This is a genomic window from Alteromonas lipotrueae (genome assembly GCF_019249215.1).
GTDB lineage: Bacteria > Pseudomonadota > Gammaproteobacteria > Enterobacterales > Alteromonadaceae > Alteromonas > Alteromonas lipotrueae.
This window is the reverse complement of record NZ_JAESDI010000001.1, coordinates 1-230,686: the sequence shown is the minus strand read 5'-3', so window position 1 is coordinate 230,686 and position 230,686 is coordinate 1. Positions and strand designations below refer to the sequence as shown.

The window sequence follows — 230,686 nt, the reverse complement described above, 5'->3', positions numbered from 1 at the left end:
ACTAACATTTGAAAACAGCAGTTTCTCTATGAAGGTGTAGTACTAATGTCACTTGCAACAATAACATTTCAATTTTTAGCGGAACCTACCGACGTGAACTTTGGTGGTAATGTTCATGGTGGTGTGGTGATGAAGTGGATAGATCAGGCGGCCTATGCCTGTGCGGCGCAGTGGTCGAAGGAATATTGCGTTACTGTATCAGCCAACGGTATTCGTTTTATTAAACCAATTAAAGTGGGGCAACTGGTAAAGTTAACCGCCTCTATTGTGCACACAGGTACCTCTAGTATGCATATCTATGTTTCTGTTAGTTCTGGTGAAGCAACAGAAAGTAAGATGACAGTCGCCAATCGCTGCTTCATCTCCTTCATGGCGATTGATAAAGAAGGTCGTCCGGTTCATGTACCTTCTTATACTCCTCAAGATGAGAACGACTTCCAATTAGAGCTCGTTGCCATGCATGCTAAAAATTTCGCTAAACAACTTGATATGGATTTCACGGAAACCACAGGAGTTCATTAGGTATGTTTTGTGAAAATATATCCATTGGCTTAGCATAAATAGTTAGTTTATTGGTATTTAATAGCATAAAGTGTGATTTTATATGCATTTCACTTGCTTTTGGGTTGTGTTTTACAACTTCACATGATACTTATTCACAACGAAATTTTTGAAGAGTTCACCATGGAAACAGAATCAGTTACCAGTTTGCTGTTTGAAGCCGGCTCACTGATGCTTATAGGAATGGTATTTGTTTTTTCATTCTTAGCATTGCTAATCGTCGGAATTCACCTAATTGCAAAGTTTTGTGAAGCATTCCCTGGCGAAGCTGCACCGCAGTATGCTGCACCTCGAAGAAAAGCGGTTCAAGCTGGTATCGATGGTAAGGTTGTTGCTGCTATTACCGCTGCTGTTCATACTCATCGTCAAGCCAATAAAAATTAATTAAACAAATCATTCAGGAGTTACCATGTCTAAGCCACTGGCCTTAACCGAGCTAGTCTTGCGTGATGCCCATCAATCGCTACTTGCTACGCGTATGCGTATAGAAGATATGCTGCCTATTGCCGAAAAACTGGATAAAGCAGGTTTTTGGTCTGTTGAATCTTGGGGCGGGGCGACATTTGATTCCTGTATTCGCTATTTAGGGGAAGATCCTTGGGATCGCATTCGCAAGCTTAAAGCGGCAATGCCAAACACGAAGCAACAAATGTTGTTGCGTGGTCAAAACTTATTAGGCTATCGCCATTATGCTGATGATGTAGTGACGCGCTTTGTCGAGCGAGCACATGAAAATGGCGTTGATGTATTTCGTATCTTCGACGCTATGAACGACATGCGTAATCTGAAAACTGCGATTAAAGCCACCGTCGACAGCGGTGCTCATGCGCAAGGCACAATCTCCTACACCGTGAGCCCAGTGCACAACCTTCAGCTTTGGCTAGATATGGCTAAGCAACTTGAAGATATGGGTGTTCATTCTATTTGCGTAAAAGATATGGCGGGGCTGTTAAAGCCTTACGATTGTGAAGTCTTAATTACAGGGTTGAAAGAAACCGTCAGTGTGCCTATTGCTATGCAGTGCCATGCCACCACAGGGTTGAGCACGGCCACTTACCAAAAAGCCATTGATGCTGGCATCGACATGCTCGATACGGCCATTTCTTCAATGAGTATGACTTACGGTCATACCGCGACTGAAACTATGGTGTCTATTGTAGAGGGCACAGAACGAGATACGGGCATGTCATTACCCGATCTTGAAGAAATCGCCAGCTACTTCCGTGGCGTGCGCAAAAAATACAGTAACTTTGAAGGTAGCTTGAAAGGGGTTGATGCCCGTATCTTGCTAGCTCAAGTACCTGGCGGCATGTTAACCAACATGGAAAGCCAATTAAAAGAGCAAGGCGCTGAAGATAAGTTTGAAGAAGTGCTAAAAGAAATTCCTCGCGTACGCGAAGATTTAGGTTTTATTCCGTTGGTCACCCCAACGTCGCAAATTGTAGGTACGCAGTCTGTATTGAACGTACTTACCGGTGAACGTTATAAGAGCATCACCAAAGAAACGGCTGGTGTCCTTAAGGGCGAATATGGCGCTACGGCTGCGCCAGTGAACAAAGAGTTACAAGAGCGTGTGTTAGATGGTGGTCAGCCCATTACCTGTCGCCCGGCAGATAATATTGCGCCTGAACTAGAGAGCCTTGAAACCGAGCTTACTAAGTTAGCATCTGAGAAAAGCATTACGCTGTCAGATGCTAAGATTGACGATGTGCTTACCTATGCCTTGTTCCCACAAATAGGGCTGAAGTTCTTAGAGAATCGTGGCAATCCTGACGCATTTGAACCTGCACCTGGCTCAGAGGCCGATGTGGCAACAAGTGCGCCAGCGGCGGCGCCTGCTTCAGCGACGGGGGCACCGGCGGCTTACGATGTAAAAGTTGAAGGTAAGGTATACCATGTTGAAGTAGCTGCATCGGGGGAATTATCTAGCATAACGCCAAGTCAGCCATCTACAGCAGCACCTCAGACGGCATCTGCTGGTAGTAGTGAAAGTGCCCAAAGCATTAACGCGCCGTTGGCTGGCAATGTGTTTAAAATACTTGTGCGAGCTGGCGATGTAGTGAACGAAGGTGATGTGGTTATTATTTTGGAAGCCATGAAAATGGAAACTGAAATTCGCTCTGCGGTTTCCGGTACCGTTAGTGAAGTACTTGTAGGTGAAGGCGATGCCGTAGCCAGTGCCCAACCACTTATTGCGCTGGGGTAATTCATGGATAAGTTGATGGTGCTGTGGGACAGCACTGCACTGGCGCATTTTGAGTCAGGCCAGTTGATAATGATGGCAGTAGGTTTTCTATTGCTGTTCTTAGCTATTGTGAAAAAGTTTGAACCGCTGTTGTTAATCCCTATTGGGTTTGGTGCCTTGTTAACCAATATCCCATTGGCAGGATTTTCAGAGGCGGGAGGACTGCTTCATTACATTTATGCTATCGGTATAGATACTGGGGTTTTCCCGCTGCTTATCTTTATGGGCGTGGGCGCGATGACGGACTTTAGTGCGTTAATTGCAAACCCTAGAATGTTGCTGTTAGGGGCTGCTGCGCAATTCGGTATCTTTGCAACCTTGTTCGGTGCTATTGCACTCAACATGATCCCTGGCTTTGAGTTTACCCTCAAAGATGCCAGTGCGATTGCTATCATTGGCGGTGCCGATGGTCCAACGGCTATCTTTTTGGCCTCTCGATTAGCGCCCGATTTATTAGGGGCTATTGCGGTCGCAGCTTATTCATATATGGCGCTGGTACCTATTATTCAGCCACCGATTATGAAAGCCTTAACCAGCAAGGAAGAACGCACCATAGAAATGGCGCAATTACGCCCTGTATCGCAACGTGAGAAGATTATCTTCCCACTGGCTACACTGTTCCTCACAATTTTGTTTTTGCCTTCAGCAACGCCTCTAGTGGGTATGTTTTGCTTTGGTAATTTACTGAAAGAGTGTGGTGTAGTAGATAGGCTAAGCAAAACAGCGCAAAATGAGCTAATTAATATTGTCACTATCTTCTTAGGGTTAGCGGTAGGTTCAAAGCTTTCTGCAGAGAAATTTTTAACCGTTGAAACCTTGGGTATTCTTGGTTTAGGTGCTGTAGCGTTTGCTATTGGTACGGCAACAGGCGTGTTAATGGCTAAGCTTATGAGCCGAATGAGTGGCGGTAAAATTAATCCACTCATTGGTGCCGCTGGCGTATCGGCGGTACCGATGGCAGCTAGGGTTGTGAATAAAGTTGGACTTGAAGCAAACCCTCATAACTTCTTATTGATGCATGCCATGGGGCCCAATGTGGCCGGGGTACTTGGTTCAGCTGTTGCTGCGGGTATCTTGCTGGCGCTAGTAGGTTAATGGGAAAGCCTTCTTACTATAATTGGCAACAGGGTGAGGTTAAATAAACTCGCTCTTATGGATAGCAAAATGCGGCCTAGGCCGCATTTTTTATTTAAAGCGCAATGTAAGGGGCGTTATAGAAATAATTCAAGCACCTTCAAAGCAACCTCATCTAACGCTAACTAATGGTATTGTTCGTAATTAACGACTGATAAGCCACAATGAGTTTTTTAGTAATGGCATGTTGGGGCCAACGAAAAATCGTTTCTGTTTTCCCTTCTTCTACAATATTGCCATTTTCCATCACAATGACCCGATCGGCGATATGTCGAACTATTCCCAAATTATGGCTAATAAAAATAAATGCCAACCCCATTTCTTGTTGTAGCTTCAAAATAAGGTTTACCGTTTGCGAGCGTATAGACGGATCTAGGGCCGCAAACGGTTCGTCGGCTATAAGGACTTTCGGCTTTAATATAATGGCGCGCGCGAGGGATACACGCTGTTGTTGGCCGTCAGATAGCATATGACGATAAAAATAATAATGTTCTCGTAGCAAGCCCACTTTTGTCAGCATTTCTTCAATAAGGGATTTACGTTCCACTTCCGTTAACTCTGTGTTTAAACGAAGAGGTTCGTCGAGCACTTTCCCCACGGGCACAGAAGGATTCATCGACTCACTACTGTGCTGCAATATCATACGAATGTCGTGGGTGCGTTTTTGTTGATTGTTGTGTTGGTTGTATTTCGCCAAATATTTGTGACTATTAAGTTCAATAACCCCTTCATCAGCAGGGATAGCCCCTACCAGTAATTTGGCTAACAGTGACTTACCTGCGCGGTTTTCACCAATAATCGCGATAGTTTCGCCACGCTGTACAGTCAGATCGATAGGCCCTAATTCAAATATCTCAGGCTTTTTTAGCCAACGTTTCTTATCGTTATGCCTAAACGTTAATCCATCTACCTGCATAATATCTGTCATAACTTCTCCATATGCAGCGGAAAGTGGCAGTTATAGGTATGGTCGTGAATATATCTTACTGCAGGTCTAGAAACACAAGCACGCTGTGCTCGGGGGCAGCGTGGGCCTAACCGGCACCCAATAGGTAAATGCTGCAATGTAGGAATAGACCCGCCCAGCGTAGGAAGTTGTGACTTAGGGGGTAAATCTTTCCTGAAGCTCGGCGCACTGTCTAACAACGCCTTGGTGTAAGGGTGAAGCGGGCGTTTCTTTATATGCTTCATTTTACCCGACTCTACCGTTTGCCCAGCGTAAAGCACCGTCATCGAATGTGACATACTGGCAATAGCCAGCAAATCATGACTCACAAACAAAATACTTAATGAACGGGTTTGGTTTAAACGAGTAAATAACTTAAGAATTTGCGTTTTAGTGGTTGGCTCCATCCCACGGGTGGGATCATCAGCAATTAACAGTTTCGGCTGAGATACCAAGGCCATGGCGATCATAAATTTTTGCCCAATATCACTGGGAATTTGGTGTGGATAGGCATTTAAATAATGCTTGTGCTGCTTTATGCCCACCTTGTGTACTGTGCTTATGGCTATGCGTTTTCTATGTTGCGCACGTTGCCAAAACCAGTAGCCTTCCACAAATTCATCGGGAATACTTTCTTCAAGCTGTTCACCTAAAGTGGCAGAGGGGTCTAAACTAGTTTGAGGATTTTGAAATACAACAGCAATATCTCGGCGCATCACTTCTCTGCGCTGATATTTAGACATACTTAATAGGTTTTCACCGTTCCAGCTCATGCGATCTGCGGTCATTCTCCACTGCGAGGGCAGGGCACCACAAATGGCAGACACTATTAAGCTTTTCCCCGAGCCAGACTCACCCACCAGAGCTCTAATTTCACCAGTATTAACGGTTAAATTTACCTTGTCGAGAGCCTTAATGGTGGTGTCACCATCCACCATTTCTAAGGTTAAATTTTTAATATCTAGCATGGGCATATTAGTGGCTCACTCTTTTTCTGAGTGCAGAACGTAGTCCGTCCCCCACAATATTTATCGATAACACCAATAAGAAAATCGCAATCCCAGGCAATGCTACATTCCAAGGCGCTAAGTAGGCCACATCAAGTCCATCACCCAAAATAGCGCCAAGCTCGGCCAAAGGTGATTGTGCTCCCAAATTTAAAAAGCCGAGTGCAGATACATCGATAACCGCAATCGATAGTGCCACAGTGCCTTGCACCACAAGCATTTCTGTCATGTTAGGAAGAATAGAATGCACAAACAATTGCCATTTATTCGCCCCATCTAATTTCGAGGCCATAATGTATTCTTTCTTCATTTCAGCGCGCACAAATGTGCGCGTACGATGAACAAATTGTGGAATGAGCGCAAGGGTAATAGCCCACATGCTATTGACTAACCCTGTGCCAAGAATTGCCACGATAATAATAGCAATTAGCAAAGTTGGAATGGCCATTAAGGCATCTAGCAAGTGGTTCACAATACTTGAACGCACTCCCCGTAACATACCTGCAAATGTTCCAATACTCACGCCAATAAGCATGGCAAGCACTACCATAAGAAACCCCGACCCTAATGTAGTGCGGCAGCCATAAATAATACGAGAGAAAACATCGCGGCCAAGGGGATCGGTGCCGAACAAATGGGTTATTGACCCACTGCTTTCCCAACTTGGGGCAATAAGTAACGCATCTATATTCTGTTCCGCCGGGTTATAGGGTGAAACCACAGGTGCGAACAACGAAAAAATCACAAAGAAACCAAGCAAAATAAGACCAACAATCGCAATGTGGCTGCTACGGAAAGCTGCCCAAGTGCGCTGCCAGGGAGATGGATGAAACTCCTCTTCGTATAAACTAAACTGTGGCACGTTCGTACTTTTCTCGGCTAGGATCGATAATGCGGTTAAACAAGTCGACCATAATTGTTAACGTAATAACGAGGGTTGATACAGCCAACATTCCTACACGAAGCGCAGGGAAGTCTCGTTGATAAATTGCTTGAATTAACCAGCTACCAATACCTGGCCATGAAAATAAAGTTTCTACTATCATGGCATTGGTGATGAGTGTGGTAATTTGAATTGCCATCAAGGGCAATATAGGCAGTAACGCATTGCGTAATACATGCCTAAAGAAAATCTGCCATTCAGACACACCTCTAGAACGAGCGGCTACAATATACGGGCGGTGAATAACATCAATGACCGAACGACGGGTAATACGCACCATTGAAGCGGTTGTTATTGCGCCTATTGCCACTGTAGGCAACGCAAGGTGAGAAATAGCATCCCGGTAGGCAAGCCCATGATCGATACCCTCTGCTAGCATAATATCTATAAGTACAAAGCCAGTTACAGGTTTAATATCGAACAATAAACTAATTCGACCCGACAAAGGGGCAATATCAAGATGTAAACTAAAAAATAGGATTAGAATGAGTGCCAGCCAAAATACAGGGAAAGAATACGTTGTAATGCTCAGTGCATTGATAGTGTGGTCGGTGGTAGAGTAACTTTTAAGCCCTGCGTAATATCCCAAGGGGATGCCAACGAAAAGTGCCATCAACATTGCATAGGCGCTGAGCTCGATAGTAGCGGGCATGGCGATACCAATTTCTTCTCTAAGGGGCAATCCTGATGCTAGGCTGTAACCCCAATCGCCTTGTAACAACGACGATAAATAGTAAAAAAACTGTACTATGTAGGGTTGGTCTAGTCGAAATTGGCGCATAAGCGCCTCACGTTGTATCTCGTTCTGCGGCACAATTCCGGTAAGGTTTTCTAGTACATCACCGGGGAATAGATACACCAGCGAGAATGACATGGCGGTTAACACCAAAAGGGTTAAGATAAACAATACACCGTATCGCGATAATATTTGAATCACAGTGATTTACCTACTCCGCCAAATCTAACACCGCCAAACGGGTTTATGGTCATGCCTTCAAGTTCATTTCTATAGGCTTGATAACGATATGCGTGGGCAATAGGCACTAATGGCAATCGCTCGTAAAGCAGTCTATTCACTTGTTGATAGATTAAACGCCGCGCTTCAAGGTCTTCTGTCTGCAACGCTTTATCTAAAAGTTCATCATAATCGTTATCACACCACATGGCGCGGTTAGTTCCAGAGGGTATGGCGCCACAGCTAAGTAATGGTCGGTAAAAATTATCAGGATCGCCATTATCGGCCGACCAGCCTATTAATACCGAGTCATGTAGCCCTTCTTGCAAGTGGCGTCTAAATGTCGCCCAGTCGTAACTAACAATAGTGGCGATAACGCCCACATCTCGAAGATACCTTTGGATAAGCTCTGCCATTTTCGCTGCATTAGGGTTATAAGCACGCTCAATAGGCATGGCCCATATGGTCATGGTAAACCCAGGTTCCACGCCTGCATTTTCAAGCAGCTTTCTCGCTAGTACAGGGTTGTAAGCCGTATCATCCGCATCGTTTTGAAAGGCCCAGCTGGCGGCGGGTAGCAACGTTTTAGCACGGGTAGCACTGTCGAAATAAACCGCTTCTAACAGCGTGTTTTTATCGATAGCCGCGGCCAACGCGCGCCTAACATCAGGGTTGTCGAAAGGTGGGCGCTGGGTATTAAATGCCCAAAATCCCACGTTCAAACCGGGCTTTTCAGCCAATAGTAAATCGTCGCGAGAGCGGATAACCTCTAATTCAGTTTGTGCTGGAAAAGCCGTCGCGTCACATTCACCGGTCATTAACTTAGCCAAACGCAACGAGCTCTTCGGGGTGATATCATAAATTAAACGTTCCGCATTATCTTGCTCACCCCAATACGTTTGGTGACGTTGGTAGCGAATGTAGTGATCTTTTCGGTAGTTTTCGAATTTGAATGGACCTGTACCAATAGGGTATTGATCGATACGATTAGGCAGACCTTGTTGTAACAATGCCTCACCGTACTCTTGTGACAACATCACCGAAAAGTCCGTAGCCAAATTCGCTAAAAAAGAGCTGTCTCTGCGCTTTAGATTTATTTCTACCCTGTACCCGTTTACCCGTTCAACAGAGGCGATATTCTGTGCAAGCCCCAAACTTTCAAAGTACGGGTAACGGCCGCCAGATACGTAATGGTAAGGGTGTGAAGTAAGTCGCCACCTATCAATACTAAAAATGACATCGTCGGCATTAAAGTTTCTGCTCGGCGTGAAATAGCTAGTAGTATGAAACTCTACGTCTTTTCTGAGTTGAAAAGTATACGTTAAGCCGTCATCAGAGACCAACCAGCTACTCGCAATACTCGGTATGATACGGCCAGAATCAGGGTCGAAATCGAGTAACCTGTCATACAACTGATGCGATGACGCATCGGTTGTGGTGCTAGACGTATCTAACTGAGGATTAAACGTCACTGGATTGCTTTCAGAGCAATAGACTAAACCGCTATTATAAAATGCATGTTCATCTTGTTTTGAACAGGCCGCTACCAGCATTACCATAACAACAGTAAAGGCAGCGTAAAAAAGCGGTTTTACAGGCATTCAGTTAGCACTCCATCGATTCAGGTGAAGAGTCTAACAGGTTGTATTTTTTTAGATAACCTCGAAGTTGATGATAAGTGAGACTAAGCTTCTCGGCAGTCTTTTTCTGATTGAATTGGCTGTCTGATAATGCTTGTTTAATCATATCAATTTCGTATTGCTGAGAGCGGTCTTTTAAATCGATAGGGTATTCTACCGTATCGGGTTGTAACGACGGTAATACAGCAGGCGATGAAGTTGCCGCAGGCTCATTATTGGAGGCTATGTTCTCTATGCTGGCAGGCACTGTTGGTTCTGCTTCAGATGTAGCCGAGGTTCTATCATTGGTTTTAATGCGAGAGGTTGGCCTAAATAAAGATTCAAAAGGGTCGAGAACAATATCGTGTACGGGCAAATGTGGGTTGTTCGTTCTGTACACCGCACGTTCAACCACGTTTTTAAGTTCTCGAATATTCCCGGGCCATTCGTAATCAAGCAAGGTGCGTTTTGCTTTTTCAGTAAAGCCGCTAAAAAGCTCCATTTCCATTTCTCTTGCCATGCTTATGGCAAAGTTCTCAGCAAGCATCATGATATCTTCACGTCGCTCTCTTAAAGGAGGGATAGTAATAACATCGAAGGCGAGCCTGTCGAGTAAGTCAGCACGGAACTCACCAGCGTCAGCCAGGGCGGGTAAATCTTCATTTGTAGCAGCAACCAAGCGGACATCGGTTTTAACGGTTTTATTGCCGCCCACACGTTCAAATTCGCCGTATTCCACTACTCGCAATAATTTTTCTTGAATTAAACCAGAGGTGTTCGCCAGCTCGTCAAGAAACAGTGTGCCATTGTGGGCAATTTCGAAACGACCTTCACGGCGCTTTGCTGCGCCAGTAAATGCACCAGCTTCATAGCCGAACAACTCACTTTCTAATAAGCTTTCGTTAAGTGCGGCGCAATTAAGCTTGACGTAATTTTGATCCCAGCGCTTAGACAGAAAGTGTAAACGTGCTGCTATAAGCTCTTTACCGGTTCCGCGCTCACCTATCACCAATACGGGTTTATCCAGTGGTGCTATTTGTGAAATTTGCTCTAGCACTTCTAAAAAACTATTCGCTTGACCTAGCAAATTATCCTGCTGACGATACCTACTCATTAAATCCCTCAAATATTAGTCATTTCGACCAATTAATAGTGTAGAGTAAAAAAACTTGTTGTTCGAGCATTATTTAAACCAAACGAATATCTTTTAAAATTATCAAGTTAGGGTAATTCAAAAAACTGGCAAGCATATTGAATAGTCTTATTACACGTTTATCTTGGTACAACCAGTTTTCGACTATGAGGTAATTATTATGGGTATCTTCTCGCGTTTCACTGACATTGTGAATTCGAATATTAATGCGCTTTTAGATAAAGCGGAAGATCCGGAGAAAATGGTCCGGTTGATTATTCAGGAAATGGAAGACACATTGGTAGAGGTGCGCTCAGCATCGGCTAAAACGTTGGCGAACAAAAAGGAAATTGTAAGCCAAATTAATAAATACGAAGCAGACGCTAACGATTGGCAAATGAAAGCGGAACTTGCGTTAAGCAAAGACCGTGATGATTTAGCCCGCGCAGCACTGCAAGAAAGAAAGAAATCAGCAGAAGCTGCTGAAACGCTAACTAACGAGCTAACGGTTGTTGAACAGCAAATTAGCAAGCTTCAAGATGAGATTGGTCAGCTTCAAGACAAGCTAGCTGATGCGAAGAGTCGTCAAAAAGCGATTATCATGCGTCAGAAAACGGCGAGTTCACGCTTAGAAGTGAAACGCACGCTAGATAGCACAAAAGTAGATTCAGCTATGGGGCGCTTCGAACAATACGAGCGTAAGATTGACGATTTAGAGTCGCAGGTAGATGCTTACGACCTAGGTAAGAAAACCTTAAATGATGAATTTGCAGAATTAGAAACAGGCGATAAGATAGACGAAGAACTAGCTGCGCTTAAAGCAAGAGTGAAAGGTGACACAAGCTCATCTTCAACATCAGAATAATAATTACAGGTAGCCTGCTTAGGTACTAAGTGCATTACGCTATGCGTTTTGCACAATGCATCAGGTATTTGGTGCTAGGGCACTGAGCAGGCTAATCGGGGTTTTTTGGAGGTATTTACAATGGATGAAGGTATCATTGCAATGTTGGTAATGCCCTTGGTCATTTTTATGATTTTTGTGGCACCGATTTGGTTAATTCTGCATTACCGCAGCAAAAAACAAGTCAATCAAGGGTTGAGTGTTGAAGAGCAAGCTTCATTACAATCACTTGCTGAACAAGCTGAAAAAATGAGCGATAGAATTCAAACTCTGGAGGCTATCTTAGACAGTGAAGCCCCAGAATGGAGGAATCGCGCATGAGAAACGGTAAACAGCTATACCGCGATACAGACAACGCAAGAATAGCGGGTGTATGTTCAGGAATAGCGCACTACTTTGGTTTAGAGACATGGTTGGTGCGAATTCTAGCGGTGACAGGCTTTTTCTTATTAGCAGGTCCATTCATGTTTGTTGCGTATATAGCGGGCTGGTTCATCTTAGATAAGAAGCCTTTAGGTGATGCTTCAGAGGAGCAAACCACTGTTCAGCAAAGCCGCGGCAAGGGTTGGAAAAATACAACGGCCACATCAAGTAATAGTCGTCATAAGGTCGAAGTGAAAACAAAAGTTTGGCAGTCTGGTGAACCACCTAAACAGGCATTTCACGATATTCGTAATCGTTTTCAGAAATCGGAAGTACGATTACGCAAGATGGAAACGTATGTGACCTCAAGGGAATTTGAACTTAACCGAGAAATCAGTAGATTGTAGTCAAGTATCATTGAATCACATTCGCTAGCGACTCCCCGATAAATGCAAAACCGCTCCTCTTTAAGAGCGGTTTTTTGTATGTAAAGCATTATGTTAGTTTTTTTTGTAAATAAGTTGTTACGGCTTGGCGGCACGGCAAGAATGGGTGAACACTTCCCGTAATCGCGCATTTCATTAGACTAATTGGCAGAAGTCATTTATTGAATATGTCGAAAGTAGTTATGGCAAAATCTAGTGTTTATCAATCAAAATCCTCAGACAATAAAGGCGTTATAAACTGGTCAGAAGAAGAAAATCAAATCTGGGCAGAGTTGTACGCAAGGCAAATTCCGTTGTTGAAAACCCGTGCCTGCGAACAGTATATGGAGGGGTTGTCGTTACTGGCACTGCCTGATGATCGCATTCCTCAGCTACCGGATATCGATAAAGTATTATTGGCAAAAACTGGCTGGAAAACTGCCGAGGTTCCTGCGCTCATCAATTTTGGCGAATTTTTTAGATTATTAGCCAACAAACAGTTTCCTGTTGCAACCTTCATTCGCTCGAAAGACGAATTTGATTACCTACAAGAGCCCGATATTTTTCATGAGGTTTTCGGTCATTGTCCTTTGCTAACGAATCCAGCTTTCGCGCACTTCACCCATACCTATGGGAAGCTCGGCTTAGCGGCTAGCAAAGAGGACCGAATCTATCTAGCACGACTTTATTGGTTCACGGTTGAGTTTGGGTTAGTTCGAAGTAAAGCTAATCCAGAAAAACTGGAGATTTATGGTGGAGGTATTCTGTCTTCACCAGGTGAAACGCTATATGCGCTGGATAGCAGCGACGCTATTAGAAAGCCGCTTACCGCCACCGATGCCCTTCGTACACCCTATAGAATTGATATCATGCAGCCCTTGTATTACGTACTTCCTGACTTTGATTATCTGTTTGAATTGGCCAATATGGACATCATGAGCCTAGTGAATAAAGCGAAGGGGCTTGGGCTATATCCCGCCTTATTTGACGCTAAAAAGCAGGCATAAGTTAACATTTTGTTACGCCGCGGTGTGGGGGGAAACGTTTTCACACCTTCCACTTCGCCGAATCGCTTAGAAACCCAGCCTTCCAAGGAGACAATCTGGCATAATTAACTTGTTATCTTTTTGTAAAAGTGTGATATTGTGTACATATAAGTTTACAAGAGATGTGAAGTCACACCCATGCGATTAGAAATCAGTTGTCAGGACAGACTGGGTATTACTCAAGATGTGTTGGATATCCTCGTTACCCACGAAATCGATCTAAGAGGTATTGAGATTGATGAAACAGGTAAAATTTTTCTTAATTTTCCCAATATTGAATTTGCAGACTTCCAGCATCTAATGCCCAAAATTCGTCGCATCGATGGTATTTCTGACGTTAAAACGACGCATTTTATGCCAAGTGAAAGAGAAAAAACTCAGCTTTCTGCCATATTGCGCACGCTTCCTGATCCGGTGTTTTCTATTGATGCGAGAGGGCATATCTTACTGTGCAATGAAGCAGTAACCTCTGGGTTAGAGCAGAGCGTCCACGATGTTGAAGGCATTGAAATAGGCGAAGTAGTGAAGGGCTTTAACTTCACCCGTTGGATGGATGGAAAGTTGCCTCGCGCTCAGTCCTCCAAGGTAAAGTTTATCCAACAAGACTATGTGGCTGATATGTTGCCTATTACCGTGCCTGACGGTGATAACAACATTATTATGGCCGGTGCGGTGGTTATTCTGAAATCAGAAATGCGGTTAGGCCAACAGTTTAGTGTATTCCATCAATCGCCGACTGACAGTTTTGATAGATTCGTCGTGGAATCTCAGGCGATGAAACGTGTGGTGAGTGAAGCAAAACGTATTGCTGATCTTGATGCACCGGTTCTTATTTTCGGTGAAACAGGCACGGGTAAAGAAATGATTGCCCGCGCTTGTCATCAATCCAGTCGACGCAGTGAGGGCGCGTTTTTAGCGCTAAATTGTGCATCGCTACCTGATAGCGTGGCGGAAACTGAATTATTTGGTTATGCGCAAGGTGCTTTTAATCAACCTAATGCTAAAGAAGGTCTGCTAGAGCAAGCAAGAGGCGGCACACTGCTGCTTGATGAAATTGCTGACATGAGTTCTCAGCTACAAGCCAAACTACTACGGGTGTTAGAAGACGGTGAATTTAGACGAGTAGGCGATGCGGAACCTGTTACTGTAGATGTTCGTTTTATTTGCACTACCTGCCGCGACCTAGGTCAATTGGTAGAAGAAGGGCGTTTTCGCAAAGAATTGTATTATCGCTTAAATGTATTGAGCTTAGTGATGCCATCGTTAAAAGAACGCCGACACGATATTGTTCCACTAGCCGAATCATTTATTGCCCAGCACAGTACAAAGCTGGGTCGTAGGCCGGCTAAATTGAGTAAGTCCTGCGTTGATTTCTTGCAACAATATCCTTGGCCGGGCAATGTCCGTCAGCTTCAAAATGCACTGTTCAGAGCGTTGTCATTGCTAGATGGCAAGGAAATAACCAAAGAAGATATTCAGCTTCCTAGTTGTGCCCCTAGTGTGACCTTTATCGATGAAAACTTTGAAGGCACATTAGACGATGAAGTGAAAAAATTTGAAAAAGACTTACTAAAACGGCTTTATCCTTTCTATCCGAGTACGCGTCAATTGGCGAGGAAGTTGGGGTTAAGTCATACCGCGATTGCGAATAAATTACGTGAGTACGGTATTAATAAAGCATCAATAAAAATGTAGGTTTCACTGTTTCGTTAAATTTACGTTGCCTTGCTTAGCTAATAAGGGCGGTACTTCAGAGGGAAGTGCCGCCTTTTTTTGTACAACCAAGCTTACAGTTAAAATTTTTGTCACGCGCTCATGACTTTTCATCTTGTTACGGGTGATGCATAAAGAATAATAAATGTTACATACGCAAAAGTGCTGATCACAGTAGGGATTTAATTTATGAAACTAGCCACATATAAGAATGATAGCCGAGACGGCTGTTTAATGTTGGTATCTAAAGATTTAACGCGTACTTGTTCAGTAGAAGATATCGCTCACACAATGCAACAAGCACTCGACAGTTGGCAGGTCACTGCTCCGCAGTTACAGATGCGCTACGAACAGCTTAACAATGGGGTAATAGAAAGTATCGAATTTGATGCTACCCGCTGTGAGTCTCCTTTACCGCGCGCTTATCAGTGGGCTGATGGGAGTGCTTATGTGAACCATGTAGAGCTAGTAAGAAAAGCGCGAGGCGCAGAAATTCCTGAAAGCTTTTGGAGCGACCCACTCATGTACCAAGGGGGATCTGACGACTTTATCGGTCCTTGTGACGACATTATTCTGCCCAGCGATGAATGGGGCATTGATTTTGAAGGTGAGGTCGCCGTTGTCACCGACGATGTTCCAATGGCTTGCACAGATGCGCAAGCGGCAGAGCGAATTAGATTGGTAATGCTTGTGAATGATGTATCGCTAAGGGGATTAATTCCAGGTGAGTTGGCGAAAGGATTTGGGTTCTTCCAGTCAAAGCCTGCCTCTAGCTTTTCACCCGTGGCAGTAACACCCGATGAGCTCGGGGATGCGTGGGAACAAGAAAAAGTGCATTTACCGCTTCGTTCTACCTACAACGGTGAGTTGTTCGGTAAACCACAAGCAGGTGAAGACATGACATTTAGCTTCGCTAAGCTGGTGTCACATGCAGCTAAGAGTCGAAATTTAGGCGCTGGCACCATTATTGGTTCCGGTACCGTATCGAACAAACAAGGTACTGATCACGGCTCAGCCATTGCTGAAGGTGGCCTTGGCTACTCGTGTATTGCTGAAGTGCGCATGATTGAAAGCATCAGGGACGGAAAGCCAGCTACTCCCTTTATGCAATTTGGCGATCGAATTAGGATAGAAATGTTCGATAGTAAAGGACAAAGCATTTTCGGTGCTATCGAGCAACAGGTTAAGCCTTTAAGCTAAATCTAAAAGAGCGAAATTAAGGAGTGGTAGCATGTACTCTCCTCCTTGGAAATTACGCTATGATTATAATGAGTAATACAACACACACGTAAGGCGGCGGGTATTTATGAGTTTAACTTTATACGGTTACTGGCGCTCAACGGCGTCTTACAGAGTAAGAATTGCACTTAATTTAAAAGGTGTAGAGTACCACTACGTGCCTGTGCACTTAGTCAATGAAGGTGGTCAGCAGCACAGCGCGCCCTATAAACAGCTAAACCCCGCTCAGCTAGTGCCTACTTTGGTTGACGATGACGAAGATATCATTCTTAATCAATCTTTAGCCATTATCGAATACTTAGATGAACGCTTTCCCTCGCCGTATCAATTAATACCATCACATAAGACAGAACGAGCAAGGGTAAGGGCGCTGGCTCAGGATATTGCATGTGACACTCAACCTTTAAGTAACCTGCGTGTACTCAATCAGCTTAAGAATGAATATAGTGCCGAACAAGAAAGTGTAAACAAATGGGCGGCGCATTGGATAACGCTGAGTTTCGATGCCATTGAAAAGCGGCTACAAACCCAAGCGGGTAAGTATTGCTTTGACTTTGATGTGACCATGGCTGACTTGTGTTTGGTACCGCAGGTTTATAACGCGCATCGCTTTAATGTGGATATGACACGATATCCGCTTATTCAAAAAATAACAGACAATTGCAATGCATTACCTGCTTTTGAAAAAGCCCTGCCTGAGAACCAAGTTGACAGCGTGCTTTAATAAAGTGAGAAAGTAGGGCAGTCGATAAGCAGCAGGGCGTAGGTTTCAATGAAACCTACTGTCGTTTGATGGGTAGCTCAGTGGTGTTCTTCACTTGTTTTAATGCGAAGGTAGAGCTGACATGATCAACCAAAGGAAGATGAGTAAGCTTCGTTTTCAGTAAAAATTCATATTCTTCAATACTTTCCACAATCACTTTAAGCAAATAGTCTTTCTCACCGCTGGTGGTGTGGCACTCAACAATTTCATCAATACTTTGTACTGCATTTTCAAAATCGGTAAGGGAGTCGCCATCATGATTTTTAAGTGTGACATAAATAAAAACAGACACCCCAAGGTTCAATTTTTTACTGTTTAATAGGGTGACTTTGCCGATGATAATACCGTCGGCTTCCATTCGTTTTACCCGTCGCCAACATGGGGTATGGGAAAGCCCAACCTTTTGACTCAACTCAGCCATAGAGACAGTGGCATCTTGTTGAAGTACTCGTAAAATCTCACGATCGAATTTATCTAATTTCATTGAACGCAGCTTCCGTCGTTTTTATGATGTTTATTATATAGAAAAATAAATTCTAGGATAGATATCCTAGAAAAATAGTATTCATACTTTGTGTATTTCACTTTACGAGGGCCGGTCATCAACTTAGCAAGGCGTGTCCTCTGGTTGTTGGGCTACACTTGGGCAAAATCCATCACATTATTAATAGGGAAAGTATGTCGGTTTTCGATCACATAGAGTTTGATAATCACGAGCATGTCGCTTTTTATCACGATAAAGAAGCAGGCTTAAGTGCCATTATTGCCATACACAACACAAACCTAGGCCCAGCATTGGGTGGTTGTAGAATGTGGCCCTATGTAAGTAGTGCAGAAGCACTTACCGATGTACTCCGCCTTTCTAAGGGAATGACTTACAAAGCCGCGATGGCTAATATCGCATTAGGCGGCGGTAAGTCAGTCATAATTGGTGATCCTCGCAAACAAAAAACGCCGGCAATGATGGAAGCCATGGGGAAATTCGTTGATTCATTGGGCGGCAAATATTTTACCGCAGAAGACTCAGGTATTTCAGTTACCGATTTACAAACCATGGCGACTCAGTCTGATTACATTGCTGGGGTAAACGCGCAATATCATTACGCTGACGAGCAACCTGACGGCAACCCTGCACCATCAACCGCTTACGGCGTGTTTGTAGGCTTAAGAGCTAGCGTGGAGCACGGTTTAAATCGCAGCTTAGAAGGCGTAAGCGTGGCCATTCAGGGTATGGGGCACGTTGGTTATCGACTAGCGTCACACCTGCATGCAGCGGGTGCAAAACTCTATGTAGCCGATATTTTCCCTGAAGGTGTTGAAAAGGCCGTAGCAGAACTGGGTGCTACGGCGGTAGCGCCGGAAGAAGTTTTAGGGCTGGACGTTGATGTGCTTGCCCCTTGTGCCTTAGGTGCGGCGATTAACGACCAAACACTACCTATGATTAAGGCAAAAATTATTGCTGGCGCGGCTAACAATCAACTTGCACGTGAAGAGATTGGCGATATGTTAGTCGAACGTGGCATTTTGTATGCGCCTGATTATGTGATTAATGCAGGCGGTGTTATCGATATCTTCCATCAGCGTATGGATAAGAGCTCGAATGCGGCATTGCGTAAGCATATTGAAGACATTGGTACGACTTTGAAAGAAATTTATATCCGTGCTGATGCCCAAAAAGCAGCCACAAATCGAGTGGCAAACATCATTGCAGAAGAGAGATTTTCGTTAAAGGGTTGAAACTTATCGGGCAAGTAGTCATAATGCGCCCCGCGCTTAAGACTGCTGACGCCTGTTAGCATTTTATTCGCTTTCTATGGTGGGCTTTTGGTCCTCCCGCAATGATACTCTGTGAACTCGGTCAGGCCTGGAAGGGAGCAGCCGCAGCAGACGACTCATGTGCCGGGATGTGGCTGGGAGCCCGCCACCCAATTTACTCCCCCGTATTTTTATCTCATACAACTGTGTTTGGCATTACTCTGCTTTCTCGCTTACTGACGTTTTATCTGTGTCGTTTAAATATTTCATCGCATTGTCGATAGCGTATGTAACATTCATCTCCATTTGGTTTCGTTCACTCTGGGGAAGATAAAATGCCATATCGACTTCGTAGCGAATGTAGCGTGGAGGAACTTGGTTAAGTGCCAAGCAGCATAGGTCAGCTAAATAATCAGGACTTTTAGTATTATCCAGCCCAAGTTCTGTTACACGTTGTAATACAAGATGTTCGTAATAATTATGAATGTCATCATCAAGCTTCATATTTTTGCCCTAATTAAAATTTTAACGCGATGTTATTTTTTATGGGTGTGTATATTTTTAATAACGCCCCTAGATAATTTATAGCCTGTATTTTGTCGATGTCGAGTTAGCGATGTTAGAATTTCCTTCTGTCCATAACGACGATAAGAATAATCGGCATGAAAAAAAATATAGAACCCTGCTATTACGGTGATTACCTAGCGTTAGATAAAATACTTGGCGCACAAAAGCTTCAAAGTACCAAGTACGGTGAACCTGCTCATGAGGAAATGCTATTTATAGTAGTGCATCAAGTGTATGAGCTATGGTTTAAGCAACTGTTGCACGAACTCAATGCGGTTATCGACACATTCAATCAAGCAGCAGTAAAAGATCAGCAACTCACTTCAGTAGTACATAGGCTGCACCGTGTTATACAAATTCAAAAGCTGATGAATGACCAAATAGGTATTATGGAAACCATGACGCCTCAACAGTTTCTTTCATTCAGAGATTATTTGGTTCCCGCCTCAGGCTTTCAAAGTATCCAATTTAAACAGCTTGAAATTTCATTAGGCCTTAAAAGGGAATATCGTATCGATTTCGATAAGCAAAGTTTTTATAACCGATTAAGTGATGATGATCGCAGCCTATTGGAAGCGTTAGAAGAAAAACCAAGCTTGTTTGAACTAGTGGATAAGTGGTTGGCACGTATGCCACTACTTAAAACCGAGGATTTCCACTTTTGGGATTACTACCGAAATGCAACAGATGAAATGCTTAACGATGACAAAGAAACCATAGAAAAAAATGCGTTTCTGTCGGAAGTAGAACGTCGACAAGAGCTTAAAGACTGGCAATCGACCAGAGAGAACTTTGACGGGCTATTTAATCATGATACGTATGAAGCCCTTCTTAATCAGGGTAAATTCCGCTTATCACATGAAGCATTATTGTCGGCTTTATTTATAAAGCAGTATTCAGAAGAACCCGTTTTTAATCTGCCTTTCCAACTCATTACCGCACTAACAGAAATTGATGAACAATTAACGTTGTGGCGTTATCGCCATGCCATGATGGTACAACGAATGCTGGGAACAAAAATAGGAACGGGCGGCTCATCCGGCCACCATTATTTGAAGAAAACGACGGAATCTAACAGGGTGTTTTTAGACTTTTTCAACATGGCTACGTTCCTTTTACCAAAAAGTTCACTTCCAGAACTGCCTGAATCGGTGAAACGACGCTTAGGCTTTTATTTACAATAGACGAAAAATGCGACATTTCTGCATTTGCGACGAATGTAATTCGTCGCAAATGGGGAACTCTTCTACTATCTCGCAAGACCAAGCCACTCAACAGTTCACGTGTAATTTCCCTACTTCACACCATTGCCATTCATCGTAAAAATTCCCATTTGCGCTTGCTTTACCCCCTTTGTCTATGTCAATTATACTTTCGGATATTCATAAAAATCCATATAAAAAACAATCGTTTAGATTATCTTTATGGTTTTTTTAAATAAAGTTAAGACTAACGAAAACACAAATCCAGGGAGTTATACATGCTTCAATATAAAAGAAGTGCGGCGGCTTTTGCTGTAGCGCTCAGTCTTGGTGTTTCGGCACCAGTATTTGCAAACGACACAAATGGTTTTATTCAAGGTAATACTGCAGAAATTAGCGGTGCAGAAATTAGTGGCGTTACTGTAACTATTACTAATGTTGATACAGGTCTGGTTCGTACAGTTACCACCGATGAAAACGGCGATTTTCGTTTTCCATTATTACCACCGGGTATCTACAATGTGGTTGCTGAGAAAGACGGTTTTCGTAACACCATTCAAGAAACTGTAAAAGTTGGTATTAGTGGTAAAACTAACTTAAACATGAAACTTGCCGGTGACGATGTTGAACGAATCGAAGTAACTGGTTCAACAATTGCCATGGTAGATGTAACAAGTTCTAGTACTGGTATCGTTGTAGACACTGTTACCCTTGATAGAGTTCCTGTTCCTCGTAATTTAACGTCAGTTGCATTATTAGCACCAGGCACAACCCAAGGTGACTCAGCGTTTGGTGATCTCCCTTCAATTGGTGGTGCATCAGTTGGTGAAAACGGTTACTACATCAACGGTCTAAACATTACTAACTTCAGAACAGGTGTTGGTTCAAGTGAGCCACCGTTCGACATGTATGAAACCTTTGAAGTTAAAACCGGTGGTTACTCAGCGGAATACGGCCGTGTAACCGGCGGTGTTATAAACGCTAAAACTAAGAGCGGTAGTAACGAATTTAAAGCGGGCGTAAACGTTTACTGGGAGCCTGATGCACTACGTGAGCAGAAGAATTCTTACGTAAGAACGACTGACGGCACTTACCGTATTGATAACAGAAGTGATGAGACTGAATCTTGGGATGCCAACGTTTGGGCAAGTGGAGCGTTAATTGAAGACAAATTATTCTTCTATGCGTTGTTTAATCCACGCTCTGTGGAAGATAAATTTGTAAATGAGCAATCACTAACAGGTGACGGACTGCTTCAAAATGGCGTTACCGAAACCGATGAAGATGCTTTTTGGGTAGCGAAAGTTGATTGGTACGTTACTGAAAACAATATACTTGAAGTTACAGCGTTTTCTGATGAACGCTCCACAGAAATTGAAACTTTCGATTCAACCGACGGAGTTTTCAGCACTGACTCAAGAATTGGATATGAAGACGAAGGTGGTCTGAACTATACGGCTAAATGGACAAGTATTATCAATGACGACTTCTCTATTTCTGCGCAATACGGTGTAAACAAACAAGATCGTACCGTGCGAAGTGAGTTAGATGCTAACCCCGTTGCTTACTTTACCTACGACAGCACGAATGCATTTGTTCCAACAAGTACTTGGGCGAATTTTACGGTTGAACAAGGCGATGATAAACGCGAAGTGTTCCGTATTGATGCAGACTGGTACATAGGCGATCATTCAGTGCGCTTTGGTTATGACTACGAAAACTTAACAGCAAGTAGTTATACCATCAACTCAGGTGGCGCATATTATCTTTACTATGTAAATGATGACGATTTGGCTAACGAAGAAATATACCAAGTTCGTCACAGAGATTATGAAGTTGGTGGTGAATTTGATTCAGAAAATATTGCATTCTACGTACAGGATCAATGGCAGGTAACGGATAACTTAGTAATTAATGCGGGTATTCGAAACGACTCTTTTGAAAACTTCAATGCTGATGGCGAAACCTTCGTAAAACTTGACAATCTTTGGGCACTTCGTTTAGGTGCTGTTTGGGACGTTCGTGGCGATGGTGAAACGAAAGCATGGGCAAGTTTTGGGCGTTACTACCTTCCAGTTGCAGCCAACACGAACATTCGTTTAGCCGGTGCAGAAACCTATACGCAAGAATATTATGAGTTCGACGGTTATGCCGATGAATCTTTGTTTATACCCAATCTCACGGGTGATAAAACTCAACCTGATGATATTTTTGCAAATGGTGAAGCAAAATCTCCTGACGAGTTAGTCGATCAAAACATTGATGCAATGTATTCAGATGAATTTATTGCTGGTTACCAATTCCAGTTGAACGACGAGTGGAGCATGGCAATTCAAGGTACATATCGTGAATTGGCGACTACTGTTGAAGATGTTGCAATTGACGCAGCTGTGATTGAATGGGCCGCCGCTAATGGTTACGGCGATGTATCTGATATCTGGACTGGTTTCCACCAATACGTACTAACTAACCCTAATGTAGACATGCGTATTGGCACCACTGAACTACCAGGTACTAACGGCGATTTAGTATTTATGGACCTTTCAGCAGAAGACTTGGGCTACCCAGATTCAGTTCGTAAATATGCTGCGGTTGATTTCACCTTCCAACGCGCGTGGGACGGCGTTTGGATGTTCAATGCCGCCTATACGTGGTCGCATAACTGGGGTAATAACGAAGGGTATGTTCGTTCTGATAACGGACAGGACGATGCTGGTTTAACAACTTTGTTTGACCAACCCGGATTATTAGACGGCGCATATGGCGACCTTCCTAACGATCGTCGTCATCAAGTTAAAATGTACGGCGCGTATGCAGTTACTGAAGATTTAACGTTAGGTGCTAACTTGCAATTCTGGACAGGTAAGCCAGTTAATGCGTTTGGTTTCCATCCGACGGATGAGTTTGCGCAAGCTTATGATTCAGAATCGTTTTATGCTGGTGGTGAACTCGCGCCACGTGGCTCGCGCGGCCGCACAAGTAGCTACTACTCAATTGATGTTTCAGCATCTTACAATATCGATATTGGCGATGACCAAACATTGGTTGTACGTGCTGATATTTTCAATGTGTTAAACAACGATAAAGTGACTGAGGTTTATGAAATCTATGATGACGAGTCATCTGCAGATCCATTGAATCCAGATGTAGATCCTAACTACGGAACGCCTACTGCATGGCAAACTCCACGTTATGTTCGCTTTAGTGTGAATTACACGTTTTAAGATCTAGTGCCAAGGCCAAGGAAGTGCAACTTATCGCACTTCCTTGGCAATTTAACTTGCGTAGGTTAAAAAGTAACCACCCCAAGACTTTAGTTGTAATATTTACGTAAATTGTAAGTAAACATTTACAAAAAAAGGAAAAATATCCGAAAAAAATTGAACTTTTAATTATTACACTCCCGATCTCAGTTGACCGTTTACTCATGTTGTGTTTATTATCTTAGTGAGGCTTTGACCTTACTAATAATAATTCGTTATAAACGATTTTAGAAATACACACTAAACGAGCTTTAGTGGTCCAGGGAGACAACACATGTTTACAAATTCTAAGCTGGCTAAGTCAGTTAGGTTGGCCTGCGCGTTCGGCGCGGTGTCGACGATAAGTTTTTCTGGTGCAGTTGCTGCACAAGAAGCCGAAGAAGCAGCCGATTCTGTTGAAAAAATCGAAGTAACTGGTTCTCGTATCCGTCGTACAGACATTGAAGGTGCTAACCCAGTAACGGTTATGACCCGTGTTGATATCGAAAAATTCGGTATCACTTCAATCGGTGATGTACTTCAAGCTATCCCATCTGCTGGTTCAGCAATCAATACCAACAACAACAACGGTGGTAATGGTACAACTACTATTAACATTCGTGGTATCGGTTCAAACCGTACTCTTGTTCTTGTAAACGGTAAACGTTGGGCTCCAGGCCTTACTGGCTCTGTTGACCTTAACAACATTCCTTCGTCTATCATCGAGCGTATTGAAGTACTTAAAGATGGTGCTTCAGCGGTATATGGTTCAGATGCTGTTGCAGGTGTTGTTAACATCATCACTCGTCAAGATTTCGAAGGCGTTCACGCTTCTGGCTACCTTGGTCAATACGATGAAGGCGACGGTAACAAAGAATCTTGGGATATCGGTTTCGGTGTTGCTAACGATAGAGGTAACGTATACTTCAATGTAAGTTACGTAGAAGAAGAGCCAACATTCGCAGGCGATCGTGAGATTTCTGCAGTACCAGTGTTTGGCGCTCCTACAGGCTACGGCGGTTCATCAGGTACACCGAATGGTCGTTTTTGGTATTTCGATGATGAAGCAACATCATTCAACGTTCAAAACGATGGTCAAGGTGGATTAATTCCTTGGACTGGTAGCAGTGCATTTAACTTTGCTCCTCTTAACTACCTTTCTACACCTCAAGAACGTATTAACCTTTACTCACAAGGTCGTTACGAACTAACAGACAACGTTTCTGTTAATGTAACTGGTTTCTACGGCAACAGACGTTCTTCACAGCTTCTTGCTCCAACACCGTTATTTATCGGTAACGCTGCAGGTACATCTGGAGTAACAATTGCTGCAAATAACCCATACAACCCAACAGGTCTTGATTTAACAGATGCTGCTGGTTTCGGTGAAGCGAACAGCTTGTTCTTCGCTGGCCGTCGTATGATGGAAGCGGGTTACCGTGAATTTGCTCAAAACGTTGATCAGTTCCAATTCAATGGTGGCTTTGAAGGTGTTATTGAACTAGGCGATCACGAGTACTACTGGGATGCAACCTACACGTATGCAGACATTACTCAGAATACGCTAACTGACGGTCTTCTTAACATGGACCGCGTAGCACTAGCCCTAGGTGACGTTGATACCTGTGCTGCTACTGATGGTTGTGTACCATTAAACTTCTTCGGTGGTGCTACTGCTATCGGTGAAGGTACTATCACGCAAGAAATGCTTGATTACATTCAGTTCACTGCACAAGATGCAGCTAACTCTACGTTAGAAAGCTACTCAGCAAATATCTCTGGTGAAGTTTTTGAATTACCTGCTGGTTATGTTGCATTTGCTGCTGGTTATGAAAAACGCTGGCAGTCAGGTTACGACCAACCTGATGCACTAATTGCAGCTGGTATTACTTCTGGTAACTCTCGTCAACCTACTTCTGGTTCATTCAGTGTTGAAGAAGTTTACTTAGAAGTTGCTATCCCTCTTATCTCAGATGTTGAGTTTGTTGAGCAATTAGATTTAGAACTTGCTACTCGTTACTCTGACTACAGCAACTTCGGCGACACTACAAACTCAAAAGTTGGTTTGAAATGGCGCATCAATGAAGACGTCTTAGTTCGTGGTACTTGGTCTGAAGCATTCCGTGCTCCTTCGCTATCTGAATTGTTCCTAGGTAACAGCGATAGTTTCGCAACGCTAATCGATCCATGTAATGGCGGTGAAGCTGCAAATGCTAACAGCCCAGGCTGTGCCGGTATCCCTGCTGCTTACGAGCAACCTAACCCACAAATCAGAACAACGGTTGGTGGTAATGCAGATTTAGCACCTGAAGAAGCAGAAAGCTTTACATACGGTTTCGTATACTCACCTGCTCAAGTTGAAGGTCTGTCAATCACATTTGACGTATTCGATATTGAAGTGGATAACGCAGTATCAACTGTTGGTGCTCAACGTATCCTAGATGCTTGTGCAACTACTGGAACTACGTTCTGTTCACTAATCGAACGTAACAGCGGCGGTGTTGTGACTGAGTTGTTCAACGGCCTTGTTAACCTTGGTGGTCAAACGACTTCTGGTTTCGATTATAACGTAGCTTATAACTTCGATACTGAATACGGTGATTTCCGAGTAAACTGGGACGGTACTTATGTAGACGACCGTACTAGTATCTTCGTTGACCCTGTAACTGGTGAATCAATTGCAGAAAACGATGCTGGTAAAGCATTTGACCGTGACGTTATTCCTCGTATCCGTACTAACTTGTCTGTTACATGGGCATACGAAGATTGGACTGCTAACTACCTAGTTCGCTTCATTGGCGCAACTACAGAAGAGTGTTCATTCGATGACGATACTGATGATGCAGGTAACTACCTAGAAGATACATTGTGTAGTGATCCAGGCGTAAGCGTGTTTGCTGAAGATGGAAGCCTTGAGTCTAAAGAAAGCTTCAATGAACTTGAAGCGATGGCTTACCATGATGCTTCAGTAGGTTACTCAGTAACAGAGAACCTTCGTTTGACATTTGGTGTTAACAACTTATGGGATGCAGATCCTGAAGTTTCATACACTACATTTGCAAACAGCTTCGATCCTTCAATGTATGAAATTCCTGGACGTTTCTTCTACGGTCGTATCAACGTAGATTTCTAAACACAGGCATTTAAATGCATTTGACAAAGGCCTCTTCTGAGGCCTTTTTTATAAGGGTAAATTGTGAGTTCAGTACAGCAGTTACTTGAGCAGGCTCAGTATCATCAACAGCAAGGCGCCATTGACAAGTCTATGGCATTACTTGGTGAAGCCGGTAAATTAGGTAATATGTATGCAGCTTTGGATTTTGCATATTATACGGTGAGTAGTGATCCGAAATTAGCACTTCTTTATCTTCAGTCTATACCGGATACTAAACACCCGACAGTTCGTTATCACAAGTCGCTGATTACTAGATTTTATATTGAAGGTAGCTTTAGCCGAAGCATTATAAGTGAACTGATAGCTTTAGCGCAAAATGGCCATGCAGAATCTTTGTTAGTGCTATCATGTTGGTGCTCTGAAGATGAAAAAACCTATCTTCAGGTTGTTAGTGTTATGGCGAAGTTAACGCCGAATATATATCGGCAACTCGTTAACGACGATAAGCTGGTGCTAACTACTTCTCTCCAAACTCTGGATGAAAGTAGTATTGAATTTGCTATTCGAGCTCGAGAAGCAAAGTTGCGCTCACTTGAACTTGAAGTTTTAAATGAAGATATATCATTAGTGCGTGTTAAAAATGCATTATCAGCATTTGAGTGTCGTTATCTAAAGCAACGCTTCATGCCACTTTTAACCCGTTCTATGGTTGCTAGCCCTGCGGATGGAAGCCCTATGGTTGATTCTATTCGTACCAGCGAGGTTGGCGTTATTCTATCTGAAATGGCAGATTGGATTGTTAGAGATATAGATACGAGAATGGCAGATATCTCAGGCACTGACACATCCCATGGGGAGCCTTTAAATTTACTACGCTACAAAGAAGGGCAAGAATACAAAGCCCATTATGATGCATTTTCTCCTAAACAGCGTGAGCAAGCTGAGTTTATCGAGGAAGGTGGGCAGCGGGCAAATACTGTTCTTGCTTATTTAAACTCAATGAGTAGCGATGGTGAAACCCAGTTCCCTAAAATAAACGTTAAAATAAAACCTGAACAGGGAACCGTTGTTTCATTTAAAAATATTGATGATAATAACGAGATATTAAGAGCGAGTTTACACCTTGGCGCGCCAGTGGCTGACGGTGAGAAATGGACGCTTACAAAATGGATAAGAATTAACCAGACGCAGTATGGTATTTTAACTCACGGAACTTTTATCCAATAAACTTCTACCCAATAAACTTTTGACCACGAAACTTTAAATAAGGATTTATAAATGTTTAAAACGATTTTAGTCAGTCTTGCTATTTCTGTCACGTTGGTTGGCTGTGGCTCTACAAGCAATTCAACTCAAGAGTTAGCAAGTAATAAAACTGAAGAGATAGCTAGCAATCAAGAACGTGATGATCAAGTTTGTAAAATGGAAAAGCGAATCGGTTCTAATATGATGCGTCGTGTGTGCTATACAGTAGAAGAGAGAGAACGCATGAAAGAGGCAGCTCGCGATGGATGGATACGTATGCAACGTGGCACAGAAACATCGGGTTCGGATAATTAGAAAAAATATAAACGGAGCTGAAATTTAACTCAGCTCCATTTACCTCGGGTTTTCAATGACACCTTTATATATATCGACGCTCAATGACATTGAGAAAATGTTATCGAAAGGAGATTTTGACCAAGCGCTTTCCTTATATGTTACGTTAAATAGTCAAAATTCAGATTATCTTGATTCTAAGTCAGGAGAAATGACAAGGTCACGTTTTTCTCACATAAAGAATGCAGCTAACTTAGCACGTCGGGACGGTTACACACGACTTCAATTCATGGAGTCGGTATCACTAAGGTTAAAGAAGTCGCTTGCGCTTTTTTTTGGTGTCGAATTTCATCCTTTCCAAAATGAACTTCAAAAACCAAGTTTCTTTTACATTCCAGATTTACCAAGCAAGCCCTTTTATAATGCAAATGAAATTGATGGGTTAATTGCTTGGATAGATAATATTCAAAGCCACAAAAATGAGCTTCTGAACGTTGGGAAACGAGCAAACGTTAAATATGTAGGCGAGTTTGATAATGTACCAACGACGGAGACGTGGGATAAGCTACGCGATGAATGGTTATCTACCCATTTACTAAAAGAAGGAAAGAACTGTTCAGCGTTTGAAAGTTTATCTTTAGCGTTACGTAGTGAACTTGAAAATGCACCCTTAGCTTTCTGCCCTCCGCATGCCCCAGAGGTTTTTCTCTCGGTACTTAAACCCGACGCCTACATACCCCCACATTACGGTATTTCAAATTGTAAGCTGACTGTCCATATTCCTTTGCAAGTAACTGAGGATGCGAGCTTAACTGTCGGGGAAGAAACTTTTAATTGGAGTAATGCCAATAAACAACTAGTTTTTGACGATAGCTTTATACATTCGGCATCCAATTTGTCTGACCAAGAGCGTGCAGTATTAATACTTGATGTTTGGAATCCAGCGTTGTCTATGGATGAGAGAGAAGCGATAACCCAGTTTATGTCCATTTTATCAAAATGGAATGAAGGGGCGGGCAAGCTAATGAATTTAGATCGTGGCTTAAGGTAGTTATGGCTATTGATAAAATGGGAGTGTTACGGCAAGTAGTCAATGCTTTTCAACAAGGAAGGTACGACTATGTCATTCAATTTATAGAAGCTAACCTTAGCATTTTAAAACTTGATCCTGTAGCTGTTCAGGTATATTCAAGTGCTCTCAGGAAGGCGCGAGATGGGGCACGAGCGGAATCAGTAATTATAAAAGGGCTAAAAACATTCAAAGGGAGCCCTCAACTTCTTAACAGCTTGGGTACAACACAACTGGAATTAGGTAAGGCAACGCTTGCGGTGCAATCGTTAAAAAAAGCCTTGTCCGCAAATCCTATTGATATTGAAGTTAAATATAACCTTGCCCGAGCATATAAAGAAGTTGGTTTGTTTAATGAGGCTCAAGCCATTTTTGTAGACGTTATTCGCAAAAAACCGACTTATATCCAAGCAAACATTCATCTTGCTGATGTATATGTTAATTTAGGCGCGGTAGAAAAAGCGCAATCGTGCTTAATGTCTGTATTAGAAAAAGACCCCACAAACATCGTTGCATTGAACAACTTGGGTAATGTGTTACGACGTGCCAATGACTTTCAAGCATCAGTACAGTGCTTCGAAACCGCCATAAAGCTACAGCCGACGAACAGCACCTTGCGACGAAATTTAGCCGCAACCTTAGTGTTATTAAATCGCCGAGATGAAGCAAAGCAAGCCTTTATCAAAGCTGTTTCGTTAAACCCACTTGACTGGACCGCACAAGAAGAACTCGCTTCTTTTTTATGGGAAGAAGGTGTCAACTCCCCTTTTGAGTATATCGAGCCCCATATCAATCATGAAGGTACCGCTACGTCATTTGTTCTAGCTTACATAAAGCTTTTAGTTCGCGCTGACCAATTTAAAAAAGCGCTAGATGTACTTAACAGATTAGAACCGTTACTAGGTTCTAATCTTGAATTTTATATATATAAAGCGCGAGTGCATCGAGAGTTAGGTGACTATCACGCATCCCTAAATTATGTTGAAAAAGGCGAAAAGCTAAAAGTCAAAAACAGCATAGGGCTTGAGAGCGAGGCTGGATATACCTTACTAAGTTTAGGGCGGGCAAAAGAGGCCTACACCAAATTTGCTAAATTAGTGAAACAAGAGCCGCTTAATCAGGGGTGGTGGACAATGCTTTCTACGTGCTATTACCTGCAAAACGAAGAAAGTAAGTACCATTGGTTGTGTAATTACCAACAATTACTGGCCGTGGTGCCAGTTCTCCCGAATAAAGAGAGTAGACAGAGCTTAAATAATGCATTGCGTGATGTGCTTGAGGCTTTGCACCAAAATGAACGTCATCCTATTGGTCAATCGTTGAGAAATGGTACCCAGACGTATGAAAATCTCTTTGAAGGTAACAATGAGGTAATAAATACACTTTCAAGACTCATTCTAGAAAGAGCAGGGGAATTCATAGCGTTACAAAGTAATGATAGGAAACATCCTTTTTTATCTCGTTTAAGTAAAGACTTAATATATAAGGGCTCGTGGTCAGTAAAGTTACGTTCCGAGGGTTATCACCGTTCGCACTATCATCCTGAAGGCTGGCTAAGCGGCGTGTATTATGTAGATGTTCCCGATGCTGTAGACAAGCATGGGGAAGGGTGGCTAACTTTCGGTAGAGCTGATATAGCAAACCAAAATTTCGAAGGCGACTTCGCAGTAAAGCCACGGTCGGGTAATCTTATCTTGTTCCCTTCTTACATGTGGCATGGAACCAATGCATTTACGAGCAGTACCGCTAGACTTACGGTCGCATTTGATATCATCCCAAGCCATTAACTTGGGATGTTTAATTAATCAAAGTAATGCCTATACCACTTTTGGTAAGTGCCTTTAACGTTCAGATGCTTATTTTCACAGTGGATGAAGAACAACGATGATTAGCTCGTCAATTCAAGCTTAAACGCTAATGTATATCTAGGAGTATAGCAAATACGGTTAGGCGGCCTGCCTACGTGTTTAATGGCGCCATGGAAAATACTGACTCGACCAGGTTTCGGGGTACAAGCAAATAAGCAATCATCATGTTCGTTGAAAAACATTGTTTCACCGCCCCATTCTATATCCCACGTTGGCGAAATATAGACCAACACAGTTAGTTCGTCGGCACCAGGCATACAATCAGTATGAGTAAAAAGCATATCACCAAACGAGGCGTGATTTACGTAGCCTCTATATGCCTTATAGGTTTTACCAGTAAGCGCTTGAACTGCACTAATTGCCCGATTATAAACAGGTAAGCTTTGTATTTGTTCGCCAGATAGATTCACTGCCCAATGACGAAACTCTTTTGTGTCTGGTCTTGCAATTTCATTGCGTTTAAAAGCACTGACTTCAAGACCGTTAAATATCCCTTGCGCTTCTTGCGAAGAGCATAAGCCGTCGAAAACCCAAAGTGGTTTATTGTCAATTGATACGGAATGTGTAGCTTCATACGTCATGGATTAATCCCGATAATTCATTTTTTTGTTAAGTTTATCCTATAGCGTTTAGCAATTATACCTAACACCTACAAGAGACAAAAATCCAATGAGGAAAATGAATGCCGACATTATAAATGTGGCATAGCGTTAATATTTAGTGAATTGCTGCACCAAAATGGAACCTTTCATTTGACGGGATGCTGCATACGCTTCCGTTTGATGGTATGACCACCAAATCATGGCCATGAGAAGCTAACAAAAAGTGATTACTTTGAATCTAACATGACGAAGTTGAAGCTTATATTGGACCCTGCATGAAATTGCGGCGTTTTACCCCCAGATTTTGGTATAACGCCAAGTAAAAACACGGTTTATTTTTACACATTAACAAAAAAATAAACTCGAATTTGCCAGTTATTTGTACGTTGGAATGAATTCTGCAGGGGAATTCGAACGTATATTAAACAGATGATGAAAAATCTACTTGGTGTAAACAGGGTGTTACTTGACTCAGTGCTGTAATCCGTGTGAGTATAATACGTTCGTAGTGCTGGAAGCTAAGGTCCGTGCTACATTCCTAAAACATAATTGTGAAAGTTTTATACGCCCCTTGCCCGAACTGTTTTCCTTTATCGGCGAGGATTCAAATAAGAAATTTGGTTGGGAACTATGTCCAAAATGAGCAAGAGAACTCTTATTGCTTCTACTGTTATCGGTGCCTTCGCACTAACAGGTAGCGCAGTCTCTGCAGATACGCTTGAAGACCTTCATAAAGAAGAAGCGAAAATCCACGCGGCTGCAGCGAAATCTCAGGAAAAAATCAACACGTTGTTTGAACAGTCTCAGGAACTACTGGTTGAATACCGTCAAACAGTAGATGAGACAGAAAACCTCAAAATATACAACGACTACATTGCGAGTCTTGTAGCGGATCAGCAACGTGGAATTGACTCTTTGCAACGTCAGATTGACAGCATCGAGCAAACTAAGCAGGGCATCGTTCCTCTTATGTTCCGCATGATCGATAGTCTTGAGAAATTCATCAAACTTGACCGTCCTATTCACTTAGACGAGCGTCTAGAGCGCGTTCAGCGTCTACGTGATGTTATGTCTAACTCTAACGTTACTGTTTCAGAGCAGTTCCGCCAAGTAATCGAAGCTTACCTGGTTGAAGTTGAGTATGGCACTAAGATTGATTCTTACCAAGGTACGATTGATAGCAACGGCACCGAAGTGACTGTTGACTTCTTTAACCTAGGTCGTACTGCACTAGTCGCATTATCACTTGACCAAGAACATGCTTGGGCTTGGAATAATGAGAGCCGCGCATGGGAGCAACTTGGCGACGAGTATCTGTCATCAGTTGTTGACGCAGTTAAAATGGCTAATAACGTCATTCCTGCGGATCTGATCAAACTACCAATTAGTGCAGCGGAGTAATTGTTAATGAAACCAGTATTCAAATCTCTTTTAACCGCTGCCACTCTTGCGGTTGTAGCAACCGGAGCTCAGGCTCAGGAAGCAAAGAGCCTTAAAGAACTTCTAGACCAAGTTCAGGATAACCGTGTTTCTGAAACACGTATCAACAAACAGCGTGAAGCAGAATTCCAATCTGCTCGTGCAGACAAGCAAGCGCTTCTTCGCAAAGCAGAATCTGAATTGAAAGCTGAACAAGGTCGTGGTGACCGTCTTCAACAACAATTCTCTGATAACGAAGTAACGCTTAACGAAAAAGCTGCTGAGCTAGACCAAGCAACTGGTACGCTTGGTGAGATGTTCGGTGTGGTTCGTCAAGCCTCTTCTGAAGCTTACGGCCGTGTTGCTACATCAATCGTAAGTGCTCAGTTCTCAGGCCGTGGTGAATTCCTAGCGCAAATGTCAGAAGACTCTAAAGGTCTTCCAAACATTCAAGAACTAGAAGACCTATGGTTTGCTCTACAAAAAGAAATGACTGAAGGTGGCGAAACAGTTCGTTTCACTACTGAAGTTGTTAACCTTGACGGCGGTTCTTCACAGCAAGAAGTTGTTCGTATCGGTACTTTCAACCTTGTAGGCGAAGATGGCTACCTAACTTATGATGCTGAAAACGAAATCGTTCAGCCTCTAGGTCGTCAACCAGATGGTCGTTTCGTATCTTCAGCTGACGATTTAATCGCTGCTACTTCAGGTATGGTTCCTTTTTATACTGACCCATCTCAAGGTGCAATCCTTGGTCTGTTGAAGCAAAAAGCAACAATGTCTGAGCGTTATCATGCAGGTGGTGTAGTTGGTTACACAATCACCGTAATGCTAGCGATTGGTCTACTTATCGGTCTTTACAAGCTAATTACGCTTACAGTAGTTGCTGGTAAAATGCGTTCACAGCTTAAAAACCCAGGTAACCCTTCAGATGGCAACCCACTAGGTCGCATCTTGAAAGTTTATCAAGAGAACAAAGCTGCTGATGCTGAAAACTTAGAGCTTAAACTTGATGAAGCTATCTTACGTGAACTTCCACGTATCGAAAGCGGCATTAACGTAATCAAGATCTTTGCTGCAATCGCTCCATTACTAGGTCTACTTGGTACGGTACTAGGTATGATCGCAACGTTCCAAACAATCACATTGTTCGGTACAGGCGACCCTCGTATGATGGCTGGCAGTATCTCTATGGCGCTTGTAACTACGGCTCAAGGTATTATCGCGGCATTGCCACTGATTCTTACTCACAGCATCGTAGCTTCACGTAGCAAATCAATCATCCACATTCTTGATGAGCAAACTGCGGGTATCGTAGCTGCTCACTCAGAGTCGGAGAAAGCGTAATATGAATTACCTGATTGGATTAATAGAATCGGTCAGGGATTTTATCGCTACCGGTGGTGACGTACTTTATTTCGTTGCTGCCGCGCTCTTTCTCATGTGGGTTTTAATGATTGAGCGTTATTGGTATTTAACCTCGGTCTTCCCAACGGTGAAGAAAAACATCATCAAAAATTGGGATGCCCGAGCAGATACCACATCTTGGTATGCGCATAGAATCCGTGACGCGTGGATTTCTCAGGCGTCAGATGATCTGAACGCTAGAATGCTGATTATTCGCACCATTATTGCAATGTGTCCGTTAATCGGGCTACTGGGAACAGTAACCGGTATGATCGGTGTTTTCGAGACGATGGCGACACAAGGCACCAGCAATGCACGTTTAATGGCAGCTGGTATCTCCATGGCAACAGTCCCGACTATGGCGGGAATGGTAGCCGCGCTTTCTGGACTGTTCATCAGTTCTCGTCTTGAAGCGAAAGTGAAGCTGGCACGCGAAGGGTTAGTTGATAGCCTGCCACATCATTAGAGAGAGATATTATGGCTCGAAAAGTCAGAATCGAGGAAGAAGACGCACAGATTGACATGACACCCATGTTGGATATCGTGTTTATCATGCTGATCTTCTTTATCGTTACCACTGTTTTCGTTAAAGAAGCAGGGATTGAAGTTAATAAGCCCGACGCGAGCCAGGCGGTTCTTCACAAGAACGCAAACATTTTCATAGCAGTAACAGAAGATGGAAGCGTTTGGTTAGATAAACGTGAAGTAGCGCCGGACAGCGTTAGAGCGAATATTGAACGACTGCTTACCGAGCAGCCAACTGACTATGTAATCATTCAGGCTGATGTTAAAGCCAAGCATGGTTTGGTAGTAGAAATTATGGACCAGGTTAAAGCTGCAGGCGTTAATCGTGTTTCGGTAGCGGCAAGGGGTTAAGATGTTACGTATAATTGTATCTATATTCTTAGGTGCTGGTGTTGCATTTGCCCTGTTCGTACTTATGGCTAAGTTGATTGAAAACTCAGCCAGACCGGCGGACGAAGTACCTGAAGCACCGGTAATCGATATTGTGATGCAGGAACCAGACGATCAGACGCAAACGCGTCAACGTGTTCCGCCTCCACCTCCACCACCGCCTCAACAGCCTCCTAAAATGGAGCTTGTTGAGCCAGAAGCAGCTGAACCGGATGCAGATGGCTTTAGCCTAGCAATCCCAGCTATTGATACTGGTGGTGTTGGTGTAAACATTGGTGGTGTTGGCGCGATGCAACGTGATGGCGATGCTACTCCAATCGTTCGTATCGATCCGAAATATCCACCTGATGCAGCCCGTGATGGCCGTGAAGGTTGGGTAAGATTGTCTTTCACTATCAATGAAATTGGTGGTGTAGACGACATCGAAGTAATTGAAGCTGAACCTAAGCGTGTATTCGACCGTGAGGCACGACGTGCTTTACGTAAGTGGAAATACAAGCCTAAGATTGTTGATGGCAAAGCTGTTAAGCAGACTGGCATGTTCGTACAGCTAGACTTTAAACTGGAGCAATGATCATGATGAAAAATAAATTCAAAATGTCTGCATTTGCTTTAGTGCTTGGTGCCGGAGCAGTGTTTACTGCACCAGCGGCGCTAGCACAGTCTTCTCCTGTTATGTGTCCTGGTTACGAAAAGCCAAAAACAACTTTAGTAGGCGAGCGTACAGGTAAAAAAGTTCAAAAAGCATTTGAATTTTACAACGAAGATCAAGTTGATGAAGCGTTAAACATTCTATATGAAATTGACCCTTCTGAAGACTTTGATGCGGCGTATGTAAATCGCTTTATTGGTAACTTATTAGCTGCACAAGAAGGTAAAGGCTCTAAAGCACTTGGTTATTTGAACCAGTCTGTAGAACCTAAAGTATTGAATGATCTTGAGCATTCTCAAACACTTAAGTTGTTAGGTGATTTGAATATGCAAGAGAACAAATATACTGATGCGATTAAATGGTATAACGCGTGGATGGACTTTACGTGTAAAGAAGATGCAGACGTTTATACCCGTTTAGCGCAAGCTTATTATGAAGCAGGCCAATTGGATAAGATGATTGAGCCAGCTGACAGAGCAATTGCTTTGTATGATAAGCCAAATAAAAACCCTTATGTGTTAAAGCTAACGTCATATTACGAACGTAAGATGTTTCCTCAAACAGTGGCAGTTGCAGAAGAACTTGTTCGCAACTTCCCTGAGGAGCCGCGTTGGTGGACTCAGCTTGGTTTCTTCTACCTTTCAGTAGAAGACTTCGAGAAAGGTCTATCTACATTCGAAATGGCTTACATTCAAGGTTACCTTAAGAAAGTAAACGAGATTAAAACGTTATCTCAGTTGTTCCAAACCAACGGCATGCCTTTTAAAGCTGCTCAAATTTTGGAAAAGCACGTTAAATCTGGTCTACTTGAAGATGATGCCGATATGCTAGCGAGTATTGCTAACGCATATCACCAGGCTAAAAACTATGACAAAGCAGCTTCGCTTTACGCTAAGGCTGCCGCGAAAAGTTCAGATCCTGAGCATTACAGAAAGCAAGGTACTTTGTTGTTAGTTGCTGAAGATTACAAAGGCGCGATTAAAGCATTAAACAATGCATTAGAGCGCGGCGTTGAAAATCCTGGCAAAGTTCACTTCACCCTAATGGAAGCGAACTTCTACGCAGGCGACTTCAGAGAAGCTTATAAGCACATTCAAGAAGCGAAAAAAGATCGCTCACTACGTCGTAATGCGGCGGCTTGGGAGCCTTACATTAAAGAGAAGGCTAAGAACCGCGGTATTAACATTTAGTAGTTATATCGATAAATAGAAAGGCCTCCGTTTGGAGGCCTTTTTTTTGCTTAATTTACTTAAACTAATTAATGCTTCACGTTTTTACACACGACAACATATAGCGTACTTTTTTTCTTAGCGACTCGGTTAAAGCCTTACGACCGCTTACGTTTAACAGCTGAATAAGCTGATTAGTGGGAAGTGGGGATGTGCTAAGTAATGAAAGAAGTTGAGGTGTAACTTCTTCAGTTTCATTCTTAGACTTTTCAACAATGCTAATATATTTAGTAGATAAAGATAGTTCAGCGGCCAGCGCGTTTATCGCTAAACTAACTTGGTTTAATGGCCTTGTAGCATTCGCAAAGTGCTGTAGCTTTTTCATTAGCGTCTTTCTGACGATAGCCGGTAAGTCACTTAAAAGAACATTTTCGTTTTTTTGGCTATGGGTAAACAAACAAGACAGCACTTCTTGTTGCGGCCCATAGCGTTCAGATATGACTTTTACCACCAATGCACTAGTCTCTCCACTTGCTTTGTTGGGTTTTTCACCCATATCCACAAGTTTGAACCCGCATCGCTGCCAAAAGTGATTAAGCTTGTCAGAAGTGCCATAGGAGCTTGTTAGGGCATCGATGTCTCGCGAAAGAGCTTGCGACTCAATAAAGCCTACAAGGCCTGTACCTATACCTTGGCCTTGAAGATGAGGAGTTACTGCTATGCGGTTTATTCGCCAATATTGATAAGCTGCAGTCTCCGGATTTGCCGTGAGTAGTGTAAGCCTTTGCGCACCTAAATGTCCTTTGGGTCGTCGGGAACCATCTGCAATTCCCTCCTTAACATCAATTAAGTGCTCGCCACCCTCACAATTTATTATTGCAGCTGCTAATAATCTTGTGGCGTCCCAGTGGGTGAACAATATGATATCTGGGCTGTCACAAATCCGCATAAAGTCATCAGGTGTGGTTTGATAGTGTGCAATGGCTAACAGCTGCATAACACTGTGTAATTCCTGTTCCGATAATGCAGACATCACACCTATTCTATAATTTGTACTAAATGTTTCTGACGTAATTTTGAGGGTAGTATCAAATGTTTTAGATCCTTCAAATAAGCAAATGTTATGAATCAGACTCTCTAGTTTATCGTTCTCTGTCCAGCGCAGCGGCGTGCTTAATGAAAGGTGTAAAGCGCCTACAGACGTAAAAGCAGGCATCATACGTTGTATAAAACCTTGTCCACTTCCTTCATATCCCTGTAAGGTTGTACTGATCACCCAGTTATCATGAGCGCCAAGTAGCAACTTAAGAACAGGTAACGGAAAGGATGCAGCCTCATCAATAATAAGTAAGTTACATTCGTTATTGATCAGCACGGGATTATCGGGTGCAAGCCACTGTACGCTTCTGTTCTCCTCAACAACGAATTTATTAGTAACACATGTTTCAGCAGTAATTGTTTGAGCGTCTTGACCATTAGTGCCATCAGCATCGTTGTTGGTAGGTTTCAATACTTCGTCTTCTACTCGTAAGTTTTGGGAAGTAGAACCTTTGCGAATATGTTCAAAAAGGGTGTTCGTGTTTTCACGAATGGCGCTCGTGATGAGCACTTTATCGCCCTTATCCAGCCTTGCTGCAACAAACATCCCTAGAAGCGCCGACTTACCTCTGCCCCTAGGCGCAGTGATGACTGCTTTACGGACCTTTTGCGACCACCTGTTTGTCAAGCTGTTAAATGCAACCTGTTGTTCCAATGAGTTAAACTGTGACCTACGGGGAGTCTCATCGAACTGCAGCGGTGTTGTTTTTAAGTCTTCTTTATCTATCGGATTGATAGAGGTCAATTGGGCTATCGGGTCTAGCGGGTTTAACGAATCAAAGGTATCACTTGCCACCAAATCAGGGATATGGCAGTTGTTACTATCCCATATAGCTACGTCTGCATTGTTTTTTATTATTGCTACAAGCCTATTTATATAAAGGCTTTGGGATGCTTTAAACCCGTGAGATAGATGAGTAGGACTGGCGTGTAAATGCCAAGAGGCTAACGCAGGACAGCACAAAATAAGACAGCCACCCCAACGAATGGTACCTGCAATGGCCATCAGGTTTCCCGGGCTAAACCCTTGATGTGAATGTACTACCCCGATATCACACTCATTACCTAACAAATGCTTACGTAGGGGGGAGTTCTCTGCGCCTATTTCTTTAACGATAAGTGAGGCGGGAATATCGCTTAAAAGAGACGTTAAACGCTGATTAACCCACTCATAATCGCCAGAAAGCAAAAGCAGACGGCGATACACTTTTTGTCGTGATTGCAAATAAATAGGGTTAAACAACCATTGAGTTAATTCCGGTGGCGCCATAGGTGTGTTTTTTCGGTATAATTAAGACTTTCTCTGCTTATAGTAACCACTTATCTAAAGGAATTCGAATGCGCTTTCTTTCTCGGCGTCTAGTGATGCCAAACGATCTAAATTATGCCAACTCTTTATTTGGCGGCCGCGCGCTTGAGTGGATTGATGAAGAGGCTGCCATTTGGGCAATTTGCCAATTAGAAACTAATTGTTTGGTGACCAAACATATTGGAGAAATTAGTTTTGAATCTCCTGCAATGCAAGGTGACATTGTTGAATTTGGTCTTGAGACTAAAGCGGTTGGTAGAACGTCGATTACCGTAAGCTGTTTAGTGCGTAACAAAGCCACCAAGAAAACCATTTGTTTTGCCGATGACATCGTCTTCGTAAAAGTTGACCCAGATTCCCGCCAACCTGCAGCGCATGGTAAAACCCTTGAAGCGTTGGTGTCACAAACTAACGAAGAAGTACGAAAGCTTAATCTAGAATTAAAAGAACAAAAATAAGCCATATAACAAAAATACGATGTTTACTGGTACGCTAAGTTAACCGTTTAATATCTTGACGGTTTTGGCGTAACTGGTAGACTCCTCGCTGTATTCGGTATTCTAACTGAATGCATATACCAAGGGGTGTCTGTACCGCGGACTGAGATTCACATCAACACTGTGAGAACCCTTACACCTGATCCGGATAATGCCGGCGTAGGGATGGTTGACCACATAGTCGTATCACCTGCCGTACACCCGGATCTTTTTTCTTAGAAAAGAATAAGAGATCCCATGCAAAAACCAATATTTTGTCTTTCTTTAATTGCTGCATCGCTTTGTGCTAATGCGCAAACCAATGAACAAGAAACACAACTTGAAGACGTTGAACGTATTGTCGTTAGCGGAGACTTTCGTGAAACCGTATTAGACCAACTCAGTGCCAGTGCGACCATTTTGGGCGCTCAGCGCTTAAGCAGTCGCCAGCCTAGCCATATTGATAGTGTGCTAAACAGTGTGCCGAACGTGAATTTTGCCGCAGGCGCTTCTCGTGGGCGCTTTGTGCAAATACGCGGTATCGGTGAACGTAGTCAATTTGTAGAGCCTATTAACCCTTCTGTTAGTTTCATCGTTGACGAATTTGATTTCTCTGGTCTAGCGGCAGCGGCGCTTATTTTTGATACACAGCAGCTAGAAGTGTACCGAGGCCCTCAGGCCACCTTATTTGGTTCCGGCGCGTTAGCAGGCGCGGTAAAGCTTTCTAGTACGCCTGTAGGTTCAGAAGGCGCTGACTATGTTGAATTAAGAGCTGGTAACAAAGATAGTTATCGGGTGGAAGTGGCTACAGGTGATGACATCAACCAGGACTGGGGATATCGCGTTGCACTAATGCATAACCGTAGTGATGGTTTTATAGAAAATACCGTGGTTAACAGTAACGGCAGCGAGCAAAAGCGTGATGATACCAATAATCTCGATGAAACCGCCGCGCGCATCAGTATTGCTGGAAATATTGACGAAAGAAGTACCTTGGCGCTGACATATCGTTGGTATGACATCGACAATGGGTATGATGCGTTTTCATTAGATAATAATAATCAGACCTTATCTGATGAGCCAGGTTTTGACACCCATCAAACTCATGCGGTAAGTGCGAAATCTACTACCTCGACTAATGGCGGTGATTTCATTCTCATCGCCACTCATGCATCACACAATATTGGTTATGGATATGACGAAGATTGGACTTATGAAGGTTTTCACCCTTTCGGGTATACCTCATTCGACGCTTATTTCCGTGATGTAGACACACAAACTGCAGAAGTACGCTTTGTATCATCAGACAGTGCCGCGTTATTTGATGGCGCGACCGCTTGGACGCTTGGCGCGTTTTACAAAACCAGCGAAGAAGATTTGTTACGTGAGTACACCTATGCATCAGGTGATTTTACCAGTGTGTATGAACCCACTACCAAAGCGGTATATTTTCAGACTGAATCTACGCTCACCACTAGCCTAACGCTAGTGGCAGGGTTACGTGTAGAAAACTATGGTTTTGACTACTCAGATAACAATGGCCTTGAAAGTAGTCATGATACTACGATGACAGGCGGGAAAGTGGCATTGCAGTATACCGCCGAGAACCACTTTTACTATGCCAGTATTTCTCGCGGCTACAAAGGGGCAGGGTACAACCCTGACGAACGCGTATCAGATGAGCAGCGATTCTTTGATGAAGAATACAACTGGAATTACGAGCTTGGTGTTAAGGGGCCTTTGTTAATGCCTGAACTTACCATGCGAGCCGCCCTTTTCTATATGGATAGGGACGATACGCAAGTGAGTAATTTTGATGTTCAAATTCGAGAAGACGGCACACCTGATTTTATCGACATTATAGATAATGCCGATATAGGCACTAATAAAGGTGCTGAACTAGAGTTAAGTTGGCTGGTAGATGAAAACTGGACCATGAACATGAGTGTAGGCTACCTAGATGCAACCTTTGAAGATTATACGCTGACCGATGGCACTGTGATTGAAAAACAGTGCCAAGCACAAGCGCCGAAATACACAGCTAACTTATTTAGTGAGTTATCCATCACTGATAATGTGCTTTGGCGTATTGATATCGATTTTAAAGATAGCTACCGCTTTTCTGATGGGCATGACGTAGAAGCACCTTCGACAACGTTAGTGAACAGTGAAATTGTATGGTTTTCTAATAATTGGCAAACCAGCGTGTGGGTTAAAAATGCCTTCGACAATGAATATTACACCAGAGGTTTTGGTGGATTCAGTAACGACCCTCGTGATGAGTATGCGTTTGCAGAACCATACTATCAATTAGGTAATGGCCGACAGTTCGGCGTTACCGTTAAATACGAATTCTAGGAGTACGCTATGCAAGTCATGGTTGAGCTATCGCTATACCCACTAGTGGGGGAATACATAGAACCTATCCAACAATTTATCGATCGCTTGAATAGCTACGGTAATATTGGCGTATTAACGACTTCTACCAGCACGCAGGTATCCGGTGATTACGGACATGTGATGGCTATTCTTGGTAAGGAAATGCAGCGAACTCACGAAGAGGTCGGGCAGGCAATTTTTGTGGCTAAGTTTTTAAACTACGATGCCATGCAGGCCAATAAGCAAGCCAGAAAAGCTGAAGCATGAGTGCATTTTTTACTGAGTTTTTGTCGCAGATAGCAGCTACATCAACACTGGAATGGTTGGCGGTAGTGCTTGCCATTGCCTATGTGCTGCTGGCGGCTAAGCAGAACAGCTGGTGTTGGCTTTGTGCCTTCGCCAGTACGGCTATTTATACTTGGCTGTTTTGGCAGGTGACGTTGCCGTTCCAGTCCATGCTGAATTTTTTCTATATGATAATGGCGGGCTATGGTTATTATCAGTGGTCAAAAGGGGGGGACGAGGGGACAGAGAAGCCGGTACGTTCATGGCCGCTATGGATACATCTTACGATAGTCCCTGTGCTGTTGTGCTGTGCGTGGGGATTATCTCAATTAGTGACTTCCCAATTTAATAGTGATCATTTACTGCTAGATGCGAGTATCCATTTGTTGAGTGTAATTACCACTTTTATGGTGGCACACAAAGTTCTACAAAATTGGATTTACTGGTTTTTTATTAATTTGGCCTCCGCTTTTCTATACTTTCAAGTGGGGATGGCATTATCAGCATGCTTGTTCCTTGGGTACGTAGGATTTTCTATTTTTGGGTATCTACAATGGCTAGCACAGTGGAATAAGCAAGATGAAACCGGAAACTATCATTCCGCTTTTGAAAGAAGCACTTAATTTATCTGATTCAGCCACAGTGGAACGTCACCCCGCAGGCTTGGTAAATCAGGTGTACCATCTCAAAGACCATGATCGTGGGTTTGCCGTTAAATGGGTGGGAGAAGATGCATTTAGTGGCATCGACAGATTCCATCAATTTGTTTTGCAACAGCAACTTGCAGAGCGAGGCATTGCGCCAAAGCCTATTTGGTTAAGCGACGATGAATTAATTTGGGTAGAACAATGGGAAGAGGAAGCCGATCCTCATCCCAGTATTCGTTCTCCCGAAGCGTTAGCATCAGTACTTGCCCGTGTCCACGGGCTGCCTATTACTGCTAGACCACTCAATTTATTTTCTCGTTGGTTACACTATATGCATACCGCTGGGTTAAAAGCGGGAGATGTACTTTTCGAACGCGCTATTCAACTTCGTGCAAGTTTAGTGGAAAGTGAAGGCAATACAGATGACTATGTACTGTGTCACAACGACTTACTTGCTCATCACGTGGTTCGCGATTCCACTCCTTTTATTGTTGATTGGGAATACTCAGCCATGGGTAATCGCTATTTCGATGTAGCAGGATGTGCAAAGATTAACGCAATGAGTGAGGCGGAAATACAGGCATTAGCCATCGCCTATGCAAAAGAAGTTGGTAAAGATGAGGATGAGGTGCTAGCGCAAGTTCATCTTCACAGGGAAATTGTTAACATGACTAACGATTTATGGCTGGCAGCGCTTGAGGGTAATAAGCAAAATGCAGGGTAATACACGCTTTTTGTTTGTTTTCACAGCGCTTTGTTTGTTTAATAAGCGGTAGTGCATAAGGTAGTAGAAAAATGCTTTACCTTTTAAATGTCATCCGTATAATGCACAGCGCGCTAGGGGTGTAGTTCGAATTGGTAGAACAGCGGTCTCCAAAACCGATGGTTGGGGGTTCGAGTCCCTCCACCCCTGCCACTTTCCCTTCTCGTTTTCTAAATTCACTTTTATCATCATTTACTTTTCTTAAGCTAAGTTAAATTCAGTAAGTTAATCATTCTGTATCTGCCATTTTTATTCTCGTTACTATACAATGTTAAGTAATTAAACGAGGTTGGATTTTATGTCGCTTTCTACTTTTCAGCGTGCTGTGCTGCAAGAAATGGGGATCCCTGTATGGGTGAACCAGTCATCGCTGCAAGATGAAAACTCGAGCTCAGTTGCGGCTAATGTTGCTAGTAAGCGCTCTGCCAATGCTTCTTTTGCAACGGCTAATAGCCATTCACCAGCTATGCCTTCTAATGAAGAAAAGCAAAGTCGGTTGGCACAACTTCGTGCGCAGGTATCATCAGACTCGTCCAAAGCCTCTGGCCAAACTAAAGCAGCTGGCCAGAACGCCAGCGGTTCGCGAGCAGAACCGTCAGCGCAATCACTGTCGTCAGTGCAATCACAGCCATCAGCGGCACCGCAATCTGTAACAAACACCGCAAGCAAGAATGTATTAAAATCAGAGTCTATTAATTCATCGAGCCAATCATCCAGCTTTTCATCCAATTCTGCTTCAAGTGGAACAGCTGCTATGGTTGAATTAACCCAAGTACAGCGATTACAGGGTAAACAGTGGCTACAAGACTTAGATGTTGCGCTAGCGTATCTCCAGCTATCATTAACCAGTACTCAGGTAAAGATAGGGCAAGCTGTAACAGTAACTTACGATGGCATCGTTTTGCCTTCAGCGCCTCACTTGCTAACGGCGGCAATACAAAAGCAGCTGTGGAAAATGCTTTGTGCTTTATCCAACAATGCAAGTTCGCCTGAAGCGCTTTAAATTCCCTAACTCGGTTGTCTATTTTGCATATCCAATTAATTTCAGATACAAGTAGTGCGGGCGCATTAGCGCAAGCCTACGGTATTCACGAAGCGTCCCAATTTAAACCTTGGTCTTTTGAGACTTTCGTTGATTGCACCACTACCCCTTATTTTGGTGTCCTTGCCATAAAGGACGACCAAGTAGTAGGCTATGCATTGGTGCTTGAAGTTCTAGATGAAGCAACCTTAATGGATATTGCAGTAAACAAATGTTGTCGCCAAGAAGGGATAGGGCGGGCGTTAGTGGAGTACGTTAAACAGCACGCTCAGCATAACGGAATGACATCAATGTGGTTAGAAGTTCGAGCCAGTAATGTGGGGGCAATTAACCTTTACGAAAATACTGGCTTTGAACATATCGAAGTAAGAAAAGGCTATTACCAAACGGCTACGAGTAAAGAAGACGCCAAAATAATGAAGGCTTCCTTTTAAACAGAACACGCTAAACAGAACACACAATCGCACAAGTTATACCTTCTCGATCTACCTGTACACTTACGTTCCATATCTGTTTTTTGAGACAATACCACCCAATATTTACTTTGTTAAAACTAACTAAAGAGGATAAATGCCAAAGGTTATCAATCGGGAGATTGTGCGATTTAAAAGGTTTGCAATTAATCTGGTGACCTACCCTGAAGGGCACCGAGTAATGAGACACAACGACCCTGTTAGCGAAGGAAAGTACTATAAGTTTAATGTGGTATTGAAGCAGCCAAAAGTAGGTGGGGTGTTTTGTGCCGACAAGGTTATTTTTAACTTATTTAATCGGGTATATTTCTTTAGGCCTGATCTGTATAGCCATAGTGTTACGCCCATTCAACAAGGCCATCGCACACTATTGTCTGTGGCAATATTATTACCTTAACCTAATCTTTAGTTACCTAGGCTCTCATGCGCGACAAGGCCCCTAATTATGTCGTTAAGGTCTATATCCGGTTTTGCGTAATTCACGTATATTGCGCGGCTCAGTGAAATTTCACTTACCGTTTTTATTTTAGTGAAATAGCACACGCTTTTTCATCTTATAGGTATCAAATATGTCTTCTGCGTTGCCTCCTTCGTCAGTTCAAGCAAAAGGCATTAAAATGCTAACTGTTTCGGTGTTGTGTTTAGGCTTAAGTTGGCCTGCAATGAAGCTAGGTTTAGATTCTGTAAGTGCATATTGGATGGTAGCACTTAGGCTATTATTTGCGTTGCCTGTTATTGCTTTGTTCGTGTTTATCACCAAAAAACGATTACCTATTTTTTCACGCCCCGACCGCGCTGTCATCTTTACGGTAGCGATGGTACAGTTTATTGGCTCTATGGGGTTAATTACGGTGTGCTTACAGTATATTCCCGCCGGTACCGCGAGTATTTTGATTTACACCACGCCACTGTGGATGCTGGTGATTGATACGGTGTGGTATCGACAGCGACCAGCAGCAAAACGTTTTGTACTGACGAGTGTCTCTACAATTGGCGTAGGTTTAATTCTGTTCGCGTCGGGCCAGCCTGGAGCTTGGTTACCTTTGTTTGGCATGCTATTGGCTTCAGGCTTGTGGGCAGTGTCTATAAGGCGAGTATCATTTCACAAATGGCATGGCAGTGTTATCGATGCGGTGTTTTGGCAATTCGCGTTGGCCGGTGTGGTAATGCTAGCGATTGCGTGTGCCATTGAGGGTGTCCCCAACTTTGCTGAATACGGCATGCGAGGTTGGTTGGCGCTATCTTATATTGGGCCAATTGCCACCGGTTTAGGTTTTGGTCTTATGGTGTCTGCTGGGCCAAAGCTTCCGCCTGAGCGTATAGTGCTTATCAGCACACTTACGCCTATCATTGGTTACGTAAGCTCGGTGCTTTTACTGGGTGAAATCTTGCTGCCAATGGTGATTGTTGGCGCCACCGTTATGCTTTGTGCGCTGACCCTCAATGCGTTACCAAAGTCGGCATTAAAAAAATTGATATCAAAGGTGCCCGGGCAAACTAAATAAATAGGTAAACAGGGCGAACAAATAAGCTGGTGTTCTGTTATACCTGTACTAAAACGAAGTCGCTATAGCGTGAGGCGTGGTTGTATAAAATCTAAGAAAGCCGAGATGCGTGAAGATACTGCACTGTTTCGGTAGTACACCGCTTGTACAGGTTCTCGGTTGTTTGGTGTAAGTAAGTGCTTGCCTAATACGCTGACAAGTTTTCCGTTATTTAAATCGCCTGCCACCATAAAGTGTGACAGTAGGGCAATACCTTGGCCTGCCAAGCATAGTTGCCTAATGGTTTCCCCACTAGATGCCTTTAAATCGAAGTTAAGTTTAACCTCTTCTGATAAAGGCCATCGGTTCAAGCTTGCGCTACTGGAAAACCCAATGAGTCGATGTTTGCTCAATGAAGACAGTGCAACATCAACGTTCGAGCTAGCGAGGTATTCTGGACTTGCCACTATATGAAGCGCGCTTCGCCCCAAGTTTTTTGCATGTAGGTTAGAATCGCTAAGGTCACCGATTCGAATGGCAATATCGGTTTTGTGTTCAAGCAAATCAATAATATTGTCGTGACTGGTGATATCGAGTTTTATTTGTGGATACGCTTCCCGAAATTCGCCTATCAACGGAGTTATCTGATGCAGCACGAAGGGGCTTGCAGCATCTATTCTTAATAATCCAGAAGGTTTTTGGTTTAGCAAACGTAGCGCTTCTTCGCCTCTTTCTAACAAATTCAAACTATCACGGGCGTACTGTAAATAGACTAACCCTTCTTCGGTTAGCTCTAATCGGCGGGTGGTACGATTGAGTAGGGTGACATTAAGCACACCTTCTAAACGCCCCATAGCGCGAGACACTTTAGCCACTTGCTGGCCGAGCAATTCAGATGCGCGAGAAAAGCTGCCAGTATCTACAACGGCAACAAAGGCTTCGATATCTTCGGTTTTGGCATTAACACTCATTTATTAATCCTAACTTTATCAAAAGTGACAAAAATAATTCTTCATTATTGCTATTTTTCTAGGCGAAAACAATCTGTATCCGGCATATCGCATTTGGCATATGTTCAATATGGAAAATAGCGGCGCAAGTTGTTTGGTACAGGTTGCACCGCCTGATGTTAATATCGCTTACGCCAGTGCGCTTATCCCCGTTTTATCACTGCTTTTAAGAGTAGGCTCATCAGCACATCCATCACCGCTTTCATCACCACTTAAATGCAGAATTTATCTATCTGGCAGTATTTGACTGTGAGTTAGTAGAAAAACGTCCGCAGAGCGTGTTTTTAGCTGCCACAAATGTATAATAAGCGGCATTTTTATACTCCCTCAATGCTTTCCACTTTTTGGGGGCCAATTAAGGCTTCAAAGAGGAAGGCGTGATGCTTGGTGTCCCTTCGTTATCTTGTAGGTAAAAGCAAGTAGCGACAGTAAGACGGTCACTAAGCAAAGCGAGTAAATACTCAAGACTGAAGTACCACTACGGGTACGAAACGGGACCGATTTTTCATGGCAAATGCCGATTTTCTTAACGAAATCAATAAGCGAAGAACATTCGCTATTATCTCGCATCCAGATGCGGGTAAAACCACAATTACTGAAAAAGTACTGTTGTTCGGAAACGCACTGCAAACTGCAGGTACGGTAAAAGGTAAAAAGTCTGGCCAACATGCTAAATCAGATTGGATGGAGATGGAAAAAGAGCGTGGTATATCTGTAACTACCTCTGTAATGCAATTTCCTTACAACGATCATCTGGTTAACTTACTTGATACGCCCGGACACGAAGATTTCTCGGAAGATACCTACCGTACGCTTACCGCAGTAGATTCTTGCTTAATGGTTATCGATGCCGCGAAAGGGGTAGAGGATAGAACCCGTAAGTTGATGGAAGTCACTCGTTTACGTGACACACCTATCCTAACCTTTATGAACAAGCTCGACCGCGATATTCGCGATCCACTAGAAGTGATGGATGAGGTTGAGAGCGAACTCGATATTCTTTGCGCACCTATTACCTGGCCAATCGGTTGCGGTAAAAGCTTTAAAGGGGTTTATCACCTTTATCGTGATGAAACCATTTTGTATCAAAGTGGCCATGGGCACACTATTCAAGACGTTCGTATCTTAAAAGGGCTAGATAACCCTGAACTTGAAGATGCCATTGGCAGCGACCTAGCTGAAACCTTACGTGACGAGCTAGAGCTTGTGCGCGGTGCATCAAATGACTTTGATAAAGAGCTCTTTTTAGACGGCCAGCTTACGCCAGTATTTTTCGGTACCGCATTGGGTAACTTTGGTGTCGATCATATGCTTGATGGCATGGTTGAATGGGCACCTGCGCCCCAAGGCCGTGAGACCGACGAAAGCCCAGTTGAATCGACAGATACCAAGTTCAGTGGTTTTGTATTCAAAATACAGGCGAACATGGATCCTAAGCACCGCGATCGTATCGCGTTTTGCCGTATTGTGTCTGGCAAGTACGAGAAGGGCATGAAAATGCGCCACTCACGACTTGGTAAAGACGTGCGTATTTCTGATGCATTAACCTTTTTAGCCGGCGATAGAGCCTTGCTTGAAGAGGCGTATGCGGGAGATATTATTGGCCTGCATAACCACGGTACCATTCGAATTGGCGATACCTTCACCTCAGGCGATAACTATCGCTTCAGTGGTATTCCTAACTTCGCACCAGAATTATTTAAGCGCATTCGATTGCGAGATCCGCTAAAACAGAAGCAATTGCTAAAAGGCCTTATCCAGCTTTCTGAAGAAGGTGCGGTTCAGGTATTTAGGCCGCTTGCCAATAATGACCTAATTGTAGGTGCGGTAGGTGTGCTTCAGTTTGATGTCGTCGTGGCCCGCTTGAAGGCAGAATACAATGTTGATGCGTTGTACGAGCACATTAACGTAAACACAGCCCGATGGGTGTACTGTAAAGACGAGAAAAAGCTGGATGAGTTCCGCCGCAAGGGTGAGCAAAACCTTGCACTAGATGGTGGCGATAATCTTACGTATATCGCACCTACTAGAGTGAACTTACAGCTGTCTCAAGAACGTTATCCAGACATCGAATTTAAAAACACGCGCGAAAATTAAGATAAAGAACAACTATGAATATACATGCATTATTAATTAATCGATTTAGTGAAGCTTTAGAAACAATGGGTGTTGAAAACGCACCTATTCCAGTATCGCGCAGTGCTCGTCCTGAATTTGGGGAATATCAATTCAATGGCGCAATGGCGTTGGCAAAACAGCTTAGACAAAAGCCTCGCGATATTGCAGAAAAGGTTGTTGAGATTGTAAAACTTGACGATGTAGCCAGTAAACTAGAAGTGGCTGGCCCTGGCTTTATCAATGTCCATTTGAACAACGAGTGGCTGGCAAATCAGTGTGAGCTAGCGCTACACGACCCACGCATTGGCGTAGCAAAATCGCCAGAGCAAACCGTAGTGGTAGATTACTCTTCTCCAAACCTAGCTAAAGAAATGCACGTAGGGCACCTACGTACCACCATTATTGGTGATGCTGTGGTGAAGGTATTAGAGTTTTTAGGCCATAAAGTCATTCGCCAAAATCACATGGGTGACTGGGGTACGCAGTTTGGTATGTTGCTGGCGCATTTGTCAGACAAACTGGAACAAGAAGTTGCTGAAACGGCGTTATCCGATTTAGAAGACTTTTACCGTGAAGCCAAAGTGCGTTTTGATGACGAAGAAGGCTTTGCCGATCGTGCCCGTGAATACGTGGTTAAGCTTCAAGGCGGTGATGAAAAATGTCTGAGCTTGTGGGAAAAATTCATTGATGTGTCTATTGCACACTCTGAAGACGTTTATAAGAAATTAAACGTAAGCTTAACCCGTGCTGATATTATGGGTGAGTCTGCCTATAACCACGATTTAGCTAACGTGATAAGCGAGTTAAAAGAAAAAGGTATAGCAGTAGAAGACCAAGGCGCTCAAGTAGTATTTATTCCTGAGTTGGCCGACAAAGAAGGCAATCCTGCGGTTTATATTGTACAAAAATCCGGTGGCGGATATTTATATGCCACCACAGACTTGGCCGCCATGCGCTATCGTAGTGGTACGTTAAACGCCGACAGAACTCTTATTCTTACTGATGCTCGCCAAGCGCTACATTTCAAGCAAACCGAAATAGTAGGTCGTAAAGCCGGCTTTATGGAAACCACCCAAAGCTATGAACACTGCCCATTTGGCATGATGTTAGGCAGTGATGGTAAGCCGTTTAAAACCCGTACCGGCGGTACCGTTAAACTGGTTGAATTATTAGATGAAGCAGTAGAACGTGCAGGTAAATTGATTGCCGAGCGTGACAACGACTTATCAGAAGACGAATTAGCGGAAGTTGCTCGTAAAGTAGGTATCGGCGCAGTAAAATATGCCGATTTAAGTAAAAACCGTACCACTGACTATATGTTTAACTGGGACACCATGTTGAGCTTCGAAGGTAATACTGCCCCGTATTTGCAATACGCTTACACGCGGGTTAAAAGCTTATTCAGAAAAGCAGGTGTTGCTATTGAAACCATGCCAGTAGATATCAATATTGTTGAAAAACAAGAACACGCATTGTCGGTTCTGTTATTGCAGTTTGAAGAGGTGGTAGGCTTGGTATCACGTGATGCCACGCCACATGTGTTGTGTACATACTTGTACGAACTAGCTAGCGCCTTCATGAGCTTCTACGAAGCCTGCCCAATGTTAAAAGACGGCATTGAACTGGAAGTGCGAGATAGCCGTCTGGCCTTATCAGCACTTGTGGCCAACACGTTAAGCCAAGGATTGAACTTACTTGGTATAGAAACATTGGAAAAAATGTAATTCAGATAGCATAAGCGTATCGACTGAATATTTGCGAATGCAAATAATCAGCATGCGATGCCTATGTTGGTACTTAAAAAGGCTGGCACTCGTGTTGGCCTTTTTTATGCCTCGTTATCGAGAAGCTGTGGGGTAGGAGATTTCCACTCGGTTTTAGTGGACCAATGTGCGATCCAGTCAGGCATTTCTGTGGCGGGCATAGGCCTAGCAATCCCGTATCCTTGTGCCAGCTCGCAGCCCAACTCTAACAGTGATGTACCATGAGCAATGGTTTCCACCCCTTCAGCAATAACACTGCGGTTAAACGATTTAGCTAGCGCTATTACCCCCACTACAATGGTTCTATCTTCAGGATCGATTAACATATCACGCACAAAAGTTTGGTCTACCTTGATGACTTTTGCCGGCAATCGCCTTAAATAAGTGAGAGAGGAATAACCTGTTCCAAAGTCATCAATGGCAAAAGTCACACCAAGCTTTACACAATCATCCATAATTTCCGCTACTTTCTTGATATCACCTAGCTTACTGGTTTCCAATACTTCTAACTGAAACGCTTCAGGGGGAACATTGGGTACTTTAGCCAGCAGACGAGATAAGCGAATAGGAAAGTTTCTTTGCTGTATCTGTAACGCAGAAATATTCACACTAATGGGAATATGCACGCCTAATTGCTTCCAGCGACTAAATTGCTGCAATGACTCTTCGATAACCCATTCGCCAATGTCTATACTGAGTTGGTGATTTTCAATAAAAGGTAAAAAAGATGCAGGGGAGAGTATGCCTTTAACGGGATGCTTCCAGCGAATAAGGGCTTCTGCGCCAATAATTTCTCCGGTGCGCATATTTACTTTCGGCTGGTAGTAAAGCACGAACTCTCTGTTGTTTAGGGCTTTCGCTATGCTCTGGAGTATTTCATGGCGGGCTTTTATCGCGTCTTCAGACTCTATATCAAAAAGGTGATAGCAATTTTTGCCTTTCTGTTTTGCCACATACATCGCTTGGTCGGCGTGGCGGATAAGCTGGTCGGCATCGGTATTATCTGCAGGATATACAGTCACTCCGATACTGGCAGATACTTTAAGTTGATGCTCACCAATTTTAACCGGATCAGATGCTACTCTGAGCATATTCTTAACGATAGCGGCAAAATCTTGGGGTTGTTTTAGGTTTGCCAATACCGCAACAAACTCGTCTCCACCAAAGCGTGAAATGGTATCGCTGTTTCGTAGAGTTCCTTTTAAGCGATGGGCCAAAATGACAAGTAGTTCGTCACCTACACTATGACCAAAGTTATCATTTATTTCTTTGAAACCATCTAAATCGAGTAGCGCTACTGCCACAAACCCTCTGTCAGATTTACATTGGGCCAGTGCTTTGTCTAATCTCTCAGCAAGCAACGAGCGGTTAGGCAAATTAGTTAATACGTCATAATGTGCCATATGCTCTAATTTATATTGCTGTTCTTTCGCTTCAGAAATATCGCTAAATATAGCAATATAGTTCTTAACATTGCCTTCATCGTCATTGACTGCGCTCACGGTTAATAGTTGAGCGTAAACTTCATGATTTTTACGTTTGTTCCAAATTTCTCCTGCCCAATAGCCTTTACTGATAATAGATGCCCATAGGTGTCTATAGAACTCGGGAGACTGTTTTCCCGACTTGAACATGCTGGGCTTTTTACCTAACACTTCATTTCGCTTATAGCCTGTTATATCAACGAAGGTTTTGTTCACATCTATAATGTTAGCACTGCTATCTGTGATAAAAATTCCTTCTCTTGCGTGAGAGAAAACACTTGCTGATAGTTTAAGCTTTTCTTCTAAATGCTTATTCTTAGTAATATCTTGAACTAATGAGGTTACGCTTATTACATTGCCAGTCAGATCAAGAATGGGTGTGCTATACCATTCACAGATAATGGTATGGCGTAATTTGGTAACGTTTTTATTTATTTTTCGCTTTGGCGCCTTTTTCTTCAGCAATTGAGCGAATGCGTCGTCTATTTCAGTTCGAAGTTCAGGAGGTATAATGAGATCCGAGGCATGTTTACCAATCGCCTCCTCTTTTTTGTAGCCAAAAATATGTTCTGCTGATTTATTCCAATCGGTACAGATAAGCTGAGTATCCCAGGCAATGCACCCTAAAGGTGTATTTTCGATATGACTTGCTAATATATTTTTACTTTCCAGTAAGGAAGCTTGGCTATCGATAAGCCGTTTTTCTGCCTCTAACCGTGTTTTTGCCATAGAGGTAAAGCGTTGCTGTAATTTAACCAACTCGACACTACCATGTAGAGGTGCGTCGCTTACGTCTTTGCCTTCAGCAAGGGCTTTAGTTGATTGAAGCAAGGTGCGAATTGGTTTTAGTACGTTTCTTCGTACGCCCCATACAGAGACTCCCACAAGTAACATGACTATCGCGGTCAAAATACCGGCCGTTTTAATCAGACGCTCATTAATAATTTCAAGTGCGTGTTTAAGAGGAATGCCCACCGTAATATTTATTTGCTTGCCATCTTCAAATAATGGGCGTTTTACATATACCCGTTCATAAGGGTCATTACTAATAAAAGCGCTATTATCAAATGCAGTATTTGAGTTTTCTATTGCTGTGCTGGAGATATGTAATGGGGTCCCTAAGAGGTTATTGTTGGTCGGATATGCGGCAACAATTTTATTCTCGCTATCGGTAATGTAAGCAACGGTATTATCGGGTAAATGAGACTCTGAGAGTGTTTCACTCCACCATTCCAGTGAGATAACCGCTACTACTAACGCCACCACAGTATCGCTTGTGGCGTTCATTACCGGATAAGCAAAATTCACGCTGGTAAGGTTAGTTGCTCGGTCTATTTGAAACTCACCTATCGAAAATTCTCGTGTAGCTAGCGCCTCTTGAATGTATGGGCGATCGAAGACGTTTACGGGTGTTTTCATGGGGCGGGCGTTACACAGTAGTTCGCCATCTGCCCTTGGTACACCAAGGTTAATATAGTTACTATTTACCTTAAGTACATCGGCAAGAAAAGCACTGCATGTTTGGGAGTTCGGCTTTTTAACCGCGTCGAAACTGGATAGGTTTTGTAGAAAAATACGTGTTTTATCAATTAGCGTAGATTGAAATTTCGAGGTTGCCTTGGCGGTATTAACCGATTGGCTTATTGCCGCTTCTATAGCGCGCTCTCTTTCAACATATGAGTCGTAAAAAACGCCAATCAACCCTGGTAGGGCAACCATAATGATGAGGAGAATTATTCTCGACTGCAATGTCTGAAAAAGGTACGCCATGTAATTTTTCTAAATCCATTTCACGAAGGTGACTACGAAAAAGAAACGTTTTTTCGTAGTGTATAACCTTATTGAGCAGTACGTGATTTTCAAAACACACTGACAATCTGAGTAAGTATAGTAACAATACTATAAAAACGTTAACTATGATTAAAGTATTGCTTTAACTAAATTTTATTGAGTGCGTCACGACATGTTTACTCATAGAGTAGGGAACCATTTTACAGTAATGTTTAATTAACAGGCTAGGTATTCGCATTTTTTTGCCTAATAATGTAGTAATGTAACTCGCAACGGTACGTTAAATTTGTAATGGCACCAATACAGGAATTTATATTATGACGAAGCTACTCGCTTTTGCTGGCAGCACACGAAACGGCTCCTTTAATCAAGCTATACTCGGTATTGCGGCCGAAGGGGCGCGGGAGTCGGGGGCTGAAGTTACGGTCATCAATCTAGCCGACTACCCCATGTCTATCTTTAATGAAGATGAAGAAAAAGTGTCTGGTGTGCCAGAAAATGCGAGAGCCTTCAAGCAGCTGTTAACTGAACATGATGGTTTCTTAATTGCTTCTCCAGAGTACAATTCGAGTTACCCCGCATTGCTTAAGAATGCTATTGATTGGGCTAGTCGAATGGAAGAGGGCGATAAACCCATGCAGGCTTTCAAAGGTAAAACGGCAGGGATTATGGCTGCTTCCGCTGGTGGCCTGGGAGGAATGAGAGTACTGGTGGTTTTACGCATGCTGCTGGCAAACATAGGCGTTACGGTGTTACCTGCACAACTTGCTGTAGCCAAAGTGAATACCTTAATGGATGACAATGGCGTAGTGACCGACGCGAAAACCATTAAACAACTTAAAAATTTGGGTAAACAAACCGCTGAATTAACGATGAAAATGACCGCTCACGTTTTGTAGCATTTCTTTTTAGGCAATGAGCGAATAACATTCGCTCATTGCCTAGTCCTTCTCTGTTTCTTTGATAAACCACCTGATTACATTGCCTATTGCAAAGTTAGCGTATTGGTCTGAGCAAATCTGATACCCTCGTGTTTCCGATTTTAATCGTGGCCCTAATTGAATGAGTTTCCCATCAACGATAAAGGGGTTAATTAACCCTTCCCAGCCTAAGCAAAGGCCATGTCCACCAATGGCCGCTTCAACAATAAGGGGGTAATTGTTGTAACGAAATGAAATTGGGCTAGAAGAAGGCTTCACATTTAATGCTTGTGCCCAGCGTTGCCAATTTAACCACCTAAAATCATCTACATCTTTATGCAGTAAAGGAAGGTTTCTGAGGTCACTAAGCATTTGGCCTGGCTTTAAACCGTGTTTAACAGCGAAATCGGGTGAGCAAACCGGAAAAACCTCTTCGGGAATTAACATCTTTTCAAACTGATATTTACCAATTTCTGATGAGAAATGAAATAAGATATCTGCATGTGCAGTAGTAAGATCACTTAAACTATTGGTTGGTTGGATTTCAAAGAGGTAATCAGGAAAGGCTTGTTGTAAACGTTGTAGCCTAGGCATTATCCAATGAAATGCGAAGCCGAAATATGCATTAATAGATATTTTAGTTTTTGTTTCTCGAAAATCTTCTCGTGCGTTATCAGTAGCACGCAAAATAGATGATGTAGAGCCTCTTAACTCATTGTAATACTTAAGTCCTTCGATGGTAGGTGTAACGGGTTTCTTACTGCGATCAATTAAAATTCCCCCTACTATATCTTCCAGTGCGCGAATTCTTTGGGACACCAAAGGCTGTGTTATACCAAGATCTTCAGCTGCTAATGTCATAGAGCCATGTCTTACTGTAGCTTCAAAACACAATAAGCCGTTAAGTGTCGGTAACTCAGATTCTTTCATTATTACTAATTTGCATGTTAGCTATAAGGCTTTGCTACTGTAATATAAACCATGATTACTTGATACTCCTCCCGTTGATTTTTAAGGGAGATTCTCGTGCAGCAAATAGACTATGTTATCAATGAGGCGAATGCTTCCGTTTCAGCGACTGTAAATGGACAACACTATCCTTTACCTGCGTTGTGGCTACGTGAGCGTTGCCAAGATTCAGCAAGCCTAGATAAAACCACCAAACAGCGTTTTTTCGACCCACATCAATTGGATGAGGGTGTATCGCTGATTAAGGTAGAAAAGAAGCACAATCGGTTAGCTAATCTTACGTTTAGCGACGGGTATACAGGTGAGTACGATTTAAATGAGTTCGCTGCCGATTTCGACGTTTGGGACGGTGCGCCTAACGATATATCGTGGAAAAGCGACGTGGATAAATCATTATTTCATATTGATCTCGCCACATTGAAATCACAACAGGGGTTAATTAAAGGAATAGAAATATTCTTAACCTACGGGGTGCTTATTGTTGATAACGTGCCTACTGAGTCTGACGCAGTATTGGAGGTAGCAAACCTATTTGGCCATGTTAGAGAAACTAACTTCGGTAAGTACTTCGAGGTATTCACCCGTCCTAACTCAAACGATCTTGCTTATCGTTCAGTGCCTTTAGGGCCTCATACTGACAACCCTTATAGGAATCCTATGCCAGGCATTCAGCTTCTACATTGTTTGGAGAATCAGACTACAGAAGGCTTGTCGACATTGGTTGACAGTTTGTCTGTACTTGAACAGTTGAAAAAAGAAGATCCGGAAGGCTTCGCCTTGCTTTGCAAAGTTCCTGTTCGTTATCGCCACTACGACAGTGATGTTGATTTGATAGAAAGACGAACCATGATTGAGTCTGACTCTAGTGGCAGAATTACCGGTATTGCCTATAGTCCGCGATTGGATTACCTGCCGCTTTTACCCGAAGACGAAATGGTTATCTTTCATCGTGCCCGTAAACGTTTGGGGCAGTTGTTGTGTTCGCCTGAATACGAGTGGCGCTTCAGATTGGAGCCAGGTCAGCTGCAGATGTTTCACAATACCCGAGTGTTACATGGTCGCACAGGGTTTGATCCCAGTGAAGGGCTTCGTCATTTGCAGGGCGCATACATCGATATTGATGCACCAAAAGGCCGTTACAACGCGCTTAAAAGAAAGCATCGTGCAGCCCGTACCAACGATGAACTAGAAACAAAAAGTACGAACGGTGAGTTTAAAATAGCTAATACCAAGTCTACAGCAGAAACAGCAGAGATAAGAGGTAAGTGATGGAAACTGTTCAATTTCGCCAGATGAAAGACGGAACAAAAGAAGAGTATTTGTTTCTTACCAAACATGAAGATGAGTACGCGACAGGCTTGCCCGATAGAATTTTGGAAGCGCTTAAAAATTTAGAGAACACCTTATCGGGCTATCAGGTTTCACGACTTGGACACTCACTGCAATCAGCAACTCGTGCTGAAGCCGATGGCGCCGATGAGGAAATGATAGTAGCGGCACTTATTCATGATCTTGGTGATGACTTAGCGCCGCACAATCATTCGCAATATGCGGCTTCAATTTTACGCCCCTATGTACGACCTGAAGTGACCTGGATTATTAACCAGCATGGGTTATTTCAAAACGTTTATTACGCCCATTTTTTAGGGGGTGATCCGAATGAGCGCGAGTATTTAAAAGATCACCCTTGGTATCAAGCCTGTGTGGATTTTTGTGAAAAGTGGGATCAATCGTCCTTCGATCCTGATTACCCTACAAAACCACTATCACACTTTGAACCGTTAGTTAGAAAGATATTCTCTAGACCCGCATTCGACTCCAAATATGTGGGTGAACAAACTATGGGAAAAAGTGCGGTTGATATCGCCATGTCGGGGACGAGTGAGTAAAAGGGATAAGCTGAGTAAATGTTAGGTAAAGGTACAAGAAGATCTGTTCTTGTATTGGTCTATACCCCCATATAACTAAGTACACGGCATTGTCGCCGTACTCTTAATTTGTTGGGAGTAATACTTTATGAACCTATACTTAATACCCATATTCTGCTCAATCATCCTACTAAGTGCATGTGCGGCGCCGTTGCATGGCGGCGGTGCGCGTGACGGCTTTCACGGTGGAAATGCAGCAGTAAGTATAGGTGCGGGCATTGCGGCGGGCGTTGCTGTTGCTGTGCTTGCATCTCCGCGATATGAGCCGGGGTATAGAGTGAGACATTTACCTAAAGACGCAGCTTTCATTCGTCACCAAGGCATAGACTATCGATATAGAAATGGTGTGTATTATCGCAAAATGGGAGGCGATTTTACGGTAGTGATCCCACCCCCTGGTGTCATCATTCACACCTTGCCTGATCATCTTGATACTATTTTTGTCGATGGGAAAACCTACTATGTTGTAGAAGGGGTGTATTACAAACGAATAGATGGTGAGTATATCGTAGTGAAAGCACCTGTAGAGTGGTCGCGAGTAGAAACCGCTGTGTATGAAGCAGCTAAGCATTATGATGCACTTCCTGAAGGTGCGAAGCCAGTTAAAATCAATGGCACTCAGTACTTTTTGTTCGGCGGTTTATATTTTCTGCCCCAATCATCTGAAGGGAAAGTTAGCTATCTAGCGGTAAGATTGAACTAGTGTTGTGAAGGTACTAATTTTTCATATTGCTATTTTATTCATAGACATGACAAACTGAAAACCTAACGCTAGTTTATGAATGGAACGCGAGTTCATGCTACAAAAAATCATTGTATTTTCTTCCAGTATTATGCTTTCGATACTGGCCATTTTATTGTGCTTTGGTGTGCTAGATGCGTTATGGCTAGGGTGGATAGCCCGAGACTGGTATACCACTGAAATGGCGAGCTTACTGAGGGAAAACTATATTACCTGGCCTTGGGTGGTGTTCTATTTAATGTATGGTTTTGTTGTCTTTGTATTAACCGTAGTGGCGAACATAGATAAACCACTTTACTACGCAGGTATTGATGGAGCGTTGCTTGGGCTCGCCAGTTATGGTGCTTATAACCTAACCAACTACAGTATTGTTGAAGGTTTTACGCTGTTTATTACTGTAGTGGATTGGGCTTGGGGCACCTTCTTAACCAGCGCAAGCGCAATGGCGGGCTGGGCTGGATTTCAATTTATGAGAAAAACCAATAATAGTTAACTTCAGGCAGTTTTCTTGCTTTACTAAAGGCGTCATTCTCGGCCTTTTATGGCGCGTTTCTAATGATTAGACAGGCAGTGAAACTAATACCCTGAAAACCTGCCTTTTATTTCGTTAACCTCTATCAAATTTCGTCCAAATTCGGTACTATCCGCGGTCTTATTTTACAGTTGATACGCGGACTATGTTTGAAGTAAACCCCGTTACCAATGCGATAAAAGATATCCGCGAGCGCACCGACGCGCTTAGGGGGTACCTTTGACTTTGATGCAAAGTCAGAGCGCTTAGAAGAAGTTAACCGAGAGCTTGAGAGCTCCGAGGTATGGAACGAGCCTGAACGCGCACAAGCGTTAGGCAAAGAAAAGGTGGCCTTAGAGCTGGTTGTAGAAACGATTCACAACCTTGAGCAGGGCACCGAAGACGTTGAAGGTTTGCTTGAACTCGCCGTTGAAGCAGAAGATGAAGAAACTTTCGATGAGGCCAACAAAGAACTAGAAGGCCTGCTGGAGCAACTTGAAAAGCTTGAGTTTCGCCGCATGTTTTCACAACCTAATGATGCCAACGATTGTTATATTGATATTCAATCTGGTTCTGGCGGTACAGAAGCGCAAGACTGGGCGAATATGCTCCTTCGCATGTACCTTCGTTGGGGGGAAGCCCACGGCTTTAAGACCGAACTTATTGAAGTGTCTGATGGCGATGTCGCAGGTATTAAAAGTGCCACCTTGCGTATTGCAGGGGAATATGCTTTTGGTTGGTTGCGTACCGAAACGGGCGTGCATCGCTTAGTGCGTAAGTCACCTTTTGATTCAGGTAACCGCCGTCATACGTCGTTTTCATCAGCGTTTGTTTATCCTGAAGTGGATGACGATATCGATATTGATATAGACCCTTCAGATTTACGTATTGATACTTACCGCGCATCTGGCGCGGGTGGCCAACACGTAAACAGAACAGATTCAGCGGTACGTATTACTCACGAACCTACAGGTATTGTAGTGCAGTGCCAAAACGACCGCTCGCAGCATAAAAACAAAGATCAGGCGATGAAGCAACTGAAAGCGAAACTCTACGAGTACGAGCTTCAAAAGCAAAACGCCGAGAAACAAGCGATGGAAGACAGCAAGTCAGATATCGGGTGGGGAAGTCAAATTCGTTCATACGTACTAGACGACTCTCGTATTAAAGATTTGCGTACTGGCGTGGAAACACGCAACACTCAGGCCGTGCTAGATGGTGGCCTGGATAAATTTATCGAAGCCAGCCTTAAATCAGGGCTGTAATCCGAACAACGAAAGTGAATAGGTTATGACTGACCAACAAACCGACGAAAATAAATTAATTGCTGAGCGCCGAGCAAAACTAAGCGCAATTCGTGAGCAGTGCCGTGCAAATGGCTTCCCAAACAGCTTCCGTCGTGAAAACTATGCTGACGAACTTCAAGGCAAGTTCGGTGAACTAGATAAAGAAACCTTGCAAGAGCAGGGCAATAAAGTAAGCATTGCTGGCCGTATTATGGCTAAGCGTGGCCCGTTTATGTTGCTACAAGACATGACTGGTCGCATTCAAGCTTACGCTGATAAAGATACCCAAAAAGCCCTTAAAGCGCAGTACGGTGCGTTAGATATTGGTGATATTATTGGTGTTGCTGGTGTATTGCATAAGTCGGGTAAAGGCGATTTATATGTGAACATGGAAGAGTATGCATTGCTAACGAAAGCACTGCGCCCTCTACCAGAGAAGTTCCATGGCCTAAGCGACCAAGAAACCAAATATCGTCAGCGTTACGTTGACCTTATTACCAGTGAACAAACGCGCAAAACCTTTATGATCAGAAGTAAGATTGTAAATGGTATTCGTAACTACCTCACCCAGCGCGACTTCCTTGAAGTAGAAACGCCTATGCTGCAGGTTATTCCCGGTGGTGCAACTGCAAAGCCGTTTGTTACTCATCACAATGCGTTAGACATTGATATGTACTTGCGTATTGCCCCAGAGCTTTACTTGAAGCGTTTAGTAGTAGGTGGTTTCGAGCGCGTGTTCGAAATTAACCGTAACTTCCGTAACGAAGGGCTTTCAACACGTCATAACCCAGAGTTCACTATGTTGGAATTTTATCAGGCCTATGCTGATTTCAATGACCTGATGAACTTAACAGAAGACATGTTGCGTACTCTTGCCGAAGATATTTTAGGTTCTAGTGTTATTACTAACACCAACAAAGATACTGACGGTAACGTGGTTTCAGAAGTGCAGTACGACTTTGGTAAGCCGTTCGAGCGCTTAAGTATGGGCAACGCTATTCTTAAATACTGGCCAGAAGCCAATGAAGCCGCTATTCGCGACCCAGAAGCTAACCTTGATGCACTTAAAGCCATGGCGAAACAGCTGCATATTAAAGAGCCTGAAGTTGACGGTATTTGGGGCGCTGGTAAGTACTTGTGTGAAATCTTCGAAGCCACCGCAGAAGAGAAGCTTGAACAGCCTACGTTTATTACAGAATACCCGTGGGAAGTATCGCCTCTTGCTCGTCGTAACGATGAAAACCCATTCATTACTGACAGGTTTGAATTCTTCGTAGGCGGCCGTGAGCTTGCTAACGGTTTCAGCGAGTTAAATGACTCTGAAGATCAAGCCAAGCGTTTCTCTAAGCAAGTGGAAGAGAAAGATGCCGGCGATGATGAAGCAATGCATTACGACGAAGATTACATTCGTGCGTTAGAGTACGGTTTACCGCCTACGGCCGGTGAAGGTATTGGTATTGACCGTTTGGCTATGCTATTTACTGACAGCCCAACGATTAAAGACGTGATTTTATTCCCGCATATGAAACCTGAAGTTTCAAAAGGCACCGAAGAAGAATAAGCTGCGCAAATGACGTTATACTTAGCTAACGTTATAAAAAACAGCTCACAGCACTTAGGCTAAACGCGCTTTGACTTGTTGTGTAAGAAGGGTATTGAGGGGAACTTCAATACCCTTTTTTTGTGCCATTTTGACAATGTAGCCATTAATGGCTTCAATCTCGGTTTGCCGATGATTTAGCACGTCTTGATGCATGCTGGAGTAATTACTGCCAGTAAGGCCAGCAACGTTGATTACTTGTTGTTCGATTTTATTAGCATCAAAACACTGACCACAGGCGTTTGCCACTTCAGCAAATTCTTCACAAAGCGTTTTGCGTTCTTTCGCAAACTGCTCATCAGCAATATGGCTATTTGTCACATTATTTAGGGCAGTTAATGGGTTTATCACCACATTAATCGCAAGCTTGGCCCACAAAGCTTTCATGATGTCAGTTTGATAACTCACTGGTGGAAGTAGCGCATATAAAGTGTGACACACACTTTTCGCCCACTCAGGCATAGTGAGTTGTTTGTGCGAAACCAAATGGGGGGCAATACCAATCTGGGTGGCGCCCACACCGGTGTAAATAATCTGAGTTGTCGTGCGCTTCATCGCCCCATGGCTGGTGGTCGCAAGCAGCAATGGTTGCTTGGCTGGCAATATAGATGTCGCTATTTCATACCCACCCATACCATTGTGTAGAAGCACTACAGGGGTACTTTTATCGATTAATGGCAGCCATTGAGTAAGCGCGGTTTTCAAGTGGTGCACTTTTAAAGGCAATACCAAAATATCGTTAGGCGAAAGATGTGGCTTGTTACTGTTGATTTGCGTAATGGGGTATTCGGTACCGTCAGTCCATTCTATTAACAAGGGGGTGGGTGTCTCATTGTCATTTTTTAAATAGGGTGTGGGTGTCTCAGTTTTAGATGGCTCAAATTTAGGTTTCCCTATACTCGCATTCTCGACTTGAAATACTGAGTTTCTTGGGTAAAGCGCGTAAGGAATTGCTTGTTTTTCTGCAGCCCCTGCGAGTAAAGAACCAATAGCGCCACTGCCCGCAATGTGGATTTTTTTTATTTCGAGCTGCTCAGTCTTAAAATTGCCTTGTGCCTGCGAGTTGCCCTCACCCAATAGGTTTTCTGTTTTTTGCACGCCTTGCCTGGCCTTTTTACCTTTCATTTCTTACATCAAGCCTTGCTAACTAACTGTAATAAAGAAGGGGCAATTACAGGCCAATTAAAGCTATCTGGCTCAGGTAATTCAGTAAGCCAATTGCTTACTTCACTATCAGTAAATAAATCACCAGAGAGTATCGGCGCTTTGACTAAAATAGTGCGAGAGGGAAGGGGAATGCGCAGCCAGCCAGCATGTAAATGTAATCTATCGGATGGTGCACCGCTGTAAAGTGTGTCGCCAAGTATCGCTGCACCCATACTCTTAAGAGCGACTCGAATTTGATGGGTTTTACCTGTAAGCGGTTTTACGATAAATCCGCGATAGCCAGGTTTAGCAGATTGACTAAAAAACTGGGTGACTGCAGGGTTATCTTTGCTTTTAAGCAGCATGAATTGGCCGCCGCGGCGGTTTTTCATATCGCCTACAATGGTACCTTGTTTCTTTTTCGGCTTGTCGGCACTAATGGCTAAGTAGTATTTGCTAACTCGACGGGATGCAAAGGCCTCACCAATAAGTGCTGCTGTTTGGGTATTTTTGGCTAAGCACAAACAGCCAGAGGTACCGGTATCTAAGCGATGACAAAGGTGAAGTTGACTAAAACCAGTTTGTTCGCGAAGCAGGCTAACAATACCTAATGCATGTGTGTCTATATTACTGATATAACCCGAGTCAGCGCTTCCACCGGTTTTTATGTTCTCACCAGTTCCCGTGCTCTCAATATTCGTAGTATTAGCATTGTCATGCATGGCAATGCCGGAGGGCTTGTTGACGATAAGCACATCGTTATCGTCAACTAAAATAGGTATTTCGCTCACTTAGGCTTTTTCAAGTAGGGCGATGGCTTCGTCGTAGTCTAGTTCGTCTACCGCGTCTTCAATTCCTTGCTTTGTTTCAGGCGGTAGCGAAAGTGCGCTTAACCATTCATCAAGCGTCGATTGAGAAATGAACTCACTGGCCTTTAATGCAGCCATAAATTGCTCACGAGCTTGGGTAGCAACTGCGCTAGTTGCTTCAGGCGCAGCGGGCTCAGGAGTTGCCGATAGTGCATCTACAGCCGCTATGGTTTCATCAACAAGAGCAGAAAAACTGGCGTAGTCATCAGGAAGGCATTTGTCGTTTCTAACGCTTGCTTCAACGGGTTTACTGGCGTGATGCAACGCAAATAGCCCCAAGTTTCCTGCTACACCTTTCAGCGTATGGATTAAAGAGTATGCCTCGTCGAAATTTTCTTCTTTCACTAATCGCTGTAAATCATCGTTTGCTGAGCGATATTCATCTGAAAACTTATTTAATAAGGTTAACAACAGTGTTTTATTACCACTTAGTTGAGACATGCCAAATTCAAAATCTAAGACTGTTGCGAGCTGATCCATGTAAGTTCCTTTAACTACGTTTTTTGTTCTGTGTTCACTGCCAGTGTATTTCAGAATTTTATAAATTAATACAATGATAGCAAGTCAGAGCAAGTAAAGCGTTAAAAAGTCTGGTAGTCTTCGATGAAACGTATGCCCCAGGCCATTGTCTCAACGGTTGTATTATTATAGACGCTAGTGTGATGCGAGTTAAATGCATTATAAAAGCGAGGCCACCTAGAAGGATCCAGCATGTCAGGAAGTTTGGCGTTTCGCCTTATTGTTGCAGTTTTTGCTATTAGCGTACTTAACGGATGCCAACGGGCAAACGTAGATACCCCCGCCGATAGCTCCGCAGTTACTATCCCCTACGAAAAGTACACGCTCAGTAATGGATTAACGGTTATTCTTCACGAAGACCATTCAGATCCCCTCGTTCATGTAGATGTGACTTACCACGTAGGCTCTGCGCGTGAAGAAGTGGGTAAGTCTGGTTTCGCGCACTTTTTCGAGCATATGATGTTTCAAGGCTCGAAACACGTGGCAGATGAACAGCATTTTAAAGTGATCACCGAAGCCGGCGGAAGTTTGAACGGCTCGACAAATACCGACAGAACTAATTACTACGAAACTGTGCCGGCTAACCAACTCGAAAAGGTGTTGTGGCTAGAAGCAGACCGTATGGGGTATTTGCTTGAAGCGGTAAACCAAACTAAATTTGAAAATCAACGTGAAACCGTTAAGAACGAGCGTGCTCAGCGAGTGGATAACCAGCCTTACGGACTAAGGCATGAACTCAATGGCGAAGCAATGTATCCAGAAGGGCACCCTTATTCATGGATGACCATTGGTTACGTTGAAGACTTAGACCGCGTTAACGTGAACGACCTTAAAGCTTTTTTTAAACGCTGGTATGGGCCAAATAATGCAGTGTTGACCATAGGTGGTGATATAAATACTGCCAAAACCAAAGCATTAATAGCCCAATATTTTGGTGATATTCCAAAAGGACCTGAAGTAAAAGATCCTGAACCACAGCCTGTGACCCTATCTGAAACACGCTATATGACGTTAGAAGATAAGGTGCACCTGCCGTTGCTACAAATTACTTTTCCAACCGTTTATGCGCGTCACCCTGATGAAGCACCATTAGATGTGTTATCCGACATACTAGGTGGCGGTAAAACGTCTTTGTTTTATAAAAATTTAGTGAAAGAAGGCATGGCAGTCCAAGCCGTCGTGTCACACCCGTGCCGCGAGCTGGCCTGTGAATTTCAACTAATTGCGTTAGCTAACCCCGCAAAAGTACAGTCACTTGATGAACTTCACCAGGTAATAGAAGCCACACTGGCTGAATTTGAAACCCGCGGTGTAAAAGCCGACGATTTAGCGCGAACCAAAGGTAGTATTGAAGCATCAACAGTATTTGGCTTACAGAGTGTAGCTGGCAAAGTGACTGCGCTAGCGGCCAATGAGACTTTTTATCAAACGCCAGACTTAGTGTCTGAAGATATCGCGCGCTATAATTCTGTGACCGCTGAAGACGTGATGCGTGTGTATAAAAAATATATCAAAGGCGCCAATAGTGTGGTGTTGAGTATTGTGCCTAAAGGCCAGCCTCAACTTCAAGCGGCAGAGCCAACCTTTGAACGTCCTGTACGAACGTTACCCGAAACTGAACCTGATGATCACGAATATACATCTTCACCATCTAGTTTCGATAGAACTATACCGCCTAAAGCAGGCGAAGCGCCTGTGGTCACGGTACCGGATTATTGGGAGCGTGAACTCAGCAATGGCGTAAATGTAATGGGGGTGACTGTGAGTGAGACACCTACTGTCACATTAACCCTTAGCATGGATGGCGGTATGTTGCTAGACGCTGAGGGTAAAGCGGGTACAGCGTACCTCACCGCGTTAATGATGAATGAATCTACTCAAAACTACACGAATGAAGAATTAGCGAACGAACTTGCTAAGTTAGGCAGTTCAATTCGATTTAGTGCGGCAGGACGATACTCTCAGGTCTATGTATCTACATTAACTAAAAACGTGATGCCAACCTTGGCACTACTTAAAGAGAAGTTCTTCAACCCTGCTTTTGCACAAAGTGATTTCGTTAGAATGAAAGAGCGAGTGTTGCAAGGCTTGCAACAGCAAGCGAAAACGCCATCTAGTTTGGCTCGCCGCGCCAGAGATTTAGTATTATTCGGCGCAGATAATCGCGTAAGTTTACCTGATGAAGGCACTATTGAAACCGTGCAGGCCATCACACTTGACGATGTGAAGCAGTTTTATAACCAATACTACTCTCCGAGTAAAGCGAGTGTCGTAGTCGTTGGCAATATGAGTTCTGATGCGGTAGTAGATGCATTAGATTTTGTGGCGCAATGGGAAGGTGAGACATATACCTTTGAAGATTATGATGCATTCCCTACCTACGATAAGAATCAGGTCTTTTTAATAAAGAGCCCAAGTGCGGTTCAATCTGTAGTTTATATCGTTAAACGCAGCTTACCTTTCGATGCAACTGGCGATTACTTTAAATCTCGTTTAGTTAACTTCCCACTGGGCGGCGGCTTTAATAGCCGGATAAATCTGAATTTGCGCGAAGATAAAGGCATTACCTATGGCGCGAACAGTGCGTTTATGGGAGGCAAAACGTTAGGTTGGTTTGAGGTTGGAACCGATCTTACTGCTGCGAATACAGCCGAAGGCATTTCTGAAGTTTTTAAAGAAATAAATCAGTATATCGATAACGGCGCGACAGGCGAAGAAATTCAATTCATGCGTAATGCGTTTACGTTAAGCGATGCGTTAGAGTTTGAAACCCCCAATAGTAAGGCGCGCTTTCTTCGTCAATTGCAAAGCTATGGACTTGAAAAAGGCTACAGAACAGAGCAAATTGAGATAATTAATAGCATTAGCAAAGACGAAATTAACGCACTGGCTAAGCAGTATTTATCGACAGATGCGCTGCAAGTTATCGTTGTTGGCGACAAAAATGCGATTCTTGAGCAACTGGAGTCGTTAAATATGCCGATCATCGAATTATCAGTAGATACCAATAGTAGAGAACAGATAAACTAAGTGCCTGATAGCAAGTTATCAGCAATGGTGACTTGAATTTAATATGTTGTTCCCCATTTTGAGGGGAACAACTCATCCATGGATATGAACATTGACTGTAAACTCAACGTGTTTCAACAAGCGTTTGGCTGCGCTTAAATCACCTGAATTTTTAACGGCACTTACGCAAATAAAGCGTGGTGTTGAGCGTGAAGCATTACGAATTAAGCCAAACGGCGCTCTGTCGCAAGAGCCTCATCCAAAGGCGTTGGGTTCAGCGCTAACGCACGACACGATAACCACTGACTTTTCCGAGTCTTTGTTAGAGTTTATTACGCCCCCAGAAAGTAGCGCCGCTACTACTATTACGCAGTTGCAAGATGTTCACAAGTACACCATTGATAATATTGGTAACGAGCAAATTTGGCCCCTCAGCATGCCATGTTTTATCGAAGATGAAGCACATATCCCTATTGCTTATTTTGGCGAATCTAATATTGGTAAAATGAAGCGAGTATATCGAATTGGGTTAAAAAACCGCTACGGCAGCATGATGCAGGCGATTGCTGGCGTACATTTTAACTTTTCTTTTTCCGATGATTTCTGGAAGCAATGGGCAGAGCTTAACGGTACTGAGCATAGCCAAGATCAAACTTCAGCCAACTACTTTTCATTGATCAGAAACTACCGTCGCTACTGCTGGATAATCCCTTTTCTATACGGTGCATCACCTGCATTGTGTGGTTCGTTTTTGAAAGGAAAAGAGCACGCATTACCGTTTGAAAAAGTGGGTAAGGGCACGTATTACATGCCGTATGCCACGTCATTGAGAATGAGTGACTTGGGATATACCAGTGCTGAGCAGTCGTCGCTTAAAATTTGCTATAACCAGTTAGATAACTATGTTCGGCTGCTTCGTGGTGCTATGGATACGCCGTCAAATCGTTTTAGTAGCTTTGCTGCTGGCGACGGTGGTAACTATCAGCAGCTCAGCCGTAATATTTTACAGATTGAGAACGAGCTGTATTCGCCAATACGGCCCAAGCAACCTACGCAATCGATGGAAAAGCCTACCGACGCACTGGTTAAGCGCGGCATCAGCTACATTGAAGTGCGTGCGTTAGATGTAAATCCCTTTTCGCCCATTGGTATTAGCCAAACCCAATTCGATTTTCTCGATGTGTTCTTACTGACGTGTTTGTTGAAGCCAAGTGCTGAACTAGACGAAGCGCAGTTAAATGAAGCAAAAGACAACATGAATCGAGTGGTATTAGAAGGCAGAAAACCTAATTTGGCGCTTATTCGCGATAATGAGGAAACAACATTAACGGCGTGGGCTTCATCATTGTTTGACGAGTTTGAGCAAGTGGCAGAGATACTCGACTTGGCAAATGACACAACACGATATAGTGACGCGGTTGCCGCAGAGTCGATGAAAGTTGCAAATCCAGCGCTAACCCCTTCAGGCGTGCTTTTAGAGGAATTGCTTAAACATGACAAAGATAATGGTGTTTATGGCTTAGAGCTAGCTGCACGTTATCAAGAGCAGATGAAAGGTTTCGATTATCAGCAAACTACGGAAGCTATGTTTGCTGATGCCGCTGAGACGTCGTTAGCTGCGCAAGCCGATGTGGAAGCCGCTGATACGAAAGACTTCGACAGCTTTATTCGTGATTACTTCAACGAACCGCAAGCAAAAAAAAACGCCTGATAGAAATCAGGCGTTGAAGGTTCCAGGGAAACACACATTTTACTAGAACATAAGTTAAGACAAGCTATGCATCAAAAGTTCAAACCGTTGTGTATTTTTTTATCAATTTTGATCGTGCTTTTTCCACTGTTTATCGCTGGATGTGCAACAACGCCCCCGAAAGATAGCAGCAATTTGTGCGAAATCTTCTTTGAAAAAGATGATTGGTACGACGCCGCCGCTGATGCACGTGATAAATGGGGCGTGCCCATTCATGTGCCTATGGCGATGATGTATCAAGAAAGCTCATTTCGCCACGATGCTTTACCTCCCCGTGATTACGTATTTTTCGGCTTAGTCCCTTGGGGTAGAGTAAGCTCTGCTTATGGCTATTCGCAAGCTAAGACACCCACATGGGCTGACTACATGCGTGAAACCAATAATAGCGGTGCTGATAGGGATGATTTCGAAGATGCTATCGACTTCATGGGCTGGTTTATTTATAAATCGCAGAAGGTAAATGGCATTTCAAAGTGGGATGCTTACGCCCAATACTTGAATTATCACGAAGGCTGGGGCGGCTATAAACGGAAAAGTTACGACCGAAAACCCTGGCTGAAGAAAGTGGCATCTAAAGTGAAAGCAAGATCATTACGCTACGCAACCCAGCTTAAAACCTGTGAAGAAGAGCTTAGCAAAGGCTGGTTCATGAAGCTCTTTAGCTAGCAATGCGGACACCCACCTTCAATATTGACACCCACTAAAAGAGTTTGGACACCCACAGATGTCAAAGCCTTGGACATTAGTGGGTGTCCAGGGTTTTTTTGGTTGCTAGGTGAGAAGACACACACAAATCGCGAAGCTTAATCAACTCACCCGAAATAGAGAGAAAAACTAACCCAAGGTTCAGTATTCTTCTCTAGCGTATTAATCCACTATAAGCATCAAATATCCACACCAAATTTAAGCATGCCGCGTCCTCGTAAGTCACTAATATGTTTAGAAGACACTCCTTACTATCATTGCGTTTCTCGTTGTGTTCGAAGAGCATTTCTATGCGGAAAAGACAGGTTTAGCGGAAGAAGCTACGAGCACAGAAGGCAATGGGTAGAGAATCGATTGCTTAAGCTCGCAAGTGTTTTTGCAATCGAAGTTTGCGCTTATGCAGTAATGAGCAATCATACCCATACTGTATTGCGTGTTGATAAGAGTCATGCGCTTGCAATGAGCCCTGAGGAAGTACTGAGCCGGTGGCATACGCTTCACAATGGAACTTTGCTTACTCGTCAATTTATGAATAGAGAACAGAGGCCTAGCCTCTCTGAATCGCAATTAAAAACGGTACTTAATTACGTGGATATATATAGAAAGCGTTTGTACGATATCAGTTGGTTTATGCGGCTTCTAAATGAATTTATTGCGCGAAAAGCAAACACGGAGGACGAATGTACCGGGCGTTTTTGGGAAGGGCGGTTTAAGTCTCAAGCTCTACTAGATGAATCAGCATTGTTGGCTTGCATGGCCTATGTTGATTTAAATCCGATAAGAGCTGGCAATGCGAAGACCCCTGAAAAGGCAATGTATACCAGTGTGAAACGTCGTATAGCAAAGGCAAAAGAGAATAAACAACCTCTAGAGCTACTTCCATTTGTTGGTGGGTCTCAAAATAATAAAGCAAAAGGGTTACCTTTTCGATTAGATGATTATTTGCACTTGGTGGATCAAACCGGTAGGCAACTAAGAAGTAACATCAGGGGAGAGATCCCCCGAAACTGCGAGCCTATTTTATCGCGTACAGGTTTAACACAAACAGATTGGTCTGCAGTTGTAAGCTCCATAGAGAGCAACTTTTCCAGCAAGATCAGCTTGGCATTGGTAAAGCGAAAAACTGTATTGAGCCATCAATTAGCCTGCTAAAATTTAATTCGCTATCCCAACCTATGTATTTCACATCAATGAGTACTGAGAAGAGTTAATGCCGTTTTTTAGTAACCTCAGTGATTCTTCTGATATCCAACCCTAAATTTAGCCAACCCGTCCGCTCAGTTGAGTCGGACAGTAAAAAAGTGTCCGCTCGGACACGCCAGCTACTCAAAACTTAATAAAATCATTAATAATCAATGTATTAAATGTTGGCATGTTATTCGTACTACTAGTTCACACTTCCAACAGAAACTAGATTAACATGTTGCTTATTCACTTTATCAGTCTGCCTATTTTTATTTTTGTCATTGTAGTGTTGCTCGCTAATTTCGAGTCAGTAAGTCATGAGGATGTCTTATGATTCAGGATACTAGTAGTCAGGATACCGCTGTTGTAACGCAGCCGTCGCGAAAAAAATGGGTGGGTGTCTTAGCTATACTATTAATAGTGGGTGTCTTTGGATATCTCTTTCTTTTTTCCAGCTCCACCGCTGGCTTATCTAGCAGTCGTGATTCGCTAAAGTTCAGTGTAGTAACAAAAGGCGAGTTAATTAGGGATATCGTCACCACAGGTAGAATAATCGCTTCAAATGCCCCGCAGTTGTATAGCCCTGAGCAAGGCTATGTTCTTTTAAAAGTAAAGCCTGGTGATTCGGTAGAAACAGGGGATATTGTAGCAATAGTCGATTCTCCCGAATTGCAGAATACTATGAAGCAAGAGCAATCAGCGCTAGCAAGCTTGGAAAGTGAGCTTGCTAGGCAAGAGCTTGATGTACGTAGACAGGCACTTTTATTAAACAAACAAGCTGATATTGCCAACGTAGAATTGGTTGCGGCCCAGCGAGAAGAAAAAAGAGCAAAATTGTCAATCAAAGATCACCTCATAAGTCAGATAGATTTAGAAGAGGCGCTAGATAATTTAGCCAAAGCAGAAGTGACTTATAAGCACGCCATTAGTGAAATTGAATTAGCAACAGATACGTTAGCTTTTGAACTTAAGACCACGAAAGAGAAGGTCGCCAGGCAAGCTCTAGTTGTAGATGACCTTACCCGTCAACTTGCCGATTTAACTATTAGAGCCGGCGTGTCCGGAGTCGTGGGGAATGTACTAATTCAGCCGAATGCACTTGTGGCTAAAAATGAGCCATTAATGAAATTAGTAGATTTAACCGCTTATGAAGCCGAACTCAATGTTGCTGAGAGCTATGCAAATGAGCTGGGGTTAGGGATGAGTGTTGAATTAAAAGTGGGTGTCCAAAAAGTGATTGGCACACTGGCTTCAATATCCCCAGAAGTTGTCGATAGACAAGTTATTGCAAGGGTACGCTTTCCTGAAAATAGCGTGCAATCAATTCGCCAGAATCAACAGGTGTCAGCACGGATATTGTTAGAGAACAAAAGTGATGTACTCAAGGTAGAGCGTGGGAGTTTCCTTCAAGCCGGAGGCACCACAGCTTATCTTGTTACAGGTGATCTGGCCGAGCGAATAGACATTCAAATTGGCGCAACCAGCATTCGAGAAGTCGAAATTCTCAGCGGCCTGGATGAGGGCGACCAAATAATAGTTTCAAATTACGAACAGTTTAATCAAGCGTCTACAGTACTTCTGCGCTAATAAAAAGGATAAACAGCAATGTTAACCATGAACAACGTAAGCAAAATATACCAAACGAACAGCGTACAAACTCATGCACTAAGGGACTTTTCGTTAACCGTAAATGAAGGCGAGTTTATTGCGGTTACAGGGCCCTCTGGCTCTGGGAAAACAACATTTTTAAACATTGCCGGTTTGCTGGAGCCGTTCACGTCAGGCCAATATACCTTAGATGGCGTTGATATCGGCGGATTGTCTGATAATCAAACTGCCGATTTAAGAAACCAAAAAATTGGATATATATTTCAGGGCTTTAATCTAATACCTGATTTGAATTTATATGAAAATGTCGAAGTGCCCCTGCGCTATCGAGGCATTGCCGCAAAAGAACGTAAAATAAGAATTGAACAATGTTTAGAGCAAGTTGGTTTAGCCAGCCGAGCTAAACATTTACCGCAACAGTTGTCTGGCGGGCAACAACAGCGTGTTGCTATAGCTCGTGCTCTGGCGGGCAAACCTCGCTTCTTACTTGCCGATGAACCTACGGGAAATCTGGATAGCCTTATGGCGCGCCAAGTTATGGAACTACTTGAAGAGATAAACAAAAATGGCGCAACAATTGTGATGGTAACCCACGATGCCGAGTTAGCGCGCCGAGCTCCTCGTAATATACAAGTGGTAGATGGCCAGTTAGCTGACTTCACCTTATATCAAGGTAAGCCGACTTTAGCAGCCACCCGCGACAATGAAACCGTTGTTGCGTCAGGAGTATAATATGTTTCTCCATTATATTGATTTGAGTTGGCGAAGCATTAAGCGCACGCCAGTAATTAGCTTTCTGATGGTTTTTGCTATCGCTATTGGAATAGGTCTTACCATGACGAGCTTGTCTGTTTACCACATGATGTCGATGGACCCCATTCCACATAAAAGTGGTAATATTTTCTATCCGCAGCTGAATATTATGGATGATGGCAATGAGTGGCATTCCTCTGATAACCTGCCTTATCAGCTAACTTATCAAGATGCCATTAATCTCTACAATGCAGATATCCCAGTACTAAAATCGCCGAGTTTTAGAAGTGGGTTCTCTGTGCACCTTAATTCTCCAGAAGTAAAACCTACTATGGAGCCGGCTCGCTTGGTGAATAGAGAATTTTTTACCATTTTCGACCGACCATTTGTTTACGGTGCGCCTTGGTCTCGAGATTCACAAGACACCCATGAATATGTAGTGGTCATTTCTGAAAAAATAAACGACCGTTTATTTGCAGGAAAAAACTCGGTTGGGCAACATATATACCTTGATAACAATAGTTATCGCATTGTGGGTGTCTCGGCAAATTGGGAACATCATGTGAAGTACTACGACGTAAACAACGGCGCGTTTAACGTCGCAGAACAACTTTATATTCCCTTTTCCATTGCGCCATTAGAGGAAATAGGGACGTGGGGCAACATGAATGGTTGGAAACATGAGAACTCAAAGGGATATCAAGGGCTATTGGCCTCTGAGAGAGTTTGGATACAATTTTGGGCTCAACTTAATACAATGCAAGAAAAGCAACAGTTTGGTGATTACCTCATTTCCTATATGGATGATCAAAGAGAAAAGGGTAGATTCAATCGAGAAGTTTTGGAGTTTAAGCTTCGAAATGTCACTGAGTGGCTGGAATACAACAAGGTGGTATCTGAAGACAATCGTATTCTAGTGGGGTTGAGTTTTATGTTCCTATTAGTGTGTGTGTCCAACATTTTAGGGCTGTTGCTGGCGAAGTTTCTAAAGCGGGCGCCAGAAGTGGGTGTCCGGCGAGCACTAGGGGCGAGTAAGCGTCATATTTTTGCTCAGCACATCGTTGAAGTATCAGTAATCGGACTCGCGGGGGGGCTACTAGGAATAGCCATAGCTCAGCTTGGCTTATGGGGCGTTCGTGTGACCAATAGCTATTATGGTGCCCTAGCTAACATGGATGTCTCAATGTTACTTACAGCGCCGATTATTGCCTTAACGGCGAGCTTTTTGGCGGGGATATACCCAGCCTGGTTAGTGTGCAGAACACAGCCAGCCATCTACTTAAAAAGCCAATAGGGGCATGCTATGTTAGACATTAAACCCATCTTCAATGCCATACGTCGCTCTAAAATTGGCGCCGTGCTCCTATTGCTTCAAATTGCCCTTACCATGTCGATTGTTAGCAATGCTGCATTTATGATTAACGATCATGTATCTTATCTACGCAAAGATACAGGGTTTCCGGAAAAGGAAATATTTAGCTTCGCCGTAATGACTTTTGGAAAAGATCGCTCGCTTAGTCAGCAAGCCGAAGTTGATGAAACGATGATCCGAAACCTTCCCGGCGTCATTAACGCAACTCTATCACAAGCCGTGCCATTGTCAGGCGGAGGTTCAACCTCCACAATGCGGTTGCGCCCTTCTCCAGAAACGTCTAAATCTGTTAGTGTTGCTTACTATAATACCGATGAACATGGCTTAGAGACCTTTGGGGTTAAGCTCATTGAAGGGCGTAATTTTAGACCCGAAGAGGTAATCATTGGTGATGACTTTAATGGGAATGGCCCAAATACTATTATCGTCTCGCAACCTTTTGTAGAGGCACTGTTCCCCGATGGTAACGCGCTAGGCCAAACCGTGTACTTTTCAAACCGGCCATTACAAATAATCGGCATTGTGGAAACGATGAAAAGCCCGTGGCCAAGCAGTGATCGAGACGAGATCACTGCCTTAGTGCCCTTTATAGATGCAAAGAATTATCAGCATATAGTCGTTCGAGCAGACAAAAATGAGCGTGCAAACATCATGGCCAATATAGAACAAAATATGTTGGACGCTTATGATAAGCGAGTCATTATTAATGTGGATGGGTTAGATAAAACCAAAGAAAACTATGACGCCACCGATGTGCTCATGATGCGTATGTTGATTGTACTTGTTGTGATTCTTTTACTGATTACGGCTCTTGGTATATTTGGACTTACCCAATTTAATATTAGTAAACGTACTAAGCAGATTGGCACCCGCCGAGCGTTAGGGGCAAGAAAGTCTGCTATCGTACGATATTTTTTGATAGAAAATACCATGGTTTGCATGGCGGGTTTATTTATCGGTGGAGTGGCAGCAGTGGTATTAGGTGATGTGATGATGAAGACTTATTCCATCTCATCACTTGAGCTAGAATTCATTGTGGGTACCGCCATATTCATTTTTGCAATGAGTATATTTGCCGTTATCTTCCCCGCTATGCGAGCCGCTAATATTTCACCCAGTATTGCTACTCGCAGTATATAAGTCGTATTTAAGAAGTGTAGACATGACCAAAGTGTTAATTGTTGATGACAACGCCGCTGTATTAGAGGCGTTATCACTATTGCTAGAAATTCATGGTTACGAAGTGGTGACAGCAACAACGCCAAAAGCAGCGCTGCAGATAGTCAATTACCAAGCTATCGGGCTAGTGTTGCAAGATATGAACTTCAGTGCAGACACAACCTCAGGCGAGGAAGGGCGCGAGCTCTTCTTCGCGCTGCGTCAGTTAAATCCGCTATTACCCATTATTCTCATCACGGCGTGGACGGAATTGGAACAAGCGGTAGAGTTGGTGAAAGCAGGCGCGGCTGACTACATTCCAAAGCCGTGGGATGATAGCAAGCTTATTACCACCATTAAAAATCTTGTGGCACTAGGGCAGGCCGCCAGCCAAAATAGAGTGTTGAAGCAACAAGCGGCAAATTTTGACAATACGCGTCAAGCAGCAGTAAGTATTGGGTTAGTGTACGAAAGCGCAGCCATGCAGCGGGTAGTAGATATGTCGGTGCAGGTGGCTAAATCTGATGTGCCGGTACTTATTACTGGGCCTAATGGAAGCGGAAAGGAAAAAATTGCCGAACTTATTCAGTCTCAATCACCCCTTAATCAGTCGGCATTTGTAAAGGTCAATGCGGGGGCCCTTCCTCAAGAACTTATTGAAGCAGAGCTCTTTGGCGCAGAAATAGGCGCGTTTACCAGCGCTAATAAAACGCGAATTGGCCGCTTTGAAGCCGCTAACCAAGGCACCTTGTTTTTAGATGAAATTGGCAACTTGCCTTTGTCTGGCCAAGTCAAATTATTGCGCGTACTGCAAACCGGTGAATTTGAAAAACTGGGGTCGGTGAAAACACAAAAAACAGACGTAAGAATTATATCTGCCACCAATTCTGATTTAACTCGCGACATCGTAAACGGCGCATTTCGCGAGGATTTGTTTTATCGCCTAAATGTCATCGAAATTAATGTGCCGCCACTTAATGAACGGGGTGATGATGTGTTGGCCTTGGCAAAGCATTTCCTACCAGGTCGAGACATTAGCCTCACTGGGCAGCAGGCACTACAAGCCTATGCGTGGCCAGGAAATGTACGTGAGCTTGAGAATGTATGTCGACGAGTCAGTATATTACATCCAGATGGTACGCTGGATGCTGAGGACTTCGGTTTACCCTCTATTAGTGGTGAGGTGAATACAGAGCAAAAAAGTGGAAAAGAGCCCAGCAAATCAGAGATTGAGGCGGCGCTAACAGAATTTAACGGCACTATATCTAAAGTGGCAAGGTACTTGGGGTTATCCAGACAAGCGCTTTACCGCAGGCTAGATAAATATGGAATTGATTATAAATCGTGAGGTTAATTAAAAATAAGCTTCTGGTAGCTGCGCTTTGCGCTACGGCAATAGGTATAGCGCCTATGTTGTATGTAAGCGACCTATCGGTTGTGCAAAAAGCCCTGCTTGTCATTTCGTCTTTGTGCTTGAGCGCGATTGCAGTGAAAGTCTGTACGTTGCAGATAACCAAGCAATTAGAGGCCCTTAAAATAGGCTTGCTCAATTTTAAAGACGGTGAGTTTTCATCAACACTAGCTTGTAAAACTGATGACGAGTTTGAAACTTTATGCCAGCTTTATAACGATACCGCAGAAACCCTTCGCCGAGAAAAACAGTGGTTGTATCAGCGAGAGCTGATGCTAGACAAAGTGCTGCATAGTTCACCTGACGTTTTGCTATTAGTGAACGATCAGATGCATGTGGTACTGAGTAACCGCCAAGCGTGCGAATTCTTCTTCTCAACAAATAATATTGGGAATAGTGACCCTGAGGAAAGTGTCGTTGGTGCCAGTAAGTTGGGTACCAGAAGCTTGGAAGGTTACACCCTCGGCACGTTACTCAAAAACAAACCAGACACCCTAAAAGGTGTCTTGCTAGAAAACCGAGAAGGGCTATTTACCTTGCCTCAGGGTGCTAGCGGCATTCAAACGTGGCATATGGCTACGGGAACGTTTTTGTTAAATAATCAAACTCACCGGCTTTATATTCTTAAGCAAATGACACGGGAGCTAAACAGACAAGAAGTGTCGGTTTGGAAAAAAGTGATAAGGGTGATTAGTCACGAGCTGAATAATTCATTGGGGCCTATTTCTAGCTTATTGCATAGCGGCCAAATCGTAGGCCAGCAAAATGGTGATGCCCGTCTAGTGCGTGTGTTCCATACCATTGAAGAACGTATTGCCCATTTAAATCAATTTGTTCAAGGATATGGAAGGTTTGCAAAATTGCCTCCACCGGTTTTGGTAACGATTGATTGGGATAAAATAACGGCACAACTCAGCAATCAATGTGACTTCAAGTTAACCATGTCAGAGGCTGTCGAGGTGAAAGCCGATGCAGTTCAAGTAGAGCAGTTATTAATTAACTTACTTAAAAATGCCCATGAGTCGGGAGGAAACCCACAGGATGTGGAGCTCGTCATCAAGCAAACGGCCTCTCAAGTTATTATAGAAGTGCTCGATAGGGGAAAAGGCATGACGGATAGCGTGATGACTAATGCGCTGGTTCCTTTTTATTCCACTAAAGCTAATGGGAGTGGATTAGGGTTGGCGCTATGCCGAGAAATCACCGATGCGCATAATGGCCATTTAGTGATTCAAAACCGAAAAGACAAAGGACTGTGTGTACGTTTTATTATTGATAAAACGACAAAATAGCAGACAAAAAAAGAGGGGAACAGACGGGCGTCTGTTCCCCTTACGACGCTAAGCCAAGACCGTTTTTAACCTACGTCGAACAGGCATGTATAATGTATTGTAAATGAGAATGATTTGCAATGGCATTTTGAGTTATTTTCAATTTATTTCTATATTGATCTCGATCAACTTCTATACAAGCCTTCTATTTACCGGATTTCAGGCTTGATCCAGATCACAAACCATCATCAGGAAATCGCTATCATTAACTTATTAACCCTGTGAGGAGAAACACCATGTTACTAAGTATGATTTCAGATCCCGTTGTATGGGGCTCGCTTTTAGGTATCAGTATTATTATTGGAATGGGCGTGTTCTATACCTATCTATTTATGCACAACAGCGCAGAGCTTGATAAGTAAATACCGTTTTGCCCCTAAGTCGCGGCGTTTGACAAGAATTAGGTCAATGTTAGGTCTAGAACTCAGTAACTATAACTACGTTCACTATCGCTTATATTCTGGCGTGGGCACATCTAGCAACACAAGCAATGCCGCTTGTCCGCCGTATTCAAGTGGCGCTTGGTGGAATGCATTCACGTGGGGATGCTGTATTAAGTAGTGGGGGAGTGCATTTTTTAAAACGCCCTGTCCAAACCCGTGCATGATGGAAACACAGTCTACCGACTCTTTTCGGGCGGTATAAATTAATGAGGCTATTTCGGTTTTTGCCATTTCTCGGGTCATACCGTGCAAATCCAGCAGAAACTCAGGGGAATAGTCTCCTCGTCTAAGCTGCTTTAGTACATGCGTTGGCACGCCTTCTCGGCAATACCGCATGGGGCCTTCTTGCGGAAGTACAGCTTGGTACATATCGGAGAAGCTAAAACTCGCCGCTACCTGCTTACTGCCTTTTAGGTCTTTAACCCCTGCTAATTGCTTTTTCTTTTCAAGGGCGACTTTCTTATTCGGAACAATCTTGTCCTGCTCCATGGGCTTTACACCTTGCACAGCATCAGCAAATGAGAAGGTATCTTCAATCACTTTTGGCTTCTCAGTGCCTTTTTTCATGGCTTTTAGTTCTTTTTTAAATACTTTCATTATGAACCGATATGCAAATTAACGTGGGCGCAGGCGTTATCTTTGGGTATGATACCAGCTTTCATATTCCTGATGTACCCAAGCTCTTATGACCGACAAGTTTTACTTAGAAGAAGCCATCGAAGATTTACACAGCATACTTGATATGATTCGGTGGGCTACCAGTCGATTTAACGACGCCGCCCTCTATTTTGGTCATGGTACCGATAACGCTTGGGATGAAGCATTAAGCCTTACCATGCAAGCGCTACACTTGCCTCATTCGCTATCTGAGCACGTTGGTGACAGTATGTTGTCATCAAGACTCACAAAAAGTGAGCGCGAAAAAATTGCTGAGCTTGTTTTAAAGCGGGTACAAACCCGTATGCCTCTGCCTTACATTACCAACGAAGCTTGGTTTTGCGGCATGCCATTTTATGTTGATGAGCGCGTGCTTATTCCTCGCTCTCCGTTTGCAGAACTGATTCAAAATAACTTTGAGCCTTTCGTTAAAGAAGCACCGACTCATATTTTAGATATGTGTACCGGTGGTGGTTGTATCGCTATTGCACTTGCGCATGCGTACCCCGACTCACAGGTTGATGCGGTAGATATAAGCGAAGATGCCCTTGAAGTGGCCGATATTAATATTCAAGAGCATCAATTAAGTCACCGTGTTTACCCTATTCATTCTGATTTATTTACTAATTTAACCGGGCAGAAGTACGATTTAATTGTATCAAACCCACCTTATGTTGATGCTGAAGACATGGCCGACTTGCCTGATGAATATCATCATGAGCCAGAGCTAGCATTAGCGGCCGGCGATGACGGATTAGAACTCGTGGATATTATGCTACGTAAAGCACCACAATATTTAACCGATAACGGCTGGTTGTTCATTGAAGTAGGTAACAGCGAAGTGCATATGGACACTCGCTTCCCAGGCCTTGAAGTCATTTGGCTAAGCTTTGAAAATGGCGGGCAGGGGATATTTGCCGTGAACAACTCAACATTAGAAAACTATTTTAACAGCAAGGATTAATTCTCGATTATGTCAGGCAACAGCTTTGGAAAACTCTTCACCGTTACCACATTTGGAGAAAGCCACGGTATCGCCATTGGCGGTGTTGTTGATGGTTGCCCTCCAGGCCTCACGTTAAGTGAAGCTGATTTACAGGGCGATTTAGACAGACGTAAGCCTGGTACATCCCGTTATACCACCGCCCGTCGTGAAGATGATGAAGTGCAAATTTTGTCTGGCGTGTTTGAAGGAAAAACGACGGGTACCAGTATTGGTTTGTTGATTAAAAACAAAGATCAACGAAGCCAAGACTACTCAAATATTGCTGACCGTTTTCGCCCAGGCCATGCCGATTATACCTATGATCAAAAGTATGGTTCACGTGATTATCGTGGTGGTGGTCGCTCGTCTGCCCGTGAAACTGCGGTACGTGTTGCTGCGGGTGGTATTGCCAAAAAGTATTTAAAAGAAGTGCATGGCGTTGAAGTACATGGCTACCTTTCTCAATTAGGGCCTATTAGCGTTGAAAACGTTGACCATGCGGTGACGAATACCAATCCTTTTTTCTGCCCTGATGAAAGCAAACTCGAAGCGCTAGATGAATACATGCGCGAGCTAAAGAAATCTGGCGATAGCATCGGTGCTAAAGTTTCAGTCGTGGTTAAAAATGTTCCAGTGGGGTTAGGCGAGCCAGTATTCGATAGATTAGATGCCGATATTGCGCACGCTATGATGGGCATTAATGCGGTTAAAGGCGTAGAGATTGGCGACGGTTTTGAGGTTATTAACCAAAAAGGCAGTGAGCACCGTGATACGCTTTCACCTGAAGGTTTCCAATCAAACCATGCGGGTGGCGTACTAGGCGGTATTTCAACAGGGCAAGATCTTGAAGTCCATATGGCACTTAAACCAACATCTAGTATTTCAGTGCCAGGTAAAACCATCAACAAGCAGGGTGAAGAAATCGAAATTGTCACGAAAGGTCGTCACGACCCTTGTGTAGGTATTCGTGCGGTGCCTATTGCTGAAGCGATGATGGCGATTGTATTGATGGATCACTACTTGCGTCACCGTGCACAAAACGCTTCTGTGGTATCGACTACCGTACCTATTGCAGGTCAGGCAGGTAAAGCTGAATAAGTGCTAACTAAGCGATAAGAAAACAGCGCGTCAGTATAATAGTCATCATCCAGCTTATCCCCTTCATACGCCACAGGTAACGTTACCTGTGGCGCTATCGCATACGGAGTTGTGCAGTGCCATTCGCTAAATTGCCCTTTGCTAACCATAAATCACTCATTGTTCTCGCGTTAACCTATTGGCTGTATTTTGGTCAACTGGGTGTTTTAGTCCCGTATTTGGGTATATTTCTTGATGGTCGCGGCTTTAGCTCTGCTGAAATAGGGGAGCTCTTCGCGGTAATAACCCTTGCCCGTATTTTAGGGCCAGGACTATGGGCGGGCATTGCTGATAAAAAAGGCAACGCGGTAAGTGTGTTAAGGCTGGGTAGTTTTCTTACGGTAGCCACCTTTTGTTCGGTATTTTTATTTGAAGGCTTCTGGGGGCTAACGCTGTCTTTCGGCTTAATGATGATGTTCTGGACGGCGGTATTACCTCAATTAGAGGTTATCACTATGAAGTCAGTAGAAGGCACTAAAGCCAGCTATGGGCTTATAAGGTTATGGGGAAGTATCGGCTTTATATGCTTAACGGTAGGTGTAGGCAAGGCCCTAGATAGCTTTTCTACTGAAACACCGGTAATCGTGAGTGTGGGCGTGCTACTGCTATTGTTCGTGACCACGCTATTCATTCAAGCGCCGAAAGCGAGTGCCGAGAAACACACTGCGGTAGGCAGCATTTGGCAGTACGCCAGACAGCGTCCCTTTGTAGTTTTCATCTTTGCGTCTATATGCTTACAAATTAGCTTTGGTGCTTATTACGGTTTTTTCGCGTTATATATGCGTGACCTTGGCTACAGCGGCCAGCAAACTGGTTTATTCATCGCCCTAGGCGTACTGGTAGAAGTGGGTATTTTTCTTATTGCTAGCCGTTTAACCGCACGTTTTGGCGTGTGGAATCTGTTATTCGCCAGCTTGCTGCTAACTGCGTTGCGTTGGTACGCATTGGCATCTGCTGCCGATAGCATGGCGGTGATATTACTCAGCCAAGTGATTCATGCATTAAGCTTTGGGTTAACCCATGCGGTTTCTGTGTACTTCATTCATCAATTTTTACCACCTCCATTTCACAGCCGAGGCCAAGCCATTTATATTAGCGTGGCATTTGGATTCGGTGGTGCGTTCGGTAATTACATGGCAGGGCAGCAATGGGACCAAGGAGCCAATGCTTATGAAACCTTTGCCACTGCGGCGGTGTTCTCGGCGATAGGTGCGGCCTCCTTGTTTTTCTGTAAGCGTAAGCAGCTTATGTAGAAGGTATTTCTATCAAAGCTTACTGTTCCAAGCCGTCACCCAAAATTAGCCAACTTACAATAACTGACTATACTGAGATAGACGCAGCACGAAAAAGGTAGGAAGAATCGATGGCATCATGGAGCGATACTCAGCGCCATAGATATAGGTTTTATTGTCAGCATTCTTCTTGTATTAAAGAGGAGTGTTAGCATGAATACACGCTCTGATATGGTGTGTAGTAAAAAGTTTCCCCATGCCGCTTACACTATCGAAATTGCTGGCTCTACGCTTATTAGTGAATTAGATGGTCAATGGTCTACTGAAATATCGAATAGTTATATTGGGGATGTTAAGCAAGAGGTAACCGCAAGATTTAACATGCGTTGGCTGCATATCGTGTTGTTAGATAAGTGGGATTTAACCACTTTTGATGCCATGGAAAACTTTACTCAATATGGAGTGTGGTGTTATGAGAATGGCGTAAAAGCGTCGTTCTATGTGTATCAAACCAACCCAATCAAACGATACCAACTGGCTAAAATGTTACCCGAAAGAGCCAAAGACTACGTCAGCTTTCACGTTCAAAGCATTGACGACGCTTTTCTGTACGCCTCTGAAAACGGCTTTTTTGACGAGCCTAAGCCAAATCAAACAATTAAAACACTGAATGCCTGACATACCCCAGCCTCTGCCGAAGTGCGTCAGCCACATACGCGGCACCCCCGTAAATAACAGAAGATGGCAACATTCAATTACTTACTGGTTCGACACTCGGCAAGTAGGGTCGGAAGCCCTGTATTGTTTTCTTGTTCAAGTCTTACATCGAACTTCCACAATCTATGAAGATGACGCATAACCTCACCCTTGGAGTTACCTAACGGAATGCCGTGCTGAGGAACGTAGCGAAGGGTCAAAGAACGATCGCCTCTCACATCAACGTTATATACCTGAATGTTAGGCTCTAGATTGCTTAAATTATATTGGGCAGAGAGCTTTTCTCTAATTGTCTGATAGCCGTTCTCGTCGTGAATAGCGCTAACGCTCACATAGGAATTGTTAGCATCGTCTTCCAACGCAAATAATTTAAAATCTCGCATTAGTTTGGGTGATAAGAACTGACTAATGAAGCTTTCATCTTTAAAGTTATGCATGGCGAAATGCACAGTTTCAAGCCAATCTTTACCTGCGATAGTCGGTAAGTATTCATAGTCTTCTTTAGTGGGAGCTTGGCACACCCGTTTGATGTCCATGAACATCGAGAATCCTAACGCATAAGGGTTAATGCCAGAATAGTATGGGCTGTTGTAATCGGGTTGCATGACAACGCTGGAATGACTGTGCAAAAACTCCATCATAAAACGATCGCTGACTAATCGCTCGTCGTACATTTTATTTAGAATGTGGTAATGCCAAAAACAGGCCCAGCCTTCATTCATCACTTGTGTTTGTTTTTGAGGGTAGAAGTACTGAGATACCTTGCGCACAATGCGTACAATCTCTCGTTGCCAGGGTTCTAATAGTGGCGCATTTTTTTCAATGAAATACAGTAAGTTTTCTTGTGGCTCGGAAGGAAAGCGTAGGGTGTTTGTGTCTTTGCTTTTAGGGTTGTTCGGCAAGGTTCGCCACAGCTCATTAACTTGTGACTGTAAATACTGAGCACGTTCTTCTTGACGGGTTTTCTCTTCCTGAAGCGATATTTTTTGTGGCCTTTTGTATCTGTCCACACCGTAATTCATTAAGGCGTGACAAGAATCAAGAATGTTCTCGACTTCCTCAACACCGTGTTTTTGCTCACATTTAGAAATGTACTTCTTGGCAAAAACCAAATAGTCGATAATGGAACTGGCATCTGTCCAGGTTTGAAAAAGATAATTACCTTTGAAAAAAGAATTATGGCCATAGCAGGCATGGGCCATCACTAACGCTTGCATAGTAATGGTATTTTCTTCCATTAAATACGCAATGCAAGGGTCGGAATTAATCACAATTTCATAGGCCAAGCCCATTTGGCCTCTGCGGTACTGTTGTTCGGTTTGAATAAACTTTTTACCAAATGACCAATGGGTATAGTTTAGTGGCATACCTATGCTGGCATAGGCATCCATCATTTGTTCGGCGGTAATAACTTCAATTTGGTTAGGGTAGGTGTCTAGCTTAAACTCTTTAGCAATACGGTCGATTTCTGTTTCATAGTCGGTCAGTAACGAAAATGTCCAATCTGGGCCATCATCTAATTTATGTTTTTGACGCGCTGCACTTGCAGACATGAGCTAACCTCCTTGCGTACTTAACTGCTCGGTACGCTTGAATATTTCTCTGAATACAGGGTAAATATCATCCGGAGACTGGATGTGTTTACAGACTATATTGTCGAAAGATTGACTTACCTTTTCGTATTCTCGCCATAGGGTTTGGTGTTGGCGTTCGGTTATTTCAATATAGGCAAAGTAGCGGGTGGCGGGTAATAGGTTGTTGACTAATAGTGAGCTACATAAGGGCGAATCATCTGCCCAGTTATCGCCATCTGACGCTTGAGCGGCATAGATATTCCAATTACCGTCGCTAAACCGTTCTCGCACTATTTCATCCATAAGCTTTAGTGCACTAGAGACAATAGTACCGCCGGTTTCTTGTGAATAGAAAAACTCCTGTTCGTCGACTTCTTTTGCTTGTGTATGATGGCGAATATACACCACTTCTACATTCTCGTAGGTTCGGGTCAAAAACAAATACAGCAAAATATAAAAGCGCTTGGCTACATCTTTGGTAGCTTGATCCATAGAGCCAGAAACATCCATTAAACAAAACATCACTGCTTTGCTCGTTGGGATAGGGCGCTTGTCGTAGTTTTTAAAACGTAAATCGAACGTGTCGATAAAAGGGACTTTAGCGACTTTGGCTTTAAGTAGTGCGAGTTCTTTTTCAATCTCTTCAATGGCTAGTGCATTATCTTTAGGGGCTGCACTAAATAAGGCTAACTGTGCTTCTAACTCCCTAATGCGCTTACGGGTAGAACCGGTTAACGCAATCCGTCTGGCAACGGAGCCCTTAAGAGAGCGAACAATGTCTAAGTTACTCGGCACGCCGTCAGTTTGATACCCAGCACGATAGGTTTCATGTTGGATAACTTTGTCGAACTGATTTTTCTTTAAATTTGGTAGGGCTAAGTCGTCGAATAAAATATCCAAATATTCATCTTTCGAGATGGAAAATACGAATTCATCCTCACCCTCTCCGCTATTCCCCGCTTCGCCTTCACCGGAGCCTTGACCCGCGCCACCAGGGGGACGGTCAATTTGGTCGCCAGCAATAAATTGGTCATTTCCGGGGTGAACAATATCTCGCTTGCCTCCCTTCCCGGTGTGGAAAACAGGTTCAGAAATATCGCGAGTAGGAATACTTACCTGCTCGCCCGAGTCTAGGTCGGTAACAGAGCGTTTACCAACGGCATCAGTAACAGCACGCTTTATCTGTTGTTTATAGCGTTTGATAAAGCGCTGTCTGTTTACTGTGCTTTTGCCTTTACTGTTAAGTCTTCGGTCGATGAAATGCGCCATAACCACCTGCTTGTCATAGGGTGAACCACGAGTAAATAGCCCATTAAGAGGCTTTACGAACTCGTAAATACCACTCACACAATAGTCTGACTTGCTTTTGTGTATAGCCTTTTTCCGTCATTCGATTTACAAAGTCGTCATGCTTTTTCTGTTCGTCGGCCGACCCTTTAGTATTGAACGAAATAACTGGCAGCAAATCTTCCGTGTTGGAAAACATTTTCTTTTCAATCACAGTGCGTAATTTTTCATAACTTGTCCACGATGGGTTTTTACCGCCATTATTGGCTCGTGCGCGAAGTACGAAATTCACTATCTCATTACGGAAGTCTTTTGGATTGCTAATTCCCGCAGGCTTTTCGGTTTTCTCAAGTTCAGCATTTAGTGACGCGCGGTCAAATAGTTGACCGGTTTCAGGGTCACGATACTCTTGGTCTTGGATCCAAAAGTCTGCATAGGTGACGTAGCGGTCAAAAAGGTTCTGTCCGTACTCTGAGTAAGATTCCAAATACGCGGTCTGAATTTCTTTTCCGATAAATTCAACATATTTAGGTATCAGATAACCTTTTAAAAACTCTAAATATTGCTCACTTAAATCAGTTGGAAACTGTTCACGCTCAATCTGCCTTTCAAGTACATAAAACAAATGCACAGGGTTGGCAGCCACTTCTTGGTGATCGAAGTTAAATACTCGAGAAAGTATTTTAAAAGCAAAGCGGGTGGATAACCCTTCCATACCTTCATCTACGCCCGCATAGTCTCGGTATTCTTGGTACGACTTTGCTTTAGGGTCAGTGTCTTTCAAGCTTTCCCCATCATAAACCCGCATTTTTGAGAACAAGCTCGAGTTTTCGGGTTCTTTCAATCGAGATAGCACAGTGAACTGCGCTAAGCATTCCAAGGTATCTGGTGCGCACGGTGCCCCTTTAAGTTCACTGCTATCTAGCAGTTTACGGTAAATATGAATTTCTTCACTTACTCGCAAACAGTAGGGCACTTTAACAATGTAAACGCGGTCTAAAAAGGCTTCGTTATTCTTATTGTTTCTAAAGGTTTGCCATTCTGACTCATTTGAGTGGGCTAAAATCAGACCATCGAAAGGCAACGCTGAAAAGCCTTCCGTAGGATTATAGTTCCCTTCTTGGGTGGCGGTAAGTAGAGGATGTAGCACTTTAATTGGTGCCTTAAACATTTCTACGAATTCCATCAACCCTTGGTTCGCCTTACACAGTGAGCCTGAATAGCTATAAGCATCTGGGTCGTTCTGTGCGTATTGTTCTAAGCGACGAATATCTACCTTACCTACCAAGGCTGAAATATCTTGGTTGTTCTCATCGCCAGGTTCAGTTTTCGCAATACCCACCTGATCAAGCACAGAAGGGTAGACACGTACTACTTTAAATTGGGTAATGTCACCATTAAATTCATGCAGGCGCTTTCGAGCCCAAGGCGACATGATGGTTTTTAAGTAGCGTTTAGGAATGCCATATTCTTGCTCGAGTAAATGGCCGTCTTCTTTAGCGTCGAACAAGCAAAATGGATGGTCATTTACCGGCGAACCTTTAATGGTATAAATCGGTACGTGTTGCATCAGTTCTTTTAAACGTTCTGCTAACGACGACTTACCGCCCCCTACAGGCCCAAGTAAATAGAGAATTTGTTTCTTCTCTTCTAACCCCTGTGCGGCATGTTTAAGGTAAGAGACTATTTGCTCAATAGCTTCTTCCATACCATAAAACTCATTAAATGCGGGGTAGCGAGATATAACGCGGTTTGAAAATATGCGACTCAGTGCGGGATCCGTCGCGGTGTCTATCATTTGAGGCTCGCCAATGGCACTTAGCAATCGTTCAGCAGCATTTGCATAAGCTGCTGCGTCGTCCTTGCAAATCTCAAGGAACTCCTCAATGGTAAACTCTTCCTGCTTTCGTTCTTCGTATCGGTTTTGGTAATGTTCGAAAATACCCATGAATACCTCTTAAAAAAACGGTTGCCCGTAATTTCAGCTTAGTCGGTATTTAGAAATAGGAAACAAAAATCATAGTAAACTTTTGTATAGACGTGAAATGTTTGGTCTAACGAAAAATGGAATTTTTTCGTTAAAATAGAGTCAAATACACCCATTAGTATTACTTAAAAGTCTGTATATTATTTAATGATGGGCATAAAAAAACCCGCATAGGCGGGTTTTTAAAATTTATCTGAAAACGATTACGCGAAATTCGCGCTAGCAAATTCCCAGTTAGCAAGTGCCCAGAAGTTTTCTAGATACTTAGGACGCACGTTACGGTAATCGATGTAGTAAGCGTGTTCCCAAAGGTCAACAGTCAATACAGGCGTAAGCTCGTCACCAGAAATTGGTGTTTCGGCGTTACTTGTATTCACGATGTCTAAAGAACCGTCAGTAGATTTTACTAACCATGTCCAGCTAGATCCGAAGTTGTTCACTGCTTTGTCGTTAAATGCAGCCTGGAAGTCAGCGAATGAGCCCCATTTTGCATTAATTGCGTCAGCGAGTGCACCAGTAGGTTCGCCGCCGCCATTTGGGCTTAAGCAGTTCCAGTAGAACGTGTGGTTCCAAACTTGTGCTGCATTGTTGAAAACGCCACCTTCAGAAGACTTGATGATCTCTTCTAGGCTTTTGCTTTCCAAATCAGTACCTTCAACTAAACCATTTAATTTAGTAACGTAAGTAGCGTGATGCTTGCCGTAGTGATAGTCCAGCGTTTCAGAAGAAATATGCGGTTCAAGTGCATTTTTTTCGTATGGTAATGCTGGTAATTCAAAAGCCATATCGGTCTCCATGTTGGTTTAATGTTTTTAAACAACGTTAATTTAAGCTCGCAATGCCTGTTCAACGAGCCTGTATAAATACTTTATCTAAGATGCTTATTTTATAATAGCAAAAGCATGCTGTAGATGTAGGGGCAAATTTGTATAACTCAATGACAAATTTATGAAAATTCTAAATTCTTGTCTAGGTAATAATGATCGCCCTGGAAATCCTCATATCGTGAACGCTAAGTTATGCTGCGAAGCACCTACTATGCATACGATAGAAACTAGGGTACTGATAGTAAGTAATATCAGCGTAAGATATAAGATCACTTTCATCTTACCAATGCGACTAAGCTATATGAGATTAATGCTACTCATTATGAGCGTGGGCATTACAGGCTACATAAATTACCCTTTTCAGATGCGGTGAGTATAAACCCCTGAAAGAAACTATGATAATATTACCCTTGAAATCTGCACGCTCATTCCCACTTATAGGGAATAACTTTTCCGCTGAGAGGACCTGATGGATAACACTGAAACACAATCCACCGTAGACAGAATTAAGCAACAAATTGAAGAAAACCCTATTCTTTTATATATGAAGGGTTCTCCAAAGCTGCCAAGTTGCGGTTTTTCTTCACAAGCATCACAAGCATTAATGGGATGTGGTGAACCGTTTGCGTATGTAGACATTTTGCAAAACCCAGATATTCGCGCTGAACTTCCAAAGTATGCGAACTGGCCAACCTTCCCGCAATTATGGGTTGACGGCGAGTTAGTAGGTGGTTGCGACATTATCATGGAAATGTTTCAACAAAACGAATTGCAGCCGTTAATTAAAGAAACGGCAGAGAAACACAAGACTGAAGAATAAGATTAGAAAGCCGGCGATTAGCCGGCTTTTTTGATTAAACCCCCGCAAAACCTCACCACTTTCAATTCCCGTAAATACTAATAGACAGATCAGAAAACAAAATCCTCTATGGTTTGAAAATAAATAATTATTTTGTGCAAAAACGTTTGTTTTATAAGAGTTTACATCTTATAAAACGTGGGTGCTGACAAGTATATAGTCAGTGTTAAAGGTATAAAATAACTATCACTCGCTGCACTTATTACGTTCATAAAAGCGTAGAGGTGACAGGGGGAAAATCCCGGGAAACCACTATGAATACATCTTTGTCTTTATTGACCAAACACGTTCGAGGCGTACTTGCGGCGTCAGCGGCATTTTCTGTTATGGCCATTGCGCCAGTACATGCCCAAGAAGCGCCAGATGCAGCAGAAGCGAGCGCTGAAGATTATGAACAAATCGCCATTGTAGGTTCACGCGCAGCTCCACGTTCTGTAGCAGAATCTGCAGTACCTATCGATATTATCTCTGATGAAGAATTTAAAAATCAGGGTGCCACCGATGTTGTTTCTATGATGCAAACGGTTGTTCCGTCGTTTAACGTTAACGATCAACCGATTAATGATGCATCTACACTAGTTCGTCCTGCTAACCTTCGTGGTATGGCTTCAGATCACACCCTTGTGCTAGTAAACGGTAAGCGACGTCACCGTTCTGCTGTAATCACATTCCTAGGTGGTGGCTTGTCTGATGGTGCACAAGGCCCTGATATCTCGGTTATTCCAGCAGCGGCGTTAAAACAAATTGAAGTATTACGAGACGGTGCTGCGGCACAGTATGGTTCAGACGCCATTGCTGGTGTTATTAACTTCGTATTAAACGACGCGTCAGAAGGCGGCTCATTTGAAGCCCGTTACGGCTCGTATTATGAAGGTGACGGCGACATGATTCAGCTGTCTGGAAACATTGGTATGCCGTTATCTGACAAAGGTTTCATTAACCTTTCTGCAGAGTACCGTACAGCTGATGATACTTCTCGCAGCGTTCAGCGTGATGATGCGGCAGGTTTAGTGGCGGGTGGAAATACCTTTGTTGCCGATCCTGCGCAAATTTGGGGTTCTCCTGAAATTAAACACGACTATAAACTTTTCGCTAACTTAGGGTTAGAGCTAAGTGATACCGCAGAAGCTTATATGTTCGGTAACTTCGCTGAGCGTGAAGTGGAAGGGGGTTTCTACTACCGTAACCCGCATACTCGTGGCGGTGTTTACGCGGCTGATGACGGTTCCCTATTGGTGGGTGACTTAACCGACGACCTTTCAGGTAACTGTCCTACCGACATCATCCCTGGCGACAACGTGTTGACCAACGAACGTTACATCAACGAAGTGGCCAATAACCCTGACTGCTTTGCGTTCAACGAGATTTTACCGGGTGGTTTCACACCGCGCTTTGGTGGAACAGTTACTGATATGTCATTGGTATTTGGAACCCGTGGTGAACTGGCGAATGACATCACATACGATGTAAGCTTGAACTTGGGTGAAAACGAAGTTGATTTTGTTATCAGCAACACAATTAACCCATCACTTGGTCCCGATACGCCATTTGAATTTAGCCCAGGTCGTTATACGCAGTCAGAGCAAACCCTTGACGTAGATTTCACTAAACCTTTTGAAATTGGCTTGTATGAGCCGTTATTCGTAGCAAGTGGCTTCCAATACCGTCATGAAAGCTATGAAAGCTTTGCTGGTGATACTGCATCGTATGAAATTGGTCCACTAGCCTCACAAGGCTTTGGTATTGGTTCAAATGGTTTCCCTGGTTTGGCAGCAAACAGCCAAGGTCTAGTGTCTCGTCATAACATCGCGTTCTACGTAGATGCAGAAGCGTACATTACTGAAACCTTCATGTTGGCGGGTGCGATTCGTTATGAAGATTACTCAGACTTCGGTGATACTACCAAAGGTAAAGTGGCGTTCCGCTGGCAAGCGCTTGAAAACATCGCATTCCGTGGTGCTTTCTCAACAGGCTTTAAAGCACCTACGTTGGGACAAAGTAACGTACGTAACGTAACAACTGCGTTTGGTACTGATGGCAAGCTTATCGACCGTGCTACGCTTCCTCCGACCGATCCTGTTTCACAACTTAAGGGTGGTGAGCAGTTAACACCAGAAGAATCTAAAAGTATTACGTTTGGTGTAGTGGCAGACTTTGATAACGGTTTGTTCGTTACTGCTGATTACTACAACATTGAATTAACGGATCGTATCAGTACCGCTTCTGGTATTGCGCTGACCGATGAAGATATTGCGATTTTGCTTGATCAAGGTATCAGCGATGCATCTAGCTTCACTGAAATTAGTTTCTTTACCAATGACTTCGATACCACTACCGAAGGTCTTGATGTAGTTGCAAACTACAGCATGGATATGTTTGAAGGCGAAACAAAGTTCTCGCTAGCGTACAACTGGACTTCTACCGAGGTAGATAGAGCATCTGATAATATTTCAGCTGAACGTATCCGCATGTTGGAAGATAACCTTCCGGCAGTACGCTACAGCGCAACGGCTAACCATACGAATGGTGACTGGCGCTTCCTTGCTCGCCTGAACTATTTCGGTAGCATCTATGAAGATCACTTAGATTCAGCATTGCCTATCGATAAAGTAGGGTCTGAAATTACGATTGATTTGGAAATGGCTTATAACTTCACCGAAGAGTTGACCGTAACAGTGGGTGCGAAAAACGCGTTTGATGAGTACCCAGATGAAAACACGCAGTATGCAGGTATTGCAGGTTCGTTGTATCCGACTACGTCTCCCATCGGTATCAATGGCGGTTTCTATTACCTGAGAGGTGTTTACACTTTCTAAAAACGGAAACCAGGTAAAAGGAGGCGTTCGCCTCCTTTTATTTCTCTAAATGCTAAAAATATAAGATTTCATCGTGCAAGCAGACCAATAAATTGGCATGATGGTGAAATAACTGTAAGCAATTTGAAACACCTGCAAAATTTTAATATGACCAGAAAGTCGACAGTCACAGAATCCTTCTTAAAATATCGCGCTAAGCTAATGCGTGCGGTAAGTACTATTGTGGGTGCCGACGATATAGAAGACATCGTTCAAGAAGCGTTCATAAAAAGTTATGAAGCAGAGATGAATCAAGAGATTCGTTTTGAACGCACGTACATGCTGAAAACAGCACGTAACTTAGCATTAAATCATATTGCCAGAGCTGAAAATAAGAATAACCAGCCTATTGATGATATGGATATTTTACCCCACGAATTGGTGGGTTACAGCCTAGAAAAAAATGTAGAAAGCAAAGAACGTTTCATCCATTTTTGCCGCGCGACAGATACACTTTCACCGGATGTTAAACGGGTTTTCCTACTTAAGAAAGTATATGGCATGCGCCAAAAAGACATCGCTGAATTGGTTGGTTTAAGCGAAAGTACGGTCGAAAAGCATGTCGCAAAAGGATTAATGTTGTGCTCGAAATATTTAGCCGAGCTATCTAAAGATGACGCCCCCGTGCGCACATCTCGTAATGCGACTCAGGACATAAGCCGTAGTTAACATGAACAATATTCGTCAGTTTTCCAGCAAAGAAGATATCCAAGAGCAAGCCTGCTTATGGATAAGCCGTCTCGATCGCGAACTTAGCGAAGACGAAAAAGCACAGCTTGATGTGTGGCTTGCCGAAAGCCCAAATCATCGTAAGGCACTCATGGAAGCCGCAAGCCTATGGGACGACATGTCAGTACTTAACGAGTTAAGTGGCTTGTTTCCTCATCATCAGAATAAAACCGAAACCCATAAGCGCCAAAAGCGCCGCGTGGGTATAGTTACTCAAGCCCGTATGAGCGTGGCTGCAGCGTTTTTAGTTATGGCGATTGCAGTAGGTGTTGTCGTTGATCGTATTTGGCTAGAAGAGCCAGATGTAGTTGCACACGTGTCTGAAAAAATAGAAACCGGTATTGGTGAACAAAAAAACCTCGTGCTTTCTGATGGTTCCACACTGCTGTTAAACACAAACTCACGGGTTACCGTCGATTTTTCTGACGATGTGCGAAACATTGTATTGCTAAAAGGCGAAGCGCATTTTGAAGTGGCGCACGATACCACGCGACCTTTCACTGTAACCGCAGGTAATAATACGGTTACCGCAGTGGGTACAGCGTTTAACATGCAGTATGTTGACGACAACGCTTTCGAATTAGTGGTAACCGATGGAAAGGTATTAGTTAAAGACAGATTTAGTGCATTCAGTAGTAATCAGTCATTGTTTTCCAAAGCGCCCGTTGAAGGTGAAGGCCTGCTTATGTTTGCGGGTGAAAAAGCCACAGTTAAAGGCGATGTTGATGCCCGCGAGAGTTTATCGCAAAACGACATTGATGATGATTTAGCATGGCAGCAAGGCATGATTGTATTCAAAGGTGAGCGCTTAGAAGCCGTGCTTGCTGAAATTGGTAGATATACTCAGGTACATTTTCAGATTTCTGACGAATCGCTTAAAAGCCGCCGTGTTGCAGGCTACTTTAAAGTGGGTGATATCGATGGTTTGCTAGCTGCGCTTAAAAATAGCTTTAACATTGAATACGAGAAAGTATCTGATACCAGTATTCAGCTATCTGTTTCTCAAGGCTAGTTTAAAGTTAATACTAGGATAATCCGCAGATAACTCGGAGTTAGTGATTCAAGGTTAATGATAATTGAATAACAGACGAATCATACGCTAGTAATGCGTGTGTAATAAAAGCAATGCACGTGCATTACTTGGCATAAGCTTACGTATTGTGACAATATAATAAAATAAATAATAAGTACGATTTCTCATCTTGCACCTTTTGCGTTCAGTCAATTTTTCTCGTGTAGTAGTGCGTAGCTATAATAGTGCGCGCAAGGCTGGCATTTGCCTTATGTTAGCAGTGTGTTCAAGTCATGTAGAGGGCGTATATGCCCAACAGGTGGCTAAAGATAGCGCGCAAGATAACGCCCCACTGCCAGTATCAAAGGTGGAACCACAAACTGGGCAACATAACTCGCAAGAAAAAGCGCAAGGCTCAATAAAGCTATCTAATCAAACTGCCTTCCAGTTTTCAATTCCAGCCCAAGATGCCGACGATGCGCTGACAGAATTAGCAAAGCAAGCCAATACCACACTGTTATTTCCTTTCGACTTAGCACAAACGGTTAAAACCAACTCTTTAGAAGGTAATTTTACCCTCAACGAAGCCCTCTCAAAATTGCTTGATGGCACCGAACTTGCTGTGGTGACCGACAGTGCAGGGCAGGTCAGTATTCGCTCTCGCAGTGAATTGGTTGCTCAAAACATAGACGGTGAGGGGGAGGCTAAGGTTCAAGAAGAAGACACGAGTAATGCGCTTGAGCGTATTGCTGTGGTAGGTACCAGAAGCTCTCCACGTAGTGTGGTCGAATCCCCAGTGCCGCTAGACATTATTGGGTCAGAATCCTTGCATTCTCAAGGCAACAGCGATGCGCTTTCAATGCTTAGCACCATGGTGCCTTCTTTAAACGTAAACGATCAGCCCATTAATGATGCTACCAGTTTAGTGCGACCTGCTAATTTACGAGGTATGGCGTCAGATCACACATTATTGCTTGTGAACGGTAAGCGCAGGCATCGCTCGGCGGTGATTACCTTTCTTGGCGGAGGCTTGTCTGATGGCGCACAGGGGCCTGATATTTCGGTTATCCCTGCTTATGCACTAAAGCAAATTGAAGTATTACGAGATGGTGCTGCCGCGCAATACGGTTCAGATGCGATTGCTGGCGTGATTAACTTCGTACTCAATGACAGCGATTCAGGTGGCAGCGTTGCACTTAAAACGGGAACCTATTCAGAAGGTGATGGTGAGTTATTTCAGATACAGGCTAATAAAGGGTTTCGTTTAGGTGAGAACGGCTTCTTAAATGCCACGGTAGAATATCGACAGCAACAAGGTACATCGCGCTCTGTCCAGCGTGATGATGCACAAGGCCTCATTGACGCAGGCAACATGTTCATCAGTAGCCCTGCGCAAATATGGGGCGCGCTAGACGTTAACGAGGACATGAAAATGTCGGTGAATGCGGGCTGGGATATTGCGCCAAACTTCGAAGGTTACGCATTAGCAACGTATGCGCATCGTGAAATAAGTGGCGGTTTTTACTTTCGCAACCCACAAACTCGAGAAGGTGTTTTTTCTGAAACTAACGAAGAAACGGGTGAAAGCCGCCTACTGGTTGGGGATTTAGACGGTATAGGGCAGGGGATTAGCTGTCCCACTATTTTCCTTGATGACACCAATGTATTGGAAAACCCCGATTATTTGCGCATTGCAGACAATTCAACAGCACTTGGTGCTAATTGCTTTGCGTTTAACGAGTGGTTCCCTGGGGGGTTTACACCACAATTCGGTGGCACAATTACTGACGCGTCAGTATTTGCTGGCATAAAAACGGAACTAGACAATGGCTGGGCAATGGATTTAAGTGCCAGTGTAGGGTATTCAGATATCGCTTACCGTCTATCAGGCACTGTAAACCCTTCTTTAGGGCCTGACTCTCCGCTGTCTTATACTCCTGGTTCTGTCAGCCAAGTAGAGCGGACGTTCAACCTTGATTTCGCTAAGCTAATTCAATCCGTGTTTGAAGAGCCTATCAGTATTGCCATGGGCGCAGAATGGCGCAGAGAAACTTACTTTCAAAAAGCCGGTGATGATGCCTCTTATGCCGCAGGTTCGCTTGCTTTTGACCCTACAACGGGCGCATCTCAAGGGTTCAGTATTGGCTCGAACGGATTTCCAGGCTATCAGCCTCAATCGGCAGGGCACTGGAATAGAAGTAATTGGGCGGTGTACATAGATTTGGAGTTTTTCTTAACTGAAGCATGGCAATTTGGTGTGGCCACCCGAGTTGAACACTTTACTGATTTTGGTTCTACCTTTGATGGCAAGCTGAGTACGCGATACAAGGTGAACGACTTATTTGCCCTTCGAGGTTCTATCAATACCGGCTTTAAAGCCCCCACAGTTGGTCAAAGTAATGTTATTAATGTTACTACGGCATATAGTGCCAATGGATTAGAAGACCAAGCCACACTGCCACCCACCGATTTGGTATCACTACAACTAGGTGCAACACCGCTCACACCAGAAGAGTCGGTCAACTTTAGTCTAGGTGTGGTGATGCACATAAGTGACAGATTTTTTGCCACTTTGGATTACTTCAATATTCGACTGATGGACAGGATCAGTACTACATCGGCCATCCCTCTTACCGATGAAGACATACAAATACTCAGCGCAAAGGGGCGAGATGATGCGGCGAAATACAATGCCGCTAAATTCTTTACCAACGATTTCGATACGCAAACTCAGGGCGTTGATTTAGTGATTCACTATGACTTCATGGTGCAAGATTGGAAGCAGACTTTATTGTTAGCTTACAATTGGACAGACACGCAAGTAGAGCGAGTGACCTTGTACCCCACCATGGTTGAAGGTGAATTAACCTTGATGCCAAACCTGACACCACAGCGCATCAGAATGCTAGAAGATAACTTGCCTGCTCACAGAGGCAGTTTAACGCTGGAACAGTACATTGGAGATTTCAATTTTACGTGGCGGGCGAATTATTACGGAAAATATTACGAAGACCATCTAGATGCTTCTGCGGGAATGGATATTTTTGGAAGCGATACGCTAACGGCAGATGTGCAAGTAGCATGGTATTTTTCACCGTCGTGGCGAGTTACGTTAGGCGCGCAAAATCTGTTTGATTCAAAGCCTGATAGTAATCCATTCAGTGGGGAAGTCGGATCTTTATACCCGCCAACATCACCAGGTGGAATTAATGGTGCGTTCTATTATTTAGGGCTGGAATACCGCGTAGATTAACGACTTATTAGTGGATTGAAATAGAACGTCAGATAAATTTTTGGTAGACGTTAGGAAAACGTTTGGGGCAAAGGGGGGTTAGCCTACGTTTTTAAACATAGAGTCATCGATAATAGTTTGATCGATAATCTGTTGTGCCATTTGGATGCACTTCCCACACTGGGAACCAAGTTCCATATGTTCACGCAATTCACGCATGTTGCCTACGCCATTACCTTGTACTGCGGCGCGTATACTTTTATCGGTAACGCCGTAACACATACATACAAACATAAAACACTCCAAATAAGTCTGTAAATGATAATAATTGCTATTTCATTCTAATGCAAGTGAGATTTAGTCGTATTCACACTCAATAAATCATTAAAAAAGGTGTGCTTTGGTACGATGAGTGAAATATTCATGAGAAATTAGCGAAAGTACAATGCGTTATAGCTTGTTATCTAAAATTAAGTACCAATAAAGACAGATAGAAAACGCCTAGTAATAAGACGTTTTACTTATTATTAAATTTTTAAATAAATTGGAGATACTCATGAGTGTATTAGTTGGTCGTCCAGCGCCGGATTTTACCGCGGCTGCAGTATTAGATTCAGGTGAAATAGTTGACTCATTTTCACTATCTGAAACCATTAAAGGTAAAAAAACGGTACTATTTTTCTATCCGCTAGATTTTACCTTTGTTTGCCCTTCTGAACTGATTGCTTTTGATAAGCGTTTTGAAGAATTCAAAAAGCGTGGCGTAGAAGTGATTGGTGTTTCTATCGATTCACAGTTTTCTCACAATGCATGGCGAAATACGCCAGTAAACGAAGGGGGTATTGGCCCAGTACAATACACCTTGGTGGCCGACGTAAAACATGAAATCTGCCAGGCGTATGATGTAGAGCACCCTGAAGATGGCGTGGCATTTCGTGGCTCTTTCCTGATTGATGAAGAAGGCCTTGTACGTCACCAAGTGATTAACGACCTTCCGCTAGGCCGCAACGTAGACGAAATGCTTCGTATGGTTGATGCGCTAGCATTCCATCAAGATCATGGCGAAGTTTGCCCTGCGGGTTGGACACAAGGTAAAGCTGGTATGGATGCATCACCGGAAGGCGTGGCTAAGTACCTTGCAGCAGAAGCTGACAAGTTATAATAATTAACGCTGTGCCGAACGCAACTATATTAAGTATGTAAAAAAACATGCTAAGCGTTTCGCAAATGCGTCTACCTAATACTAAAACAGCGCCATTCGGCGCTGTTTTTTATTTCTATCAAATCGATTTTGATGAAATGGGTTTGCCGCTAAGCCTCCATTTTAGATATTGCTTATCAGCAAGGCTAATCAGGATTGGCGGGTTGATCTGCCAAGGGCCAGCCGCCCAGTGCTTTATAGCGATTTACCATAAAGCAAAATAGCTCTGTGGTTTTTTGCGCATCATATAATGCGCTGTGGGCTTCTTTTTGATCAAACTCGATACCTGCCGCTCGGCAGGCTTTAACCAATACGGTTTGGCCTAATGTTAAACCTGCAAGGCTGGTGGTATCAAATGATACAAATGGGTGGAAAGGCGTGCGCTTAATGTTGCAGCGGGCTATGGCTGCGTTCACGAAACTTTGATCGAAGGTGGCGTTATGCGCCACAATCACCGAGCGCTGGCAATCCGCATCTTTTTGCGCTTTACGAATGCCTTTGCACAGTGACTTCATCGCTTCACTTTCTTCAATGGCTCCGCGCAGAGCACAGTGAGGGTCAATACCGTTAAACTCTAGCGCTGCGGGCTCTAAGTTGGCCCCTTCAAAAGGGTCGACATGGTAATGAAAAGTTTGGTCAGGATAAATTAGCCCATCTTCTTCCATTTTTACCGTGACGGCAGCGATTTCAAGTAAGGCGTCGGTTCCAGAATTAAAACCAGCGGTTTCGACGTCAATAACAACAGGAAAGTAGCCTCTAAAACGATGAGGAAGGGAATGGTGCAACTCAGACATAGTTTCTCTTAGCAGGTTTTTTGGTTACGTAACACGGCTGTATCAATATAAAAATGCTACGGAAAGTGGAGCGATTATGGCAAGGATAACACACGGTATCCAGCCTGAATTTCGTTGATGGACTAAATGACGGGCTATGGAAGCTGCAATTCAATGTATAATTGATGGAAGAGAAGGCTAAACTTTTCTACACTAAGGACGATATATTCTGTAAGCGCCTTTTCGTTAGGTATGGTTTATCAGTTGAGTGGGTATAGTTGTGAAGCGTAAATTCGGTTTACTTATTCCGTTGTTTTTTACTACGGTCGCAAGCGGTGCTATGCGTCAGTATTCGGCTACGGTAGAAACGTCGAACTGGGAAGTGGTTGATGCATCGCGTTTGCAATGTACCTTGAACCATCCTTTACCAGGGTACGGCGATGCCATGTTTACTAGCGTGGCTTCAAAACGGCTTAATATGGAATTCGAGCTAGATATGCACTTATTGCCTAATCGCTTCGATGTGGCTGCTGTCTATTCTGTACCGCCAAAGTGGATGCCGGGTGTTGCGCCTAAAACTATCGCCGATATGACATTGCGAACGCAATATAATGGTGACCTTCCACAAGACGCCGCATGGACTATGTTAAGTGAACTTGAGAAAGGCTTCTGGCCCACCATTTATTATCAAGACTGGTACAACGAATACGATAAAGTGAGCGTTGCATTAAACGCCAGTAATTTCTCGTTGGTGTATCGAGACTTCGTTGAGTGTGTGTCTAATTTATTGCCTTATAATTTCGACGATATTGCCTACACGGTGTTGTCGTATCAGAAAAACAGTACCGAACTGACTAAGTATTCGCAAAAGCGCCTAACAATGATTGGGGAATACCTAAAAGAGGATAGTGACTTAGAGTTAGTTTTGCTTGATGGCTATACCGACAGTTATGGCGGGCGATGGAACAACGAACAACTATCTATACGCCGAGCCAATGAAGTAAAAAGCTACTTAACTACTATTGGTGTGCCCGATGACAGAATTCAACTTACGGGGCACGGCGAGAAGCGTCATATCGCGAATAACAATACCCGCGAATCAAGAGCACAAAATAGAAGGGTAGTGGTACGGTTATCTAAATCCTAGTGATTGACTCAGTGACTGAATTGAAAATTTATTTTGTGATTCGAATATAAAAAGCGGCTATTAGCCGCTTTTTTTGTGTGTTGTATAATAGCTTAATTTATTATTGCTACTCGCCTTGTGCCTCAAGCCACGCTTTGACTGGTGGCACATGGTCGGTAAATACGCCGTCTACGTTCACCACGTGTTTCAGGGTAGAGAGAAGCTGTTCTGCTGTCATGCCTGGCGGCAGAGCATCTTCACGAAAAGTGTATGGATGAATAACGAAACCTTCTGAATGGGCATGTTCAAGCCAAGGTGCCGGCACCAGTTTACCCGCTTTCATCGCTTGCGGATCTAGTAGTTGCCCTAACCAAGGGCCTAAACCATCGGCATATTTAGCTACTGCTTTCATGCCGGCTTCACTTTTTATCCAACCGTAGTCTGTGGTTGATTCCGCCCAGCTGTTCTCACCGATTAGCATGACCACTTTGCCCGCATAGTTTAGTTCGTTTCTAATGCGCTTTATTTCATTGAAGTCGAAACACTGCAAGTAACTGTTGGCGTTTTTACTGGCAAGATTAAAGCGAGTTAGGGAGGCAATTACAATTTGGCTTGCATCTACGCCTTGTTCGGTATGCCACGCTGGTGACTTTACTTCCGTATAAACCCCTACATCGGTTTCGAACTCTCGATTGAGTTGAGTGATAAGCTCGTAATGTTCATCCAAGGTTGCTACGGTAAAGTTCGCCGTATTCCCCGTATAACGTGTTGTGAAAACTTGCTCGCCTTTGTTGTTGGCTCGTTCATGTACTTGCAGGGTGCGAAGCTCATCTAGCGTGAAGTCTAAAGCGTAAAAGCGACCATCTTTACGCGCTCGCTCAGGAAATACCTGCTCAACGTTGGTTACTGTTTCTAAATGTATGTCATGCAACACCACGGCAATCCCATCTTTGGTAATAACCGCATCTTGCTCAATAAAGTCAGGGTTCATGGCAAAAGCAAGTGTGGCGGCTTCTAATGTATGCTCAGGCAGATAACCTGAGGCACCCCTATGGGCTATAACATCAAAGTCTTTCGCCAATAGCACTGGGCTTGCAAAAATAGAGATAAAAAGCGAGAAAACTAACGAGCAAGTCAGTGACGCGTGAGGAATTTTTAGCATAGTATGGCAATATCCTTATTAATAGGGCCGCTGTATTTTGTAATAGTGACTTATGGTTTTGTTTGAATAAGTTCAATGGCGTAGCCATCTGGATCGCGAACAAAAGCAATGACAGTAGAACCGCCCTTTACTGGACCAGCCTTTCGATAGACATCACAGCCATTTTGCTCAAGGTTTTCACAGAACTGATAAATGTCGTCTACTTCAATAGCAATGTGACCGTAAGCCGTGCCTTTATCGTAAGTGTCGTCGCCCCAGTTATAAGTGAGTTCAAGCACCGTAGTGTTAGTTTCTTCGCCATAACCCACGAAAGCGAGTGTGTATTCATAAGCTTGGTTTTCAGACTTTCTCAGCAGCTTCATACCCATCAAGTTGGTGTAGAAGTGCAAAGACGCATCAAGATCCTCAACGCGAAGCATGGTATGTAGCATTCTCATTTCACTCTCCCGGTCCTTCTAAGGACATCATATAAATCAGTTTACTATGGGTATATGAAAGGAATGAGACACTAAGGCGCCGATGCAATGGCTGCAAGCGCCTATCGTTAAACAGCTAGTAAAAAAGATAACTAAAAGCCCCACATTCCAATATTGTCTATTTTAAGACGACGGGGTTGCTGAAGTAAATAAACGAGCATATCACTAAGGTCATCATTTTGAATAAGCCCAGTGTTAATTTCATCCGTAGGGGCTTTTTGTGATTGAATAAGCGCAGGGTTAAGTGAGTGAACGTGAATTCCGTACTCGTGCACTTCTTCTTGAAGGGCTTTGCCTAGACCGACCATGGCAAACTTTGACGCGCAATATACGCCTGCATTCGGATAGCCGTTTAACGCAGCTTGAGAGGCAATATTTACCACGTACCCTTCCTTTTGCTTAATCATATTGGGCACCACGTTTTTGCACATCAAAAATGTACCTTTAACATTGGTATCCATAACGTCATCCCAGTCGCTTTCGCTGGTGTCACAAATTAAGGTTTCTTTGCCAAACCCACTGTTATTCACCAATACTTGAATATCGCCGAACTGTGAACGTACTTGTCCTATAAAGTGGCTTACCGCAGATGCATCACTAATATCGCAAACCTGGCCATAAATCCGCTCACCGAATTTGGCTTTAAGCTCTGCTACTGTGTTGGTTATAGTGGCAGGGGTTCTTCCGCAAATAGCGACCTTCATACCTTCTTGAAGTAGTCTCAGAGTAAGCGACTTACCCAGGCCTTTACCGCCGCCAGTAACAATAGCCACTTTCTCTTTTAATACATAATGTTGTGACATACAGCCTCTACTCGTGTTGTGATCTTTAAGCGCGTTAGCGTAACAAGAACATGAGCCTAGCTAATATAGAGGGGGATTCCTATCAACATACGTATGTAAGTTGACAGCAGGATTGCGACGTCAATTGATGGTGAATGCGGGGGAGGGCACGAGGGTTATGATATGTGTGCGATTGTAATGGAACTTGTACAGCAAGATGTTGCGCGATAAGAGAAATAAATAGCGATATCGGTAGACTTACCTGACTGAAAGATGTACATTACGCCCGCTTTAGATAATTAAAAGCTTTTTCTACTACTGCGTTGTACCCTTTTATTCTTCAGTTTTATCGAAGTTTTAATAGATATACATTTGCGTTACTAGTAAGTTAAATCTATTGCTATCCGGTGAATTTCACCAATTACTTCAAATATATAAGGTTACAAACATGTCTGATACAGTAAACGGCACAGTTAAATGGTTCAACGAAGATAAAGGTTTTGGTTTTCTTACTCAAGACGGTGGCGGTAAAGACGTATTCGTACATTTCCGTTCAATCGCTTCTGACGGCTTCAAAACGCTTTCTGAAGGCCAAGCGGTAAGCTTCAGCGTAGAACAAGGTCAAAAAGGCCTTCAAGCTGCAAACGTTGTTGTTCTTTAAGTAGAACTTTAAAATACAACGACAAAAGGCTAAGTTTCTACTTAGCCTTTTTTAATTGTGCAGTACTAACATTTTTATTTATTTTTGGTTTGATAAAAACAGAATTTTGAAAGGAATTTTAAAACGAATAAAAAACTAGCAACATTATTATACAAAGAAAAATTATATGTCTCATACTATTAACGGCGCTTCGCTCCGTACACTTCCCCCTATTTCGACAATTTCAGTAAATAACTTCAACGTTGTTTTTACCGATAAAGAGTGTCAAAAGTCAGTTCAATTTCATAACAACAAAGATACGAAAGTATTTTTACGTTGGTTACTTAATACCACGGTTGAGAGTATTTACGCTTAGTGTATTTTGCTAGACTCCAAAGTTTAAGCGCACACGAAAAGACGGGTAACCTTCAAAAAGTAAGATGCGCGTAAAGTGGTGAGTTGAACTTACCTGAGGTAAAACTAAGAGCCAAAATCTCCATTGTTATCTTGCTACGTTGTGTATATATTTTGATTAGTTGTATTCCACCTAGCGAGGGGTAGTCAATGAAGTCAAATTCGTCTACTACCCACATTGGTAACAGGGGCGAGTATTTGCTTTCTAACCTTCGAATTTCAAGGGGGCTGTCTCTCCTTATCCTAGCCATAGTTTTCCCTGCGCTAGGAAATGAATCTGTGTCATTGAGCAATGGTAAAGTTACCCTTCCAGACTCCAGCCTGTGGCGAAGCTTACCTGTCGATATGCATTATAGGGATATTGACAGTGCTGAAAAATTTCAAATGGTACAGGCGGGCTATCCAACTTTGCCTATCAGGTCTGCATTAGGTGGAAAGTCTGGCTCCTACTTAACCAAAGTAACTTTAAGTCCTTCCAAGACTGGCCAATACTTCGTGATGATTAACGCCAACTTTATTGATACTGGTATAGCGTCTTATTCATCAAAGAGCCAACAAGCCAACGTTACGGTGTTTTCGCAGTTGGCAGACGGCGAAACGCCCCAGATTTTGCACTTTCAGGGTTTTGCTGTTCAAGCTGAGCGTAATAACCCCATTGAGTTATGGGTGCTTATTGAAGCGAAACAATTTCCCACGCCTGTTTCTATTTCTATTTTCGACGCGGCTTCATTTTACACATTTCAGATTTATAACAATGGGTTATCGATTGCCGCTATAACTACAATGATTTTGCTCGCACTTTTAGCGCTACTCGCATTTTTGAGTACACGGAAACGGGTAGCACTTACCTGTGCTGGCTATTTGGGCTTACATGGTGTTGGTTGGGCAGCGGCCTCGGGGCTTATTGATGACCTGTTCGATATGTCAATAAACAGTAGCTATTGGGGAATGAAACTATTTCCTTTTGCTATAGCGTGTGCGGCACAGTTCGTTTCAGATCTTTTCGACTGCAAATCGAATCATAAAAAACTATTCCGCTTTATGCGTTGGTTAAGCGTAACGAGTGTGGCCTTAGGTATAGCAATGTGGTTCTTACCGTTCACAACGGCGTTTTTAATCTCGCATATAATAGCGATGTTTTGGGTGGTGGTTACGTTAGCCGTCGGCATCGGTATGCTCAAGTTAAAAGACTTCCGCGCCAAGTATTTTCTGACGGGCAACTTACTTTACAGTAGTTCACTTGGCTATTACGTAGGCGCGCACAGCCAGTATTTCGGCGATCTTCCTTATTCAGAGTCGGTTGTAGTGATTGCGTTGTCGTTAGATTGCATCTGCATATTATTATGTTTAGCTGAATGGTTTAAGCTTCAACAAGTCGAATTTAACCGAAACTACTATTTATCTCGTACTGATGCGATGACTAAACTCGGTAATCGATTTGCGCTTACAGAATATGTTACCCAGTTAAGCGGTTTTTATGTTGTGGTTTATGTAGATCTCGATGGCTTAAAAACAGTAAACGATAAGAAAGGGCATCAAGAAGGGGACAAACTCATTGTTGAAACGGCAAGCCTAATGCAGCAATCGTTCTATCCTCGAGGTGGTATATTCCGTTCTGGCGGGGACGAATTTGTCAGTATACTGAAAGCTAAGTCTGCGGCCGATACGCAAGAATTAACAAATAAAGCGCGCTCTTTAATGCTGACAATATCTGAGGAGTTGAGTAAAACATGGTATAGTGCGGGAGTTAGCTTTGGCATTGCAACAAGCCTTGAGTGTGATTCAGCTAAAGCATGTATTTCCCTCGCAGATAAGCGTATGTATCGATACAAATCTACTCATAAAAAAATGAATTAGCGCGTGAAGCGTTATCTATTTACGCCCTATACTTTCGCAACTCGACTCTCTACATCCTGAGGATAACACCGATTTAACCCTCTCCATTACCTTTATCTAATCTTTTGCCTATACATTGACGTATTGATATATTTTTGAGAAATGGAATTAAACTACAGGCCTTTCTACTCTCTGGTAGATGTTCTATAAACTAGTCAGAGAGCGAACGTGAAAAACACGAACGTATAAGAAGTCGGGCAGTATTGTATGGAGTGAGTATTAGTGGATAAGCAACACGTCAACAAACTGCTGACCGATGGGGTAGACCTAGCGACCCGCATGAAAGCATTCGATTGGTCTAGTACCAGGCTCGGCCCCTACGAAAATTGGCCGGCAAGTCTTCGCTCTATAGCCGCCATGGTGCTTGAGAATCGTTTTCCGATGACCCTTTGGTGGGGCTCTGAGCTTCTACATATTTACAATCATGCTTATGTGGCTGTGTTGGGAGGTAAGCACCCGAAGGCTATGGGGGCGCCAGGAGCCGAAGTATGGCAGGAAATCTGGCATATAATTGGACCACAATCAGAACACGTGCTCAGCGGCAAAGGCGCGACGTGGAATGAGCACTTACTTCTGCCTATGAATCGTAAAGGTTTCATAGAAGAAACCTACTTCACCTTTTCTTACAGTCCGGTGAGAGATGATGACGGAGGCATCGGCGGGGTGCTGGTGACGTGTCAGGAAACTACGGTACAGGTTCAAAGTGAACGCCAGTTACTTTTGCTTCGAGATCTCGGCGCGCAGCCCACTCCTAGCTCTGCTGAGGACGCCTGTAAGATGGCCGCTGAGGTACTGGCCACCAATAATGCTGATTTCCCATTTTCGCTACTTTATCTGGTTGATGACAATGGTAGCAAAGCAAATCTTGTGGCATCTGCAGGGCTGGATAACTATATGGGGGCTGGCCAGCCATCCAGTATTCCACTAAACGAAAAGAGCAATCAAGTTTGGCCGTTATTCAAGGTCTCTGGCGACAGCTTTCTGGTGGTAGAAGATGTGTCGACACTGGTAGGTGAAATGCCCACTGGTTGTTGGGATACATCACCCGAAAAGGCGGTTGCTGTGGCGCTGACTGGCTCTGGCGGTCAACCCTATGGCTATTTAGTGATAGGAGTAAGCCCACTACGTGCGCTTAATGATAGTTATAATGAGCTTATCCGCCTCGCTGCAGGCCAAATCTCAAGAGGGATAGCGAGTGCACGCGCTCATGAGGAAGAACGCAAGCGATTAGAAGCGTTAGCAGAGCTAGATCGTGTTAAGACTGCCTTTTTCCTCAATGTAAGTCATGAGTTACGTACACCGCTAACACTGATGCTAGGGCCCACTGAGGATGCACTTCGCTCTCCTAAGCAAGCCCTTGCGCCAGATGAATTAATAATGGTGCACAGAAACGCCTTACGTATGCTCAAGTTGGTTAATACACTGCTTGATTTCTCGCGTATTGAAGCGGGACGCACTGATATGAATTATGCGCCTACTGATCTCTCGCGGTTAACCCAAGACCTAGCCAGTAACTTCCGCTCAGCGATTGAAAAAGCGGGACTTACATTAGTGTTAGATACCCCTGAGCTTAACGAAAAGGTCTATGTCGACTGCGATAAGTGGGAGAAAGTGGTTTTGAACCTGCTTTCAAACGCCTTGAAGTTTACATTTGAGGGCGAAATTCGCGTTTCATTACTTCCCCTTGAGAGTGAGGTTGAGCTACAAGTGCAAGATACAGGAATTGGTATTGAGGACGACAAGCTGCCTCATATTTTCGAGCGATTTAATCGGGTAAAGAATGCACGCGGGCGCACATTTGAAGGTACGGGGATTGGCCTTTCTCTTGTGCACGAGTTGGTGAGTTTGCACGGAGGCTCGATAAAAGTGCAGAGTTGCGTGGGTGAGGGAACAACGTTCTTTATACGTATTCCCTTCGGCGGTGCCCATCTGCAATCTGAAGATATTGGCTCGCAGCAGAAACTTTCATCCACAGCAATAGGTACTCAGCCTTATATTGACGAAGCACTTCGTTGGCTACCAGATTTAGATGAAAATGAACCTAACCGGAAAGCTCACAAAGAAAGTGATGCCCTAGCTGAATCGGCTTCGACGCTAGATATTAGCAATAGGTTATCTCGTTTTCCAAAGGCAAGAGTATTGGTGGTAGACGACAATGCTGACATGCGCGAATATTTGCACAGGTTGATAGGCGACTATTGGAATGTAGAGACCGTCAGTAATGGCCATGCTGCGTATGAGCGAATTATAGAAGACCTCCCCGACTTAGTACTAACAGACGTAATGATGCCGGGGATAGATGGCTTCGAACTACTAGGTAAACTACGCAATAATCGGCTGACAAAAGGTATACCTGTAATACTTCTTTCTGCGCGAGCTGGTGAGGAAGCGCGCGTAGAGGGGCTTAAAGCGGGTGCCGATGATTATTTGGTGAAGCCTTTTGCAGCACGTGAACTAACGGCTAGAATTAGCGCGTGTTTAGATCTCGCCCATGTGCGCAAAGAGGCAGCTGAGGCACTACGTATCGTTAATGAGCGACTTAAGCAGGAAGATCGTAGTAAAGACGAATTCTTGGCGATGCTGGCACATGAACTACGCAACCCCTTAGGTGCAATTAGTAATACAGTTACTCTTATGGAACAAGGTGGCGAAGAACCCAATCGACGCTATCTCGATATCCTTAATCGTCAGTCTAAGATCCTCAAAGGGCTAGTAAACGATTTACTGGATGTTTCTCGAATTACCCGCGGTCTTGTGGATATAAATGAGGAGCTGGTAGATATTGTTCAGATTACCTCTTACGCGCAAGAGAGCGTGAAAACGCAGATAGTTGAAAATGAACATACACTAAGCCTCTCATTATCAAACGAACCTTTGATGGTCTTGGGTGACCCGGTGAGATTAGAGCAAATATTGGTGAATTTGCTTACCAATGCCACAAAGTATACCGATCCCGGTGGAACGATTGCGCTCTCGCTAGAGCGGAACAAGGAGAGCGTAGAGTTGCGCGTAACGGATACGGGAATAGGTATGACTCCAGAGGTATTGGAGCATGTTTTCGACCTCTTTAGGCAGGCGGAACGTGGATTAGATCGCGCTAAAGGTGGACTAGGAATTGGGCTTACTATAGTTCATCGTCTTGTGGAGCTCCATGGCGGAACTGTTGAGGCGCATAGTGAGGGGTTGAATAAAGGGTCAGAGTTTATTGTTACTTTACCGCTAGCAGCTAGTCAAACTGCTGTAAAACCATTGCCACAACAACAGCTAGAAAACGAGGTTCGCCCCAAGCGGGTACTAGTTGTAGAAGACGATCAAGATATTGCTGAAACCCTATCCCTGTTACTGGAAGTTGCAGGGCACCAGGTTGCAATTGTACATGATGGGGCTAGTGCATTAGCGAAGTTAAAGGTGTTTGAGCCAGATGTTATGTTATTAGATATAGGTTTACCAGGCATGGACGGGTATGAACTGGCCAAACATATACGTAAGCAATCGCAGACGTTGCCCCTTGCAGCCCTTACAGGTTACGGTTTAGAAGCTGATAAAAGACGGGCAGAAGCCGCGGGATTCAATGCTCACTTTATCAAACCGGTAGACCTTGAAGCATTACGTGCTTTCGTCAATGAGAGCTAAATTAAGAGAGCTAAATTAAGAGAGCTAAATTAAGAGAGCAGGCGAGAAACAACGACACTGAACGTGAAATACAAAGTGAAAATGCCCCGCGAGCTACACGTAGGAAATAGTAATAATAACGCGCATTTTCGTATTCTTTTTTCGCAAAAAGGGAAAACGGAAAAGAGGAAAAGCTTAGCGGGCAGCTTGCTTTAGCCACCCGCTAATAGTTTCTTAAGGCTTTAACACCACATCTGAATCGGCAATCAAATATATACTTGCTGCATAAGCCGCAATATTCTGTGCTAGTTCATTTGGATCAATCTTATCAAGGGTATCATCTGGCGTATGATGCAAGTCGAAGTAATCCCGTCCATTTTGGTTTAATCGAATGGTGGGTACACCTTTTTTAGCCAAGGGAATAATATCAGGGCCACCGCCAGGTACATCGGCTCCTCCTCTAACTATGCCAAGAGGCGACAGGATTTTTCCTACTTCATCCATCAACAACGTAGCTTCTGGATTAACGTTTGATACTAATTGCCAAATGGTTTGCGCACCAAAGTCAGACTCGGTTGCCAAAACATGGTTTTTTAAGTTTGCATCATGCTGTTTAGCATAGGCGAATGCCCCAAGTAGACCTACTTCTTCTGCACCAAACATCACCACACGAATTGTGCGCTTGGGGCGAGTTGGTAAGTTAGCAATTAAGGCGGCAGCTGCGGTTGTGATGGCAATACCTGCACCATCGTCAACTGCGCCAGTACCTAAATCCCAACTGTCTAAATGGCCTCCAATAAGTACGATTTCTTCAGGTTTTTCACTTCCAACTAAATCAAGAATAACGTTCCCGCTTTTTACTTCGCCTTTCCACTTTGATTCTGAGTGCAATGAAATACTCATAGGCTTGCTTAAATTATGTAAGCGGCGAAGATGGTCAGCATCAGGATTTGAAATAGCGATAACAGGAATGTTCGCCCAGTTATCACCATCGCTACTCATCATTCCAGTGTGTGGAAACCGATGTGAGTCTGAACCAACAGAGCGAACAACCAATGCGCTAGCGCCTGCACGTTGCGCATGTTGCCAACCAATTCTACGACGTTGATTAGCTTGGCCATAGCCCGCGCCCGTTTGGCTTTTAACCATTTTGTCGCCATCGACAAAAGCAACCTTTCCACTCAGACTTCCATCCTTAACACCTGATAACGCGTGAATGTCTCTAAAATACACAACATCGGCATTTATATTTTCTTTTGTCGGTGCTCCGCCGCCTAACGCTGTGCCGTATAAATCTTGTTGGTAAGGTGAGGTTAACGAAATATGTAAGTGGCCTCTATCCCAAAAAGGCATTGTAAACGGCTCAATACGAACTTCATCGAAGCCTAAACGTTCTCCCAGTTTTACGCCCCAGTCTCTGGCACGCTCTTCCGCTTCAGAGCCGCCCAATCGAGGGCCTATCTCTGTCGTCAGCGAGGTTACGATTTCCATGCCTAAGTTACTTTCAAGTGCCGTTTCTATCAGGTCGTTAGCCGTTTGTTTTTGTTCGTTTGTTATAACGTTAGAAGCCGCCAGTATCGGAAAACTGAAAAAAACCACCACAGCGCTAAAAGTGAGATGTTTAAGTTGATGCATGTGTTCTCCATCAAGGATGTAGTTAGGTATATGACGGTGTTTACACCAATTGTCACTCTGTCAAACGAATGATAAAGGTAGATCGCTTTCTTTTTTGCTGCGAGTTCAATTAGCCAATAATACCGACATTGAGGCTTAATTGTGAATGTTAAACGCCAGACAGAAGAAGAAAGCCCTTACAGCGTCTTGTGCCTACAGAATATGAAATTCACCTTATAAATACTACTTTTCGAATAAAATATAAGGTGTATATACAATTATTTACGCTATGTTAATGCATACAATGCTAATTTTATTTATCGAATTAAAACAATAAGAGCACACGCGCCATGAATAAGAAATATTTAACCAAGTCGGCTTTAACACTGGTAATAAGTACACTATTTACCACTCATTCAGCGTTTGCAGACGAAGCGGCAAGTAGTACTTTGTCTTTAAATGACGTATTTAATCTTGAGTACGCTGCTAACCCTGTAGTGACGCCTGATGGTAAACATGTTGTTTACGAGCGTCGCAGCATGGATATTATGACTGATTCAATGCGGCGCAATCTATGGTCAATAGCCTTAGATGGTAGTGCTCATTTACCTATTCTTTCTGACAGTAAAAATCACTTTAGCCCTGTGTTTTCACCTGACGGCGCTAAAATGGCTTATCTTTCAAGCAAAGAAGGTAAGGTTCAAGTTTATTTGAAAGATTTAGCATCAAGCAGCACAACCCGTGTAACCGACGTTGCAATGCGCCCTAGCAGCATGAGCTTTTCACCCGACGGTAAATATCTAGCTTTTGCTATGTTCACACCCACTAAAGCCAAACCGTTATTTAATTTAGATTTTAAACCTAAAGGGGCCAAGTGGGCCGAAAACCCTCAGTATATTGACCAAACCAATTTCCAACGAGATGGCATGGGAATGAAACGTCCCGGCAACATGCAAATATATGTTGTGCCAACCATTGGCGGTACACCAAGGCAAATTACTTCAGGTGAACACGATCACGCAGGTACCATTGCATGGTCTAAAAGCGGCCAACAGATAATCATCTCAGCAAACACAAGAGATGAAGCGGAATTCGATATGCTTAATAGCGATTTGTTTAGCATTGATATAAACACGTCAAAAGTGACAAATTTAACCGATATGAGTGGCCCTGAGCGCAGCCCTCATTTGAGTCCTAACGGTAAGAGAATCGCCTTTGTTGGTAATGAAGATAATGGCAAGTCAAATCAGCTAAGCCAGCTATACGTAATGAACCCAGATGGCACGAACATTACAAACCTAACAAGCAAGTTAGACCGTTCAGTCGGTGCCATTAAATGGGCAGATAATGGTAAGGGTTTATATTTTAGTTATGACGATATGGGCAAGAAAAATGTGGCCTATGTCAGTTTGTCAGGTGAAATATCAACAAAAACGAGTAGCTTAGGTGGCACTAGCTTAGGGAGGCCGTACACATCGGGCGATTATGATGTAACGTCTAAAGGCAGTGTGGTTTATACCGCGTCGCTAGGAAATCGCCCCGCTGACCTTGCGATAGTGACCAGTAAGGGAAAAGTTAAACAACTGACTGACTTAAATGGGGATGTGTTCGACCACAAAACAGTGAATAAGCCAGAATTGATGGCGCTAAAAAGCAGTGTAGATAATAGAGATTTACAGGCTTGGGTAGTCACCCCTCCCAATTTTGATCCTGCAAAAAAATACCCATTAATTTTAGAAATACACGGCGGCCCGCACACCGCGTATGGCCCAAGCTTTTCAACAGAAATACAGTTAATGGCAGCTGCTGGCTATGTGGTTTTATATGGCAACCCGCGAGGCTCTACATCTCAAGGTGAAGAGTTTGCTAATTTAATCGATAAAAATTATCCATCACAAGATTATGACGACCTTATGGATATGGTTGATGCTGCTATTGCCAAAGGTTATGTGGATGAGACGAACTTGTTTGTTACGGGAGGTTCTGGCGGCGGTACGCTGACCTCTTGGATCATCGGTAAAACGGATCGTTTTAAAGCCTCCGTAGTAGCAAAACCAGTTATAAACTGGACAAGCATGATTGGTACCTCTGATATCTATGCTTATATGAGCAAGTATTGGTTTACAGACTTACCTTGGAATGATTACGAGCAATATTGGAGCCGTTCGCCGTTATCATTAGTTGGGAATGTAACAACGCCAACCATGGTACTTACCGGTGAACTAGACGTACGTACGCCGATGTCTGAAAGCGAACAGTATTATGGCGCATTACGTCTACAGGGCGTCGATAGCGCACTGGTACGTATTCAAGGGGCTTATCATGGTATCGCTGCCAAACCTTCGAACCTTGCACGTAAAGTTGGCTACATTTTAGCGTGGTTTGATAAGTACAAAGACGACAAAAAGAGTGAAGAGAAAGAAGATTAGAAGTTTGTTTTATTAAAATATAGAAAAAACTTAGCCCTATTTGCTGTTTGAGTAATAGGGCTTTTTACTTTTTTAACTTACCAAAACAGGTGTTCCAGATAACCCACTTCTAACAAACCCTTTTATCGCTTATTCAAAAATTCCAAAATATCTTTAGACACACGCTTCACATCTTCAACCATGGGCATGTGACCAAGATCTTCATAAATAAGGGTGTTTGAATTGAGCATCATTTTCCAGTGGGTGAAATCGTCTACCGGCAACAACTTATCGTTAAGACCCCATATCAGCATCGACTGAGAGTAATCGAATCGATAATCACGAGAATAAAAATCGCGTAAGTTGAAAAATTGAGTAAACATGTGCGTGTATTGCTCACGCTTATTAATAAATTCCCATGCCAGTGCACGTAAAATAAACCTTGGCACAAATGGCGGTTTTGCCATGATTACATCGTAAAAATTAAAAAAATCCTGTTCATTATTGTGTTCAAAAGGGTTTATATTGTTATTTATCATGTTTTGCGCGAACGGTGACTTAGCGCCAGCAGGATCGATTAAAACTGCTTTTTCAATACGGTCAGGCATTTCATCGAATAGTTTAGCTGCCATCATTCCGCCCATAGAATTACCCACTATGCTAAAACGCGTAATGTTCAATTGCGCTAATAGCGCCAATAACATCCGGCATTGGCTGGGTACAGAATAATCATCAGTGGGGCTGTAAGCCGTTTGGCCATGGCCTTTAAGATCCGGAATAATTAATTGATATTGAGAAGAGAACCTTTTGGCAAAGCGATTCCACACATACTTATCAGCACTGAATCCGTGTAAAAGCACCAGCGCAGGCTTATCATTAGAAAAGTGTTTCGTGTTGCTATGATAGAACACGTCTAGCCCATAAATAGAACGGCTTTCACAATGCAATCTAGCGAGTTTTGCTTCTACTTGATTAACAAAATCAAAAATTAATCGACTAATTAATATACGTCGCCGCTTAGTCGATAAAATAATCATCAATCCTACAATGACAGCAGTAATCAATACAAAGATGATAAATAATTCCTAATGATTTATATATTTGCTTACAACCATGTGCAGATTTTTACTTTTAAATAGGAGTTTAATCGGAATCTAAAGCGTTGAGTAGTAACACTATTCGGACGAAGAGTTTTCTAACAGGCGGGTAGCATTATGTTTAACTTCAATGTTTTTAGCCATGGTCGATTTAGTGCGGTTCTAGTACTCGAAAATAAGCGTGTCTACAGCAGTGTTAAGCTGGGCAAATGCTAATAAATCTATAACATAAATAACCTCAGAGATTAGTATCCGGCGTTTCTAGCCTCCGGGGTATTATCTTGAAGCATTGCGACTATCATTTTGACAGTGATTAGTAGGTTATTAACACCACTGACATTAGTCTCTACATAATCTTTTTGCCGCATCAAGTCTTGTTCGTCATACACCGCGCCATCATAAATGACCATCTTGATACTCTTGGTATTTTGGATGTCAGCCAAAGGATTTTTATCGAGCAAAATAACATCACCCATTTTGCCTATATCTACACTTCCCATTTTTAGCTGCCTTTGAAAATAGGTTGCTGGCAAAATTGTCGCTGATGCGAGTGCTTCGGCATTTGATAAGCCGGCTTTTGTCAATTGTTCTAATTCAGTATGAAGCGAAAAGCCCGGAAATGAGTAAGGATCATAGGTGTCTGTCCCTACGAGTATCTTAACCCCTTGTCGATGGGCTTGCCCCGTTAACTCAAGACCTCTACGGTAATATTGACTGAGTGTGTCTGCAGAGTACGCTTTCATGCCTTGGGCATCATCTGCCCAAAGATTTTGAACCATAAATGGAATATATTTGAGTTTTCCATCTGATAGGAATTCATTGTCGTGGCTAAATGCCTCATATCGTTTAGTAATGTGAGTTGGCACAAAATACGTGTTGTTTTGCACCATTGCGGCAACCAGTAAGTTAAATTTCTGCTGTTCGAATGTATCAAGAATTTCTATCTTCGTCGGTCGGTGAGTCTTTGCTACGCCGTTATTTGAGAATGTTTCGCTGTAATATTGACGCAAGAGGGGGGCCTTTGTGGACGCGTTATCAATGAATAAATGCGCGTGTTCAAAACTCCGTTGACCAGCATTGGATGCCAAAATTGGATCAATACTTAACGGATAGTGACCTGCAAATTGGACATCATGTCGCTCTGCCAATCCCGCTAGTTTGAGAAAACGAGGTTCTTTTATCTGACTGTATATTTTTATAAAGGCATTCGTACTTTCTGATGTTTTTAATACCACTTTTTCGACATCGCGACGGTCATAATTATCGCCTACGATATGATCAGCGGAACCGACAATTCTGGGGCCGAGTAATTCGTGATTATTGATTGATTCAGCCCATCGTCTTCTCTTTTCGACAATATTCATAATGCCTTGCATATCGCGCAAGTGCAGAACGCCATTGGCTATGTAAAGGGGCATTGTTATTTGTGGCGCTTCGTTAAAAGCAAGATGGGAATGCATGTCCCACAAGCCCGGCATCAAATACTGGTTATTACCAGCCACGATATAGCCATTGTCTTTTGGAAAACGAGACTCTGCTTCTCGAATGTTTGTAATGATCCCTGTTTCGATGATGACTTGTTTATGTTTCAGTATCGTTCCGCCAATCACATCGACGATATTGACGTTATCGATAATGATTAAATCTTGCTTTTCGTTTTGAACAAGTGGTGGCGCTAATGGGGTGAAATACAGAGCGGTAATCACCAATACACCGGTTACCAATATCGCAATAATTCCCAGGCTGATGCGTATAAATACAGAAGACAACGAGTTAACCAAGTAGTAAGTAATTGATATTTACAAACCTAAAACAGAACATTTTTCAGCACAAGATATTGAACAGTTTAAATGTTACAAAATATAATATTAGTTAGTCGACTTTGACTTCCTACATTCCGGAAAAGCCCTACCGATATCCGGAACCTTCATTAAACAACTTGAATCGAATACGATTAAATATTGTTCAGGCTATGTAAAGTGTATCTGACGCTTTTTAATAAGCGTTGGCTAGTAACGCTATTCGGACGAGAGGTTTTCTACCAGGCGGGCAGCATTGCGATAGACGTTTTTGGCAGGTAACTTATTACAATATCTCAGCTAGCTCTCTACTCACTCTCAGCGAGTTGTCTGACAGGTTAAGATCCTTGTGTAAGCTACTCAGCATATTCAGTTTTATCTTTAAACTCGCATAAGTCTTCAATAATACAAGCGCCACAGCGCGGCTTACGGGCTACACAAGTATAACGACCGTGCAGAATGAGCCAGTGGTGCACATCGACTTTAAATTCTTTAGGAACCACTTTTAGCAGCTTTTCTTCAACTTTCTCAACGGTTTTACCCATAGCCAATTTAGTGCGGTTACTTACGCGATAGATGTGGGTGTCTACAGCGATGGTAGGCCAGCCAAACGCGGTATTCAGTACTACGTTAGCCGTTTTACGGCCAACGCCTGGCAGAGCTTCTAAGGCTTCTCGGCTTTCGGGTACTTCACCATTATATTTTTCGACCAGAATTTCACTTAAGCGATGTACATTTTTGGCTTTTGAGTTGAATAAACCAATGGTTTTTATGTACTCCTTTAACCCATCTTCACCAAGAGCAGAGATAGCCTGAGCGGTATTGGCAATCGGAAAAAGTTTGTCAGTAGCTTTGTTTACGCCAACATCGGTAGATTGCGCCGACAAGGTGACCGCGACCAACAGCTCAAAGGGCGTGGAGAAATTAAGCTCAGTAGTAGGGTGGGGGTTATCGTCCCGAAGTCGGGTTAAGATTTCACGTCTTTTTGTGTTATTCATTTTTATTTAGCTCGTTCTTTTTCCACTCGGGCTTTTCCATTCAGGCTTAGCTATTCAGGCTTAGTCATATTCTCTGCAACTAGCCGCTTAGCATTTGTTATGCGTCGGCGGTAACACGTGCGCGAGTGGCTTTTTCTTTTACCGTAGTCTCGCGGGCCGCTATTCGAGCATCAATCATATTCTTAAAGGCAATTAACAGTCCCATGCCTAAGAACGCGCCGGGAGGCAAAATTGCCAGCAAGAAAGGAGAATCGGTTTCAAATAAGGTGAGTGTCCAGTTACTGGCAATGCTGCCGAATAGCCTGTCGGCACCTGCGAACAAGGTTCCAGCACCTAAAATTTCTCGCATACCGCCAAGCACAACAAGTACGAAGGTGAACCCTAATCCCATCACTAGGCCATCATACGCTGATGCGCCCGCACTGTTTTTAGAGGCAAAAGCTTCCGCTCTGCCGATGATGGCGCAGTTAGTAACAATCAATGGAATGAATATGCCCAGCGCAAGGTATAACTCGTAGGTAAAGGCGTTCATTAAAAGCTGCACTATGGTAACAAAAGCGGCAATAATCATAACAAATACAGGAATGCGTATTTCGTTTCGAACAATATTACGTACCAATGAAACGGTAACGTTACTGCCAATCAATACTAGCGTGGTAGCTAAGCCTAACCCTAGTCCATTTATAAAGGTGGCGGTTACCGCCAGCAAAGGGCATAAGCCCAGAAGTTGCACTAGGGCAGGGTTGTTTTTCCACATACCTTGGAGGGTAAGGTCGCGATAATCTGTCATTCGCTTAACACCTCATTGGTTGGTAATACGTCATTTTCAATGCCGCACAAATTAGGGGCTGAAAATAAAGTTTGTTGGTTATCTTGCACGTAAAGCAGTGCATTTTTAACCGCGCTAACCACCGCTCGCGGCGTTATTGTGGCACCAGTGAATTGATCGAACTCACCGCCGTCTTTTTTCACTTGCCATACAGGCAAGGCACTTACTGAAAAGTGTTTTCCGGTGAATGACGTTATCCAATCGCTGATCGCCAATTCTATTTTATCACCCAACCCTGGGGTTTCTTTGTGTTCCAACACGCGAACACCAAGCACATTCATTTGCGTATCTACCCCAATGACCAGCGCAATATCACCGCTATAACCATCTGGTGCGGTAGCTTCAATGGCTAGAGCTGTAGGTTCGCCGTTTATCCGTGCTCGATAAACCGTATGAGGTTCTTGGGTGCCTAAATTGGAGCTTACCACCGCCGTGCAATCAGCATAAAGCTCATTGTCATGTAACTCATGCGGCACCACTTCATTTAATATACTAAGCAATTTTTGCTTTTGTTGTTGTGCAATACGTTCGGCTGTACCGTTATAGGTGAGGGCGATGAGCGCAGTACCAATTATCGCAAACGCACTTAGCATCAAACCATTTTTTACTAGCGTCTCTTTTACCATTTACTCTACTCGCCTTGCTTTCTTAGTAACCTGATGCCCGTATGTACGGGGGCGGGTATAGTAATCAATCAGCGGCACAACCATATTCATAATAATGACTGCAAAAGCAATCGCGTCTGGGTAACCGCCAAAAACTCGAATAATAACCACCCAAAAGCCAATGGCTGCGCCATAAATTATGCGCCCTTTTGGTGTGGTTGACGCAGATACCGGGTCGGTGGCAATAAAGAATGCGCCTACCATCACTGCACCGTTAATGAGATGAAACAGCGGCGATGCATAATGATCGGCATCAATCATATAAAGCAATAATGCAAAAACTGCCACTGACGCCAACATGCTGCCTGGAATATGCCAGCTAATCACTCTTAACTTCACAAGCCACAGGCCGCCAAGTAAATAACTTAAACTTACCCATCCCCAACCTGCACCAGCAGATTGAAATAGCCCCGTGGAAAAAATAGGTCTGAGCAATGATTCTGAGTACGTAATACCCAAGGTTAAGTCAGTTTTTAGGGTGTCGAGCGGTGTGGCCATTGTTACACCGTCTGCCACAGTCCGTAACTGGGTAACATCGTAACCTGTGGTCGAAAAGTCGGTAAAAATAAGTGCCGCAGAGTCTAAGAAGCTAGGTGTTAAGCTAGCTAGGTGCTGCGGGGGTAACCATAAACTCATGGCGGCCGGGAATGAAATTAACAGTACTACATAGCCAATCATCGCTGGATTGAAAATGTTAAACCCTAAGCCACCGTATACTTGTTTGGCGACGGCAATGGCGAAAAATACGCCTGTAATCGTCATCCACCATGGCAGAGTAGGCGGAATGCTAATAGCAATTAGCAGGCCGGTTAGTATGGCGGAGTAGTCGGTTAACGTACGTTCGATAGGGCGTTTACGTAACCAGAGGATAACCCCTTCAAAAACGAGGGCGCTGGCGACCGCTAAAAAGGCTTGAATGAGTGTACCCCATCCAAAAAATACGGTTTGAGCAATAATACCAGGCACCATGGCATAAATGACCAAGCGCATGACCTGGCCAGTATCGCGCTTCACTCTTTGATAGGGAGAACTAGATAAGGTTAATTTCATGATTGATTGTTCTCACTTTCTGCCGCTGCTTTTTTTGCTTTAGCCTTAGCGACGGCCGCTGCAATACGGCGTTTTTTCTCAAGAGCAGGATCGTTTGCTTCTTCAGATAGTACTGATTGTGGAGCGGTTTGCTCGGCTTCGCTTGTAGGGGGAGATAACTCGGCTTTCTCTGATACCTTTACCTGCTCAGGCTCAACATCTTGACTAGCAGTGCCTGAATCATCAGTTTGCGTTTTATGAATTTCAGCTAAACGTTTTTTCGCTTTAGCTTTTGCTACCGCCGCAGCTATTCTGGCTTTCTTGTCATCCGCGGTGTTCGTGGTTTCGTTGTTTGGCTCTTTTTCGGCGTTGTCAGCACTACTGTTTGGCCTTTCAAGAAGCTTTTCGTGTTCTGTATCAATACGGCTAGCTTTGGCTTCAACAGTAGCTTCAGCATCATCTGACGCTGTTTTAGGCGTTTTTAAATCGCCACGGTTCTGCTGTTTTTGTAATTCTGCTTTTTTAGCTTTTGCTTTAGCAATTGCGGCGGCAACCCGGGCTTTTTTCTCATCTTGCAGTTGCGTTGATGAAGCTGAGGTAGAAGCCTCTTCCTTTGCCTGACTTTGTGGTAAATCGCTTCCAAATACTTCAGCGCTGCTTTCGTCTTGTTGTTGGCGTGCTGCTTTTTTTGCTTTTGCTCGCGCGATGGCGGCGGCAACTTGCGCTTTCTTATCGTCGGCAGCTGTGCTTACATTTTCAGCTTGGTTTTCAACTTGGGTTTCAGTCGCTTGTTGATCTGTCTGTGCTGTCGATTGAGATTCTGAAAAAACTTCATCAGTTTTAGGTGCTTCAGACGCCGATTCTTTAAGCTTCTGGGCTTTTTTAGCTTTAGCGCGTGCTATGGCGGCGGCAACTTGCGCTTTTTTATCATCAGCAGGTGAGCTTGCGGTAGTGCTTGTGCTAGTTGTGGCTGCAGATTTTGCGTCAACTACGCTTGTTTCGTCAGAATTAGCGCTCTGAAGGGCTGCTTTTTTCGCTTTGGCTCTGGCTAATGCAGCCGCGACTTTATCTTTAGAGCTATTTTGCTCTGTAGAAGGGGCTGGTGATGCAGATTGGCTATCGGAATTATTCTTTGCAGCAAGTCGTGCTTCTTTAGCGCGGCGGTGTTTGGCTTCACGCTCTTCTTTTTCCCGTTCTAGGCGCTCGTTTCGCGCTTCAAAACGTTGTTTCGCTTTTTCTGCTTTGTTCTTTTCGTCTCGTTGCAATCGTATTTCAGATTTAGCTTGGCGGTAATAATGAACCAAAGGTATTTCACTGGGGCATACATACGCACAAGCGCCACATTCGATACAGTCGAAAAGATCATAGTCTTCAGCTTTGTCGTATTCTTTTGCTTTGGCGTGCCAAAACATTTGTTGTGGTAGTAAAGAAACCGGACATGCGTCAGCACACGCACTACAACGAATACATGGGCGTTCGGCGTTATCGTCTACCAGTTCTTTTTTGCTGGGTACTAATAAACAGTTAGTGGTTTTCACCACAGGTATGGTGGCATCCGCCAAGGCAAAGCCCATCATAGGGCCGCCCATAATCACTTTAGGCGACGTTTGCTTTTTAGCTTGGTAGCTGGCTTCTTCTAGCAAGTGCTTTACTGGTGTACCAAGTAAAGCTCGAAAATTAGCAGGCTTAGCTACGGCATCACCGGTTACCGTGACAATACGTTCAATAAGTGGCTTACCGTGTAAAATAGCATCGGCAATGGCAAAGCATGTCCCCACGTTAAACATCATTACGCCAATGTCTGCCGGAAGACCGTTACGGGGCACTTCGCGGCCCGTGATAACTTGAATTAATTGTTTCTCACCACCAGCAGGGTATTTCGTTTCAATAGGTACTACCCGATACGCGTCCTTGTCTTGGCAGGCTATATTAAGTGCTTGAATGGCTTCAGGCTTGTTATCTTCAATGGCAATAACAATCGCTTTAGGCTCAATAATATGCGCTAAAATGTCTAAGCCTTGGCGAATCTGCCACGCGTGTTCACGCATGAGGCGGTCATCTGCGGTGATGTAAGGTTCGCACTCCACGCCATTTAGCACTAAAAACTCAACGGGTTTACTCGTTGCAGTTTTAATATGGGTAGGAAACCCTGCGCCACCCATGCCAGAAATACCGGCTTGGCAAATGGCATCTACAATCGTATTTTTATCTACCGCGGTATAGTCAGCTAAGGGTGTAAGCTCGCCCCAGGTATCTTTACCATCGGGTTTAATGCTAACGCACATTTCTGTAAGGCCACTAGGATGGGCTACCACGTGAGGTGCTATAGCAACAATGTGCCCCGAAGTGGGTGCATGAACTGGCACAGCATAAGGTGTTGTAGCATTGGATAGCGGTTGGCCTTTGTAAACATAGTCACCTACGTTTACGCAGCATATGCCTTCTGAACCCACATGTTGACGTATAGGTAATGTAAGCAGGTCTGGCATTGATGGTTGCAAAATGGCAGCTTTATTCGACAATCGCTTTTTATCATCAGGGTGCACGCCGCCAGGGAAAGAAAATAGTTTCCCGGAATTTAGGCGTTCAATAATGTTATCAAAATCTGGATAGTTCAACGCTTACGACACCATTTTAATTGGAATGTCACCTTTGGGTGATGAGGAAAAATCCCACTTCCATGTTGCTGTGGTTGGTGTAACAGGCACCATATCGATACAGTCTACGGGGCAGGGATCTACACATAAATCGCAGCCCGTACATTCTTCAACAATTACCGTATGCATATGCTTTGCTGCACCTAATATGGCGTCAACGGGGCATGCTTGAATACACTTGGTACAACCAATACATTCGTCTTCTCGAATGAAGGCGACTTTTTTTGTATCTTCTTCGCCGTGAGCCGCATCTAAAGGTTTTGGTTCTACCCCCATTAAATCGGCAAGTTTTTTTATTGTCGACTCACCACCAGGGGGGCATTTGTTAATTTCATCACCATTAGCAATGGCTTCTGCATAGGGTTTGCAGCCAGGGTAGCCACATTGGCCACATTGAGTTTGGGGCAATATTTCGTCAATTTGATCAACCAGTGGGTCGCCTTCCACCTTAAATCGAATACTGGCGTAACCTAGAATGAGACCGAACAGAAGTGCAAGCGCGCCTAAAGCGATGATGGCGTATGTCATGGTCATTATACTTTCACCAAACCGCTGAAGCCCATAAACGCCAGTGACATAAGGCCCGCCGTTATCATAGCAATTGACGCCCCTTTAAATGAAACGGGTACATCGGCGGCAGCTAAACGTTCTCGCATGGCCGCAAATAGAACAAGTACCAAGGAAAACCCAACAGCCGCACCAAAGCCATAAATAAGGCTTTCCATAAAGTTATGCTGCTCGGTAAGGTTCAGTAAAGCAACACCAAGCACAGCGCAATTGGTGGTAATAAGAGGAAGGAAAATACCTAATAAGCGGTAAAGGGTAGGGCTGGTTTTATGCACTACCATCTCCGTGAACTGAACCACAACAGCAATCACTAGAATAAACGCTAATGTTCGTAAGTAGCCAATACCTAAAGGCGCAAGTAGATAAGTCTCTACTAAGTAGCTTGTGGCCGAGGCTAGTGTTAATACAAACGTGGTGGCCATAGACATGCCCATGGCGGTTTCGAGTTTGCTCGACACACCCATAAAAGGGCATAAGCCAAGAAACTTCACCAGCACGAAGTTATTAACTAATACGGTACCAATTAATAGTAATAAAAATTCAGTCATGAAAATCGCAATTCCTACCAGGAATTAGTTGAGTCTTGGCTTAATGGCCGTACTCGAAATTGAAACAGGAATAATTTGTCTATTATCGCTTTTTAGGCGCAGATTAACAACTTGATTGAATTAGGGTTATTTAATGAATATATAAGCGGTATTAGAAAGAAAAACGTATGAGATAGTAAAAAGAGGATAAAGCGGTAATGAGCCAACCAAGTGGCTCCCCCTCCCCGATTCGAACGGGGGACCTGCGGATTAACAGTCCGTCGCTCTAACCAACTGAGCTAAGGGGGAATTGCACTTAAAGTTGTCGATGAAAAGTTGGCTCCCCTTCCCCGATTCGAACGGGGGACCTGCGGATTAACAGTCCGTCGCTCTAACCAACTGAGCTAAAGGGGACCTGCTTTTCAACGGGGCGGAATATTAAAGAGCATCTGGGTTTCTGTCAACAACCTTAATGAATTTTTTATGCTAAGTGGTCAAAAAATAGCTTTTCAGGGGTTTTGTGTTTAAATTTGCACCAAAAGCGAGAAAGTAGTGCTTAATTACTGAGCGAGTATTCGTATCGACGTATTTAACTGCATTATCAAAGGAATGAATTTTTAAGAATAGTGACTGATGTTATGCAGTAGCGAAATACGAAACCTATATAATAAAAAAGAATAAAAAATGTTTTGTATACTGATATTATGTACAGTGTTTAATAAATATGTAACCTAGCGCTTAGTATCTCAAGGTTAGTCTTCACTTACATAATTAGGAAGGGGTTACCCAGCATAGGGCGTAATTGCTGGGGTAGAGCTAGTTATCCACTAATTCTGTGGATAACTATGTTGATAGTTATTAGCGTGAAGACAAATTGGTAAGATCATCGTGTTCATGATCGTGAACTCGCCCTAGCCGTTTTTACTTAAAAAACTTATATTTCAAGCGGTTATTTGTTATTACGGGATCTCTGATTAAGATCTTAATAGATCAATTGGACAAAAAATATCTTGTGTGTTAATTCGTCGACTATCAGTTACTTTTTCGACGATATAACAGTCAGAAATGAATGGTTTACATAAATTTTACATTTTTGTTTGGTTTAGCTTCAACGCTTATCCACGGTTAATCAACCGATAGACTGTCTTAAAAGCGCAATCTAGCCGTAATGAAATTGTCATTACACTAAATTGGCTTATTTCATAAACTAAACTGACAACGCGTGAAACTTTAACTATTAAAAAACTGAGTTCAGCGACATCTGCGCAAATGTCCGCTTAAAACGTGTAAATTAGTCATTAGTATTAAATTGAAAATGTGGTTAGGTGGGAAAACCGACACCTGAGCTAGCGTAAACTTAGCTTGGTCGATTTAACATAGCCAATGTGGTCAGTCTCACATAGACTACTGTCAGCTTCTTGTTGCAAGGCAAGTTTAGTTATATACAAAAGTCAGTAATTTATTAGCGCCAGTTATTTCTACCAATCAACTATTGTGAGGGTTTGTGAAAACAGACGAGTCCCCGAGCCGAGCAGCGAATCTTTTAAACGGTGATATTCCTTCTACCCTAAAACGCATGACTATACCTATGATACTGGGCATGGTCATGATGATGAGCTTCGGGTTAATTGATACCTTTTTTGTTAGTTTACTAGGCACTGAACCTCTTGCTGCCATTAGTTTTACCTTTCCCGTCACCTTTACCGTCATTAGTTTAAATATTGGTTTGGGAATTGGTACGTCAGCTATTATTGGCAAACTGCAGGGCAGTGGCGAATTAAGTGAGTCAAAAAATTACGCGACAGGCTCCCTTATGCTTTCTGCCATTTTGGTGGGGACGTTAGCGTTAATTGGTTACTTCACTATTGAACCCATTTTTACGCTGTTGAACGCTTCGCCAACCTTGTTACCTTATATAAGAGATTATATGGCATTGTGGTATGCATCTAGTATTTTTCTTTCGCTGCCAATGGTGGGCAATAGTGTATTAAGGGCGTGTGGCGACACCCGTACCCCAAGCATTGTAATGGCAACCGTAGGTGGCTTAAATGCCTTACTCGACCCTTTGTTTATTTTCGGCGCAGGTCCGGTTCCCGCGATGGGTATCAAAGGCGCTGCACTGGCTACGTTATTAGCGTGGATGGTGGGCGCAGCTTGGATACTTTATTTATTGGCGGTTAAACGAAACCTTATTCTACCTCGACTTCTTTCATTGCTTGAACTAAAAGCAATTAGCGGGGATATTTTAAAAATAGGCCTGCCAGCAGCTGGGGCTAATATGCTTACGCCGATAGCCGGTGGCGTAATGACCGCAGTGGTGGCCAGTTATGGTGCTGAAGCCGTAGCGGCTTGGGGAGTAGGAAGTAGAATGGAGTCCATTGCTAGCATTGTGGTACTTGCCCTTTCTATGACGTTACCCCCATTTATTAGCCAAAACGTTGGTGCAAATAGATTCGATAGAGTACATAGCGCTTATATGGTGTCGCTAAAATTTGTGCTTTTTTGGCAGTTATTCGTATTCGTTGTTATGTGGGTTTGTTCGGGCTGGATTGCCGTTGCCTTTACCAGTGAACCCGAGGTTAGCCGCCTTATTCAATTGTTTTTGATGATCGTGCCTTTAGGCTATGGCATGCAGGGTATTATAATTCTAACGAATTCTTCGTTAAACGCGATGCACCACCCCTTGAGTGCATTGGCGTTGAGTGTAATTAGATTGTTTGTATTTTTTGTGCCAATAAGTATCGCGGGAAGTTACTTTTTCGGTTTAACCGGATTGTATTGGGGAACGGTAGTGGCAAACATTGCCATGGCGACCGTGTCTTTTGTCGTATTCAAAAATACGCTCTCGGTATTTAAACAGGAACAACATGCTACCTAGGTGGCAAGGTAAATAAGGTATTTAATAAATGAGTAAAGGTTTCGAACTTCATTCAAGCTACAAGCCAGCGGGCGATCAACCCGCAGCCATAGAAACCTTGGTTGATGGGTTAGAAAGTGGCTTAGCAGCACAAACCCTTTTAGGGGTTACCGGTTCTGGTAAAACTTTTACCATGGCGAATGTTATTAACGAAGTTCAAAGGCCAACGCTCATTCTGGCTCATAACAAAACACTAGCTGCACAGTTATACGGAGAAATGAAAGACTTTTTCCCTAACAATGCGGTTGAATATTTTGTTTCCTATTATGATTATTATCAGCCAGAAGCATACGTACCTAGTACCGATACTTTTATTGAGAAAGATGCATCGATAAACGATCATATCGAGCAAATGCGCTTGTCTGCGACAAAGGCATTGATGGAGCGCCGAGATGTTGTGATTGTTGCCAGTGTTTCTGCTATTTATGGTTTGGGTGACCCCGAGTCGTATATGAAAATGCTCTTGCATTTGCGACAGGGCGATACCATGGATCAGCGAGATATTTTGCGCAGACTTGCCGAGCTTCAATACAAGCGCAACGATTTAGCCTTCGAACGGGGTACATTCCGTGTGCGCGGCGATGTGATTGACATCTTCCCTGCAGACTCAGAAAAACAAGCGGTGCGTGTTGAGCTGTTTGACGATGAGATAGATAAAATTAGTTTGTTCGATCCACTGACAGGTGCAGTCGACAAGTCTGTTGTACGGGCAACGGTGTTTCCGAAAACCCATTATGTAACCCCAAGAGAAAAAATCCTTGATGCCATCGATCACATAAAAGGGGAATTGAAGTCTAGAAAGGCGCAGCTGCTAGAAATTAACAAGTTAATAGAAGAGCAGCGAATTTCTCAGCGTACTCAATTTGATATTGAGATGATGATGGAGCTTGGTTATTGCTCGGGTATAGAAAACTACTCACGTTACCTCTCTGGCCGAGCGCCTGGCGAGCCGCCGCCAACGTTATTAGATTACTTTCCTGCTGATGGCCTCATGTTCATTGATGAATCCCATGTCACGGTTTCTCAAATTGGTGCCATGTACAAAGGCGATCGTTCTAGAAAAGAAACTTTGGTGGAATACGGGTTCCGTTTACCTTCAGCGCTTGATAACCGTCCACTTAAATTTGAAGAATTTGAGCAAATTTGTCCACAGACGGTCTATGTGTCGGCTACACCCGGTGAGTACGAACTTAAAAAGACTCATGGTGACATTGTAGAACAAGTGGTGCGCCCTACAGGGTTATTAGACCCCATCATTGAAGTGCGCCCAGTAGCTACCCAAGTGGATGATGTATTATCAGAAATTCACAAGCGAGTGGCCCTTGATGAAAGGGTACTTATTACTACGCTCACTAAGCGAATGGCCGAAGATTTAAGTGAATACTTAAATGAGCACGGCGTTAAAGTACGGTATTTGCATTCAGATATCGACACGGTAGAACGCATTGAGATTATTCGCGACTTGCGTATTGGTAAGTTCGATGTGCTGGTGGGTATTAACCTACTTCGTGAAGGTCTAGATATGCCAGAGGTTTCATTGGTAGCGATTCTTGATGCCGATAAAGAAGGCTTTTTACGCGCAGAACGCTCGCTTATTCAGACTATCGGTCGGGCGGCACGTCACATCAATGGCCGAGCCATTTTATATGGCGATAAAATTACCAAGTCTATGAAAAAAGCCATGGACGAAACTGAACGTCGCCGTGAAAAGCAAGTTGAATACAACAAGGCTAATAATATAACACCAATGCGCTTGAACAAGCCGATTACCGATATTATGGATTTGGGGGAAGGGGCTCATCCTGCGTCCGGTAAAGTGAGGCTTCGCAAAGTAGAAGAGAAGAAGAAACAGAAGAAAGCGGCAAGTGCGACAGAGTTAATGGATCAAATTGCCGAGCTTGAAAAGCAGATGTTTGAATATGCCAGAGAGCTTGAATTCGAAAAGGCGGCTTCGTTGAGAGATGATGTAGAAGCACTTCGTAAACAGGTTGTTGCATTATCTTGATGAACTGATTGAGCGTTATTGAAGGTAAAGCAAACGCAGCGTTTTTATTTTAGTTGTTTATAACATTGTGTTTATTGCAGAAATTTGCCTGAAATTGTCGTTGTAATCGGGGCGCCAGTTGCATATAGTTGATACTTAAGTATCTATAACTATACCTATAATGGTGCCTTTATGCTGAATCGTCTTCAAGAGTCGGATATTAAATTGTTACGCGTGTTTTACGCGGTGGCAAGTTGTAATGGTTTCACTGCTGCAGAACCCGTGTTGCGTATGCAACGTCCGAATATCAGTGCTGCAATTAAGAAGCTTGAAGAACGACTTGATTTGGTATTATGCCACCGCGGTCGTGGTGGCTTTCAAATGACAAAAGAAGGCGAAGTGGTTTTCCAAGAAACCAAGCGTATTTTCAACGCCTTCGATAATTTTGTGTTTAATTTGAAATCATTGCACGATGACTACTCAGGTCACATTACGCTCGTGCTTATGGCAGGCCTGCCGCTTTCTATGCATTTAGCGGTGAGTAAAGCCGTTAAAAGCACGATGAAAAAATTTGATGATATCCACGTTAATATCCAAACACGTTTATACAATGAAGTAGAGCATGTTGCCTTATCTGGTGAATGCCATTTGGTGGTATCGACCTACGATATGGTAAAACCCGAATCTGTCACTTTTCATCCTATCGGGATCACAACAGACGGGCGTTTATATTGCTCACCTACACACCCGTTAGCCAAATATCGTGATACTGCACTGCCTGAAAATATAAAAATTGAAGATTTTCCGGCCATTGGTATCTCTGGTTTATCTTCGGCAAACTACATCGATAATGAGTCTCGTCTTGCTATTCAAACCTTTTCAGACTCCTTCGACGCTGCAATGTCAGCCATCATGACAGGTGAGTATATTGGTTTGTTACCCGATTACATGGCTAAAGAGCAAGGCGCAGCGCTAGGGCTAGTACCTATCGCCAATGGCAGCTTGTATAATTTTAGCCACGATCTATTTGTAATGAATGGCAAGAACACACGATTGAACCCAGTGTTACGACACTGCATAAAAGAACTCACTTACTTTATAGCTGAAAGTCAAAAGTAAGTTAGGTACAAAAATAAAGTATGAAAACGCCTTGTGAAAACAGGGCGTTTTTCGTTTCAACCAAAAAGGAATGGTTTATCTTCTTCTTAGTTAAATTAGTGTCGTTCTTTTTCGGAACGTATTTGTGCTTTTCACTGCATCATTATTTTGACGTACCTGTGGTGTTGGCTGCCGCTTTTACGGGTTTAGTAGGCAGTTTTTGGCATTGGCCTAATAAATATGGCAACCACCCTCAAGCGGCGATTTATGCGGGAGCCTTCGCGGGTATGTGCTCAAGTGCAATTATTACTGGGTGGGAAGCGCTATTATTTATTTCTGTGGTAGGGGCAGGCGTCTATACCTTAACCCGTAATATTTTCGAAGGCTTTGGGGGGCGGCTAGGGGCTATTGCATTTACCGCAGTCAGTAGCCTTATTCTTCTAAGGGCGTTGTTTTGACGGAACTATTAGTTGTTATAGCTACCCTTGCCGGAGCATTCGCCACCTACCGGTTAGCGAAACTGCCAAGGTTTAATGTAATTCGAGCATCCAGTTTACTCACTATTTTATTTTACTTTTCAGTGCTACTTCTCCAGAACGTGCTAGTGAGCGAAAGTCGTTCATCAGAAACAGCAGAATGTTGGGCAACGGTGTTTTTCGGGGGAAGTTTTGTTGGTATGAGCGCACCGCACCGTTTCTCGTATTACTTGCTAACTATTTCGTCGATATGCTTTACCATTATCTTTATGGTGTTGCTGCCGCTCCTAGAAGGGATTGGTGGTGCACTGGGGTGTAGTGCCTTTATTTCGGTGGCGATAAGCCACTCACTTCGCGTGATGGTGGATAAGCTAAAAGGCGCCTGAGTAGGCGCCAAATCGATTATTCGTAGCTAAGGGGATCAGTGCAGTGATTCTCTCTGAACGCCTCTAAGCGCTCTTCACAGGCTCCGCATTTGCCGCAAGCTTTCGCTCGTCCGTTGTAACACGTCCACGTTTCGCCGTAGTCTAAGCCCATTTTCAACCCGTCGGTTAAAATCGCTGTTTTACTGTCTTTGATATAAGGCGTAACAATCTCGACTGGGGTGTAGTTGGCAATGCGACAAACATCACTCATCTTTTCCACAAACTCAGGGCGGCAATCTGGGTAAATGGCATGATCGCCAGAATGCGCGCCATAATACACTTCGTTAGCTTCTAGGCTTACGGCATAGCCCACTGCTAGCGACAGCAAAATCATATTACGATTAGGCACGACCGTTTGCTTCATGCTGGGTTCTTCGTAATGTCCTTCTGGTACATCGATATCAGAGGTTAGCGATGAGCCGCCTATCAAGCTATTAATAGCACTGATATCCACAATTTTGTGAGGCACGTTTAACGATTTACACACGGCTGCCGCATAATCTAATTCTTTCTTGTGGCGCTGACCATAATCAAAAGAGAGGGCGTGAACGGTCTTACCATCACGTAAAGCTTTGTGTAAAACAGTGAATGAGTCCATTCCACCTGAATAGATAACAACGACGTTTTCTGACATAGTTTTAAAGTTTTGAGAAATTATGCCCGAATTTTATGTGATCCTTGGTAAAATCGAAACATACAATCGTTAAAGGGTGACATTTTGTCGAAATTAACCACGCTGAATATAAATGAAATGTTCGAAACCATCCAAGGAGAAGGGGCACATACCGGTATTCCGTCTATCTTTGTTCGCTTACAGGGATGCCCTGTGGGTTGCCCATGGTGCGATACCAAACATACTTGGACGCTGGACAACGCCTTGGTAACGACAGCACAACAGGTTATTGATAAGACCAACGAGTCTGAGCATTTTTTTGAAATCGATGAAAACAAGTTATTGTCGCTGTTTTCTGAACAAGGTTATGTGGCAAAGCATGTGGTTATCACCGGTGGTGAACCTTGTATGTATGACTTGCGCCCGCTTACCACGTTGTTACATGACAACGGCTTTTCCACTCAAATAGAAACAAGTGGCACTTATGAAGTGTTGTGTGATGATAGGACTTACGTGACGGTATCACCAAAAATTAATATGAAAGGGGGCATGCCGGTTTTGCTGAGTGCCCTTGAGCGTGCGAATGAAATAAAACACCCTATTGCCATGCAAAAACATATTGATGAGTTAGATGCGCTACTAGCAGATGTAACTTCGTTAGCAGGTAAGCAGGTTTGTCTACAGCCGATAAGTCAGCAACCACGGGCCACCCAACTTGCAGTACAAACCTGCATAGCCCGTAATTGGCGACTATCCTTACAAACACATAAATATATTGGTATAGAATAAATTACTTAAGCGTGAGCAAAGGAGTTCGATAATGGCGTTGAAGTATGTAAAAACGGTACTGCATTTGTGTGCGTTGCTTATATCAACACAAAGTGCCGCGGCATTGTGGACAATTAACTACCCCAAACCGCTAGATGACTCTGACGCTCGCGCCGAATACCCCATTGCCTTGCTCAAACTTGCCCTTGATAAAACAGGTGTAAATTACGAGTTATTACCTTCAGATCGCATTCTTCTGTCTGGAAAGGCACTGCGTCAACTGCGTGAAAATCGTGAGGTGAATGTGGTGTGGAGTATGACGGATAGTCAACGCGAAAAAGACCTTCTCCCCATTCGAATCCCGATTGCGAAAGGGCTCATTGGCCTGCGGGTATTTGTTATCAATGTAGATAGGGAAGCTGAATTTGCGCGGGTTTCATCAAAAAACGAATTAATGAACTTCACGCCATTGCAGGGTGAAGAATGGCCAGACACTAAAATACTGCAAGCCAACGGCTTTAATGTCGCCACGGTACCTAATTTCAAAGATGCTTATTCATTGTTACTTCAAAACAAGGGGGATTTCTTTCCTCGCTCTGTCATTGAGGTATCAGCTGAACTTGAAGGGCGATCGGCATCACTTAAGTTAGAACCCGAGATGGCAGTTTATTACCCTACCGCCATGTATTATTTCGTCAATAAGAGTAATCCAACGTTAGCACGGCTAATTGAAACAGGATTGAATCGCGCTATTGAAGACGGCTCTTTCGAAGCACTATTTAAATCTTCAAATGAAGCCATTTTAGAGCAGCTAGATATTAAGAACAGACGAATCTATACACTTGATAACCCCTTATTACCGTCTGAAACGCCGTTAGCCGATGAGCGGCTTTGGTACGTTATTGATAAACAGCGGCAATAACAAGACGTCACCCTCATAAAAAAACGCGGCTTTAGCCGCGTTTTTTTACTTAAAAATTCAGGTGCTCAGAACTAGTCAGAAGCACCAGAGTGCACGTCTTTCATTGAACGACCTGAAGGATCGGCATTGTTCTTAAAGCTTTCATCCCATTCAAGTGCTTCAACCGTACTACAAGCGATAGATTTGCCACTAGGTACACATCGAGCCGCGCTTTCTTGCGGGAAGTAACCTTCAAAGATGGTGCGGTAGTAGTAACCTTCTTTAGTATCTGGCGTGTTCACAGGGAAGCGGAACTCGGCAGAAGCAAATTGTTGGTCAGATACTTCGTTCTCTACGAAATCACGGATAGAGTCAATCCAAGAGTAGCCTACGCCATCGCCGAACTGTTCTTTTTGACGCCATAGCACTTCAGCAGGCAAGGTATCACCGTTGTCGAAAGCTTTGCGTAAAATCCATTTTTCCATTTTGCCATCAAGACACATTTTATCTTGAGGGTTTAAGCGCATGGCCACGTCGATAAAGTTTTTATCTAAAAATGGTACACGGGCTTCAACACCCCATGCTGATGTTGCCTTGTTTGCACGAGCACAATCGAACAAGTGAAGGCGATCTAGTTTACGTACCGTTTCTTCGTGGAACTCTTTTGCATTCGGCGCTTTGTGGAAGTACAAGTACCCACCAAAAATCTCATCGGCGCCTTCACCAGACAATACCATTTTAATACCCATGGCTTTAATCTTACGGGTCATTAGGTACATTGGCGTTGCCGCACGAATAGTGGTGGTGTCATAAGTTTCTAGGTGGAAAATCACGTCACGAATGGCATCAAGCCCTTCTTGAATGGTGAAGTGAATTTCGTGGTGTACCGTACCAATCATATCAGCCACTTTCTTAGCAGCTTTCAAATCGGGTGCACCTTCAAGACCTACCGCGAAGCTGTGCAGGCGAGGCCACCATGCTTCTGTTTTATCTTCGTCTTCAACACGTTTAGCAACATACTTTGCCGCAATGGCAGAGACTAACGATGAGTCAAGACCACCCGATAACAATACCGCATAAGGTACGTCAGACATCATGTGAGACTTCACTGATTTTTCAAACGCTACACGTAAATCGTCAAGGTTAGTGGTGTTGTCTTTTACTGCATCGTATTCCATCCAATCACGTTTGTAGTACTTCGTGATCTGTCCGTCTTTACTCCATAGGTAATGCCCAGGAGGAAATTCGCTAATGGTTTTACAAATAGGCGCCAACGCTTTCATTTCTGAAGCAACGTAGAAGTTGCCATGCTCATCGTAACCTGTGTATAGAGGAATAATACCCATATGGTCGCGAGCAATTAAATAAGCATCCTGTTCATCATCATAAAGGACAAATGAGAACATGCCTTCTAATTCATCAACAAAGCTCACACCTTTTTGCTGATAAAGCGGAAGAATAACCTCGCAATCTGAGCGAGTTTTAAAAGGATAAGGTTCTGCTAAATCGTCAGCGAGTTGCTTGTGATTATAAATTTCGCCATTGACGGCTAAAACTTGTTTGCCATTTTGGCTGATAAGCGGCTGAGCGCCGGTGTCCACATCAACAATAGCCAATCTTTCGTGACAAAGAATGGTATTGTCATTATTCCAGATTCCCGACCAGTCAGGGCCACGGTGGCGCAATAATTTTGTTAATTCGAGGGCTTGGGTTCTGAGTTCAGACACATCGGTTTTGATATCAAGGATACCGAAAATACCACACATAAAACGGATTCTCTCTGTTCACTTGTTGAAAAATAATTGAGGTTTTTTCTGTCGGGTACTCGCGAACGAGTTGGCGAAGGTATTGTTGTTTTTTTTAATCGCGCTTTCGCATGCCTTGAATGTGCCAGTCTGACAGGAAATTGCAAGTACAATATGATGAGAAAATGGAAATTGTTATTCCAAAACACTATGTTCTTTGGTGAAAGCGTCACTGCTCTTAGAGGCGATAGATAATATGTCGCACAAATACTAGGCAGGATACAAGTTTTACTCACTGTGCTTATATCGAAAATCATTTTATAACCTTATGATTTAAAATGATTTATATTTGTATCTCTTTGCGTTCTTTGGGTGCATAATCTGCCGGTTTTTTCAACACCTGGTAAAGGGTATGCAATTTTCAAACGACCGAGTTTCGGTTTATGTTATTCCTGATGTAGATAGCCTTCAATTGGACACGAGTGTTCAGGGGGCGCGCTATCGTGATGCAATGCACATTGAAGTGACAGGCGGTGAAGCTTGGCTTTTTGAGTACGGCGTAGTGGTTTTTTGGGGCGTAGTAGAAGAAGAGCGTGTTGCCTTGCTAAATAGGTTACAGGTTAGCCCTAAGTTATTGTCTGGTATTCACCAAGAGCATCTGCAATTTGCATTTACAAGCGATGTGCTTAGGCTGCAACGGGACTTAATTACGCTTTCGATTGACGATCCATTACTTCGGCTATCAATTAGCCATGGATTAGCGCAATCAATTAAGCTCAATGAATATGAGTACAAAGCGCAAGATACTATTACTCGCTATGCGTATTTGCCGAAAGCGTTGGCCGAAACGGGCAAAATAACATTGCGTCGCCCTGCTTTGGCAAAGATACGTGGGCATTTGTTTAGTACAAAGAGTGACATCTTTTTGCATTATGGGTTGCTTGATACACCAGAGTTCTTTTGGGAATACCCAGAATATGAACATGCTTATAATGCCACGGCGCGGTACTTGGATATTCGTCCAAGGGTAGATGTGCTTTCAAACAAGCTGAATGTTATTCATGAGTTGTTCGAGATGTTAGCTGAAGAGCTAAATCATAAACATTCATCGTTTTTGGAATGGATAATTATTATCTTGATTGCGTTTGAAATAGCGACGTTTGGCGCTGAAGAACTCAAAGGGTTGTTCATGTAAAAAAGCCCACTACAAAAAAGCCCTGTATTAACAGGGCTTTTTTAGCTTAAATTGTTTGTGTTAAATAAGGGTCAACGATAGAAATTAGTCTTCACGTTGAAACTCACTGGTTTCCTTCCACGAAGGCCATTGTTCAGCGTTAGCTACGTTAAAACCTACATCAAACAACAGTTGGGTGTCTTGCACTATGCCGCTTAAATCCCAATCGTCACGGTATTGATCGCATACCTGGTGATAACAGCCCGTCACAATCACATTCATCCGTTTACGATATTTAGCAGTTGTTTCGTCAGCAGGTTCGTTACCACCTTCTGCATAAAGGGCAGGTACGCCTTTTTTTGCAAAGCTGAAGTGGTCAGAGCGATAGTAATAACCTGCTTCTGGACGGTCTTCCTGAGTAAGGGTTCTGCCTTGTTTATCGGCAGCAGTTTTAAGGTAATCTTCTAAGTCTGATTTACCCATACCTACCACGGCCACGTTCTTGGTTTTGCCTAACACGTTCATGGCATCCATATTAATATTGGCCACCGTATCTTCCAGCGGAATGACGGCGTTGTCTGCGTAGTATTTACTGCCCAGCAAACCTTGTTCCTCAGCAGTGACTATCAAAAAAGATACAGAACGCTTCGGCGCAATATCTAAGTTGGCGTAGGCTTTTGCCATAGCCAAAATAGCAGCACTACCCGTGGCGTTATCGTGGGCACCATTGTAGATATTATCGCCTTCTTTAGATTCATCTTTTCCTAGATGATCCCAGTGGGCGGTGTAAATAACGTGCTCGTTGGGTAACTCTGAGCCAGGTAGTGTGGCAATAACATTGTGGCTTTGAGATTTTTTAAATGTATTTCGCACGGTTACCGAAGCATTAATATCCATCGCTTTATGATAAGGCCCAAGCTTGGCTTGATTCTTTTCTTCTTGAAAATTAAAGCCTGCATCAGCAAATACTTTTTCTGCAGCACTTAAGGTTAGCCAACCTTCAATGGCAACACGGCTAGCGCCTTTGTCTTTTGATACTAATCCATACTGAGGGCCGCTCCAGCTATTCGCCACTACTGACCAACCGTAAGAGGCTGGAGCCGTTTCGTGAACAATTAATGCGCCGGCAGCGCCTTGGCGGCTAGCTTCTTCGTATTTGTAACTCCAGCGACCATAGTAGGTCATCGTTGTGCCTTGGAATTTCCCGCTCTCAGGGTTTTCGAAGCCTGGGTCGTTCACCAATATCACGACGGTTTTGCCAGTAACATCTAGGCCTTCATAATCGTTCCAATCGTATTCGGGAGCGTTAACGCCGTAGCCCACAAATACCAGTTCTGAGTTTTCAAGTGATACGGTTTCTTGCTCACGTTTAGATGAAGCAACCATGTCTTCTTTATACGCAAAGCTATTATCGCCAATTGTCATGGCCATTTCAGGGTTAGCGGTCATTTCCATTAACGCGACTTTTTGAAGGTAGCTGTCGCCATTACCCGGTGACAATCCCGCTTTTTCAAACTCACGGGTGAGATAATCCAGTGTTTTGGTTTCACCAATGGTGGTGGGCAAGCGACCTTCAAATTCATCAGATGACAATATTTTTAATGGTTCTCGAATATCTGCATCTGAAATGCTGGCGTAAACTGCGTCGAAATTAGTCGCGATATTCTTTTTTTGAGTTTGGATTTGAGTTTGGGGTTCAGGCTGCGTCGAGCCGTTTTCAGGCGCGTTATTGGGGCTGCAAGCACTTACCGCTGATACGGCAGTTACCAGCAAGGGCAAAAACATTTTTTTCATTGTTAGTCTCTGTTTGCTCTACAATACCGCCCAGTATAGAGAAAACCTTAAGACGAACCAATATTAAGTATGCCAATACCTGTTACTCCTTGGTGTAAACACCATATTCAAGATAATGCGTCTTTACCCGTACATACGCTGTTGAAAGAGTTTATGTTATTAGACGACGCTGACTTTCCTAGTGCTGCAAAACTCAATCGTTTACGTGAAGTATTTCAGCCGCAATGGCAGGGCCCTGTGTTTATAGCACAAGGGGATCTTAACAAGATAAGTGATAACAGCTGTGATACAAACAGCAGTGAAAACGATAGCCGTTACTATGAAGAAATTATCGCGAGTGATAACTGCGTACCTACGCGGGAAAATAGCTGGCATGATTTGTTCAATGCACTTATTTGGATACAATTTCCCGCTACAAAAGCGTTACTGAATACGCTACACATGCAAGATATTGCGCACCATGGCACACACCCAAGAACCGAGCGACGAAACCGCATTACGCATTTTGACGAATGCGGCGTAGTACTGGCGCTTGAGGAAGGGGATGCCAGTAAATCCAACATGTTGCTGAATACGTTAGCCCAACATCAATGGCAGGATAGCTTTGTTATTCATAGACATGAGTGGGGATCCCACATGACCCCCTTTATTTTTGGGCATGCAAACCTTGAGATGATGCTCTCGCCTTTTATCGGACTTACGGGGAAGTGGTTGGCAGTGAATGTGCCTAAAGGGTTTAGCGAGATGAATAAATGGGAACAGCGCCGAGAGGTAGACAAATCGTTGGTGAAACGTATTACTGAGCTTGATGCGTTTAACAAAGCTCCGCTACTAAAGCCTATTCCTTTGCTTGGCGTACCAGGGTGGTACGAAAACCAAGATGAAGCTTTTTATAACAATAGTGAATACTTTAGGCCCCTTAGGGCGGGGGCGAAACCTTCTATTCAGTTACCGCTTTTCGACATAACGACGTTTTGATAATAGATTGATGAGGGCATACTGGCGACGATCCCCTTAAACCAACACCCTTCAATCAAAATCGTCAATTCAGCACAGTAAGTTCAATACAAGGTCTCACACTTTTTGTGTTAGTACCTGCAACGCGCTTCTTACCCCAAGCTTAGGTGTAAGAAGCGCGTTGTAAGTGGTATAGCATACTAGATAAGCGCGAACACACCCCAAATACCGTAAATCACTACGTATGGAGCAGAAGCAATAATTGCCGCCTTTTTCGTAGAAAATGAGGTCCATTGGGTAATACCTACCATGGTGAGATAGATAGTCCAAAATAACTCAACACGAATAGCTTGAGCAAATGCAAACCATGGTGATGTCATTTCGACACCGAGTAGGTAAGAAAGTGACAGTGGAGCAAGTATTGCCGGTGATATTTGATGATCGCTCGCAAACATAATTAGTGTCGCCGCGATAAGGCCTGTTACTACGTAAGGCATAGATACCCACCACGTAAAGCCATACCAGTCTGTAAAACCAAAAACGTGACTGTCATCACTGCGTGTCGTTAAATTCAAATAAACGGCAAAAATAGCGTTAACCACAGTAAGTGCAAAGAATGCGCCTAGTAATTGGGTCAGCATTAGGGTGTTTCTGGTGAAAAAGGCGCGCATTTGGTCTTCTTCTGCGGGACTCATTGCATCTTGGGCGGCAATATTAATATTCGCAAACCATTCAATATCAACGAAGTTAACGTATAGATATTGAGACGCCAACGTCATCATCATAACAATAAGAAAAGGAAACCAACTCCAATTGTTTTTTTCGCCAACCGCTTTAAATACGCCATTGGGCCGAAAGAATATATCGTTACACGCTTGAAAGGGGTTTGATACTGACTGCATCCGTTGCTCCGAGATAAAATATTATATTCGTTTGGGTTAGGTTACTGATATAGCGAAGCTAAGTACAGGAGCTGTTTAAAGAACTGTACCTGTTTTTAGTAAAAACTTGTGTCGAGAGCCTAGTTGAGAAACTTAACCGTGCTCACAGCAATGCCACAAACGTAAAAAGGCCAGTATTAAATACTGGCCTTTTGATAACATCGTCTATTGCGTAACGGATACTTCGTAAAGGGGGTATCGTTTAATGACTTAAATACGTTAAGTTCAATAAGCAGAGCACGATTGCGCTATACAGTAGCGAGATAGGTAACCCTATTCGGATAAAATGGCTAAATTTATAATTAGCCGCATTAAACACTAACAGGTTAGTTTGGTATCCAAACGGCGATATAAAGCTAGCACTCGCTGCAAAAGCAACCGATAACGCAAACGGCATAAGTGGGGCACCGATGATTTCAACCAGCCCATATGCAAAGGGGAACATGAGCGCAGCTGCTGCGTTATTGGTCACAAATTCGGTTAACAGTAGGGTAGTAAAATACACCACGATTAACGCAATAAACCAATCGGTGTCGGCTAAGTAGGGAATTAACTGCGCAGTCGAAATGGCAATAACGCCCGACGACTCTAATGAGGTGGCTAAGCTTAACGCCCCAACAATCACAATAATAAGGTTCAGCGGTAAATTACGCTTCATCTCACCGTTGTTTGTTACCTTAGAGCCAATCAATACAGCCGCCAAAAACAACAAACCCATCGCAAGTGAAATAATATCTGCCGCGGCTAACGTCACTACAGTTAGAAATCCACCAAGGGTTATCCATTCCTGTCGATTGGTTAGCGGGCGAGAGATTTTCTGCTCAGACAATATAAAGAAGTTTTTACTTAAATTTTGTCGCGTATTGAAATCTGGCCCAGCCGCAAGCAACAGAAAATCACCCGCTTTAAGCTTAATTTCACCGAGCTTACCTGATAGTTGCTCGCCGTCACGGCGAATAGCCACTACGGCCGAATCGAACAATGCCCTAAAACCGAGGTTTTTAATGGTTTGCCCAATAATTTGTGCGCGGTTTGCCACAACCACTTCCGTTAAGCTTTCACGCAAAATACCATCGGTTTCGGCAAAGGTGGTTAACCCTTTTATGTGGCTTAAGTTATCAAGCTTTTGAACATTGCCGGTAAAGATAAGTTTATCGTTTTCTGCAATCACTAAGTCGGGGCCCACGGGAGAAATAAGGTTTCCGTCGCGAACCACTTCAACCAAAAATAATTCAGGTAAGTTACGAAGGTGGTTTTGTTCAACGGTTTTGCCAATGAGCTCTGAACCCGTATTTACTTTAGCTTCCACCATGTACTCTTGGTAGTTGTCATTCTTGTTCGCAATATTAGGCAGTAACGGTGTAAGCACAAACATCAGTACGCCGCAGCTTAAACCGGCCACTAGCCCGTATAATGTGAAGTCGAAAAAGTTAAAGCCAGGGTGTCCATGCTCTTGTAAAAAGCTATCGACAATCAGGTTGGTTGAAGTACCAATTAAGGTAACGGTTCCACCTAAAATAGCGGCATAAGAAAGCGGAATAAGTAAACGCGAAGCAGGGTGATATTGGTTTTGCTTAATAGGGCCTATAAGGCTGGCCACAATAGCGGTATTGTTTAACAGCGCTGATGAAATGAAGGTGAGTGAAAACAACTTCCAATACGACTTAGAGAAGCTCGTACTCACTAGTTTTCTACCAATACGCTTTATTAACGCAGTTTTATCTATTGCACTGCTGACGAGCAACAGCAAGACAAGGGTAATCAGCCCTTTGTTGGTTAGGTTCAACAAAATGTCATCAAGTGACAATTGTTGTGAAACCAATAGTAATAACACGGCGCCTGAAAAAACAGTAGACGGGCGCTGATTTGAAAAAATCAGCGCAAAAATCGTGCTGGCGAAAATCGCCAGCACGATAAACTGGTTAATATCCATATATTTTCCAGTCCTGCTTTTACAGCTTGCTAATGTCCACAGCGCTCCAATGAGGGAAGTGCTTACGTACTAGCGCATTAAACTCTAATTCAAACTCTGAGAAGTCTGGAGAAGCGTGTTGTGCATCTTTAGCAAGTTCATCAATGATCATACCTGCGCCAACAGTACTGTTAGTCATGCGATCAATAACGATGAAAGAACCAGTAGGGCGATTACGCTTGTACGGGTCGCACGCGACGGATTGGGTAAATTTCACATCTACCACACCAATTTCATTCAAGTTAAGGTGCATCGCGTCTTTTTCTTCAAGGGTGTTCACATCAATTTGGTTATCGATATGAGACACAACACCTGTTGTTGACTTGGTCGCAAACTTAAACAAGAACTGCTTGTTTGGCATAAGTGGCTCTTCGTCCATCCATACCAAATGTGTTTTAAATTGAGTAGAAAGTAGCGGTAAGTTACCTGACTTAACAATCATGTCGCCACGTGAAATATCAATTTCATCTTCCAGCGTAAGGGTAACCGCTTGAGGTACGTAAGCACGCTCTTGGTCACCTTCAAAAGTCACAATTGATTTTACTTTCGACGTTTTACCAGAAGGAAGTGCAGTTACTTCGTCGCCTGGTTCAATTTGACCAGATACCACCGTACCTGCAAAGCCACGAAAATCTAGGTTAGGGCGGTTAACGTATTGAACAGGGAAGCGAAAATCATCGTGATTATCGTCTTCACCAATTTTCGTGTTCTCTAGCATCTGCATAAGCGGAATACCATCGAACCATGGTGTGTGTTCGCTCACGTTTACTACGTTGTCACCTTCAAGTGCAGAAAGCGGTACGAACTGAATATCTGGAATATCCAATTGCTCTGCAAATTTCAGATAGTCTTGCTGAATCTGGTTGTACACTTCTTCAGAGTAATCCATTAAGTCCATTTTGTTGATAGCAACAATAACGTGCTTAATACCTAACAAAGATACGAGGAAAGAGTGACGTTTAGTTTGCACTTTTACGCCGCCACGAGCATCAACAAGTATGATGGCAAGGTCGCAAGTAGATGCGCCAGTTACCATGTTACGCGTGTACTGTTCGTGCCCCGGAGTATCGGCAATAATAAACTTACGCTTGTCGGTAGAGAAGTAGCGGTAGGCTACGTCAATCGTAATACCTTGCTCTCGCTCTGACTGAAGGCCATCAACCAATAAGGCTAAATCGACTTTCTCGCCAGTTGTACCTGATTTTTTGCTGTCTTTAGTAATGGCAGCAAGTTGGTCTTCATAAATCATTTTTGAGTCATGAAGTAGGCGACCGATTAGGGTACTTTTACCGTCATCTACACTTCCGCATGTAAGGAAACGTAGCATGTCTTTTTGTTCGTGTTGCTCAAGGTAAGATAATATGTCTTGCTTTAATAAATTGTTTTCGTTGTTCATGTTATGCGCTCACAAGGAAAAAGGGGTTTAACACAGACTCTTTTTGGTTGTAAGTAAGAGCGTCGGCGTTGTCATTTAACGGATCGTTTGGGTCTAGCACAGTTACATTTGCACCTGCGGCTAGGGCTACAGCATGGGCTGCACCTGTGTCCCATTCGGAAGTTGGGCCTAATCGAGGATAAAGGTGAGCTTCACCTTCAGCTACTAGGCATAACTTTAATGAACTACCCATAGCCACTAATTCGGTTTCACCCTCTAATTGAGACAGTAAATTTTGAATTTCAGGGCTTTGGTGAGAGCGACTTCCTACTATTTTCCATACTTCAGCGCCATCGTGCTTGCGGGCAGAAATAGCAGTAAATTCGCCGTTAACTTCAGTCCATGCGCCTTCACCAACAATGCCTACATAACTTTTGTTAAGAGCAGGTGCGTAAACCACACCCATAGTAGGTTTGCCATCTTCAATCAACGCTATGTTCACTGTGAATTCACCATTCTTTTTAATGAATTCTTTCGTGCCATCAAGCGGATCAACAAGCCAGTAAGACTGCCATTGTTTACGCTCATCCCAAGAAATGTCTGCCGACTCTTCCGATAAAATAGGAAGATCAGATTCTTTTTCAAGGGCATCAACAATTACGTTATGTGCCGCTAAGTCAGCTTCGGTTAGCGGGCTGGTATCCTGCTTTTCATAAATGGCGAAGTCTTTATCGTAAATCGCCATTATTTTATCGCCTGCTTCTTTTGCAATGCGAAGAATGGTTTGTGCCAGTGTATTAGTCATTGTATTAGCCTGGGCCATTACACAAGTCCTTTTTCTTGCAGTAACGCATATAAGCGCTCAGCAGTTTGTTCTGCAGGTTCATCTTGATACGTTAAATGTATCTCAGGCTTTTCCGGTCCTTCATAAGCAGAATCAATACCAGTGAAATCTTTAATTTCACCGCTACGTGCTTTTTTATAAAGCCCCTTCGGATCGCGCTTTTCGCACACTTCAATCGGTGTGTCGATAAACACTTCAACGAATTCACCGTCTTCTAAAAGACCACGACAATAGTCGCGATCTGCTTTAAAAGGAGAGATAAAGGCTGTTAAAACCAGCGTGCCAGAATCTACAAACAGTTTTGCAACTTCACTAATTCTGCGAATATTTTCCACGCGGTCTTTATCGCTAAAGCCTAAGTCGCCACACAAGCCATGACGCACGTTGTCACCATCTAATAGGTAAGTGTGCTTATCTTGCTCGTGAAGTTTCTTCTCAAGCAAGTTGGCCAACGTCGACTTGCCAGAACCACTTAGGCCGGTAAGCCAGAACACGCGAGGCGATTGATTCAGCTTTGCAGCGCGGGTGGTTTTATTCACCTCATGCTTGTGCCAAACAACGTTGTCGGTGGCCATTAGAAATACCCTTCCATTTTCTTCTTCTCCATAGAGCCAGAACTATCGTGATCGATCACGCGGCCTTGACGCTCGGAAGTCTTAGTAAGTAGCATTTCTTGAATTACTTCTGGCAAGGTAGCCGCAGTAGATTCAACCGCACCCGTTAGTGGGTAACAACCCAGTGTACGGAAGCGTACTGAACGCATTTCAGGCGTTTCGCCTTCGTTCATTGGCATACGTTCGTCATCAACCATAATCAATACACCATCACGCTCTACAACAGGGCGAGGTTTCGACAAGTAAAGCTGAGGAATGTCGATGTTTTCTAAGTAAATGTATTGCCAGATATCAAGCTCAGTCCAGTTAGACATAGGGAATACACGGATGCTTTCACCTGGGTTAACTTGCGAGTTGTAGATGTTCCAAAGCTCAGGACGTTGGTTTTTAGGATCCCAACGGTGGTTGCTATCACGGAATGAGTAAACACGCTCTTTCGCGCGAGATTTTTCTTCGTCACGACGCGCCCCACCAAAGGCAGCATCAAACTTATATTTGTTTAAGGCTTGCTTAAGCGCAGCAGTTTTCATGATATCAGTGTGCTTTGCTGAACCATGTGAGAACGGGCCTACGCCTTGTTCAACGCCTTCTTCATTAATGTGTACTAGCAAATCGAAACCATGTTTCTTGGCTTGCTGGTCACGAAATTCAATCATTTCTTGGAATTTCCACGTAGTGTCAACGTGAAGCAATGGAAATGGAATTTTACCAGGAGCAAAAGCTTTGCGCGCTAAATGCAACAACACCGAAGAGTCTTTTCCAACAGAATAAAGCATTACCGGATTATCAAACTCCGCAGCAACTTCACGGAAAATTTGAATACTCTCGGCTTCGAGTTGTTTCAGATGCGTAACAGACGGGATACTTGCAGTCATTTTCGAGTCCGATTTATGTTATATAAGATTAAGTTATATGCGAGTTATTTTTATGCATAGAACAATAACACATTTAATTCTCAATGTAGTATGCGATTTTGCTATTTAAAATAGCTGGCTTATACCAAGAAATAAAAGTGTCATATAAATTGGGCATAAGCGCGGTCTTATCTGTCGGCCAAGACGCATAATCAATAGCTACTGCAGTGAGAAAAGGGCGCTTAATACAGTTTGAGGAATGTATAAAAAAGCCCCGTTGTACGGGGCTTTTGGCGATGTTATTGACTAGCTAATTAAAAGGTTTAAGCGAGTTACCGATGAGATTCAAGTTTCTTCTGAAAAGCATCGAAGGTTTCAAGTACCCCTTCTCGAGGCGACCCTGATTTGCTCAATATTAAAATGGTCAGACTAGATAGAATGAACCCAGGTACAATTTCGTACATCCAGCTTCCTAACGATTCTCCATTAATTGTCACTGGTAGGTAAATCCATAATAATACGGTCACTGCACCTACAACCATACCGCCAAGGGCTGCACGACGGGTCATTTCACGTTTAAACAAGCTGAATAATACTAGCGGGCCAAATGCAGCACCAAAGCCTGCCCATGCATTACTCACCAAATCTAGAATACTGCTGTCTCTGTCATAAGCGAGAAATATAGCGACCAAGGCAACAGCTACCACACTGCCGCGCCCAGCAATTACTAACTCTTTATCGGACGCATCACGTCTGATAAACGCTTGGTAAAAGTCACTCGTCAGAGAACTTGATGTCACTAATAACTGTGAAGAAATAGTACTCATAATGGCCGCTAAAATAGCCGCAAGTAGGAATCCACCAATAAGTGGGTGGAACAGGATTTGTGAAAGGTAGATAAAAATGGTTTCAGGGTCGATACTATTTCCATTACCAGTAACGTAGGCCAGCCCAAACAAGCCTGTCATGAGCGCACCAATAATAGAAACTATCATCCAACTCATGCCGATTCTACGTGCGGTGGGAATGTCTTCAACAGAACGGATTGCCATAAAACGTACAATAATGTGTGGTTGTCCGAAATAACCAAAACCCCAAGACATCAGGGATATGATACCAATAACCGAGATGGCCTCATTAGTAGACGCATCCATAAAGGCATTGAAGAGGGCTGGACTGATACTATCCAGGGCGTTAATAGAAGCGCCTATACCACCAAGTTCAGTGATGACCACTGCAGGCACGAGTATCAATGATATGAACATGATACAGCCTTGCACGAAATCGGTCATGCTCACCGCCATAAAGCCGCCTACTAGTGTGTAAGCAACTACTACGCCTGCAGTTACATATAAGCCAACTTCGTAGGAAAGACCGAATGAGGTCTCAAATAGCTTTCCGCCAGCGACTACGCCCGACGAAGTATAAAGGGTAAAGAAAATAACAATAACCACAGAGGCAATAACACGAAGTAATCGAGAGTTGTCAGCAAAACGGTTTTCAAAATAATCAGGAAGGGTAATCGAATTATTAGCAACCTCGGTGTAAACCCTCAAACGAGGCGCAACTAAAATGTAATTGGCTAATGCACCAAGTACAAGGCCAACGGCTATCCACGCAGCGGAAAGACCTGAAACGTACATCGCACCGGGAAGACCCATGAGCATCCATCCGCTCATATCTGATGCACCGGCTGACAATGCAGTGACGGCTGGACCGAGTTGCCGGCCACCTAACATGTAGCCTTCTACATTCGTATCTGTTTGCCGGTAAGCGAAAAGACCGATACCCAGCATGACAGCAAAATAGAGTCCCAATGAAATGATCGTACCCGTAGCCATATAAATTCCCTATGTTTTTTCATGCAATGCTACCATCAATAGCAAAGACTCTCTACGTAAGTCATTAACCTTGAATATCTTGAGTACGTATAAACCCCAATAAAGTTTGCTAAATTCAGAAAGCTGACAGATTCAAAATGGGAGTGAATGTTATAAATTCTCGTTCAAATAAGCGGGGAACGACATGGTTTCTATCTTACCTCTACCTGCACTTTTGGCGCGGTAGAGCAAGTTATCGCATGCCTTTATAATCTTATTGATATTTCGCTCACTTTTTACCTGAATGACACCGGCCGAGAAGCTGGCACTGAAAGTCGCCTCAGTTGTTGACCAATCTTGATGGCTCTCTATCGAAATTTTTACGTCTTCTAGCAAGGCTTTCGCGTTTTCTTCTGTTGTATCGTGTAGATACAATAAGAATTCTTCCCCGCCATAGCGGCAGAACTTATCTGTCTTTCTAATTCGTTGGCGGACAACTTTCCCAAATTTTGTTAGTACTTCATCACCTACCACATGACCGTACCTGTCATTTACTTTTTTGAAATGGTCCAAGTCGAGAAGCACTAAACAAGATGTCACCTTGCTAGACATAGGTTTCGCAATTGCCTTAAACATGGCCCTCCTGACAAGAGCACCAGTCAAATCATCAATTTCACTAGCTTGAGCACGGGAGCGCTGTCTACGCCAAAACCAGAATAGTAAAAACGTCGACATCACGGCAACTAACGCAAAAGTGAGAGCTTGGAATCGCTCCGCTTTTAACTTTAAGGTTTGTTTGTCTTTTAATCGTGCCATTTCTTGCAACTTGTTAATGGTAATGTCTCGTTGCAACGGTGAATCGATGTTTATTTCATCCAAGTGTTTAACTGATCTATTTGGCTGGTTTCTAAGAAAATCGTATCGATGTTGATGGAAAAGCGCTTTTTTGAAATTTCCCCTTAATCTATGTAGATCCCTAAGATGGGCGTGCTTGGTTAGCAAAATTGACGAACTGTAAGAAGAATTCTTGGCTTGTAAATCAAAATCCGACGTTAACGCATCCATAGCCATTTCAAATTCAGTGCCACTGCCTTTAAGTGCCAAGTGCGTTGCTTGAAGAGAAGATAACACGGGCAATAGATTTATGTCTGTGGGAAGTGTAACACCCTCAAAATGAGATAAGTTTTCAGTTAGCGCCGCTATTTTCTCACGATCGCCCTGTTTATCTCGGTGAAGGTAAACACTGACTCTTAACCATAAACTGAATAGCGTTTGTTGAACACTTCGATTTTCGATAGAAACTAGCTCTGATTCGTCCACCATTGTGAAAGCATCGTCAAATCTTTGTAAGTGGTTTAGACTATTGATTAATCCGACATAAACGTATGACGTCGCAATATCATGTTCCTTGCTATCTTCTATGACGAATTTCTGGTGAGCGACAGCGCGACTATAAATATTTAGATTGGTGTAAGCATCGGCGAGCCATGAATGCGCCATTCTTTTATTAAGTGCAGTCTCTAGGTTGTACTCTTTATCGAAATGTTTCAAAAAGGGCAGTGCATATTCAATTTCCACGACCGCTTTCATTTGGTTTATTTCGGAGTATTCCATAGCAAGCCAGATGCTAGTAATGGCGACCGCATGATGATCTGTGGTTTTTAAGGCTTCTTGTTTGAGCGAATAGAGTAGGGGAATACTATATTCTAAACGTTCACTAGTTTCTAAATGCGCATTCGCAGTTTTATACATAATAAAGACTGCTTTTAAAGCAAAATACCGACTTGCATTAATGTTCTTGAGATACGTCCAATCATCTGGCGATGCTTCGTCAACCAAATCTAAGGGAAGCTTCGAGCCTGATGTAGATAAAGAAGCGTCTAAGTGGTAAAGAACGGTTTTGATTACCTTTCCAATCGCTGATGAGTCCTGTTGAATTTCGCTCGCTATGATTAATTGAGTAATCTCATCATTATTCAGCCCAGGAGGGCTATTCCACATATACATGACGGTGTTAACAAGATTGCCTAATTTGCGAAATTTCTCTTCTTCGCTAAGAAAGTTGTTTGCAACAGCATTAACGGAGGTAAGAGAGACTATTACTACGAAAAGACAGAAGCGGGTCTTCTGAAAAAAGAAGTGAAATAGAGGTGAAGCCGCACGGCTAAAGCGTATATTCATAGGGTAATACTCGTTTTCTTACTACCGCTAGGATTAGCTCTATAGCAGCGAAAACGAAACCAGATGTTATTCTTATTAGTCGATAGTATAAAGTAAGCTGCTCAGTGTTGAAATATCCGACGTCATGTAAATATAGCTAATCATATACACAGGTATAAAAAATCGGCCGCTAGGGCCGATAAAAAATGGGTTTACTGAATACCGTTAAACTATTCAATCTTAGCTAAAACAGCCAAAGCTAATACAGAATAGGCTAGGCAGAAAAGTGAATCTTGTCGGTAACGGCTTTTTTCATTTCAGTTAAGTCAGCACCTTTATTACCAACCACCATAATATTAGCGTGATGCATTTTTATGCTTTCGCCATGGTATTGCTTGTCTTCAAACTCAGCCGGTACTCTCACATCACCGCGCTCGGGCACGATAAACACTGACATTTTACCTTGCGGGGTATCAACAATAAGGTGCAAACTTCTTACTGTGCTTAAGTGACAGTAGTTTACCACTTCAACATCACCAATCATGTCTGTAAAGCTGCCACCAAAGCTGGCGAGTTTTGCATTTACTTGCTCTAAATCTACTGGCAATAATGAATGCGCCCGCTCAGTTTCTGCGTATTGCATATGCGCAAGTGCTTGCCCGCCAATACTAACCGGCTGGTGATACCACATGGTAAAACCTATTCCCACCGTAAAGGCAATACTGGCGGCCATGGCCACATACCAGCGACTTCTTTTCTGATAGCTTGCAAATTCATTTGCCGACTGCTGCCAGATGAGCTTATGCTTCAAGTCTTCAGGTACATCTACTTTTACCGCTTGTTTTAACTGCTTATCGAATTGCTTTTGTTCGTTCCAGAATTTACGTTTGCTTTCATCAGCTTTCGCTGCGGCGATAACATCACTGTCAGTGGTTTCTGGATCGGCGTAAATTCGACGCCTAAATTCTAATTCATCCATTTGCCTGACCTCTCTGTTCATTTTGCCTTTCTAATGCCTCTCTCAATTGGTTTCTTGCACGGAATAATCGTGTCATCACGGTATTTTTATTCAAATTCAGTTGCTGTGATATTTCATCACCGCTAAAACCAAATATAAGCTGCAAGACCAGAGGCTCGCGGTATTCGTCACTTAGCCCACCCAATAAACGGTGTAGCTCTCGGTCTTGAACATCGCCTTCTGCATCTTGAGTTTCATCATGCACCGACACATCATCGATATCGACAGTATCGAATTGTTTGCGCTCAAAGCGTCGCGCATTCTCGCGGCGCAATATGGTAATTAACCATGACTTGGCCGCTTTTTCATCATTGAGTGAGTCGAGTGAGCGCCATGCTCTTAAAAAGGTTTCTTGCACAATATCTTCCGCCACCGAGCGGTCTTTAACCAGCCAGTACGCGTAGCGAAATATATCTGCATGAAACGCATTGACGAGCGCTTCGTATCGTTTGTGTTTTGCTTTCATGTTGGATAAGACCCGACTACTTCCAGATCTATTTCGTGCAAACATAAAAAATCCGCTATTTTTTATTTTTTTTATTATGGCATAAAAAAAGCAGCCATAAGGCTTATCCTAAAGGCTGCTTTAATTCTCACTAATCCTAGTTATTAAATCGCCTAGCGCACCGATTTAATACAAAGGCGTTTAAAAATATATTACAGATTTAGCCTACTTTCTTACTGGCTATCCAAGCATCGATGTTTTCTTCTAAGATTGAAAGCGGAACAGGCCCATGCTTAAGTACTTCATCATGGAATCCGGCCCAGTCGAAATTATCACCTAGCTCAGCCATCGCTTTTTCTCTAAGTTCCATAATTTTAAGCTTGCCAATCATGTAGGCTGTTGCTTGACCTGGCATGGCGATATAGCGCTCAATCGCTTTTTGTGCATCGTATTCTGGGTTAGGCGTATTTTCAACTAAGTAGGTTACCGCTTCTTCGCGACTCCACTTTTTAGCATGAATACCGGTATCAACAACCAGTCGGCATGCACGCCATAATTCCATCGCAAGGCGGCCAAAGTCAGAGTAAGGGTCTTGGTAGAAGCCCATATCTCTAGCAAGCTCTTCGGAATAAAGCCCCCAACCTTCGGTGTAGGCCGTAAAGCTTAAGAATTTTTGGAACTGAGGCACACCCTCCAGCTCTTGTGCAATTGCGCGTTGCATATGGTGACCTGGAATACCTTCATGGTACGCCAATGCTTCTAGTTGATAGGTTGGCATTGCGCTCATGTCGTAAAGGTTTGCGTAATAAGTGCCTGGGCGGCTGCCATCTTGCGCAGGGCTTTGGTAAAACGCCTTACCGGCTGATTGCTCACGGAACGCTTCAACACGTTTAACCACCATTGGCGCTTTAGGAAGAATGCCAAAGTAATCTGGTAGTGCGTCGCGCATATCGTCAATGGCTTTTGTTGCGTCATCTAAATATTGTTGACGTCCGGCTTCAGTGGCAGGAAGATAAAATTGTTCATCTTCACGCATAAATACGAAGAACTCTTGCAACGTGCCTTCAAATTCCACCTTTTTCATAATATCGCGCATAGCTGTATGGATACGCTCAACATTATCAAGGCCTATTTGATGCACTTCATCGGCGGTTAAATCAGTGGTAGTAAACCAGTTTAAGCGGTTCTGATACCATTTATCGCCATCAGGCAAGCGCCATACACCATCACCTTCAGGGGTAATGGTTTTTTGATGTTCTAATTCTTGAATAAAGTCTTTGTAAGCCGGCATAACAGAAGTAACTAGCGCAGCTTTTGCTTCACCCAACAAGGTTGTTTTCTCTACATCATCAAGCTCAAGGTTATTAACCTTGGCATTAAAGTCTTCCCAAATAGTGGAAGGCGTATCGCTGGTATCAAAAGGGGTGCCTGTAACCACGTTTTGTGATGCAGCAATCATCTGATCATAAGCCCAAGCAGGGGGGAATACGCCAGCTTGCTCACGTAGCTTCATCTGACTAATGATTTGCTTGAAATACTCGCTCACATTGTCTAAACGGCTTATATAAGCTTGGGCGTCTTCTTTGCTTTTTACGCCGTGTATATTAATTAAGAAACTAGGCACCTGCGTATGTGCGGCACGAAATTGATGTACTACATAGGTATGATGGCGGAACTCATCGTTGGCTAAATCGCGTTCGATACCTAACTTGTATAATCGTAGGCTCAACTTCTCTTGGTCGCTCAGCGTACTAGTATCAAAACTTTCAATGGTTTCTAGGCGATTTTTTGCTTTCGCTATGTTCTTTTCTTTTTGCTCCTCCGAAACATCATTCCACTTGTCGTAGTCCCACTTAATGCCTAGGTAGCTTTGAAACATTGGCGAGCTTTTAAGGTCTTCTTCGAAAGTACGCTCAAAAAAAGCATTAACCCGTGCGGAGTCAGTTTGAGTTTCAGTTTCTATTGCTGGGGCCGGTTGCTTGGTGGTTTGGTTTGTTTCAGGCGCGGGTGAACATGCCATTAGCCCAAGCATTGCAATAGCAATGGGGGATAGCGATAACAGTGGTGCTTTCATGAGTTCTCCTGGTTAGGTGGTCGCGGTAGTATTGCTACCGTCTATTTTTTAGCTTTATCTTTAAATTCGTAACCCTTGGCACGAGTTAATGCCTATTATTAAGCCACTCGTGCCTAGCAGTCCAAGTAAAGCGCCTTTCCTTTGCGCAGTATCTAGGTAGAGGGGTACAAATTAATTAAGGTATTTTTACCAGATTTCTTGTTTTTTAACCAAGAATCTCTGGCGTTTTTAATTGCGCTTTGCATTGATTCGGGTTTCCAATCGCTTTTCGACTTACTAAACCGTGTTTGCTGCAATGCATTCAAATGAGACTGAATCTCGCTAGTTGCGCCGTGGTCGGATGGATTTATAAATCCTCTTTGATTGGGGTATAAACACTTCAACCAGGCTTGCAATGCTGGTGTAATTGCCGATGTATTACTCGCTTTTACTGACGCCATTAACGACTTAAATGCCGCCGCTTCATCACCTGAATTCGCTACTGAAAAAGTATTAGCGGAAGCGGCCGTATAATTTGTTTTTTGTCTTCTTTGCATTAGATAAGTCACTATCCAAGCGATAGCCGTGATCACCCAGAGGGCTGCAAATAGCCAAGTTAAGTAATGGGGAGTTTGCGCTTCGCCATTATTGGCTACTGAATGTTGTGATTCACTATTTAGCCCGCTATCACTTTCAGTTGCTCCGGCTCGATTAGCGGTAATTGAAGTCGCGTTACTAGCCGGTTGATTATCAAAACCTGACTGTGTAGGCATAGTAGGTGACGTTGCCCCAGCATCTGGTTGAACGTTGGCTGCTTGAACAGTGACTGTGCGGGCAGGGATGGTCGCATACTCTGTTTGCTCGGTTAAGGTATTAAACCAAGGAATAGTCACTTCCGGTAATACAAAACTGCCTGCTTGAGTTGGGATCACCGCCAGTGAGCTTTTGCGCTGTGCAATCAGTGTACTGTCTTTTTCTACCGTGGTAGTGGAGGATTGATCTGGATACAACTTAAAGTGGGGAGGGTAAAACTCCGGTATTTCTGGTAACTGTTCTTCCACCACGCCTAGGGCCGTAAGCGTGACCACGCGAGTAATAGGCTCGCCAACTACAAAGGCATCGCCTTGAGGCCACTCTTCATCAACCCGCGCCATTTCAGAGGGTAACCAGGGGTAATCAATACCCGCGGGGATCGGTTTAATATTTACCGTAATGTCGGGTCCAACACGGTTAACTTGCTGAGTTCGATTGAATAGACCGAAACGTTGATTGGTATTAGCGGCAGCCACTTCTGCAGTGAAAACTGGCCCTCTAATGGTAAATTCACCTGATGCTTGGGGCACAATGGCAAACTGGCGTTCAATAATTTGGTAACGTCTACCATTTACAATGTCGGTATATTGTTTGTCATCACCTAACTGCTTTATTTCGGCGTTTTGCATGGTGGGTGATTGCAAACTACCGCGCTCAATATTCGTCGCCAAATGCAGTTTTATGGTATAGAAAAGCTGTTGGTTTAAAAAGGCTTCTTTTAAATCAATATCGGTAGTTACAAAGTAATCGCGCGCGACATTATCAGACTGTTGAACCGGAATAACATTCACCGACATAGGCGCTGTTTTTTTACCTTCTATGCTTATAGCCGGTATGGTGAACGTACCTTCTTTACGCGGAAAGAGGGTGGTAGTCCAGGTCGTTGTTTTCTTGGTATCAAAGTTCACAATAGATGTTTGACTGCTCACCGATGTTCTACCAACAACGAAGTCTTTTAGTAATATTGAGCTATCAAAAGACTCCCGATCTGCGCCGCCATTTGCCACAACGGTTAACCGAATAGCCTCATCAAGCATAACCGGATTTTTATCGATGGTGGCTTCAACCGAAGTCACATCTGCCAGCACAACCATGCTGCGTAAAAGTAATAAAAGGGTTGTAGTGAATAAAATTGCTTTCATCTACCAATCACTCCGATTTGAAGGCATGCGTTGTCTTTGGCGCTTCTGCGCTTCTAATTGCATTTTTCGTTTTAATAAGAACGCGGGGTCATCTGGTACTCTGCGCATTAAATTTTCAAGACGTTGCTGTTGTTCTTTTTCAGCATCTGTCATCTCACCAGCTTGAGCCATAGCTGCATCGGTTTCTTGCTGGGTTTCATCGGTACCTTCTTCATTTCCAGTATTTTGAGGGGCGCCTGAGTCTTCTTTGTCGTTTTCTTCACCGTTGGCACCATTTTGCGCGTCCGACTCATTTGGGTTCTGGGTATCATCTTGTTCACCCCCTTCATTTTGTGAAGATTGGGGATCATTTTGGCTATCATTTTCATCGTTAGCATTCTGATTATCAGCCGCGTTCTGCTCGCTATTTTCGTCAGATGAGTCTTCACTGTTTGAACCATCATTACTTTGGCTATCTTGGCTACTATCGTCGCTACCTTCTTGATTTTCACCTTCACCAGAATCTTGTTGGTTGTCACCCTCATTCGATTGCTGATTTTCTTGATTTTGCTGTTCTTGTTCTTCTTGTTGCTGCTTCAACTGTTCCAATAATGCTTTATTTTCTGCAGCATCTTGATAATTAGCATCTAGTGATAACACTTCATCATATTTGGCGATGGCCTCATCTAGCTTGCCTAACCGAGCCAATGCATTGCCTTGGTTGTACAAACCTTCAATACCGCCTTGTTGTTGATAAGCGACAAGTGCCTGTTCGTAGTCGCCGGCCTTGTAATGTGCCGCGCCTTGCCAAGCAGGGTCTTCAAAAGTAGATGCTGCTTCATTAAATGCGTTATCAGCGTAGTTTGCTAACCCTTCTTGATTGGCATTTAAAAAAGGTTTTTTCCACCACGACACAGAAGGGGAAGTCGAATTCTCTGACGGTGGTTCTTGGGCGACAGATTGCGCCATTACTGATTCACTACTCATCGGCATGTAGATGGCTGCTATGACTGCAAACACTAATCCGCGCCTAAACCCAAGGGCTATTAAGGGAAGTAAACCCAATAATAGATAGGGGCCAAACTCGCGCCATTGGTCGCCTTCAGTATCACTCGCATCTTCCTCAGATTCGCTGTCTCTATTGAGTAACGACAAGGAAGCGAGTGAAGTAATATCGTCATCATTAGTGGTGATTTCACTAAATTTACCGCCGCTAGCACGGACAATAGCATTGACTGCACTGCTATTAAGTTTAGGGATCACAATAGCGCCACTTCTATCTTTAAGTAACTCACCTGTTATCTGCCTTATAGGGGCACCGTCATCTGTACCTACAGCAAGTGCATTTAAGGTGAAAGATAAGTCGGCAACGTATTCTTGAAGCTCCTGTTGCTGGCGTAAATCAATACCATCGGTTATCCAGTAAATCATACCCTTGCTGTAGCCCGCGTTCGTCAATAACTCAGCAGCGGTTTCAACGCCTAACAAAGGGTCGCTGCCAGGAACGGGCATGATTTCCGGTGACAAGCTCGGAAGTAGGGTGGTGATGTTAGCTGCATCTTGAGTGAGTGGGCTCACTACAAACGCGTCGCCTGCATAGGCCACTAATCCCATTTCACCCTCACCAATCTGGTTTACAAGATCAATGGCTTTATATTTAGCGCGGGTAAGTCTATCTGGGGTAATGTCGGTAGCGCGCATCGACAACGACATATCCATTACGATGACATGCCCCATTTTCAGTTGGTAAACCGGTTGCGGTAGCCGTTCCCATGTAGGGCCTGCTAAGGCAACAACGGCAAGCAACCATCCTAATGCAAGCAGCCAGAATGGGGGCTTCTGTCCTTTCGTAAATTTCCCTACCACCATATGCTGATAGAGATGTGACGGAATAACCGACTGCCAGCCCGACTTTTTCGACGTATTTCGCTTAAGGGCTATATAGAGAATAAGCGCGGGAATAAGCGCTATAAACCACTCGGGTCGCAAAAAATGGACATTGTTAGTAAAGTCTTCCATTACACACTTTCCTTTTTATCGCTAGATGAAATAGGTGTGCGTGACAGTGATTTAATCAATGTACTTCCAATCATTATTAATGCCCATAAGGCAGATAAAGCAAAGGCTACCGCCAATGGAAAGTAGAAGAGGGCTGTTAGCGGTCGCATTTTCCTCGCTTCACCTTGGATAGGTTCTAGCGCGTCTAATTTTGCATAAATGGCTTCTAGCTCTTTTACGTCTCTAGCACGGAAGTATTGACCACCAGTTGAGGTAGCAAGGTCACTTAACATGTCTTCATCTAACTCTTGAGAGGGATTCACCTGTCGGCTACCAAAGAAACTTTGAATAAGCATTTTATCTGCGCCTACGCCAATGGTGTAAACCTTCACTTTTTTATTTACTGCCAACTCTTTTGCTTGCTCAGGGGTAATGAAACCTGCGGTATTTTGCCCATCGGTAAGCAAAATAAGCACATTGTTCGATTCGTCTTTTGCATCAAACCGTTTAACAGCCAAACCGATAGCATCGCCAATAGCGGTTTGTTCTCCCACCAAACCAATCACGGATTCGCTCAGTAAAGTAGAAACAGTGTCTCTGTCATAAGTAAGTGGCGCTTGAAGATAAGCGGTATCAGCAAACAATATTAAGCCTAAACGGTCACCCACGCGGCGCTGGATAAAATCGTACAGCACAGACTTTGTCATGGTCAGACGATTCACTTGCCTGCCATTTAATTCCATGTCGTCAATTTTCATACTGCCGGATAAATCTACCGCCAACATCATCTCTCGGCCTTCACTTGGAATGCTAATTGGCTCACCTAGCCATTGAGGACGTGCTGCTGCGATAACCACGCAGAGCCAAATTAGCGATGCAATAACGACCGGGATTTTGCTACTTTTAAGCGGTGATGGCGTTTCTTGAATACCCGGCCTTAAAGCAGGCACTTGTAGGGCAGCCATTACGTGCTGGGGTTTTGCCGGCACTAGGTATCGAACAAGTAAAGGAAGGGGGAGTAGGAACAAAGCCCACCACCATGCGAACTCAAGCATGGGTTGCCTCCTTACCTTTTTGCTGTTCAAACGATGATGGCTGTTGTGAAGCGCGCAATCTCTTATTATTCGAAGGCGAGGTGACTTTAAAGTGTTTCACCCACGCATTTGCAGCTTTACTACATTCGTTAAAATGTTTGTTATCGCATTTGGGCACGTACTGCTGCGAATGCAGCGTTGATAGTGAATCGCTCATCGTATTTTTGCGTCTGTCTGGCAGCGTTTTCAATAGAAACTCATGCCAACTGTTACCATAAAGCCCTGCAACTTGTTGGGGCGTAAAATACGTCACGGCGGTACGTTTTAATACATTGTTGATTTGCATAGGCCAGTTTTCATCTGAAGATGAGATACTTCCAAGCAGTTTTAGTGCATCGCGACGGGGCTTGTTAAATTTATGCTTTTTGACGAGATAAACAATGAGGCTTATTGCCCCCGCTAAAAATAACGCAATTAAGCACCACCAGCCCCAGTCCAGAGGCCAGACGTCTACATTGTCAGGAACATGTATATCTTTAAGCTGTGCAAGAGGATCGGTTTGCGGCATACCTTGGGCTGATTGCATCAAAAGCGCTCCTGTTGCATGCCTTGAATTTGGGTATCAATAGGCAGACCCGCAGAAATATGGTAACGAGAAATATTAGCTTGTTTAAGTGATTGTTCCATTACACTGTTTTGTTGTTCACGCCAACGTTGATAGGTATCTTCTTCTTTTCTGTCACCTAATAACCATCGCTGTTGGTTAATGCCATCGGAAACACTTACCCGTTGAATGGAGCGAGTTTGAGGCAGTGTATGCTCAATAGGATCGTCAACTATAATGGCTCTCACTTCGCAATGGCGTGAAAGCTGACTTAAATGTTGCTGAGCCGCACTGCCTAAATGCTGAAAATCAGACAGTAGATACACTAAGCTACCTGGGCGAGCCAAACGACGAAGTCGAGCACAGGCATCGGCAAAGGATTGGGTATCGGCTTCTTTATTCGCCAACTGTTCATGGCTGGTGGCGTGCAAGTCCATCAATTCGTGACAAATATGCAAAACAGCCCGTTTACGAGCAAGGGGCTTCACTTCTTTGTGCTGGCTTTGGTTAAATAGTAATGCGCCTACTTTGTCGCCGTGAGCAGCTGCAGACCAACTTATTAACGAACAGATATGGGCAACCTGCATAGACTTAGTCAGTAACCGTGTGCCAAACATCATTGAAGGGGAGAAGTCGCAAAACAAAAATACAGGGCGTTCTCGCTCTTCACGATATATTTTGGTGTGGGTTTTACCGGTGCGGGCGGTAACACGCCAGTCGATTGCACGAATGTCGTCACCTGGTTGGTAATGTCTAGCCTCGTCAAACTCCATGCCTCGACCTTTGTGCTTGGTCAAATAGCTGCCTGCAAGGCGAGCTTGTGGCGAGCGCTTAGGAGAAAGACTAAATAGTTTTGCCAACTGCTGATACCGCAATAGTTCAGCAGTAGACAAATTAACCCCGTTGGTTTGCAGTAACGCTAACTGCGAATGAACATCACTCATCGTTTATGGAACAGCTACGGTAGCAACAATTTGGTTAAGCACATCATTCATAGTAATGCCTTGTGCTTCTGCGTGATAAGACAAAATAATGCGATGGCGAAGTACATTATGTACCACCGCTTGAATATCATCAGGGCCAACAAAATCTCTGCCACTCAACCAAGCGTGTGCACGTGCGCATCTGTCTAAACTGATGGTGGCACGAGGGCTAGTGCCCATCGCAATCCATTCGGCAAGATTTGCATCAAACTTAGCTGGCTGTCTGGTAGCCATCACCAATTGCACTAAATACTGCTCAAGTTCGGGCGCCATATGTAGTGCTAGCGCTTCATTACGTGAAGAGAAGATATCTTGCTGGGTTAATTTAGGCGGCGTTACCAGCGGAACTGATAATGCTTCTCCGCGGGTCAAACGCAAAATCTCTAACTCTGTTTCGGCATCTGGATAATCAATATCGACGTGCATTAAAAAGCGATCGAGCTGAGCTTCTGGTAATGGGTAAGTCCCTTCTTGTTCTAGAGGGTTCTGTGTCGCCATTACCAAGAATAAAGGGGGAAGCGGGTAGGTCTTGCTGCCTACCGTTATTTGGCGCTCAGCCATAGCTTCTAGCAGCGCCGACTGTACTTTAGCTGGAGCACGGTTTATTTCATCAGCCAATACTAAGTTGTGAAATAGTGGGCCTTTTTGAAAAACAAATTCACCGGTTTCAGGGCGATAAATATCAGTGCCGGTTAAATCAGCAGGCAGTAAATCAGGGGTAAACTGAACGCGATGAAAATCACCGTCGATACCATTAGCAAGCGCGTTAATTGCTCTGGTTTTTGCTAGACCTGGAGGCCCTTCTACTAAAAGGTGCCCATCAGCTAAAAGCGCAATAAGGAGGCTTTTGGTAAGTGCACTTTGACCAATGATTTGCTGATCTAAATACTTCTGCAGTTGCTGAAATTGTTCCGCTGCCATAATGCAATTATTCCGTTGAAATTCTAGTTATCAGGAAAAGTAAACCAATTAACTCGCCCAAATGTATGTTACGAGTAGATAAATTGGCATAAAACAGACTATGTTTTTCTTATATGGTTCCCTTGTCGTCTAGTTCAAGTCGTTAAAAACATCTAATTTTCAGATAGGCGACGATTATTCGACACAAATAGGCTGAAAACTGTCCGTGAACGTTGATAATTTGCTATTTTGTTCATTGTTTGTAAAAATTGGGTTTATTACAGGTCAGACCACTTATTTCCCGTGGTCCTTAATTTAGGTGCATTATGTCAACAAGACAATCTGTTACTACCCGCGAGGGTGATCGTATCGCCATTGTGGCGGGGTTACGTACTCCGTTTGCAAAAATGGCGACATACTTCCACGGTGTTCCCGCTGTCGATTTAGGTAAAATGGTCGTAAACGAACTGCTCGTTCGCCATGGCATTCAAAAAGAATGGGTTGATCAGGTTGTCTATGGTCAGGTTGTTCAAATGCCTGAAGCGCCGAATATCGCCCGTGAAATCGTATTGGGTACTGGCATGAATGTGCATACTGATGCTTACAGCGTCTCTCGTGCATGTGCAACCAGCTTCCAGTCTACCGTTAATATTGCCGAAAGTATGATGGCTGGCCACGTTCAGGTAGGTATTGCTGGTGGTGCTGACTCTACGTCTGTATCGCCAATTGGTGTATCTAAAAACCTAGCGCGCGCATTGGTCGATCTTCAAAAAACCAAAACTTTGGGTCAGAAGTTTAATATCTTTAAGCGTTTAGGCCTTAAAGATTTAGCGCCTGTGCCGCCAGCGGTTGCAGAATACTCAACAGGTTTGTCTATGGGACAAACTGCTGAGCAAATGGCGAAATCCCACCATATCTCACGTGAAGAACAAGACGCACTTGCGCATCGTTCACACAGTTTTGCCGCGCAAAGCTGGGAAGAGGGTAAATTAGACAGTGAAGTAATGACCGCTTACGCAGAACCGTACAAAGGTGCGTTATCTCGCGACAACAACGTACGTTTCGATTCTAAGCTTGAAGGCTATGCCAAGCTTCGCCCTGTTTTTGATAAAAAATACGGTACAGTAACTGCGGCTAACGCTACCCCGCTAACTGATGGTGCTTCAGCTGTTATTATGATGACGGAAAGCCGTGCTAAAGAATTGGGCTATAAGCCATTAGGTTATCTTAAGAGTTATGCTTTCTCTGCCATTGATGTATGGGAAGACATGTTGATGGGGCCATCTTACGCCACGCCAATTGCGCTAGATCGCGCAGGCATGACATTAAACGATATTACGCTTATCGAAATGCATGAAGCTTTTGCCGCGCAGACACTTTCGAACGTAAAAATGTTCGCCAGCGATAAATTTGCCCAAGAAAAACTTGGTCGTGCAAAAGCTACCGGTGAAATCGACATGGACAAATTTAACGTTATGGGAAGTTCTATTGCTTACGGTCACCCGTTTGCGGCAACAGGCACGCGAATGATTACCCAAATGCTTAACGAACTTAACCGTCGCGGTGGTGGTACTGGTCTACTAACCGCTTGTGCAGCGGGTGGTTTAGGTGCAGCTATGATTGTGGAGACAGAATAATATGAGTCAGGACACAACAATGACAAATGACGTTCAAGCAACATCTGGTGCATTTACGTTAACCAAGCAAGACAATGGCGTTGCCATACTCACCATGGATGTACCTGGTGAGTCTATGAATACGCTAAAAGCCGCTTTTGGCGATGAAATATCTGCCATGCTGGATGACATTGATACTGATACCAGTATTAAAGGTGTTGTGCTGGTAAGTGGTAAAGCAAATTCGTTTGTAGCCGGTGCCGATATTAGCATGCTAGCTGCTTGTAATACTGCAGAAGATGCCACCACCATCGCGGCTGGCGGCCAAGCTATTTTTGAGCGTATCGAACGCATGAAAGCAACCTTTGTTGCAGCCATAAATGGCCCAGCACTTGGCGGTGGTTTAGAACTAGCCCTAGCGTGTCATTATCGAATTTGTACCGACTCTCCCAGCACTCAGGTAGGGCTTCCTGAAGTTCAACTTGGCTTATTGCCTGGAAGTGGTGGAACACAGCGACTACCTCGTTTAATTGGTATACAGCAAGCCATGAAAATGATGCTTACTGGTGCACCAGCACGGGCAAAGCAAGCGAAAAAGTACGGCATTGTTGATGATGTAGTACCGCAAAGCGTGTTGCTAAAAGTGGCTGAGCAGTTCGCCCTTAAACGTAAGCCTGAGCGCGAAGCGCCGCAAAAAAGCGTGATGGACAAAATGCTTGAAAATACCGGCCCAGGCCGCGGCATGATGTTCAAAAAAGCGCGCGAAGCAACGTTTGCTAAAACTAAAGGTAACTATCCTGCGCCAGGTTACATTATTGATGTCATCGAAACTGGCATGCGTGATGGCGTTGAAGCTGGCCTTAAAGCTGAAGCGGAAGCATTCGGTAAGTTAGTGATGACACCTGAATCTTTTCAATTGCGTCAGATTTTCTTCGCGACTACCGACATGAAGAAAGAAAACGGTATTGAAGGCGTAGCGCCAGAGAAGATGAAAAAAGTTGGCGTACTAGGCGGCGGATTAATGGGCGGGGGTATTGCGTTTGTAACCTCTACTAAAGCCGGCGTACCTGTTCGTATTAAAGATGTTCGCCCTGAAGGCATTGCTAACGCGATGAAGTACAGCTACGACATTTTGAATAAGAAAGTGAAGAAGCGCTTCATGCGTAGTAGCGAAATGCAAAAGCAACTGTCGCTTATCACTGGCACCTTAGATTATAGCGGCTACCAAGATACCGATATTGTGGTTGAAGCGGTATTTGAAGATTTAGATCTTAAGCAAAAAATGGTCGCGGATATTGAAGAAAACTGCAAAGAGAACACCATCTTTGCCTCTAACACTTCTTCTATTCCAATTACCCAAATTGCTGCTAAAGCAGCTCGCCCTGAAAACGTGATTGGTCTTCATTACTTTTCACCTGTAGATAAAATGCCATTAGCCGAAGTTATCGCTCATGAAACTACGTCGGATCAGGTTATTTCATCTACCGTTGAATTTGCGAAAAAGCAGGGCAAAACCCCCGTCGTTGTTAAAGACGGCGCAGGCTTTTATGTTAACCGTATTTTAGCCCCTTACATGAATGAAGCGGCTAGCTTAATTCTTGCTGGTGAGCCTATAGAGCACATCGACAAGTCCCTCGTTAAGTTTGGCTTCCCCGTTGGGCCTGTGAAGTTACTTGATGAAGTAGGCATTGATGTTGGTACTAAGATCATTCCTTTCCTAGTAGAAAGCTTTGGAGAGCGTTTTACGGCGCCTTCAGCTTTCGATAAAGTACTGGCTGATGGTCGTAAAGGTAAAAAGAACCAAAAAGGTTTTTACAGCTATGAAGGTAAGAAGCCAGGTAAAGAAGTAGATGAAAGTATTTACTCACTCCTGGGTTTAACACCGTCAACGAAATTAAGTGAAAAAGAAGTGGCTGAACGCTGCGTTCTTATGATGCTTAATGAAGCTGCACGTTGTTTAGATGAGAGTGTTATTCGCAATGCCCGTGATGGCGACATTGGTGCTATCTTTGGTATCGGATTTCCACCTTTCCTAGGCGGTCCTTTCCGTTATATGGACACGTTAGGAATCAAACATGTTGTTGAGCGTTTGAATCATTACGCTAGCTCCGTAGGTGATAAATTCGCACCTGCAGATGTATTGGTGAAAATGGCTGAAGAGAACTGCACCTTTTACTAGTATGTAAGCGACATATAAAAAGCCGGGAGCCTGAAACGTAAAGGTTCCCGGCTTTTTTTGTGTGTAATGAGTAATTTGGCTGGTTTGCTAGCCAATTTTCAGTACAATCCGGCAGTTTCGAAAAAATACAAGTCAAAATTTTGGCGTTGTATTTAATAGAGTTTTTCAATCCCCTTAAATAGTGAGCTAAGTAGGAGTGCTTCTTGTTTGTTTTAATATCGATAAGCCTATTAAGTAGTGTTTTCTTTTATGTAGAGGCTGTGAAGTGGGGAATGAATGCTAAGTATTGGGCAGTGCTTGCTTTAGTGATAGGGCCTTTTGTATTCCCTATATTTGGTATTGCCAGACACATACATTGGCGAAGGGCAGCAGGCTTTAATAATCTAATGGTAGAAGCGTAAACGACAACAGAACGACTAGACAATGTCTAGAGCTAAGCCCTGGCGAGTTTAAAGCGGGTCAGCCCTCTCTAATTCCCAGTAAATCTATACATTAAGCGCACAGCTGAATTACAGGTATAAAAAAAGAGAGTCTATGCTCTCTTTTTTGGAATTCTTTCAAGCTCTTATAAGCCTACACCGTAGCCATTGCCCGTTTTTGGGCGGTAGTTTTGGGGCTGAGTAACAGACTCTTTTTGCTGTTCAGGGGCTTGTTTAGCGCCTTCTTGGTTATCAGCAGCAACAGGGGTAGCGGTAGATAGTACTAATGCAACAGCATACTCTTTTAACATATTAATATTCCTCTGACTTTTTATTTTAAGAACGAACAAACAAAACCGATAGAAAGGATGTTTACCGGTTACAGAAGATATTGCGAGAGATGTGCCAACTTTTTAAGTCATTGATTTTAAGTGGTTAAAGTTGTATTTGGTGCGTTTTTTGACACTTGGGTTAGTCAAAAGTAGTAAGCGCCAAAAAAAAGTCAGATGTTTGAATGGCCAAGCAGGTTATGAAGCTTTTGGTTTTCAGTAAGTAGTTTTTCAAATCGCTCGGCATTAAGCGGGCGGCTGTATAAAAAGCCCTGTAGCATCTCGCAATCATAGCGACGCAAGATATTAAGCTGCTCTTCTTCTTCAACCCCTTCAGCCACTACCTTTAGGCCTAGGTTATGGGCAATGTTAATTATTGCTGCTGCCATATGACGGTCAACGCTACTTTTCGCGATATCGTCAATAAACGCTTTATCTATTTTAAGGGTATTGAGCGGGAATCGCTTCAAATAGGCTAAGGAAGAGTACCCAGTACCAAAGTCATCAAGGGCAAGGTGTATGCCTCGTTCTCTTAATCTACTCATCATACGAAGGCCATTTTCAGGGTCTTCCATTAACGTCCCTTCGGTAATTTCACACTCTAGGTGCAGTGGGGATAGGCCTACTTCGCTTAAAATTCGATTAATTCTGTCGTCTAAATCTGGAAGTTCGAATTGTTTAACAGAGATATTCACGGCTACCCGGCCGGTAAACAAGCCTTGAGATACCCAGCGTTTGGTATCGATACAGGCTTTACGTAATACCTGCTCACCAATTTCAATAATCTGGCCTGTTTGCTCAGCAAGGGGAATAAATTGCCCTGGGCTTACTATGCCTTTTTGCGGGTGTTCAAAACGCACTAACGCTTCCATACTGACCAGTTTACCAGAGGCGATATCAACTTTTGGTTGGTAGTAAACCGTAAATAGGTCGTCTTTAATTCCGTGGCGAATTAAGTTTTCAATTTGCAACTGACGAACCGCATTTTGATTCATTTCACCGCTGAAGAATTGATAGCTGTTGCCACCATTATTTTTCGCAAAGTACATGGCGGTGTCGGCATTTTTTAGCATTTCTTGTGGCGTATTACCGTCGTCAGGGAAAAAGGCTATGCCTAAGCTTGCGCCCAATACAAACTCTTGCTTATTGATGATGAAAGGGCGAGCGAGTGTATCAAGTAAGTTTTGTGCGTAATGGGTGACCGTATGAATATCTGCGCTATCTTCCATTAAGACACTGAACTCATCGCCACCAAGGCGATAACAAGTGGCATTTTTACCTGTAATACGTTGTAAGCGTTTGGCAATTTGTTTAATTAATATGTCACCAGTTTGGTGGCCTAGCGAGTCATTTATTTTCTTGAAGTTGTCCATGTCCAAACACAACAAGGTGTGTGGCGAGCCCTTACGGACTAAATTTTGATGACTAGCTTGGTAAAACGAGCGATTAGGCAGTTCAGTTAAAGGGTCGACATTGGCCAGTTTAAGTAATTCTTTTTCGGTACTCTTACGAGAGGTGATATCGCTGAATACACCAACGAAATGACTTATTTTGCCATCGTCGTCGTGTACCGCATCTATGTTTAATTCCATTTCATAGCGTTCGCCATTAACGCGAACTGATTCTACTTCACCCGACCAGTTACCTTTGGTTTTCAGGGTCTTTTTAATCTCTTCTGTAAACGCATCGGGATACAAATGGAAATGTAGGTAGCTGGCAAGTGCTTGTTCTCTAGTTTCACCTGTATAGCTACAGTAAGCGTTATTCACTGAAATAAATTTAAACTGTGTGGTGGTAATGAATACACCCTCAGAGATATTTTCGATTGAACGCTTAAAGAGGTTTAGCTGTTCTTCTGCTTCCTTTAGGTGGTTGATATTTTTCAACGTTCCGGTCATACGAACCGGCTGCTGATTATGATCGCGCTCAACCACTTTTCCACGATCTAGTAGCCATATCCATTGGTTTTTAAAGGTTTTAGCGCGATAGGCAAGCTCGTAGAAGTCACTCTTACCTTCTAAATGGTTGCGTAATGTATCCCTAACGCGACCTATATCATTGGGGTGGATATTCGCATCATAGGCGCCAGTGGTTCTTATATCGTCTTGTGGGAAGTCTAAAGTCCCCCATGTGTTTGCTCGATATACTTGCCCGCGATACACGTCCCAATCCCATAGTTCGTCGCCAGAGCTCCATAAGGTAAGTTTAAGGCGTTCCTCTGATTCACGTATGGAAAGTTGATTCGATTTACGCAATTGGTACTGTCGAATAATAAAGGCCAGAACAATGGTTAGAATAAGTGCATAAAAAACTAATGCGACGGAATGTAACCAAGGGGGGCGTGCAATATAAATTTTTAACTCGCGACTTTGAGACCAATGCTTCCCAGGTTCGATAGCTTGGACTTCAAAAATATAATTTCCAAAAGAAATATTGTTAAATTGAGCCGTCCTAACATTTTCATTGTAAACCCATAAATTATCCATACCTTTAAGACGATATCGGTATGAAACCTCTTTAGGGTATACCGCGTTTATTAAACCAAATGAAATGCTGAACCTAGATTCAAAGTACTCTAGCGTTTTTTCACTTTTATAGGTGATGTTTGCAAGTAAACTATCTTCTTCAACTACTCTATCTGTACCAAGCAACCCCGTATTCGCTTGGTTTGACTCACCAAATACTCTAAATTCAAATAATTCAGGCATTCTTGTTCGATTCTCACTTTCAATCGTCGATGTTTGATGTGCCTTAGATATTATGTTGAAGCCTTTGTTACCGCCAAAATAGATATCTCCATTAGAGGTCGCTAAAACTGCACTTTCCCCTAACGAATTAAATTCGAGTTGATCGTTTGAAACACTCGACATTTCAGTAAGTGTCGAGAGTTCGATTTGATGCACGCCCGCACTGTCGGCATACCAAATGCTGTCGTGGGTACCAATAGATGAGAAAATAAATCCATTTCCATCATCACGAGTTTGCCGCTGTACAACTTGCAGTGTTTTTTTGCTAACTTTGAGCACGCCATCTGAGCGGGTAGTTAACCAGTACGCATCAGGCGTTTCATACACACCATAAACAGGTGATGAAAGACCTTTTTCTTTTCCAATCCGGTCTATTACTCTGTTACTACTTAGGGAGTAAAGAAGAATGCCACTTTCTTGCCGAAGCCATAGACGATTGTTATTATCGGTAAATATAGGGAGTAGGATAGTAGAGGTGTCATCTACTTCGTGATGGACCGGTAAAGGTGATGCCGAGTTCATCGAGGTGTCTATTGAATACAGGCCATTATCTTCCAACCAAACCCAAACTCTGTTGTTCCCTTTATAAATATAGTCAACAAACTGCCCTGGGAAATAACGCTCTAATAGCTCAAGCTTATTATCTACTCGTTTATAGACACTTAAACCACCTGAACTGGCGACCCAAAAGTAACCTTCTTTATCAATTTCAACGTCCCAATAACTGGTGCCAGGCGAGATTTCCTCATCTAAAGATAGATAGTCGAAATCACCTGTGACTCGATCGAGCCTTCCAATCCCGTCTTGTTGAGATGCAAAATAAATATCATTAGATGAGTCTTGGGCTAGACCCCATATCGTTGAGTTTTCATCTCTATCTGTGGCTTTAAGCGCGCTAGAATGAAAGCGTATTTCTGAAAACTCCGAGTGGAACTTAAAGGCATTTTGCATAGTGCCAAGCCATAGTGCGCCAGATCTATCTTTGGTGATACCGAAAATAATCTTTTGGCTGAGCTTGGTTATATTTTTTTTGTCTGAACTTAAATGGGCAATGTCTGCTGAAGATATATTTTTTGGAGATTCAATATTACTGTTAACAATAAAAAGCCCATTGTCTGAACTGAACCAAACATTCCCATTGAACTCTATAATGGAAGTGACATTCACGTTGCTATCAAGGTTCAATAGCTCTCTACTAATGTGTTTGAGCTGACCACCGTTCGCACTAATAACGTATACGCCTTCATTCGTTGCTAACCAATAATTGCCTTCAATTACCGTAACATCATGCAAGGCACCCGTTTCTATACTTATTCCCCAGGGATTAACCCTGCCTAAGTCAAAAACTTCTTTGGTATTTTTATCTAAAATTTTTGCACCTAGTTCATTAGAGCCAAACCAGATTCTAGACGGTTCATCGAAAATTAGTTTAATGGTGCTATCTGTCTTGTAGACTTGAGCGAGTATTTTTATTTGGTTATTTTCATTCTTAGAGAGGGAGTAAGCAAATTTATGGTCTGAAAACAGAATGCTGCCGTCAATACCTTCACTGATGGTCGTGATTACATCGAGTTTGATGACAGAGTTTTGTTTTGAAAATGTTTCAAAATCATCGCTTTCTGGTCGGTAGCGGGCTAATCCTGAATGAGTCGCAATCCAAAGGATGCCGTCAGAGTCAACAAACAATTTTTGAATAAATCCACTTGGGAGGGCGTGGGGGTCGTTGTCTGACGGGTGATACTGATTAATTTCATAACCAGAGTAACGGTTGAGCCCGTTTGGTGTCGCAAGCCATATGTACCCCTTGTCGTCTTCGGCAATGTCGAGAACAACTGTACTTGACAACCCATCTCGGTTGTCTAACTCAGTAAATTGTAAATCAGCAACTTCTATGGCTGCCGCATCGGAGAAAATTACTCCGAGCAGTTGAAGCCATATGACTATAACTGAGTAAGCTAGGGTTGAGCGCACCTACACACCTTTGGCATTACGCCTTATCATTATAATTTATAGTTAGGCTGGCCGCATCCCTAACAGCCAGAGTAATAAATATGCCGAAATAACGCGGGCTCTACAAGCGATTTTTAGTTATCGGAGGGTGATGGTTCAATTGTTAACCACCTTTTGCTAGTAATAGGGAATTTGGGATTTAAACTCGGAAATTCCATTGATGGTTCTTTGCTTTGGTGTTTCTAGTTTTTCGTACTTGCCTTGTGCAAAAAGAATTAACTCTCCGCACCGTTCTCGCTTGGCAAGTTGGTGCGCGTAGCTTTGTATATCCTCAAAACTCAATGCGCTAATACATTCAGCAAGTTGGGTATTTCTATTAAAGCTTAAATCCTGCGTCCCTAAGCTTATCCATAGTCTTTGCGACTTCATCGATAAATTAAGATCGCGTTCTTCTAGTTGCTTCAATAAGTTCTGTTTGATGGTAGACCAATAAAAACGATAGAACTCGATTTCTTCTAACTGCTGAAACAAAAATACCGTCATCGCATCAAGTAACGTTTTGGCACTATTATTAGGGCTTTGTACATAAAATGCCATCCCCGGGTGTTGATTATGGGGAACATAACCGGTTCCCACAATGTAGCCCAATTGTTGTTCTGTTCTAAGTGCATTGAAAAATGGTGCCGCTAGCATTTGTTCCAACACCATACAAAGTGCAGTGTCGTGCAGGTCTGCAGTCGGTGCCTGCAAATACAGCACTACAGCAGCATCGTCGTGTTCACAGGTGACTTGATGATAAAAAGCTTCACCAACAGGAAGTTTCGACACCGCGCGCGACAAAGGTGAGCCGCTGGTATTAACACATTTACTATCAATATTTTTCGCGAAGTCCTTTGCTTGTTCACTGGCCCAATTGCCATGCACAAAGCTTTCTATGAAATAGTCATCAAATGCATTGTCACGCACGTTAATCATGTCTTCATAGGAAGTGTTTGCTACCGCTTCCAGTAATTCCACAGGGGCTTGTGTATTACGCTGTATCAACACGCTTAACCTAGAGAACAAGCGGTTAGTCGGTTTGTTCAGCAGTGAGTTCTGTAAATTCTGAAGCTGCATTTGTTTGTAATGCTGAAAATTAAACTCAGAAGGTTTGAATGATAAGACTGCTTCTAATAACTGCTCTGCTAACAACATTTGCTGATTGGTAAAGCCTCGGGTATGCAGCGTAAAGCCAGCTTGATGACCATAAATTCGATAATGTAACCCTGCAATTTCGGCGCGGTAATACTTGGCCTGAAGATAGTCATTTAATGCACTTAACCAGATTCGTTTAGCAGCAACCGCGGTTAACGAATCAGAGAAATGCACCATATCAAACGAGACATAAATGTCGCCTTTTGGGCTAAAAAACTGTTGGTCTTGTGCAAACCAAAAACGCACACCGTCTTTCTCAACCAATCTGGTCGGGTTATCAACTCCCGTTTCTGGTAATACTAGCGCGTAGCTTTCCCCTAAATAGGGGTTCGGAGGGGGAAGCGATAATGCATCTATCGTAATTGGTGACGCAAAGGCATTCAATTGATCGTCAGCAATAGGTTGAACACGGTATCTTGCGTTGTAATACGCGCAACTTCTATCGGTTTCTACATCCGGAGAGATTACTTTTAATCGAATGTTACACGGCGTAAAGAACGACAAGGCCTCTTTCATGACAGTGCCGTCGTAGCTGCCGATACTTGTTCGAAGTTTTCTAAGCTGCTCTGGCGTGAACAAAAATTGATGCTGGGCAAATTCGCTCACCATCGTTAGCGGCTTGACGTTTTCTTCGTACTCTAGTGCTAGCGCAGTAAGTTGCGCTTTCTCTTCGAATCGCCACGAGTCATTAATAGATTGTTTAACCAATTCTAGGTAACTGAATAATGCCATCACAACATCTTGTTGTTTTGCTAATCCTAGTTCTGTTAGCTGGAAGCTTATATTGAAGTCTTTAAATTTATCGCCTTCAATACCCGAGCCAGCGATCAGATTTACCGCCCAGTTTTGGCTCTTCAAATACGCAAGTAAACTGCCTTCGCCCTCATCGCCAAGTAAATGGCTAATATAATTTAGCGGTTTGGTATCGATATCGTTGTGAATACCAGGCAATGCAAAGGTTACAATCATTCGCCGCGCAGTTTGCAGCGGTTTAATATTAATTTGAATACCAAGCTGAGAAGAGGAATACAGCGCAGGCCATGAATCATTGGCTAACGCTCCGGCCTCAAAACTTGAAAAGCTTTGTGTTATTAACGCTTCTAACTGAGCAATGGGAACTGGGCTTGATATACATAAACACATGTTACGACCGCAATAATACTGTTTATGTAGGGCTCTTAATGCCTCTCGAAGACTGCCAACCTCGTGTTTTGAAAATATATCGGCATTGCCAACAGAAAATTTTGAGAAGGGATGAGCCGGATTACACGTTTCTTTGTGAATCTGATAAAGCCGGCGTAAGTCGTCTTTAATTTTAAACTGAAACTCTGCATCAATAGACTTTATTTCGTTTGTCAGCGCAGTTTCATTTAAGATGGGTTGGCGCAGCATATCGGCAAAGGCTGGAAGAGTTTGCGCAATGGCAGAGCCGTCACACTGATAATGGTAATTCGCATATTCAGTGCCTGTCCACGCGTTTATATTACCACCATATTGCTCGATGAACCCGTTGATACTATTAGGGTTTGGGAAATGTCGACTTCCCATAAAGAGCATGTGTTCTAGCAAGTGGGCTAGCCCCTGACAATCGTTTGGATCGTAAAAATGACCCGCACGAACCGCCATAGAAACATAGGAAGTGCTGGATTGTGGTTCATGGCATAACATAACCCTAAGACCGTTGGGCAAGGTAAAATGATATGCATTATCAAATTTTTGAACGTTAGTCACATGATCTCATTGTAAAAACTCAAGACAAAATTGTCAGGAAAACCACGAACTGCTCACAATCCCTGAAATGAAATAATACAGTTAAATAACCACTATTTAGGTTTTGTGCTATGCGTAATTAAAGCACTCTGTTATCGTAACTGCACATAAAACATAGTATGCGTAATGTTATGTCAGGTCAAAGTAGCAACGACGACATTTTTTTATTTATCATGCGCCATGGAGAGGCAGAAGCGCCGCGTTTGGATGACAAAAGTCGGCAGCTCACCCAAGTTGGTAGACAGCAATCGTCGGCCGCCACGCAGTGGTTGTGTGCGAATTATTGTCCTGATAACGCCGTGGATTTGGCGCTAATCAGTCCTTATCGTAGAACTCGCCAAACCCTTGATATGGTCTCCCTTGATATCGTCGCTGATAAAATCGAAGTCAATGAAGATATTATTCCCGACGGTTCGGCAGAATTGGTTAGCGATTATTTGTCGGCGCGGATACACAGCGCTGTTAATTCAAAACAGCCCCTCAAGCGAATATTGGTGGTCAGTCATATGCCATTAGTCAGCTATTTGGTTGACGCATTGTGTCAGTCTTACACAACCAGTTTATTCGCTACCGCTTCCATTGCTGTCATCCGATACTCGCCTAGAACACAAAAAGGTACCTTGGTAACGCATTACCAAGGCTGAAGGTTTAATGGCTAAAATAGGCTGGGGTACACGGTGTGTCTGGTTTGAAAGCTTATGATTATATTAGACTAAAGATTTATTCGCGGATTTTGCTTCAGAAGTTTTGTTTTTGACCGATAATTAATATTGAGAGTGTCAACGTTTATTCGAAAGCAGGGTGGGGAATGACCAGCAAATCTATTCCTGAACTCCTCAAGCGTTCATTGCAGTCGCATATGGCGGAAGCAGATTTGCGCGAAGACGAGGAGATGCAGGACATTATTACAAAACTATCTACATTGTCTGACAAGGTTGCGGCTGCAAAAGCGCAAGTGCTTGCCAAACGTGCTCAAAAAGCAGTAGATAAAATCTAGTCTGAAGCGCCAGATTGGGGGGCGTTGAAGTACTCCGGCATAATACGAACCGTTTTGATCATGTTTTCTGTAATATCCACAATCTCTAACGGGTAACCTGCCAAGCGAACACTCACTTTGTTCTCAGGAATTTCTTCTAAATACTCTAGCAATAACCCATTCAACGTTTTTGGCCCTTCAGTAGGCAAGTTCCAATCCATTTCTTTGTTTAGATCGCGAATATTAGCACTTCCGTCCACCAGCACAGAACCATCTTGCTGAACGTGCGCTTCTTTGCTGTGATCGGGCACCATGCTGGTCGTGAAGTCCCCGATGATTTCTTCAAGAATGTCTTCTAATGTGACCAAGCCCATAATGTCGCCATACTCATCGACAACCAGTGCAATGCGCTCTTTCTCAGCTTGGAACTTGTACATTAGCGTATGCAATGGCGTTGATTCTGGCGTGTAGTAAATTTCTCTTACTGCACGCAGTAGGCTCGACTTGGTAAACTGATCTTTTGATAATAAACGCAGTGCATCTCGCACATGAACAAACCCTACTGCATCATCGATACTATCGCGGTAAAGTAATACGCGGGTATGTTGGGCGTGAGTAAGGTGTTTCTGAATCCGCTTCCATTCGTCGTTAATATCTATGGCGACAATTTCAGCTCTTGGCACCATAATATCTTCAGCTGTGACACTTTCTAAATCAAGAATACTTACCAGCATATCTTGGTGTTTTTTCGGGATAAGGCTCCCCGCTTCGTATACCACAGTACGTAATTCTTCACGACTTAAAGAGTCATCATTGCCATCTGCTGGACTAATTTTAAGCAGAGCTAAAATGCCATTAGTGATGCCATTGATAAAAGCCACAAATGGATAAAGTATCGTTAGCAAGGGCAATAGTATTACCGAGCTTGGGAAGGCCACTTTTTCTGGGTAAAGGGCGGCTAATGTTTTCGGGGTGACTTCCGCAAAAATAAGTAGAATTAAGGTTAGACCAAAGGTGGCTGCAAATAAGCCCCAATAATCGCCAAACAAGCGAATACAAATAATTGTCGCTAACGATGACGCGGCGATATTAACAAGGTTGTTCCCTATTAAGATAAGACCTATAAGTCTATCAGGGCGGTCGAGCAGTTTTTGAACCCGTTGGGCAGATTTATTGCCTTCGTTTTGCAGGTGCTTCAGGCGATAACGGTTTATCGACATCATGCCTGTTTCAGAACTAGAGAAATACGCAGAAAGTAATATGAGTACGCCGAGCGCGATAAACAGCGTACTCGTAGATATGTCGTCCAACTATTGGGTTCCTATCATTTATTGATGTTCAAATAATATAATTTGAAATTGGGTCTACATGTGCAATATACGCAGCATACGCAAGGTGTGCACGTAAATTTGATTAATTCATTTAGATAATAGGTGATTTATAGCAATATTTCGCGAACCAATTTACTACCGAAGTACGCAAGTGACAGTAAAATAACGCCGAGTACTGTCATAAATATCACTTGTCTTCCTCGCCATCCTCTCAGCTTTTGACCAACCAATAATATTAAGTACACGACTAAAGCGGCACTCGATAGTACCGTTTTATGCGCATACGTTTTATTAAACATGTCATCTAAGAACACAAACCCGCTAAGAAGCGACACAGATAACAAGCATGTACCCACCAGCAAAAGCTTAAACAATATGCCTTCTACCAACATCAGAGGTGGCAAAGATGAATGTAGTAGCGCTGCGCCTTTTTGTTTCAATCGATAGGTGATGTATGACATCTGCAAGGCATAAAGAAAGGCAATAACCAATGTGCAATAAGCAAACAAAGACAAGCTGATATGCACAACTAGCCCTGGTTGCAGCTCTATATGCATGATGTAAGACACGGGAATAAATAGCGAGGCCAGCACTGATAAGCTAGCAAACCCAAATACCACCGGAAGCAAAATAAGGTTTGGAATAGCGCGAGCAAATATCAGCATGGCGGTGGTGATTATCCACGCCACTAGTGAAAGTACATTGGTAATACTCATGTCTTGCCCAGGCGCCACCATAATAACGTTAAGCAAAAACGCAATGTGCGCAACAACACCTAAGCTAGCAATGCCTAGGCCTAAGCGTTTGTTTGGGCCTTCTTGATGTACAAACTTGCCAAGTAAAACAATGGCGGCCATAGCGTAAAGCGCAGCGGCGGCAATGGCGAAAGCGGTGTTCATGATGTTTCCTGTAAAAAATGGTGTTTATCACCAATACTGGCGGTATTGATACTGGAAGTTGGGCTTAAATTCAACCATCTCCTTGTTTTTCTTTATGCAAGTACCATGTATTGGGGCAATAGCGTTCGTTTAATTTTCTCGCAAGCTAGTCTTTGAGATGAGACAATAACGACCTGAATTAGTTTAATGGTGGCTCATAGCAAGCTTGTATGCGTGAGCAGTAGACAGAGGAAAGAAATTTCCTTCACTAGACGGTACGTTAAGTCGCCCTTTTACGTTACAATAGGCGCATTACGTCTGAAATAAATAGAAGTTTCATACTATGTTTGAAAATTTATCAGAACGCTTAGGCCAGACATTACGAAATGTCAGTGGTAAGGGGCGTCTTACAGAAGACAACATTAAAGAAACGCTTCGCGAAGTGCGCATGGCGTTACTTGAAGCGGATGTTGCATTACCGGTTATCAAATCCTTCGTTGCACAAGTCAAAGAGCGTGCGGTAGGGACTGAAGTTACCAAGAGCCTGAAGCCAGGACAGATCTTTATCAAGATTGTTCAGTCTGAGCTAGAAGCGGTGATGGGGGAAGCAAATGAAAAGCTAAACCTTGCCACTCAGCCTCCTGCGGTTATTTTGATGGCTGGCCTTCAAGGGGCGGGGAAAACCACCTCTGTAGGTAAGCTTGCTAAATACCTAACCGAGCGTGAAAAGAAAAAGGTTATGGTAGTGAGTGCCGATGTTTATCGCCCAGCGGCGATCAAACAGTTGGAAACCCTTGCTAGCGAAGTTAACGTTGCTTTTCATCCATCAACTATTTTGCAAACGCCAATTCACATTGTTGAAGGCGCCATTGACGAAGCGAAGAAAAACTTCTTTGATGTACTGCTAGTTGATACTGCAGGTCGTTTACATGTCGACAATGACATGATGGACGAGATTAAAGATTTACATGCTGCCGTGAAGCCAATTGAAACCTTGTTCGTGGTTGATGCCATGACAGGTCAAGACGCTGCCAATACAGCAAAGGCGTTCAACGATGCACTACCATTAACCGGTGTAATCTTAACGAAAGCCGATGGTGATGCACGAGGCGGTGCAGCGCTTTCAGTTCGTCATATTACGGGTAAACCTATTAAGTTTATCGGTATGGGCGAGAAAGTAGATGCGCTAGAGCCATTCCACCCAGAGCGTATCGCTTCACGGATTTTAGGCATGGGTGATGTACTCAGCTTAATTGAAGAAGTGGAACGTAAGGTTGACCGCAATAAAGCAGAACAACTGGCTAAGAAAGTTCAAAAAGGCAAAGGCTTCGATCTGCAAGATTTTAAAGATCAGCTTGAGCAAATGAAGAACATGGGCGGCATGATGGGAATGATGGACAAACTGCCGGGTATGGGCGGTATGTCTGAAAAAATCAAAGAACAGGCCAACGACAAGCAGTTTAATCAGATGGAAGCCATTATTAACTCGATGACACCCGCTGAACGTTCTCGCCCTGATATCATCAAGGGGTCTCGTAAGCGACGTATTGCCGCAGGTTCTGGTACCCAGATTCAAGATGTGAACCGTTTACTTAAACAGTTTACTCAAATGCAGAAGATGATGAAAAAAATGTCTGGCGGCGGCATGAAGAAAATGATGCGTCAGATGAAAGGTATGATGCCTCCAGGTGGACCGGGCGGTCCAGGTGGATTTGGTGGCGGAGGCCCAGGTGGTTTCGGCGGCGGTGGCGGAATGTTCCCTCCACGCTAACCGTTAAATAGAAATGAATTTAAAAAGCCCCATCAAGATGGGGCTTTTTTTTATTTTCTCGCGTCTCATTCTATAGGCGAGTTGTTTGGTTTAAGTAACAGGACGTAAGCAGTTACACGGGTCTACCTAATCTGAGAGCGTGCAAAATTAATTGTGGTAAGTAAGCGAAAGTCGTTAATTGTGGGCAGTTTTGTGTGTGAGTTTCTATTCTTAGATGTAGAAACGAGGAGGTACAATCTTGCGAGAATATTATGGTTTTGACAATCCTGAGCTATAATAGTGTCCAACGCTGTTAATTTTTGATGCGAGGCAATAATGATAAGAGCGAACTACGTCATTAGAGCAGACAATAATGTTGTCATTGTACATGTCAAAGGCGCTTGGGATCTTTCTATTGCTGAGAGATTTAGTAAGGAATTTAAAAGCTTAGGCCGTCAGCTTAACACCAGCCCTTGGGCACACCTTGTGTATTTCGACGAGTGGGCGTTGTCTACCCCAGACGTAGAACCTGTCATTAACGAAATGCTTGTTTGGGCAAAAATTAATAATATGACGCACACCGCGAGGGTCTATAAAGATCACGCGCTTAAAACGTACCAGCTTAATCGCATGTTAGATGCAGAGAAACAAAAGGACAATATATGCCATGTCGAACATTCAAGCGAAGGTTTTGAATGGCTTTCAAAGCATGGTTTTCACGTTAACCTTGCTAAGGTAGTTGCTTAACTTTTCTCTTTTCACTACAACACCTATCACCTTAGCGCAAAAAAGCAGCAGTCACTCATTCTGCTGTGTTTGTCCCCTCATACTGTCTGTGCAAATCATTCATTTCATAATACACTGAACGGCTCATTAATCGGTTTACAAGCAGTGCCTGAGTGCGGCTTGTTAATTGCAAAAAATAAAACGTTTAATATAGATAGACGTGCTTGAAGCCCCAAAAGGGCAATGTGCTGATACTCAAATAATAGGATACTGAATGGCAGGCTTAAAACGTATTGTTCTCATCGATACCCATTTGCCGGGTGTGGTTGAATTAAAGCTTGATGGGCATACCAACATCTGTGGTACGAACGCATCGGGTAAAACTACCTTGCAGCGGCTCATTCCGGTTTTTTACGGTGAATATCCTAGTCGTGTTGTACCTGCCACTCGCGATAGTTTTGAGCGTTGGTACTTACCTCGTTTATCCAGTTTTATTATTTATGAGTATGCGCGCGCCGATGGTGATTTATGCCAAGCGGTTTTAAGCTCCAACGGTACGGGTGTTAACTATCGTTTAGTGGGCAAGCCGTTCGATATCGACGATTACTTAATTAAACAAAAAAGTGGTAAGCACGTTAGCGTAAGTAGCGCCGAACTTGCCCGCGCCATGAAACGCAATAACGTGATGGTAACCAGCTTACTTAATACCAAAGACTTCCGCGCGATTGTGCAAAACGACCATGGTGTATTAAACCAAAGCGGTAACGGGCGTGAGCTGTTAGGTTACGCTAAAATATTTAGCCTGTGCGAGCCAAGCAAGCACATGCGTCATATCGAAAAACTTGCAAAAGCGGTGCATTCAAAAGAAGGCAAGATGGAAACCATCAAAGCCATGATTGCCGCTATTTTGGAAGAAGACGGGGTAACACCGCCTACTTCAGGTTTAAGCCGTCACCGTGTTGATGACTGGATTAAAGAATGCCAGTTAATCAAACAGTTCGACAATATTCGTCCTGAGTTCAGTAAACTTGAACAAGCCGATATGGCGTTAAGCAGCACTGAGCAACTATTAGCTAACTTAAAGCACAGCTTTGAGTTGGATAAAGTGCATCTATCTACTCGCGTTGATACCACTAAAAACGAATTAGATGAGAACACATTTCAGCGTAAACAAACGGATAGTCAGTGGCACGATACCCGTGATCACCTTAACCAAGTTATTTCGTCTGCCCGTGCTGATGTTGAAAAATACACCAGTGAACTCGATACCGTTGAGCGTGAATTCGATAAATGGCAAGACCAGAATATCGATAAACTAAAAGAAGACGTGGCCAATCTAGCGCAGTGGCAAAACGCGCGCGAGCTGGCCGACAGCCGCTATCTATTGCTTACCGAAAAGCACCAAGATATTGAATCAGCCTACAACAAACGATTGGCTGAACTAGGCGATAAGTTGTCACTCTCGTTAGAGTCGCTGTCAGCGGCAAGGCAAGAGGCAGCGGAAACCAAAGCAGAGCAAACACAACAAGAACATGAAGCCATTGCTCGCATTCGAGACGACTACGCAGGCCAGCTCAGCACCTTACAAGCAAATTATCAAACCGCGTCTGGTGAGCTTAAAGTCGCTGAAGCTGAACTTAAGTCCTCGCTATCTAACGCGGGTTACAACGAATTTGAACAGTCGCAATTAGATTTGCTTGATGGCGCCACAAAAGAAGCGTCGGTTAACGAAGATGCAGCTCGAGCGGCTTACCGACAAACTCAGCAAGCCCACAGTAAAGCGGTGCAGTTTAGGCAAGATGCCTCAAACGCCCTTGATAAAGCGCGCGTTGCGTTTCAAAAAGAAGAGAGTGCAGTTTCAAAAATCAATGGTTTGTTGTACCCCGGAGAGGGCTCACTGCTAGAATTCTTGCGAGCCAATGTCGATGATTGGGAATTATCGTTAGGTAAGGTGCTTCGCCCTGAATTGTTAGACAGAAACGACTTGAACCCCAGCGTGGTTAAAGCCGCTGGTGAAGCCAAATTGGACCAAAAGTCGGACACTGACGAAGCAAATACGTCGCTGATGGGCGTTAGTCTAGCCCTATCAGAACTTGAAATACCTGAATACGCACAAACCGAACAAGCCTTAAAGCAACAACTTCAATTAGCCGAAACTCGTCAAGCGGCATCGCTTGCTGCGCAAAATGAATGCGAAACGCGTTTAGCTAAAGCCAATGAAGATGTGCGTAATGCTGAATTGTCGATGACGCAAAAAGACAATGCAGTGAAAAGTGCCGAGGCTAGCCGTAAGCGTGCGCAACAAGACCGAGATAGCTTATTAAGCGAATACCAGCAGGCGCTTTCAGCGCGTAAGCAAAAGGCGAAAACCAAGCTTGAAGCTAACCTTCAAGCTCAAAAACAAGCCAAAGCCCAATATGAGCTTAGCCGCGATGAAATAAAAGATCAGCAGCGAGAGTCGGAAACAGAACATAGCTTCCATTGGCAACAACTTATCGCCGACAGTACAGGCCGTATTGCACAAATTGATAAAGACATGCAGCAGGCAAAAGCGAATGCTGCTCGCGACCGTGAAGACATGCAAAAGTGGCTTGAAAATGAGCTAAATAATCGCGGTGTAGATATAGACGAAATAGGCCAGCTTAAAAAGCAAATTAATAAGCTGAAAGAGGACATAAACCGCACCGAAGCCCACCGCCATAAAGTGGCTGACTATGAACGTTGGTATGCCACCATTTTCACTAAACAAAAAGTGGTATGGCAGGACGAACTAGCTAAAGCACGGAAATCTTTAGGGGAATCTGAACGCGGTTTAGCTCAAAAGCAAAGCGAGTACAAAGCGACGCGCGAACAACTACAAGAACAGCAAGCTTCACTTGAAACTAGGCTGAAGACAGCAACGGATCAACTAGAACAAGTTCGAACATTAAGTAAATCACTCAGTAAGCTTACCCTGCAAGCAGCGAAAGAGTTTACTGAAATTAAGCATGACGATGTCAGTGTGAACCAGCGTATTTCTGAAGTTCAAGGGCACTTACAAGAACGAGATACACTTTATAGTGATATTCGAGCTTATGTAGAAAGGTTCGATCAGTTGATTGCAGCGCAAGCTGGAACTGGGCTTTCTGATACATGGGAGCGCGCACGTGAAGAATGCGCCACTATTAACGCCCACGGTGTAAAGAGCTTCGACCATCGCCGCATGGTATCTCACTTATCTCAGCTTCTTAATGTGATAGTGCCTCAGAAACTGCAAGGCTTACGTGAGCAGGGCAGAATATTCGGGGCTGACTTGTCTCAGTACTACTTTGTACTTGCCGATATAGATAAGCGCATTGTGTCGCAAAGCCGCCGAATTACCCAAGAAGTCGACGGTGAGCTGTTCCTAGATGGTGTGTCTGATTCAGCTGTTAAAATTCGCTCTCGCATAAGTGAGCTAGAATTCTGGCCAGAGCTAGAGCAGTTTAGAAAGCTTTACGAGCATTGGATGGAAGAGGGCGCCAATACCTTACCTGAAGAAGAATACGGGCTAAGTATGCGCCGTGTGCTAGATATTTTAGGCCGCGCAGCACTAACTGGCGGCATCAGCAAGTTGCTTGATATCGAACTTCATTTACGTGAAGGCAAAAGCGACTTGGTTATCCGAACCGATCGTCAGCTTAATGAATCGTCTAGTCATGGTATGGCTTACCTTATTTTGTGTAAGTTCTTACTGGCCTTTACCCGTTTACTACGAGGCGACGCAGAAGCAACCGTACACTGGCCAATTGATGAACTAGGTACGCTGCATCAAAGCAATGTGAAGAAAATATTTGATGCCTGTCAGAATAATAACATTAGCGTAGTCGGGGCGTTTCCTAACCCAGAATCGGAAGTACTTACTTTGTTTGAAAACCGCTACTTAATTGACAAAGTAACCCGCCAGTTGCAGGTGGTTCAGCCTAGAACCAGTGGCATTGCTGCTCGCCTACAAGCTAAAAAAGCAAAAGATAAAGGGAACGCCGCTAGCCAGGAGACATTATCATGATGACTGAACAAGGCCGCGTGTTAAGCGCACTATTGCAAGGGACGTTTATTTGTCAGGTTACTGACGAAGAAGCATGGCGTTTCTTGAAAAACCGTGAAAAAGCCCAGCAACTAGAGCCACATTTAGCCATGCTAAATCGCACGCTTTCAAGCACAGCTGAAGGCGATGTGTTTTTTGCCAGTTACCTCACCATTGGTGAGACAGAGCGCAAAATGCTAACTCAACAGTTTCAAGATACCGCGTCGAACTTAGTCCCGCTGGTGGAATGGTTGTTGTTAGTACAACAGGCCAATGAATCTGATATGCCGGTTACCATGGGCAATGCTATTCGCTTGAACGAACTGCAAACTACTATTGAAGATACCCCTGCCTATGCCGAGCAACTAGAGAAAATTTCTCGTTACCGCATGTTTGGTTCTACCAGCGTAAATTTAGATGGTCAGTTAAAGCAGGTATTTAAACGCTTAACTGAAATGGGGTACTTAACTAGGCCAAACCCAGAAAAGCAGATTTACCTTGCTACCGGTAAAGTAGAGCACCTCTATGAAATGCTGCGTTTTATTGATGAAACCGAAGCGCTAAGTTTATCTGAGCAAGCTGATGCAGCTATAACCCAAGGTAGCTTGTTATGAGCCAAGCGCTTATTCAAACAGGCACTCGCTTACTGAATGCATTGGGTAAGCACAGTGACCTTATTATGCAGGTGTATATAAACGGCACCGTTGATGAGCAAAAACACAGCCCTAAGGTTTTAGAGCAATTGGTGCAGCTGGGAGTGCTTTGGCGTCCCGAGTCGCAAAGTGAGTTGCGGCTTAAAAGTGCGGTGCGTACGTTACTAGAAGGTAGCTTACAAGATGAAAGAAACCGCACGATTAATGCGAATATCGGTGCGTCGCTAGCGAGCTTAAAAACCTTGGCTGAGCATTATAAAGAAGCGCTGCATTACAATAAGTACAATGAGTCTGCTGCTCACATGAGCGATTTAACCGAGCATGTGTATCAACTGTCTGAGTCATTATCGAATAGCGTACGTGTATTATTCGGGCGTATTACCAATGAGTTTGGTTATGTGTCTTCGGTAGATGCGAAAATTCGCGAAAACGAACTGGCGCAAGGGCAAGTTACTGATCTGTTGTCACAGCTGGAATGTTTCCGCTTTGACGAATTAAGTGAAATAGCTGGCTCAAACCGAGAGCTTCGCCATTTGCTGGTGGTTTCTTTGCAACAGCGCTTTTCAAAAGCCGCGCAAGAACTCTCGGTAGTACAAGCGCGGTTGATAGATTTGCTTGGCCGGTTTCGGGAATTCCAAGGTCGTACTCGCTTACTTAAAGGCTACTTGCTACACATGGAGCAACACCCTGACTTTGCGCCGGGTAACTACACTAACTTGACCCAAGTGCCAGTGTTGTTTAATCAATCGAACAGCGTGATTAGTGCAGCTGCGCCAGACGTGAATAACGTTGAGCACGAGAACGATTATCAAGAGATTGTGTCCTCGCTTACGCATATTCATCAACGTGCTACTAAACAAGATGATGCTGAAGCACAACAAGATATCGATGTAACCGCACAATCTACGGTATCTCTTGAAAAGGATGAATTGCAGTTGGCCATAGAAGACTTCTTCTGCGAAGTCATTGATTCAGGCCAACCGAAAACAGCGTTAACCTACTATGAAGAAAAAGCATTAGGCTTTGATCAAGAGGTATGGATGTATCAAGTGATTGGTGGCTATCAAGCGCTTGCCGATCAGGAAAAGCAATTTTTTGCACTCGATCCCCATGGTGAAAATGACAAAACGTTTACTGGCAATTTCTACATTAACGATATCACGCTAGGGCTGCGTTAGCAGCTCTATTCTTTACAATCATCTTTACAATCATCTTTACACTTATTTTGGGCTTCTTATACGCAAGTTTACTTGGAACCCGTAGGAAAAGGACTATAATAATAACAGTTGTTTTACATTAATTTCACATGTTGAACTTAATTGTTCATGGTGGCGTAATATAGCTGTCAACGAGTAGGAGCAACATTAAAACTCTCGTGAGAAACAATAAACTGCCTAGCAGGATGCGGGCAAGTAGTGGTGCCAATGCGTATGGCACGAAGAGGATGAAACTATGCAACTTTCACAGCAACAAACCTTTAATCAAGCACTTATCAAATTGTCAGTACTACTTTACCAAGTAGACGGTATGGTGACGTTATCCGAACAAGACTATCTCAATTCAATGGTTGAAGAATTAGACTGGCAAAGCCCAATTTGCCGGGAAGCTTTCTTGAACGATACGATTTATCAAACTAGACAAGCTATTGATACTGGCGATGAGCTTAAGTTCATGCGAGCGCTAAAAGATGACCTATCTTTTGACGCGGAAAAAACCTTGGAGGTCGCCATGGCAATCACAGGCGTTGATGGAGAGCGAAGTGAAGCAGAAACAGAGCTATTATCGGTACTTACCCATAAACTATTGGCAAAAGCATTGATAGCAGGCAGCAGTGCACTGCCCAATCAGGTTAATAGCCAAGCTCCGCACTAACTGCCTAGAGCTGGTTAAACACTTAGAGCTTAGCTAGACGCCAAGTGCTCAGCGAGATGCAATATACACAAGTTACTAACCGTCGGTAGCAAAGCGTGGGATCACTGAATAGTGTTTTCACTACTTGGCCTTGCTAGTACAACGCATTAGCTAACAGCAATACCATAGTGTAGCCAACACTATAAGCAAGAAGTAATAGGGCAGAGTAACGTAGGAAGGTAGCGAAAGTTAGCCCTTCCACTTTACTCATGGCCACAATACCTGCTGCCGATCCTATGACTAATAAAGAGCCACCCACACCCACCGCATAAGTGAACGATAACCACTCAGGTGTCGTCATGGCTATTTCCGCTTTTAACAACGCTGCGGTTAAAGGTACGTTATCTATCATAGACGATACTATCCCCATCAGATAATTAGCTACGCTCACAGGCAGTGAATCGTATAAATACATAAAGCCGTTAAGTGCGTGAATATGTTCCAACATGCCTACAAGCAATAGCACACCTAAGAAAAACAACAGGGTGTCGAATTCAATATAACGAATGTAGTTGAGTATGGGGTCGTTGTCGTTGTGTTTTCCGTTGAGCGTTGCCACCATAAACATAACCGCCATACCGGTTAAAAAGCTAAGTACAGGCGGAATGGAAAACATGACATTAGCGGCCAGGGTAAATATTATGGTCGCAAGAAATATGGCGGCAATCATGTAATCAACCGTTGCGATATCATTTCGCTGTTTCTTAATTCTTACTTCGCCAGTAATGCCAATACTAAGCAATGCTGCTAGCAACATCACGGTGATAAAGGATGGGACTATCAGCATGAGCAGTTCGGTAATAGACACTTTGTGTTGCAGAAAAATCATCAGCGTTGTGACATCGCCGGTAATCAATGATACCCCACCTGAATTAACGGCGAACACCACCAAAACGGAAAAGCGGATGGTCTGTTTTAATGGCAAGCCCAAAGACAGCACTAACGCAATTGATACCAGCGTTGCTGTAATGTTATCGGCTAATGAGGAGAAGCAAAAACTGAAAATAGCAGTAAAGAACAGTAATGCTTTTAGGCTGATTTTCTCTGGCATCACAATATTCATCACATTTTCAATTAAGCCTTTTCGGTTTAAATACGCCACGAATGTCATCGCTGCCACCAAAAATAACCATAATGTGGAAATTTCGGTGAAGTTACTCATTAACGCGTCATTGATGTGCTTAGTCTGAGAAATAGACGAAGAAAATATAAACAGAAGTAACCAAGAAATAGTGCCTAGTAATAAGGTAGTTTTGGCTTTGTCTATATGAATGAGGTCTTCAAAGATAACGCACAGTAGTGCAAGAATGGCGATGACAATGAGTGCCACGTCTAACATGGTGTCGATTCCTAGCAGCAATTTTTATTCGCGCGGATTGTAAGAGTAAGAGAGTAAAATAAACAGTGAGATAGGCATGAAAGCCCCATTTTTTGGGATGTTTTAACTATCAGTGTGATAACTTTTTGCTATCACCTATGGAAAAGTGAAAAAGTGAAAAGTGAAAAAGTGAATTACCCATCACATAATCGGCGACAATTATAAGCATGATGAAGCTTAAATAGTGCAGCGGTTATAAGCCGCTGAGTTATAAAAAAGCCCCGTTAAAAACGAGGCTTTTAAAAGATACTTTAGGTACAGAGGAGTAAGCGAATATTCACGCCGTCTGTATTGGCCTTAACTTACACTGGCTTCTTCGCGCAGTTCAGCCTCTCGCATTTCCCCTTCTAACCGCTGGCTTTCATCGGCGCGAGGTTTAGTAAATCGGGCTAATGCAAGATATAGCACTGGGGTTAGGTATAAGGTAAAGACTACCGCAATGCCTAGCCCACCAAACACAACCCAGCCAATAGCATTTCGCGCTTCAGCACCAGCACCGGTTGAAAGTATAAGGGGCAAGCCACCTAATATTGTAGACACTAATGTCATCATAATGGGGCGAAGGCGAACGCGACCCGCTTCTATAATGGCATCGTAAACGCTGTAGCCTTTGTCGCGTAACTGATCAGCAAACTCAATAAGTAAGATGGCATTTTTCGCCAGCAGACCTATTAGCATCACCAAGCCAATTTGCGAGTAAATGTTAATGCTTGTACTGGTTAGGTATAGGGCATAAATAGCCGCAGCAATACCGAAGGGGACCGTCAACATAACCACAACGGCTGAATTCACACTTTCAAATTGCGCTGCCAATACTAGCAGTACAATAATAAACGCGAGTACATAGGTGAGGGCGACTTGCTTAGATGTTTCTTCATAGGTTTGTGCTTCACCTAAGAATACCAACCCCATGCCATCTGGTAACGTTTCGTTGCCAAGTTCACGAATACTGTCTACCACATCGCTTAAGGCTAAGTCTTCTGGTAAATCCATTTCGATATTGATGGCACGGCGCTGCGCTTGGCGTTCAAGTTCTGCCGCCACACCTTCTTCTGTAATAAATGCGACACTGGATAATGGCACTAGGTTGCCGGTACTGCTTTTCACATATAGGTTAGTCAGATCTGATGGGTTAATAGAATTTCTATTATTAGTTTGCAGCATAATAGGAATGGCTTGGTCACCCACGTTTAAATCAGCAATATCATCACCGTTAACCGCAGCGCGAAGGGCGCTGGCAATATCAGGTAGTGGCACACCTAATTCCTCTGCTCGTCGCCTATCTATATTAACTCGCATTTGAGGCTGCGTAGGGTCGTAGCTTATTTGCGGCCTACCTACTTCAGGTAACGCATTCTCTATCTCGTTAGCAAAAGCCAATGCCGCTTTATGAATATTTTCATAAGTATCGCCAGTGAGTGCCAGTTCTAGTCCACCACCTTGGCCACGTAAATTAAGGCTGTTTCCACCAAAGGCATTGCCCGGCGCACCTGGAATGGCTTGCAAGCCAGGGCGAATTTCACCCACGATGTCTTGTAGCGACTTGTCGCGGTCATCCCAATGTTTAAGCGGAACAGTAATAAATACAATGTTAGGATCCCACTGTCCCACTACTGTGTAAATAGAGTCTATGGTGCCGTTTTCCACATAAGGGAATAGCATTTCTTCCATCTTCTCGGCCTGTCGGTCCATGAAGTTCAAGCCTGCACCATCGGGCCCACGAGCAAATATACGAATAGTGCCTCTATCTTCACTTGGCATTAATTCATTATCGATATTTTTTGCCAGTAAATACGCACCACCGCCAGCCAATAAGCTTAGTATGCCTACCGCCCACGCATATTTTAGCGCGACCACTAATGACTTTTGATACATCCGTAAACAGGCGTGACCGAAGCGGCCAAAGGTGGCATCGAAAAAGCCCGACTTCGTCGATTGCTTTTTCGAGAGCCGAGCGGTAAGCGCGGGTACTAACGACAAAGCAACAAACGATGAAATAATGACTGCTCCCGCTAGCACGCCGCCGAATTCTCTGAATAAGCGCCCTGCGGTAGATGGCAAAAATGCGATAGGTATAAACACCGAGGCTAGTACTGCCGTGGTAGCAATAACCGCAAAAAATACTTCACGGGTACCAATAACCGCGGCTGCCCGAGGACCAAGCCCCATAGCTCTTCTGCGCTGAATGTTTTCAGATACCACAATGGCGTCATCAACAATCATGCCTGTGGCAAGGACTAGCGCCAATAAGGTTAGGATGTTAACCGAAAAGCCCATGGCCCAAATAATACCTAACGCACCTGCAAGTGAGACCGGGATACTCAGTGCTGGCACAATAGTGGCGCGCCAAGAGCCAATAAACACTAATAAAGTAAGAACAACCAAGGCTACGGTAAGACTCAACGACACTACTACTTCTTTTACCGAATCTCGAATAAATTCGGCGTCGTCAGACGTCACTACAATCTTCATATCCGTAAAGCGTTTGTCTAAGTCTTTCACCATAGAAAGCACTTCATCTGAAATTTCAATGGTGTTCGAACTGGCTTGGCGTATAACGCCTAAGCCAATAACAGGCCGGCCATCAAGTCGAACCATACTGCTGGAATCGGCAGGGCCAAAATACACACTAGCGACGTCGCTGATTCGTATATCACCTGAAACGACAATGTTACCTACATCTTCAGCACTGACTGATGTAGCGTCTGCTCGCACAATTAAGGCTTGATCGGAAGATTGAATACTGCCTGCTGGCACATCAAAAGGCGCGAGTTCTAATGCGCTGGCAATTTCGGCCATCGATAGCCCAAAGCTGGTTAAACGAAGGGGGTCAACGGATACCCTAAGTACACGTTCTCTGTCGCCACTCATGCTGACATCCGCCACCCCAGGAATGCTTAAAAAAAGCGGAGCGACATCGGTATCAACACGCTCAGTTAGGGTTTCCATGTCTAGGGTTTCACTTGAAATCGCAAGGCTTACCACCGCTTGCGCGTCACTGTCTGCACGAATAATAGCAAGCTCTTCAACGTCATCCGGTAGTTGTCGTTGAACGCGACTCACTGACTCTCGGGTTTCGTTGGCGGCATCTTCTAAGTTGACGCCAGCGCGAAACTCTACCCTTATTCTTGCTGAGTTTTCTTCACTTTGTGCGGAAATATTCTTTACGCCGCTAACGCGGGCTACTGCGCCTTCTAAGCGACTGGTGACCTCTGCATCAACGGTTTCCGGTGACGCACCTGGGTAGGTGGCGGTCACCGTAATTCTTGGTGTATCTACATCGGGGAGTTCTCGAACTTCTAGTGCACTTAATGCCGATAAACCGGCAATCGCAATAAGTAAGTTAAGAACAACAATGAGTACTGGCCGTCGAATTGATAACGAGGGGAGATCGTTGGTTACAGGCGTGTTACTCATTGGAGGGGCCCCCAACCAATTCCGTCGTAATGTCTTGTCCATTTCGAAGACGCTGCACGCCCTCAGCAATTAGCGTGTCTCCTTCGCTAATGGCGCCAGACACTAAAATTGCACCGCGTAAACGTTGATGAACGTTTACATCGACACGCTTCGCCTTTCCAGATTCTGCAAGCCAAATGTACGCGCCAGTGGCACCCCACAATAACGCGGCTTCTGGAATAGCAGCATAGCGGTCGCCTTTAATGCTTAAATTTACCCGAAAGCTCATACCAGGGCGGAATTTGTCTGCAGAGTTGTCTAACAGCGCGCGGGCACGTAAGGTACGATCAGCTTCGTTAATGCGTGAGTCAATTTGTGCAATTTCGGCCTTAATAGCCACTTCGCGATCGCTCCAAGGTTCTAACGTCACATCCGGCGCGTTCATCAGCACAGGTAAAGCCGCTTCTGGGGCTTTGAAGTTAATGTAAAGCTTACTTCTATGGTCAAGCGTGGTGATTAACGTTTGTTCATTTATTCTATCGCCAACTTCAATGTCAGTAATGCCAACAACGCCATCAAAAGGTGCTTTTATAAAACGGTCATCTAAGTCGACAATGGCTTCTTCTAAAGCAACCTCGGCTAGGTCACGCTGGGTGCGTGCAAGATCAAGCTCACTGATGGGCACCGCGCCTTGGGCATGGCTAGTAACAAGCCTATCAAGCGTGCGTTGTGCATCTTTAAGGGTTAGTTCGGCTCGTTTTACTGCAACTTTCTGCCTACGGTTGTCTAGCTTTATTAATACTTTCCCAGCTTCAACCAGTTGGCCAGGAACAAAATTGACTTCTATGACCTCGTCGGCAACGGCAGGGTAAAGTGCAATAGAGCGGAGCGCCTCGGCACTGCCCACCGCTTCCACTTTTCGGGTTTCATACATGAAAGAGACCGGTTCAGTCACGACTAACTTAGCTTGTTTGTCACCCATAAATTGGCTGTAAGCCGGTACACTTGTCAGCGCCAATACTACACAGCACGCCGATACCCTCGCGTATCGGGAGATCATATTTGTCATTTTTTTTCCGAAATCTTTTAGTTTTTATTTTTTTAGTGATGATAATTAGTGGCTGTTTTTGCGTTCTTTTTTCGCCACTTAACACAAGCAAAATTCTAGTGCTATAGCACCATAGGAGGCTTAGCTAAGCAATTGCAGTTCAGCGTATTCTCTGTACAGGGTATCGCTTTTCATTAACTGTGTGTGTGTACCGATACTGACAATGTTGCCTTTATCCATCACAACTATACGATCAGCATGTTGAACGGTGGCAAGTCGATGTGCGATAACAATACTGGTTTTGCCTTCCATTAAACGGTTCATTGCCTGTTGAACCATACGCTCACTCATGGCATCTAGCGCACTTGTTGCTTCATCTAAAAGAAGGATAGGGCGATTGGCTAATATTGCACGGGCTATGGCGATGCGCTGTTTCTGCCCGCCAGAAAGCTTGATGCCACGCTCCCCCAATTGAGTGTGATAGCGATTTTCCAGATTATCGATAAACTCATGGGCAAAAGCTTTTTTGGCCGCACTCATTACTTCGTCATCCGTTGCTTTGGGGCTGCCATAGCGAATGTTTTCCATTACGCTATTGGCGAATACCACAGGCTCTTGGGTAACAATGGCAATATGTTGGCGCAAGCAGCTTAGCGGCATGCCGATAATGGGAGTGTCATCAAAAGTGATTTCACCGCTAGAGGGGTCGTAAAAACGCATCAGCAATTGGAATAGAGACGACTTTCCAGCGCCACTCGCTCCCACTAAAGCAAGATTCTCACCGGCTTTAATATTTACGTTTAGGTTGTTAAATAAAGGCTTAGTACCGGGATAACCAAAGCTCATGTCTTTAAACGCAATAGCAGGCGCTACCTGAGGTACTTGCGATGAAGCCGAATGTTCAGACAGCGAGGTCACTTCTGATGTTGCATTCAGTAGCTGATAAAGGCGTTCGCTTGCGCCTACGCCTCGTTGCACTTCACCAATTACTTCACTCACAGTGGCGATACTGCCACCTGCCATCACCGCGTAAAATAGAAAAGCAGACAATTCCCCGACGGTCATTTTGCCTTCTAATACTTGGCGTGCGCCTACCCAAGCAATAAATATAATGGCTGTCATGCTCAAGCACATAATGCAGCCAATTAATAAAGAGCGGTAATGGATACGATGCTTGGCCGCATCCATGGCAGACTCTACGCGAGATGAAAAGTGGGCACGTTCTTTGTCTTCTGCGGTATACGCTTGAACCGTCATAATTTCATGCAGGCTTTCATCTATGTGCGAGCCTAAATCTGCCACCTTATCTTGACTAATTTTAGCGAACTTGCGCACTTGCGGTGCCAACACTTTGATGGGGACAAGTACCGCGGGTACTGCAATGATGACGCAAAAGGTAAGTAGGGGACTCGATATTCCCATTAGCACCAACGCGCCAACAAATGTTACTACCGAGCGAAGCGTCATTGATAAGCTCATGCCCACCACAGTTTGAATGACCGTCGTGTCGCTGGTGAAGCGTGAAATAACCTCACCGGTTCTAAGCTCTGCGAAAAACGATGGGGGAAGTGAGAGCAAATGAGAGTAAACCTGATTCCTAATATCGGCACTGACTCTCTCGCCCAACCATGTCATCAAGTAAAAGCGGGCATAGGTAGCAATGCAGGCAATCAACGTTATCACCAGTACAATAACCGTGGCCTGGTTTAAGGTTTCAGAGGCGCTTTCAACAAAGCCACTATCGATGGCGTATTTAATGCCTTGTCCTAGCATTAACCATGCTATAGCGGCAGTAAACAAGGCGATAATGGCCCCAGCGACACGTGTTTTGTATTGGCTTAAGTGTGAACCTATCCACTGCAGTACTTGTTTTGTTGACACTTCATTTAACGGTGTTGCCAAAATAACCTCTTTTAAATTTTTAACCGGGTAAAGCGACGTTACGGAAAACCGTATCTAATTTGCGCTATCGATGTGTTCGACCATTGGTCGAGAACGATTAACCGATAAGACTATACGCTGAATAAGGAAAAGTTGATTTATTCATGCGACTACAGTTGCAGTAAATCAGGTGGGTGGAGCCTTGCTTGTACCTTACTGACACAGACTAAATTAAAAATTTGTTAGACAATCCGAAAGTGAGGAAAAGACACGAGTCAAGGAACAAACGGCGGAATAAAGAGAATAGGCAAGACGCCGGGGCTCCATTTGAAATCCAGAACCCCGACATACCTAAGTGCAATTAAGCGCTTTAAAATACAAAGCGTAACTGCTTCAAGTGTTTAGCTTTGGCTAGCGATAAGCGCTTGCTCGATGTCAGCCACAATATCGTCGATATGTTCGATACCTACCGAAATACGCACCATATCTTCACTAACACCGGCCGACGCGAGTTCTTCAGCATTCAATTGACGGTGTGTTGTACTGGCAGGATGACATGCTAAAGACTTTGCATCACCAATATTAACCAAGCGTAAAATTAGTTGTAGGGCATCGATAAACTGAGCGCCTGCTGGCAACCCACCTTGAATACCAAAGCTAATAATACCGGCCGCTTTACCGCCACAAATGCGTTGGCAGGTTTCAAAGTGTTCACTATCAGGCAGGGCCGCATAGTTAACCCAGTTCACTGAAGGGTGTTTTTGCAGGAACGCAGCTACTTTTTCTGCGTTTTCGCAGTGACGCTCCATGCGCAACGATAAGGTTTCTAAACCTTGCATAATATTGAACGCACTTTGTGCTGAAAGCGCTGCCCCCGTGTTTCGAAGAGGAACGACACGACAACGGCCAATATACGCGGCAGGGCCAAGGGCTTCGGTGTAGGTAACACCATGGTAGCTTGGATCGGGAGTGGTCAGCATACTGAATCGCTCTGGCTGAGAAGCCCAGTCAAAGTTACCTGAATCAACAATAATACCGCCAACAGTCGTACCGTGACCGCCAATATATTTGGTTAGCGAATGTATGGCGATATCAGCCCCATGGTCGAACACCTTGCAGAGAATAGGCGTGGCTACCGTGTTATCAACAATTAAAGGCACGCCTGCGGCATGTGCAATATCGGCCCATCGTTTAATATCAACTACGTTTCCTGCAGGGTTGCCAATAGATTCGCAAAATACCGCTTTCGTATTTTCATCAATGGCGGCGGCAAGGCCTTCGAAGTCATTGGCTTGTACAAAGGTCGTTTGAATACCTTGGCGAGGAAAAGTATGCGCAAATAGGTTGTAGGTGCCACCGTATAACTGCCCAACACTAACAATATTACTTCCCACTTCTGCGATAGCTTCAATGGCGTAGCGAATAGCGGCCATGCCAGAGGCTACAGCTAGGGCGCCCACACCACCTTCCAATTCAGTTAAACGCTGCTCTAACACCGCGTTTGTCGGGTTCATTATTCGGCTGTAGATATAACCTGGTACTTTAAGGTCGAACAAATCAGCGCCATGCTGTGTATTATCAAAGGTAAATGAGGTGGTTTGATAGATAGGTGTGGTTGCCGCTTTGGTGGTTTCTTCGCTAGTATAGCCTGCGTGTAATGCAATGGTTTCTGGTTTCATTGAACATACCTTAAAAGTTAATTTGGATTTTAGACGTTTAGACGTCTACCTAAAGTAGTTCAAAAATCGTTCCTTGAGAAGCATTAACGTGTAAGTTGTAAATAAAAAGTTATCACTCAATACGCAGATCACCACATAGGCTTCTATCAAGCATGCATATTGACAGTATTAAATGCCCTTTTCAGTTTGGAATGGGCCCTAAGAGCCGACAGACTCAAAAATGAATTATTGGAAGAAAGTTACATGGGGCAAGCTATTAGTTTGCTTGATTTTGAATATCACAAAAGCTTCTCGACTATAACGACGTCAAGCCATTTACCATCTATTTTACCATGGCGCTGATAAATACCGACTTCTCTAAACCCCAATTTCTCGCATAGAGACAAACTGGCGTGGTTAAAGGTAAATATTCGTGAAAGCACTTTATTAAACCCCCCACTTTTCGCCGCGCTTAATAACGCTGAAAGTAATTTTGTTCCTAAACCTTTACCCTTGGCTTCGTCAGCAAGGTAAATAGAAAATTCGGCAATCGTTTTATAGCAATCGCGATCGCTGTATTTAGACAGTCGGGCAAACCCGATAACGTTGTCTTTTTCTATACCAACAATTACAGGGTATCTACTTTGTTCTGCTAACCAATTCTCTATATCCGTTGGCGTGCGCATAGAAGTGTCAAATGTCGCACTACCTGACTGTATTCCCTTATTGTAAATAGCGCATATCGCATTAACGTCTTCTAACGTGGCGTTTCTTAATTGCATGGTATTTCATTGTGTTAAGTTACATGTGAATTATCATATGTATAATTTTAGGCGTGTCAATAAGTTGAGTAAACGCATTGCTAAAGGGGAAGGTAGGTCACTGGGGTTCATTTCCTTAAAGAAAGCAATATGGACATTATATCGCTGTCGAATTACTCTCGTTACTCTTCCATTTTCCATCGACTTGCAAAGGATGACATCAGTGATGCAACACATAATAAAATCTACCCTACTTATTAGCCTTTTATTTTTATTCAGTCATACCACTTTGGCGAATACCACTATCGAGAAAGAAATCGCACAGTACATCGATAAAAATTTGGCTAAGTCGAAAGCGATGTTGGAAAAAACGGTAAATATTAACAGTGGCACCATGAATTTCGACGGTGTTAAAAAGGTGGGGGCTATTTATCAAGCTGAATTCGATGCAATGGGTTTTGATACCCAATGGGTTGATGGAAGTAAATTTAATCGCGCGGGTCATTTAGTGGCAAGTTATGGAAATTCGGGGCCGAAAATTTTAATGATAGGGCATTTAGATACAGTATTTGCTAAAGACGATGCATTTCAAAATTACAGCGTTGTAGATGACAGCCATATTGCAGGCCCCGGTATTACTGATATGAAGGGCGGTGACGTAATTATTATAGCTGCACTGCAAGCGCTGAAAGCCTTAAATTTGCTAGATAATGTGAGTATTAAGGTAGTGATGACGGGTGATGAAGAAAGTAGTGGCCGCCCACTTTCGTTATCTAAGAAAGCTTTGGTTGATGCGGCAATATGGGCAGATATCGCGCTGGGGTTTGAAGATGCCGATGGCGATATTAAAACCGCTGTGGTTGCTCGTCGTGGCTCTATAGGCTGGCAGCTAGATGTGGTAGGTAAGCCTGCGCACTCATCACAAATATTTACCGACAATGTGGGCTATGGCGCTATTTTTGAAACTGCTCGTATTTTAAATAGCTTTCGTGAGCAATTAGCGGGCGTAGGCAATATTACCTTTAACCCTGGCCTTATCGCGGGTGGTACGGAAGTGCAAATACAGCCCGAAAACTCCATTGTTCAAGGCTTTGGTAAAACTAATGTGGTGGCCAAAGAAGTGACCGTGAAAGGGGGCATTCGTACCTTAACCTCTAATGAGCTAGCAAAAGCTAAAAAGGTGATGCAAGACATTGTAGCAGACAACCTTTTACATACATCGGCAACCTTAACGTTTGCCGATGGTTACCCACCAATGTCACCGACCGATCAAAACTATGCGTTGTTGAAAATGTATAGCGATGTGAGTGAATCTTTAGGTTATGGCCCTGTTGCGCCAGTAAATCCGCGAAACGCAGGCGCAGCTGATATTTCATTCGCTGCAGATCATGTAGACATGGCAATTGATGGCTTAGGGTTAATGGGGGACGGTGGGCACACCAAAGATGAAGTGGCCGATATGTCTACTTTTGCGCAAAACATGCATAAAGCCGCTATTTTAATTTATCGCTTAGGTGAGAGTTATACCCAATAACACTACGCACAATGTGCTTTATCTGCACTAATATCATCTTATTGGCAAATAGGGATGCATAATCCCTATTTAACCCGCATTTATACTTGCATTCACACCCCATATCCGTATAATTCGGCGGCCTTCTCTTAGGCGCTTAATTTATAGGCGTTGAAAGAAGGCTTAAGTTAACGGTAACGCTACAACGAGTTTGAGGCATTTATGGTTACTATTCGTTTACAGCGTGGTGGCGCGAAAAAGCGTCCATTTTATCAACTAGTGGTGGCTGATAGCCGTCGTGCAAGAAACGGTCGTTTTATTGAAAACGTTGGTTTCTTCAACCCAACTGCACAAGGTCAAGCAGAGCGTTTACGCGTTGACCTAGAACGTGTTGATTACTGGGTTGGTGTTGGCGCGAGCTTATCTGAGCGCGTAACTAGCTTGGTAAAAGAAGCTAAAAAATCTGCAGCGTAAGTTGCAATTAACTGGTGAGTATAGATGAGTTTAGCGTCTGACATTGTGGTTGTTGGCAAAATCGGTGCACCTTACGGTGTGAAAGGTTGGGTCAAAATCAACAGCTATACACAAACACCAGAAGGTATTTTTGAGTACTTGCCTTGGTTCCTTGGCGAAGAAAACGAATACCAAATTGACCAATGGCGAACGCATGGTAAAGGCCTGGTAGCAAAGATTGTTGGTGTAGATAGCCGAGATGATGCAGAACGCATCAAAAACTTGGATATAAACATTAGCGCTTCGCAACTTCCCGATTTAGGGGACGATGGTATTTATTGGCGCGAGCTCACTGGCATGAAAGTGGTAACTACGCAAGGTTACGACTTAGGTGTGGTGAAAGAAGTATTTAATACAGGTGCCAATGACGTGGTTCACGTTAAAGCGAATGTAGGCGATGCTTTTGGTCAAAAAGAAAGATTAATACCTTTTGTGTTCGACGACGTTGTACAAGAGGTAGATCGGGAAGCGAAGGTCATTAAAGTTGACTGGGATCCGGGGTTTTAAGTGACACCGGAAAAATGGTTCGGGGTAGTTAGCCTGTTTCCAGATATGTTCGCGCCATTCACCCAGCAGGGTGTAATCGGCAGGGCAGTTAAGTCTGGTAAATTATCGGTTGATACCTTTAACCCCCGCGACTTTACTCATGACCGCCATCGCACAGTTGACGATCGCCCCTATGGTGGCGGACCCGGCATGCTGATGATGGTTAAACCGCTTACCGATGCTATACAAGCTGCCAAGAAAGTTGGTGGCGAAAACAGTAGCGTGATCTACTTATCACCCCAAGGGAAACCCCTTGACCAAGCAGGCGTTCAACGTCTTGCTGGCATTGACCGTACGATTTTAATCTGTGGTCGATATGAAGGAATTGATGAGCGCGTAATCGAAAGCCATGTAGATGATGAAGTCTCCATTGGTGATTACGTTCTAAGTGGCGGTGAACTGCCGGCAATGGTCTTAATGGACGCAGTTGCCAGATTAGTTCCCGGCGTGTTGGGGCATAAAGCTTCAGCAGTTGAAGATTCCTTTACCGATGGTCTTCTGGATTGTCCGCATTATACGCGGCCAGAAGTACTAGATGGTCAATCGGTACCTGATGTGTTGTTAAGTGGTGATCATGAAAAAATTAGGCAGTGGCGATTAATGCAGTCTTTGGGTAGAACCTTACTGCGTCGCCCTGATTTGTTAAATCACCTAGCTCTGACTGAGGAGCAGCAGCGGTTATTGGAAATATTCCAAACGCAGTTGCAGCGAGATGACAGTTAACTAGGACGAGAGGATATGATGAGCAAAGTCAGTCAAGATATCATCAAGAAAATTGAGCAAGCACAGCTTAAATCTGATGTTCCAGGGTTCGGCCCGGGTGACACAGTAGTTGTTAAAGTTCGCGTTACCGAAGGTGACAAAGAACGTCTTCAGGCTTATGAAGGTGTTGTTATCGCTAAGCGTAACCGTGGTCTGCACTCGTCTTTTACCGTACGTAAGATTTCTAGCGGCGAAGGCGTTGAGCGTGTGTTCCAAACACACAGCCCGGCTATCTCTTCAATTGAAGTTAAACGCCGCGGTGCGGTTCGTCGTGCTAAGCTTTACTATCTTCGTGAACGTTCAGGTAAATCTGCACGTATCAAAGAAAAGCTTAACTAAGATTACTAATCCTTGCGTTATTGTTAACTTCGAAAGAGCCCGCTTATTAGCGGGCTTTTTTGTGTCTGCAAAAAAGCGGGAGAGAAGCGGTGTAGGTGCCAATGACTCGCCGTAAACCCATCCATGGGGGCTCTGCCAGCGCGTCCTGCGCTGGAAGGTCATCGGCACCTACACCGCATCCCTCCGGTCGCACTTTGTAGCATGAGTTGGTTAGGGGAAGGGCTTTGTGCGCCTCTGAAACCCGGCGTAAACCCATCCATGGGGCCTTCGCTACAGCATCCATGCTGTAGAGAGTTTCCGAGGCGCACAAAGCCCTTCCTTCTGAACAGCCGGTTAAGGCTCACCGTTGAATATTAATATTAGTCGCCAGTAGAAGTCCACGTGAAACGAGGCGCGAATCCATCTATGGAGTTTTCGCAATAGCTCCATGTTGTGGAAGGCTTCTGATGAGGGCGACTCCCGCTCCTATAAACGCTGACCCGTACCATGAAGTAGTGCGTCATAAACCCATCCGTGGGCGCTATGTCAGCGCATCCATGCGCTGGAAGGTCACTGCCAACTACATAGCATTCCGGATTGTATTCCTTGGTGTTGACACAATTGCTCAATGCGCATTTGCGAGATAAGATGTTGAAAATAGATAATGAAAACAATGAGTGGCCCCATGCGATTGCGTTTTTTCTGGGTAATAACGGTGTTTGTCTTGAGTGCTATGGCTAGTACCAAAGCAAATGCTGACGTTGAATTCAAAATACCTAGAAGTACTGTTGTGGAGCTTCAAGACACTAAATCTAGCCGAACTTACCCTATTTTTATCAAGTTGCCGAAAAGCTATCGAGCTAATACGAAAGCGTCTTACCCGGTCATTTATTTGTTGGATGGTTCGTATGCATTTCAGGTTGTGTCAGGGGGAACACGATTTCCCATGAATAGCGGTGTAATGGAACAGGCTATCATCGTGGCCATATCCTACTCTAAAGGGTCTAAAGGCGCCTCTAGTCGCGTTCGTGACTATACCCCTTATCTTGCTGAAGACTGGAAGCTTGAAACTGGCAAAGCGGGGCAACATGCTGACTTTATCAATGACACGGTATTTACCTACATGGAGAATAACTATCGCGTGAAGGGAATGCATAGAACGTTAGTGGGAAATTCTTTAGGTGGGTTGTTTAGTGCCTATGTGCTTTTTACCCGTCCAAATATGTTTAGTAGTTACATTATTGGCAGCCCATCGGTATGGTTTCGCGACAATGCCATTTTGTCTGAACCGGTTGTTAAACCTAAAACGCCAGTTAAGGTCTTCCTTGCTGTAGGCGAATTAGAACGTCCCGAATATGGTGAAAGGCAAAATATGGTGGAAGGAGCACAAAAACTAGCTCAAAAAATAACGCAGCAGAATGATAATCAGGTAAATTTGAAGTTCACACTCATTGGTGAGGCCACTCACGCTACGGCGTTTCCCACCACAACAATTCAGGGGGTAGATTGGCTTTACGCAAGCAAACCACACGTGAAAGCGCAGCAGTAAGCATGAGTGCTATTGTGCGTTTTGGGGGCCTGATTCACTAATCCAACGTTTTAGCGGAATCACCCATTCATCCATAGGACGATAAAACGCACCATGTTCTTTTCCTGTTGAGATGGCTATCTCTTTAAATTCCCTTAGTTTACGGCTTCGAGCTTCTAAGAGGTTGCATGAGCCTACGTCGTCAGAAGTTTCATAAATAGAAAGCACACGACCGTATAGCTGAATATCCCGCTTACGATTAATCAATCCTGCGCAGCCCGCTAAAATCACAACGTTAACCCGAGCGTTTTTTAACTCGTTTGACGCGAGTATTGTAATCGCGCCGCCGCGTGAAAACCCGGTAAGGGTAATGTTCTGTGGGGGCACACCTGCGGTGATAAGTTGTTTAACTTCTCCAGCAAGGCGTTTAGCGTAATCGATAGGACTTACACCTTCTGGTCTGTGGTGTGCTATTAAAACATAGCTATCGTCATCAAGTGCTTTTTGAACGCTAGGAAAATTGTATACACCCCACCTAGGATGTATGGGCGTTAGATCATCCCCTTCTACAATAAAGCCATGTGAATAGAAAACGTAGCGTCTGGCAGGGTCTATACTATTTGGGAACGCATATTCGCTGGACGCTGCCTGAGCGTTAACTGTAGTAACAACAAAGAATAAAATGAGTATAAATTTCATCTACAAGATAGGTTTGCATACTTAAAACAATAATACTGACACGAAATTCGTAAATTAACGATCTGTACTCAACTATTTTCAGAATAAACCTATAACAAAAACGCAAGTGAGACAGGAATGACGGCAGATTACTTTCTTTTTTTAGGGATATTTGGGGTGGGGTTCTTCGCGGTTTCTGGCGCACTGATGGGGCACGAAAAAAGCATTAATGGTTTTGGGGTGGTAGTGGTGGCGTCGGTCACTGCATTAGGCGGGGGAACCATCAGAGACTTATTGCTTACCCAACCTATTTTTTGGGTAGAAACGCCTTCTTATTTATACTCTGCCTATGGTGCAGTGGTACTCACAGTATTATCCATTCGCTATCTACCGCCATTATCTAACTATTATTTTATTTTGATGGATGCGGCAGGGCTTGCCATCTTTAACATCATGGGCATAGAAAAAGCACTGATAGAAGGTACAGGAATGATAGTGGCGCTAACCATGGGAATGACTACAGGGATATTTGGCGGGTTATTAAGGGATGTAATTTGCAGAGAGGTTCCTTTAGTCATGCGCGGCGACCTTTATGCAACCGCGTGCCTTTCTGGTGGCTTAGCGTATGCGGCATTGTTTGCATTAGATGCACCCTACGCGTGGTGTATTTTTGGCTCACTAATAACAACCGTATTTATTCGTCTAGGTTCGCTACATTGGGGTTGGAAACCTAACATATTTAAGAAAGGATACACGCCGAAGAGCTAACACTCACCTTTGGTTGAAAAGTAAACTAAATAGGCGTGAACTTAACTGATCGTCAGGTGAAAAACATATTTGTTGGACTTAAAGCAAAGTATTATACGTTAAAGCTTGCTTGCTTATTCGTTTGTTGTTAAAAAGTCAATGACGTTAAAGAAAATTAGAAAATGCCTGTTGTACAAATAAGTTTACATGCGAAAATATACTCTTTTGACGTTTCATTTTTTCCGTTTTTAGTAGTTAAGAGAGCCCCATGATCAAGGACACAGTAAATAATATCCACGTAAGCGCTGAAGATGTGCTTATTACCCCAGAAGCTTTAAGCGCTGAGTTGCCTGCCTCAGAGAAAGCGCTTGCAGCTATTTCAGAATCTCGCAAGATTGTTTCTGATATCATTCACCGCCGTGACCATCGTATGTTGGTCGTATGTGGGCCATGTTCTATTCACGATGTTGAAGCAGCTAAAGAATACGCGCTTAAGTTAAAGGAACTGCATGAATCATGCAAAGACACCTTATTCATTGTGATGCGCGTTTATTTTGAAAAGCCCCGTACCACAACGGGTTGGAAGGGGTTAATTAACGACCCTCATATTAACGACACATTCGATATTGAAGCTGGCCTGCGTAAAGCCCGAGAACTATTGATTTGGTTGGCTGAACTCGAACTTCCGGTCGCGACCGAAGCGCTAGATCCAATTAGCCCTCAGTACTTAGCCGAATTATTCAGCTGGTCTGCAATTGGTGCTCGCACCTCTGAGTCACAAACTCACCGTGAAATGGCGAGTGGTCTTTCGATGCCAGTTGGTTTTAAAAATGGTACTGACGGCAGTTTAGATATCGCGTTGAATGCCCTTAAATCAGCAGCTTCAGGTCACCGCTTCATGGGCATTAACAAACAAGGCCAAGTTAGCGTTATTGCGACAAGTGGCAACCCAGATGGTCATATTATTTTACGCGGTGGTAAACAGCCTAACTACGATTCAGTGTGTGTATCTGAGTGTGAAGTTGAAATGCAGGAAGCGGGCCTAACAGCTGGCTTAGTGGTCGACTGTAGTCATGCGAACTCTTCAAAAGACTATCGACGTCAGCCTCTGGTTGCACAAAACGTAGTGAATCAAATACTAGAAGGTAATCAGTCTATTATTGGCGTAATGTTAGAAAGCCACTTAAAAGCGGGTAACCAAAAATCTGATGGGAAAAAGCTAAGCGAAATGGAATACGGTGTGTCTATCACCGACGGCTGTATTGATTGGGAAACCACAGAATCGCTTATTGCCCAAACCAGAGATAAATTAATAACTGTGCTACCCTTACGCCAAAATAAGCGCACCGATGTTGCCTAATAGGTGAGGTAGTCAGTGCCATTTGATTTGAGGGACATACTGAATGGCCGATTTTTCGCAGCAATTAAATACGCTGCGTGAAGGAATAGACGAGCTGGATACCCAGCTCGTTGAACTTCTCGCAAAACGCAATGCACTTACTACACAAGTGGGTCAGGTAAAAGCCGAAGCTGGTATGCCTGTTTATGTACCTTCCAGAGAAAAAGAACTCATCGCTTCGCGGCGAGCGCAAGCTGAATCGTTAGGCGTTTCCCCTGATCTTACCGAAGACTTATTACGCCGCATCATGCGCGAGTCTTATCATACGCAAAATAATCGATACCTTGGGGTAAATGCTGATGTCGGTACCATTGTGGTTATTGGTGGAGCAGGTGCACTGGGTAAAATATTCGTCAGCTTGTTCGAGCGAAGCGGTTACTCTGTTTCTGTCGTCGAAAGGGAAGATTGGGAAAGTGGCCATGCTGCTAACGTGCTTTCAACCGCCGCATTAGCGGTGGTGGCTGTACCAATTAACCTCACTGAACAGGTGATAGGTCAGCTCTCTATGTTACCTGAAAGCTGTGTTTTAGCTGATATCACGAGTATCAAGGTTAAGCCCATAGAAGCTATGATGGCAGTGCATAAGGGCCCCGTGGTTGGCTTGCACCCTATGTTTGGGCCTGATGCTCCAGGTATGATTAAACAGGTTGTGGTGGTGTGTGAGGGACGCGACGAGAGCGCTTATGGTTGGCTTATCGATCAAATGCGAATTTGGGGGGCAACTATTCACAATAGCACCGCCGAAGAGCATGATAAATCTATGGCTTATATTCAGGTAATGCGCCATTTCAATACTTTCGTGTATGGTGAGCATTTACGTGGAGAAGATCCCGATCTTGAATCCCTCACTATGTTTAGCTCGCCTATCTATCGATTAGAGTTAGCTATGGTTGGCCGATTATTCGCGCAAGCCCCCGAGTTGTACGCCGATATTATTTTCAACAACCCTGAAAACTTCGCTTTACTCCGCCGTTTCTATGACCGTTTCGGTTTAGCCTTAACCTTGCTGGAAAAGGGCGATAAAAAAGCGTTTATCAAGCAGTTTTTAACCATAGGAAACTGGTTTGGCAGCTACGCGAAAAACTGTCTGATGGATAGTAAACAATTGTTATTAAAAGCCGATGACGGCCAGCTATTGCGTAAGAAGTAATAGGGTATGTTTTCTGCGAACTAGCGATTAATAAAAACGGTACTTCGATGGTCATAAACCCCGTAGTACCGTTCTTAAAGCTGGCTTATATTATTCCGCTAGCGCACTAGCTGCCGCTACTTTTGTGGGGCTGATTTCTTCGCTAGGGTAGCAGCCCAGTATTTTAATGTAACGGGTAATGTTTCTAAGGGCTTCAATGGCATTTTGTACAGGGCCATCTTCCACATTGCCTTTCACATCAATGTAAAACATTTCTTCCCAAGGATTACCTGGAATAGGACGAGACTCTAGCTTCGTCATATTAATGTTGTTTTCACTTAGCACCAACAGCGCTTCAACTAATGCGCCGGGCTTTTGGACCGTTGACATAACCAGTGTGGTTTTAGCGGGTACTTGAAGTGGAACTACTACGGCTTTTCGAGCAACTACGATGAAGCGACTGTGGTTTTCTTTTTGGTTGGCCAAGTTACTTTTTATTGCTGTAAGTCCATATAGGTTTCCGCCAGCCTCACTGCCAATAGCTGCAATATCATCTCGCTGTAGCTCACTCACTGTCAACATAGCCGATGATGTACTGTCCATGGTTTTCACTTCAATGTTGCCAAGCTCAGCCAAGAAGTGGCTACATTGTGTGAATACTTGTGGATGAGCGTACACGGTTTTAATTTTATCTACGGTCGTATCTGCGCCAACAAGCAAGGTGTGACGAATAGGGTGAGTAAGTTCGCCAATAATGCTTAAGTGAGTATGTTGAAGTTGGTCATAAACTTCATTAATACTGCCTGAGGTTGTATTTTCAATAGGCAGAACCGCATAGTCGGCCTCTACATTCTCTACTTTTTGAATAATTTCACTGAAACTCTGACAACCTATTTCCAGCAATTCACCCGGACGTCGAGAGAAATATTTCTGGGTAGCAAGGTACGAGTAAGAGCCTTTGTCGCCCAAGAAAGCCACGCGATTTAGTGGAAGCGTACTGCCAGGGTTCGCGCGTTCAGCAAGCATTGCCTGCTGGTTTAACACTGAGTCTTCAATGATGACGTGAAAAATCTGAGTAACGTAGTGTGGGTCAAGACCTACATCTTTACCTTCTTTAATAAGGCGAACAAGCAGTTGCTCTTCACGTTTCTGATCTCGAACTGGAATATGGTGCTTAATTTTAGTTTCAGCAACCTCGTTGGTGAGCACACGGCGCTCAGCCAATAAGGTTAGAAGTTCACTATCTAATGATGTTATGCGCTCTCTTACAGCATCTAAGGCGTTGTCAGACATAGTTTTCCACTTATCGTATTAGCTAAAAAAAAACCTCCCTTGAGGGAGGTTTTTATGCATGTAGCTGCGCCTCCCTATTTAAAGAGCATAAACGCAAAAAAGATAGCCACTGCATGTATATTATTCTGTTTCATACGATTGACTTTATGCGTACAGCGTTTCAGTGTCAACCTGTTTTTACATTGGTTTTGATTTTTATCGGGGGGAGGGCTTGATAGATACTAGTAGAAGGGGTAGGGCGAATAACGAATTTGCCTTAAAGCAGTAAACCGACGCTATGGTGTCGGTTTTCTGCTTTAATCAATATGGGGAGATTATTTGCAATTCGTAATGTTAGTTACCCAATAAGGCCGCTAGCATTTGACGAACTTCCGTAGGTTCGAATGGCTTATCACATAGCGCATTCACACCGGTCTGTTGAATATTGGACATATGGGCACTATCGGCTGCTTCAGACGTTACCATGATGATAGGAATATGCGTGGTTTCAGGGTTGAAACGGATGAACTCAGAGAGTTCTCGGCCATCCATTTCTGGCATATTGTAATCGGTAACCACTAAATCGAAGGCTTCATCTTTAATAAACGTGAGTGCCATTGCACCGTTTTCAGCTTCTTTTATGCGCTGTAGGCCCATACCTTCAAGTACACGGCGAATGTGGTTGCGCGCTAATTTACTGTCGTCAACAAGCAGCACCCTAACATCGTGAATATCGAATAGCTCTAGTTCAAGTTCGTCGTGATTGATTAAATCAAGGCTAGCGTTTAGAGCACGAGACAAATGAAGGGGCTCGAAAGGTTTAGGAAGAATGGCTGCAACACCTGCTTGTTTAAACTCTTCCAGTTTACTTAATCTGTTCTCACTTGATACCAGCATGAATGGAATAGATTTAAATTCGTCACTTTCTTTAATGAACTTGAGTAAATCTAATGCTGTGCCGTCTTCGAAATACATCGCGCTAACAATCAGGTCTGCACCGTGCGCTTTAACCGCTGACATAGCCTCAGAAAGGGTACTAACAGGATCAATTTCCCTTACCTTTTCTTTCAACAATAGGGTAGTAATAATCTTCCTCTGTGTATCAGAGGGTTCAACTAATATGATGTGTAAATCAGAAATTGACAGCTTTTCCATTCCGTTCTCTTTTTGGTATTTTCAAGGAAAGTAAGGGGGGTGAATTAACCCCCAGCAATTTTAGCGCTAAAGCCCTTATCCTGCAGTAAAGCTTTTAACTTCTCGCGGTCATCCGTTTGAACTTCAATGTGTCCATCTTTAACCGCGCCACCACAGCCACACTTCTTTTTTAATTCAGTGCCCAGTTTTTTTAACGCATCGGGGGCTAAATCAAGCCCTTTAATTATAGACACGCCTTTTCCTTTGCGGCCTTTTGTTTCTCTGTGTATACGAACAATACCATCGTCGGAAGTGGAACGCTTTGCTTCTTTAGGCGAAGGTTTAACTTTACCTGTATCGGTACTGTATACCAGCAGTGCATCTTGCCAATCTTGCATTTTACCCTCTGATTTTTTCCTGTGCGTTAAACGAGCCATATTTAGGCTTATCTACAATTGTAGCATGGCATGCTGAAATATCTGCGCTAGAATAAATTCTAGTAAAGCCTAAATATACGCTGAGTTCATTCCTAGAATAATACGGGATAAAAGGAAATGGGGAAGCAGTGTAGTTAACGGAAGAAGGAGTGATTAAATGAATGTATTAAAGGATAAGGTCAATGAGCAAGAGACTTTAATCATAGAGATGGGCGAAAAGTTCGATTTCAGCAAAGTGGAAGCATTTCGCTCAGCCTATCAAGATTTAGACTCTGATGTTAAGCACATCACCGTTGACTTAGCTAAGACAGAATACATGGACAGTTCAGCCTTAGGTATGTTGCTTAATATGCAAAAGGTATTATCACAAAGGTCACTGACATTTAGTATTGAGAATAGCCGACCACCCGTGGAGCGAATACTAAAAATATCGCGTTTTGACAAAAAATTTATTATTCGTTGAGACGCAGCGGTAAGTCAGCCACAGGGCGCTAACATTACATGAAAATTCTTATCGTTGATGACGAACCAATAAATCGCACCATGTTAGTTAGCATGTTAAGCGAGGCGGGGTTCACTGATTGTGTTGAAGCTGCATGCGGTGAGGACGCGTTAACGATAGTTGAACAAGCGATACCCGATTTAGTATTACTTGATGTAATCATGCCCGGTATGAGTGGTTTCGAGGTTGCACCACAAATTAGAACCTTAGCCGGTGGCCGATACTTACCTATTTTATTCATCACCGCGCTGGATGACAAAGAAAGTCTGGTTAAATGTTTAGAGGTAGGGGGGAATGACTTTGCGACGAAACCTTTCGACAAACATATTCTCACCGCTAAAATTCGCGCTCACGAAAAAATTCGTAACCTAAGCGCTCATATTGAACAACAAAATGAAGAGCTTAGATTTTATCAACAGCGGGTAGCAAGGGAACATGCGATTGTTGAGCATATTTTTAGTCATGCCATTGTTAACAAAGGTCACGTTCTTAAATATTTCGATCATGCATTAACGCCTGCGGAAACATTTAATGGCGATGTGTTTGTGTGTGAAGCTAGCCCAAGTGGCGGCCTGTACTTTTTAGTGGGAGATTTTACAGGGCATGGGCTTGCATCAGCCATTGGTGCACTGCCGGTAACCCGGGCATTTCAAGAGATGTCAGCAAAAGGGCTGTCGGTCAATGAAATGGCGACAGAGTTTAATAAAATACTATTGCGATTTTTACCCAGCGATATGTTTATGGCTGCGGTTGTCGGCGAGGTTGGCTCTGATGGTTCACGTATCACCTTGTGGCAAGGTGGTATGCCACAGATGATGGTGGTGTCAGGCAAACGGCGATTTATCAAAACGATTTCTTCACCTCATATGGCACTGGGTATTCTTGAGCAACATGAGTTTGACAGTGAATGCGAAATTTTTGAAATGCTGGCAAATGACAAGTTAATTATCTATTCCGATGGACTAACAGAAGCGGTTGATGCTGACGGAAATATGCTAACCGAAGAGGGGGTAAAACAATGGTGTGCTGATGCTAGTGATATTACTGCCGACGGGATTTTTAATCACGCTAAAGCATTTTCGGCTACGCCTAGTTTTGACGACGATGTTTCTGTGGTTATCTTTAAAAGTCAGTCGTTAGAAGGCGTGCAGCCCTATAGAGCTACCGACGATATTCCATTGAATATAGTTATTACCTTGAGTGCCAAGCATTTGAAGCAGCCCGATATTCAAACCCGTATGCTCCACCAAACCTCTCAGTGTAGCGGTATTGAACATGTTCGTTCGGTGCTTTTTACCGTGGTTTCCGAAATGTTTAGCAACGCCTTAGAGCACGGTATTTTGAACATGGACTCACGTTTAAAGCACTCACCAGAAGGCTTTCAACTATATTATGAGCAGCGAGAAAAGCTGCTGAGCGCCCTAGATGAAGGGACGATTATTATTAGTATTGAGTCTGATCCTGTGAAAAAGGTTGTCTTTCTTTCAATAGAAGACAGCGGCAATGGTTTTGATTGGGAGCGTAAAGCCAGCCCCGAAAGTAATGACTCATTCGGAAGAGGGCTGGGCCTTATTAGAGCGCTAAGTAGTAAAGTGTGGTTTGAAAAAGGCGGGCGAAAAATAAACTGTTTGCTCAATACAGCCGTTGAATAACTACCACTAAACTAAAAATGCCAACGATTTGCCGTATATTCCCACTTCAGAACGGTGGATATGTTATGCAATAGCGTCGTTGTTTAATTGGAGCGCCTAATGCTTAAATCTTTGTTACAGCTTTTCGAAACGAAAGAGTCAGAAGATCAACAGAAACATACTGTCGAACTTGCCACTGCTGCATTGTTAAGTGAAATTATGCGGGCTGACGATAATGTTACAGACAGTGAGCTTAAAGCTTACAAAACGCACTTATATAAGCAGTTTGAGCTCTCTGATGATGAGCTAAAATTGCTAATGGAAGAAGGTCGTATGTCAGCAGAAGAAGCTGTCGATTTAGTACAATATACTAAGATAATTAATCAAACGTGTGATCCAGACCAAAAGCGGGATATTCTCGAAGGCTTATGGGTTATTGCTTATGCAGATAATCAACTTGCTCCTATTGAAGAGCATACAATACGGCGTATATCAGATTTACTACATGTGCCGCATTCCCATTTTATTAAAGCCAAACTGCATGTTTCACCAGAAAATTAATACAGTACTTGAAACACTTGCTCGCTATTAATAATGTAAAAAGTGCTTGTTACACAGGTAATTAGTGAAAAATAATGCTATAAATAAATCATGATTTTCTGTGGTCTCAGACATCGTCGAGATTGTGATAATAACGTAAGATTTATTTAAAACATGATTGCAATGTATAACGCGGGTGGTGTTTAAGCAAGTGGGTGTATTTAAGTCTATAAAGGCCCCAATTAGTATTGTCGTAACTTTGTCTATGTCAGTTATGGCTGCAGCTGTGTTGTGGTTTGCGGTAATAGAGCACAAAGCGCTTTATCTCAATTTGGCCCATTCTCATACGATTTCTCTTGGCAATGGCGTGGTGAAGAACATAGCGCCATCCATGTTATTGAATACCGAAAAGTCCTCCTCTATTTCAAATGTTCTGCTCCTATTAAAGGAGCATGAACATGTTATCGCAGCAAGAATTTATGATAGTAACTTTACTCTTTTACTAGAAGAAGAGGGCCCATCTGCTATTAGGTTGAACGAGCCCTTTTTCAATATGCTTGACCCATTAGGATTACCCGAAGGGGTATCCTCAGAAAATGACGTGATTATTGCACGACGGGTAATAGGCTCTTCGCAAAAGCCTGATGGTTTCTTGGTACTGTTCGTTGATGCCAAGGCACCGCTTTCGGGAAGTATTAAGGGCTTATTGTTGAATGTGTTACCCCTTATCTTCGTGCTGTGGGTAATAAGTATAATAGGCACATTGTTTTTCATTCATCGTGTATTTCGCCCTTTGAGTGAGTTGAGTTTTTTCACCAAACAAGTCACAGATACAAAAGATTATGCGCTGCGACAAAACCTAACGTCGAGAGATGAAATAGGAGAATTAGGAGAAAACATCAATCGCCTTTTAGAAATGATTGAGGTTGAGTTACTCATCAATCATGAACAAAATCAAACGTTGGTCGATCAACAGGAAACTATGATTCGCCTGGCTAACTATGACAGCCTAACGGGGTTGCCCAATAGACAATTTGTGCTTGATAACTTGCGGTTAGAATTAGCCCGAGCGCGAAGAAATGATGATGATCTTGCGCTTCTGTTTTTCGATTTAGATGGGTTTAAAGGAATAAACGATTCACTAGGTCATGAGACCGGCGATTTAATATTGATAGAAGTAGCAGATAGGGTTAGCGCCCTGTTGCGAGAAGGGGATTTGGTCGCCCGTTTAGGGGGCGATGAGTTTTTAGTATTACCAGACAGGGAAACGCGAGATACCAGTCTCGAAAATATGGCGGGTAGATTGATTAATGCCTTTACCAGTCCTTTTGAACTGCGTGGGCTGTCGCTGTCTGTTGGCGTTAGTGTGGGCGTAGCGCGAGCCATAGACGCCGACTATGATTTAAGTGAACTCATGAGCAACGCAGATCTTGCCATGTACCGCTCTAAAGCCAAAGGGCGTGGTAGCTTTACCATATTTACGCCCGATATGGTGGAGTCACATAAGCGTAAATTCCATTTAGCCAATGCCATAGAGCAAGGATTAAAGAACAATGAGTTTATGGTGTACTTCCAAATTAAAGTCGATCATAAAGGGAAAGTTATCGGCTTAGAGGCACTGCTTAGGTGGCAACATCCTGAATATGGTTTAGTCATGCCGAATGAGTTTATTCCCATTGCGGAACAAGGCGGCAAAATATCTGCCATTACCCGGTGGGTAATTGAAAAGGTCTGTATTGACCTACCCAAATTAAGAGAATGGCTTCCCCATCGTTTTCGTGTGTCAGTAAATTTATCAGGTCACGACCTTCGTGATAGTAATCTATTTGACAATATCTATGAGATTTTTACGCGCCACAATGTAAACCCGGAATACGTAGAATTCGAGGTAACTGAGTCTGCTTATTTAGAGAATTTTGCGTCTTCAAATAAATTCTTTAAACGCATGAGCAACATGGGGTGCGCCATTGCCCTTGACGATTTTGGCACGGGTTATTCTTCGCTAAGCTATTTAACCCAAATTAGTATCGATACCTTAAAAATTGATAAGCAATTCGTACACGAGTTAGAAACGTCCGAACGCAGCCGGTTAGTAACGGGCGCTATTATCGATTTGGCCAAACGTCTTTCACTGTCTGTATGTGCTGAAGGTATTGAGAATGAAACCCAGTGGCATTATTTGATTGATCACGGTTGTGACTACATTCAAGGGTTTATGTTTAGCAAACCCATTCCTATGGATGAGCTCGTTCAGTCACCTAAACAGTTTTACATAGGTAATACTGATAATAGTGAAGCGTAGGTAGACACCCAATGCCAATGCATTGCGCTTTTTATTAGGTTATGTTAACCAACTGTTCTAAAAGACTGTTTCAGCAACCTATTTTGAAGCATTATCAGGTTATTGGATACATTTACAACTGTTCGTGTAACTGTGTCTGTTTATAGATACAATGAGCAGGAGGTTAGTTGATTTACGTATTGTAAGTACTTGATATATAGTTGTATTGTATTTTTGGCTCAATTTTAGCTTACCAAATCAGAGTTAACAGAGTTATCGAAGTTAGTTTAAGGGATTTATAAACAAGCAGTAATGCGGAGGATTCATGATGAAACGACTAGAGAAGGTTTTTCTGATTTTACTTACTATCGCGGCGATACAAGCTATTTCGGTAGTTGAAGCGCACGCGTCACCTGCGAAAACGTTGATGCAGCAGTTAGATACTAATAAAGACGGCCTAATATCACTGAAGGAAGCGGTTCGACATACCGAACTATTGCGTAACTTTGGGTTAATTGACGACAATGAAGATGGCAAATTAACTGAAGCCGAATTAGCAAAAAGTAAACTAACACCAGGAAATGCAAAATCTGCCGTCAGTAAATAGCTGCCGTTAGCGTATGAAATAAATAATAGCCTAGCAGATGCGCCTGCCGGTGCTTGTTTGAAGGAATACCACTCTGATTGAGAAATTTTCATTTGGTGAACGGCTGGTTCAGCTAGGCTCTTTACGTCAACTCACGCTAGGTAGCTTCGTGCTGGCGTTAATCCCATTAATTGCGCTGTTGTGGCAAAGTCAAAGTGATTTAGCCAAAGTAGGGCAAATGACCACGCTGGAAACCCGTTACGTGGTTGATGTCGTGGGGGATATGCAACGCCTAGACGGTGCCGTCGTGGACTTAGAGCGAAGTATTCGCCAATACGCCGTTATTCGAACCGAGAAAGTTGCCACGTTATCCGACAATGCACTCGACCAGTTCGCGGTGGCCGCAGATAACCTTTGCCAAGCCTTATCTGTTCAGGGAACCTGTGAAAGGTTGTCTGAACAATTAGGCGATCTTTCTGATTACCGCTTAATTGAAGATCAACTCCTACTCAATGCCTACCTTGCTAACGTATCACGAAGTGTTTCACAACTTCGTGACGACGTGGAACTAGCGATTTCCGAGCGGGTCAAAGTTCAGCAAGATGACTTAAACGCGATGCAAGCAAAGCAGGCATGGTCTACGGCGATGTTGGTAAGTGTTTCCTTGCTGCTTATCCTTTTGGGAAGCCAACTGATTGTTAATCCAGTCAATAAACTAAAGCAGATAATACGGATAGTGGCTCATCAGCAAGGTGATCTTCCTCCTTTATCTCGCCAAGCGCCGCGAGAGCTAATAGATGTGGAGAAAGATCTACATTGGCTGTACGATCGGCTTGGTCAGTTAGAGCATATACGCACAGCACTATTGCGGCATGCTGCTCACGAATTGAAAACACCGTTGGCCAGTATTAAGGAAGGATGTAGTTTATTATCGGAAAATGTTGTGGGCGATTTAAATGATGCTCAACGTGAAGTGTTGTCGCTACTTAGCGCAAGTACTCAGAGATTGAACACATTAATTGAAAAATTACTCGACTATAACTTGTTGTTACAGCAAGCTCAGCCCAACATCGTCAATACTGATGCGAAGAAGTTGGTTGATGCATGTCTGGGGGATTACGCCCTCGCGCTGCAAGAGCGAGAAGTTACCGTATCGGTAGAAAATAGCCATATTTGGGCTGACGAAGAGTTATTTCGACGAATACTCGACAATTTGGTGTCTAACGCGGTAGCACATGGTGCAGTAGGACGACCCATTAATGTACATATATATTTAAATAATAACTTTGCTATATTGGACGTTGCAAATCGAGGCAAGCGGATTGCCAAAGAGTCGGTTGCAACACTGTTTGAACCTTTCACCCGTGGCGCTGAGCCGAGAAATGACAATGTTATAGGTACAGGATTAGGCTTATCAATTGTTGCGGATTGTGCGCGACTGATGCATGGCGACGTGCAAGTTGTCGATGTTGATTATGCTGATGTGTGCTTTAGGGTGACGATTCCTCAACAGGAAAAATAAAATGAGAATAAGTTGTATGATACTGGCCCTGACGATGATGTCGGGTTGCAGTGTGTTGTCTAAGCAGCCAATCGAACAGAAAATTGATGTTCCACTACCCCAGATCATTGAAGTGGCTGTAGACGACGATATTTGCCTGTTCACTTCAGAACCAGAAAATTTTGATTACAATTGCAACATGACTTACTGGTTGGAAGTTTGGCTTGAAGCTGATGCCACGCCTTGGATAGAGCGTAAAGCGCAGTTGACAGCGCTTGGTCAATCGAAAAAAGACAAAATTCACGCTTACCTTTTATCCTTATCCAGTGACACCCCGTATCAAGATAGGCTACGAGCCCAACTCTCTATAGATGATTTAATGCCTGAATTTACCGACGCCGCCGCGTTGGTCATTCAAGTTGTGGTAAGTAACCCAAACAAACAGTTAATGGAACTTGAGTCTGCGTTGAGTGTATTAAGCAAAGAAAATACCCTTCGAGGTCAAGAATTACAAAAGCTGTATGCTGAGCTTAAAGCTCAGCAGAAAAAACTAGAAGAACTCCTCCAAATTGAAGCAACACTTATGGATAAAAACAGGAACAACTAACAATGAGTGAAAGTAGTAAGAACAAACCCCATTTATTGTTGGTTGATGATGATAAAAGTTTACTTCGTCTTTTGACCATTCGGTTAGAAGGTGAGGGTTATCAAGTTACTGCCGTTGAAGATGGTAATGCGGCGTTAAGAAAACTTCAAAATGATGCTTTTGACGTAGTCCTCAGTGATTTGCGTATGCCTGGCCTTGACGGGTTAAGTTTATTTGAAGAAATCATGGGCATTCGAAAAGATATTCCCGTTATTTTGATGACCGCTCACGGAACCATTTCTGATGCGGTTGCGGCCACCCAACGAGGTGTTTTTGGCTTTCTTCCAAAGCCAGTCGATCATGATGAACTGCGTACCTTATTACAAAAAGCATTAAGTCAGTCACAAGCAGCCCAGCCCGGTGAGTGGGCGAAAAGTATCGTTACCCGCTCTCAAGATATGCTTAATGTACTTGATCAAGCGTACCGAATTGCACAGCGAGAAGTTAGCGTACTCATTAGCGGAGCAAGTGGAACAGGTAAAGAGTTACTAGCGAATGCAATGCATCAGGCAAGCGATCGACGTAACAAGCCATTTGTTGCTATTAACTGTGGCGCACTGCCAGAAAACTTACTTGAATCAGAGTTATTCGGGCATGCAAAAGGTGCTTTCACTGGAGCGGTAGCCGCTCACCCAGGTTTATTTCGAGAAGCCGATGGCGGTACTCTATTTTTAGATGAGATTGGCGATATGCCAATGACACTACAAGTTAAACTATTACGTGCGTTACAAGAGCGTCAAATCAGGCCTGTAGGCAGCAGCAAGCATGTAGATATTGATGTTCGTATCATTTCGGCTACTCACAAAGATTTGCTCAAAGAAATGGAAGAGGGCACTTTCAGGGAAGACTTATATTACCGCTTAAATGTGGTGAACTTAAAGCTTCCGTCGTTGAAAGCGCGTAGCGAAGATATTCCATTACTTGCTCGTTCATTGTTACAGCAAAGTGCTCAGCGTCATGGCGTGAATGTTAGTCAGTTTTCAGACGATGCTATGCAGCTGTTAGTGAAATCATCTTGGCCAGGAAACGTGCGTCAATTAGTGAATGTGGTAGAGCAATGTGTTGCCTTAACACAAACCCCGGTAGTGCCTCTGCATCTTGTAGAACAAGCGCTATCAGCTACCAAACAAAGTTGGCCAACGCTGACCGAAGCCCGTGATGCCTTCGAGCAACAGTATTTGAACAAGCTTTTGAAAATGACGGATGGAAACGTAACCCGCGCGGCTGAGTTAGCCGGTCGTAACCGAACCGATATGCATAAGTTAATGAAGAAGCATGACTTAGATGCGGGAGACTTTCGTTAGTACGACCCCTACTGGAAGTATCTTTGAAGCGTAAAGCGTAAAGCGTAAAAGCTGCCACCTAATGTGGCAGCTTTTTTCTTTTAGATTAGTGGGCTTTAATAGCCTTGTTAGCGATTGTTAATCTACCATTGATTCTCATTAATGATGGTTTCCGCTTTCTTGGCCATCTCTTTTAACATAAGAATTTCTTCAGCAGAGAACTCTCTCGGTTCATCATGAATAACACATAATGTACCAAGCTCGTACCCATCGTTAGAACGAAGAATAGCGCCAGCATAAGAGCGAATGTAAGGCTCACCTTTAACCAAGGGGCCGCCTGCAAAACGGCTGTCTTTTGTTGCGTCGGTTACAATTAAATATTCTTCTTCCGCTATTGCGTAAGTGCAAAATGAAATATTGCGCGGTGTTTCTGACACATCTAAACACTGGCGAGACTTAAACCATTGTCTGTCTTCGGCAATTAAGCTCACCAAGCAAATTTTGCATTTAAAATATTCTTGGGTTGCTTTGGTAACGGCATCTAGCTGTGCGTCGGGTTTGGTGTCTAGAATGTTTAAATTTTCTAGGGCTTTTAATCGCAAGGTTTCGCGATCAAGCGTTGGTAATTCCATTAATTATTTCACTTAAATAAAAAGTTACTATTGAGACTGTCTCAATAGCTTTCAGTTTATAGGAAGGTAAGCATAAGCACTAGTTAATATTCTTAATGTATGGTGCATGGCTTTGCTATTTAAAATAGTTAAAACAGCAGCACTTTTAGCGAAATTTATGCGCAGCAAATGCACGCTAAAACAAGGCGTTTTGGCTCGGCTGTTGTTTAATGGCAAGGTTAGGAATTGCCGCATCACCATGCTTTTGGTTGTACAAATCAATAAACTGCTGCGCCAACCACGGGGCGTCTTTGTTATCGGGTCGATGACAAAAGAAATACGGGCTTTTTCCTTCTAGCCGCCATTGATGAATTTTATTCACCCAAGGCGTTAAGCACGCAATATTATCTTCGTCCGTATCATTTCCTACAAAACGAACGACAGGGTTATTCGCGGTGGCAATCACATTCACCGGGACTCTAGGTTTTTTATGTCGTACCTCACTTAATAGCGCACTGTTGCTAGCCCTTGTATTAGCCCCTGTATCTAGCCTTGAAACAGGGCCGGTAAACAAGGCGCGGGTGTCCATAATAATGCGGTTGGCGTTGTGCTCAATTAATAATTGGTTTAACTGTTTCTCTTCATCACCTTTTTTAAAAAAAGCCAAATTCCTAACCTCAACGGCCACCTTAATATGGCGTGGTAAATGACTTAAAAACGAAGCCAGTCGCTCGAGTTTTTCAGGGCCAAAGCTTGCAGGAAGTTGCAACAGCATCACACCGAGTTTGTGCTCAAGTTGCGCAAGAATTTGTAATTGTTCGTTCACTTCATCTTCGCAATGCAATAATTGGTGAACATGCGTGATTTGCTGGTTAAATTTAAAGGTAAACGAAAAGTCGCTACCTACAGATTGTTCCCAGCGTGCTACCGCATCTGAATGGGGGAGAGAATAAAAGGTTGTATTTCCCTCAACCGTATTACACTCATTAGCGTAATGAACCAGTTGATTGTCACTTTTTGGGTAATTAGCAAACCAGGTTTTTGGCCAATGACTATGCTGCCACTGCGGCAGGCCAATAAATACCTCGGGTAGCGCCGAAGAAGTTGATAATTTAGTTACTGCAGGATTGTTTGTATTTGTCATTGGGCTTTAGTGCGCATTTGTTTATACTATGCGACCTTAATTTAACACATAGTGCATGATGGCAAGGGGCGCGATCGCCTCATTGTAGAGTAATGGCAAGCAGGTTCAAGGGTTTGCCAACCATCGTGTAACGCAAGATAAGAATATCAGGGGTCAACGACCATGCGCACAGATTACTGTGGGAACATCGATTCATCATACATTGGGCAAGAAATCACCCTATGTGGTTGGGTAAACAAACGCCGTGATTTAGGTGGCGTTATCTTCATCGACTTACGAGACCGCGAAGGTATCGTTCAAGTGGTATTCGACCCTGATTTACCAGAGGTATTAAGCGTAGCGAATAAACTTCGCGGTGAATTCTGCGTGAAGCTTACCGGCAAAGTACGTGCTCGTCCTGAAGGTCAAATGAATAAAGATATGCGTACCGGCGAAATTGAAATTTTGGGCACAGGCCTAGAAATCATCAATCGCTCTGATGCGCTGCCACTTGATTGGAACCAAGAGAACTCTGAAGAGCAGCGTTTACGCTACCGTTACCTTGATTTACGTCGCCCTGTTATGAGCCAGCGCTTGCAGTTCCGCGCTAAGGTAACTGGTGCAGTACGTCGTTTCTTAGAAGGCGAAGGCTTTCTAGATATTGAAACCCCTATTTTGACCAAAGCGACACCTGAAGGTGCTCGTGATTATTTAGTACCTAGTCGTACGCATAAAGGCGAGTTCTTTGCACTGCCGCAATCGCCACAACTGTTTAAGCAATTGCTGATGATGTCTGGCATGGACAGATACTATCAAATCGTAAAATGCTTCCGTGACGAAGATTTGCGTGCCGACCGCCAACCAGAATTTACTCAAATCGATATCGAAACTACGTTTTTAGATGCCGATGGCGTAATGGCGATCACTGAAAGCATGATCCGCGATTTGTTCAGCACTATGTTGAACGTAGATTTAGGTGACTTCCCACGCATGACCTACGCCGAAGCAATGAAGCGTTTTGGTAGCGATAAGCCTGATTTACGTAATCCACTAGAGCTTACCGATATTGCTGACTTACTTGAAACTGTTGAGTTTAAAGTATTCAGTGGCCCAGCTAACGATCCTAAAGGTCGTGTTGCTGCTATTCGCGTACCTGGCGGTGCCAGCATGTCTCGTAAGCAAATTGACGAGTACACCAAGTTTGTGGGCATTTACGGCGCGAAAGGCTTAGCCTGGATGAAAGTGAACGAAATGGCATCAGGCCAAGAAGGTTTACAATCACCTATTCTTAAATTCTTAAGCGAAGATATTACCGACGGTATTTTGCAGCGCACTGGCGCTCAAGCTGGCGATATCTTGTTATTCGGTGCCGACACTAACACGGTAGTTACCGAAGCTATGGGCGCACTTCGCCTTAAGCTAGGTGAAGACTTTGAACTCTTAGAAGGTGAGTGGAAGCCGTTGTGGGTTGTCGACTTCCCTATGTTTGAAGAATTCGATGGACAGCTTCATGCTATACACCATCCGTTTACTGCACCTCGCGGCTTAACTGCAGAAGAGCTTAAAGCCAACCCGGTTGGCGCATTGTCTGATGCCTACGATATGGTATTAAATGGTTGCGAGCTTGGTGGTGGTTCGGTACGTATTCACAACGAAGAAATGCAATCTGCCGTGTTTGAGATTTTGGGTATTGAAGAAGAAGAAGCGAAGAATAAATTTGGCTTCTTACTTGATGCTTTACGCTTTGGTGCGCCGCCTCACGCAGGTCTAGCGTTCGGTTTAGATCGCCTTGTTATGCTTATGACAGGTGCTAGCTCTATTCGTGATGTAATGGCATTCCCTAAAACCACGACAGCGGCTTGCCCATTAACATCTGCGCCAAGTCCAGCGAATCCACAGCAGTTGGAAGAGTTGGCGATTGCAACGGTAAAAAAGCCGTCGTAAACGATGGCTTATAAAAAGCCCGAGTCGGTCCTTGTGGTGTTGTACGATCAGCACCATAAGGTACTTTTGCTACAGCGCAATGACGACCCTGAATTTTGGCAGTCGGTTACCGGCGCAATGGAAGATGGCGAGCTCCCTATTGAAACCGCATACCGAGAAGTAGCGGAAGAAACAGGGATTGACGCCAAACAACTGTCTATAGAAATGTTTAACCACAATAGACAAAACCAATACGAAATTCGCAGCCGCTGGTTGCATCGATATCCCCCCGGAACACGGTTTAACACCGAACACGTTTTTTCTCTTCAAGTAGACAGTACCTTGCCGTTGGTGCTTACTGAACATTTGCAGTATGAGTGGGTAGATAAAGCACAAGCATTAGCGCGACTTTGGTCGCCTTCAAACAAAGAGGCGGTATCAATGTTTGTACCAAACGTACCTTAATGGTTATACTGGGTATAGATCCAGGTTCTAGGGTTACAGGCTACGGCGTTATTGAGCGTAAGCAGGGTAAACTTGTGTATGTGGCGAGCGGTTGTATTCGCGTTGGAACGGCAGACTTACCGTCCAGGCTTGCCAATATTTATACCGGCATTAGCGATATTATTCGCCAGTACAACCCTGCACAATTTGCTATCGAGCAAGTGTTTATGGCAAAAAATCCCGACTCTGCTTTAAAGTTAGGGCAAGCCCGCGGTGCCGCTATTGTGGCAGCCACTCAAGGTGATTTGCCAGTAGCAGAATATTCGGCTAGGCAAATTAAACAAGCAGTAGTAGGTAAGGGTAGTGCAGATAAAACCCAAGTGCAGCACATGGTGAAGCATTTGTTGAGTTTAAGTGGTACACCTCAAGCTGATGCAGCTGATGCTCTTGCGGTAGCGCTATGTCATGCTCATACCGAGCAAAGCCTGATTAATATGGCAGGGCAAGCACGCAAAACCGTGCGAGGCCGTTTGCGTTAATTGCTTTGTTTGCTCTAGCGTTGTTAAAAACTCGCATAGCGGTAACCACTTTTTTGTAACTAATAGAACCTTCCTATTCGTTTTATTTCCCTACATTGGGAAAATACCATGTAAGAGAGCAGTCATGATTGGACGTATTCGCGGTACATTGGCCGAAAAGCAGCCCCCAGAAATATTGGTAGATGCAAATGGGGTAGGTTATGAAATTCACATGCCAATGACCAGCTTCTATCAATTACCAGCCGTAGGTGAGGAAGTGGTGGTTTATACCCATTTCGTCGTGCGAGAAGACGCGCAATTGCTGTTCGGTTTTGCCGATAAAATGGAGCGAGGATTATTCCGAGAGCTAATTAAAGCGAATGGGGTGGGCCCTAAATTAGGCTTAACCATATTATCGGGTATGTCCGCAGGCCAATTTTTATCAGCGGTTCAAAATGCAGACGTTTCTGCGCTAGTGAGCTTGCCGGGCATTGGTAAGAAAACGGCTGAAAGGTTAGTGGTTGAGTTAAAAGATAGGTTAGCGAAGTTTGGCAAAGTACAAAGTATTGCCATTCCACCGCCCAGTGGGGATTTACTTAACACCAATACGCTAGTAGAAGTAAACGACACGAGAGAAGATGCCCAGAGCGCGCTAGTGGCACTAGGCTATAAGCCTACGCAGGCCAGTAAACTTATCGACAGTGTTTATAAAGAAGGCATGGAAAGCGAATCGCTAATTCGTGAAGCGTTAAAAGCCGCTATTTAAACCTTTTTAAACAGAAGCCAAGACTAAAACAAGCTAGCGCGATAGGCCTACGTAGCCGATTTACATTAAAGCAGAGCCCTAATGATAGAAGCTGACAGATTAATTACGCCCGACGCGAGTACCGAAGATGAAGTTATCGACCGTGCTATTCGCCCTAAAATGCTTGATGATTACACAGGCCAGCCTCACGTGTGTGAGCAGATGGAAATCTTCATTCAGGCAGCTAGAAAGCGTGACGATGCCCTTGATCACTTATTAATATTTGGTCCGCCAGGGTTAGGTAAAACCACCCTAGCAAATATTGTGGCGAACGAGATGGATGTCAGCATTAAAACCACCTCTGGTCCCGTACTTGAAAAAGCAGGTGACCTAGCGGCATTGCTGACTAACCTTGAACGCAACGATGTGCTTTTTATTGATGAAATTCATCGATTAAGCCCTGTAGTGGAAGAAATTCTGTATCCCGCCATGGAAGATTACCAGCTGGATATTATGATAGGCGAGGGGCCAGCAGCCCGCTCTATCAAACTTGACTTACCACCTTTCACCTTAGTGGGAGCTACAACGCGGGCAGGTTCGCTTACATCGCCATTGCGAGACCGATTCGGCATAGTTCAACGACTCGAGTTTTATTCGGTTAAAGATCTCACCACCATTGTGGCTCGTAGTGCGAGTTACTTGAATTTGGATATGAGCCCAGAAGGCGCACAGGAAATTGCACGTCGCTCTAGAGGTACACCGCGTATTGCCAACAGGCTATTACGACGGGTTCGAGATTACGCAGAAATTAAATCTGATGGTACGGTAGGCGTTGAAACCGCAGCAAAGGCATTGGATATGCTTGATGTAGATAAAGAAGGTTTCGATTACATGGATCGGAAATTGCTTTGTGCCATTATAGAGAAATTTGATGGCGGCCCAGTAGGGCTAGATAATTTAGCTGCGGCGATTGGTGAAGAGAAAGAGACTATTGAAGATGTTATTGAACCCTTTCTAATTCAGCAAGGTTTCTTACAGCGTACCCCGCGTGGGCGTATAGTCTCGCAACGCGCCTATCTTCACTTCGGTTTTACACCTTCTGTTTAGCGGCTTACCCTTTGTGTATTTGTATGAGCAAGCCCTATGTTTGCTCATGCTTAGTTTCTGTTATTTAGTACACCCTTTCACTTTTCTTCAGATAAAAAAAAGCCCGCTCAATGAACGGGCCAAAACAACAAGTGTTAAAGGAAATAAATCCAGGGAACTCATATCTAACAGGAGAAAAACTCTTGCATAACCGTGTGATACACCATTACGCTCTGTAGAACTGATGCTGCGTATTATAGGCTTAGTTTGAATTCTTACAATTGAGTAAAATTGTTTTTTAGCCTTAGAAAAACTAATGTGTTGCAGTGGTGTTAATGGTTTATCATTTTATCATTAAATTCTTCTGAAAATGGGGTGTGTAGGGTGAATATTATCGTTTTTGTAAGTCTGTAATACGATAAATAACCAAGGTTAACGATTAATTTTATTGACGGTGAAAGAATATTTATGCATTTACACCAAGTAAGAGTGTATTACGAAGATACTGATGCGGGGGGCATTGTATATTATGCCAACTACCTCAAGTTTATGGAGAGGGCAAGAACCGAGTGGCTTAGAGCCCTTGGCTTCGAACAAGATAGATTAATGGAACAATCAGTGGCTTTTGTCGTCAAACGCGTTGAAATGCATAACTATGCGCCTGCTCGGTTTAATGACCTGTTGAGTATTGAAACGCAGGTTGTAGAATTGAAAGGAGCGAGTATGACGTTTCAACAAACCATTAGAAATAAACAAGATGTAACTTTAGTATCTGCCGATATTCAAGTTGCTTGTGTCAGTCTGGAGACGATGAAGCCCAGACGACTACCACGTACATTGTTAGGGGAAATAACGCGTGTCATCTGATCTTACTTTTATCGGCCTATTTTTGCAGGCCAGCTTTATTGTTCAACTTGTTATGTTGCTTTTATTAGGCGTTTCAGTTGCGTCTTGGACATTTATCTTTCAGCGTAGTAAGGCGCTTTCAAGTGCACGAGAAGAGATGCGTCAGTTTGAAGACAAGTTTTGGTCGGGTGCTGATTTAAATCGACTCTATCAAGAGCTATCTGCTCGCCCTAACTTATCGGGTATTGGCACTATCTTTTGTGCTGGCTTTAAAGAGTTCGTCCGCTTGCGCAAATCGAATTCAGGCACCAATGCTATTGTTGATGGTACTTACCGCTCAATGCGGGTAACTATGTCTCGCCAAGTGGAAGAATTAGAAAGTCGTCTTCCGTTTCTAGCAACGGCCGGTTCTATTAGTCCGTATATAGGCCTATTTGGTACGGTGTGGGGGATCATGAACGCCTTTATCGCTTTAGGTGAAGTACAGCAAGCCACCCTTGCCATGGTAGCGCCAGGTATTGCGGAAGCCCTTATTGCAACGGCTATCGGCTTATTTGCGGCTATTCCTGCGGTTATTGCGTATAACCGTTTCAGTCACCAAGTTGAGAAATTGGAAAACAGCTACGGTAACTTTATGGAAGAGTTTTCTGCCATTCTTCACCGTCAGGCAGTATCTGGTCAAGCTCAGCAGCCGCAAGCGTAAATGCGAACATTGATGCGAGCTTAACTCACTGGTGAGAGAGGAATTATTATGTATGTAAGAAAGCGCCGTAGGCCGGTTTCTGAAATTAATGTAGTACCTTACATCGATGTGATGTTGGTACTACTGATTATCTTTATGGTAACGGCTCCGCTTATTTCGCAAGGGGTTAAAGTTGATTTACCTAAAGCAAGTGCGAACCCAATTGAGCAAGAAGATAATCCACCTATTATTGCGTCAGTAGACGTTAAAGGCCGCTACTTTCTTAACGTGGGAGACGACCAAGAGTCGCCACTGGCACAAGAAGACTTAGCAGCCTTGGTACAAGCTCAGCTACAAAAAGATCCTAATACTCCCGTGGTAGTAAAAGGAGATGGGCAAGTTGCTTATAATGAGGTCATTCAACTTATGGTGTTATTGCAAGGCGCGGGTGTGCCTTCTGTAGGTTTAATGACAGACCCCGTTGAGCCAGAGTAGGTTTATTGATGACTGCAAGTTCTGTTGGCATTTATAAATCTATCGCACTGCACCTTGTTGTGGCTGCAGTGTTGCTAATTAGCGTCAGCTTTTCACCTTCTCCCTTGCCTACAATGGCCACTAATGCGCCGGTTATTGAAGCTACCTTCATTGATGCTCAAGCCATCGCTGATACCAAGAGAGAACAAGCGCAGGCACAAGCGCAGGCAAGAGAGGCAGAAGCGCAAAGAAAGAAGAAAGAAGCGCAAGCTGCTGCAGCTAAGCGTAAGAGGGCGGCAGAGGCTAAGCAAGCTAGAGAGAAGAAGCAAGCTGAAGAAGCCGAGTTCAAACGTCAAAAAGAGTTAGAACAGTTGGCTGCGCAAAAGGAGCAACAGCGCAAAGAACGTGAAGCTAAAGCGAAAGCCGATGCAGAGCGTAAGAAAAAAGAAGCTGCTGAAAATGCTGAGATGGAGAGAATTATGCAAGAGCAACTTGCGCAAGAGCAAGCGGCTCAGCAACAACGAAGACGTGCACAAGTTCTGACTGAAGTAGAGCGCTATACCGCATTAATTCAGCAAACGATAAAACGTAACTTGTACGACGATGACAGCTTTAAAGGTAAGGTATGTAGATTGAATATCAAATTGGCTACCACAGGTTATGTGACTAGCATACGTATCTTAGGCGGGCATGACGCCTTGTGCAGAGCAGCAGAAAGTGCCGTACGCCGTGCAGAAGAACTGCCGGTATCGGATGCGGCCGACGTCTATGAGCAATTAAAAGATATTAACTTAAAAGTGGAACTGTAGTGCAATGAAAAAAACAGGTTTATGGATAGCCGCCATCGCGATGGTATTTAGTGCCAAGGTATTCGCGACGTTAGAGATTGTGATCACCGAAGGTATAAACAGTGCTCGACCTATTGGTGTAGTGCCGTTTAAGTGGAAAGGTGCTGGCACATTGCCTAGCGATATTTCTGAAGTCATTATGGCTGACCTGATGCGTAGCGGTAAATTTAGCCCCGTTGCGACAAGTAAAATGCCCCAAATGCCTGAAACCGCTGATGAGGTTAACTACTCTGCGTGGGCGTCTCTTGGGGTTGATACGGTTTTGGTCGGAAGTATTGAACCTGAAGGTACCGATAGATATTTAGTCTCTTACCAACTGGTTGATGTACTAAAAGGGCAGTTAGACGGTGGCCAGTCTCAGGTATTGAAAAACGGTGAGTTAGTCGTAAGTAACGAACACGTTATAGCGGCGCGCCAATCTATTATTAGCCCTAGAGACTTTAGGCAATACGCACACCGCATTAGTGATGTAGTGTATGAGAAATTGACAGGTGTACGCGGTGCATTCTTAACCCGTATAGCTTATGTTATTGTACGTGACAGAGATACGTACGAGAAACCATATCAGCTAGTGATTTCAGACTATGATGGCGAGAACGAGACGCGCCTGTTGTCGTCACCTGAACCATTGATGTCTCCGGTTTGGTCACCAGACGGTGAAAAGTTAGCTTATGTAAGCTTTGAAAACCGTAGACCTCAAATATTCATACAGGATATATATACTAGCAAACGTACAACGGTTACTGATTTCCCTGGAATTAACGGAAGCCCAGCGTTTTCACCAGATGGCAAGCAACTTGCAATGGTTTTGTCGAAAGATGGGAACCCAGAGATCTATGTTATGGATCTTGCGACGAAAAATTTAACCAGAGTAACGCGCAACCGTGCCATCGATACAGAGCCTTCATGGCTACCTGACGGTAGTGGTTTAATTTTTAGCTCTGAACGGGGTGGTAAACCCCAGATATATAGCGTAAATTTAAATTCTAGAAAGGTAAGACGCGTTACTTTTGTAGGCGAACAGAACTTGGGTGCTACATTAACGCCCGACGGTAAGCAAATGGTAGTGGTTAATCAAACCAATGGAAACTACCATATTGCTAAGCAGGCATTAGACGGCGGCTCTCCTCAGGTACTGACAAGAACCTTTTTGGATGAGTCACCCAGTGTAGCGCCTAACGGTAGTATGATTATTTATAGTACCCTTCATGAAGGGACACAAGTACTTTCACTTGTTTCACTTGATGGACGCTTTAAAGCCAGATTACCGGCAGCCGATGGGCAAGTGAAATCGCCAAGTTGGTCACCATTTTTGTTCTAACAATTGAAATATCAAACAATAACATTTAAGGATTAGTAGGATGCAAATGAATAAATTAATGAAGAGCTTCATTATCGCCTTGCCAGTGGTGACCATGATGGCCTGTTCGTCTGGCCCTAGCGAAGAAGAGCTAGCTGCTGAGCGTAACCGTCTTGCACAAGAACAAGCACAAGCAGAGCAAGATGCTCGTCAAGCTGAAGCACAACGCGTAGAAGCAGAAGCTGCTCAACGCATGAAGCGTTCAGAAGAAATGGTTCAGCAAGAAATGGAAGCGTTGAAAAACGAACAAACGGTTTACTTCGATTTCGACCGCGCTAGCATCAAGCCTGAATTTCAACGTTTACTTGATAAACACGCAGCGTTCTTGGTGAAAAACCCTAACATGAAGGTGACCATCGAAGGTCATACTGATAGCCGTGGTACACCAGAGTACAACATTGCACTAGGTGAGCGTCGTGCCCAGTCTGTTGAAACTTACCTAATGAACGCGGGTGTAAGCAGCAGCCAAATTACGGTTGTTTCATACGGTGAAGAGAAGTCTGCGGTAATGGGTTCAACTGAATATGCATTCGCGCAAAATCGCCGCGGAGTGGTTGTTTACCGATAATGGCTTTTACAGCAATTAACACTATTAAAGCAGGCGTTACCTTGTGTGCCGCCTTTGCTATTTCAAGTTCTGCCTTCGCACAGGCGCCAGTGGTAGATGCCAATGGCGGCAGCAATCTAGAACAGCGTATTGCTGTTTTAGAGCGTATTGTTAAAAGCAGAACTGAAATGCAGCATCGCTTACAAACCCAATTGGACAACATGCAAAGCGAAGTTGACCAATTGCGAGGGTCTGTCGAAGTTAACACCAACGAGCTGGAAAAGGTGCTTGAACGTCAGCGTGAATTGTACCTTGAGATAGATAAGCGTGTTGAGGCACTTAAACAAGGCGGTTTAGCTAACGCTGGTGGCGCTGGCGCCCCGTTAGGTAATTCTGCAGGGGTTACCCCCTCCACAGGCTCATCATCCCCACAAGAGGGGGAGGACGAAGCGTACGACAGTGCTGTTAATCTTATCCTGAAATCTCGTGAGTACGATAAAGCAATTCCTGCTTTTCAGTCATTCATACAGCGGTTTCCGAATAGCGAGTATGCACCGAATGCGCACTACTGGCTCGGTCAGCTGTTGTTTAATAAACAGCAATGGAATGACGCTATTGAGCAATTTAATATCGTATCAAACCGCTTCTCTGATTCAGTGAAGCGTCCAGATGCATTATTAAAGTTAGGTGTCATTGCCGAACGCACGGGCGACAATAGTGGGGCACGAAATTTCTTTCAGCAAGTTATAAGCGAATACCCTAATTCTTCCGCAAAGCGGTTAGCGGAATCTAGATTAAATAATCTATAATGAAAAACCTCTCCTAATGAGAGGTTTTTTTTCGCCCCTTTGAAATTTTATACCTCTGTTGTACTGAACCATCAACAATACTTATGAGTATATTTTTCAAGGAAAATCCAAAAAACACGCATTTTTTTAGACTTAACTCGGTGGCATTTTGTCGGTTTAAAAAAGTTTTGTACTGGTTTTGTGGTAGGAATTATGCGCGATTTGTGTTGATTTTGAGCGGTTGAAAGCTTTTTACTACAAAAATCAAAATAAAAATGCCTTTTGGGTTGCGTCAGAAAAAAATCTGAGTATTATATGCCGCCGTTGCCAAGACACAGGCAACATCAGGAAAGATTGGGTCGTTAGCTCAGCTGGTAGAGCAGTTGACTTTTAATCAATTGGTCGCTGGTTCGAATCCAGCACGACCCACCAATTCTTCTCCTGGCTCCAAATGACGGGTCGTTAGCTCAGCTGGTAGAGCAGTTGACTTTTAATCAATTGGTCGCTGGTTCGAATCCAGCACGACCCACCAT

The 230,686-nt window shown here is 43.6% G+C and carries 194 protein-coding genes, 5 tRNA genes, 1 other RNA gene and 1 riboswitch; of the genes, 124 read left to right on the top strand and 76 right to left on the bottom strand.

The genetic code is table 11. The annotated features are described in order from the left end of the window. Nucleotides 1–45: 45 nt before the first annotated feature. From JKP82_RS01000 to JKP82_RS00985, 4 genes are all read left to right on the top strand, one after another. Nucleotides 46–522 carry an acyl-CoA thioesterase gene (locus JKP82_RS01000; protein WP_159529424.1) on the top strand — a complete coding sequence of 159 codons (477 nt, stop codon included), beginning with the start codon at nucleotides 46–48 and terminating at the stop codon, nucleotides 520–522. Between the two features lie 162 nt (nucleotides 523–684). Further along, on the top strand, nucleotides 685–945 hold the full coding sequence (locus JKP82_RS00995) for an OadG family protein (RefSeq protein WP_159529426.1): 261 nt from the start codon (nucleotides 685–687) through the stop codon (nucleotides 943–945). A 25-nt stretch (nucleotides 946–970) separates the two neighbouring features. Continuing rightward, nucleotides 971–2,767: a sodium-extruding oxaloacetate decarboxylase subunit alpha gene (oadA, locus tag JKP82_RS00990; RefSeq protein ID WP_218395493.1), complete on the top strand. Its 1,797-nt coding sequence runs from the start codon at nucleotides 971–973 to the stop codon at nucleotides 2,765–2,767. 3 nt (nucleotides 2,768–2,770) lie between these two features. Next, a complete protein-coding gene (locus JKP82_RS00985; protein ID WP_013785060.1) occupies nucleotides 2,771–3,901 on the top strand; it encodes a sodium ion-translocating decarboxylase subunit beta in 1,131 nt (376 codons plus the stop codon). Between the two features lie 160 nt (nucleotides 3,902–4,061). Here the strand turns inward: JKP82_RS00985 and JKP82_RS00980 are convergent, their stop codons facing one another. Genes JKP82_RS00980 through pspF form a run of 6 tightly spaced genes read right to left on the bottom strand, consistent with a single transcriptional unit; the run spans nucleotide 4,062 to nucleotide 10,524 of the window. Beyond that, entirely contained in the window at nucleotides 4,062–4,868 is an 807-nt protein-coding gene (locus JKP82_RS00980; RefSeq protein WP_159529430.1) for an ATP-binding cassette domain-containing protein, read from the bottom strand. Continuing rightward, on the bottom strand, nucleotides 4,865–5,860 hold the full coding sequence (locus tag JKP82_RS00975) for a peptide ABC transporter ATP-binding protein (protein ID WP_218395491.1): 996 nt from the start codon (nucleotides 5,858–5,860) through the stop codon (nucleotides 4,865–4,867). Before JKP82_RS00975 ends, JKP82_RS00980 begins: the two co-directional genes overlap by 4 nt. Nucleotide 5,861: 1 nt before the next feature. Beyond that, on the bottom strand, nucleotides 5,862–6,755 hold the full coding sequence (locus JKP82_RS00970; RefSeq protein ID WP_159529434.1) for an ABC transporter permease subunit: 894 nt from the start codon (nucleotides 6,753–6,755) through the stop codon (nucleotides 5,862–5,864). Next, nucleotides 6,742–7,773, bottom strand: a complete 1,032-nt coding sequence (locus JKP82_RS00965) for an ABC transporter permease (protein WP_201299238.1) — start codon at nucleotides 7,771–7,773, stop codon at nucleotides 6,742–6,744. The genes JKP82_RS00970 and JKP82_RS00965 overlap by 14 nt, the downstream gene beginning before the upstream one ends. Further along, nucleotides 7,770–9,392: an ABC transporter substrate-binding protein gene (locus JKP82_RS00960; protein WP_218395489.1), complete on the bottom strand. Its 1,623-nt coding sequence runs from the start codon at nucleotides 9,390–9,392 to the stop codon at nucleotides 7,770–7,772. Before JKP82_RS00960 ends, JKP82_RS00965 begins: the two co-directional genes overlap by 4 nt. A gap of 4 nt (nucleotides 9,393–9,396) precedes the next feature. Further along, nucleotides 9,397–10,524, bottom strand: a complete 1,128-nt coding sequence (pspF, locus tag JKP82_RS00955) for a phage shock protein operon transcriptional activator (RefSeq protein WP_159529438.1) — start codon at nucleotides 10,522–10,524, stop codon at nucleotides 9,397–9,399. Between the two features lie 199 nt (nucleotides 10,525–10,723). On the opposite strand from pspF, the gene pspA reads away from it, so the two are divergent. From pspA to maiA, 7 genes are all read left to right on the top strand, one after another. Further along, the gene (pspA, locus tag JKP82_RS00950) at nucleotides 10,724–11,407 is read left to right on the top strand and encodes a phage shock protein PspA (RefSeq protein ID WP_159529440.1); all 684 of its coding nucleotides are present in this window, start codon (nucleotides 10,724–10,726) and stop codon (nucleotides 11,405–11,407) included. A gap of 120 nt (nucleotides 11,408–11,527) precedes the next feature. Further along, entirely contained in the window at nucleotides 11,528–11,767 is a 240-nt protein-coding gene (gene pspB / locus JKP82_RS00945; RefSeq protein WP_013785052.1) for an envelope stress response membrane protein PspB, read from the top strand. Beyond that, nucleotides 11,764–12,216 carry an envelope stress response membrane protein PspC gene (gene pspC, locus JKP82_RS00940; protein WP_159529442.1) on the top strand — a complete coding sequence of 151 codons (453 nt, stop codon included), beginning with the start codon at nucleotides 11,764–11,766 and terminating at the stop codon, nucleotides 12,214–12,216. Before pspB ends, pspC begins: the two co-directional genes overlap by 4 nt. Nucleotides 12,217–12,437: 221 nt before the next feature. Beyond that, complete coding sequence (gene phhA / locus JKP82_RS00935; RefSeq protein WP_159534401.1) at nucleotides 12,438–13,241, top strand: phenylalanine 4-monooxygenase; 804 nt, start codon at nucleotides 12,438–12,440, stop codon at nucleotides 13,239–13,241. 177 nt (nucleotides 13,242–13,418) lie between these two features. Then, nucleotides 13,419–14,975, top strand: a complete 1,557-nt coding sequence (gene tyrR, locus JKP82_RS00930) for a transcriptional regulator TyrR (protein WP_013785049.1) — start codon at nucleotides 13,419–13,421, stop codon at nucleotides 14,973–14,975. A 207-nt stretch (nucleotides 14,976–15,182) separates the two neighbouring features. Further along, nucleotides 15,183–16,193 (top strand): fumarylacetoacetate hydrolase family protein, encoded by a 1,011-nt coding sequence (locus tag JKP82_RS00925; protein ID WP_218395487.1) that lies wholly within the window; start codon nucleotides 15,183–15,185, stop codon nucleotides 16,191–16,193. A gap of 106 nt (nucleotides 16,194–16,299) precedes the next feature. Further along, entirely contained in the window at nucleotides 16,300–16,956 is a 657-nt protein-coding gene (gene maiA, locus JKP82_RS00920; RefSeq protein WP_159529446.1) for a maleylacetoacetate isomerase, read from the top strand. A gap of 55 nt (nucleotides 16,957–17,011) precedes the next feature. On the opposite strand, the gene JKP82_RS00915 is transcribed toward maiA, so the two are convergent. Then, the gene (locus JKP82_RS00915; protein WP_013785046.1) at nucleotides 17,012–17,479 is read right to left on the bottom strand and encodes an Lrp/AsnC family transcriptional regulator; all 468 of its coding nucleotides are present in this window, start codon (nucleotides 17,477–17,479) and stop codon (nucleotides 17,012–17,014) included. Between the two features lie 194 nt (nucleotides 17,480–17,673). On the opposite strand from JKP82_RS00915, the gene JKP82_RS00910 reads away from it, so the two are divergent. Further along, the gene (locus JKP82_RS00910; protein ID WP_218395484.1) at nucleotides 17,674–18,732 is read left to right on the top strand and encodes a Glu/Leu/Phe/Val dehydrogenase dimerization domain-containing protein; all 1,059 of its coding nucleotides are present in this window, start codon (nucleotides 17,674–17,676) and stop codon (nucleotides 18,730–18,732) included. 85 nt (nucleotides 18,733–18,817) lie between these two features. Next, nucleotides 18,818–18,914, top strand: an RNA gene (gene ffs, locus JKP82_RS00905) — signal recognition particle sRNA small type. A 52-nt stretch (nucleotides 18,915–18,966) separates the two neighbouring features. Here ffs and JKP82_RS00900 read toward each other — a convergent pair. Continuing rightward, complete coding sequence (locus JKP82_RS00900; RefSeq protein WP_057793221.1) at nucleotides 18,967–19,254, bottom strand: late competence development ComFB family protein; 288 nt, start codon at nucleotides 19,252–19,254, stop codon at nucleotides 18,967–18,969. A gap of 158 nt (nucleotides 19,255–19,412) precedes the next feature. Here JKP82_RS00900 and JKP82_RS00895 point away from each other — a divergent pair, with 158 nt between their 5' ends. From JKP82_RS00895 to JKP82_RS00865, 7 genes are all read left to right on the top strand, one after another. Beyond that, the gene (locus tag JKP82_RS00895; RefSeq protein ID WP_159529486.1) at nucleotides 19,413–20,501 is read left to right on the top strand and encodes a tryptophan 2,3-dioxygenase family protein; all 1,089 of its coding nucleotides are present in this window, start codon (nucleotides 19,413–19,415) and stop codon (nucleotides 20,499–20,501) included. Between the two features lie 296 nt (nucleotides 20,502–20,797). Continuing rightward, the gene (locus JKP82_RS00890) at nucleotides 20,798–23,743 is read left to right on the top strand and encodes a TonB-dependent receptor (protein ID WP_218395483.1); all 2,946 of its coding nucleotides are present in this window, start codon (nucleotides 20,798–20,800) and stop codon (nucleotides 23,741–23,743) included. 313 nt (nucleotides 23,744–24,056) lie between these two features. Next, nucleotides 24,057–26,894 (top strand): TonB-dependent receptor domain-containing protein, encoded by a 2,838-nt coding sequence (locus JKP82_RS00885; RefSeq protein ID WP_159529492.1) that lies wholly within the window; start codon nucleotides 24,057–24,059, stop codon nucleotides 26,892–26,894. Between the two features lie 63 nt (nucleotides 26,895–26,957). Further along, nucleotides 26,958–28,103, top strand: a complete 1,146-nt coding sequence (locus tag JKP82_RS20950) for a 2OG-Fe(II) oxygenase (protein ID WP_159529494.1) — start codon at nucleotides 26,958–26,960, stop codon at nucleotides 28,101–28,103. Nucleotides 28,104–28,154: 51 nt separating this feature from the next. Then, nucleotides 28,155–28,436, top strand: a complete 282-nt coding sequence (locus tag JKP82_RS00875; protein WP_159529496.1) for a hypothetical protein — start codon at nucleotides 28,155–28,157, stop codon at nucleotides 28,434–28,436. A gap of 55 nt (nucleotides 28,437–28,491) precedes the next feature. After that, nucleotides 28,492–29,466: an aspartyl/asparaginyl beta-hydroxylase domain-containing protein gene (locus JKP82_RS00870; RefSeq protein WP_159529498.1), complete on the top strand. Its 975-nt coding sequence runs from the start codon at nucleotides 28,492–28,494 to the stop codon at nucleotides 29,464–29,466. Between the two features lie 2 nt (nucleotides 29,467–29,468). After that, a complete protein-coding gene (locus JKP82_RS00865; RefSeq protein WP_218395481.1) occupies nucleotides 29,469–31,271 on the top strand; it encodes a tetratricopeptide repeat protein in 1,803 nt (600 codons plus the stop codon). Nucleotides 31,272–31,372: 101 nt separating this feature from the next. Here JKP82_RS00865 and JKP82_RS00860 read toward each other — a convergent pair whose 3' ends face one another. Continuing rightward, nucleotides 31,373–31,933, bottom strand: coding sequence for a 2OG-Fe(II) oxygenase (locus JKP82_RS00860; RefSeq protein ID WP_159529502.1), 561 nt, complete (start codon nucleotides 31,931–31,933; stop codon nucleotides 31,373–31,375). Between the two features lie 660 nt (nucleotides 31,934–32,593). On the opposite strand from JKP82_RS00860, the gene JKP82_RS00855 reads away from it, so the two are divergent. From JKP82_RS00855 to JKP82_RS00830, 6 genes are read left to right on the top strand one after another with little or no spacing between them, the layout of a single operon-like run. Continuing rightward, nucleotides 32,594–33,355 carry a DUF3450 domain-containing protein gene (locus JKP82_RS00855; protein WP_159529504.1) on the top strand — a complete coding sequence of 254 codons (762 nt, stop codon included), beginning with the start codon at nucleotides 32,594–32,596 and terminating at the stop codon, nucleotides 33,353–33,355. 6 nt (nucleotides 33,356–33,361) lie between these two features. Then, nucleotides 33,362–34,720 (top strand): MotA/TolQ/ExbB proton channel family protein, encoded by a 1,359-nt coding sequence (locus JKP82_RS00850; RefSeq protein ID WP_159529506.1) that lies wholly within the window; start codon nucleotides 33,362–33,364, stop codon nucleotides 34,718–34,720. Between the two features lies 1 nt (nucleotide 34,721). Beyond that, a complete protein-coding gene (locus JKP82_RS00845; RefSeq protein WP_057793197.1) occupies nucleotides 34,722–35,246 on the top strand; it encodes a MotA/TolQ/ExbB proton channel family protein in 525 nt (174 codons plus the stop codon). 11 nt (nucleotides 35,247–35,257) lie between these two features. Beyond that, nucleotides 35,258–35,656: an ExbD/TolR family protein gene (locus JKP82_RS00840; RefSeq protein WP_013785032.1), complete on the top strand. Its 399-nt coding sequence runs from the start codon at nucleotides 35,258–35,260 to the stop codon at nucleotides 35,654–35,656. A 1-nt stretch (nucleotide 35,657) separates the two neighbouring features. Continuing rightward, nucleotides 35,658–36,269: an energy transducer TonB gene (locus tag JKP82_RS00835; protein ID WP_013785031.1), complete on the top strand. Its 612-nt coding sequence runs from the start codon at nucleotides 35,658–35,660 to the stop codon at nucleotides 36,267–36,269. Between the two features lie 2 nt (nucleotides 36,270–36,271). Further along, entirely contained in the window at nucleotides 36,272–37,537 is a 1,266-nt protein-coding gene (locus JKP82_RS00830) for a tetratricopeptide repeat protein (protein WP_218395479.1), read from the top strand. Nucleotides 37,538–37,613: 76 nt separating this feature from the next. On the opposite strand, the gene JKP82_RS00825 is transcribed toward JKP82_RS00830, so the two are convergent. Further along, nucleotides 37,614–39,884: a GNAT family N-acetyltransferase gene (locus tag JKP82_RS00825; RefSeq protein ID WP_218395477.1), complete on the bottom strand. Its 2,271-nt coding sequence runs from the start codon at nucleotides 39,882–39,884 to the stop codon at nucleotides 37,614–37,616. Nucleotides 39,885–39,952: 68 nt separating this feature from the next. Between JKP82_RS00825 and JKP82_RS00820 the strand changes: the two genes are divergently transcribed. The 10 genes from JKP82_RS00820 (at nucleotide 39,953) to JKP82_RS00775 (ending at nucleotide 47,493) form a co-directional block, all read left to right on the top strand. Next, nucleotides 39,953–40,381, top strand: a complete 429-nt coding sequence (locus JKP82_RS00820) for an acyl-CoA thioesterase (protein WP_159529510.1) — start codon at nucleotides 39,953–39,955, stop codon at nucleotides 40,379–40,381. Between the two features lie 112 nt (nucleotides 40,382–40,493). Beyond that, nucleotides 40,494–40,603, top strand: a riboswitch (TPP riboswitch). Nucleotides 40,604–40,657: 54 nt separating this feature from the next. Further along, nucleotides 40,658–42,757, top strand: coding sequence for a TonB-dependent receptor (locus JKP82_RS00815; protein ID WP_218395475.1), 2,100 nt, complete (start codon nucleotides 40,658–40,660; stop codon nucleotides 42,755–42,757). A gap of 9 nt (nucleotides 42,758–42,766) precedes the next feature. After that, the gene (locus JKP82_RS00810; protein ID WP_159529514.1) at nucleotides 42,767–43,045 is read left to right on the top strand and encodes a hypothetical protein; all 279 of its coding nucleotides are present in this window, start codon (nucleotides 42,767–42,769) and stop codon (nucleotides 43,043–43,045) included. Then, the gene (pnuC, locus tag JKP82_RS00805; RefSeq protein WP_159529516.1) at nucleotides 43,042–43,686 is read left to right on the top strand and encodes a nicotinamide riboside transporter PnuC; all 645 of its coding nucleotides are present in this window, start codon (nucleotides 43,042–43,044) and stop codon (nucleotides 43,684–43,686) included. Before JKP82_RS00810 ends, pnuC begins: the two co-directional genes overlap by 4 nt. Then, nucleotides 43,643–44,434 carry a phosphotransferase gene (locus tag JKP82_RS00800; RefSeq protein ID WP_159529518.1) on the top strand — a complete coding sequence of 264 codons (792 nt, stop codon included), beginning with the start codon at nucleotides 43,643–43,645 and terminating at the stop codon, nucleotides 44,432–44,434. The genes pnuC and JKP82_RS00800 overlap by 44 nt, the downstream gene beginning before the upstream one ends. 115 nt (nucleotides 44,435–44,549) lie before the next feature. Next, a tRNA-Trp gene (locus JKP82_RS00795) sits at nucleotides 44,550–44,626 on the top strand. Nucleotides 44,627–44,771: 145 nt separating this feature from the next. Further along, on the top strand, nucleotides 44,772–45,476 hold the full coding sequence (locus JKP82_RS00790; RefSeq protein WP_218395473.1) for a hypothetical protein: 705 nt from the start codon (nucleotides 44,772–44,774) through the stop codon (nucleotides 45,474–45,476). A 23-nt stretch (nucleotides 45,477–45,499) separates the two neighbouring features. Beyond that, nucleotides 45,500–45,949: a ribosomal protein S18-alanine N-acetyltransferase gene (rimI, locus tag JKP82_RS00785; RefSeq protein ID WP_159529522.1), complete on the top strand. Its 450-nt coding sequence runs from the start codon at nucleotides 45,500–45,502 to the stop codon at nucleotides 45,947–45,949. 136 nt (nucleotides 45,950–46,085) lie between these two features. After that, nucleotides 46,086–46,385, top strand: coding sequence for a 2OG-Fe(II) oxygenase (locus tag JKP82_RS00780; RefSeq protein ID WP_218395471.1), 300 nt, complete (start codon nucleotides 46,086–46,088; stop codon nucleotides 46,383–46,385). 172 nt (nucleotides 46,386–46,557) lie between these two features. Continuing rightward, nucleotides 46,558–47,493 carry a DMT family transporter gene (locus tag JKP82_RS00775; RefSeq protein ID WP_159529526.1) on the top strand — a complete coding sequence of 312 codons (936 nt, stop codon included), beginning with the start codon at nucleotides 46,558–46,560 and terminating at the stop codon, nucleotides 47,491–47,493. A 62-nt stretch (nucleotides 47,494–47,555) separates the two neighbouring features. Here the strand turns inward: JKP82_RS00775 and JKP82_RS00770 are convergent, their stop codons facing one another. Beyond that, nucleotides 47,556–48,443 carry a LysR family transcriptional regulator gene (locus JKP82_RS00770; RefSeq protein ID WP_218395469.1) on the bottom strand — a complete coding sequence of 296 codons (888 nt, stop codon included), beginning with the start codon at nucleotides 48,441–48,443 and terminating at the stop codon, nucleotides 47,556–47,558. 109 nt (nucleotides 48,444–48,552) lie between these two features. Between JKP82_RS00770 and JKP82_RS00765 the strand changes: the two genes are divergently transcribed. The 3 genes from JKP82_RS00765 (at nucleotide 48,553) to argS (ending at nucleotide 52,324) form a co-directional block, all read left to right on the top strand. Beyond that, a complete protein-coding gene (locus tag JKP82_RS00765; protein WP_218395467.1) occupies nucleotides 48,553–48,729 on the top strand; it encodes a hypothetical protein in 177 nt (58 codons plus the stop codon). A gap of 260 nt (nucleotides 48,730–48,989) precedes the next feature. After that, entirely contained in the window at nucleotides 48,990–50,579 is a 1,590-nt protein-coding gene (gene prfC / locus JKP82_RS00760) for a peptide chain release factor 3 (RefSeq protein WP_159529530.1), read from the top strand. 14 nt (nucleotides 50,580–50,593) lie between these two features. After that, a complete protein-coding gene (gene argS, locus JKP82_RS00755) occupies nucleotides 50,594–52,324 on the top strand; it encodes an arginine--tRNA ligase (protein WP_159529532.1) in 1,731 nt (576 codons plus the stop codon). 104 nt (nucleotides 52,325–52,428) lie between these two features. On the opposite strand, the gene JKP82_RS00750 is transcribed toward argS, so the two are convergent. Further along, entirely contained in the window at nucleotides 52,429–55,617 is a 3,189-nt protein-coding gene (locus JKP82_RS00750; protein WP_218395465.1) for an EAL domain-containing protein, read from the bottom strand. Between the two features lie 338 nt (nucleotides 55,618–55,955). On the opposite strand from JKP82_RS00750, the gene JKP82_RS00745 reads away from it, so the two are divergent. After that, the gene (locus JKP82_RS00745; RefSeq protein ID WP_159529536.1) at nucleotides 55,956–56,537 is read left to right on the top strand and encodes an NADPH-dependent FMN reductase; all 582 of its coding nucleotides are present in this window, start codon (nucleotides 55,956–55,958) and stop codon (nucleotides 56,535–56,537) included. 42 nt (nucleotides 56,538–56,579) lie between these two features. Here the strand turns inward: JKP82_RS00745 and JKP82_RS00740 are convergent, their stop codons facing one another. Then, a complete protein-coding gene (locus tag JKP82_RS00740; protein WP_159529538.1) occupies nucleotides 56,580–57,488 on the bottom strand; it encodes a LysR family transcriptional regulator in 909 nt (302 codons plus the stop codon). Nucleotides 57,489–57,584: 96 nt separating this feature from the next. On the opposite strand from JKP82_RS00740, the gene JKP82_RS00735 reads away from it, so the two are divergent. The 6 genes from JKP82_RS00735 to lysS all read left to right on the top strand — a co-directional run bounded on the left by JKP82_RS00735 (nucleotide 57,585) and on the right by lysS (nucleotide 63,555). Continuing rightward, entirely contained in the window at nucleotides 57,585–58,796 is a 1,212-nt protein-coding gene (locus JKP82_RS00735; protein ID WP_159529540.1) for a TauD/TfdA family dioxygenase, read from the top strand. After that, a complete protein-coding gene (locus tag JKP82_RS00730) occupies nucleotides 58,796–59,416 on the top strand; it encodes an HD domain-containing protein (RefSeq protein ID WP_159529542.1) in 621 nt (206 codons plus the stop codon). The genes JKP82_RS00735 and JKP82_RS00730 overlap by 1 nt, the downstream gene beginning before the upstream one ends. A 127-nt stretch (nucleotides 59,417–59,543) precedes the next feature. After that, on the top strand, nucleotides 59,544–60,158 hold the full coding sequence (locus tag JKP82_RS00725) for a DUF6515 family protein (RefSeq protein ID WP_218395463.1): 615 nt from the start codon (nucleotides 59,544–59,546) through the stop codon (nucleotides 60,156–60,158). A gap of 94 nt (nucleotides 60,159–60,252) precedes the next feature. Continuing rightward, a complete protein-coding gene (locus tag JKP82_RS00720) occupies nucleotides 60,253–60,690 on the top strand; it encodes a DUF2177 family protein (protein ID WP_218395461.1) in 438 nt (145 codons plus the stop codon). A 184-nt stretch (nucleotides 60,691–60,874) separates the two neighbouring features. Beyond that, nucleotides 60,875–61,973, top strand: a protein-coding gene (gene prfB / locus JKP82_RS00715; RefSeq protein ID WP_126871927.1) for a peptide chain release factor 2 whose coding sequence is annotated in 2 segments (ribosomal slippage) — nucleotides 60,875–60,949 and nucleotides 60,951–61,973 — 1,098 coding nt in all. Because the reading frame shifts where the segments join, the coding sequence is not laid out codon by codon here. A gap of 25 nt (nucleotides 61,974–61,998) precedes the next feature. Further along, a complete protein-coding gene (gene lysS / locus JKP82_RS00710) occupies nucleotides 61,999–63,555 on the top strand; it encodes a lysine--tRNA ligase (RefSeq protein ID WP_159529548.1) in 1,557 nt (518 codons plus the stop codon). Nucleotides 63,556–63,609: 54 nt separating this feature from the next. On the opposite strand, the gene JKP82_RS00705 is transcribed toward lysS, so the two are convergent. The 3 genes from JKP82_RS00705 to JKP82_RS00695 are packed head-to-tail and all read right to left on the bottom strand — an operon-like array spanning nucleotide 63,610 to nucleotide 66,089. Then, on the bottom strand, nucleotides 63,610–64,719 hold the full coding sequence (locus JKP82_RS00705) for a ketopantoate reductase family protein (protein ID WP_218395459.1): 1,110 nt from the start codon (nucleotides 64,717–64,719) through the stop codon (nucleotides 63,610–63,612). An 8-nt stretch (nucleotides 64,720–64,727) separates the two neighbouring features. Further along, nucleotides 64,728–65,531, bottom strand: coding sequence for a pseudouridine synthase (locus JKP82_RS00700; RefSeq protein ID WP_218395457.1), 804 nt, complete (start codon nucleotides 65,529–65,531; stop codon nucleotides 64,728–64,730). Further along, nucleotides 65,532–66,089, bottom strand: coding sequence for an Hpt domain-containing protein (locus tag JKP82_RS00695; protein ID WP_218395455.1), 558 nt, complete (start codon nucleotides 66,087–66,089; stop codon nucleotides 65,532–65,534). Nucleotides 66,090–66,320: 231 nt separating this feature from the next. Between JKP82_RS00695 and JKP82_RS00690 the strand changes: the two genes are divergently transcribed. From JKP82_RS00690 to JKP82_RS00640, 11 genes are all read left to right on the top strand, one after another. Continuing rightward, complete coding sequence (locus JKP82_RS00690) at nucleotides 66,321–69,158, top strand: M16 family metallopeptidase (protein ID WP_218395453.1); 2,838 nt, start codon at nucleotides 66,321–66,323, stop codon at nucleotides 69,156–69,158. A gap of 91 nt (nucleotides 69,159–69,249) precedes the next feature. Further along, nucleotides 69,250–70,848, top strand: a complete 1,599-nt coding sequence (gshA, locus tag JKP82_RS00685; RefSeq protein ID WP_218395451.1) for a glutamate--cysteine ligase — start codon at nucleotides 69,250–69,252, stop codon at nucleotides 70,846–70,848. A 66-nt stretch (nucleotides 70,849–70,914) separates the two neighbouring features. Further along, on the top strand, nucleotides 70,915–71,553 hold the full coding sequence (locus JKP82_RS00680; RefSeq protein ID WP_218395449.1) for a transglycosylase SLT domain-containing protein: 639 nt from the start codon (nucleotides 70,915–70,917) through the stop codon (nucleotides 71,551–71,553). Between the two features lie 243 nt (nucleotides 71,554–71,796). Further along, nucleotides 71,797–72,744 carry a transposase gene (locus JKP82_RS00675; protein WP_232370586.1) on the top strand — a complete coding sequence of 316 codons (948 nt, stop codon included), beginning with the start codon at nucleotides 71,797–71,799 and terminating at the stop codon, nucleotides 72,742–72,744. 363 nt (nucleotides 72,745–73,107) lie between these two features. Further along, a complete protein-coding gene (locus JKP82_RS00670; RefSeq protein ID WP_159529559.1) occupies nucleotides 73,108–74,364 on the top strand; it encodes an efflux RND transporter periplasmic adaptor subunit in 1,257 nt (418 codons plus the stop codon). 18 nt (nucleotides 74,365–74,382) lie between these two features. Then, the gene (locus JKP82_RS00665; protein ID WP_159529561.1) at nucleotides 74,383–75,117 is read left to right on the top strand and encodes an ABC transporter ATP-binding protein; all 735 of its coding nucleotides are present in this window, start codon (nucleotides 74,383–74,385) and stop codon (nucleotides 75,115–75,117) included. Between the two features lies 1 nt (nucleotide 75,118). Continuing rightward, nucleotides 75,119–76,432, top strand: coding sequence for an ABC transporter permease (locus tag JKP82_RS00660; RefSeq protein ID WP_159529563.1), 1,314 nt, complete (start codon nucleotides 75,119–75,121; stop codon nucleotides 76,430–76,432). A 9-nt stretch (nucleotides 76,433–76,441) separates the two neighbouring features. After that, on the top strand, nucleotides 76,442–77,650 hold the full coding sequence (locus tag JKP82_RS00655) for an ABC transporter permease (RefSeq protein ID WP_159529565.1): 1,209 nt from the start codon (nucleotides 76,442–76,444) through the stop codon (nucleotides 77,648–77,650). 22 nt (nucleotides 77,651–77,672) lie between these two features. Next, nucleotides 77,673–79,016 (top strand): sigma-54-dependent transcriptional regulator, encoded by a 1,344-nt coding sequence (locus JKP82_RS00650; RefSeq protein WP_159529567.1) that lies wholly within the window; start codon nucleotides 77,673–77,675, stop codon nucleotides 79,014–79,016. After that, nucleotides 79,013–80,371 carry a sensor histidine kinase gene (locus JKP82_RS00645; RefSeq protein ID WP_218395447.1) on the top strand — a complete coding sequence of 453 codons (1,359 nt, stop codon included), beginning with the start codon at nucleotides 79,013–79,015 and terminating at the stop codon, nucleotides 80,369–80,371. The genes JKP82_RS00650 and JKP82_RS00645 overlap by 4 nt, the downstream gene beginning before the upstream one ends. 275 nt (nucleotides 80,372–80,646) lie before the next feature. Beyond that, a complete protein-coding gene (locus JKP82_RS00640; protein ID WP_013784987.1) occupies nucleotides 80,647–80,772 on the top strand; it encodes a DUF3149 domain-containing protein in 126 nt (41 codons plus the stop codon). A gap of 84 nt (nucleotides 80,773–80,856) precedes the next feature. Here the strand turns inward: JKP82_RS00640 and smrB are convergent, their stop codons facing one another. Further along, nucleotides 80,857–81,450: an endonuclease SmrB gene (gene smrB / locus JKP82_RS00635; protein WP_159529571.1), complete on the bottom strand. Its 594-nt coding sequence runs from the start codon at nucleotides 81,448–81,450 to the stop codon at nucleotides 80,857–80,859. Nucleotides 81,451–81,538: 88 nt separating this feature from the next. Here smrB and prmB point away from each other — a divergent pair, with 88 nt between their 5' ends. From prmB to JKP82_RS00615, 4 genes are all read left to right on the top strand, one after another. After that, on the top strand, nucleotides 81,539–82,474 hold the full coding sequence (gene prmB / locus JKP82_RS00630) for a 50S ribosomal protein L3 N(5)-glutamine methyltransferase (RefSeq protein WP_218395445.1): 936 nt from the start codon (nucleotides 81,539–81,541) through the stop codon (nucleotides 82,472–82,474). Nucleotides 82,475–82,483: 9 nt separating this feature from the next. After that, complete coding sequence (aroC, locus tag JKP82_RS00625; RefSeq protein WP_159529575.1) at nucleotides 82,484–83,593, top strand: chorismate synthase; 1,110 nt, start codon at nucleotides 82,484–82,486, stop codon at nucleotides 83,591–83,593. A gap of 116 nt (nucleotides 83,594–83,709) precedes the next feature. Then, the gene (locus JKP82_RS00620) at nucleotides 83,710–84,885 is read left to right on the top strand and encodes an MFS transporter (RefSeq protein ID WP_159529577.1); all 1,176 of its coding nucleotides are present in this window, start codon (nucleotides 83,710–83,712) and stop codon (nucleotides 84,883–84,885) included. Nucleotides 84,886–85,077: 192 nt separating this feature from the next. Then, the gene (locus tag JKP82_RS00615) at nucleotides 85,078–85,542 is read left to right on the top strand and encodes a hypothetical protein (protein ID WP_159529579.1); all 465 of its coding nucleotides are present in this window, start codon (nucleotides 85,078–85,080) and stop codon (nucleotides 85,540–85,542) included. A 77-nt stretch (nucleotides 85,543–85,619) separates the two neighbouring features. On the opposite strand, the gene JKP82_RS00610 is transcribed toward JKP82_RS00615, so the two are convergent. From JKP82_RS00610 to sodB, 4 genes are all read right to left on the bottom strand, one after another. Then, nucleotides 85,620–87,134, bottom strand: a complete 1,515-nt coding sequence (locus JKP82_RS00610; protein ID WP_159529581.1) for a SpoVR family protein — start codon at nucleotides 87,132–87,134, stop codon at nucleotides 85,620–85,622. Between the two features lie 3 nt (nucleotides 87,135–87,137). Further along, nucleotides 87,138–88,424 carry a YeaH/YhbH family protein gene (locus JKP82_RS00605; RefSeq protein WP_218395590.1) on the bottom strand — a complete coding sequence of 429 codons (1,287 nt, stop codon included), beginning with the start codon at nucleotides 88,422–88,424 and terminating at the stop codon, nucleotides 87,138–87,140. A gap of 43 nt (nucleotides 88,425–88,467) precedes the next feature. Next, the gene (locus tag JKP82_RS00600; protein WP_159529583.1) at nucleotides 88,468–90,390 is read right to left on the bottom strand and encodes a PrkA family serine protein kinase; all 1,923 of its coding nucleotides are present in this window, start codon (nucleotides 90,388–90,390) and stop codon (nucleotides 88,468–88,470) included. Nucleotides 90,391–90,632: 242 nt separating this feature from the next. Continuing rightward, nucleotides 90,633–91,214, bottom strand: coding sequence for a superoxide dismutase [Fe] (sodB, locus tag JKP82_RS00595; protein ID WP_159529585.1), 582 nt, complete (start codon nucleotides 91,212–91,214; stop codon nucleotides 90,633–90,635). Between the two features lie 511 nt (nucleotides 91,215–91,725). Between sodB and JKP82_RS00590 the strand changes: the two genes are divergently transcribed. The 5 genes from JKP82_RS00590 to JKP82_RS00570 all read left to right on the top strand — a co-directional run bounded on the left by JKP82_RS00590 (nucleotide 91,726) and on the right by JKP82_RS00570 (nucleotide 99,964). Further along, nucleotides 91,726–92,076: a Grx4 family monothiol glutaredoxin gene (locus JKP82_RS00590; protein WP_013784977.1), complete on the top strand. Its 351-nt coding sequence runs from the start codon at nucleotides 91,726–91,728 to the stop codon at nucleotides 92,074–92,076. 293 nt (nucleotides 92,077–92,369) lie between these two features. Continuing rightward, nucleotides 92,370–94,931: a TonB-dependent receptor plug domain-containing protein gene (locus JKP82_RS00585; RefSeq protein WP_159529587.1), complete on the top strand. Its 2,562-nt coding sequence runs from the start codon at nucleotides 92,370–92,372 to the stop codon at nucleotides 94,929–94,931. 147 nt (nucleotides 94,932–95,078) lie between these two features. Then, nucleotides 95,079–95,639, top strand: coding sequence for an RNA polymerase sigma factor (locus JKP82_RS00580; protein WP_159529589.1), 561 nt, complete (start codon nucleotides 95,079–95,081; stop codon nucleotides 95,637–95,639). 1 nt (nucleotide 95,640) lies between these two features. Then, on the top strand, nucleotides 95,641–96,711 hold the full coding sequence (locus tag JKP82_RS00575) for a FecR family protein (protein WP_159529591.1): 1,071 nt from the start codon (nucleotides 95,641–95,643) through the stop codon (nucleotides 96,709–96,711). 271 nt (nucleotides 96,712–96,982) lie between these two features. Then, a complete protein-coding gene (locus JKP82_RS00570) occupies nucleotides 96,983–99,964 on the top strand; it encodes a TonB-dependent receptor (protein WP_232370587.1) in 2,982 nt (993 codons plus the stop codon). Nucleotides 99,965–100,042: 78 nt separating this feature from the next. On the opposite strand, the gene JKP82_RS00565 is transcribed toward JKP82_RS00570, so the two are convergent. Then, nucleotides 100,043–100,237 (bottom strand): bacterioferritin-associated ferredoxin, encoded by a 195-nt coding sequence (locus JKP82_RS00565; protein ID WP_013784972.1) that lies wholly within the window; start codon nucleotides 100,235–100,237, stop codon nucleotides 100,043–100,045. Nucleotides 100,238–100,499: 262 nt separating this feature from the next. Here JKP82_RS00565 and JKP82_RS00560 point away from each other — a divergent pair, with 262 nt between their 5' ends. Beyond that, a complete protein-coding gene (locus JKP82_RS00560; protein WP_159529594.1) occupies nucleotides 100,500–101,105 on the top strand; it encodes a peroxiredoxin in 606 nt (201 codons plus the stop codon). Nucleotides 101,106–101,290: 185 nt separating this feature from the next. On the opposite strand, the gene rnt is transcribed toward JKP82_RS00560, so the two are convergent. Continuing rightward, complete coding sequence (gene rnt / locus JKP82_RS00555; RefSeq protein WP_218395443.1) at nucleotides 101,291–101,938, bottom strand: ribonuclease T; 648 nt, start codon at nucleotides 101,936–101,938, stop codon at nucleotides 101,291–101,293. 319 nt (nucleotides 101,939–102,257) lie between these two features. On the opposite strand from rnt, the gene JKP82_RS00550 reads away from it, so the two are divergent. After that, nucleotides 102,258–103,064, top strand: coding sequence for a flagellar protein MotY (locus tag JKP82_RS00550; RefSeq protein ID WP_159534411.1), 807 nt, complete (start codon nucleotides 102,258–102,260; stop codon nucleotides 103,062–103,064). A gap of 106 nt (nucleotides 103,065–103,170) precedes the next feature. Here JKP82_RS00550 and glpQ read toward each other — a convergent pair whose 3' ends face one another. The 3 genes from glpQ to JKP82_RS00535 all read right to left on the bottom strand — a co-directional run bounded on the left by glpQ (nucleotide 103,171) and on the right by JKP82_RS00535 (nucleotide 105,484). After that, nucleotides 103,171–104,205 carry a glycerophosphodiester phosphodiesterase gene (glpQ, locus tag JKP82_RS00545; protein ID WP_159529598.1) on the bottom strand — a complete coding sequence of 345 codons (1,035 nt, stop codon included), beginning with the start codon at nucleotides 104,203–104,205 and terminating at the stop codon, nucleotides 103,171–103,173. Nucleotides 104,206–104,255: 50 nt separating this feature from the next. Beyond that, on the bottom strand, nucleotides 104,256–104,642 hold the full coding sequence (gene gloA / locus JKP82_RS00540) for a lactoylglutathione lyase (RefSeq protein ID WP_159529600.1): 387 nt from the start codon (nucleotides 104,640–104,642) through the stop codon (nucleotides 104,256–104,258). A 131-nt stretch (nucleotides 104,643–104,773) separates the two neighbouring features. After that, nucleotides 104,774–105,484 (bottom strand): SDR family oxidoreductase, encoded by a 711-nt coding sequence (locus tag JKP82_RS00535; RefSeq protein WP_218395441.1) that lies wholly within the window; start codon nucleotides 105,482–105,484, stop codon nucleotides 104,774–104,776. A gap of 427 nt (nucleotides 105,485–105,911) precedes the next feature. Between JKP82_RS00535 and cspE the strand changes: the two genes are divergently transcribed. The 4 genes from cspE to JKP82_RS00515 all read left to right on the top strand — a co-directional run bounded on the left by cspE (nucleotide 105,912) and on the right by JKP82_RS00515 (nucleotide 112,046). Then, nucleotides 105,912–106,124, top strand: coding sequence for a transcription antiterminator/RNA stability regulator CspE (gene cspE, locus JKP82_RS00530; RefSeq protein WP_013784966.1), 213 nt, complete (start codon nucleotides 105,912–105,914; stop codon nucleotides 106,122–106,124). Between the two features lie 166 nt (nucleotides 106,125–106,290). Beyond that, entirely contained in the window at nucleotides 106,291–106,479 is a 189-nt protein-coding gene (locus JKP82_RS00525; RefSeq protein WP_159529604.1) for a hypothetical protein, read from the top strand. Between the two features lie 188 nt (nucleotides 106,480–106,667). Further along, a complete protein-coding gene (locus JKP82_RS00520; RefSeq protein ID WP_220099804.1) occupies nucleotides 106,668–108,374 on the top strand; it encodes a GGDEF domain-containing protein in 1,707 nt (568 codons plus the stop codon). A 261-nt stretch (nucleotides 108,375–108,635) separates the two neighbouring features. After that, on the top strand, nucleotides 108,636–112,046 hold the full coding sequence (locus tag JKP82_RS00515; protein WP_159529606.1) for an ATP-binding protein: 3,411 nt from the start codon (nucleotides 108,636–108,638) through the stop codon (nucleotides 112,044–112,046). A gap of 213 nt (nucleotides 112,047–112,259) precedes the next feature. On the opposite strand, the gene JKP82_RS00510 is transcribed toward JKP82_RS00515, so the two are convergent. Continuing rightward, nucleotides 112,260–113,660 (bottom strand): M20/M25/M40 family metallo-hydrolase, encoded by a 1,401-nt coding sequence (locus tag JKP82_RS00510; RefSeq protein WP_218395439.1) that lies wholly within the window; start codon nucleotides 113,658–113,660, stop codon nucleotides 112,260–112,262. A 329-nt stretch (nucleotides 113,661–113,989) separates the two neighbouring features. Between JKP82_RS00510 and JKP82_RS00505 the strand changes: the two genes are divergently transcribed. After that, a complete protein-coding gene (locus tag JKP82_RS00505; protein WP_218395437.1) occupies nucleotides 113,990–116,068 on the top strand; it encodes a S9 family peptidase in 2,079 nt (692 codons plus the stop codon). A gap of 122 nt (nucleotides 116,069–116,190) precedes the next feature. On the opposite strand, the gene JKP82_RS00500 is transcribed toward JKP82_RS00505, so the two are convergent. From JKP82_RS00500 to JKP82_RS00450, 11 genes are all read right to left on the bottom strand, one after another. Further along, nucleotides 116,191–117,084 carry an alpha/beta fold hydrolase gene (locus tag JKP82_RS00500; RefSeq protein ID WP_218395435.1) on the bottom strand — a complete coding sequence of 298 codons (894 nt, stop codon included), beginning with the start codon at nucleotides 117,082–117,084 and terminating at the stop codon, nucleotides 116,191–116,193. Between the two features lie 305 nt (nucleotides 117,085–117,389). Continuing rightward, nucleotides 117,390–118,913 carry an amidohydrolase family protein gene (locus tag JKP82_RS00495; RefSeq protein WP_159529614.1) on the bottom strand — a complete coding sequence of 508 codons (1,524 nt, stop codon included), beginning with the start codon at nucleotides 118,911–118,913 and terminating at the stop codon, nucleotides 117,390–117,392. A 386-nt stretch (nucleotides 118,914–119,299) separates the two neighbouring features. Next, a complete protein-coding gene (gene nth, locus JKP82_RS00490; RefSeq protein ID WP_218395433.1) occupies nucleotides 119,300–119,941 on the bottom strand; it encodes an endonuclease III in 642 nt (213 codons plus the stop codon). A 97-nt stretch (nucleotides 119,942–120,038) separates the two neighbouring features. Beyond that, complete coding sequence (locus JKP82_RS00485; RefSeq protein WP_218395431.1) at nucleotides 120,039–120,731, bottom strand: electron transport complex subunit E; 693 nt, start codon at nucleotides 120,729–120,731, stop codon at nucleotides 120,039–120,041. Then, nucleotides 120,728–121,396 (bottom strand): electron transport complex subunit RsxG, encoded by a 669-nt coding sequence (rsxG, locus tag JKP82_RS00480; protein ID WP_159529625.1) that lies wholly within the window; start codon nucleotides 121,394–121,396, stop codon nucleotides 120,728–120,730. Before rsxG ends, JKP82_RS00485 begins: the two co-directional genes overlap by 4 nt. After that, nucleotides 121,397–122,485, bottom strand: a complete 1,089-nt coding sequence (rsxD, locus tag JKP82_RS00475) for an electron transport complex subunit RsxD (RefSeq protein ID WP_129737259.1) — start codon at nucleotides 122,483–122,485, stop codon at nucleotides 121,397–121,399. After that, nucleotides 122,482–125,082 carry an electron transport complex subunit RsxC gene (rsxC, locus tag JKP82_RS00470; RefSeq protein ID WP_218395429.1) on the bottom strand — a complete coding sequence of 867 codons (2,601 nt, stop codon included), beginning with the start codon at nucleotides 125,080–125,082 and terminating at the stop codon, nucleotides 122,482–122,484. The genes rsxD and rsxC overlap by 4 nt, the downstream gene beginning before the upstream one ends. 3 nt (nucleotides 125,083–125,085) lie before the next feature. After that, complete coding sequence (gene rsxB, locus JKP82_RS00465; protein WP_013784954.1) at nucleotides 125,086–125,655, bottom strand: electron transport complex subunit RsxB; 570 nt, start codon at nucleotides 125,653–125,655, stop codon at nucleotides 125,086–125,088. Beyond that, nucleotides 125,655–126,236, bottom strand: coding sequence for an electron transport complex subunit RsxA (gene rsxA, locus JKP82_RS00460; RefSeq protein ID WP_013784953.1), 582 nt, complete (start codon nucleotides 126,234–126,236; stop codon nucleotides 125,655–125,657). Before rsxA ends, rsxB begins: the two co-directional genes overlap by 1 nt. A 211-nt stretch (nucleotides 126,237–126,447) precedes the next feature. After that, nucleotides 126,448–126,524, bottom strand: a tRNA-Asn gene (locus JKP82_RS00455). A 28-nt stretch (nucleotides 126,525–126,552) separates the two neighbouring features. Beyond that, nucleotides 126,553–126,629, bottom strand: a tRNA-Asn gene (locus JKP82_RS00450). A 1,090-nt stretch (nucleotides 126,630–127,719) separates the two neighbouring features. On the opposite strand from JKP82_RS00450, the gene JKP82_RS00445 reads away from it, so the two are divergent. The 5 genes from JKP82_RS00445 (at nucleotide 127,720) to JKP82_RS00425 (ending at nucleotide 133,076) form a co-directional block, all read left to right on the top strand. Continuing rightward, nucleotides 127,720–129,093, top strand: a complete 1,374-nt coding sequence (locus tag JKP82_RS00445) for an MATE family efflux transporter (protein WP_201299240.1) — start codon at nucleotides 127,720–127,722, stop codon at nucleotides 129,091–129,093. 28 nt (nucleotides 129,094–129,121) lie between these two features. Further along, the gene (gene uvrB, locus JKP82_RS00440) at nucleotides 129,122–131,137 is read left to right on the top strand and encodes an excinuclease ABC subunit UvrB (protein ID WP_159529631.1); all 2,016 of its coding nucleotides are present in this window, start codon (nucleotides 129,122–129,124) and stop codon (nucleotides 131,135–131,137) included. A gap of 171 nt (nucleotides 131,138–131,308) precedes the next feature. After that, complete coding sequence (locus tag JKP82_RS00435) at nucleotides 131,309–132,235, top strand: LysR family transcriptional regulator (RefSeq protein ID WP_159529633.1); 927 nt, start codon at nucleotides 131,309–131,311, stop codon at nucleotides 132,233–132,235. A gap of 20 nt (nucleotides 132,236–132,255) precedes the next feature. Further along, entirely contained in the window at nucleotides 132,256–132,672 is a 417-nt protein-coding gene (locus JKP82_RS00430) for a hypothetical protein (protein WP_309475307.1), read from the top strand. Then, complete coding sequence (locus tag JKP82_RS00425) at nucleotides 132,669–133,076, top strand: hypothetical protein (protein ID WP_218395427.1); 408 nt, start codon at nucleotides 132,669–132,671, stop codon at nucleotides 133,074–133,076. Before JKP82_RS00430 ends, JKP82_RS00425 begins: the two co-directional genes overlap by 4 nt. Before the next feature lie 16 nt (nucleotides 133,077–133,092). Here the strand turns inward: JKP82_RS00425 and queC are convergent, their stop codons facing one another. Beyond that, on the bottom strand, nucleotides 133,093–133,749 hold the full coding sequence (gene queC / locus JKP82_RS00420) for a 7-cyano-7-deazaguanine synthase QueC (protein ID WP_218395425.1): 657 nt from the start codon (nucleotides 133,747–133,749) through the stop codon (nucleotides 133,093–133,095). Between the two features lie 117 nt (nucleotides 133,750–133,866). On the opposite strand from queC, the gene queE reads away from it, so the two are divergent. Together queE and JKP82_RS00410 are read left to right on the top strand one after the other, a co-directional pair. Continuing rightward, on the top strand, nucleotides 133,867–134,517 hold the full coding sequence (gene queE, locus JKP82_RS00415; protein WP_159534429.1) for a 7-carboxy-7-deazaguanine synthase QueE: 651 nt from the start codon (nucleotides 133,867–133,869) through the stop codon (nucleotides 134,515–134,517). 31 nt (nucleotides 134,518–134,548) lie between these two features. After that, nucleotides 134,549–135,418, top strand: a complete 870-nt coding sequence (locus JKP82_RS00410; protein ID WP_159529637.1) for a transporter substrate-binding domain-containing protein — start codon at nucleotides 134,549–134,551, stop codon at nucleotides 135,416–135,418. A gap of 71 nt (nucleotides 135,419–135,489) precedes the next feature. Here JKP82_RS00410 and asnB read toward each other — a convergent pair whose 3' ends face one another. Beyond that, nucleotides 135,490–137,163: an asparagine synthase B gene (asnB, locus tag JKP82_RS00405; protein ID WP_159529639.1), complete on the bottom strand. Its 1,674-nt coding sequence runs from the start codon at nucleotides 137,161–137,163 to the stop codon at nucleotides 135,490–135,492. Between the two features lie 391 nt (nucleotides 137,164–137,554). On the opposite strand from asnB, the gene JKP82_RS00400 reads away from it, so the two are divergent. After that, on the top strand, nucleotides 137,555–138,337 hold the full coding sequence (locus JKP82_RS00400; protein WP_159529641.1) for an RMD1 family protein: 783 nt from the start codon (nucleotides 137,555–137,557) through the stop codon (nucleotides 138,335–138,337). Nucleotides 138,338–138,421: 84 nt separating this feature from the next. Here the strand turns inward: JKP82_RS00400 and JKP82_RS00395 are convergent, their stop codons facing one another. After that, a complete protein-coding gene (locus JKP82_RS00395; protein ID WP_159529643.1) occupies nucleotides 138,422–140,110 on the bottom strand; it encodes a M28 family metallopeptidase in 1,689 nt (562 codons plus the stop codon). Between the two features lie 69 nt (nucleotides 140,111–140,179). Here JKP82_RS00395 and JKP82_RS00390 point away from each other — a divergent pair, with 69 nt between their 5' ends. Then, a complete protein-coding gene (locus tag JKP82_RS00390; protein WP_159529645.1) occupies nucleotides 140,180–141,088 on the top strand; it encodes a DUF3025 domain-containing protein in 909 nt (302 codons plus the stop codon). Between the two features lie 179 nt (nucleotides 141,089–141,267). On the opposite strand, the gene JKP82_RS00385 is transcribed toward JKP82_RS00390, so the two are convergent. The 17 genes from JKP82_RS00385 to JKP82_RS00305 form a co-directional block, all read right to left on the bottom strand. Further along, a complete protein-coding gene (locus JKP82_RS00385) occupies nucleotides 141,268–141,969 on the bottom strand; it encodes a YIP1 family protein (RefSeq protein WP_159529647.1) in 702 nt (233 codons plus the stop codon). Nucleotides 141,970–142,210: 241 nt separating this feature from the next. Beyond that, nucleotides 142,211–143,941, bottom strand: a complete 1,731-nt coding sequence (locus tag JKP82_RS00380; protein WP_159529649.1) for an SLC13 family permease — start codon at nucleotides 143,939–143,941, stop codon at nucleotides 142,211–142,213. A gap of 19 nt (nucleotides 143,942–143,960) precedes the next feature. Further along, nucleotides 143,961–145,376, bottom strand: coding sequence for a sulfate adenylyltransferase subunit CysN (gene cysN, locus JKP82_RS00375; protein WP_218395423.1), 1,416 nt, complete (start codon nucleotides 145,374–145,376; stop codon nucleotides 143,961–143,963). A gap of 1 nt (nucleotide 145,377) precedes the next feature. Then, nucleotides 145,378–146,160 carry a 3'(2'),5'-bisphosphate nucleotidase CysQ gene (gene cysQ / locus JKP82_RS00370; protein ID WP_218395421.1) on the bottom strand — a complete coding sequence of 261 codons (783 nt, stop codon included), beginning with the start codon at nucleotides 146,158–146,160 and terminating at the stop codon, nucleotides 145,378–145,380. 17 nt (nucleotides 146,161–146,177) lie between these two features. Continuing rightward, entirely contained in the window at nucleotides 146,178–146,774 is a 597-nt protein-coding gene (cysC, locus tag JKP82_RS00365; protein WP_218395419.1) for an adenylyl-sulfate kinase, read from the bottom strand. Next, nucleotides 146,774–147,688: a sulfate adenylyltransferase subunit CysD gene (cysD, locus tag JKP82_RS00360; RefSeq protein WP_013784935.1), complete on the bottom strand. Its 915-nt coding sequence runs from the start codon at nucleotides 147,686–147,688 to the stop codon at nucleotides 146,774–146,776. Before cysD ends, cysC begins: the two co-directional genes overlap by 1 nt. A 311-nt stretch (nucleotides 147,689–147,999) precedes the next feature. After that, nucleotides 148,000–149,508, bottom strand: a complete 1,509-nt coding sequence (gene putP / locus JKP82_RS00355) for a sodium/proline symporter PutP (protein ID WP_218395417.1) — start codon at nucleotides 149,506–149,508, stop codon at nucleotides 148,000–148,002. Nucleotides 149,509–149,658: 150 nt separating this feature from the next. After that, the gene (locus tag JKP82_RS00350; protein WP_218395415.1) at nucleotides 149,659–151,668 is read right to left on the bottom strand and encodes a GGDEF domain-containing protein; all 2,010 of its coding nucleotides are present in this window, start codon (nucleotides 151,666–151,668) and stop codon (nucleotides 149,659–149,661) included. A gap of 253 nt (nucleotides 151,669–151,921) precedes the next feature. Next, complete coding sequence (locus JKP82_RS00345) at nucleotides 151,922–152,626, bottom strand: DUF3379 family protein (protein ID WP_159529659.1); 705 nt, start codon at nucleotides 152,624–152,626, stop codon at nucleotides 151,922–151,924. Next, on the bottom strand, nucleotides 152,619–153,176 hold the full coding sequence (locus tag JKP82_RS00340) for a sigma-70 family RNA polymerase sigma factor (protein WP_129737289.1): 558 nt from the start codon (nucleotides 153,174–153,176) through the stop codon (nucleotides 152,619–152,621). Before JKP82_RS00340 ends, JKP82_RS00345 begins: the two co-directional genes overlap by 8 nt. Before the next feature lie 154 nt (nucleotides 153,177–153,330). Beyond that, entirely contained in the window at nucleotides 153,331–155,184 is a 1,854-nt protein-coding gene (locus JKP82_RS00335) for a DUF885 domain-containing protein (RefSeq protein WP_218395413.1), read from the bottom strand. Nucleotides 155,185–155,336: 152 nt separating this feature from the next. Next, nucleotides 155,337–157,118 carry a BatD family protein gene (locus JKP82_RS00330; RefSeq protein WP_218395411.1) on the bottom strand — a complete coding sequence of 594 codons (1,782 nt, stop codon included), beginning with the start codon at nucleotides 157,116–157,118 and terminating at the stop codon, nucleotides 155,337–155,339. Then, nucleotides 157,119–159,116: a vWA domain-containing protein gene (locus tag JKP82_RS00325; RefSeq protein ID WP_218395409.1), complete on the bottom strand. Its 1,998-nt coding sequence runs from the start codon at nucleotides 159,114–159,116 to the stop codon at nucleotides 157,119–157,121. Continuing rightward, a complete protein-coding gene (locus tag JKP82_RS00320; RefSeq protein WP_159529667.1) occupies nucleotides 159,116–160,150 on the bottom strand; it encodes a vWA domain-containing protein in 1,035 nt (344 codons plus the stop codon). Before JKP82_RS00320 ends, JKP82_RS00325 begins: the two co-directional genes overlap by 1 nt. Further along, nucleotides 160,143–160,715, bottom strand: a complete 573-nt coding sequence (locus JKP82_RS00315) for a DUF4381 domain-containing protein (RefSeq protein ID WP_159529669.1) — start codon at nucleotides 160,713–160,715, stop codon at nucleotides 160,143–160,145. The genes JKP82_RS00320 and JKP82_RS00315 overlap by 8 nt, the downstream gene beginning before the upstream one ends. Continuing rightward, nucleotides 160,715–161,677 carry a DUF58 domain-containing protein gene (locus JKP82_RS00310; protein WP_159529671.1) on the bottom strand — a complete coding sequence of 321 codons (963 nt, stop codon included), beginning with the start codon at nucleotides 161,675–161,677 and terminating at the stop codon, nucleotides 160,715–160,717. The genes JKP82_RS00315 and JKP82_RS00310 overlap by 1 nt, the downstream gene beginning before the upstream one ends. Nucleotides 161,678–161,680: 3 nt before the next feature. Then, complete coding sequence (locus JKP82_RS00305) at nucleotides 161,681–162,637, bottom strand: AAA family ATPase (RefSeq protein WP_218395407.1); 957 nt, start codon at nucleotides 162,635–162,637, stop codon at nucleotides 161,681–161,683. A gap of 305 nt (nucleotides 162,638–162,942) precedes the next feature. Here JKP82_RS00305 and fadI point away from each other — a divergent pair, with 305 nt between their 5' ends. The 3 genes from fadI (at nucleotide 162,943) to JKP82_RS00290 (ending at nucleotide 166,812) form a co-directional block, all read left to right on the top strand. Beyond that, nucleotides 162,943–164,253 carry an acetyl-CoA C-acyltransferase FadI gene (gene fadI, locus JKP82_RS00300; protein ID WP_013784923.1) on the top strand — a complete coding sequence of 437 codons (1,311 nt, stop codon included), beginning with the start codon at nucleotides 162,943–162,945 and terminating at the stop codon, nucleotides 164,251–164,253. Between the two features lie 19 nt (nucleotides 164,254–164,272). Next, on the top strand, nucleotides 164,273–166,411 hold the full coding sequence (gene fadJ / locus JKP82_RS00295) for a fatty acid oxidation complex subunit alpha FadJ (protein ID WP_218395405.1): 2,139 nt from the start codon (nucleotides 164,273–164,275) through the stop codon (nucleotides 166,409–166,411). Between the two features lie 203 nt (nucleotides 166,412–166,614). Further along, nucleotides 166,615–166,812, top strand: coding sequence for a hypothetical protein (locus tag JKP82_RS00290; protein WP_159529679.1), 198 nt, complete (start codon nucleotides 166,615–166,617; stop codon nucleotides 166,810–166,812). 164 nt (nucleotides 166,813–166,976) lie between these two features. Here the strand turns inward: JKP82_RS00290 and JKP82_RS00285 are convergent, their stop codons facing one another. The 3 genes from JKP82_RS00285 to JKP82_RS00275 form a co-directional block, all read right to left on the bottom strand. After that, nucleotides 166,977–167,141, bottom strand: a complete 165-nt coding sequence (locus tag JKP82_RS00285) for a hypothetical protein (protein WP_167347518.1) — start codon at nucleotides 167,139–167,141, stop codon at nucleotides 166,977–166,979. Nucleotides 167,142–167,332: 191 nt separating this feature from the next. Then, complete coding sequence (locus tag JKP82_RS00280) at nucleotides 167,333–171,877, bottom strand: EAL domain-containing protein (RefSeq protein WP_218395403.1); 4,545 nt, start codon at nucleotides 171,875–171,877, stop codon at nucleotides 167,333–167,335. 156 nt (nucleotides 171,878–172,033) lie between these two features. After that, nucleotides 172,034–174,781 (bottom strand): insulinase family protein, encoded by a 2,748-nt coding sequence (locus JKP82_RS00275; protein ID WP_218395401.1) that lies wholly within the window; start codon nucleotides 174,779–174,781, stop codon nucleotides 172,034–172,036. A gap of 170 nt (nucleotides 174,782–174,951) precedes the next feature. On the opposite strand from JKP82_RS00275, the gene sixA reads away from it, so the two are divergent. Beyond that, nucleotides 174,952–175,464, top strand: coding sequence for a phosphohistidine phosphatase SixA (gene sixA / locus JKP82_RS00270; protein ID WP_232370589.1), 513 nt, complete (start codon nucleotides 174,952–174,954; stop codon nucleotides 175,462–175,464). Nucleotides 175,465–175,628: 164 nt separating this feature from the next. After that, on the top strand, nucleotides 175,629–175,817 hold the full coding sequence (locus JKP82_RS00265; RefSeq protein ID WP_013784916.1) for a hypothetical protein: 189 nt from the start codon (nucleotides 175,629–175,631) through the stop codon (nucleotides 175,815–175,817). On the opposite strand, the gene JKP82_RS00260 is transcribed toward JKP82_RS00265, so the two are convergent. Both JKP82_RS00260 and JKP82_RS00255 read right to left on the bottom strand, forming a co-directional pair. After that, nucleotides 175,814–177,106 carry an HlyC/CorC family transporter gene (locus tag JKP82_RS00260; RefSeq protein ID WP_057793021.1) on the bottom strand — a complete coding sequence of 431 codons (1,293 nt, stop codon included), beginning with the start codon at nucleotides 177,104–177,106 and terminating at the stop codon, nucleotides 175,814–175,816. The two genes, JKP82_RS00265 and JKP82_RS00260, sit on opposite strands and share 4 nt — an antisense overlap. A 128-nt stretch (nucleotides 177,107–177,234) precedes the next feature. After that, on the bottom strand, nucleotides 177,235–178,026 hold the full coding sequence (locus JKP82_RS00255) for a cytochrome C assembly family protein (RefSeq protein WP_159529687.1): 792 nt from the start codon (nucleotides 178,024–178,026) through the stop codon (nucleotides 177,235–177,237). A gap of 322 nt (nucleotides 178,027–178,348) precedes the next feature. Here JKP82_RS00255 and ffh point away from each other — a divergent pair, with 322 nt between their 5' ends. The 6 genes from ffh to JKP82_RS00225 all read left to right on the top strand — a co-directional run bounded on the left by ffh (nucleotide 178,349) and on the right by JKP82_RS00225 (nucleotide 187,051). Continuing rightward, complete coding sequence (gene ffh, locus JKP82_RS00250; RefSeq protein ID WP_159529689.1) at nucleotides 178,349–179,776, top strand: signal recognition particle protein; 1,428 nt, start codon at nucleotides 178,349–178,351, stop codon at nucleotides 179,774–179,776. A 315-nt stretch (nucleotides 179,777–180,091) separates the two neighbouring features. Next, nucleotides 180,092–180,502, top strand: coding sequence for a hypothetical protein (locus tag JKP82_RS00245; RefSeq protein WP_159529691.1), 411 nt, complete (start codon nucleotides 180,092–180,094; stop codon nucleotides 180,500–180,502). A gap of 253 nt (nucleotides 180,503–180,755) precedes the next feature. Beyond that, nucleotides 180,756–184,508, top strand: a complete 3,753-nt coding sequence (locus tag JKP82_RS00240; protein ID WP_218395399.1) for an ATP-binding protein — start codon at nucleotides 180,756–180,758, stop codon at nucleotides 184,506–184,508. After that, the gene (locus JKP82_RS00235) at nucleotides 184,505–185,140 is read left to right on the top strand and encodes a condensin complex protein MksE (protein ID WP_159529695.1); all 636 of its coding nucleotides are present in this window, start codon (nucleotides 184,505–184,507) and stop codon (nucleotides 185,138–185,140) included. The genes JKP82_RS00240 and JKP82_RS00235 overlap by 4 nt, the downstream gene beginning before the upstream one ends. Further along, nucleotides 185,137–186,357 (top strand): phosphoenolpyruvate carboxylase, encoded by a 1,221-nt coding sequence (locus JKP82_RS00230; RefSeq protein WP_159529697.1) that lies wholly within the window; start codon nucleotides 185,137–185,139, stop codon nucleotides 186,355–186,357. The genes JKP82_RS00235 and JKP82_RS00230 overlap by 4 nt, the downstream gene beginning before the upstream one ends. 274 nt (nucleotides 186,358–186,631) lie before the next feature. Then, nucleotides 186,632–187,051, top strand: coding sequence for a tellurite resistance TerB family protein (locus JKP82_RS00225; RefSeq protein WP_218395397.1), 420 nt, complete (start codon nucleotides 186,632–186,634; stop codon nucleotides 187,049–187,051). Nucleotides 187,052–187,184: 133 nt separating this feature from the next. Here JKP82_RS00225 and nhaD read toward each other — a convergent pair whose 3' ends face one another. From nhaD to JKP82_RS00195, 6 genes are all read right to left on the bottom strand, one after another. Next, nucleotides 187,185–188,429 (bottom strand): sodium:proton antiporter NhaD, encoded by a 1,245-nt coding sequence (nhaD, locus tag JKP82_RS00220; RefSeq protein ID WP_159529701.1) that lies wholly within the window; start codon nucleotides 188,427–188,429, stop codon nucleotides 187,185–187,187. Between the two features lie 336 nt (nucleotides 188,430–188,765). Beyond that, the gene (locus JKP82_RS00215; protein ID WP_218395395.1) at nucleotides 188,766–191,885 is read right to left on the bottom strand and encodes an efflux RND transporter permease subunit; all 3,120 of its coding nucleotides are present in this window, start codon (nucleotides 191,883–191,885) and stop codon (nucleotides 188,766–188,768) included. Further along, nucleotides 191,878–192,924, bottom strand: coding sequence for an efflux RND transporter periplasmic adaptor subunit (locus tag JKP82_RS00210; protein ID WP_373996580.1), 1,047 nt, complete (start codon nucleotides 192,922–192,924; stop codon nucleotides 191,878–191,880). Before JKP82_RS00210 ends, JKP82_RS00215 begins: the two co-directional genes overlap by 8 nt. Before the next feature lie 129 nt (nucleotides 192,925–193,053). Then, a complete protein-coding gene (locus tag JKP82_RS00205; RefSeq protein ID WP_159529705.1) occupies nucleotides 193,054–194,814 on the bottom strand; it encodes an ABC transporter transmembrane domain-containing protein in 1,761 nt (586 codons plus the stop codon). Between the two features lie 380 nt (nucleotides 194,815–195,194). Then, nucleotides 195,195–196,472: an O-acetylhomoserine aminocarboxypropyltransferase/cysteine synthase family protein gene (locus tag JKP82_RS00200; RefSeq protein WP_159529707.1), complete on the bottom strand. Its 1,278-nt coding sequence runs from the start codon at nucleotides 196,470–196,472 to the stop codon at nucleotides 195,195–195,197. 278 nt (nucleotides 196,473–196,750) lie between these two features. Next, on the bottom strand, nucleotides 196,751–197,233 hold the full coding sequence (locus JKP82_RS00195; protein WP_218395393.1) for an arsinothricin resistance N-acetyltransferase ArsN1 family A: 483 nt from the start codon (nucleotides 197,231–197,233) through the stop codon (nucleotides 196,751–196,753). Between the two features lie 205 nt (nucleotides 197,234–197,438). On the opposite strand from JKP82_RS00195, the gene JKP82_RS00190 reads away from it, so the two are divergent. The 5 genes from JKP82_RS00190 to rplS all read left to right on the top strand — a co-directional run bounded on the left by JKP82_RS00190 (nucleotide 197,439) and on the right by rplS (nucleotide 200,885). Continuing rightward, complete coding sequence (locus JKP82_RS00190) at nucleotides 197,439–198,746, top strand: M20/M25/M40 family metallo-hydrolase (RefSeq protein ID WP_159534433.1); 1,308 nt, start codon at nucleotides 197,439–197,441, stop codon at nucleotides 198,744–198,746. Between the two features lie 201 nt (nucleotides 198,747–198,947). After that, nucleotides 198,948–199,199: a 30S ribosomal protein S16 gene (gene rpsP, locus JKP82_RS00185; RefSeq protein ID WP_013784900.1), complete on the top strand. Its 252-nt coding sequence runs from the start codon at nucleotides 198,948–198,950 to the stop codon at nucleotides 199,197–199,199. Between the two features lie 24 nt (nucleotides 199,200–199,223). Further along, the gene (gene rimM / locus JKP82_RS00180; protein WP_159529711.1) at nucleotides 199,224–199,745 is read left to right on the top strand and encodes a ribosome maturation factor RimM; all 522 of its coding nucleotides are present in this window, start codon (nucleotides 199,224–199,226) and stop codon (nucleotides 199,743–199,745) included. Next, nucleotides 199,746–200,507: a tRNA (guanosine(37)-N1)-methyltransferase TrmD gene (trmD, locus tag JKP82_RS00175; RefSeq protein ID WP_013784898.1), complete on the top strand. Its 762-nt coding sequence runs from the start codon at nucleotides 199,746–199,748 to the stop codon at nucleotides 200,505–200,507. A gap of 18 nt (nucleotides 200,508–200,525) precedes the next feature. Beyond that, nucleotides 200,526–200,885, top strand: a complete 360-nt coding sequence (gene rplS / locus JKP82_RS00170; protein ID WP_013784897.1) for a 50S ribosomal protein L19 — start codon at nucleotides 200,526–200,528, stop codon at nucleotides 200,883–200,885. A gap of 46 nt (nucleotides 200,886–200,931) precedes the next feature. Here rplS and JKP82_RS00165 read toward each other — a convergent pair whose 3' ends face one another. Then, on the bottom strand, nucleotides 200,932–201,195 hold the full coding sequence (locus JKP82_RS00165; protein WP_218395391.1) for a hypothetical protein: 264 nt from the start codon (nucleotides 201,193–201,195) through the stop codon (nucleotides 200,932–200,934). Between the two features lie 354 nt (nucleotides 201,196–201,549). On the opposite strand from JKP82_RS00165, the gene JKP82_RS00160 reads away from it, so the two are divergent. Next, a complete protein-coding gene (locus JKP82_RS00160) occupies nucleotides 201,550–202,413 on the top strand; it encodes an alpha/beta hydrolase (RefSeq protein ID WP_258544310.1) in 864 nt (287 codons plus the stop codon). Nucleotides 202,414–202,422: 9 nt separating this feature from the next. On the opposite strand, the gene JKP82_RS00155 is transcribed toward JKP82_RS00160, so the two are convergent. Next, entirely contained in the window at nucleotides 202,423–203,091 is a 669-nt protein-coding gene (locus JKP82_RS00155) for an alpha/beta hydrolase family protein (protein ID WP_159529717.1), read from the bottom strand. A gap of 117 nt (nucleotides 203,092–203,208) precedes the next feature. On the opposite strand from JKP82_RS00155, the gene JKP82_RS00150 reads away from it, so the two are divergent. From JKP82_RS00150 to tyrA, 3 genes are all read left to right on the top strand, one after another. Continuing rightward, complete coding sequence (locus tag JKP82_RS00150; protein WP_218395389.1) at nucleotides 203,209–203,838, top strand: trimeric intracellular cation channel family protein; 630 nt, start codon at nucleotides 203,209–203,211, stop codon at nucleotides 203,836–203,838. A 247-nt stretch (nucleotides 203,839–204,085) separates the two neighbouring features. Continuing rightward, nucleotides 204,086–205,177, top strand: a complete 1,092-nt coding sequence (locus tag JKP82_RS00145; RefSeq protein ID WP_129737336.1) for a 3-deoxy-7-phosphoheptulonate synthase — start codon at nucleotides 204,086–204,088, stop codon at nucleotides 205,175–205,177. 43 nt (nucleotides 205,178–205,220) lie between these two features. Next, nucleotides 205,221–206,366 carry a bifunctional chorismate mutase/prephenate dehydrogenase gene (gene tyrA / locus JKP82_RS00140; protein WP_218395387.1) on the top strand — a complete coding sequence of 382 codons (1,146 nt, stop codon included), beginning with the start codon at nucleotides 205,221–205,223 and terminating at the stop codon, nucleotides 206,364–206,366. A 90-nt stretch (nucleotides 206,367–206,456) separates the two neighbouring features. Here tyrA and pheA read toward each other — a convergent pair whose 3' ends face one another. The 3 genes from pheA to yciH form a co-directional block, all read right to left on the bottom strand. Then, nucleotides 206,457–207,638, bottom strand: coding sequence for a prephenate dehydratase (gene pheA / locus JKP82_RS00135; protein WP_013784891.1), 1,182 nt, complete (start codon nucleotides 207,636–207,638; stop codon nucleotides 206,457–206,459). A 333-nt stretch (nucleotides 207,639–207,971) separates the two neighbouring features. Continuing rightward, nucleotides 207,972–208,772: a response regulator gene (locus JKP82_RS00130; protein ID WP_126871870.1), complete on the bottom strand. Its 801-nt coding sequence runs from the start codon at nucleotides 208,770–208,772 to the stop codon at nucleotides 207,972–207,974. A gap of 44 nt (nucleotides 208,773–208,816) precedes the next feature. Next, complete coding sequence (gene yciH / locus JKP82_RS00125) at nucleotides 208,817–209,149, bottom strand: stress response translation initiation inhibitor YciH (protein ID WP_159534435.1); 333 nt, start codon at nucleotides 209,147–209,149, stop codon at nucleotides 208,817–208,819. A 196-nt stretch (nucleotides 209,150–209,345) separates the two neighbouring features. On the opposite strand from yciH, the gene JKP82_RS00120 reads away from it, so the two are divergent. The 8 genes from JKP82_RS00120 (at nucleotide 209,346) to JKP82_RS00085 (ending at nucleotide 218,179) form a co-directional block, all read left to right on the top strand. Next, nucleotides 209,346–209,651, top strand: a complete 306-nt coding sequence (locus JKP82_RS00120) for an STAS domain-containing protein (RefSeq protein ID WP_159529723.1) — start codon at nucleotides 209,346–209,348, stop codon at nucleotides 209,649–209,651. Nucleotides 209,652–209,689: 38 nt separating this feature from the next. Next, nucleotides 209,690–211,342: an ATP-binding SpoIIE family protein phosphatase gene (locus JKP82_RS00115; RefSeq protein ID WP_218395385.1), complete on the top strand. Its 1,653-nt coding sequence runs from the start codon at nucleotides 209,690–209,692 to the stop codon at nucleotides 211,340–211,342. 99 nt (nucleotides 211,343–211,441) lie between these two features. Beyond that, entirely contained in the window at nucleotides 211,442–211,882 is a 441-nt protein-coding gene (locus JKP82_RS00110; protein WP_218395383.1) for a tellurite resistance TerB family protein, read from the top strand. A gap of 244 nt (nucleotides 211,883–212,126) precedes the next feature. Then, nucleotides 212,127–214,163, top strand: coding sequence for an EAL domain-containing protein (locus JKP82_RS00105; RefSeq protein WP_220099803.1), 2,037 nt, complete (start codon nucleotides 212,127–212,129; stop codon nucleotides 214,161–214,163). Between the two features lie 304 nt (nucleotides 214,164–214,467). Beyond that, complete coding sequence (locus JKP82_RS00100; RefSeq protein ID WP_232370592.1) at nucleotides 214,468–214,749, top strand: EF-hand domain-containing protein; 282 nt, start codon at nucleotides 214,468–214,470, stop codon at nucleotides 214,747–214,749. Nucleotides 214,750–214,852: 103 nt separating this feature from the next. Then, nucleotides 214,853–216,250, top strand: a complete 1,398-nt coding sequence (locus JKP82_RS00095) for a sensor histidine kinase (protein ID WP_159534439.1) — start codon at nucleotides 214,853–214,855, stop codon at nucleotides 216,248–216,250. Between the two features lies 1 nt (nucleotide 216,251). Further along, the gene (locus tag JKP82_RS00090; protein WP_159529729.1) at nucleotides 216,252–216,836 is read left to right on the top strand and encodes a hypothetical protein; all 585 of its coding nucleotides are present in this window, start codon (nucleotides 216,252–216,254) and stop codon (nucleotides 216,834–216,836) included. Between the two features lie 2 nt (nucleotides 216,837–216,838). Next, nucleotides 216,839–218,179, top strand: coding sequence for a sigma 54-interacting transcriptional regulator (locus tag JKP82_RS00085; protein WP_159529731.1), 1,341 nt, complete (start codon nucleotides 216,839–216,841; stop codon nucleotides 218,177–218,179). A gap of 122 nt (nucleotides 218,180–218,301) precedes the next feature. Here JKP82_RS00085 and JKP82_RS00080 read toward each other — a convergent pair whose 3' ends face one another. Both JKP82_RS00080 and JKP82_RS00075 read right to left on the bottom strand, forming a co-directional pair. Next, entirely contained in the window at nucleotides 218,302–218,790 is a 489-nt protein-coding gene (locus JKP82_RS00080) for a GAF domain-containing protein (RefSeq protein WP_159529733.1), read from the bottom strand. A 175-nt stretch (nucleotides 218,791–218,965) separates the two neighbouring features. Next, entirely contained in the window at nucleotides 218,966–219,913 is a 948-nt protein-coding gene (locus JKP82_RS00075) for a DUF72 domain-containing protein (protein ID WP_232370593.1), read from the bottom strand. A 162-nt stretch (nucleotides 219,914–220,075) separates the two neighbouring features. Between JKP82_RS00075 and aspS the strand changes: the two genes are divergently transcribed. From aspS to JKP82_RS00005, 14 genes are all read left to right on the top strand, one after another. After that, on the top strand, nucleotides 220,076–221,836 hold the full coding sequence (gene aspS / locus JKP82_RS00070; protein ID WP_218395382.1) for an aspartate--tRNA ligase: 1,761 nt from the start codon (nucleotides 220,076–220,078) through the stop codon (nucleotides 221,834–221,836). Nucleotides 221,837–221,839: 3 nt separating this feature from the next. Next, nucleotides 221,840–222,280: a dihydroneopterin triphosphate diphosphatase gene (nudB, locus tag JKP82_RS00065; protein WP_013784877.1), complete on the top strand. Its 441-nt coding sequence runs from the start codon at nucleotides 221,840–221,842 to the stop codon at nucleotides 222,278–222,280. After that, complete coding sequence (ruvC, locus tag JKP82_RS00060; RefSeq protein WP_159529737.1) at nucleotides 222,280–222,798, top strand: crossover junction endodeoxyribonuclease RuvC; 519 nt, start codon at nucleotides 222,280–222,282, stop codon at nucleotides 222,796–222,798. Before nudB ends, ruvC begins: the two co-directional genes overlap by 1 nt. 124 nt (nucleotides 222,799–222,922) lie before the next feature. After that, the gene (gene ruvA, locus JKP82_RS00055) at nucleotides 222,923–223,543 is read left to right on the top strand and encodes a Holliday junction branch migration protein RuvA (RefSeq protein ID WP_218395380.1); all 621 of its coding nucleotides are present in this window, start codon (nucleotides 222,923–222,925) and stop codon (nucleotides 223,541–223,543) included. 81 nt (nucleotides 223,544–223,624) lie between these two features. After that, nucleotides 223,625–224,629 carry a Holliday junction branch migration DNA helicase RuvB gene (gene ruvB, locus JKP82_RS00050; RefSeq protein WP_057792964.1) on the top strand — a complete coding sequence of 335 codons (1,005 nt, stop codon included), beginning with the start codon at nucleotides 223,625–223,627 and terminating at the stop codon, nucleotides 224,627–224,629. Nucleotides 224,630–225,076: 447 nt separating this feature from the next. Next, nucleotides 225,077–225,475 (top strand): tol-pal system-associated acyl-CoA thioesterase, encoded by a 399-nt coding sequence (ybgC, locus tag JKP82_RS00045; protein ID WP_159529741.1) that lies wholly within the window; start codon nucleotides 225,077–225,079, stop codon nucleotides 225,473–225,475. Then, nucleotides 225,465–226,157: a protein TolQ gene (gene tolQ / locus JKP82_RS00040; protein ID WP_159529743.1), complete on the top strand. Its 693-nt coding sequence runs from the start codon at nucleotides 225,465–225,467 to the stop codon at nucleotides 226,155–226,157. Before ybgC ends, tolQ begins: the two co-directional genes overlap by 11 nt. A gap of 48 nt (nucleotides 226,158–226,205) precedes the next feature. Next, a complete protein-coding gene (tolR, locus tag JKP82_RS00035) occupies nucleotides 226,206–226,631 on the top strand; it encodes a protein TolR (RefSeq protein ID WP_057792958.1) in 426 nt (141 codons plus the stop codon). Nucleotides 226,632–226,639: 8 nt separating this feature from the next. Then, nucleotides 226,640–227,419 carry a cell envelope integrity protein TolA gene (tolA, locus tag JKP82_RS00030; RefSeq protein ID WP_218395378.1) on the top strand — a complete coding sequence of 260 codons (780 nt, stop codon included), beginning with the start codon at nucleotides 226,640–226,642 and terminating at the stop codon, nucleotides 227,417–227,419. A 4-nt stretch (nucleotides 227,420–227,423) separates the two neighbouring features. After that, nucleotides 227,424–228,779 carry a Tol-Pal system beta propeller repeat protein TolB gene (gene tolB / locus JKP82_RS00025; protein WP_159529747.1) on the top strand — a complete coding sequence of 452 codons (1,356 nt, stop codon included), beginning with the start codon at nucleotides 227,424–227,426 and terminating at the stop codon, nucleotides 228,777–228,779. A 40-nt stretch (nucleotides 228,780–228,819) separates the two neighbouring features. Further along, nucleotides 228,820–229,386, top strand: a complete 567-nt coding sequence (gene pal, locus JKP82_RS00020) for a peptidoglycan-associated lipoprotein Pal (protein WP_159529749.1) — start codon at nucleotides 228,820–228,822, stop codon at nucleotides 229,384–229,386. After that, nucleotides 229,386–230,174: a tol-pal system protein YbgF gene (gene ybgF, locus JKP82_RS00015; RefSeq protein WP_159529751.1), complete on the top strand. Its 789-nt coding sequence runs from the start codon at nucleotides 229,386–229,388 to the stop codon at nucleotides 230,172–230,174. The genes pal and ybgF overlap by 1 nt, the downstream gene beginning before the upstream one ends. A gap of 335 nt (nucleotides 230,175–230,509) precedes the next feature. After that, nucleotides 230,510–230,585, top strand: a tRNA-Lys gene (locus tag JKP82_RS00010). Between the two features lie 24 nt (nucleotides 230,586–230,609). Continuing rightward, nucleotides 230,610–230,685 (top strand) — tRNA-Lys (locus JKP82_RS00005). Nucleotide 230,686 lies beyond the last annotated feature (1 nt).

Excerpts from the sequence above, each read along its gene's own strand:
- ruvC (WP_159529737.1), top strand. The coding sequence starts at position 222,280 with ATGGTTATACTGGGTATAGATCCAGGTTCTAGGGTTACAGGCTACGGC.
- JKP82_RS00305 (WP_218395407.1), bottom strand. The coding sequence starts at position 162,637 with ATGGCAGCGGAACAATTTCAGCAACTGCAGAAGTATTTAGATCAGCAA.
- JKP82_RS00195 (WP_218395393.1), bottom strand. The coding sequence starts at position 197,233 with ATGCAATTAAGAAACGCCACGTTAGAAGACGTTAATGCGATATGCGCT.
- JKP82_RS01000 (WP_159529424.1), top strand. The coding sequence starts at position 46 with ATGTCACTTGCAACAATAACATTTCAATTTTTAGCGGAACCTACCGAC.
- JKP82_RS00210 (WP_373996580.1), bottom strand. The coding sequence starts at position 192,924 with ATGATCTCCCGATACGCGAGGGTATCGGCGTGCTGTGTAGTATTGGCG.
- rsxB (WP_013784954.1), bottom strand. The coding sequence starts at position 125,655 with ATGACCATGACATACGCCATCATCGCTTTAGGCGCGCTTGCACTTCTG.
- cysN (WP_218395423.1), bottom strand. The coding sequence starts at position 145,376 with ATGAACAACGAAAACAATTTATTAAAGCAAGACATATTATCTTACCTT.
- JKP82_RS00505 (WP_218395437.1), top strand. The coding sequence starts at position 113,990 with ATGAATAAGAAATATTTAACCAAGTCGGCTTTAACACTGGTAATAAGT.
- tolR (WP_057792958.1), top strand. The coding sequence starts at position 226,206 with ATGTATGTAAGAAAGCGCCGTAGGCCGGTTTCTGAAATTAATGTAGTA.
- smrB (WP_159529571.1), bottom strand. The coding sequence starts at position 81,450 with ATGAAAGTATTTAAAAAAGAACTAAAAGCCATGAAAAAAGGCACTGAG.
- JKP82_RS00510 (WP_218395439.1), bottom strand. The coding sequence starts at position 113,660 with ATGCATCAACTTAAACATCTCACTTTTAGCGCTGTGGTGGTTTTTTTC.
- JKP82_RS00315 (WP_159529669.1), bottom strand. The coding sequence starts at position 160,715 with ATGCAATCAGCCCAAGGTATGCCGCAAACCGATCCTCTTGCACAGCTT.
- JKP82_RS00075 (WP_232370593.1), bottom strand. The coding sequence starts at position 219,913 with ATGACAAATACAAACAATCCTGCAGTAACTAAATTATCAACTTCTTCG.
- cysD (WP_013784935.1), bottom strand. The coding sequence starts at position 147,688 with ATGACTGCAAGTATCCCGTCTGTTACGCATCTGAAACAACTCGAAGCC.
- gloA (WP_159529600.1), bottom strand. The coding sequence starts at position 104,642 with ATGAGAATGCTACATACCATGCTTCGCGTTGAGGATCTTGATGCGTCT.
- rsxA (WP_013784953.1), bottom strand. The coding sequence starts at position 126,236 with ATGACTGAATTTTTATTACTATTAATTGGTACCGTATTAGTTAATAAC.
- JKP82_RS00690 (WP_218395453.1), top strand. The coding sequence starts at position 66,321 with ATGTCAGGAAGTTTGGCGTTTCGCCTTATTGTTGCAGTTTTTGCTATT.
- JKP82_RS00105 (WP_220099803.1), top strand. The coding sequence starts at position 212,127 with ATGTCAGTTATGGCTGCAGCTGTGTTGTGGTTTGCGGTAATAGAGCAC.
- JKP82_RS00385 (WP_159529647.1), bottom strand. The coding sequence starts at position 141,969 with ATGCAGTCAGTATCAAACCCCTTTCAAGCGTGTAACGATATATTCTTT.
- JKP82_RS00320 (WP_159529667.1), bottom strand. The coding sequence starts at position 160,150 with ATGCTTGAGTTCGCATGGTGGTGGGCTTTGTTCCTACTCCCCCTTCCT.
- JKP82_RS00810 (WP_159529514.1), top strand. The coding sequence starts at position 42,767 with ATGCAAGTCATGGTTGAGCTATCGCTATACCCACTAGTGGGGGAATAC.
- JKP82_RS00850 (WP_159529506.1), top strand. The coding sequence starts at position 33,362 with ATGAAACCAGTATTCAAATCTCTTTTAACCGCTGCCACTCTTGCGGTT.
- JKP82_RS00430 (WP_309475307.1), top strand. The coding sequence starts at position 132,256 with ATGAAAACGCCTTGTGAAAACAGGGCGTTTTTCGTTTCAACCAAAAAG.
- JKP82_RS00380 (WP_159529649.1), bottom strand. The coding sequence starts at position 143,941 with ATGGATATTAACCAGTTTATCGTGCTGGCGATTTTCGCCAGCACGATT.
- JKP82_RS00500 (WP_218395435.1), bottom strand. The coding sequence starts at position 117,084 with ATGATTATTTTATCGACTAAGCGGCGACGTATATTAATTAGTCGATTA.
- JKP82_RS00390 (WP_159529645.1), top strand. The coding sequence starts at position 140,180 with ATGCCAATACCTGTTACTCCTTGGTGTAAACACCATATTCAAGATAAT.
- rsxG (WP_159529625.1), bottom strand. The coding sequence starts at position 121,396 with ATGGTAAAAGAGACGCTAGTAAAAAATGGTTTGATGCTAAGTGCGTTT.
- JKP82_RS00160 (WP_258544310.1), top strand. The coding sequence starts at position 201,550 with ATGCGATTGCGTTTTTTCTGGGTAATAACGGTGTTTGTCTTGAGTGCT.
- JKP82_RS00815 (WP_218395475.1), top strand. The coding sequence starts at position 40,658 with ATGCAAAAACCAATATTTTGTCTTTCTTTAATTGCTGCATCGCTTTGT.
- nth (WP_218395433.1), bottom strand. The coding sequence starts at position 119,941 with ATGAATAACACAAAAAGACGTGAAATCTTAACCCGACTTCGGGACGAT.
- fadJ (WP_218395405.1), top strand. The coding sequence starts at position 164,273 with ATGACAAATGACGTTCAAGCAACATCTGGTGCATTTACGTTAACCAAG.
- glpQ (WP_159529598.1), bottom strand. The coding sequence starts at position 104,205 with ATGCTAAAAATTCCTCACGCGTCACTGACTTGCTCGTTAGTTTTCTCG.
- JKP82_RS00335 (WP_218395413.1), bottom strand. The coding sequence starts at position 155,184 with ATGAAAGCACCACTGTTATCGCTATCCCCCATTGCTATTGCAATGCTT.
- JKP82_RS00750 (WP_218395465.1), bottom strand. The coding sequence starts at position 55,617 with ATGGCGTACCTTTTTCAGACATTGCAGTCGAGAATAATTCTCCTCATC.
- JKP82_RS00985 (WP_013785060.1), top strand. The coding sequence starts at position 2,771 with ATGGATAAGTTGATGGTGCTGTGGGACAGCACTGCACTGGCGCATTTT.
- JKP82_RS00255 (WP_159529687.1), bottom strand. The coding sequence starts at position 178,026 with ATGAACACCGCTTTCGCCATTGCCGCCGCTGCGCTTTACGCTATGGCC.
- JKP82_RS00855 (WP_159529504.1), top strand. The coding sequence starts at position 32,594 with ATGAGCAAGAGAACTCTTATTGCTTCTACTGTTATCGGTGCCTTCGCA.
- JKP82_RS00100 (WP_232370592.1), top strand. The coding sequence starts at position 214,468 with ATGATGAAACGACTAGAGAAGGTTTTTCTGATTTTACTTACTATCGCG.
- cspE (WP_013784966.1), top strand. The coding sequence starts at position 105,912 with ATGTCTGATACAGTAAACGGCACAGTTAAATGGTTCAACGAAGATAAA.
- JKP82_RS00215 (WP_218395395.1), bottom strand. The coding sequence starts at position 191,885 with ATGAGTAACACGCCTGTAACCAACGATCTCCCCTCGTTATCAATTCGA.
- JKP82_RS00200 (WP_159529707.1), bottom strand. The coding sequence starts at position 196,472 with ATGAAACCAGAAACCATTGCATTACACGCAGGCTATACTAGCGAAGAA.
- JKP82_RS00345 (WP_159529659.1), bottom strand. The coding sequence starts at position 152,626 with ATGGATGAATTAGAATTTAGGCGTCGAATTTACGCCGATCCAGAAACC.
- pnuC (WP_159529516.1), top strand. The coding sequence starts at position 43,042 with ATGAGTGCATTTTTTACTGAGTTTTTGTCGCAGATAGCAGCTACATCA.
- rplS (WP_013784897.1), top strand. The coding sequence starts at position 200,526 with ATGAGCAAAGTCAGTCAAGATATCATCAAGAAAATTGAGCAAGCACAG.
- putP (WP_218395417.1), bottom strand. The coding sequence starts at position 149,508 with ATGGCTACGGGTACGATCATTTCATTGGGACTCTATTTTGCTGTCATG.
- JKP82_RS00325 (WP_218395409.1), bottom strand. The coding sequence starts at position 159,116 with ATGGAAGACTTTACTAACAATGTCCATTTTTTGCGACCCGAGTGGTTT.
- JKP82_RS00395 (WP_159529643.1), bottom strand. The coding sequence starts at position 140,110 with ATGAAAAAAATGTTTTTGCCCTTGCTGGTAACTGCCGTATCAGCGGTA.
- JKP82_RS00825 (WP_218395477.1), bottom strand. The coding sequence starts at position 39,884 with ATGGCGCCACCGGAATTAACTCAATGGTTGTTTAACCCTATTTATTTG.
- pspC (WP_159529442.1), top strand. The coding sequence starts at position 11,764 with ATGAGAAACGGTAAACAGCTATACCGCGATACAGACAACGCAAGAATA.
- JKP82_RS00310 (WP_159529671.1), bottom strand. The coding sequence starts at position 161,677 with ATGAGTGATGTTCATTCGCAGTTAGCGTTACTGCAAACCAACGGGGTT.
- cysC (WP_218395419.1), bottom strand. The coding sequence starts at position 146,774 with ATGGCCACCGACAACGTTGTTTGGCACAAGCATGAGGTGAATAAAACC.
- yciH (WP_159534435.1), bottom strand. The coding sequence starts at position 209,149 with ATGCAAGATTGGCAAGATGCACTGCTGGTATACAGTACCGATACAGGT.
- JKP82_RS00400 (WP_159529641.1), top strand. The coding sequence starts at position 137,555 with ATGCAATTTTCAAACGACCGAGTTTCGGTTTATGTTATTCCTGATGTA.
- JKP82_RS00995 (WP_159529426.1), top strand. The coding sequence starts at position 685 with ATGGAAACAGAATCAGTTACCAGTTTGCTGTTTGAAGCCGGCTCACTG.
- JKP82_RS00525 (WP_159529604.1), top strand. The coding sequence starts at position 106,291 with ATGTCTCATACTATTAACGGCGCTTCGCTCCGTACACTTCCCCCTATT.
- lysS (WP_159529548.1), top strand. The coding sequence starts at position 61,999 with ATGACTGACCAACAAACCGACGAAAATAAATTAATTGCTGAGCGCCGA.
- JKP82_RS00235 (WP_159529695.1), top strand. The coding sequence starts at position 184,505 with ATGATGACTGAACAAGGCCGCGTGTTAAGCGCACTATTGCAAGGGACG.
- JKP82_RS00910 (WP_218395484.1), top strand. The coding sequence starts at position 17,674 with ATGTCGGTTTTCGATCACATAGAGTTTGATAATCACGAGCATGTCGCT.
- uvrB (WP_159529631.1), top strand. The coding sequence starts at position 129,122 with ATGAGTAAAGGTTTCGAACTTCATTCAAGCTACAAGCCAGCGGGCGAT.
- nudB (WP_013784877.1), top strand. The coding sequence starts at position 221,840 with ATGGCTTATAAAAAGCCCGAGTCGGTCCTTGTGGTGTTGTACGATCAG.
- JKP82_RS00110 (WP_218395383.1), top strand. The coding sequence starts at position 211,442 with ATGCTTAAATCTTTGTTACAGCTTTTCGAAACGAAAGAGTCAGAAGAT.
- JKP82_RS00150 (WP_218395389.1), top strand. The coding sequence starts at position 203,209 with ATGACGGCAGATTACTTTCTTTTTTTAGGGATATTTGGGGTGGGGTTC.
- tyrA (WP_218395387.1), top strand. The coding sequence starts at position 205,221 with ATGGCCGATTTTTCGCAGCAATTAAATACGCTGCGTGAAGGAATAGAC.
- maiA (WP_159529446.1), top strand. The coding sequence starts at position 16,300 with ATGAGTTTAACTTTATACGGTTACTGGCGCTCAACGGCGTCTTACAGA.
- JKP82_RS00240 (WP_218395399.1), top strand. The coding sequence starts at position 180,756 with ATGGCAGGCTTAAAACGTATTGTTCTCATCGATACCCATTTGCCGGGT.
- ybgF (WP_159529751.1), top strand. The coding sequence starts at position 229,386 with ATGGCTTTTACAGCAATTAACACTATTAAAGCAGGCGTTACCTTGTGT.
- JKP82_RS00605 (WP_218395590.1), bottom strand. The coding sequence starts at position 88,424 with ATGGCGCATTTCATCGACCGAAGACTTAACAGTAAAGGCAAAAGCACA.
- pspB (WP_013785052.1), top strand. The coding sequence starts at position 11,528 with ATGGATGAAGGTATCATTGCAATGTTGGTAATGCCCTTGGTCATTTTT.
- JKP82_RS00820 (WP_159529510.1), top strand. The coding sequence starts at position 39,953 with ATGCGCTTTCTTTCTCGGCGTCTAGTGATGCCAAACGATCTAAATTAT.
- JKP82_RS00665 (WP_159529561.1), top strand. The coding sequence starts at position 74,383 with ATGTTAACCATGAACAACGTAAGCAAAATATACCAAACGAACAGCGTA.
- JKP82_RS00600 (WP_159529583.1), bottom strand. The coding sequence starts at position 90,390 with ATGGGTATTTTCGAACATTACCAAAACCGATACGAAGAACGAAAGCAG.
- JKP82_RS00960 (WP_218395489.1), bottom strand. The coding sequence starts at position 9,392 with ATGCCTGTAAAACCGCTTTTTTACGCTGCCTTTACTGTTGTTATGGTA.
- JKP82_RS00670 (WP_159529559.1), top strand. The coding sequence starts at position 73,108 with ATGATTCAGGATACTAGTAGTCAGGATACCGCTGTTGTAACGCAGCCG.
- JKP82_RS00340 (WP_129737289.1), bottom strand. The coding sequence starts at position 153,176 with ATGTTTGCACGAAATAGATCTGGAAGTAGTCGGGTCTTATCCAACATG.
- JKP82_RS00640 (WP_013784987.1), top strand. The coding sequence starts at position 80,647 with ATGTTACTAAGTATGATTTCAGATCCCGTTGTATGGGGCTCGCTTTTA.
- JKP82_RS00190 (WP_159534433.1), top strand. The coding sequence starts at position 197,439 with ATGCAACACATAATAAAATCTACCCTACTTATTAGCCTTTTATTTTTA.
- asnB (WP_159529639.1), bottom strand. The coding sequence starts at position 137,163 with ATGTGTGGTATTTTCGGTATCCTTGATATCAAAACCGATGTGTCTGAA.
- JKP82_RS00830 (WP_218395479.1), top strand. The coding sequence starts at position 36,272 with ATGATGAAAAATAAATTCAAAATGTCTGCATTTGCTTTAGTGCTTGGT.
- aroC (WP_159529575.1), top strand. The coding sequence starts at position 82,484 with ATGTCAGGCAACAGCTTTGGAAAACTCTTCACCGTTACCACATTTGGA.
- JKP82_RS00705 (WP_218395459.1), bottom strand. The coding sequence starts at position 64,719 with ATGAAAGGTAAAAAGGCCAGGCAAGGCGTGCAAAAAACAGAAAACCTA.
- JKP82_RS00120 (WP_159529723.1), top strand. The coding sequence starts at position 209,346 with ATGAATGTATTAAAGGATAAGGTCAATGAGCAAGAGACTTTAATCATA.
- tolA (WP_218395378.1), top strand. The coding sequence starts at position 226,640 with ATGACTGCAAGTTCTGTTGGCATTTATAAATCTATCGCACTGCACCTT.
- JKP82_RS00230 (WP_159529697.1), top strand. The coding sequence starts at position 185,137 with ATGAGCCAAGCGCTTATTCAAACAGGCACTCGCTTACTGAATGCATTG.
- prmB (WP_218395445.1), top strand. The coding sequence starts at position 81,539 with ATGACCGACAAGTTTTACTTAGAAGAAGCCATCGAAGATTTACACAGC.
- JKP82_RS00865 (WP_218395481.1), top strand. The coding sequence starts at position 29,469 with ATGGCTATTGATAAAATGGGAGTGTTACGGCAAGTAGTCAATGCTTTT.
- JKP82_RS00890 (WP_218395483.1), top strand. The coding sequence starts at position 20,798 with ATGCTTCAATATAAAAGAAGTGCGGCGGCTTTTGCTGTAGCGCTCAGT.
- JKP82_RS00660 (WP_159529563.1), top strand. The coding sequence starts at position 75,119 with ATGTTTCTCCATTATATTGATTTGAGTTGGCGAAGCATTAAGCGCACG.
- JKP82_RS00885 (WP_159529492.1), top strand. The coding sequence starts at position 24,057 with ATGTTTACAAATTCTAAGCTGGCTAAGTCAGTTAGGTTGGCCTGCGCG.
- ruvA (WP_218395380.1), top strand. The coding sequence starts at position 222,923 with ATGATTGGACGTATTCGCGGTACATTGGCCGAAAAGCAGCCCCCAGAA.
- JKP82_RS00330 (WP_218395411.1), bottom strand. The coding sequence starts at position 157,118 with ATGAAAGCAATTTTATTCACTACAACCCTTTTATTACTTTTACGCAGC.
- JKP82_RS00875 (WP_159529496.1), top strand. The coding sequence starts at position 28,155 with ATGTTTAAAACGATTTTAGTCAGTCTTGCTATTTCTGTCACGTTGGTT.
- JKP82_RS00550 (WP_159534411.1), top strand. The coding sequence starts at position 102,258 with ATGCGTCAGTATTCGGCTACGGTAGAAACGTCGAACTGGGAAGTGGTT.
- JKP82_RS00895 (WP_159529486.1), top strand. The coding sequence starts at position 19,413 with ATGAAAAAAAATATAGAACCCTGCTATTACGGTGATTACCTAGCGTTA.
- JKP82_RS00610 (WP_159529581.1), bottom strand. The coding sequence starts at position 87,134 with ATGTCTGCAAGTGCAGCGCGTCAAAAACATAAATTAGATGATGGCCCA.
- sixA (WP_232370589.1), top strand. The coding sequence starts at position 174,952 with ATGTCAGGTCAAAGTAGCAACGACGACATTTTTTTATTTATCATGCGC.
- JKP82_RS00565 (WP_013784972.1), bottom strand. The coding sequence starts at position 100,237 with ATGTTTGTATGTATGTGTTACGGCGTTACCGATAAAAGTATACGCGCC.
- JKP82_RS00615 (WP_159529579.1), top strand. The coding sequence starts at position 85,078 with ATGAATACACGCTCTGATATGGTGTGTAGTAAAAAGTTTCCCCATGCC.
- JKP82_RS00675 (WP_232370586.1), top strand. The coding sequence starts at position 71,797 with ATGCCGCGTCCTCGTAAGTCACTAATATGTTTAGAAGACACTCCTTAC.
- JKP82_RS00245 (WP_159529691.1), top strand. The coding sequence starts at position 180,092 with ATGATAAGAGCGAACTACGTCATTAGAGCAGACAATAATGTTGTCATT.
- JKP82_RS00485 (WP_218395431.1), bottom strand. The coding sequence starts at position 120,731 with ATGACAGATTATCGCGACCTTACCCTCCAAGGTATGTGGAAAAACAAC.
- tyrR (WP_013785049.1), top strand. The coding sequence starts at position 13,419 with ATGCGATTAGAAATCAGTTGTCAGGACAGACTGGGTATTACTCAAGAT.
- fadI (WP_013784923.1), top strand. The coding sequence starts at position 162,943 with ATGTCAACAAGACAATCTGTTACTACCCGCGAGGGTGATCGTATCGCC.
- JKP82_RS00115 (WP_218395385.1), top strand. The coding sequence starts at position 209,690 with ATGAAAATTCTTATCGTTGATGACGAACCAATAAATCGCACCATGTTA.
- JKP82_RS00080 (WP_159529733.1), bottom strand. The coding sequence starts at position 218,790 with ATGGAATTACCAACGCTTGATCGCGAAACCTTGCGATTAAAAGCCCTA.
- JKP82_RS00410 (WP_159529637.1), top strand. The coding sequence starts at position 134,549 with ATGGCGTTGAAGTATGTAAAAACGGTACTGCATTTGTGTGCGTTGCTT.
- JKP82_RS00570 (WP_232370587.1), top strand. The coding sequence starts at position 96,983 with ATGTTAGCAGTGTGTTCAAGTCATGTAGAGGGCGTATATGCCCAACAG.
- JKP82_RS00765 (WP_218395467.1), top strand. The coding sequence starts at position 48,553 with ATGGAAAATAGCGGCGCAAGTTGTTTGGTACAGGTTGCACCGCCTGAT.
- JKP82_RS00725 (WP_218395463.1), top strand. The coding sequence starts at position 59,544 with ATGAACCTATACTTAATACCCATATTCTGCTCAATCATCCTACTAAGT.
- pal (WP_159529749.1), top strand. The coding sequence starts at position 228,820 with ATGCAAATGAATAAATTAATGAAGAGCTTCATTATCGCCTTGCCAGTG.
- pheA (WP_013784891.1), bottom strand. The coding sequence starts at position 207,638 with ATGTCTGACAACGCCTTAGATGCTGTAAGAGAGCGCATAACATCATTA.
- JKP82_RS00285 (WP_167347518.1), bottom strand. The coding sequence starts at position 167,141 with ATGTTAAAAGAGTATGCTGTTGCATTAGTACTATCTACCGCTACCCCT.
- JKP82_RS00350 (WP_218395415.1), bottom strand. The coding sequence starts at position 151,668 with ATGAATATACGCTTTAGCCGTGCGGCTTCACCTCTATTTCACTTCTTT.
- queC (WP_218395425.1), bottom strand. The coding sequence starts at position 133,749 with ATGTCAGAAAACGTCGTTGTTATCTATTCAGGTGGAATGGACTCATTC.
- JKP82_RS00585 (WP_159529587.1), top strand. The coding sequence starts at position 92,370 with ATGAATACATCTTTGTCTTTATTGACCAAACACGTTCGAGGCGTACTT.
- JKP82_RS00145 (WP_129737336.1), top strand. The coding sequence starts at position 204,086 with ATGATCAAGGACACAGTAAATAATATCCACGTAAGCGCTGAAGATGTG.
- sodB (WP_159529585.1), bottom strand. The coding sequence starts at position 91,214 with ATGGCTTTTGAATTACCAGCATTACCATACGAAAAAAATGCACTTGAA.
- JKP82_RS00870 (WP_159529498.1), top strand. The coding sequence starts at position 28,492 with ATGACACCTTTATATATATCGACGCTCAATGACATTGAGAAAATGTTA.
- JKP82_RS00560 (WP_159529594.1), top strand. The coding sequence starts at position 100,500 with ATGAGTGTATTAGTTGGTCGTCCAGCGCCGGATTTTACCGCGGCTGCA.
- queE (WP_159534429.1), top strand. The coding sequence starts at position 133,867 with ATGTTCGAAACCATCCAAGGAGAAGGGGCACATACCGGTATTCCGTCT.
- JKP82_RS00975 (WP_218395491.1), bottom strand. The coding sequence starts at position 5,860 with ATGCCCATGCTAGATATTAAAAATTTAACCTTAGAAATGGTGGATGGT.
- JKP82_RS00900 (WP_057793221.1), bottom strand. The coding sequence starts at position 19,254 with ATGAAGCTTGATGATGACATTCATAATTATTACGAACATCTTGTATTA.
- JKP82_RS00575 (WP_159529591.1), top strand. The coding sequence starts at position 95,641 with ATGAACAATATTCGTCAGTTTTCCAGCAAAGAAGATATCCAAGAGCAA.
- ffh (WP_159529689.1), top strand. The coding sequence starts at position 178,349 with ATGTTTGAAAATTTATCAGAACGCTTAGGCCAGACATTACGAAATGTC.
- JKP82_RS00680 (WP_218395449.1), top strand. The coding sequence starts at position 70,915 with ATGCATCAAAAGTTCAAACCGTTGTGTATTTTTTTATCAATTTTGATC.
- oadA (WP_218395493.1), top strand. The coding sequence starts at position 971 with ATGTCTAAGCCACTGGCCTTAACCGAGCTAGTCTTGCGTGATGCCCAT.
- JKP82_RS00130 (WP_126871870.1), bottom strand. The coding sequence starts at position 208,772 with ATGGAAAAGCTGTCAATTTCTGATTTACACATCATATTAGTTGAACCC.
- JKP82_RS00535 (WP_218395441.1), bottom strand. The coding sequence starts at position 105,484 with ATGTCACAACATTATGTATTAAAAGAGAAAGTGGCTATTGTTACTGGC.
- rnt (WP_218395443.1), bottom strand. The coding sequence starts at position 101,938 with ATGTCTGAGTTGCACCATTCCCTTCCTCATCGTTTTAGAGGCTACTTT.
- JKP82_RS00650 (WP_159529567.1), top strand. The coding sequence starts at position 77,673 with ATGACCAAAGTGTTAATTGTTGATGACAACGCCGCTGTATTAGAGGCG.
- prfC (WP_159529530.1), top strand. The coding sequence starts at position 48,990 with ATGGCAAATGCCGATTTTCTTAACGAAATCAATAAGCGAAGAACATTC.
- JKP82_RS00780 (WP_218395471.1), top strand. The coding sequence starts at position 46,086 with ATGCCAAAGGTTATCAATCGGGAGATTGTGCGATTTAAAAGGTTTGCA.
- JKP82_RS00740 (WP_159529538.1), bottom strand. The coding sequence starts at position 57,488 with ATGAAAGAATCTGAGTTACCGACACTTAACGGCTTATTGTGTTTTGAA.
- JKP82_RS00745 (WP_159529536.1), top strand. The coding sequence starts at position 55,956 with ATGACGAAGCTACTCGCTTTTGCTGGCAGCACACGAAACGGCTCCTTT.
- JKP82_RS00520 (WP_220099804.1), top strand. The coding sequence starts at position 106,668 with ATGAAGTCAAATTCGTCTACTACCCACATTGGTAACAGGGGCGAGTAT.
- rsxD (WP_129737259.1), bottom strand. The coding sequence starts at position 122,485 with ATGAAATTAACCTTATCTAGTTCTCCCTATCAAAGAGTGAAGCGCGAT.
- JKP82_RS00085 (WP_159529731.1), top strand. The coding sequence starts at position 216,839 with ATGAGTGAAAGTAGTAAGAACAAACCCCATTTATTGTTGGTTGATGAT.
- rpsP (WP_013784900.1), top strand. The coding sequence starts at position 198,948 with ATGGTTACTATTCGTTTACAGCGTGGTGGCGCGAAAAAGCGTCCATTT.
- JKP82_RS00435 (WP_159529633.1), top strand. The coding sequence starts at position 131,309 with ATGCTGAATCGTCTTCAAGAGTCGGATATTAAATTGTTACGCGTGTTT.
- JKP82_RS00845 (WP_057793197.1), top strand. The coding sequence starts at position 34,722 with ATGAATTACCTGATTGGATTAATAGAATCGGTCAGGGATTTTATCGCT.
- JKP82_RS00790 (WP_218395473.1), top strand. The coding sequence starts at position 44,772 with ATGTCGCTTTCTACTTTTCAGCGTGCTGTGCTGCAAGAAATGGGGATC.
- rimM (WP_159529711.1), top strand. The coding sequence starts at position 199,224 with ATGAGTTTAGCGTCTGACATTGTGGTTGTTGGCAAAATCGGTGCACCT.
- JKP82_RS00980 (WP_159529430.1), bottom strand. The coding sequence starts at position 4,868 with ATGACAGATATTATGCAGGTAGATGGATTAACGTTTAGGCATAACGAT.
- JKP82_RS00860 (WP_159529502.1), bottom strand. The coding sequence starts at position 31,933 with ATGACGTATGAAGCTACACATTCCGTATCAATTGACAATAAACCACTT.
- argS (WP_159529532.1), top strand. The coding sequence starts at position 50,594 with ATGAATATACATGCATTATTAATTAATCGATTTAGTGAAGCTTTAGAA.
- JKP82_RS00730 (WP_159529542.1), top strand. The coding sequence starts at position 58,796 with ATGGAAACTGTTCAATTTCGCCAGATGAAAGACGGAACAAAAGAAGAG.
- JKP82_RS00590 (WP_013784977.1), top strand. The coding sequence starts at position 91,726 with ATGGATAACACTGAAACACAATCCACCGTAGACAGAATTAAGCAACAA.
- JKP82_RS00775 (WP_159529526.1), top strand. The coding sequence starts at position 46,558 with ATGTCTTCTGCGTTGCCTCCTTCGTCAGTTCAAGCAAAAGGCATTAAA.
- nhaD (WP_159529701.1), bottom strand. The coding sequence starts at position 188,429 with ATGTTAGACGTGGCACTCATTGTCATCGCCATTCTTGCACTACTGTGC.
- JKP82_RS00925 (WP_218395487.1), top strand. The coding sequence starts at position 15,183 with ATGAAACTAGCCACATATAAGAATGATAGCCGAGACGGCTGTTTAATG.
- JKP82_RS00915 (WP_013785046.1), bottom strand. The coding sequence starts at position 17,479 with ATGAAATTAGATAAATTCGATCGTGAGATTTTACGAGTACTTCAACAA.
- JKP82_RS00655 (WP_159529565.1), top strand. The coding sequence starts at position 76,442 with ATGTTAGACATTAAACCCATCTTCAATGCCATACGTCGCTCTAAAATT.
- JKP82_RS00695 (WP_218395455.1), bottom strand. The coding sequence starts at position 66,089 with ATGGATCAGCTCGCAACAGTCTTAGATTTTGAATTTGGCATGTCTCAA.
- aspS (WP_218395382.1), top strand. The coding sequence starts at position 220,076 with ATGCGCACAGATTACTGTGGGAACATCGATTCATCATACATTGGGCAA.
- cysQ (WP_218395421.1), bottom strand. The coding sequence starts at position 146,160 with ATGACTAATACACTGGCACAAACCATTCTTCGCATTGCAAAAGAAGCA.
- ruvB (WP_057792964.1), top strand. The coding sequence starts at position 223,625 with ATGATAGAAGCTGACAGATTAATTACGCCCGACGCGAGTACCGAAGAT.
- JKP82_RS00225 (WP_218395397.1), top strand. The coding sequence starts at position 186,632 with ATGCAACTTTCACAGCAACAAACCTTTAATCAAGCACTTATCAAATTG.
- ybgC (WP_159529741.1), top strand. The coding sequence starts at position 225,077 with ATGCATTTACACCAAGTAAGAGTGTATTACGAAGATACTGATGCGGGG.
- JKP82_RS00580 (WP_159529589.1), top strand. The coding sequence starts at position 95,079 with ATGACCAGAAAGTCGACAGTCACAGAATCCTTCTTAAAATATCGCGCT.
- JKP82_RS00835 (WP_013785031.1), top strand. The coding sequence starts at position 35,658 with ATGTTACGTATAATTGTATCTATATTCTTAGGTGCTGGTGTTGCATTT.
- JKP82_RS00720 (WP_218395461.1), top strand. The coding sequence starts at position 60,253 with ATGCTACAAAAAATCATTGTATTTTCTTCCAGTATTATGCTTTCGATA.
- JKP82_RS00265 (WP_013784916.1), top strand. The coding sequence starts at position 175,629 with ATGACCAGCAAATCTATTCCTGAACTCCTCAAGCGTTCATTGCAGTCG.
- JKP82_RS00840 (WP_013785032.1), top strand. The coding sequence starts at position 35,258 with ATGGCTCGAAAAGTCAGAATCGAGGAAGAAGACGCACAGATTGACATG.
- pspA (WP_159529440.1), top strand. The coding sequence starts at position 10,724 with ATGGGTATCTTCTCGCGTTTCACTGACATTGTGAATTCGAATATTAAT.
- JKP82_RS00155 (WP_159529717.1), bottom strand. The coding sequence starts at position 203,091 with ATGAAATTTATACTCATTTTATTCTTTGTTGTTACTACAGTTAACGCT.
- tolB (WP_159529747.1), top strand. The coding sequence starts at position 227,424 with ATGAAAAAAACAGGTTTATGGATAGCCGCCATCGCGATGGTATTTAGT.
- JKP82_RS00090 (WP_159529729.1), top strand. The coding sequence starts at position 216,252 with ATGAGAATAAGTTGTATGATACTGGCCCTGACGATGATGTCGGGTTGC.
- JKP82_RS00800 (WP_159529518.1), top strand. The coding sequence starts at position 43,643 with ATGAAACCGGAAACTATCATTCCGCTTTTGAAAGAAGCACTTAATTTA.
- JKP82_RS00770 (WP_218395469.1), bottom strand. The coding sequence starts at position 48,443 with ATGAGTGTTAATGCCAAAACCGAAGATATCGAAGCCTTTGTTGCCGTT.
- pspF (WP_159529438.1), bottom strand. The coding sequence starts at position 10,524 with ATGAGTAGGTATCGTCAGCAGGATAATTTGCTAGGTCAAGCGAATAGT.
- phhA (WP_159534401.1), top strand. The coding sequence starts at position 12,438 with ATGGCAAAATCTAGTGTTTATCAATCAAAATCCTCAGACAATAAAGGC.